This is a genomic window from Imperialibacter sp., assembly GCF_040222815.1.
Classification (GTDB): domain Bacteria; phylum Bacteroidota; class Bacteroidia; order Cytophagales; family Cyclobacteriaceae; genus Imperialibacter.
On the sequence record NZ_JAVKCH010000013.1, the window covers coordinates 173015 to 353435 of the forward strand.

A 180421-nucleotide genomic window follows, 5' to 3' on the forward strand; every position below is an offset into this window, starting at 1 on the left:
TCAAGGTTTGGAGGCTGATAAGTATTGAAGTTGTCGTTTTCGACCCTCTAATATCTCCATTTGGAGATGGATTTGCAAAAAATGCAAATCCTATCTCCTGCTGACTCCTGCTGTTGGATTTTTTGCAAATCATTCCTTTCCGGTCAGCGCACAACCGGATGACATTCATTTCGCTATTCCCTTACTTTGATATCATCAAACAAAAAAGGAAGCCGGTGGAGTGGTTATTTTTTAAACCCACACTTATTTTTTAAAACCGCCATCTAAGGTTATCAGCTATTCCGCCGGCACCTTTTGTTTCGGGCTACTAAACAAAAATATTATGGAAGCGAATTATGATATTTCGGTAGTGACGATCTTTTACTTCTTGGCTGCAATGGCTATGTTACTTGTAGTTAAATTTCACTTTCCCCAGGGATTTTTTCTTAACCAGCTATCCAGATTGTTCAAAATTCACCGCCTGTTTTTCTAACAAGTATTGACCGGAGGACAAAGCTCTAATCCGCATAAATTCATTTATTATTGTATGGGTTATTTTAACACCATCTGAATGGGAAAGAAATTGCTATGCGCCCTGTCTTTGCTTTTTTGTGTGACGCTTGCTGAAGCGCAGATTACGCAAACTGTAAGTGGGACAGTGATTGAGAAAGAAACCAAACTACCACTTCCTGGTGTCAATGTTTTGCTGGCGGATACGCTTGGAGCTGTAGGCGCCGTGACGGATCTGAATGGGGTGTTTATTTTGAGGAGTGTGCCGCTAGGCAGGCGTTCTTTCAGGTTTTCGTTTATCGGGTATAAAGAGACATCACTCAACAACATCCTGGTTACTTCCGGTAAAGAGCTTTCGCTTGCTGTTGAAATGGAGGAGTCGGTGGAAGCACTGCAGGAAGTTGTGATTCAGGCATCGGCAAGCAACGAACCAATGAATGACATGGCGGTGGTTAGCGTCAGGGCTTTTACTGTGGAGGAAACCGACCGATATGCTGGAAGCCGGGGCGACCCTGCCAGGATGGCGTCCAACTTTGCCGGTGTTCAGGGTGCCGACGACTCACGGAATGATATCGTTATCAGAGGCAATTCCCCTCAGGGAGTACTCTGGCAGCTTGAGGGTATCAATATCCCGAACCCCAACCACTTTTCCATTCCGGGTACTGCCGGTGGTCCGGTGAGCATCATTAACAATAAGATCCTGGCCAACTCCGATTTCTATACCGGGGCTTTTCCGGCCGAATATGGTAATAGCATTGCAGGCGTTTTTGATCTGCGAATGAGGAATGGAAACAACCGGAGGCACGAGTTCAGCGGGCAGCTGGGCTTTTTGGGTACGGAGGTTTTCGGGGAAGGGCCACTTTCGAAGAAGCATACTTCTTCTTACCTTTTTAATTACCGGTATTCCACCTTGTCGCTGTTTAGCAGCCTGGGAATTGATATAGGCACATCAGCCGTTCCCAAATATCAGGACATGGCCTTTCGCCTTAACTTTCCCCTGGCTGGAGGTGGGAGTATTTCGGCTTTTGGTATTGGTGGGGACAGCGACATTGATATCCTGATCAGCGAGCAGAAAAAGCCTGAGCGCAACCTGTATGGCGAAAATGACCGGGATCAGTATTTCAGCACCAAAATGGGCGTAACGGGACTCAGCTACACCAAGCCACTTAGCAGCAACACTTTAATGAAGGCAACGCTGGCAGCCTCTGCTGGTAGTCAGGATGCCCAGCATTATTATATCTACAGACATGTGGATGCCGAAGGATTTTATGCTGTCGATTCCCTGCCTCAGATTCTTGGCTATCAGTTCAACCAGGCAAAATACTCCACCATTTTAACCTTTTATCAAAAGCTGAACGCTAAAAACTCCCTTGTTTACGGCTTCAACAACGACCTGTACAGTTTCAACTTTCTTGACAGCGCAAGGGTGCTTCAGGACGATGGAGTCGACTTCAGCGAGTTTACGACAAGATGGAACTCACAGGAACAAGCTCTCCTTCTTCAGCCCTATGTGCAATGGAAGCACAAGTTCAACGACAGACTAAGTTTGGTGTCGGGGCTGCACAGCCAATACTTTAGCCTCAGCAAAAGCTTTTCACCCATTGAGCCAAGGGCGGGCGTGGCCTGGCAAATGGGAAAAGGTCAGAGCCTGAATGCAGGAGTAGGCCTTCATAGCCAAATACAGCCAACCTATCTTTATTTTTATTCCAAGCCAGGGGCTTCAGGTCTTTACAATCAGGAAATGGACTTTACGAAGAGTATTCATTATGTGGCTTCGTATGCTAAGATGGTCACTGCCAATATCCGGTTCAAAACAGAAGTGTATTATCAGTACTTGTATAATATTCCTGTTGAGAAAAACAGCTCCTCTTTTTCTCTGGTCAACACAGGGGCAGGCTTTTCCCGATTCTTCCCCGACTCCCTGGTAAACACAGGAAAGAGCAGAAATTATGGCATAGAATTTACACTCGACAGGGCTTTTACGGGTGGTTATTTTTTCATGCTCACCACTTCCCTGTTTGAATCAAAATACAAAGGCAGCGATGGTGTGCTCAGAGATACTGACTTTAATGGCAATTATGCAGTGAACGCACTTTTCACCAAAGAGTGGACGACCAGAAAAGACAATCTGATTGGCCTGGGAACCAAAATCACCACTGCTGGGGGTAGAAGGTATGGCCCGGCAGACCCTGTAGCTTCCGAGAGAGAAAAAGAGGTGATTTATGTCGACGAAACAAGGAACTCACTTCAATTTCCGCCTTACTTCCGAGCAGATATTCGCATCAACTACCGCATTAACAGACCCAAACTCAGCCACGAAATTGCAGTGGATCTTGTCAATGTGTTGGGCATCAAAAATGTGCTGAAGCTGAGCTGGGCACCTGATCAAACCGACCCTTCTGCTGACCCCATTCGCAGGGAATACCAACTCGGGTTTTTACCGCTGTTTTACTATCGGGTAGATTTTTCGCTATAACCGAAGCAACCGTGCTCGGCGGCTGATGGGTTTTGTCTAAGGCTGGCAAGAAATTGTTGAGTTGGTATAAACGGAAAAAATAGCTTTTGAACTGTAATATCCTTTATTTAAAGGCTACTAATTCAATATACTGAACCATTAATCAAACTAATTATGAAACGTTTATCCTATTTGGTCATCATTTTGGCCCTCACTTGCACCGGAATTTCAACCGCTCAGGCCCAGAATGTCGACGATATACTGACCAGCTATTTCGAAATCACAGGTGGACTTAGCAACTGGAAAAACCTGAAGAGCATGAAAATGACTGGTAAAATGCTCCAGGGAGGGCTTGAGTTCCCCGCTACCATGTCGCAAAAATATCCCAATAAGTTTAGAATGGACATTGATATTCAGGGAAAGAAGATCATTCAGGCCTACGACGGAAAAGAAGGATGGATGATCAACCCACTTGCACAAATTACCGAGCCCAAAGTGCTTACTGCGGAAGAGGTGAAAGAAATGGAAGACAACCAGATGGAAGATGAGTTCATTGACTACAAAAGCAAAGGCCACGCTGTAGCACTGGATGGAGAGGAGAACATAGAAGGAACTGATTGCTTTAAAGTGAAGCTCACGAAGAAAAGCGGTGATATTGAATATCACTTTTTCGACAAGGACAACAATGTGCCAATTATGGTCAGAACCTTTGCCAAAACAGGCCCCACGGAAGGTCAACCCGTGGAAACTTTCATGAGTGATTATGATGCTGTTGGCGATTTTATGCTGCCTTTTTCTATGACTACGAAGTTTCAAGGTCAAACTGTGATGCAGATAGTTGTAGACAGCTACGACCTGAATGCCACATTGGACGATTCGGTGTTTGCACTTCCTAAATAATATCGGGAGGCCTGCGTTCCAGCAGGCCTCTTTATCTTCTGCATTCAGTTAACCCCATTTCTATGAAAAGAATTATATCTGTGTGGTTGCCTGTTCTGGCGGCCATTGTCATATCTCCGTTTTCTCTATTCGCCCAGTCTTCCATAAAAACAAGTGACCTTTTTGGAGACATCAGGGCACGCCACATCGGCCCGGCGCTGATGAGCGGAAGAATTTCTGATATCGACGTTGTCAACAGCAAGCCCGAAGTAATTTATGTGGGTGCAGCTGGTGGAGGTGTCTGGAAGTCGCAGAGTGCCGGGGCTTTGTTTACACCGGTTTTTGACGAACATACCCAATCAATAGGTAAGGTGACCATTGACCAAAATCACCCCGACACTGTGTGGGTTGGAACGGGTGAAACCTGGGTAAGAAATAGCGTGTCGGTGGGAGATGGCATCTACAAAACCACAGACGGAGGTTCTTCATGGAAAAACATGGGGCTGAAAGACTCCGAAAGGATCAGCGATATTATTGTTGACCCCACCAACTCAAATACTGTGTATGTGGGCGTGCTGGGCCACCTATGGAATGATCACGAAGAGCGTGGGGTTTATAAAACCACCGATGGCGGGGAAACATGGGTAAAGCTGCTTTATGTCAATCCTCAAACTGGCTGCGCTGACCTGACGATGGATCCCGAAGACCCAAATACACTCTATGCAGCCATGTGGGACTTCCGCCGTACGCCGTATTCGTTTAGATCAGGAGGGCCGGGAAGCGGATTGCATAAAACCACCGATGGCGGCAAGACCTGGGCTAAAGTAACCCAGGGCCTGCCCAAGGGCACACTGGGCAGGCTGGCAGTGGAAATTGCGCCGTCTAACCGCAATATAATCTACTTATCGGTGGAAGCAGACAAGGAAGAAGAAAAGGGACTCTACCGGTCTGATAATGCAGGTGAATCATTTGCCCTTGTCAATAGCGACTTTAACAATAAAGTGAGGCCTTTCTACTTTGCAAGACTCACAGTTTCTCCCTCCAACGAAAAAATTGTTTATAAGTGTGGTCTACAGTTGATCATGTCGGAGGACAGCGGTGCTACTTTTAAGATCATTGACAGCGGCATGCACTCCGACATCCATGCTGTGTGGATTCATCCCACCGATTCAAAAATCAATATTGCAGGCACTGATGGTGGGCTTTATAGAACGCTCGACAATGGCAATACATATACGATGTTCATGAACCTGCCGCTGGCACAATACTACCATGTAAGCGTTGATATGGAAGAGCCTTTTAATATTTATGGTGGGCTTCAGGACAATGGCTCATGGAGAGGGCCATCAAAAAGTCAGGGAGGTATTGCCAGCAAAGACTGGCAGTTTGTGCTTGGTGGGGATGGTTTTGCGGCTCATGTCGATTCAGAAGACAAAAATGTAGTGTATGCCGAAGCTCAGGGTGGTGAAATAAGCAGGGTGAACCTGCTCTCTGCTGACGGCAAGGACATCAAACCTTACCCAAGGGTTGGCGAAGCGGAGTTTCGTTTCAACTGGAATGCGCCGATTCACAAAAGCTCGTCAAACCCGAAACGACTTTACTTTGGTAGCCAGTTCTTGTTTATGTCGGAAGACAAGGGAGAATCTTGGAAGCGACTTTCTCCAGACCTGACCACTAACGACCCAGCCCGCCAACAACAAAAGCAATCTGGCGGCCTTTCTACCGACAACTCAGCTGCTGAAAACAATACAACGATTTATGCCATTGCCGAATCGCCGCTCGATGAAAAACTGATTTGGGTAGGCACCGACGACGGCAACTTACAAGTAACAACCGATGGAGGAACTACTTGGACAAATGTTTCTCCCAACATCTCAGGATTGCCCGCTAAAAGCTGGTGCACGAGCGTGGAGCCTGGCCACTTTGATAAAAACACGATCTATGTCACATTCGATCATCATCGAATGGGCGACATAAAGCCCTACTTGTTTAAGAGTACTGATCTTGGTAAAACATGGGTTTCTCTTGCAACACCCGATATCTCTGGCTACGCCTTGTCGGTGCGGGAAGATTTAGTGAATGAGAATCTGGTATTTCTTGGGACTGAATTCGGGCTCTACATTTCAGTGGACGGCGGATCAAATTGGGGTAGGTTCTCCAACAACGTGCCGAAAGTTGGCGTCAGAGACATGGTTATTCATCCAAGGGACAATGCCTTAGTATTGGCAACCCATGGCCGGGGTGTTATCATTATCGATGATTTACCAGCGCTGAGGGCACTGACTCCTGAGGTCATGGACAAACCTTTTACTTTTTTTGATAGTCCTCAAGCCTATACTTCAGGCTTTGATTTCGGTGGTGGTTGGTTCGGTGGAGCAGGCGAATTTGTAGGGCAGAACCCCAATGAAGCTCCTCGCATCATCTACTTTCAGCAGAAGCGGCATGTGTTTGGTAAAATGTTCATTCAGGTGTTTGATGAGGCGGGTAATATGATCAAGGAACTTCCGGCTGGCAAGTCGGCTGGTGTCAATATTGTGGATATGCCCACCAGAATGGAAAAGCCAAAGGCAGCTCCTACCAACAACCGAATGTCGCTGATTGGTAATGTCTTTGGGCCTGACCTTCCTGGCGGCACCTATAAGGCAGTGGTGACGAAGGGTAAGGAAGCTTTTGAGACTACTTACACTGTTGGCTACGATCCCAGGTCGCCACACTCAGTGGAAGACCGAAAGCTGCAGGAGCAAACTGTGCGGAAACTTTATGATATGACAGAGCAGATGGCATGGGTGTACGATGTGTCTTCGAAGTTGCAGCAGCAAGCTGAAGATTTGGCCAAAGGCCAGCCTAAGCTAGCAAAGAAGGCGACAGCCTATGCCAGGTCGGTTCAGGCATTTAAAGACAATTTGGTGTTTCTTGGAGGGGATTTCTATGTCAATGAGGACGAACGACTCAGTGAGAAGATAAGTCAAATTTATGGCACAATCACCCGCTACCCCGGCAGGCCTTCACAGTCTCACCTTGATAGAATAGCCACGCTGGAAGCTGATTTTAAAGTCGAACAGCTGAAGTTTGCTGCCTTGACCGGCGAAGAGCTGCAGAAATTAAATTCGGCTATTGAAAAAGCGGGAGGAGAGACACTGAAAGCGCAGAGCTTTGAGTCATTCAAAGCGAGTGAATAAATGAAAAACTGCCCTGCTTGCTCCAAAAGTGAAAACAGGGCAGTTTTTTATCAGTATTCTGCTTTCTCACCTTAAACTCAACTCACTGGAGTATTTCCGCCACCAGTTCTTATCGGTTGGGTTGTCGAACAAATGCACCCATTCACCTGGAGCCGGGGTCACAGTTTTTATTTTGTGCGTGTCGGCCAATTCGTTTAGCCATTTAATGGGCTCATACCAGCTGTGCAGGGCCAGGTCAAAAGTGCCCCAGTGGGTGGGGTAGAACTGCCCGCCCCGAAGCTGAAGAAATGCTTCAACTGCCTCTTCAGGGTTAAGGTGGATGTCGTGCCACGCAGTGTCATAGGCACCAATTGGCATAAGCGACATATCGAAGGGCCCGTATTTTTGTCCGATTTCAGCATAGCCGTCAAAATAGCCCGAGTCTCCGGCAAAGTAGATATTGCTTTCTCCGAACTTCAGCACCCATGAGCACCAAAGGGTATTATCCCTGGTGAATAACCTTCCCGAAAAATGCCGGGCTGGTGCGGCAGTAAAGGTGTAGCCATCACCTTGGTAGCTCTCCCACCAGTCTTTTTCAACAATATTTTCTTTGGGCACGCCCCAATGCTCCAGGTGCGACGACACGCCAACTGGTACAATGAACTTTTTCACCTTGTTTTTCAGCGCTAGTATAGTGGGGTAGTCCAGGTGATCATAGTGGTCATGCGACAGCACTACTGCCTCTATGGCTGGTAATTTTTTTGGATCGATCGGCGATGGGGCATAGCGCTTCGGCCCCATCCATTGGAAGGGTGAAGCTCTTTCGCCTAACATGGGGTCAAGCAGAAAGTACTTTCCTCCGGCGTGAATGAGCACTGCGGCGTGGCCCAGCCAGTTGAGGTAAACGCCCGTCTTGTCCAGCACATTGATTATGTCACGATTGGCCTCTTGGAACTTGTATGCACTAGAGGGCGCTTTCTCCGTTTTTCGCCTCATATACCGCCCCATCACCTGAGGCATGTCTTTGAGAGACGCTGCGGTGGTGCTTATCGGGTTTTGAAATCGTCCTTTCTGGTATTGATCTGATCGATTGATGACCTCTTTTTCGGGAGCCTTGCCGAAGCTTTTTATCATGCTAACAATGTTTTACTTATGAAGACGATCAAGGTTCGGTTTTACTTTATTTTCCTTTTATGATCACAGACTATTCCTCTCTTTGTATCACAGCTGAATCACAAATATAGGTAGGGATAATGCCTGTGGTTTTGATTCTCACATCTGCTTGCTCGGGCAATGTGTTGCCCGTGAGAACGAGCACGGTATCGAGCCCAAACTTATTGCCCCCAATAATATCGGTGATAAGCGTGTCGCCCACCATGAGTATGCTCTCTTTTCCAGGCTTCACACCATTGTTAAGGGAATGCTCATAGGCAAAATTGAACATTTGAGCATCGGGTTTCCCAAAGCGGATAAATTGTTTTCCCACAATGGTTTCTACCATGTCGGCCAGGCTTCCCACGGCAATCGCTACTTCGTGCTTTGCCACAGGGTAGGCATAGTCAGTATTAGCAACAATAGCCGGAATATTCTTCATTCTCAGCAAGTTCACCACCTTGTTGATATCATGGTTCCAATCGAATCCTTCGTCGTCCAGAAAAACCAGTGCATTGATATCGTCCGTATTGTCTATGTCAAGCTTGGAAATTGGAACCGTTTTCAAATCATTGGTTTCGATGTAGTGAGCCGACTCCTCAGTGCCTAAAAAGGCCACCGCCCCTTTCTTCACCTTCAGGGTTAAGTACTCTTTGGCCAACATTCCTGACGACACTATTCTGTCTTCTGTAATATTGGGTATGCCAAGCTTTTGGTACTTTTCAGCCAGTTGCAGCGGGCTTCGGGAGGCATCGTTGGTAAGGATGAAATAATTAATACCCTGTTCTTCCAGATAGGTGAAGGTGTTTTCTATACCAGGGATGAGTCCTTTATAATTTTTCAACACCCCAAATGCATCGAAAAAGACCGTTTTGTATTTTGAAACGACTGACTTGAAACTTCTAATGCGCATTAGCTACAGGTTTAAAGCCCGACAGATCTTATCAGAATCAAAGGTCTTGTCGAGGCTGGGAAAATAGATTTCGAAGGCTTCCTGTCGCAGGCGACTGGAATAAAGCTCATGAAAGAAATAGCGGCCATCTTTTACCACATAGTTGAGGATAAAAAAGCGGTAGGCTTCCTTCATGAATAAAACTTCATCTTTGGATAATGGGTAAACTGCATGATAGGCTTTAAGGAAAATCAGGAAACGATCTTCCATCAACGGATCAATCAGATAGCTAAAGATAGTACGATCTCCGATATCTGACGTCACCCGACTGAAAAAGTAGAAATCCATGACCCTGCTGCTCATCCTGAACCAGTCATAGTCCCACCGGGAATAGAACTTAAAATCTTTTGTCACAGAAAAATTTCCAATGTTCCAATCGATAAAGACGGGAATCGTGTCAAAGTTTTGAGCTTTCAGCTTATCGCTGTTTTCATAGAGCAGTTCGCACTGCTGAAGAATGGTGTCTCTTTGGCCACGGTATTCAAAGCGGCCTGGTGCAGTATCTAGTATTTCCACCAGCTGATCAAGGTCGTCCTTGGCTTGCTTAAAATTGCGTGGAAGTGTATTCCTTACTTTTTTGCAAGCTTTGTGAAATTTGGCAAGTTCCTCACCCAAAATACCAATTTGAGTTTCATTCAACCTCTTGGGTGGTTTTCTGTCGATTTTGATCGGGTTGTAAAATACAACCCAGGCATCCAGAAGGCTATTTTGATACCGGTAGGTAAATAGCTGCCCGTGCTTGGTAAGCGACTTCGCTACAAAATTCTCGAACGGATCGGGCAGGTTGTTGGCCAGGGCGTTGATAATGGTGTGATCCTCTACAAAGTATTGGTACCGACCAAAATAGGAAAGCTTAGCGACTACCAGACTGTCGTCTTCAAGTTTTACACGGTAGACATAATTGGTTGAAACCTTGGCGCTGATGTCCGTTATAGATTTGATGCACTGGCTGGGGTCGTATTCGTGCCAGGCCTCTCTTATTATTGTTGTGAAGTCGAAAAGTTTTTGCAATTGAATCAGGGGTTATATGTTCTTATGTTGGTATTCGATTGTCTAAAGGCCGTTGTCGGTCCTGCGTTTCATATAGTAATAACGTTATTACGTCAGATAGTTTCGGCGAAGTCTATTTAATCAGCCACATTCCCAAAAGCACTGCCAAAGCTCCCAGGACAACACTGCCAAGAAAATAAAAAGTAGCCATCAGATAGTGCCCGGTGGTGATAAAGTTGATGTTTTCAGCAGAAAAGGTCGAAAAGGTAGTGAAACCGCCACAAAATCCTGTGGCAAGCAGAAGAAACATATCCTTTGTCATCCACTCCGTCTTCATGCCTGCTCCCATGAGTAGGCCAATGATAAAGCAGCCCAGCACGTTGGCCGTGAACGTTCCCAAAGGAAACTCCATAGGAAGCCACCTGGTACCAGCCAGGGCCAAAAGGTAGCGCCCTATACTGCCGACAAAACCCCCTGCACCCACAAGTAGTACCTCCTTCATGCCTTTACTTTGCTGAATTTTTGATGCATATATTTTAGCAGTTGAGCGTAGTCGGTATGCTCCTGCTGACTCACACTTATTTTTCTACCGTCATCAAAGATAAGTGTTACTTCCTTGTAAACCCCTCCGGCAGTTTTGATGGTTTCCTCTTTCCATTTCTGCAGGTTTTTGCCTGTGTAGGTTAATTTTTTTTGCCTGATGGGAAAAAACACCTCAAAACGTTCTTTGGCCACCTTTACGTTTTTGAGCGACCAAATGACTTTAATAAGTATAGCCAGCATAATGCCGATAAGTATTGGAAGCAGCAAGCGACCCAGCCACTTCCACTGGCCCATATTGGGCAGTTGATAATAAATAAGCCCCAGGAGGCCGCCAGCGACTACTTCAAAAACAGCTATACTGAAATAGGTGTTGATTTTCGGTTTGCAAACAATCATGGAGTAAAGTTACAAGGAAAACCTGTTTTTGAGCTCTTCAAGGAATTGATTCGATGAGTGGATAAGGTCAGGGAAGAAGATATTGAATTCTTTTTCGAAAGAGGCATAGTGTGCTTCAAGAGACTTGTGGGCAAGCTCCATGTTCGAATTGAAAGAGGTTCTTCTCGACATTCCGGTAAGTGTCCATTTAATCCCTTCAATGAACTGGTAGTTGTACAGCCAATTATCGGCACTCATGTAACTCAGCATTTTTGATGCTCTCGGCGGCAAGTCAGTGCCCCTTGATTTGGCCAGGGCGTAGAATGACTCCGTGAATGCCTTCAAATCTTGTGGGTGGTGTTTTTGCCAGTCCCTTGCCAGAAAGTGGTCGTAGAAAACATCAACAATTACAGGGGCATAGTGCCCGAAGCCCTCCCTTAGTTTTAGCTTACTTTCTCTCACCACCTCGTGGGTATCGGTATAGGTGTCAATGTGCCGGTGAAGCATGATTCCAGCCTGAATGCGGTCAGGGAACTCTGTGAGTTGGTTGCCTTTAACAAAGTCACCAATAAAGTTACCCAGTTGAATGTCCCTTTCGGGGCCGGAAAGATATATATGGGCCAGAAAATTCATTTCATTGACAGATTTTACTCACTCCCCTGTTAGGTTTTTGTACTTAATGAATAAAGAAAAGCATTTTTAAAACAACTACGTGCTCCTGTTCGCTGATATCCTTTTAATTTCACATTATTTGTTATTTTTACTGGTTCACGACTCGGAAGCGAGTTAATTCGACCTAAGCAGTATTAGTCAATCCGCCATGGGAACCGTTACAAGTCAGTATATGTCCCGTTCACAGCTCCAGATTTTGGTGCAGCTAGCCAAAATAGATGGAGTCGTGTCGCAGGATGAAATCGACCTGATAAGGCAAGTTGGAAAAGCCAATGGACTTACTGAGGAAGATATTGCTACAGCCTTCGACGAGACCCATGAAGTAGGTAATCTGGCAGACCTCTCCGATGACGAAAAGTATGAATACATGTACCGTGTGGTGCAGCTTATGAAGATCGACGGCCGACTTTACAAGGAAGAGATTACCTATTGTGCCAAGATGGCGTCAAAAATGGGCTACAACGAAGATGTGTTGTACCATCTCATTACTAAGATTTACTCCGACCCCCACGTTTCAGCCGACAAGGAAACACTTAAGAAGAAGGTGCAGAAGTACCTCATCAAGGACTAGCTGACTCTATAGTCATTTTTTTCTTTTCGGGGTAAAAAGGCTAACTTAAAGGATACCAAAAGTTTGACTATGGCATCTCTCACCCTTCGCATCAACAACAAAGACTACCCCATGGAGGTCGACCCACAAATGCCTCTTTTGTGGGCCATTCGTGACTTCGCTCTGTTGACCGGAACCAAATTTGGTTGTGGCATTTCGCAGTGCGGTGCTTGCACCGTCCATATCGATGGCGAGCCTGTGCGTTCATGTGTTACGCCAGTCTCCGGTGCAACAGGGAAATCCATTACAACTATCGAGGGCTTGTCAGCAGATAATGATCATCCGGTGCAGCAAGCATGGCAGGAAGAGCAAGTTCCTCAATGCGGTTACTGCCAGTCGGGTCAAATTATGACCGCAGTTGCCTTGCTGGAAAAGCACCCGCAACCCAGTGAGGAGCAGATCAATGCATATATGTCACCCATCATTTGTCGCTGCGGCACCTATGTTCGTGTGAAAAGGGCCGTTAGCAAGGCCATTGAAATCAACCAGAAAGCCTAAGCCCTATGAAAACGATATCTAACAAAACGCAGGATTGGGGAGGGAAGCTTCCCAGAAGAGAGTTTCTTAGATTGACGGCAGTCTCAGGGGCTTTTTTGGCGGTGGGCTGCTCGCCGGGTATGGGAGGAGAAGGTAAGGTAACCACTATTGACCCTGCCGGGGGCTCCGACATACCCCTCAACCAGTTTGTTGTCATCAATACAAACGGGCGGGTACTGCTTTACAACCACCGGCCAGAGATGGGGCAGGGCACCTACCAGGCTATTCCTATGATACTGGCCGAGGAGCTGGAGGTCGATGTGGAGAAAATTGAAATTTTACCGTCGGCCGCAGATGAAAAAAGATATGGCAGCCAAATGGTAGTAGGCAGCAGGAGTATTCAGACCGAATATGCCAACCTCAGGAACATGGGAGCTGCTGCCCGTGAAATGCTGAAGCAGGCTGCCGCTAACGGGTGGCAGGTGGAGGTGAGCGAATGCAAAGCCAGTCTGGGAGAGGTCATCCATACTTCAGGCAAAAAGCTCACCTACGGGGAGCTCGTGGAAGAAGCCTCAAAGCTTACTCCGCCGGAAAACCCACCGCTGAAAGCACCCGGCGACTTCAAAGTCATTGGGCAGTCTACAGCCCGAAGAGACATTCCGGCAAAGACCAACGGAGCTGCAATTTACGGACTGGATATCCAGGTGCCGGGAATGCTTTACGCCTCCGTGGAGAGGTCACCAGTATTTTTGGGTAAGGTAGTCAGCTTCAATGACGAAAAGGCTAAAGCAGTACCAGGTGTAAAGGCGGTAGTGAAAACGCAAAGGAATGTATGGGGCCATACCAGAGAGGGTGTAGCCGTGGTGGCCGACAATTACTGGGCGGCGAACCAGGGAAGGAAAGCCCTTGAAGTCAAATGGGATACTGGCGGTCTTGAAAAAAACTCATCAGCTACTATCCTAAAGAAGTATAAAGGCGATGCTACTAAAGAAGGAGTTTCATTGTCGGAAGCTGGAAATGTGAGCAGCGCTGGTGGCGAAGGAAAAGTGATAGAAGCGGCCTATGAAACGCCTTACCAAAGCCATGTGTGCATGGAGCCAATGAACGCTACTGTAAGCGTGACGGAAGGGAAAGCCGATTTTTGGGGATCAACGCAAAACCCCAATGGTATTCGATCACAACTGGCAAGACAGCTCAACATCGAACCCGACAATGTAGCCATTAACTACACCTTTATGGGTGGTGGCTTTGGGCGCAGGTCAATGACCGATGTGGCGGAAGAAGCCGCTGATATTTCGCTGCAAGTAGGAGCGCCGGTTAAAGTAGTGTGGACAAGGGAAGACGATCTCACGCAGGGGCCTTTTCGGGCAGCTTCTTTGAATATTTGCCGGGGCACAGTGGCAGGCGGAAAAGCTATCGCCCTTGAGCATAAAGTGGTGGCTCAGGAAATACAAAACCAAACTGGCGACCGAAACGAAGCCGGGCGGCAGCTCATGGGGGGTATCAATACTGAGTATGAAATTCCCAACTTCCGGGTAAGCGGTGTGCTTCAAAAACATTACGTTCCGATTACCTATTGGCGGGCGGTGTATCACACCACCAACTGCTTTGCGCATGAGTCTTTTATCGATGAGCTGGCAGTAGCTGCGGGAAAAGACCCGATAGCCTTCAGGCTGGATATGCTCAAAAACCACCCTCGCTACACCAAAGTGATGCAAACCCTGGCAGAAAAGACCAATTGGAACGGGCCAAAAGAAGAAGGCGTCGGACGTGGTGTTTCAATTCTGGAGCGTTCGGGCGCATTTACCGGAATGGTGATTGAAGTGAAAAAGGAAAATGGAAAAGTGAAGCCGGTCAAAATCACCACGGTGGTGGATGTTGGTATCTGCATCAATCCGGACACGGTACGTACCCAAACCGAGGGTTCCATTGTGATGGGACTAACGGCTACTTACAAAAGCGGCATTAAGCTGGAGAAAGGGGCCGTGGCACAATCCAATTTCCATGATTACAATATGCTGACATTCGAGGAATGCCCACCTTGCGAAACCTACATCATTCAAAATGAAGAAAAGCCCGAAGGCGCCGGCGAATCTGGCCTTGCCAATGTGGCACCTTCGGTGTGCAATGCCATTTTTGACCTTACCGGGGTGAGAGTGAGGAAATTGCCGTTGGATTTGGGGGCGATTGGGTAAAACTAATTCCTGGTTAGTTAAGTTAATTTGGAGGCCATCTATTCTGTAAGTAATTGGCTGACAAAAATTGTTGAAAAAGCCGGGCAGGGGAAACATTTCACTACTTTTGCCCCGTCAATACGCTTTCAATGACCGATACCAAATCTTACTTTACCAACCTCACCACACTGCTCAAAAAGGAATGGCAGGAGGACCTACAGCAGTACAAGGACAAAATCCTTTACACTGCTATTCCTGAGAAGAAAAAGTCAGGGGTGTGCTGGTATCCGGTGGTGGTGAACTCCCACCACATCGGCACGGGCGAAAAGATCGTGCTGGAGCTGGAAAAAACGACAGACCTTGATCAAGCCCATATGTTCCAGGGCGGTGGCACGGTGAGTTTTTATGCCAACACTGGTGAAAAGGACAAGGGCAGCAGCGCCATCACGGGAGTGATTAAGTATGTGCGCAAAAGTAAGATGGGTATCGTGCTGAACGACGATGACCTACCTGATTGGATCAATGATGGCAAGCTGGGCATTGACCTGATGTTTGATGAAGCCTCCTACAGGGAAATGGAGCGAACGCTCAAAGTGCTGGGTAAACAAGAAGCCGGGAGACTATTTGAACTTACAGAGATTTTATTGGGCAGAAAGTCGCCACAGCGGGAGCCAGCCTTTGCGCCCGTGCTGCCTTCATTAAACGCCGTTCAGAATAAGGCCCTTGAAGTAATAATAGAGGCCAGGGATTTGGCCATCGTTCACGGCCCTCCGGGAACGGGCAAAACCACCACGCTCATTCAATCAGTGAAGGAGGTCGTGAAGCTGGAAAAGCAAGTGCTGGTGACGGCACCCAGCAATGCAGCGGTGGACGTGATGGTAGAAAAGCTGGCGGAAGAAGGCATCAATGTACTTCGACTAGGCCACCCTGCCAGAGTAACCAACAGAGTAATAGAGAATAGCCTCGATGCCCGCATAGCAGCACACGATAGCTTCAAGGAGCTGCGGACTGTTCGCAAGAAGTACGAGGAGTACCGAAATGTGGCCTTTAAATACAAGCGAAACTTTGGCCATGCAGAGCGCCAGCAGAGAAAGATTTTGTTACAGGAAGCAGGCCGCTTTAGGGACGAGGCCGACATGCTGGAGAACTACATCACCAGTTCGCTGCTCGACAATGCTCAGGTAATCGTCTGCACGCTGGTGGGTAGCAATCATTACCTGCTTAAAGACCGGGTTTTTAAAACTGTTTTTATTGATGAGGCCGGACAGGCCCTGGAGCCTGCCTGCTGGATCCCTATTCTGAAAGCGAACAGAGTGATCATGACTGGCGATCACCAGCAGCTGCCGCCTACGGTAAAGTCGTTTGAAGCTGCCATGGAAGGACTCGAGAACACCCTTTTTCAAAAGAACGTCGGCTATCATTCCACTGATGTGATGCTGGAAGAACAGTATCGGATGAAGCCGGAGATCATGGCTTTCCCCAGTAAATTCTTCTACAACGATAAGTTGCAAGCTGCGCCTTCTGCCATTGAAAGAGAGGCTTTGCCCAATGTAGCGATCATGAAGTTTATCGATACCGCTGGTTGTGGCTATCAGGAAAAGGTCAATCCCGAATCGAGAAGCACCTATAATGAGGAAGAGGGTCGGCTACTGATCGATCAGTTGCTCGCCAATATCGAAACCATCGGCGAAGAGTATGCGCTTTCGAGCCAAATTACATTTGGCGTGATTGCACCGTACAAAGCCCAGATTGAGTTACTCAGAGAGGTTTTGCTGGAGAAGGGGCTGAGTCAAGAGCTGATGGACTTGATAGATGTTAACACGGTCGACTCCTTCCAGGGACAGGAAAGGGACAGCATCTTTATCGGTTTCACCCGTTCCAATGAAGACGGTGAAATAGGTTTTCTGAAAGACATTCGCCGCACCAACGTAGCCATGACCAGGGCAAGGAGACAACTCATCATGATCGGCGACTCGGCCACGCTGGGTTCAAATAATTTTTACAACCAATTGGTGGAGCACTGCACAGCCACCGATGCGTACCAAAGTGCTTTTGAGCTGATTTACTCTTAGGCAACCTATCCCTTGATATTTTTCAGTGCTGCGACTGTTTCTCTTACCGCATCTTCATTGCTGGTGGGCGTATAGTTAAAGAACTTTTCAAACTTGGCGCTGTCGAAGAAGTAGTCCGATGCAAACTGATAGCTCATTTCATGAAGCTCTTTCATGATAGGCATGAAAATACCCAATGCTTTTATTCCCCAGCCGGGAAGCACCTGATACTTGTCGGAAGTGCCCATGGTAGTCGCAAATAACTTCACCCACTCTTCTCCTGTCAGCGCATTTTTATCCGTGGGGAGGTTCCAAATCTGATTAAATGCTGTTGGTGTATTGCCCAGCATAGCAGTTCCTTTTGCTGCTTCAGGGCAGTAGGTCATCGAATGTTTGGCTTTTGCATTGCAAAACCATTGTGCTTTTTTTCCCTTGATGAGGTTGTCATATACCATGATCATCAGCATGCTGGTGGATCGCATGGTGCTGAAAAAATCGCCACTTCGAGCAATGATAGAGGGCACTTTTCCTTTGTCCATGGCGTTGAGTACCAGCCTGTCGACCTCGGCCCTTACTTCTCCTTTTTTGCTACAGGGGCTTATCGGGCAGTCTTCTGTGATGTGGTGAATATGCTCTTTCCCAATGGCGTAAATATTATCGAAGAAAACCAGCTTGCTGCCATACTCTTCGCAGGCGTCCAGCACATTCTTCATGAGCGGAGGCCAAACTGCTCTCCACACTTTAATGTCGTAGTTGAAGCCGACGGTGAGGTACACCACCTCACTGCCCTTCACTGCTTTAAAAACGTCTTCTCTTTTTGTCAGGTCTGCCGAATGGAGTATGTCCTTTTCGTTGACCTTCTTTGGGTTGCGGCTGACAAGCCTGATGTCTTTGGTATATGAAGTGAGACTTTTGGCGAGCTCCGTGCCTATGGCTCCGTTGGCTCCGAGTATGGTTTGCATGACTGGTTTTTTGTTGCCAAAATCTAGTGGATTGACCGGTCAGTTCCAAAAGATTCATTCCTTAAGTGAAGCAGCTTGGGAAGTAAGAGTCGGTAGGGGAACGCTACCGACTCGCAGTCGTTTTTCCTGCTAAAATCCGTAAACAGCTACTGTCTCACAGCCTCCAATTGCACTATTTGCTTTTTCTTGGCGTAGTCCACAAGGAAAAGCATCTCAAGGGCAATTTCCCGAACTGTTTCATCATACTTCACGTCTTGCGAAGCCGTACCGTCGTAGTACCTTGGGTCTTCGTAGGGCAGCGAGAACCTTTCTGAGGCACCTGCCACCAGTGGACAAGACTCGTCTGCTTCGGAACATACCATTACTGCGCCGAAATCTTCCCTCGGATTTTGCCGGTCGCTATACTTTTTGGAGTAGGAGATGGTCTTATTGACGCCGTCCGACACAGTGTAGACAGGATTGTCGCTGACCTGAACATTACTGATGGAATACCCTGCCCTTTTCAAAGCGGCAATAGCGTTGGGGTTAAACGCCGTTACTTCCAGACCTCCAGAGAAGGTGTTGATGCCCTTGATACCGTAGTATGTAGCGGCAGTTTGCACCCAAAGTTGGGCAATGTGGCTTCTTCTGGAGTTGTGGGTGCAAATGATGACCAGGTTTGCTGCGTTGTCATTTTTTAACTCACTGGCAAGATAGTCTCCAATTTCCCGGAGCGTTGCTTTGCGTTCGTTTGAAATTTCATCCATGGCTGTAGTGAGGTTCTGGCAATATCGAATCAAATCTTTGTCAAGCTTTTGTGCATTAGCGTTCACAAAGACCAGGAAGAGTGAAGTAGCCGTAAGAAATACTGTCAGGTGTTTTTTCATAGGGTATAAATTGAGTGAGGGAATGATTCGCTTTATTGCAATATTACGATTAACTAGTCGTGACAATCAATTTTGAGTATTAAGAAAAGGTTAAATTTTCAGTTTCCTTGAAAAACTGTAGCGATGGCCATTCTTATTGCATCTGCAAGCAACGGGCATGTTATTTCACCAACTAGCATAGAATCCTGGTGAATTAGTAGTACGACAATCGTTTTATTTATTTAGCGTGATTCCTGCCAACTCGCCAAGAGTCGTTTGGTGGCAACTGCTAGCCTTTCAGTAACCACAATCCGGATGGCCAATTTTATTGACCGTCCCCGGCCGTTGAACATGTAAAAGAACCAAACGGCCAAATGGCCTTTTCATTGGTCGGGTGATTTGTAGATTTGATTCACTGATATCGTCATATGAAAAATCCATCCTTCTTCGTGTTTCTACTAGTATTTATTGCGTTCTCCGGATGCAAGCCTGGGGAACCAAATGTGTCCGATACCGCCATACTGATTAGCAACGCCAACGTAATTGATGTTGCAACGGGCCAGGTAGCAAAAGAAAAGGCTATTTTAATTGACAGCGGAAGAATTGCGAGTATTGGCAATGGCAGTGAGTTGTCCGTTCTGGTAAGAGAGGGTAGACGCTTTGATGCCGGAGGTAGGTATGTCATCCCAGGTCTTTGGGACATGCATGTGCACATTGAAGGAGAAGACCTTGTGGAGGATAACAGAGCGTTATTGCCGTTGTATGTTGCTTATGGAATTACAACTGTGCGGGATTGCGCCAGCGACCTGGGAGAGCTGGTGCTTGCCTGGAGGGATTCCATCAACAATGATCAGCTGTTTGGGCCTCAGATCTTCACGGCCGGAAGCAAGCTGGAAGGGATCAATTCGATCTGGAAAGGCGACCTCGAAATAGCCAATGAAGAGGAGTTGGAGCAAATGCTCGACAAGCTTGATGGATACAACGTCGACTTTGTGAAAATAACTGAAAACACTCTGCCCGGTGATCTGTTTTTGACAAGTGTAAAGGAAGCCAGAAAGCGTGGCTACAAAGTCACGGGACATGTCCCTTATGACCTGTCAGTAGAGGAACTTGCGACAGCCGGATTTTCTGCCATAGAGCACGCCAGCTACATGCTGAGGCTTGGTAGCGATGATAGTGCCATTGTGGACAGCATCAGGTCAGGGAAGCTGGCGAGGAGTGAGGCTGGGCAGGTGTACAATAGCTCTTTTGATCAGGATAGCGCCTTTGTCCGGTACAAAATGCTGGCCGAACGGGGTGTGGCAGTTACTCCGACACTTATTGGAGGAAAGCAACTTGCCTATCTTGATGAAAATAACCATCAAAGCGATGCCTATCTGAAGTATCTGACGGAAAGGTTTACGTCCAAATACCAGTGGAGAATCGACAGAATGGCTGGCGAAACTCCTGAGCAGAAACAGGGAAGAAAAGACCGCTACAAGCTCATTGCGGAGCAGCTGCCCTACCTGCACAAAGCTGGCGTTACTATTCTTGCAGGCAGCGACGCCGCCGCACTCAACACTTTTGTGTACCCGGCTCAATCGCTTCACGAAGAGTTGGTGTTGTTTCAGGAAGCTGGACTTGAACCGCTGGCTATTTTACAAAGTGCTACTATTAATGGAGCAAAGTTTTTCAGCGTCCAAGACAAACTGGCTGGCATTGTTCCTGGCATGGAAGCTGACCTGGTAATCCTTAACAGCAATCCCCTGGATGATATCAGTGCCACACAGGATATTTTTGCCGTTGTGAACGATGGTGAATACCTGAGCAGGGAAAAGCTGGATGAGCTACTTCGGCGGGTGCAGGTGATCAAAGGCAAGCTCGACGAAGAGAGAAAAACAGAATAGACTTTGCCTACCTGGCCTATTTGCTCAACTTCTCTTTCGCTTCGTCCACTGAACCGACGAAGTTAATCCGCCCCTGCTTGTTGCTTTCAAAGATAAAGTCTCGCAGCGCCTTGCTTTCGTATTTTGAAAAGTCACCCACAATAGCCAACCTTGCCCGGTAGTTGGAAAACTTTTGCAGCACCTCACCTGCCAGGCCAGTTTTCAAGTCAAAAAAGTCGGCTGCAATATTCTTCTCATGCCAAATAATACTGTCGGCTCCCTGGTAAGAACAGTTGGCCATTACGTCAAGAGCGTCTTGTGCATCCTTTATGATGAGGTGGTCGGAAATCACTTCCGCTATATCGATCCCGTTGTGCTGAGTAATTACTATATCCATCCCTTCATTTGTATGAGGGTACGAATATAGCAAGGAGTCTTGTTTTCTTAGGCACCCAATGCTTTCAACGCTTCGTATACGAGAAACGCCGGCCACACCATTGCCTTCAGAAAACCGACTACTCCCATCCAAAAGCCTGCAGCGTTGGAGATGTAGTAAATGACAGCACCGATAAATCCGAGACCGTAAACAGCTCCATTGGGCGCATTTCGTTGCATTGACTCTTTCATGACTTTTGTGTTTAATCGTAGCCAATTTCGGGAGATTAATTTCACCGCTCAATGATGAAAGTCAGTGAGTTGGGCCTGACAGAGATGATTAAATGCATTAGTAAGCCAGTAATCTTCTGAGCGTTTTGAGGAACACAAGAGTAATTAGTTAAACAAATATTAATTATATTCGTATTCGTTACTTAAACAAATATTAATCTAATGAACTTACAACTCGGCGTTCTTGAAGAAATGATCCTTATTCTGCTCCTGATGAAGCAGGAAACTTACGGGGTCGACATTGCGCAAGAGTATGAAAAGCAATTGGGTCAGTCTATTTCGCTGCCAGCTATTCATGTGGTGCTGAAGCGGCTGGAGAGCAAAGGGTTAGTGTCGTCGTATATGGGCGAGGCAACTGCGGAAAGGGGTGGCCGGAGCAAGCGAATGTACAAGTCGTCCAGCAAGGGTTTTCAGGTAGCCAAATCCCTGCAAGACAACCGCACCCGCATGTGGGAGCTCATTCCTAAACTTAATTTTTCAATGCTGTGAGCAAGCTTTTGCATCGCCCGCCTCGCTGGGCTGAACGACTGCTGCAATGGGCCTGTCGGCCCGACTATGTTGATGAGGTGCTGGGCGACCTGCATGAGGCCTACTATTGGCGATTGGAGGAGAAAGGTCATCGCAAGGCGGCTTTCAATTTTGTCCTTGAAGTGCTGCTTTCCTTGCGCTTTACTCACCTAAAACCTTTTTATCACTTTAACCTCAATACCATGATGCTCGGTAGCTATCTCAAGATCGCCTTCAGAAACCTTTATAAGCGAAAGGCTTATTCCGTCATTAATATCCTCGGCCTGTCAGTGGGTGTGGCAGCCTCCCTTATGATTTTTATGTATGCATGGCAGGTGCTCACTTTTGACGATTTCCATACCAACGAGGATCGAATTTTTATGCTTTATAAGGAGCGCATCACTCCCAATGGCATTCAACCGACCTATGACACCTGGGTGCCTATGAAGTCGATGATCAAAGAGGAGTATCCGCAAGTGGTAGCCAGTACCAGGCGGTTCCAAATGACTGGAAAAGTGAAGAGGGATGAAGCATATATCGAAGAAGAAGTCACTTTTGCTGACCCTGAGTTTCTGCAAATATTCTCGTTTGAAGTGGGGAGAGGAAATTCAACCAACCCTTTTTCGAGCCCCAATGCCCTGGTTATTTCCAGTCAATATGCCGAAAAATACTTTGGCAGTCAGCAGGCAGTGGGGCGTGAGCTGAGCGTTTACTATCCAGGAGAAGACAGCACCATTCGCTACGAAGTAACGGCTGTATTAAAGGACTGGCCCGATAACTCATCGCTCGAACCTGATATGATTGTTGCGTTTGAAAGCCTTCCGTTTTACGAAGGGGTAAAAAACTTATGGGGAGGAAGCTTTATCGATAACTATGTGATGCTGGACGACCCTGCCTCTAAATATGCATTACTGGATGCCTTTCCGGCTTTTGTTGAAAAGATCTGGGACAAAGAAATAGCTGGCAGGACAAATTTCAAGCTCCTGCCTTTCGATGAATATTACAACACATTTTTGGGAAGCCAGCAGGATGCCAAAATACTCGTCTTCATTGCCCTTGGCATCCTTTTGATGGCGGCCATCAACTTCATGAACCTTTCTACAGCGCATTCGGTGCACCGGGCGAAAGAAATAGGGTTGCGAAAGGTGCTGGGAGCTTTCAGTGGACAGCTGAGAGGCCAATTTCTGGTAGAAGCCCTCGTTTTGAGTTTTTTTGCCACTCTGGCGGGGATTGGTATTGTTGCCTTGTGCATGCCATTGATCAACGATTTTTTTGATATCGAAATCGCCTTTTCACAAATTGGGCCGCCTATGCTGAGTGTCGGTTTTGTAGCGGCGTTTATCCTTTTGCTGGGATTGATGAGTGGAAGTTACCCAGCCTTTTTTCTGGCAAAAATCAATATACTGGAAGTCATCAGGGGTATTTTCAAAACGAAAGGCGGCAGGCAGGTAAGAAACGGGCTGGTCGTTGTGCAATTTTCGCTGGCCGTGTTTATGGTAACGGGTGCCCTTATTGTTCGCAACCAGCTAATCTATATGCAGTCGGCTAAAATGGGATTCGAGAAGGACGCTGTGGTGATCATTAATGCCTCTCGCAGAGACTTCACCGATAGGGAAGAAGCCAGTCGGCGCCTGAAGACGTTCAGAGACGAAGTGAAGGCGCAATCCTTTGTGAAATCAGCCAGCCTGTCCTATTCCATCCCTTCCAACTGGGTGGCTGGCTTCACCTTTGTGAGACCCGAGGGATGGGAAGGAGACCCGCTGCGGATGGGGATGTCCTATGTGGATGCCAACTATCTTGAAACAATGGGCATAAAGCTCAGGGACGGTCGCAATTTCCTTCCAGACTCGGAAGGTGACCAGCGGGGATCCGTGATCCTTAATGAGGCAGCAGCAAAGGCTTTCGGTTTCGATAGCGCAGAGGGAAATGTCATCTTGATTGGTGAGAATCGACTGAATGTGGTAGGTGTTGTGGAGAACTTTCATTACGAATCGATGCGGGAAGAGATCAAACCAACGCTTATTTTTCACCGTACCGCTGAAAATCCGGTGCACCGATATATTGTCTGCAAAATGGAGATGGCAGATATCTCGAACCACTTGTCAGTACTGGAAGGGCAGTGGAGTGCACTCGGTGCCGCAAATTCATTTACCTATAATTTCCTGGACGACAGCATGGCTGAGCTCTATACTTCTGAACAGCGGTTTCTCAGGCTCGTCGGGTTGTTCACCATTATCTCCATACTTATTGCCGTGCTAGGGCTTTACGGCCTGACCATTTTTGTGATAGAACGAAAACGCCGGGAGATCAGCATCCGCAAAGTAATTGGCGCAGATGTGTCCAACATCGTGCTGCTGGTCGTGCGGGATTTCTCATCATGGATTGCTGGAGGACTCATTATTGGCTTGCCTTTGGCCTATATTTTCCTCCGTGACTGGCTCGATCAATTCCATTATAGAATTGATATTTCGTGGACTGTGTTTTTGTTTACGGCTGGCATGATAACGACTTTAGTTATGCTGACGGTGAGCTACCAGGCCATCCGGGCTGCATCAGCCAATCCGGTTAAATATTTAAAGGAAGACTAGAGAAAATTCTATGTGCTACTTGTGGCCCGGCTGGATAAAAAGCGGCAACATAACCCTGTTCATAATCGCAAAAGGGAACTTGTCATCCTCCGAATTGTAGGCACCGCCAGTAAACACGGCAACCAAATTTGCCTCTGGAAACAGCATCAGGTATTGCCCACCATTTCCCGTTGCGACGGTTTCTTTTTTCAGTTCATCGCCAACCTGGAACGGAATACTCCACCACAAAAAGCCGTAGTCCAAACCAGCAAGGTTGGTTTGCCTTTCTGTCGCTTGCTGTATCCAGTCGGCAGATACTATTTGCTCATTGCCCCAGGTACCGTGGTTCATGACCAGCTGCCCGATTTTGGCAAAATCACGGGAAGTCATGTAAAGCCGCCTGCCCGACGGAATTATATCCCGGCCGGTGGTTGTGTGGCCCCACTGCACATTTTCTATTCCAAGCGGTGCGAATAAATACTTTTCAGCGAACGCATCAATTGACATGCCAGAGGCCTGGCTTACTACTTCCGCCGCCAGCACTGCTCCCATGCTGCAATAGAGCGCCGAATCCCCGGGGTCTCGCACCATGGGCAAATCAAGGGTGTATTGTAGCCAGTCCTTTTTTTTATACACTTTGTCCTCCTGACCTTTCGAGGATTTATCCCAATCGTTGCAGTCGAGGCCAGTGCTCATGGTAAGCAGGTGGCGGATGGTGATTTGTTCTTTCCTGGAGTCGATGTTTTTCCGTGGCTCCGGGCTTTTCAGGTACTTAAAAATAGGATCATCAACGCTTTCGATGAAGCCATTGTCGATGGCAATACCAACCAAAAGTGAACGGATGCTTTTAGTGGCGGAGCGCAGGTCGTGAGTTTGGTCAGCTTTGTGTTCTCCAAAGTATTCTTCAAGCACCAGCTTTCCATCTTTCACCAGCAGGATGCTGTGCACCTGATGATCCTCGTTGACCATCTTGTTGAGGAAGCTAGATAGCAGTGTGGTATCTGCGATCTCCCGTAAAAGGTTTTTCGTCTCCCATCCGTCCGTTTGCTGAGGAGGCACTGCATATTGATACACCTTTTGCCCCACTGCAAAATGAGCAATGAGTAGCAGTCCAAGGGCAGGTAGTAGGTTCTTTCTCATAGGTTGATAGCCAGTTTACAAGGCAAGGACTCCCGGCGAAGGATTATCGTTGCAAATTACTCTATCTCGATATTGTACTTGCCGAGAAGGCCAGGCAATCCCGATACCGCAAACTTTGCCTTCTTGATCTTGTTGACTTCGGGGTCGAGAGCGTAATTATTGGCAGTTCGAAAGTCTGCCCTTTCAAGCATGGTGTTACCAAATACAGCTCCAAGCAGGTCGCAGTTGTCGAACACTGCCAGTGACAAATCGGCACCGCTAAAATCAACTTCTTTCATGCCGCAATTAGCGAACCTTGTTTTTTTTAGGTTCAGGTTAAAGAATGACGAGAGGTTTAGCTGGCAATCAGTAAAACTCATCGCCAGTAAAAAAGGATTGACGTCTTCGAAATGAAGCCCTAAAAGCTTGCAGCCTTTGAATGTAATGTCTTTGAAGGCCGTATTGCCAAGCTTTGCCATACTTAAGTCGCAATTCTCAAATACGCATTCCATAAAATTGATGTGCGAGAGATTGACTCCCGTGAAAAGACAGTTGGAGAAGTGGCAGGCTTCATAATCGGTGCCCGCTAATGATTCTTCTGAAAAATTGATTCCTTTGAAATGCTGGTCTTCAACAAACCCCTTCGACATGATTGTATTCTTAAGTTATCCGTAAGTAGCGCCATTTGTTGCCTGCTCCTTTCACCCCACGAACTTAAAAAGAGCAGCAGGATTTTGCCCGGAAACAATCAACTTTTTGAGCCTTGTCAGGTCAGCTTTTTTGAATAAAGCAAAAGCTGCTCGCCATTTACCTCAATGTGTTCGCTGAACAGAAACCCCAGCTTTAGGACGAGCTGTATTGAGGGAAAATTGTGCTCCAGAATAATAGCATGAATTTCTTTGCTTGTTGAAATGCTGAAGAAGTCTTTCAGAAATAGCGAAACAGCTTCAAACGCATAGCCTTGTTTTTCAAACGCAGGAAGCAACGCAAATCCGATGTCGGGCGACTGCAGGTAGTCCCGTTGTATAAGTGTTACTATACCGACCGGCTCCCCTGAGGTCACTAGTTTAATAATCCAGTAGTCAACTGTAGGGTTGCTTTCAATTTTACGGATGTAGGCGTCAGCATCTTCCCGGCTTTTTACATTTCTTTCGCCGATGAACTCCAGCCAGCCAGGGGAGTTGACAAGTTCAAAAATGAATGGCGCATGGGTTGCGTCCAAACGACAAAGGTCAATTCGGGACGTATCTTCCGGATTCAACCGTGTAGCTGTTTTCTGTCGGCGCATTGATTTGACTTTAGTGGGTGGGCTCAGTATAGAGCAACTTCGCTCGGGGAAGATCGACCTCGCCTCGCTCTGGGATATGAAGAAAAAACTTCAATTGCCAGTCTTGCTTTTTCCTGGCCTGATTGCTTTCTGCTACCTCCCACGGAGGATAGACACGCATGCCAAGTTTGCCCCTTACCGTAGGCTGCGAGAGAATCCGATGCTTTATCAACGTAGCTTTTGGAAAAATGAATTGCCCAAAGTGATCTCCTTTTTTTGAATTAATCACAAAAAAGTCAAACGTATCCGAAGCACTAAATGGCTGGGTTGGGCCACTGTTGACTCTTTTCCAAATGGCAACGAACTGACCAGTTTTTTTTGGCGTTTGTTTGGCATCCCTGCTAATCACCAGCGAGGAATCGACAGTAAAAGTGCAAGCACCATACTCCGTGCTTTCTTTTTCCATTTTCCGGCTCGAAACCTGGAATAAGCACACGTCGTACACTCGTTTCTTGACTTCTGAAAACGAATTGTGATCCTGCCTTGAAATTATTTCTTGCTGAGTCATTAAGCCTAATGTTGCTGATTAATTTCTGCTTGAAGCGTGATCACGACTTTACCTTTTATACTTCCATCCCCAAGTCTTTGAAACGCTTCTGGCAGTTCCTCCAAAGGGTACACTTTGTCGATGACAGGTTTGACTTTGCCTTCTTCAAATAATTTAATTAAAGCAGTCAGGGGCTTGTTTGGTTGTTGGATAAGAATACCCAGTCGTCTTTCCTTTGTTGACGCAAAGCCTGCCAGTAAGCCCACCTGGAAAATGGTGCCCAAATGGCCTCCAATCATAGAATACACCCCGCCGGGTTTTAAGGCTCTTTTGTAGTCCGATATCGACCGGGTGGCAATCACGTCGACGATCAAATCATATTGCTTTCCCTGTTTGGTGAAGTCTTCTGTGGTGTAATCGATCACATGACCCGCTCCCAGAGATTGCAGCATGGCGTGTTTTTCTGGCAAATCCACCGCCGTTACGTGTGCGCCCAGGCTGGCGGCGATTTGAATAGCAAAAGTGCCCACTCCACCACCGGCGCCATTAATGAGCACTTCGTCTCCTGGTTGTATCGTTCTTTTTTCTGTTAGTGCCTGCAAAGCCATGCACCCAGCCTGAGGAATGGAGGCGGCTTCTTCAAAAGTCATGGAAGCCGGTTTGATTGTCAGTTCTGTTTCTTTTGCGCAGGTGTACTCAGCAAAGCCGCCCCATTTACCGGCCGACAAGTCGCCAAAGACCTTGTCGCCAGCCTTGAACTTTGTGATTTGGGCGCCGGTTTCCACTATCACACCCGCTACATCAGCACCAAGGATAGGGAGCTTTGGCTTCCCAATGCCGCTCAGCAGCCGGTAAATACGAGGCCTGCCTGTGAGCCTGTCCCAGTCCCATGAATTGAGAGATGCCGCATGCACCTTCAGGAGCACCTCGTCATCCATTGGAATGGGCTTTTCTACTTCCTCCAGCCTTAACACTTCCGGGGAGCCGTATTGGTTATAAACCATCGCTTTCATGCTGAGGGAAGTAAAATAACATTACCAGTTTTCTGCCCCGTCTCCACATAATTGAAAGCTTCGACCAGCTGTTCCAGCTTGTATTGTCTGTCAATGACCGGTTTCAATTTTCCTTCTGCCATCATTTGCCTGATGAAAAACAGACTCTTCTTCTTATCTAAAGGAATGGGGAACTTTACTTTCTTTTTACTAAAGAGGGGGGTGAGAAGGGAATAGAAAATATTTTCACCATTGCGGCCAAGTTCCGAAGACATATAGACGCCTCCTGGTTTCAACAAGCGCTTGCATTTTCCAAAGGAGCTCTTGCCTACAGCGTCAAAAATGTAGTCAAACTGCTGATCAATTTTTGTGAAATCCTCCCTGGTGTAGTCGATCAATTTATCGGCACCGAGGCTCCTGAGTAGTTCAAAGTCTTTGCCCTGGCATACTGCTGTTACCACTGCGCCATGGTATTTACACAACTGCACCGTAGCCGAGCCTATGGCTCCGGTAGCTCCATTCACCAGCACCTTTTGCCCAGCCTGCAAATTGACTTTGTCGAGGAAATAATAGGCATAATGAGCACCTTCAACACAAGCTGCGGCATCTGCGAAGCTAAAGTTGTCAGGAATGGTACAAATGGCCTTGTCTGCCGGAAATGTTGTGTATTCGGCATGTGAGCTGAGCCCCAGGTCTTCAAAGGCAAACGCTCTGTCGCCCGGCTCGAATGACTTTACGGCTTTACCTACCGCCACTACTTCGCCTGCCAAATCAGTGCCCGTACTTGGCTTGCCTGGTTTGCTTAAACCTGTGACTAAACGCATAAAGAACGGTTTGGCCCTGAGCATGGCACAGTCGGTTCGATTGATCGTTGCCGCCATGACTTTTATCAGCACTTCGTTGTCTTTGGCAGTGGGCTTTTTCCGTTCTGTCAGTTTCAGCATTTCAGGAGGGCCGTAGTTGGTCCAGTTTGCTGCTTTCATTTAGTCATGGTTTGCTGCTTTGACTTCTTCCGAGAATATACGGACATAAATTTAGCAAGTGAAGCCATTCTTATTTTTTCCATTGATACTGGCGATTGTGCTTCACTAACTGCCAGAAGCTTTATGAAACATGATCTCAAGTATTTGTCTCAATAAGTGCCAAAGGCAGATATAAAATTACAAAACCTGCCACTGTAACTTACTTTTAAATAGAATAACTTAAAAATAAGTTGACAAACTTAAAATTAAGTTGTAAGCTTGTCTTGCTGATTAACAAAACTCAAAGCAATGGTCACTTTAACTAAGGCAGAAGAGAAGATCATGATGATCCTCTGGGATATTGAAAAAGGTTTTATCAAGGATATCCTTGATCAGTATCCCGACCCTAAGCCCCCCTACAATTCGGTGTCAACGATAGTGAGGGTGCTGGTGCAAAAAGAAATTGTAGGCTTTACAGCTTACGGAAATTCTCACCAATACCACCCTCTGATTTCGAAGGAAGCCTACAGTAAGGGGCAGCTGTCGAGGCTGGTGAAGGATTATTACGACAATTCCCTGAGCCAGGTGGTCAACTTTTTTTCTGAGAGCAAAAAGCTGGACGAAAAGGAGCTGGATGAAGCAATGAAAATGCTGGAAGACTTAAAAAAGAAGAAAAATGGCTAAGCTCATCATGTATCTATTGGAGTCGAGTGCTTTGTTGGCATTCTTCTACCTGCTGTATGTTTTGGTGTTGCGCAAAGAGACTTTTTTCAGTCTCAACCGCTTCTTTCTGTTGGGGATTTTAGCGTTTTCCCTGCTTTTCCCATTGGTGAGTTTTGATATCAGCCCAACGGAAGTGACGGTACTTGAGCGGCCAATCGCTGAAATCAGCAAGGCCAGGATGTCGTACTATGAGGCCATGGCTGCCTGGGAGTTTGAAGCACGCAGCGCCGCCGGTTCGCAGCAGGCGATAATTGAGCCAGGCGTGTTGGCTGGGGCTGGTATAGATTGGCTTCGCCTGGCAATTAATGGGGCGTTGCTGCTGTACGCCGTCGGAGTAATTGTCTGTTTGTCAAGAACATTCTGGTCGCTCCGGTGGATATGGAAAATCATTGCTCTACACCCTCATGAGGAGGCGGACGGAGCAAAGATTATCAAGCTCCCGCAGTCTATCTCACCATTTTCGTTTCTCAGCTACGTGTTTGTGCCCGATTCGCTGGTGGACTCTTCGGAGCTTCAGCAGATCCTGGCTCACGAAAAAACGCACATAGTGCAGCGACATTCCGTCGACTTACTTATTGTTCAACTTTTGGCGGCCTTTCTCTGGTTCAATCCGGTGATTTGGCAGCTGATTAAATCCCTAAAAACAACACATGAATACATAGCAGATAAGAAAATAATTACTTCGGGTTATTCCTTGGTTGAGTACCAAACTTTGCTTCTGAAGCAGTTGATCAGCAACAACTCATTCGGGTTGGTACACAATTTCAACTTATCATTTATCAAAAAAAGAATAACCATGATGACTAACAAACAATCAGGATGGTCGGGCAAAGTGAAAGTAGCCCTGGCCATAGCAAGCACAGTGCTTTTTAGCGCCATTATTGTGCAGTGCAATTCCAAAATGGATGAAGCCATCTCCCTCGAGCAGAACCTGGTGGAAACCGATTTTACCGAAGGTGTCGATCTACCTGTAGTAAAAGCCGATGGGTACAAGAATACAAGTTCTTCAGATGTTCTGGGTTACAATATTGCGAACGATCAAATAACCTTCAACGGTAAGCAATATGATGTCGATGAATTTGTGACACTAGTTGGAACATTTAAGCTGTCTGAAAATGGGATGGTGGTTTTAAGGATAGACAAAGATCAATCAATGAAGCTTGTTCGTCAGTTGCAAACGGCAATGAGAAAGGCAAATCAAAGAAAGGTTCTTTACGTAGCTGAAACAACGGACAAGGCGAAATTTGAAATGCCTTTTCTTTTGCCACCAACGCCAGAGTATGTCAACGAAAAGAATCCTAAGCAGCCAACTATTGAAGAATTGGCGGCTGGCGGCAAGTTTGATATTTTAAAAGTTGATATGGGTGAAAATAGCGGAGAAGCAATAAAAGACATTGTTTATGACTTTGTGCAAGGCCATGTAAAGAAGGGTTCAACCGATTATGTTGTAAGCGCCCGGTTTGATGATGATGACACATATAATGATTATTTGGTAACCCTTTCCTATATCCAACAAGCCTTCAACCAAATCTATCAGGAAAGATCCCAGCAGATGTTTGGAAAAGACTTTTACGATATCGCTGCCAATAACAAGGAACAGTATCAGGCGGTCCGCCAGGGCATACCAAGGGCGATTTCTGTAGCCGAGCACTAATTTAAAGGTTGGAGAATTTAAGTGAAGAAGAAAGAGGTGATCTCAAAAGCCCTTCTGATGAAGTAATTATCACATTGAGACCAAGTTTCAGGCCAGCCAAAAACAAAAAATGAGATGACGAGTAAAGAGGTCGCTCTATCCGCCAGCGCAAGAGCGCCCTCTTTACTTCACGCAAAAAAACGTCATCGGTAGCTCGTCGAAATGCTTAAGAGCGTTTAATTACAAGGTTTCAACACAGACGTGGGACGAGCTCAACCTGACATCTAACTAGGGCTTTTGAGATTCACTCTTTTTGTCTTTGAAAAGAAACTTCCTACAAGAAATCCTCCCGTATTGGAGCAAAGCCATCCACCAGCGTTACCTTCTCTGTCAATGTCTGTATGCAGTGATTGAGATTAGACGCCACTTTGAAAACGTCTCCTTGATTCAGCAGGTATTCCCTTTCTTCAATGAATAGCTTCAAAGAGCCCGCAGCCACATACGAGATTTGCTCATGTGGGTGCTTGTGTGGTGGATCAGGAGCCGCCATCGGCCCATTGGTGAATTCTATGACAGTCATCATTAGTTTGTCGAGGTGAACCACCTTTCTATGTAAAGAGGCATTTGATCCAACTTGCTCGAAACCATCGTTATTTTTTACTACTTCCATTTTGTTTTTTGATGATAAAAACTGATGCTGCAAGGTAACAGGTTCACACCGTTACTTCCACTGAAAGGCAAAGTACTCGCAGCTTCCGTCGGTCAGGTTCTTGAGTGCATGAGGGACGTTTGAACCCAGATAAACAAGCGAGCCTTGTGGTGCGTCAACCAGCTGCCCGTCGATATGCATCTGCGTATTGCCCTTCATGATCACAATGATTTCTTCCACAAAGTGCGTATGTGGCGCATGGCTGTCTTCGCCTTTGTTCAGCGAGGTCACGTGCATTTCGAAATTCTCTGTGGCACTGGTAGGCCGGTCAAAATAATCACGGCGGGTGCCCTTTCCCGTGGGCCTGGCTTCGGTGTCATCATAGCTGATCAGCATGGAGCCTCCATTGGTTTTTCCACGGGCGACATCATGCGGCTCTATGTCGTGATAGCGCATGATGTAGTACGTGGCTGGCGTGGTGTCGGCGTTGGTCATGCCATGCTGTTCTCCAGCCTGGATCAGGGCGATGCTGCCAGGGCCCATCACCTTGCTTTGGTCGTCCACGGTTACTTTTACCTGGCCTTCTTTGATGATCACCAACTCCTCATCGTCATGAGTATGCGGAGCGTGAAAAGCCAGGCCAGCGCCCACCGATGTGGTATGCAGCTCTAAGTACTTTAGGTGATCAGTCGATCCTTCGGCGATCTGCCGACGTTCGCCGTTTTTACTGGTTTCTACTGGCAACTCGTCCCAGGTGTAGACTTTGGAGGTGAGTTTGGTTTCCTGTGAGAAGGCTGGCGTAGCAATTGTGCTAATGAAAATGCCTGCCGCTGCTGCTGAATGGATTAGTTTCTTTATTGGCGGTTTCATTCTAAAAAGATAGGGATAAGAAATGAGAAATGCGTAGCTCACGGTTGAGGAAAGGTGCTGAAGTGGTTGTGCCGTACTCAACCCTTAGCTAAAATGAGTATGCAACCCATCGGCTAAATCCAGCAATAATGAGCCTGGTAAACTCAAGCCACATAGCCGGGGTTGCATACTTCCTTTACCATTTGCCACGTAAATTTCAACGCTATTTTTTCACAAAGGCTATTCATTAATTGAATAGGAAAAATGTAGTTAATTGAACAAACAGATGGCGATCAAAACAGTTTCTTCTATTGCTGGGCCATTTCAGGTGCTAATATCTCTTGAAGTGTTTTTTCCAATATATTATTGAATAGATCGGGCCTTTCAATCATCGGATAGTGCCCACTCAATTCGATTGGCTGCACCTCAAAGCCGTTCTTACATCGTTTTTTCAGGCCACTTTCATTGGTCGGTGGGAAATTGGTATTGATCAAATTGAGCTTTAACGGTAACGATTCCAGCTTGATGCGCTCCTGTTGAGAGTATTGCATCAAATTCATAAAAGAGCTATATCCTATGCCAGGATTGGCTGTTGAAAAGTCCAGTTTGACACGGCTTTTCACTTCCTCGGTGGTGGAAGGATGAAAAAGCATATTCTCGGCATACATTGGAGCATAAGTCTGGAAGTCTTGTTCAAGTAGTGGAAAAAAGGAGCCCATCTGTTCCAGTTGCTCGGCTGTAAACTCCACATCAACGAACTTGAAGTTATCTATGCCGACCAAGCCAATAATACTGTCCGGTTTCGTTAGAGCCATTTCCATCATAATGGCGCCCGACATGGAGTGACCTACAACAACTACGTTTTCAAGTTGCAACTCGTTAATAAAGGCGAGCGCATCCAAAGCATATTCTTCGATCGTCCAGTGTTCTCTTTTTGCTTCCGACTTGCCGAATCCTGGCAGGTCGATGGCATAGCACCGATAACCTGAGAGGTGACTCAATTGGTTTGTCCAGTATTTGGAACTAACGCACCAACCGTGTAGGAATAGAATGGTGGTGTCGCCGTCGCCGGACTGCAGGTAGTTGATACTAACTTGTCCATTCCTGACTCTGATTTGTTTTTCTTTCATGATGTTTTCCTTTTTTTCAATTGTCACAAACCATTCAGATGGATGGAACATCCACATGTATGACCTGGAAATTGTGTTGAACAATTTTTTATAAATCAAACTTAGGGGGAAAGCCAACTCGTAAAATTGCCATTTGGCAATAAAGGAGCTTACGTTACTTAATATTTTTTCTAAGCCGACTTAAGGAAGAAGGAGTAATACCAAGAAAGGACGAAAGTTGCTTCAGGGGGACTTTTTGGAGCAGATCCGATTGTTGCATGAAATGGAGGTATCGCTCTTCAGCACTCATGGTTTGATGACGAATCATTCCTTCCACCACTTCAAGAAACGCACGTTCCCAAAGCTTTCGTCCGAGTTCCTGCCATTTTGGGTATTTTTGATAGAGCGCATCCATATGTTTGGCTTTGATCGATACAACTTCTGTATCCTCAATAGCATGGATATTGTAAATAGTTGGCCTCCCTGTTCGAATGCATGCAATATCTACCAGCCAGTCGCTTTCGAACGACAGCCATGCTGTGACTTCTTTTTCTTCGTGGTTGAAGTAAACTCTCAGACCTCCCGAAAGGATGAAATAATAGACGTCCATTATTTGCCCCTCACAGACAAGGTGTCTGTCTTTTTTTACTTGCCTTGGTTCGAAATAGCTGAGAATATCCTCAAGTTCTTCACCAATTTGAACAGTGGATCTAATATATTTTTCTAAATGAACCATAGCGTTTCAGTATATCAGGAAGGCAAATCCGCCTACTATGTTTTAGATAAGCTACTGGATTTCATTTTTAGCGCAAAGAAACAGCAGCAAGTTTCTCACTGGAAAAATAAAGGTTGGCGGGCAATTTTCTCTGGTCGGTTTCTTCTTTGTGCTGCTTACAGGTCTTCGCTCAGGGGGCGATACCTTTGTTCGCTATACTGCAGCCTCGGTCAATGAGTCAGCCATCAAGTCTATGCGATGCTTCCGTTTTCGGTGGTTGGTCTTTTTTGTCGTTTCTATTTAGGTCCCGTCAGCGCACCTCCATCAATAGGGATCACCGCACCAGTCATCCACGAAGAAGCATCGGATGCAAGAAACAAAGCCAGGCTGGCTATGTCGCCGGGCCGACCTAGTCGCTGCAAAAGCGTTGCTTTTCCAGCATTTTCAACTGCTGAGGCCGGGTCGGGGAAGGCTTTTGCTGAGTCGTGGATCAGCGGTGTGTCAACAGGCCCGGGGCACATGATATTGACCCGCACGTTGGGACTGTAATCAACGGCCACCTGCCGGGCAAGTGCCACCAGGCCAGCTTTTGAAGCACAGTAGGCCGGATGGTTGGGGAAGAACTTAAAGGCCGCAATAGAAGCATTCACTATCACGGAAGCGCCAGGCTGCTTCATCATTTCGGGAAGCGCATACTTCAGAAGGTAGAAGACCGAACTTAGATTCACATCCAGCGTTCTCTGCCATGCTGCGATGGGCAGCTCCGTCACTTTGCCGAGCCCGAGGTCACCGGCGTTGGTGCACACAATGTCTAATTGCCCAAATTCAGACAGAGCTCTTTTCACCAGCGACTCATTGACGGCCGGGTCGGCCACATCTCCTTTCACGAAAATCGCTTTGACCGCCTGGTCGTTAATTTCATCTACCAGCGTCCTGCCAGCCGTTTCGTTTCTACCACTGGCCACCACATTGGCTCCTTCTTTTGCATAAGCCAGTGCTATGGCCCTGCCCATGCCGCTGGTGGCGCCGGTGACGATGGCTGTTTTTCCTTTGAGTTGCATAAGACCAAAAATAGGGAATAAATGAAAGCGGTACATGTACCCCACATCAGTTGAGGAAAACGAAAATATTTACGGCCATCGCTTGAAAATAATCGTTAACTAATTATCAATTTTGCTGTTGTCATTTGACAGTATGTACAGAAGCGTTGCAGCCTTGTTTTTGCTCACTGTCATGGCTTTCTCTCAGGGAGCCAGTGGCAACGTTTATGAGTCAAATGTAGTTTCTGGGCAAGCACTTCTTGCCAGTGGCCACGCCGACTACCTTCAGCCATATGTTGTTCTATCGGAGTCAGCAACTAGTACAGGTGCCATAAAGCTTCCCGTTTCCAAATTTCCGGGCCTCCAGGTGGCCATTGTCGCTGACGAAACAGCGCTTACAGACTTGCGCTTTGTTAGCCTCTCCAATACGTGCGACCCGGACAAAAAGTGGATCACTGAGTTGACCGCTCTTTTGTACCCCACCCACGAGTTTTCATAAAAGAACAATTAGTTACCTCAGGTAATCATTCGAGAGCTAGTCTTTCGAGACACTATTGTTCTACCCTTTATTAAAAAAAATCATGGAAACTCAAGAAATAATCATGTATGTAGTCATCATCATTGCGTGCGTTGCACCGGTGGTGTGGTTTGCAAGAACCGCTTCAAGTAAAAGCAGGCTCATTTTAAAAAGCATCAAAACAGTTACTGGAAAGCTTCCCGCTCAGTATGATGTGTGGACAGACAGAGGGATGGCTTTTGATACCATCACCAGTCGATTGGTGTTTGTCAACAACAGCCAGCCTGAGGTAATCACTCAGGTGATCCAGTCCGACGAGATTATTGATGCACATGTGCTGGTTAATGGAAAAAAGGCAGCGGACAGCAAAAAGACTATTGATCCAGCGAATGTGAACACTATCGTGCTCCAGCTTATTAGCTCTTCCAAAGACAACGGGGAGATATTGCTCTCCTTTTTTGATGTAAACTCGGACGGGCCTTTTCACGCCAACATTCACTATCAGCTGGCTCGTAAATGGAAGAAAACCATTTTAGAACGCCCTGTACTAAACCATGCTTAGTGCAGAGTAAATCAATGTGTTGAAAGCCAATAGACCACATGATGAGCAGGAAATTTGTGCCTTGGTTGTCATGTGGTTTTTCTTTTAAGCGTTGTCTTCGCAGCACCGGGCATCCAAAATACGCCACCCACCCAAAGGTATTCCCACTGGCTACTTTTTAGCAGGCAATTCTTCTTCAATCGACTACTTTTCCAGTCGAACTTAATTTCATTGATATGTTGAAGAGGATACTATTATTCACGTTGGCAGCCGGGATGGCTTTGCACTCCCAGGCGCAGAAGACATTGATCCAGTGTGGCACGCTCATCGACGGTGTGAGTGACTCGCCCAGGTCGCAAGTGACGGTGACCATTGAAAATGACATGATTGTGGCTGTGGAGAACGGCTACAAAGCAGGGGGCAAAAATGACAAGGTAATCGACCTGAAAGCCTACACGGTAATGCCAGGCTTTATCGATATGCATGTACACATGGAAAGCGAGGCCAGCAGAGCCGGTTATGTGAAGCGATTCACTCAGAATGAAGCCGACAAAGCTTTCGAAAGCACAGTGTATGCAAAAAAGACTTTGATGGCTGGTTTTACCACCGTACGTGACTGTGGTGGCTCGGGAGTCAATATTTCTCTTCGTAATGCTATTAATGCCGGTACAGTAGATGGGCCAAGGGTTTATACTGCTGGAAAGGGCATCTCAATTACAGGGGGTCATGGTGATCCTACAAATGGGCTTCCTTTCGACAAAATGGGGGATCCGGGGCCAAAGGAAGGAGTGGCCAATAGCCCCGAAGAAGGCAGCAAAGCGGTGCGTCAACGTTATAAGGATGGTTCCGATTTTATTAAAATTACTGCTACTGGTGGAGTACTTTCAGTTGCAAAAGATGGTTCGGGACCCTCATTTACTCAGGATGAAATCAGTGCTATTGTCAATACAGCCATAGACATGCAAATGCACGTAGCCGCCCATGCCCATGGAGTGGAAGGTATGCAGAGAGCTATCAAGGGAGGTGTTACAACCATCGAGCATGGCACCTATATGGACAAAGAAACGATGGATTTGATGAAGCAACATGGCACATGGTACATCCCAACCATCATTGCGGGTGTTTCTGCCGCTGAAAATGCGGAGATTCCGGGCTTCTATCCAGCCATTGTTGCCGAAAAAGCCAGAACTATTGGCCCACTGATTCAGGGCACTTTTGCTGAAGCTTACAAATCGGGCGTGAAGATTGGCTTTGGCACCGATGCAGGAGTTTTCCCTCATGGCAAAAATGCCCGTGAGTTTGAACTTATGGTAGGTGGTGGCATGAAGCCGATGGAAGCGATTAAGGCCGCTACTTCAATCAATGCAGGTATTCTTCAGAACGAAAAGTTGGGTGCTGTGCAAACAGGCAGCTATGCCGACATTGTCGCTGTGAAAGGCGATCCTTTGAAAGATATCAAAGTGCTACAGGATGTAAAGTTTGTGATGAAGGCTGGTGCTGTTTACAAAAGCGAGTAAATTTTAGCTTCAAAGGAAATTAAATGATGGGGAGAAGCGTTGATTGGATGTTATATTTGATCTACGCTTGCGCCCCTCTTTTATGAAAAAGCATCATATTTTGGTCTTGGCCTTCGGATTGCTTGCGATAGCCTCTTGCAAAGACGAGGAGATTGACTCTGCAGCACTTACAGGAAAAAGTGTTGCCTATCCGCTATTCACTGGAGCCCAGGACTGGGGCTACCAGGGTGAGGCAACATTTGCCGAAAGAAACGACGGCAACACGCTGTTAACCATTGAGCTTACGGGGCCTTCAGGCATGACCCAATTTCCAGCTCATTTGCACTACGGTGCTTACAGCCTGGAGGCAGACATGGCGGCCATGCTCACGCCAGTAGATGCGGCCACGGGAAAAAGTGAAACCCTGCTGAAACAGCTAGCCAATGGCGGCGAGATTTCGTACGCAGAGCTTATCAATTTTGATGGGCACATCAAAGTGCATTTGGGTGATGGCGACAACAAAAGTGTGATCCTGGTCTACGGAAACATCGGCAGCAACCCTGCCACTGCCAATGCGGCAAATCTCGCCAATTGTGCCAGCTGGTAAGCTTGATAGATATTTCCCACCTTGGTAATTAAAGGGGTTACTCTGTGCGTCAACTGACGCACAGAGTAACCCCTTTAATTTAGGATCTGCTTTTCACATTGTCGGACAGGATTTCCGCTGCCAGGTACCAGTATCCTTGCGGGTTTCGCCTCCAAATTCTGACGAAGTAGCCTTTTTCTTTCATCAACGCATCTATTTCATAGCTGCCGTAGCTATAACCCAAGTCCTGCGAAACAGACGTTCCAGAGTCGATGGTGGAAAAAATAGCAGAGCCTTTCATGTAGGGTGAGGCTTCCGACGATATCCAGGATAGAAATGATCGTTTGTTATAGAAGGGGTGAAACCCACTGATGGTTGAGAGGAGATTAGTGGATGCCATTTTTTGGTAGGCCGCTTTGATGCCGTTGGTGGCCATCACGTTGAACAAGTAGTCGGCTTCCTCCAGGCTCCTCGCTTTGCTTTTGCCATTGTCAGCCTCTCGTTTTCTCACGTCGTATTCTGCGCCAAACACATGCTCAGGGCCCGCTGCCGGTGCAGTGGTGCCGAGGTCAAGCAATACTTTCCATTCCCCCGAAGGCTGCTTTTTCCACACTGAAAAGAAATAGCCGTATTGTGGAGGCTGGGCGTTTGAAGTGGTTGCAGTAATTCTCCATGGGCCGGTGTTGAAGCCGAGATCTCCACCAATGGACGTGGTGCCATGATAGGGCTCCCAATAGAGTGTGCTGGCAGGTGGTTTAGGGGAGGGGATTTTATCTTTGTTGGCTTCCAGTGCATTTTTAGGGTGCGGTTGGAACACCAAACCATCAGATGCAAAAAACTTGACCCATGCCTCTGGCACGCCATTGTCGCCACAAAAAGCTGCAAAGTCCCTTTCCACATTAATGAGCCCCTCGACGGAATCTTGCGCTGCCGTTTTTTGGGGCAACACAAGCAAGACAACAAAAAATATCAGGCTCGATACTGACGCTACTTTTACGTGCATATAATTGAGTTTGAAATCAATAAACATCTATCCGCCAATTACCCTTAACCCTATTTATCGCAAACTGCTATTTTCCGCATTTTATCAGGCACACCATCTATTTGATTCGTCGGGGTTACATGTTGCCCCTGATCGCTTCATATATGAATATAGCTAATTTTTCGTTGAGAGGTAGCTTTAAAACCCAAAATGAAACGAAGTTGACGAGCGGCAAAGAACCTAATCGCATGCCGTAACGTTATGGCTGAACGGTTACTTTTTTGGCCGGAAGTTTATAAATTGGCAAAGTAATTCACTTGGATATGAGTTTTAGGATAAAGACATCTGTAGTTCTTTTGGCTCTTTTTGCAGCATTTACCTCATTCAACGTGCCCGAAAAAAAGGCAGAGGAGGGTGGTATTAAATGGATGACCTTCGAAGAAGCCGTTGCTGCCAACAAAGTGGCGCCTAAAAAGATATTCATTGATTTATACACTGACTGGTGTGGGTGGTGCAAGGTAATGGACAAGAAAACCTTTTCTGTTGAGGCCATTTCGTCTTATGTCAACGCCAACTTTTACGCAGTGAAATTCAATGCTGAACAAAAGGAAGATGTGATTTTTGATGGTCACACTTTTAAGTTTGTCGCCAGCGGTCGCAATGGCTATCACGAGCTCGCTGCCACACTTACTCAAGGCAAGCTGAGTTATCCAATGGGCGTTTTTATGGATGAGGAAATGAGAATACTCACCCTGTTGCCAGGCTTTCAGGAGGCCAAATTTTTCGACACGGTCATTAAGTATTTTGGTGAAAACGGCCATAAAAAAGTTTCCTGGGAAGAGTGGCAAAAGTCTTACCAGTCCAATTTGTAGGAACTTTCGGATCTTTCAGCCTTTTTGTACCTGGGCGGCTCGGTTCATCAATGGTTCGTCACCATGAAATGCCCGGGTAGCCTTCCTCACGGCCCCACCCACGCTAAATTCACATCAGCGGTTCCCCGGGTTTATGGTATTGATTAATCCTATATCTGATGCGCATTGTGGTCAAATTCCGGATCAAGCAACATTTCTGGGGGATTGATTTTCTTGACAAGGGTATTTTGTCTTTACATAAAGAAGCAAAACTGGTTCAATGCGTCCCGCCCGGCCGGGTTAGGCTTGGACTTTTTGCTTCTTTATGATCTCCAATCGCTGAATAGGATAGCTCTATTTTTGAGTTTTACTCCCCAGATTTATTGCTTGATCCCAAATTCCCCTAGTTTTATGACTTACTAAGGGAGCGTGAAGATGATTGTAGCGGGCTATGTTGCGGCTGTTTTTATTGGACTTGTGCTGGGCTTGATAGGGGCAGGAGGTGCTGTGCTTGCTGTGCCTGTGTTGGTGTACCTTTTTGGTATCGACCCAATGCTGGCAACAGCCTACTCGTTGTTTATCGTCGGTGTCACATCCTCTATAGGGGCGGCCATCCGGTACAAACTTATTATTATGCATTTGCGGATTGCCATGCTGTTTGCTGTGCCCTCGCTCACCACCATCTTCCTCACCCGCATGTATGTAATTCCGGCCATCCCTCCCGTGATTGTTGAAATTGGTGGATTTCAACTTACCAAGGGAGCATTGTTGCTGTCTATTTTTGCCATCGTGATGTTTTTCAGTGCGTTTTCCATGATAAGGAATGAGCAACCTGAAGAGGAAGCAGGCCCAACCGTGATCACCAATTACTTTATACTCGTTTTAAGGAATGCATCGATAGGTGTGCTCTTTGGTTTGGTAGGTGCTGGTGGAGGTTTTCTTATCGTGCCCGCATTGGTGATTGTCATGAAACTGCCAATGAAACATGCCATCGGTACTTCACTTTTCATCGTCAGTATCAATACGCTGCTCGGCTTTCTTGGTGATGTGGCCAATCAAGTGATTGATTGGCAGTTTCTTGCCGGTTTTTGCGGTATTTCAATTGCCGGGATGCTATTTGGAAGCTTCCTCGGTAAGAAAATAGACGGCAAATATTTGAAAAAGGGTTTTGGCTGGTTCGTACTTACCATGGCTGTTCTCATCTTCGCAAAGGAACTCTTTCTCTTCTGAGGCTATTTTAAACTAAAGATGTACCTACATGAACTAATTTGAAGTAGAACCGTTATTTTCGAATCTGCGAGAAGAATGGAATTCCCGACAATAGCACCTTCTTGCAGCAACTTCAACACCTGAAAGAGTAACTTATGATGGAATGGTTAAAGTCTCCATGGCCGTGGTACGTGGCTGGCCCGCTGATTGGGCTCATTACCCCTGCTTTCCTTTTGCTAGGGAACAAGACTTTTGGTATATCGTCGTCCCTGAGGGATATCTGTGCCGCATGCTTCCCATCAGGGATTGAGCTGTTTAAATACAACTGGAGAGAACGCACCTGGAACCTGGTGTTTGTCGCTGGAATTGTCATTGGTGCATTTCTATCCAGTCAATTCCTTTCTGACGGATCACCTGTTGCTATTTCTGATTCTACAAAGAGTGAGTTGATGGCCCTTGGCATTTCCGATTTCCATGGCCTGGCACCTGTAGAGCTTTTCTCCTGGCCCAACTTATTGACAGCCAAGGGATTTATTTTTATTATCCTCGGTGGTTTTCTCGTGGGCTTTGGCACCAGGTATGCAGGGGGCTGCACCTCAGGCCACACCATGTTTGGCCTTTCTTATTTTCAGATGGCTTCCCTTGTGGCTTCTATTAGCTTCTTTGTTGGGGGGCTGATTATGACTCATTTCCTGTTTGACTTTCTTTTTTAAAATTGCGCCATGAAAAATATCAGGTATTTATTTTTGGGAATCGTCTTTGGTGTTATTCTGACGAAAGCTGAGGTTATTTCCTGGTTCAGGATTCAGGAGATGTTTCGGTTTCAGTCCATACATATGTATGGGATTATTGGCTCAGCAGTAGTGGTGGGCGCTGTACTCGTATTTATTATCCGGAGACTTTCCCTGAAAACAATTGATGGAGAAATCGTTACCCTTCCGGCCAAGCGGATGGACAAGGGAGTAGTGATAGGCGGCACAATTTTCGGCCTCGGCTGGGCATTGACCGGCGCTTGTCCTGGCCCGCTGTATGCTCTGGTTGGAAGTGGAACCACCGTTATGATAGTAGGGCTTGCCAGCGCCCTGCTAGGCACATGGACGTATGGAGCCCTCCAAAAGAAACTTCCTCACTAAAGTAATTGGATTACCACAGAGCCCTGCCTTTAGCTGAGCCCAAAGTGTTCTTTAGCGATACTTCTGAGGTTTGACTCAGACAATGGCTTAATGATAAATCCGCTTACTGATTTATAAGACAGTGCTTTCTCCTTATCCTTTACATCTACTGAGGACGAGAGGATAAAAACCTTGCAGTTTTTGATGAAACCGGAGCCTGCATTTTCTATGCCTTCTATTATCTCCCATCCATCAAGCAAAGGCATGTTGATATCTACCATCAACATGGTTGGATAACTCTCCTCGGTCACTTGTTTGGTTAGATAGTCAAGCCCTTTCTGGCTGTTCGTGAACTGCTCAATCTCTTCAGTGAGTCCGATGTTTTCCAATGCTTTGCTACAGAGAAACTGGAAAATTTCATCATCATCAATAATTACTACTCGCTTCATAGAGAACCAGAAAATGTGTAGTCAATTTGTTTGTACTATTGATTTTAAAAGGAGTGATGGACTGCAAATTGATGCCTTCTTATAACAACCGTTGTTTAATAACCCTTCCCTAATCTAATTGAAAGACGGAATTATTTGTATGTATCTACTTTAAAATTTGTCCAATGCTTTCAGAGAGTAGATTTTGACAGGGAAGAAGATTTTCACCTGCTTTTTTTTATTGGGCATGTGCCAAATAGAGTGACTCCAAACATATATTATTGGCAGAATTGTTGCCAATAATAACATTAAAGATACCAATTTGTCCTGACGAAAAGCTTCCAGAGCTTCAGCTTGTTTCAGACAAATTTAGATGTACCCGGCCACTTTGTAGCTAATGATTCCTACCCACTCTCTAATTAGCACTTCCCAAATGCGAAGGCTGTTGCTGGACGGAATTATTAAATCCAAAGGGCTCCATTCCCATGGGCCTGAGTAAAGATCAGTGCTGAAAGCATCAGGTTGGAGCTCAACCTTTCTAAAGCATGCCAGGGATCGCCGCATGTGAAAAGCAGAGGTGATCAACAGAAACGGTTTTCCTGGCCAGTTTTTTTTCAAAAGCTCGGCACTGTACAGGGCGTTCTCTCTGGTGTTGCGGGAATCACCCTCAACGAAGAGGTGGTCGGGAGAAACGCCAGCCATGAGAGCGGTTTGTTTCAGTCCCTCAGATTCTGACACCTCCTGATGAAGCAGGGAACCGGAACCACCTGTAATCAAAATGTTGTCAATTTTGCCTTCATGGTAGAGCTGAATAGCGTGAATGATTCTATCGGCACCCTTGTTGAAGTGTACCCTATCTTTTGGCTCTTGGATAGGGTTGGTAACACCTGTGAGAACAACGCCAACAGCAGCGTGCTCAGGGAGACTGCTGATCAAAACAGGCTTCACTTCCCATAGCTTCATGGCCAAATTAGAAATAGCAGGATTGGTGAAAAAGACCAGCAGAGAAAGCCCAATAAGTCTCAACCTCTTTTTTAAGCCTTTTCTTTTGATAAAGTAAGGCAGCAACATGCAAAGCATTATCCAGCTGATGGGCGTAAGCAGCCAGCTAAGAATTTTGGAGAGGATGAAAAACATGGTTTTACTTGTTGTCTTCGCTTAGTTCAAGACCATAATTGATGCCTTTTTCAACCGCTGGAACGCCCTCAGTCATCCATAGTGGGGCAGGGGCATCCATCAGGTAATAATCGAAATACTGTTGCATACGTATCGTCCAGTCTTTTCTGTTGGGATACCTCAAAGGCCAGTGTGGCTGGTCGTTGTACGAAATCATCCAGGTGGGCTTTCCGAGCCTTTTGAGCGCTGAAAACAATTCTATGCCCTGGTACCAGGGAACATGCCCGTCGGCGTCGTTGTGCATGATCAGCAGCGGTGTATTAACCTTGTCGAGCCAGAACAGCGGAGAGTTCTCCAGAAACCTTAGTGGGTATTCCCAAAGAGATCCACCGATACGGCTTTGTGTATGTTCGTATTGGAACATTCTGCTTAGCCCTGTTTGCCAGCGAATGCCGCCATAGGCACTTGTCATGTTTGGCACAGGGGCACCTGCTTCGGCTGCTTTGAATAGCTGGGTTTTGGTAACCATATAGGCTATCTGATATCCACCCCAACTATGGCCCTGCACGCCTATTCTGTCCTTGTCAATAAAGCCCTGCGATATGAGCGATGTAACGCCGGGCATGACGCAATTGATGGCGCTTTCACCAGGGTAGCCGATTTTGTAAACGATGTCGGGCACAAACACCACATAGCCCCTTGACGTGTAGAAGGTGAAGTTGATGATTGACCTCCCAAATTCAGGAGTGATATGATTGTGAAAGTTATCAGCATTTTGCTCGTAGAAATAGACCATCATCGGGTACTTTTTCTTTGGGTCAAAGTTGTCTGGTTTAAAGAGCATACCTTCGAGCGGAATGCCGTCGAGTGACACCCAGTTGAACAATTCTTCCGTTCCCCAAAGGAAATTCTGCTGCTGCGGATTTACGTCGCTTATTTGTTCTACGTTCGAGAATTTGCTGTTGGTGAGCTGCAGGTTGGGAAACTCACGGTAGGTTTCCCGGGTAACGAGCCACGTGTCGGCATTTAAAGCTTTCTTTTCAAATTGAAGCTGGGCGTCTTCCATTACCAACTGTGAAGGAGGGGCGCTTCCTTTGAGCTTAAGCGCAAAAAAGCCGTGCTGTTTTTTCTCGTTCTGAAAACCCTTCAGCACTATCTCGGCGTTGGCTTTAATCGATGTTTCTTCAGGATCCGTTTTTACGTAGCGATAAGTAATGGAAGTTTCCCGGCCGTTGCGGGTAATCCGCTCTTTGGTGGCAGGGTTCAAGGGGTCAATTTTCCATATATCAAACCGGTCGTATACGAGGATGTGGCTGTCGTTCTCCAGCCAGCCAGCGATGCCATATGGAGAAGGGAAATTGGGAGAGTCGTTTTCCTCATCGGAAAAGAGGACTTTTGAGTTGTCAGTTAGCTTGCGAATGTTGCCGGATGCCATTTCCAGACTATACCAGGCGCTATCGGCCACATCGTACCAGTAGCCGAACTTGCCGGCGGGTGAAATATTCTCCATCACCCGGGCCTTTCTTTTTGCCAGCTTAGCTGCGCCAGTATTGATATTGATAATGTAAATGTCCTGATTGATGGGCGACCCTTCCCATTGTGAAACCACTCTGTACTCGGCTGATTCATAGCCGCCAAGGGCAAAGTTGCCGACACCTTCCTTTGTGATTTTCACCTCCTGTAGCTGGAGGTTTCCCAGTTGCACGGGTTTGTTGCTGTCAAAATGGTATACGGCCAGATAGCCTCTTTTGAGTTGCTCGTCCGAGAGCACTTTCTGCCTTGGCTGCAGGTAGTCATCCTTGTAATGCCATACGTCAACTTTAGCTTTTTCTTCATCCAGCAGCGTAGTGTCTCCCACAAGAGGCCTGGGTTGGGTGCCGAAAAAAAGCCGCTTATTGTCATCGCTGAACTTCAACTCCTGAGGGGCCATTTGCCAGTCCTTCATCAGAAAGGCGTCGTCGGCTTTCACGATCACCCTGCCGCTGTCCTGGCCCGGCGTCCATTGGAAAAGGCCGTACATTTGAAAGGGCTTTTTCAATGTGTCGCTATCAAAAAGAAAGGCCAGTCTGCTGCCATCGTTTGCCAGCCTGAGTCCATCGTATTTTCCCTTGCTGCGAAACACTGGTTTCACGGCCAGGTCGTTTTTGCCTACTGTATAAATGCCTGGTGAAAAGCCTTTGTCGTCACCAGTTGACTGAAATGCCAGCCTGCTGCCATTTTCGCTAAACTCGTAGCTGGTTACGAACGGATAGCTCTGGTGCGATCCATCCGCTAGCCTAAGCACATGTAGCGTGTAGCCGTTGTCGTCGCTTATTTTTTTAGCTTTTTTAGCCGTAGAATCTTTCTTTTCAGGCTTTGCTGCCGATAGATACGCCAACCACTCTCCGTTCTTCTCAGGAAGCTTAAAGGACTTCACTTCCGCTATTTTTTCAAGCGAACCATCGGCGAGTTTGAATATAGCCAGGGAGTCTTTTGGGAGCTCATCGTTCTTTTTCTTCAGCCGTTTCATAGCTCTAACCGAGTCCAGCTGTGGCTCCACCAGGGCGATAAGGTGCTTTGCGTCGAAAGTGAACTTTGGCTTGCTGCCCCTGGGAATGATAAAGTCGGTTTTGGTGCTAAGGTTTTTAATAACGAGGGTGTTGTCACCTTCATCAGGACCGAAAATGTATTCGGCCCATTTGCCATCGGACGAAAGGTCTTCGGTTTTAATTTTGTTCCAACCGGCCACATCGTCGTGTGTCAGCGCTCTTTTTTGAGCCAATAGATCAGAAGTGACAAAGGCTACTGCCAGGCACAAGCAAATTTTGAAACTACGGTACATCATTTTTTTGGTTTTCGCATAGAGGGGACTCCGCTGAATCCCTTCATTACTTTTTTGGGTATATCAAAATAAAGAGTGGTGATAAGGATGATACTCATCACCCAGATAATGGCGGCGTTGAAGTACAGGGTGGGGTAGTACGTGCCGAGAAAGTGTTTTTCCGGCACAAAGAACCCAGCCCTGAAGTCAAATGGGTGCAAAGGATGAGGCCTGCTATAAATAGGGTATATTTTTTGAATAAGGTGACCTCTTTTTTCAATGATTCTTTCCTGCACGGCAGTGTTTTTCACCATCTGCCCAATGCTTTCATTTTCATACTCATTTTTCAATGCAATGTACTCCTGCCTCTCCTCATCGGTTTTTGTAAGTGACTGAACGGTTTCGTCTTTTTCTTTGAAAGCCTTGTTGTATCGATTATTGTAGAACTTTCTCATGGCTTTCATAAAGTCCATGCTCGCCAGAAAAGTGGCCTCATCGAAGTCTTTTACATTTAATTTTTCGTACGAAGGCAATTTGTCGTAGCCGATCACATCTAGTTCTTTGCCCAACTCGTTGCGGAGTAGTGTAAATCTCTCTTCGAGCGAAGCGGCATATTTCTCCTTGTCAGTTACGTTATGGCAATACTCCAGTGCTGCTTCCAACTTGGGAGCCCAATACACCGTTTTGTACTCCGACTGGGCCATGTCTTTATCAAACTGATAGAACTGGCTGGTGAAGGGGTTGTCCTTGTACTGGGTGACAGCCAGGGCCTCGAAGGCCCACCGTGAGGCCATTATTTCACCAATGATTGGCACTTTGGTGTTATTGGCAAACGTTGGGTTGAGCTTATCGAAGTTTACCACCACGCCGCTTAAAATTAGCTGAGGAATGAGCAGGATGGGAATGATGATGTAGATCGTAATGGCCGAATTGAAAGCAGATGAAATATTTAGCCCCAGCACGTTGGCGAAGCAAGAAACTGAAAACAGCACTAACCAGTAAGACCACGTCATACCGTCAATCTCGAGAATCCAGTCGCCTATGAGCACATAGAACAGGGTTTGGATGGCAGAGAATGAAAAAAGAATCAGCAGCTTGGAAACCAGATAGCTCATTCTGCTCAGATGGAGAAAGGCCTCCCTTTTCAGGATTTTACTGTCTTTAATGATCTCTTCGGCGCTTACCGTGAGGCCCATGAACAATGCTACAATCACACTCATGAAGAAAAAGGCAACTATATTGAGGTTCTCATAGAAGCTGTATGACTTGGAGGGGTCGTAATACCTGACGATGTAAGCCAGGAGAGCGGCCAGCAGAGGTGCCTCCAGCAAGTTAATGGCCAGGTACTGCTGGTTGGAAAACTTGGACAAGAGGTCTCTTGTAGCGAAGATTCTTATCTGCTTAAGCTTGTTGGGTATGCTGAGCGTTTTTTCGGGCAGCGATGGTTCTGGCTTTACTTTAGGCAGGGTAATGTGCTTTTTGAAAAAACTGTACCAGTCGAGGGGTTGGAACTTTCGTTTGTCGGTGACGTGCCCGTACTCATTCACCACCTTGGTTTCAATGATGTTGAAAATTTGCTCCGGATTAACATTGCCGCATTCTACACATTCGCCTCGTTCCGCATCTACCAGGTTCACAATGTTTTTGAAGTAGATCACCGCATCCACAGGGTTGCCATAGTAAATCTGGTAGCCGCCCACGTCGAGGATCACCAGCTTGTCAAACATTTTGAAAATCTCCGAAGATGGCTGGTGAATGACAACGAACACCATTTTCCCTTTAAGAGAGAGCTCCTTCAGCAGGTCCATGATGTTTTCCGAGTCTCTTGACGATAGTCCGCTGGTTGGCTCATCCACAAAGAGCACAGAAGGCTCCCTGAGCAGTTCCAGGCCGATATTCAGCCGCTTACGCTGTCCCCCGCTGATAGTCTTTTGAAGAGGAGAACCTACTTTTAAATCCCTGGTTTCGATAAGGCCCAGCGACTGAAGTGTTTTTATTACCAGCTCGTCAATTTGCTCATCGGTTTTGTTGGTAAAGCAAAGCTTGCCTGCATAGAATAGGTTCTGATAAACTGACAACTCTTCTATGAGCAGGTCATCCTGTGGCACATAGCCAATGACCCCTTCTATCTTTTTTCCGTCTTTGTGAACATTGATGCCATTGATAAGCACTACCCCTTCCGAAGGCTTTTCGGTGCTATTCAGCACATTCAGGAGGGTCGACTTGCCAGCCCCACTGCCGCCCATTAGGCCAATGAGTTTTCCGCCGTCTTCTGCTATATTAATATTTTGCAGGCCCAGCTTACCATTCCTGAACTTAAAGGATACGTTGTCTGCCTGAAAGCTAATTTTAGTGGAAGCCGTTTCGTTTCTGAATTTGGAAACCACGTCGCTATAATAAAGCGATTTTGATATTCGGCTTCGCACACTGCTTCCTGAAGAAAACGCTTGGATTCTGTTGTTTTTCAGGTGTATGCCGTTGAGGTGAAGAGATCCCTTCCCTACATATTTGATGAAGTAGTTTTCAATGACAGGAATACGGAGGATGGCGATAAAGCCGGGGAGGCCGTCCAGTGTAATGTGGTGAGATTTCGCAGGACTAATCTCCATGCCATCATCTGCCACCAGTATGTTGGTGTTGTCAAGCTTGGTGCGATCCGTGTACATGACAAACTTTTTCATCAGATCGATAGCCGGGTCTTTGATATTGAATCGATCCCCAATGAAATAAACCAACTCCCGCTCCCGCTCGCTGATTTCTCCGTCGGCCACAATCACCTCCAGGAGATCAATCATTACTACGATTTTCTGCGACTGGGTAAGCTCTTTGTTGATGCCTTCGGTAAGCGATATGATTTCTGCCTTGTCGTCGAAATTTTCTTTCTGAAGCATTTCGGCTGTGAGGCTATCGAAAAAGTTCATGTACTTGTCCTGATCCTGCCTGCTTATATTTTCCTCAAGAAATTGCAGGATGGATAGCCGTTCGTCGTCCGTCACGTCGTCTTCCTTGGCTACAATTGCCAGCAGGTGTATAATCGCTTTAAGTAGTTGTTCGCTCATGGCAAAGTTGTCGGTTGTGGTCGGGGCGCATCTAAAGATAAAAAAAGCATTGAATGGAATGTTCAATGCTTTGATGAAGGGTCAAAACTTAATATTTTTTCAATTAACCGGTAATGTCTTTTCTTACCCTTTCTATTTCGGTGGCAAGTTTTTGAAGGTCATGCTGATGCAGAACCACGCCTCCTTCGTTATTGTTTATTTTTTGCTCCAGTTCAGCCAACTCTTCATACTGAAACCTCAAGATATTCATTTCGGAGATCACGTTGGCAATGGTTTCGTCTTGCTCTACGTGCTTGAGAACAGAAATAAGATCCAGTAGCGCTATTTTTTGATTCAGCACTATCCTCATCAGCGGCTCAAGAATCAAGTCCCGGTTGCTTTCACTTAGCTGGTCGGACGGATACTGTTCAATTACCTGAGTCGAAATATACAGGCCTTCCACAAATGAGCCTGCCAGAACAAGGGCTGCCATGGTGAGCCTGTCGCCGGCTTCCAGCTTCTCTTCAGCCACCTTAATGGCCTCGTTGATAATGAGGGCCAATGAGTCATTGTTTCCAATGCTCTTTTCAAACCGGGCAAGCAGCGACATGTCAAAAGCCGACGCAATGCCGATTTTGTCGGCCATTTTTTGGCAGCCTTCCATGTAGTCCAGTGCTTCCTGGGCCTGATTGTATGAGGAAAGATAGCCTATATCGGCGGCGTAGATGCCGAGGTTAAGGGCAGACTTGTCGTTGGAGGTAAGGTAGCTCTCTATTTTGCTCAGGTCGTTAACAAATTCTGCTCTGAAATCGGCACCAGTAGCCTCCAGAAGAAAGGGTACTTCTGAAGGAGAAGGCAGGTCGTGTATGACTTTGTCGATTTCATTTTCAAGTTCCTGCTCTGCTGCATCAAACTCTGCGGCAGCCAGGTCTTCAGCATTGTCTTTCGATTTGTCAGAAGAACCACATGATGTTGAAAAAAGAAAAAATGAGACTATAATTGATAGAGCCCCTAGTTTGGTAAGGTTAGTTTTCATGGTTTGCATAGTGAACGGTTCGCTCGATAGGTAACATTGGTTATTCAATTTTAACACATTTTGACCTCTTATTAAAATATCACATTACTTAATGTATACCTGCGTTTGGCTAAATCTAATCGCAGTCCTAATCTTGTAATTTCTTACAAAACTTCTTTTCTTCCTCCATGGGCATTGCGTTCAACAGCTTAAGGGTAGGTAAAAAATACAGACTGGTGAATTATCGGGAGGTTTTTGACTTTGAACTAATGGAGATAGTGGACAGGCACGAGTTCAGGTTAAAAGATATCCACACCCTGGAAGAATATTTTATGTCGGATCTTCTGCGGTTCGGACGGGGTAACGACTTTTCCATCATCGAAAGGTAGTGGCTGCCATTTTTTCCTGATTAGTATTGCTTGACTACTAAGATATGGCCTTTCTGGCAGCTTTATACCAAATGGATATTCTTTTGTGATAGCTGAACCAAACGAAAGGATATTTGAATGGACAATTTCTCGAAGCTCATATACAACGCCGTGAACAAGGCGAAAAATGCTGTAATAAAAATTGACGTCCAGAAAAAGAAGGATGGGAAGCTACAGCCCGGTGGCTCAGGTTCTGGATTCATCTTCTCATCCGATGGCCTGTTTCTTACCAACAGCCATGTGATCCACGGCGCCGATAAACTCACCGTGACATTGCTGGACGGGACAAAGGAAGAAGGCTTTGTGGTGGGGGAAGACCCGGATGCCGACCTGGCAGTAGGGAAGATTTACGGTGGCAACTTTACACCAGCTACCCTGGGCGACTCTTCAAAGCTTAATATCGGGCAGTGGGTAATTGCCATTGGCAACCCATTGGGTTACCAGCATTCCGTAACAGCCGGGGTAGTGAGCGCTTTAGGGAGATCGCTGCGGACTCAAAGCGGACGGCTGATCGATAGTGTGATACAAAGCGATGCAGCCCTCAACCCCGGTAACTCTGGTGGGCCCATGATTGACACCAGTGGCGAAGTGGTCGGGGTAAATACTGCCATTATCGCAAGGGCGCAGGGGCTGAGCTTTTCAATAGACATTAACCTGGCCAAGGATATAGCCGGGCAACTGATCAGAAATGGCAAGGTGGAAAAGGCTTTCCTGGGGGTGTTGATTCAGGAAATTGATTTGCATCCACGATTGATCAATTTCTACAAACTGGAATCCACCAGGGGCTTGATGGTGACTAAAATTGAAAAGGACTCACCTGCTTTCCGTGCCGACCTGCTGGAAGGCGACATTATTCTTCAGCTCGACGGCGAAGACATCACCTCATCGACAGATCTTTTTAGAAAACTTTCGCATGAGAAGGTAGACAAGCAAGTGAAGCTCACCATTGTGCGAAACTATCGGACTTTGAAAGAGGTGGAAGTAGTGCCTTTGAAGCGATAGCCTATAAATCCACTAATCGGATCGTTTTGACCTCTATGCTGTCCCACACCTTTCCGGTGGTGTAGGGGTCGGAGGCGATATAGGCATCTACCTCTTCTCTGGCGTCGAACCGGAGGTAGAGTGTGGAGCCTATCATTTTGCCTGAAGCGTCCAGCATAGCGCCGCCCGCAATCAGGTGGCCGGCTGCCTTCATCTTTTTGGCGTTGTCCAGATGCGCCTGACGTGCGGCCATGCGCCTGTCGATGGCGGCTGCATCAGTGAAATCGTAAGCGTTGATTTGAAAGTCCATTTCGAAAGGTAAGCCCGAAGCATGTAATTGAGCAACTGGTTGCATGTTTTCTTATCAAGTGGCTTGAAAAATGTTAACTTTAAAGCCTGCAAAGCCATCAAATTCCAGCTCATGGTTGTTTTCTCATTCCTGTTTGCATTTTTCACCAACTGGATTTCCTATCCACCGGTTTATGACGTAAGCACCATTGACGGGGAGAGAATCCTGTTTATTCAGGAGATGGAATACATTGAGGACAGCACAAGATCGCTGACCTTTGAACAGGTAAGGGAGCAGCGCTTTCATACCAACGCATCCTTCCAACCGAGAGACTACAACCCATCATCCGCCTACTGGGTCAAGGTGCGTTTGTACATCCCAAAAGATAATCAGGAACAATGGCTCATTGAGTTTTATGACCAAACCATCGATAACCTGAGGGCTTACGTCCCCACAGTGCAGGGTGATTATCGCTTGCTGCAGTTCGGTGACCAGTTTCCTTTTGACCAGAAAACGTTTGAGCACAAAAACTTTGAAGTGCTTATTAATGACCGGCTTGAAGGAATGCAAACCTTTTACTTCAGGATAGAGTCACACGCTTATGTTGATATACGCATTGTGCTTAGCACCATCAACCAGTTTGTGCACTACGCCCTCAATGAGTACTTCCTGTATGGGATTTTCTACGGAATGATCCTGATGATCATTTTGTACAACATCCTCATTTACATAGCCATTCGTGAAATCAAGAACCTTTACTACACCTTCTACATCCTGAGTGTGGGGGTGTTTGCTATGTGTGTGGATGGCATTGCCTACCAGTACCTGTGGCCCAACTGGCCCGAATGGAACCAGGTGGCCCATGGCGTGGCCCTTTTCTCTGTTATTTTCTGGTCTATTCTGTTTTCAAGGAAGTTTCTCAACGTTACGGCCAGGGCACCTAAGCTGACCAAAATTATTGACGCCGTACTGATCCTGAGAACCTTGTGGTTTGTGTTTGCGCTGGCGTTTGATCATGAGCTTTTTCAGCTTCGAAATATTGAAATCATACCGCTCTCCATTATTTTCTACGCAAGCATATACGTTTGGGCAAGGGGCTACAAGCCGGCCAGGTTCTTCGTGGTGGCTTACGGGTTTCTGTTCTTAGGCTTCCTGGTCAAGGCCATGGTGATGCTGTCTGTTATCCCCATCAGTATTCCGTCGTACTACAGCCTGCATGTTTCTTTTGTTGTAGAAATGCTCTTTTTGTCTTTTGCACTCAGCGACAGGGTGAGGATTTTGAAAAGTATGAGAGACAGGGCATTGTTCAGGATTATTAAGCAGCATGAGGAAAATATGAGCCTGAAAGACAAGGTCAACAAGGAGTTGGAACAGCGGATAAGGTTGAGAACCATTGAGATGGAAGACAAAAACAACCTGTTGAGGGAGGTGAATGAGAAGCTGACTGCCCAAACCAAGGAGATTTCGCAAATCAACTCCATTCTGGATCTTGACAACTGGAAACTGAAAAACAACATCAAGGAGATATTACAGAACAGGCTGGTGAACAAAAACCTTACCCTGGAAGAGTTTAATGGCATATTCCCCGACAAATTGAGTTGCTACAGGTTCCTGGAGAGGATCAAGTGGGAGGAATCGTTCAAATGCAACAAGTGCAATAATGACAAGTATATCACGGGCAAGGATCATTTTTCCCGGCGCTGTAGCAGATGCGGCTATATTGAGTCGGTCACCAGCAACACCATTTTTCATGGCATCCGCTTCCCTATCGAGAAGGCCTTCTACATCCTCTACGTTACCAACAACCAAAGCGAGCGATTCACCCTGGATCAGCTCTCTGAAATGCTGGACCTGCGGCGCAATACTATATGGAGTTTTAAGAAGAAAATTGAGGAACTATTGAGTACTGTCGACAAGCCTGAGAAAGACTATCTGCGAAACTTTTTTATGGTGCATTCCAATTAAAACAAGCGAATTGATGAAGCTTGTTACCGAAACGTGATACGGAATCGTTTTCGGTGTCAGTAAATGCACTATACGCCATTTTTTAATGATATTGAAGCGATATAAATACGGTGACAACACCTTATTATAGAGTGCTCTTACAACTTCTTTTCACCTAAGAAATTAACAAGTGATTGCGGATGCTAGTATCTTTTCACTATCGTTCAAAAGCAACATTGAATATCTACTTATAAACTGCAAATGAAACACACCTTACGATTAGCATCTGTAGTGCTTTTCCTCGTTATGTCGATGGGTAGCCAGGCAACTGCTTTGGCTCAGGCCAGCGTTGTGAAAGGCAAAGTCACCTCTCAAGATGATGGGGAGGGGCTGCCCGGAGTGAGCATACAGGTGGAAGGAACCAGCCGGGGTACAGTAACAGATTTTGAGGGTACCTATTCGCTAGAACTTCAAAGCGGAGACAGCAAACTGATCTATTCTTTCATCGGATACAAAACAGTGACGCTGGACGTTGGCAGCCGATCGGTAATCGACCTGGTGATGGAGCCTGACATAGAGCAGTTGGAGGAGATTGTGGTAGTGGGTTACGGTGTGCAGCGCAAAAGCGATGTGACAGGAGCCGTGGCCTCAGTCCGGGGCGCCGACCTCACCAAGATTCCTGCCGCTAACCCCATGCAAGCGCTTCAGGGCAAAGTGGCCGGTGTGCAGGTAAGCAGCGGCTCGGGCCAGCCTGGTGCGGCGCCGGTTGTTCGGATCAGAGGCGTTGGAACGTTCAACGACTCCTCGCCCATATATGTAGTAGATGGCGTTATTCTTAGCGATATCTCCTTCCTCAACTCTTCTGATATTCAATCAATGGAAGTGCTGAAGGATGCGTCGGCAACTGCCATCTATGGCTCCAGAGGTGCCAACGGGGTTGTCATTATCACCACCAGGCAAGGTAAGATAGGCGACGAGAAGACTACATTTAGCGTCAGTACTGAATACAGCGTTCAGAAGCTTTCCAAGAAGATAGATCTTCTGAATGGCAAAGAGTTTGCCACCGTGGTGAATGACATTAACCCGGGCTCTTATAATAATGTGGATGCCGTGCCCAACACCGATTGGCAGGACCTTATTTTTGATGTGGCGCCTATCCAGAACCACCAGGTGTCGGCTACCGGAGCCACAAAGAAGACGCAATACTACGTGGGCCTCGGCTACTTCAACCAGCAGGGCATTATCGACAAGTCGAAGTATGAGCGACTTACGTTGAAGCTGAACAATACCTATAAGTTTTCTGACAACGTGCGGCTGGGCAACAATATTACTGTTGCTCCTTACTCGCAGCAGGTGGCGCCTGGCGTTGTGTACCAGGTGTACAGGGCGCAGCCTATCGCAGTGCCACGGTATGACGACGGCAGCTTCGGAGTCGTTCCTAATGTGGGCAATCCGCTTGCTGACCTGGAGAATTCCAACAACTTCAACAAGGGCTTGCGAACTGTGGGCAATGTGTTTACCGACATCAAGCTTTTCAAGGATTTCACTTTCCGGTCGAGCTTTGGGGTAGACATGGCCTACAACAAAAACAAGAGCTTTACGCCCGCCTACACGGTTTATAATGCTGACGGCACTGCCTCACAACAGCAGAATTTGTACAGCGACCTGAGCAAAGAGAATAGGGAGAACTTTACCTGGTTGTGGGAAAATACCATGACCTACAACAAAGAGTTCGGTGTACACCGGGTGGAGGGCCTTGCTGGTTTTACCAGTCAAAAAACGACTTCGGAGTACCTGAGCATCAGGGGCGAAAACATCCTCAGAGACGGACAGGATTTCTGGTACCTTCGACCCAGCTATATTGTGGATGAAAGCAATAACATCAATACGCTGAACAGCATTGCCAATGGTGTAGACGCCGGGCAGTACTACTCAATGGCTTCCGTTCTTTTCAGGGTTAACTACACCTACGACGAACGCTTCCTGTTTACCGGCACGTTCCGGAGAGATGGTTCTTCAAAGTTTACTGATAGCAACAAGTATGCAAGCTTCCCGTCGCTGGCACTGGGCTGGAATGTGATCAATGAAAGCTTCATGCAAAACATCACCGCTTTGACCAACCTGAAAGTGAGGGCAAGCTGGGGAGGGATAGGCAACGAAAAAATACGGTATAACCGCCAGTTTTCTTTGGTGCAGAATGAGCTGAACCCAGTTTTTGGTGTGGAAGAGGCATTGAATCCCGGTGCCAGCTATGGCGTAACAGGTAACCCCGATTTGAAATGGGAAACCACTTACCAAACTGACCTGGGGCTTGAATTTGGCTTGCTCAACCAGCGACTGACAGGTGAACTTGATTACTACCGGAGGGAGACGCAGGATATTTTGGTAGACCTGCTCACTCCGGGGCACCTGGGCAACGGGCAAGGTCAAAGAGTCACCTATAATGCCGGTTCTGTTTTGAACAGCGGCTTCGAGTTTAACCTAGGCTGGTCCGATGAAATTCAGGGAGTAAAGTACCGTATTGGTGCCCTGGGGTCTACAGTGCATAACGAGGTGCTAAGCGTAGGTGGCAATAGTGGTGTCGACTCTACACTCGTGGGCGGTTATCTGGGAGACGGTCGTCCTGTGACATTGAGCAGGGAAGGACTGCCAATCGGGGCGTTTTATGGGTATCAGATCGACGGTGTTTTCCAGAACCAGGCCGAGTTAGATGCCTACCCACATGATTCTCAGGCAAGACCAGGCGACGTGATCATAAGAGATACAAACGGCGACGGCAGGATTAGTCTGGCTGACCGCACCTATATGGGCTCACCCATCCCAACCTTTATTTATGGCTTTAACCTGGAGGCTTCCTACAAGGGGTTCGATATCAATGTCGACTTTCAGGGGCAGATGGGCAACAAGATCTTCAATGGCAAGGAAGTGGTGCGACCCGATCCCTACAATTTCGAAAGGCATGTGATTAACCGCTGGACGGGAGAAGGCACAAGCACCACGGAGCCCAGAGCGAGCTTTGGCGGAATCAACTTCTCACCATCTACCAGGTTTATTCAGGACGGCTCCTTCCTTCGCTTCCGTAACATGACCATTGGCTACACTATCCCTGAAGCAGCGCTTGAGCGGATCAACATGAACCAGGTAAGGGTATATGTGCGAGGCACCAACTTATTCACTGCTACCAAATTCACAGGTTATTCGCCAGAGTTCGGCAGTGAAGATGTGTTGAGCAGCAACATCGACAGAGGAGCTTATCCTGTGTCGGCCATTTATTCAGCCGGTTTAAACATTTCCTTTTAATGAGTTACAAAATGAATTTTGCACAACATATACGCCAAATAGTAAAAAAAGGAGCGCTGGTGCTGCTTGTACTGATTCCTTTTGCTTGTCAGGACTTTCTTGATGTTAGCCCCCAGGGCGACCTCACGCAGGCGTCTTTTCCGCAGTCGGCGGCTGATGCACTGTTGGCTACCAATGCTGCCTACAGCACCCTTCGCAACTGGTCCTACCATTCGGGTGGCTATCCGATACTGGATATCATGTCGGACGATGCCCGCAAAGGCAGCAATCCCAACGATCAGCTCCCTACGATCGGCCCCTACGATACATTTACCTTTAACACCACAGCCGACGGACTTGATCGCTGGTGGGCTGCGCTTTACGAAGGAGTGAAAAGAGCCAATGTGGTCATTGAAAGGGTGCCTGAAATAGCGATGGATCAGGCTAAAATTGACTTGTATGTGGCTGAAGCCCGCTTTCTGCGTGGGCTGTTTTACTTTGATCTTGTGCGTGCCTGGGGTGGCGTGCCTCTGATCACAACGCTGACCCCTCCTTTAAGAGCTGCAAGGGCGAGCAAGGCGGATGTTTATTCACTGATAGAAGGAGACCTTTCTTTTGCTGCAGGTATTTTGCCGGAGAAAAGTGAGGTAGCCACCGAAGACCTCGGCCGGGCAACCAAAGGTGCTGCCAAAGCGCTGTTGGCCAGGGTTTACTTGTTTCAGGGTGATTTTGTCAAGGCTGAATCCTTTGCACTTGAGGTAATCAACTCAGGCCAATATGACCTGGAACCTGATTTTAACGATGCCTTTGGCGAAGCGGGAGAACACGGTGTAGAGTCAGTTTTTGAAATTGGTGCCCGTCGCAATGAAGGCACCAACAACGGTGGCAACCAATACTCCAATGTGCAGGGTATCAGAGGGTCTCCCAACAGAGGCTGGGGTTTTAATCGACCTTCTATTGACCTGATGAACTCTTTCGAAAACAACGATCCCCGCATGGACGCTACCATCATCTTTCTGGGTGATGTGCTCGGCGGCGTGGTAACGATTGGTGATGGCACCACACCAGACGAAACCCGTGATGCCAATGGAAACCTCATCGAAATGGAGACCTACAACCAAAAGGTGTGGACGGAGGGCAGCAACACCATCACCTCGTGGGGGCACAACCGGCGCATTGTGCGCTATGCCGATGTGCTGCTCATGGCTGCGGAAGCGCTGAACGAAAACAACAAGGCGGCACAAGCATTGACCTATCTGAACATCGTAAGAGCCAGGGCCAGGGGAGACAATCCCTCTGTTTTACCTGACATTACTGTGACAGACAAGAATCAACTCAGGGAGCTCATTATCGAAGAAAGAAGACATGAGTTGGCCATGGAAGGGCATCGCTTTTGGGATCTGGTAAGAACGGGCAAGGCGCCGGAAGCGCTTGGGCCGCTGGGTTTTGTGGCTGGAAAGCACGAACTGCTTCCCATTCCTCAAACCGAGGTAGACCTGTCGGAAGGAACGCTGGGTCAGAACCCCGAATACTAAAGAATATAAACTTTAAACCTCAATAATTATTAACTACATCATTATGAAGAAGGCAAAATTAATTTTCAACTCGCTGTGGGCACTGGCTATGGTGGCTACGGTTTCTTTTCTGATAAGCTGCGGAGGTGATGAAGAAGCGGCTGTTGAGCTCACAATAGTGAGTCTAAACGCTGGAGATGATGACTTGAATGGCGCCACGAGCCCAGATGGCGTTTCGACTTCGGCAGTTATAACTGGCATTTTCTCAACTGACATTGATCCGGCAACGGCGTCTTCCAACGTGACATTGGTGAGTGATTTCGACGACACAGAAGTAGAGATTACTGTCGTTGCAGATGGAAGAGCTCTTAAAATTACACCCAACGAAGAGCTGTTCGGAGGCTCTCTCTACATTTTGACCATTAAGGCGGGCTTGACCTCAACAAAGGGCAAAACGCTTGGCACCGACCTTACAAGAAGCTTCAGTACAGTCGGCACTTTCACTCCCCAAAATGTGGTGGCACACTGGACGTTTGAAGGAAATGCTAACGATCAGGTGGGCGATTTTGATGCCAATGCTGAGGTGTCAATCACCTACACAGACTCGAGAAACGCTGCTGCTGGTAAAGCAGCTACATTTGACGGAGACGTAAGTATCATCGAAATACCTAATGGTGATAAGCTGATGGACGGTGCCGAATTTACTTTAGCCTACTGGGTCAAGACAAATTCCGAGGGGCACGTGAATGCTGACGGAAATCCAACTGGTCATTTTGTGATGGGCCTCGGTGCATTTAACGGTTTTCAAACTGAAATAGGCGGCGACTACAAGTTTATAAAAATGCCCGCAATGATGGAATATGGTGATGGCACTCTTGGAACAGGTGGTGACCTATTTTGGAATGGGGATGGAAAAACTAAGGACAATGAAGGATGGCAAGGTACAACTTTCAACAAGACGAACTCAGATTTGGCATCTACATTAAAAGACACCTGGATGCATTATACCTACGTTTTCAGCGGCAGTGGTAAGTATAGAGAAATGTATATCAATGGTGCTTTGGTAGTCCGTCAGGAATTCGCATTGTGGCCAGCTGATTCAAAAGAGCCTACTGTAGTTGGTTTGAAATTCAATAGTGATGCGGCTGATGTGGAAAACGTGCTGGCTTTTGGTTTTGTTCAGTCTAGAGGGGGCACTTTGTGGCAAAATGAGCCATGGGGCGGCTACAACTTCCCAACGGCAAATCACTTCAAAGGTAAACTTGATGACGTAAGAGTATTTTCTGCAGCTATTTCGGCTGAAGAGGTTAAGCTCATGTACGATTCAGAGAAATAATAATTCATAGTTAAGTAGATTGAATTGGTTTAGTAAATGAGGGTTCCTGATTGGGAACCCTCTCATTTTCCCTAAAACTTTGATGCGCAATAAACTTACTCCCTTCTTTTTAGTACTCAGTTTACTCCTGACTTCCTGCGGAGGCGAGGACGATGGCGGAACAACTCCCGACCTCGTGCTACAGTTGTCTAAAGGTAATATAGGCACCTACTCGCTCAACCTGAATAATCCGGACGAAAACATTGATGCCCCGATCGATAAACCCCTGGTTTTTACATTTACCTCTCCCCTTGACCAGACCAATGTGGCATCGTCCGTGGAGCTCAAAGACAGTGAGGGCGTAGTCGTTAGCCTCGATTTTTCCTTCCTCGATGAAGACAAAACTTTTTCTGCATCCACTGAGAATGGCCTTCAGGGCAATGAAAACTATACCCTGGAGATAAAAAACACCCTAAGAGGAACCAGCAATGAAAAATTTGCCGGCTTGACTGTTTCTTTCCAAACTGTACCCAAAGAAATTGATGTGACCCAGCTACTCATCGATGGGGTGGACTACATCACGACGGAGCGGATTGTCGGCATTGGCTTAACACCCTCTTTTGAAATTACCTTTTCTTCTCCGGTCGATGCATCCACTATCACAGATACCAATGTCCGTATTTTCTCCTCCAGCGGATTAATACCTTCTGCTATCACGCTTTCTGAAGATAAAACTACCCTGACCATTGTGCCTTCCACGACGTTAAAGGGCCTTCAGAAAACCCAGATTTGGCTGTATGAAGCCATCAAAGGTGCGGACGGAGAGGTATTCAATTTCTATAAAAAAGACTTTTACACCACTTTCGACCCCACACCGGTGTTCCCGGAAATAAGCGACGAAGCGCTGCTTACCCTTATCCAGCAGAAGACGTTCCGGTATTTCTACGACGATGCCCACCCGGCAAGTGGCATGGCCCGGGAAAGAAATTCGTCAGGCAGCACAGTAACGACTGGCGGCACTGGGTTTGGCCTGATGGCCATCATTGTAGGCATAGAGCGTGGCTTTATTACCCGGCAGCAAGGCATCGATCATTTTGCCAAAGTCATCGGCTTTCTTGAAACTGCCGACCGCTTCCATGGCGTTTGGCCCCACTGGCTCAATGGTGATACCGGGGCAGTGCAGCCTTTCAGCACCAAAGACAACGGTGGCGATTTGGTGGAAACCTCCTTCCTGATACAAGGCCTGCTCACAGTTCGCCAATACCTCAACGCCAGCAATGCTGCCGAAGCCGACCTGGTTAGCAGAATCAACACCATGTGGGAGGAAGTAGAGTGGGACTGGCACACCAAGGGCGGAGAGAATGTGCTGTACTGGCACTGGTCGCCTAACTTCGGCTGGGAAATGAACCACCAGATCCGTGGCTACAACGAGGCGCTCATTACCTATTTTCTTGCTGCCGCCTCACCAACGCATGCAGTAAGTGCCGACGTTTATCATAGCGGCTGGGCGGGCAATGGCTCTATCAAAAACGGTCGCAAGTTCTACGACATTGAGCTTCCTTTGGGTTACGACTACGGCGGTCCGCTTTTCTTTGCGCATTACTCCTTCCTCGGATTGGATCCGAATGGACTGAGCGACGCCTACGGTGACTATTGGGAGCAGAACGTTGCTCACAGCCGTATCAATCAGGCCTACTGCGTGGCCAATCCCAAAGACTTTGTGGGCTACAGCGACCTTTGCTGGGGCCTGACTGCCAGCGACAACCAGAACGGTTATTCGGCTCACTCTCCAACAAACGACCTGGGGGTGATCACACCTACTGCGGCCCTGTCGTCTTTCCCTTATACTCCCGTGGAATCGATGAAAGCGCTTAAGTTTTTTTACTACACCTTAGGCGATAAGCTATTGGGCGAAAATGGCTTTTACGACGCTTTCAATATCACACAGGGCTGGACAGCCAACTCCTACCTGGCCATCGACCAGGGCCCAATTGTGGTGATGATAGAAAACTATAGAACTGGGCTGCTGTGGGATCTTTTCATGAGTGCCCCCGAAGTGCAGCCCGGGCTTGACAAACTTGGATTTACCTCAGAAAGATAAACGACTATGAAGAACAACCTTTCTATTCTTGTGGTGCTGGCAGTATTAGGGCTAAGTGCCTGCTCACCAAGCAAACCTACCCAGGATAGCGCTACAGATGAAGCTACCATCAGCGACGATTCCCTCATGACGCTGGTTGAATACCGGACTTTCCAGTACTTCTGGGATGGCGCCGAACCCAACTCAGGCATGGCCAGGGAACGTTTTCATACCGATGGCAACTACCCGGACAACGACAAGCACATCGTGACCTCTGGCGGCAGCGGTTTTGGAGTGATGGCTATTCTGGTGGGAATCAAAAGGGGCTTCATCACTCGGGAGCAGGGGCTCGAGCGCATGACGAGAATCGTAGGCTTTCTGGAAACAGCCGACCGTTTTCATGGTGCATGGTCGCACTGGATCAACGGCGAAACGGGCAAGGTAAAACCCTTCGGAGAAAATGATAATGGCGGAGACCTGGTGGAAACGGCCTACCTGGTGCAGGGGCTTTTGGCGGTGCGCCAATTCTTCAACGAAGGCACGGAGGAGGAACGGGCCCTGGCCGGCCGCATCGATACCCTCTGGAAGGAAGTAGAATGGGACTGGTACCGCAATGGTGACCAGGACGTGCTGTACTGGCACTGGTCGCCCGACAAAGGTTGGAAAATGAACTTCCCGGTTGAAGGGTGGAATGAATGCCTGATCATGTATGTGCTGGCGGCATCGTCACCCACGCATGGCATACCGGCGGAAGTGTATCACAATGGCTGGGCCCGAAGTGGCGCTATTCTGAACGACTCCACCCATTCGCAGTATGGTTATCACCTCAACCTCAAGCACAATTTTGCTCAGCAGTACGGCGGGCCTCTTTTTTGGGCGCACTACTCCTTTGTCGGGTTAGATCCCCGCAATCTGAAAGACAAGTATGCCGACTACTGGCAGGAAAACAGGAACCATACACTGATCAACCGACAGTGGTGCATCGAGAACGCCAAAGGATATAAAGGGTACGGCGAAAACTGCTGGGGCCTTACCGCCAGCTATTCTACAGGGTTTTATGCGGCCCACCGGCCCATGGACGAAGACCTTGGGGTCATTACTCCCACGGCGGCGCTTTCCTCATTCCCTTACACGCCCGAAGAAAGCATGAAAGTGATGAAGCACCTTTACTTCGACCTGGGCGACAAGGTGTGGGGTGAGTATGGATTCTACGACGCCTTCAGCGAGCAGAACGACTGGTATGTGAAATGGTACCTTGCCATCGACCAGGGGCCTGAAGTGGTTATGATTGAAAATTACAGATCAGGCCTTTTGTGGGACTTGTTCATGTCGGCGCCTGAAGTGCAGAATGGCTTGGACAAGTTAGGATTCACTTATTAATCTGTAACAATAGAGGTAGTCTCTTGCATTAAAACTAATTTATTAGTTTATTGACTAATAAATTAGTTTATTATGTCTCATCACCTTTTATTCTCGCTCCGCAGCCTTTGGAGGTTTCGCTCCACTGCGTTTCTGCAAATTGTTGGCTTTGTAGTTGGCCTGGGCGCCCTCATACCCGTGCTGATGGTATTGTACTACCACATGCGCTTTGATAAGTTTCACGACAAGGCCGACAGGATTGTCAGGGTAAGCACCCGGGTGAGCCTGCCAGAATCAACCTCGATTTATGCCGCCACTTCCAAATCGCTGGCGCCGCTGTTGAAAGAGCAAATGGCGGATGTGGAAGAGGTGGTGAGGTACCGCTATATGCCGGCTTCCGTTACCCTGGGTGACCAAAACCTGGGGCAGAGCTACCCGCTTTTTGCCGACCCCGGCTTTTTCAATATGTTTTCTGCGCAGGTTGTTGCAGGCAATATTGAAACGGCATTGCAAACGCCTGACGGACTGGTGATCAACCAAACGACGGCTGTAAGATTTTTTGGAGAGGATGACCCCATCGGGCAGACTGTATCACTTGAAACACCGGCTGGTAGTTTTTCGGTACAGGTAAAAGCCGTTATCAGAGACTATCCTGAAAATGTTTCTTTTGCTTTCGACATGGCCACCAGTTATTCGCATGCCGAAAATGCCATGAGAGACAACGTCGGCGCTCTTGTGCCTGGCAATTTTACCTACCTGTTAATGAAAGCCACGACGGATGAGACCCTGCTTGCGGAGGAATTCGCCAGCATCACAGAAAAACATTTCCCTGAAGGGATGAGAGACGTAATGAGTCTGCTTCCGGTGGCCTTCACCGAGGTTCATTATACCAATGGCCACCAGTTTGACTCCGGGAGGAAAGGAAGCAAGCTCAACGACCTGGCATTGGGCGTGCTGGCCGCCTTTCTGCTACTGGTGAGCATTGCCAACTATGTGAACCTGGCCACTGCCTTGCTCATGAGGCGGTCCAAAGAGCTGGCCATCCGCAAAATTATGGGAGAGCCTGTTGGCCAGCAGTATGGTCAGCTGCTTGTAGAATCTGTTTGCATGCTGTCGCTGGTCATCCTTTTGATCAATGTCCTTACGTTCTTTCTGGTGCCTGAAATTGAAGCCATGCTAAACATTACTTTGAGAACTGGGCTCTTCACAGGTGTCAGGTATTACCTGTTCACTTTCTTTTTTGGTCTCGCCGTGGCAGGTGTTTCGAGTGTCATCCCGTTTTGGTTGGTGTCCCGTACCATTTCTGTCACCAACCTCAAGGGAGCAGTAGCTGGTCACTCAAGGTTGAGTCTTCGCTATGGTCTCCTGGGCCTTCAGTTGATCGTTTCCGTACTTTTTGCAGTGATCGCCCTTGGCATGGATGAGCAGCTGCGGTTTATCAAAAACAAAGACCTTGGCTTCAGCAAAGAACATGTAGTAACGATGAGCATCACCGATCCTCAGGTAAATGCGAAGGCCGATGCCATCAAGCAGGCTTTTCTGCAGCAGTCATTTGTAAAAGCAACCTCCATATCGCTCACTCCCATTACCGGCGACCATGTGCGGGCGCAGTTCAGGCTTGGAGCAGACAGCACCGGAGCCACCCCGATGATGAATGCGAACTACGTTGATGCGGATTTTGATGAGGTGTATCAGGTAAAACTCGTGGCCGGGCGGTTTTTCTCCAAAGAGTTCGCATCTGACATCGGCCGTGCGTTTGTGCTCAACAAAAAGGCCGTTGAGGCGTTCGGCTTCGATTCCCCCCAGGCTGCCGTTGGCCAAACGCTCTCCAAAGTGCTTGCCGATTCGCTGAACACAGGCACGATCATAGGAGTGATGGAAGACTACCACTTTCAGTCGCTGTACCAGGAGCTGGAGCCAATGATTTGGCAAATTGTGCCTGCATCTTCCCGCAATCTGCTTGCCGTGAAACTGGACGAAGGGGACGTGGAGGAGAAAAAGAAAAAGCTGGGGGCTGTGCTGAACGATCTTGGCATCACCCAGGAAGTTGAATTCACCTCGCTCACTGATGCTCTCGACATGGCCTACAGAGAAGACGACCGGCTCTCTTTTTTCATCCGGCTCTCTGCCGGTGTGATTGTGCTTATTTCTCTGCTGGGTGTTTTTGGGCTGGCTGCGTTTATTTTGGAAACGAGAAGAAAAGAGATGGGCATACGCAAACTGCTGGGAGCGGACTTGTGGCATATCATGGTTCAAATGGGTCGCCCATTTGCCGCTGTGTTGGCAGTTGGTCTTGTTGTGGGAGGTCCTGTTTCCTATTATTTTCTCGGCAACTGGCTCAACTCATTCGCCTTTCATGTAAGTGCCTCCTTGTGGTATGTGCCAGCAGCAGCGATATTGATCGGCGTGCTTATGGCAACCTCGGTGTACCGGCAGGTAAACAAGGCCGCAGCTACCAACCCGGCGGAAGTGCTGCGGGAAGAATGAAAGCCCTTAGTTGTCGTTGAACTGTTCTTTGATGGAGTTCAGCGCTTTGGTGAGTGAGTCTACCTGCTGCGGAAACTCGTTCCAGGCAAAGGAGATGGAATTTTCAATGCCTCCCGATTTGATATCGAGCCAATAGTCGCAGCCATCGTAGCAGCGGGCGCAAGATTCCAGCTCCAGTTCGCCGAACTCCTGCAGTGGCACGAGCCCAATGAGGTTTTCCCAGCCCTTTTGGGTAAAGGCCTGTTCAATGATTTCTGTTTTTGGATCGCCAGCTCCCCAGGTGGTTCTCTTGTAGATGAGCTTATTGGGTGTTACAGCCAGCGAGTCCAAACATACGCCCGCACAAAGCCCACACGAAATGCCGGTTTTAATGTATTCACTTTCCGACTTTAGCTTGACGGAAAGAAGTTCTTCGTCCTCACTGCCGCAGGCTCCGAGAATAACAGCAGCTGTAACAAAAAGCAGAATGGCTCTCATAAGTTCGACTGTTTGGATAGAAGACCCTTGATCAAAAGAGAAAGTTGTAACTCAGTGGATCGGCTTTTTGCCGGAAACCAGATACATCAGGGCACCGCCGGCGGAATGGAAGTCGTTGTTTTTGAGTGCCTCAAAGATCCTTTCTGCATGACCCTCGTATTTTTGATGGTACTCGTCGTAAAAGGAGAGATATCTGTCCCCGAAAGCCTCAAAATAAAATAGGTCAGAATTATTCATCACATCGCCGGCGTTGCCTTTTTTCCAATGCTTCGCAGTGGCCATTTGTTCCTGGGTGTCGTAGGGCGGCACCATCACAATGGCTTTGTCAGACAAGCGAACGTCTATTTTTTCAAAGCCCTGCTTCGATAGCATGCCGGGCAGCAGGTCGCCAAGGGAGTTGTCGCCAAAGCCCAGCCTTTTCTTTCCCTGCTCCACAATCAGGGCATACTTCACATGGTCAACCATCTCGTCGATGGCGGTGTGTTCCGACTCGGACGTTCTCAGCAGGCTCTGAATTCTATTATTCGGCTCCACACAGAGAATAGTGCCTCCCGGCTTCAACACCCGCTTCATTTCTTCGATGGCTTTTGTGGGGTTGCCCACGTGGATCAGCACCGTTTGGCAGGTAACAATATCAAAGGACGCATCCTCAAACGGGAGGTTCATGGCGTCGCCCTGAGAGAGTTCGAACCAGGCAGCCTGCTCCTTAAAAAAGCGCTTGAGCTCGGCCGATCCTTTTGCCCAGGTGGGATCCTTGTCCACACCCACCACATAGGCTGGCTTGCCCAGGTAAGGAGTAAGAATCTTGCTCCAGTGGCACTGGCCACAGCCGACATCAAGCAGGGAGGTGTGCTTACTCAGCTTGATCCTTTTAGCCATCAAATCGATAAAACCCTTGTTCCACCAGAAATTCCGGTAGTCGGCGAATTGGTTTTCTGAATGAGGGGTTTTAATCGAGGACTCAGGCATTTTCAACGATAATCTTTAAAGACTGGTAACTATTAAACAAGATGGCAAACCAAACTGGCAGACTTTCTTAACAACAGACAATAAAAAAAGTGGTTCATTGTCTGAACCACTTTGTTAATTTCTTTTAGCGATTGAAAGTTCTCAGTAATCAGAGTCACGATTGCCACGGCCGTATCCGCCGCCGCCGCCGCCACGGTTGAAGCCTCCGCCACCACCGCCACCACGGTTGTAGCCTCCGCCACCACCGCCTCCGCCACGATTGAATCCGCCGCCACCGCCGCTTCTTCTTTCGCCTTCTGGTTTCGGCTCTGACTTATTCACTACTATAGCTCTTCCTTTTACTTCGGCGCCATTTAATTCTTTGATCGCTTTCTGAGCAGCCTCATCATCGGGCATCTCAACAAAACCAAACCCTTTGCTTCTACCCGTGAATTTGTCTGTGATAATCTTTACAGAAGAAACCTCACCGTAGTCTTCGAAATAACCTTTTAATTCAGCCTCTTCAATACTGTAAGGGAGACTGCCAACGAAAATATTCATGCCTTATTAGTTAAATAAATTTTTATAAATGTAGCGGATTTAAAACGAAATACTAGTTTTTTGAAAACTTAATCTAAGCGCCGGTATTTTGAAAAAATTCGCTTAAAGGAAAATAGGCAACAAAATTAACAATATGTCACGCTCCTGTTGCCGCCAACATGTGTTGATTCACCTCACCTTTCAGGTATTCTTAAGTTCGGAAACAAGCGCTTTTTCAGGCTTCTTTCAGTTTTTTTAAAGCAACGGCATTCATGCAATACCTCAGGCCGGAAGGGGCAGGGCCGTCAGGAAACACATGACCCAGGTGGGCGTCGCAGGTGTTGCAAACAGTTTCGATGCGGTACATCCCGTGGCTCTTATCGGCGATATAGCCGATGCTATTTTCTTTCACAGGTTGGGTAAAAGACGGCCAGCCGGTGCCCGACTCAAACTTCTCCGAGGCATCGAACAGCAGCGTGCCACAGCAAACGCAGCCATATTGCCCGGGCTCAAAAAGGCTGCACATTTCCGAGCTGAAAGCCCGTTCTGTTCCCTTGAGCCGTGTTACCTGGTATTCCTCCGGTGTAAGCTTTGCCTTCCATTCGGCTTCTGTGAGCGTTACTTTTCTATCCGGTGCAGGGTTGCCATTTTTGGCGAAGTTTGTTATATCAGTCCACTTAAGCATATGAGAGTTCTTTTTGGTGAATGAGTAACAGCAATTGGTGGGGAATAGTTTTTGAACGAATTTGATTTAAATTTATGTAGGATCAAGGTTTGAAATGAAAGAAGTGAGATGCTTGGTATTTTTTTCTAGTTTTTTGTGGGCATGCTCACCCACGCTTACACCATTAGAGAGTCAGAAAATGGCTTCTTGTGTCTGCCCCTCTCTGACTACACAAAATTTTCAAATTGAAAGAGAATACTGGGAGTCCGTTGCTTCTCAAAGCTATCCGCAGGACTGGGAAATGTACTTCAACCAAATTGAGAAACAATGGAATTACTTGAATGTTGATCCAATTGATAACACCTCCGTGGACGGGTATCGATTAACAACCTACCCACCGTTTACTCCAGGCTGGTCAGAAAGGCTTTATGCAAAAGGCGATTCCGTGGCAGGAAGAATTCATTTTCCAGACAAAGAAGTCGTTGTAATAGGAGACTTTACTATTTCGAGGCTTAGTTGGCCGGATTTGGAGAAAGCTATGGACTCACTGTTTTGGAATCAACCATTTGAGTCGCTAAATCCACAGCCCGTAAGCGATGGAACGGCCTATTATATTGAAGGCTATCGCAATGGGGAGTACAAAATGATTGGGCGGGCCAGCATAAATATGAGAGAAGAGCACGCAGCGTTATTTTCTTACTTCACGAACATTGGTGGATTTCCCGGTGAAAAATGCTCGCCCAAGAAAATGGGATGCCAATAAGTCTTAAAACGTCTATCCCTGGGCTGTCCCCCGACGGCCCTTCTCCGAACGCTTCCGACCTGTCAGGGGACAGGCCGGGGAGCTTGGGAATAAGTTGCAAGAGGAGGAATAAAGTTTGAGCCCAAGGGCTGTGTCCCCCGACAGCCCACTATCCAATTCCAACCTGTCTCATGACAGGCCTGGGCTGCTGACCCAAGAATCTCACCCTTCTTCCCTCTTTCTCTGGCAAAGCATAGCTTCAATCTTGTATCTTTACTTTTGAACCGTTATCTGAAACGCTAAACAAATAATTTCCCTGGTTATGAAAACGACCCTTGCCTTTGTAGTAATAGTAGCACTTTCAACCACCTGTGCCCTGGCGCAAAGCTGGCAAAAAGTGACACCTACCAACGAGTGTACCAATCGCCACGAGAACTCACTCACCGCTATTGACAATAAGCTGGTGCTGGTGGGTGGCAGAGGCGTGAAGCCGGTGGAGTCTTTTGATATAAAAACCAACACCTGGACAAAACATGTGGAAACTCCCCTGGAGATGAGCCATTTTCAGGCTATCACCTACAAAGGAGAAATGTGGGTGATAGGCGCTTTCACAGGAGGCTATCCTCATGAGGTGCCTATTCCTGATGTGTATATTTTTAACCTCGAAAAGAACGAATGGCGCAAAGGTCCGTCGATCCCCGAAGATCGTCGGAGGGGTGCAGCGGGGGCTTTCGTGTACAAAAACAAGATTTACATCATTTGCGGAGAAACAGATGGCCACTGGGATGGTACGAATGCCTGGTTCGACGAGTACGACCCAAAGACCAACAGATGGAGGAGGTTGGCTGATGCGCCGCACATCCGTGACCACGTGGGCGCTTCTGTGGTAGGCGACAAGCTCTACCTCGCTGGAGGTCGTCGCTCAACAGCCAAAATTCAGCAGGTGCTTAACCTTACCGAGCCGGCAGTGGATGTGTATGACTTCAAAACAGGCCAGTGGTCGACGCTTAGTGAGGCGCAGAACCTGCCGACGAAAAGGGCAGGGGCTTCGTCGGTGGTGTTGGGCAAAAAGGTACTGATTATAGGGGGTGAAAGCGATGCCCAGGAAGAGTCGCATGCGAACGTGGAAGCTTTCAACACGCAAACCATGCAGTGGGAGATCCTTCCGATGCTCAACAAGGGGCGCCATGGTACTGGCGCTGTGAACGTAAAAGGCAAGATCTACACAGTGGCCGGCTCAGGCAATCGTGGTGGCGGCCCCGAGCTGAATAGTATTGAGGTTTTCGAGTAGAAAGATTAAAGAGGTTACTCTAGCCTCAGAGAAAGTGTAACCTCTTTGATCTTTAAGAATGATCGGTTACTGACTAAAGAGGTTACAACTGCAGGGACGTAGAGAGTAACCTCTTTAGTTCAAGCCGTTACCATTAAAGAGGTTACTCTGCCCCAGAGAAAGTCGTAACCTCTTTAACCTTCAGGAAACGATTCGTTACTGACTAAAGAGGTTACATCTGTAGGGACGCATAGAGTAACCTCTTTAGTTCAAGCCGTCGCAATTAAAGAAGTTACTCTGCCCCAGAGAAAGTGTAACCTCTTTACTTCGAGAACGATTCCCCACAAACTAAAGAGGTTACATCGGCAGGGACGCATAGAGTAACCTGTTTAGCTCAAGGGGTTGCATCAGCAGGGAGGTAGAGAGAACCTCTTTAGTTGTTTACCAAAAAGCTCTTAAATGCAATCTTCTGGCGTTTCCAGGTGTAGGTAACAGCCACGGTGTCGCCGTACTGGATGATGGCGGGGTAGGAGAACTCCTCTTCTTCCGTGCCTTTGTCGATATCTACAATGGTGGGCCAGGTGAGGCCGTTGTCGGTCGAAACGCCGAGTGAGAGCGGCGACCGTGAACCCCAGTTGCCGGACGTATTGTTGAAGGCCAGGGCCAGTGTGCCACCGGGCAGCTTCACCACGTCGATGCCGCTATTGGGATTGGGTAGCTCTGTTTTGTACACCGGCGACCAGGTCACACCACCGTCTTCCGAATCGCTGCGGCAGATGGCACCAGCCGAGCTCCTCAGCAGCATGTGCACCTTGCCCGGAGCGGATTCCCACAAAGTAGGTTGAATGATGCCCTCGCCTTCGATGGCTGTTCTGTCGAGGGGCAGAAACTCAGATTTCGTCCATGTTTGTCCGTTGTCGGTGCTGCGATCCACAAAAGCGTCCCACACCCTGTTGGTTTCCTTTGACGAGCCCGACAGCAGGGTGCCGTCTGCCAGGGTGATGGGCTTGTTTCTCACCGGGCCCCGGCCTCCTTTGTCGCCAGCCACCAGCTCAGCGGGTTCCGACCAGCTTTCGCCGTTGTCGGTGGTGCGGATCCACCAGGTTTCCCAGTTGTCGATGGTTTTGCCTACTTTGAAGTAGAGGATGATGCTTCCGGAAGCTTCCTTGAAAAGCACCGGGTTCCAATGGGCGTCTTCACGAATTTTGGCGACTTCAACAGGCCTTGAGAAGCTGCCTGCGTTGCCTTTGGTCAGCCAAATGCCTACGTCGTCGTGCTTTTCGTGGGTGCCGCCAAACCAGGCTACGAGGAAATTGCCGTCGTTGGTGCGCACGAGGGTGGAGGCGTGGGCCTGGGCAAAGTCACGGTGGTCGCCGAAAACGAAGTCGGAGGCGAGCGGCGTGACGGTGGGTTGGGGTTGTTTTTCCGTCGTTTGTTTTGTTTCTGGTTTGCAAGAATCCATAAACGTCAAAATTGTTATAAGGATACTTGTTGTTTGGATGCTTTTTCGGAAGACAGTGCTCATATGGGATCGGAATAAGTTACTGCCATCTAGGTTAGCTTTATACTATCAAGCAGCATAGGTTGTCTAAAGTTTCTTTTTGTCCTCAAGCCGGACGGGCTGTTACTTTTCCTAGATGAAAAGTAACCAAAAATCATTGAAAAATTAACGCACTGGCCAATTACACGCACCCGGCCGCCATTTTTCGCCCTCCCTCCTGGTTGGGCGCTGCTCGAATCAGAAACCTCGCTAATAAAAGATGGCATTAACGGTGTATCGAATTCTAAATTAAGATCACATCGGCTTTGAGCCCACCAGCTTGTAGGCTTTGCCGTCTGTTTTGGTGAAAATGTATAGTTCGCCGTCGCCGTCGGTGCCCAGTCGTAAATCTACTTTTTTGCAGTCGCAAATGTCTTTGAAGTTCACTGGCTTCCCATTCATGCTCACTTGCCACTTTTTGATCGTCGCTAGCTGCCCGAGCTTCAGGTCGCTGATGTTGACATACGCCAGCCAGCCCTGCACAATATCGCCAAATACATATTTTCCTTTCAAAGCAGGCACATCCGATCCCAGGTATTCGAACCCTCCCAAAATGGCATTGCCCTCGTCGTGGTCGTACTGCGCCACCGGATAAGTGATGGGATCGTTGGGCCCAATGGTGTTGGCGAATACTTTGTACATATCGTCATACGGATCGATCACGAAGGTTCCCTCTCTGTAAGGCCAGCCGTAGTTGCGTCCCGGCTGGATCATGTAGAGCGATTCAATAGTGTGATGCCCAATGTTAGAAGCCAGCATTTCGCCCGACTGTAACCATGTTAATCTGTGTGGGTTTCTGAAACCTTTGGCGTAAATTTCCTTCACCGTATTTGGGTTGGCATCACTCACAAAGGGATTGGAAGCTGGTATACCATACTTTCCATTTTTGCTGTTGGTGCCTGCAGGGTCAATGCGGAAGATAGAGCCCCAGGCTGTTTGCAGGTTGTCGATGATGAATGCGTATCCGTTTTCTGCCGCTCCACCATCGCCAACGCCGATATACATCAGGCCATAGTCAGGGTCGCCTTTCTTCACCAGGGGATTAAACCGGATGTCCTGCACACCATGAATTTGCGTGACCATGTTGATGCGGAACAGCTCACGGTGTTTTGTTGAAGTGAACGGTGCTTTGGCGGCAGGATCGGTTGTCCATTCTGTTAGTATCCATTGTAGCTTCACCGGAATAGAATCAGCGTAGGCAAAGTCGGCTGGTTTGGTGCCTGCGGGCTCGGTGTGGGTGGTGTAGAGCAAGCCATTTGTGCTGAACTCAGGGTGGAAGGCGAAGCTGCCGAATCCGGTGGCCAGGCCGGGCTGCCTGATGAAGTTTGGCATTAGCTCAGCCATGTCTATGTACAGCTTTGGTTGCCCGTTCACCATTTCATACAACCTGCCATTCAAATCCACCACGAAGTTTCTTTTGGTGCCAGGCAGCTGATCCATTTTGGTCATCCTGTTAATCGGCTGCTTGTCGCTTGACGCAGGGAGCCCTGTTATTTCCTTCATTTCCACGACTATGTCCGATGTTGGGATGGTGTCGGGGATAGGATTTTCCAGCGCTTCTCCTTTGTCCGCACCTCCGCTAAACACAGGAGCTTCTTTGGTATTGATGTAGGCAATCACCTGATCAATTTGTTCATCGGATAAGTAGGAGAACGAGGGCATGTAGGAATTAAATTTTTTGAAAAGCGCCACGGATCTTTCGTCGCCCGAGTCGATCATCTCCTGTGGATTCTTGATGAATTTTTTGATCCAGTCTGCCGATACTTCTTTGGTGAGCCCTCCCAGCTGGGGCCCAATGCCTGCCTGCATAAAATTGTGGCAAGCCCCGCAGGTCATCTCGAAGGTGGCCTGACCAGCTGCTATTACTGCTTCATCGGTGGAAATATCGTTGTTTTCTTTTTTTGTTTCGCCGCCGCAGGAAGAGACTATCAGCAAGATTAAAAGCAGATAGCTGAGGCTTAGAAGGGAGGTTGTTTTCATCAGTAAAATAGTTTGTAGGCAAGTATATGTAGTATCGAATAAATAATGCGGGTCTATATTAGTTAAAGATCATCAAAGGGGAAAAAGAATAGTTGGTCAATGGGGCAGGCGATTCTCATGTTTGACTTACCACTAGGACGAAATTTCCTTCCCTGTCACCTACCAATTCGTAACTTTGCGTCAATATATTTAAGGAGGTACCCCATGAGTGAGAAAGGATCAAAGTTTTATGCCATCACCAAAATGAAATGTCCCCGGTGCCATGAAGGTGATTTGTTTCCCGGGAGCAATCATTTCAGTTTTTCGAAGTTCACTCATATGTACAAGGTGTGCTCCGTCTGCAACCAGTCGTTTGAGCCAGAGCCTGGCTACTACTACGGAGCCATGTTCGTTAGCTATGGCATCAATTCGGTTATTTTTGTGGCTGTTTGGGTGATCCTTGCTTTGATTGTTGACGAGGTGACGCTCACCATGATGATGGCGGCCATTGTCACGATAGTTGTAGGTTTGTTGCCGTTCAACTACCGCTTTTCCAGAAGTATCTGGATCAACATGATGGTGAAATACAGGGGGCTGGCTGCAAAAAAAGAATAGTCTGTCAGCCTTTCTTGAAAAGGTTGAACTTCAGGAGGCCTGACTCGTCTCCTGACTCATCTTTTTCCTCTCTGTGTTTCTGCCGTTCCTTTTTCCGTTTTCTCTTTTCCCTGGCTTTCTGCCTTTTCTTTTTGGTGTCTTTGGCGATGATGTAATGAGCGGAAAGGCCTGTCGAAAAAGTGAACCAATCGGAGTGATTGACTTCATAGGCTGGCTTGATGTCAGCCGAAATGACAATGGGTAGCCCTGGGAGCTTCATTTCGGCACCGAGTATGGCGTCGTAGCCATAGTAGTTTCCCTGTTCTTTTTGTTCGCCCAAATGCATGCCGACTCCGGTGTATATATTGAAGCCTTTGCCAATCAATGGAAAATGTTGTTCAATAAGTAGCGTGCTGCTGTACTGGCTGGGGTAAGCTGCAAAAATGCCTTCGAGCGTCGTTTTGGAAAGCAGCTTCTGCTTGGCTGTGATGCCATAGTGTTCGTTGCCAAATCGGACGCCGAGGGCTGTGGAATATTTCTGTGCCTGGACTGAAACAGCCAGGAAAAGTAATGGGATAAATAGTTTGGACATGGCTAGCTAATACTTTTAACTGAACGAAGTATTGGTTCAGTTATTCTCTCAGCGCCTGTCTGTGCCAATATCTTGCCAACTAACGCAGTTGCCCGATTATTTCTCCTGAAAGCTGCTGAATTTCTTTTTGTGAAGCTTCAATGGTTTTGATAGTCTCCCCACTGGAGCCACCCACTTCCATGTCTTTTACACTACCCAGGGCCTTTACGTACCAGTCGGCCCAGGCGCTGATGATTTGGGTTTGTTCTGAGGCAGGAGAACCCTGCTTAATGGCGCTCTTGCTCAGCTCGGCTTCGGCATTCAGCCTGTCGGTGGCTGTTTTTTTTATTTCGCCGATAGTCGCCAGAGCGGTTTGGTGATCGGCGTTAACAAGTGTGAAAGCTGAAGCCAGCGCAGCGGTGGCAACATTTCGCTCTGTCTCTTTCGATACTTTGTCGAGCCGGTCGTTGTCGGTGTGATAAAACTGGTCGGTGAAATGCCAAAGCAGCAAACCCGGAATGTTGGCTTCCAAAAAAGGCACGTGGTCGCTTCCACCTTCGAATGGGTTGTAGCTCACCCGCCAGCTGGCATGGGCTCCTTGTTCCACAAACCGGTTAAATATGAAGTCGTTGAAGTAGTGAGGTTTCATGTCGGCCAGGGTCACGTCGCCAGCTCCCCACTCGGTATGTTTGTCGTTGCCTCGTGTCCAGATAGCACTGGGGTCAGGCATTTTTTCTATGAGGAAAGAACCACCGGTTACAATCGTGTTTTCCCCGACCATATCTAGGCTGATGCCCCATTTGATGTTCGAAGCCCTTAGGGAGTCTTCTTCAATGTAGCGCCTGGTCGAAACGATTTCGTCGCCCCACAGAAACGTAATGGTTCGTTTGGGGTCGAAGCTTCCGTTGATGACAAGCCTGGCTGTGACGGCGGCCATTTCGACCTGCGTGCCCGTACCTGAGGCGTTGTCGTTGGCGCCGGGCTCCTGCACATGGGCGCTGAATACCAGCCTTTCATCGGGCACTTGCGAACCTCTCACATTGGCCACCACTGTGAGCTCTTCGGAAGGATAAATCTTTGTTTCAATCTTCACGTTCAGTTCCACCTTTCCCTTAGCCATAGCATTCTTCAGCTTCTCCCTTGCCTCCCACGACAGAGCTACGCACCAGGCATCTTTGCCTTCCTGATAAGGGATGCTTCTGAACTGTATGGACGTGGCGTTTTTCTCAGGCTGGAGGTAGTCGGGGTTATTGTAGGTCAATAAGGCCAGGGCCCCGCCTTTTTGAACGGCCTGCTCGAATGCCTGCCGGGGATTGGTATCTGCCAGGGCAATTTTTCCTTTTAAGCTTCCGGCTGCAATTGCCTCAATATCTTCAATAAAAACCACCTCACCACTAATGCCAGCTTCAGGGGTGCTGGTGGAGTAGATGGGCAGCATGTTTCTGTTGGTGGCGAAGCTAAGCAGTGGGCTGTCGGCTCCTTTGATAGACAATTCCCCGTTCACTGGTTCCCAGGTGGGTTTGGCCAGTGCCCTTTTCTCTATGCGGTAAACGAGCCTGTCACCGTCGTTTGCAGTTTCTTCTGTTAAATAGCCTGCTTTCTGCAATTCAGAAACAATTCTGTAGATGCTGGAGTCGAAGCCTGCGTTGCCAGCCAGTCGCCAAAACTGCTCCACGTAGGCAGTAGTTTCGTAAGCCAGGTCGCCGGTTACTTCTGGTCTTACCATATCAAAATAGGCGCTCGAAGGGTTTGGGGCTTCAGTAGTCGGCTGGGCGCAGCTTAGTAAAACGAATGTGAGAAGGAGCAGGGCAATGTTTTTCATGATCAAAGGTAAAAAACGCCGGGGAATTCACAGTGCCAAAGTGGAACTGGTTCGGCTAATTTACCCGAAAGAAAGCCTCTTTGTGAAGTGTTGAATATTAGTGGCTTGAATAAAAAAGAAAAACTGGTTCAATGCATCTCGCTTGGGCCTTTTTCTTTTTTATTCAAGCTGATACTTTTGCTTTTTTGGTGAACGTTCAATAACCCTAGGAACTCTTTGAAATTCTTGCTCAGCTCCATACAAACGAAGATTAACTTCCTGCCTTGTCTTTTCTAACGCTACCATTCGCTCTACCTCCGATAGGCTTAGCCAATATGATAGATTGCCATCGTCCTGTCCTTTTCACAATACGAATAGGCACTTTCGTTTCCATTGCTTTTAGGGCTTAATTGATTACTTAAAGGTAATCAATATTGTGGTAGGTTTACCCGGCGGTCAGCAATTCCTTCCACCACCAACCCGAGTCTTTCACCGTGCGTTGTTGCGTTTCGTAGTCGACATGCACAAGCCCGAAGCGAGGCTCGTAGCCTTCACTCCATTCGAAATTGTCGGTGAGGGTCCACACAAAATAACCGTCAACGTCAATGCCTTCTTTTTTCGCACGTAGCACTTGCAGCAGGTATTCTTCAAAGAACTTGATGCGGCGGTAGTCGTTCACTGCTCCGTTGCTTAGCTGGTCAGGCAGGCAAACGCCATTTTCCGTCACCACTAATTTTTTGATGCCGTCGTAGCTGCCAAAGCGCTTGAGCATGTGGTAAATGCCTTCAGGGAAGATTTCGAAATTCATCGAGTTCATTTCTACATTCCGCTTTGTGGCCGGCACTTCTTTGGCAAAGAGGCCGAGCGAAAACAGGGAGTATTTGGAAACGATGCGGAAGTAGTTCTGAATGCCAATGAAGTCGAACTCAAACGGGAGCTTTTCTTCATCCCCAGCTTTCATGAATTTTTCTATCCGCCTGAGGATAGGAACTGCTTTGGTTGGGTAACCCAGCCCGAGCCCTGGCTCCACATACAGCCTGTTGAAAACGGCGTCCATTCTGTTGGCAGCGTCCACGTTCCAGGGCAGTTTGTCTATGGGGTCAACGTGGGAGCAGGAATAAGTAGTGCCTATGTTGGCATGAGGCACATTGTAGCGAACAACCCGCCCACCCTCAGCCTGGCACATCGTGGTGTGATGGGCTGCACTGAGAAACGAGTCCAGCCCTTTTACGCCAGGCGCATGATAGCCGGCCATATAGCCAAGACCGGTGAAGGCCATGGGCTCGTTGAGCACCATCCAGTTGTGTACTTTGTCGCCATATTGCCTGGTTACCAGGTCAACATACTCGGTGAACCACCCAATAATATCCCGGTTGGTCCATCCCCCTTGGTCTTGCAGTGCCTGCGGCAAGTCCCAGTGATAGAGGGTGATCCAGGGCGTAATGCCATTCTCCAGGCAGTAGTCAATCACCCGGTGGTAAAAGTCGATGCCTTTGCTATTGATGTGGCCAGTGCCTTTGGGTAACAATCTTGGCCATGCAATCGAAAACCTGAAAGACTCGAACCCCATCAGCTTCACCAGATCAATGTCTTGCTCGTAGCGATGGTAAAAGTCGGTGGCTATGTTGGCATGGTCGCCTGTTTTGATTTTGCCTTTGGTGTGAGTGAACCGATCCCACACCGACTCGCCTTTACCATCCAGGTTCCAGGCACCTTCAGTTTGAAAAGCAGCCGTGGCCACCCCCCATGTGAAGTCATTGCCAAAATCTGCTTTGCTAAACGGGCGAATATCTTCCAGAAGCTCATGATTACCAGAGGCCGATGACCTGCCGGTTTGGTAAAATGCATGATTGCTGCTTGTTTTTGTTGTGCCCTTGTTTAGCATGCTTGTGGATCGACTTGGCTACCCTTGGTATCGTTCGGTTTTTCTGTAGCAAACGGCAAAGATAAGGAGGATTATGAAGCCCAAAAATATAGAGGTGGTAAACCTGTTGACCCAGCTAGAATAATCGACAACAACAAGGGCCAAAAGAATGGCCGGGAGGAAAAGAATGAGTGAGAGCACTTTCGAAAGAGGGCCCTTTTGGATAAGAAGGGTGCCGAGCCATGCAAAGACTAGAGCCAGTAGTCCCCACTTTGCCCAGGTGAATAGAGGCAGGAAATTGGTGTAGGGGCTAAAGCTCATTCCACCATCCAGGTACCCGGAGGTGATGCGGAGCATCATGATGTTTTCTAACAGGTCGCTGGTGAATATCAGAAGGCCTGCCCAGGCCATGCTTTTTACTACAGGTTGGTTGGAGATAGCGCCGAGTTTATAAATAAAAAGCGACAAGAAAGAACTGTAAACGGCCATGAAAACGAAGTCGAAATAATTTACTCTGTCCAGCCCCAAAATTTCTTCTTTGTCCAATACTTCCAGTGTGTTGACCACATCCGCTGACGAATGCACAAACTCGAGGGCTATAATCAGGCTTTTGTAGGGCTGTAGAGCCTTTTCGTTGGGCAGTGAAACACTCCTCATGAGTGCGAGGCAAACGACCAACGGTAAAATAAAAAGCCCAAGACTGCGAAGAGGATAGTTGGGATTATTGATCATTGAATTAATTTAGCGCACTTAAGATTTGAGGAACACAAAGCTGATCTACAATATAAGCCATCTGTGGTTTAGTAGATGTAATTCAAACTAAACATTTAGATTTGTTCAAATAATCCGATAAATTCAAGCCTTCTAGATAAGACCAAAAACTAATAACTATGAAAAACCTGAAATCACTTCTTTTGCTTGCAGTAATTCCGTTCGTTGTTTCCTGTAGCTCAGGCGACAAAAAGGCTGCATCTGCTGAAGAAGCCACTAAGGAAACCGCCGTTGACAAAGTTGAAAAAGAATTTAACTACCCAATTCCTACCTCTTTCGAAGTAACTAAAATGCTTCAGGATGCCCAGGCAGGATTTGTGTTGGGAATAACCAATGATGCTGAAAACGCTGACCAGTATGTTACTGCATATAGCAAGGCAGTGAACCTTGGTGTTTACGGTGCTGACTTGAGCTACGCCAGTACCTATAACCGTCAGCAAGAGACAATGGATTTCCTCAATGCTTCAAGAAAGCTGATCCAAAGCCTCAATATCTCTTCTGGCTTTAGCATGGACATGGCTCGTCGTGTGGAAAACAATCTTCAGAACAAGGACTCACTGATCAATATTATCACTGAGGCTTTCTACGACACCTATACTTTCCTTAACCGCAGTTCACAAGAGAGAACTTCGCTGCTAGTGCTTGCTGGTAGTGTGGTGGAGGGGTTGTACATCTCATCAAACCTGGTTATCAGCAGCGGCTATGACCAAAAGCTGTTGGACGTTATTGGCGGCCAAAAGTCACAAGTGTCAAAGCTGGTTGACCTACTTGGCGAATTTTCTGACGACGAGAATGTTCAGAAGGTACTTCCTGCTCTTCAGGGAATCAAGGACGCATACAGCAAGGTGGGTGATAAGCTAACTGCTGAGCAATTTGATGACTTGCAGGTAGCCATCGAATCAATCCGTACGCAGATCGTTACACCATAATTTAATTGCTTGAGTTAGTTCCTATTCCCCGGCTATGACCGAGTCGATTGTAAATGCTTTAATGCATCTGTTCGCCATCATTGAGAGTGTCAAAGAGGACGATCAGTTTGACTCGGTTCAATTAGTGATTAAGCCTTATCTTAACAGGAGCCTAAACAATGAGGAGCTAACTCAAGCATATCTTGATCTCTACAATAATTACCTCTCTTTTCACCGAAGTCAGCCTCGCTCAGGCGATGAAGAGGCGCTGCTTGCCACCGATGTAGAGAGTATTCTTCAGGTTACCAAAATTTGTAACCAGCTCAATCAGGAGCTTCTTCAGCACGAACGCATCATTGTATTTCTCCAGCTTCTGGAGCTCATTTTTGCAGACGGCAAAGTAACCGACCGGGAGGAGCAGTTTGTTATGCTGGTTGGTATGAATTTCAGCATACCCAGCAAAGAAGTAAATGACATCAAGGCTTTTGTCCTCAACAAAGATGGTAAAGGCATGGACACCCAGCGGGGGCTGGTGATTGACAACCGTGCCACCGAATGGTCGGATGACATAGCCTGGATGATGAAAAAGAAGAAAGTGGCCGGGGCCACTGAGTTTCATCACATGCGGGTGGAAAACATGTTTGGGAAGATACTTGTGCTTCATATTGCCAGCATCAACACCTTCTTTTTCCGATACGACGGCCCCCTCAACCTCTATGTAGAAAGCAACAAAATTGTCAAAAGTAAGTCGTATCAGCTTAAGCCCGGCTCCATAATCAAAGGCAAGACGATCAAGCCGATTTACGAAACTGAAATCACCAAAAAGTTCCTTGAAGACCACAAGAGGGGACACATTGTCCTGACCGGGAGGAACCTTACCTTCCAATTTAAAAACAGCGACAATGGTATCCATCCCTTCAACTTTTCGGAGGAGTCGGGTACGCTGGTGGGCGTAATGGGTGGCAGTGGGGTAGGAAAGTCGACACTACTGAACCTGCTGAATGGCAAAATTGAGCCGACCGAGGGGAGAGTGACCCTGAACGGCTTCAGCATGGAAAATGCCGCCCGTTATGGAATGATAGGCTTTGTGCCGCAGGACGACCTGCTGTTTGAGGAGCTCACCGTATACCAAAACCTTTTCTTCAATGCGCAGATGTGCTTCAGCGAGTTTAGCAAAGAGCAACTTGAGGAAACCGTTGACAAAGTGCTCCACGAGCTCGACTTGTATGAGATCAGAGACCTTCGGGTTGGCGATCCTTTGAACAAATCTATTTCAGGTGGGCAACGAAAGAGACTGAACATTGCCCTTGAGCTGCTGCGTGAGCCAGCGTTATTATATGTGGATGAGCCAACCTCCGGCCTTTCCTCTATGGACTCTGAAAAGGTGATGTGGCTGCTTAAAGACCTGACCCGCAAAGGAAAGCTTGTTATCGTGATTATTCACCAGCCTTCGTCGGATATTTACAAGCTTTTTGATAAGCTGTGGATGCTGGACAGGGGTGGTTTCCCCATCTACAATGGCAACCCCATTGATGCCGTCGTCTATTTCAAAAGTGAGAGCACTCAGGTAAACGCCACCGAAAGCGAGTGCCCGCATTGTGGCAATGTAATTCCCGAGCAGATTCTTCAGATCGTTGAAACTAAAACCATTGATGACGACGGTCGACCTACATCAGAAAGGAAAATCAAACCCAGCGATTGGTTTCACAAGTACAAAGAGAAGATTGAGCCGTTCGTTCCTCAGTTGCGTCACGACACGTCCATTCCCAAATCGAATTTCAGGCTGCCCAGTTCGCTCAAGCAGTTCTTGATTTACAGCAAGCGCAATGTCCTGTCGAAGGTGGCCAACAGGCAGTATATCCTTATCAACTTGCTGGAGGCTCCTGTGCTGGCGTTTATCCTCGGATATTTTTCTAAGTATTCAAGCGGACTTGAGTATAACCTGGCGGAGAACAAGAACCTGCCGGTGTATCTTTTTATGGCGGTGGTGGTTTCCTTGTTTATTGGGATGTCGGTGAGTGCAGAGGAGATTTTCAAAGACCGAAAGATTATTGAGCGGGAGTCGTTTCTGAACCTTAGTCGTTTCAGCTATATTAATTCCAAGGTGAGCTTTCTATTCACATTGTCGGCTTTTCAAATGCTGACATTTGTGGTCATAGGCAATTTTATCCTGGAAATTCATGGCCTTTCTCTCTACTACTGGCTGCTGCTTTTCTCTACGGCTTGCTTTGCCAACCTTGTGGGGTTGACCATATCGTCCGCTTTCAACTCGGTGATCACCATTTATATTCTGATTCCTTTCATACTGGTGCCGCAGCTGCTACTGGGAGGGGCCATGATCAAGTTCGATGACCTTCACAAATCGCTTACCAACAGGGTCTATGTGCCATTTATCGGAGATGTGATGGCGTCAAGGTGGGCGTATGAGGCCATTGCGGTAGCCCAGTTCAAGGAGAATGCTTATGAGAAGCATTTCTTTGAAGCGGAGAAAAAGATCAGTGCTGCTTCATTCAATATCTCATTTAAAATTCCGGAACTGGAAGTCATCACCAACTCTCTGATGCAGGATGAGAACAAGGAATCGGAAAGCTTTGAGGCCAGACTCGATATCCTCCGAAACGAACTGGACGGGCTGGGGAAAAAGGCAGAGATGCAGCCTTTTACGTTTGCTAATAACCTGACACCGAAGAGTTTTACGCAAAATATCGGGAAAAATGTATTGAGTTACCTTGAATCGCTGACGAGGGCATTCACCGTTAAAATGGAAGATGCCGCCAATGAGCAAGAGGGTATTTACAATGGATTGTCCCGAAAGATCGGAAAGGATGAGATTTTGATTCTTAAAAAATCATCCTTCAACGAGGCACTGTCAGACATCTTATTGAATAGGAATGAAATTAAGGTGCTCTATTATGGAGCCGACCAGCTGATTCAAAAGAAGGATCCGGTACTAATGGAACCCGAGTCTAACCTGGGAAGAGCACATTTTTATGCCCCGGTGAAAATCTTTTTGGGCTACCGAATTGATACCTTCTGGTTCAACCTGATGGTGCTCTGGTGCATGACCGGGCTGCTTTATGTACTCCTGGTTAAAGATTTCTTTGGCAGGGCAATGAAAGGCGTATGGCGCACAAGGCTGCGCAAGGAATAGCCTAGCTTAACTCTTCAATAACATGCATTTGCCCTAAAAAAGTGACCTTGTCACCTTGCTTCTTCCCGAAAAATGCCTGGCCCAGTGGCGAGCCGGGAGAAATCACAAAGTAGTCTTTTCCATTAAGCGATACTTTGCCCAGGCTGGCAGCAAAGTAATAGTGCCCGAGTGATGTTTTGACCATGCTTCCCAACTGGACAGTGCCGGGAGCTTTGGATGGATCAATCGATTTTAGCACCTGCAATAGCTTTTGGGCTTCACCTGCCTGTGTGGCATTTTTTTCTATTTCCTGCTGCATCATGGCTCGCCCGGTTTCGTATTTGTCGCCGGCGCTGCTTTTCGTTTCCGAATTGGCGGCCTCCCTGGCCTCGGCAATAGCACTATTGGCTGTGTCAATTCTTGACTTCACATGGTCAATGCACGTTTGCAAAAGCTGTTGTTTGACTTCCATAGAGCGAAGGAAAAGTATTGATTTCAGATATTTTTTAAGGGAGAACTCAAATGTAAATAGAATTAAACGTTTTTAAACTTTGGATTGCTCATTACCTTTGGTTTGGCGTTTAGTAACTTACTATGAGTAAAATCCTTATAAGATTCACATTCACCGCTCTTATTTTTTTAGGGCTAAGCATAAAAACGTTTGGTCAGGGGTATGATATAAAAATAACTGTGGAAGGTATGCAGGACAGCGTGGCCTATCTGGGCTATGTGTTCGGCGATCAGCGGTTTCTGACTGACACTACCCGGGCAACTGCTCCTGGGGTTTACCGTTTTACCGGAGCGAAGGAGTTGCCTACAGGCATCTACTTTCTTTACACCCCTAATTACTTTCTGGAGCTGATTGTGAAAGAGCAGAAGTTCAGCCTGAAGACGACCAAGGAGGGTGCCTTCCGAACCATGGAAGTGACATCGTCGCTCGAGAATCTTGTGTTCAAAGAGTTTCAAATGGGGATGGTGGAGCTCCAAACCCAGAAGCAGGCCATAAGAAAGAAGCTGGAGCAGGCTTCAACAGCAGCTGACTCTACGGCTATTTTTGAAGAAGACAAGCAGGTAAATGAGAAACTCAATGACTTCAGGCAAAACCTTATTGCCAAGTATCCCGATTCATTTGTTGCCAAGTTTGTACGCTTGATGGCCTTGCCTGACGTGCCTGGCATACCTGAGTATAACGACGTGACCGACGACCTGGAAAGGGGAAGGCTAAAGTACGAGTACTACAAAACGAAGTACTTTGAAAGCATTGATTTCGATGATTCGGGACTGCTCAGAACACCTGTGTTGAAGTCGCCGGTTATTCATTTCCTGGACAAAGTGGTGATTCAGCATCCGGACACCATCAATGTGTATGTCGACAAAATAATGACCAAAGTGCTTGATCAGCCCGATGCGTTCAGGTTTTGGCTGGTGACGCTGTTTAAAAAATACCAGGAGTCCAAAATCATGGGGATGGATGGTGTGATGGTGAACCTGGCAGAAAAGTACTACCTGACAGATAAGGCAGACTGGTTGAGTAAAGAAGACAAAGAGAAATTGGCGGAGGAAGTAGAGTTTGTGAGTCCCAACCTTGTCGGAAAGCAAGCGCCCTCCCTTCAATTGTTGGACACCTTGCTGTCACCCATCAACCTGAGTCAGGTAAAGGCCGAGTTTACCATTCTCTTTTTTTATGACCCAAACTGTGGGCACTGCAAGAAGTCAACGCCAGTGCTTTTGGAAGAATACCATCGCCTGAAAGACAGTGGAGTGGAAGTGATGGGCATCTGCATAGCCACTGATATTGAAGAGTGGCGCCGGTTTGTGTATGAGTATGAGCTCGATTGGATCAATGCCGCTGACCCTTACTACAGAAGCAATATGCGCAGAGACTACAATGTAAGAACCACGCCGCAGGTTTATATCCTCAATAAAAATAAAAAGATCATTGCCAAGAAGCTGGAGGTAGAACAGCTGGCAGGGTTTATTGAGCAATACCGGGCTGTGCAGCGGCCTGCCGGGGAGGATTAAATAGTATTAGTTGTGCTTAGGTTTTTTTTGAGCTAAATTTTTGGCTGAAACCTACTGACAATGACAACTCCCCGTTCCTTTGCAAACTGTTTTGCTTCATGTATTCTCCTTTCCTTTCTTTTTTCATCGTGTGAAAAAGCTTCCGGCGACTACAGTGGCTGGCCCGCCTACGCCGGATCCAAAATGGGTGAAAGGTATTCTTCGAATGATCAAATCAACAAGCAAAATGTAAGTAAGCTACAGGAGGCCTGGCGCTACAGTACGGGAGACAAGGACCCCAAAAACCGGTCGCAAATCCAATGCAATCCAATCGTTGTGGGCGGGGTGCTGTATGGTACTTCAGCAGAGTCAAAGTTATTTGCCCTGGACGCCGCTACAGGTGCAGAAAAGTGGGTTTTTGATCCTTTCAAGGAGACCAGGGAGCAGCTAACCGAGGACAGGTTTTGGTTTGCGGTGAACCGGGGAGTGATGTACTGGGCGGATGAAGCTGGTAGCGATAGCCGAATTTATTACAGCATTGCAGAGAACCTGTATGCCGTCAATACAGAGACGGGTGAGCTGGTGAAAAGCTTTGGGCAAGGTGGGCATATCGACCTTAGAGAGCAGCTTGACACCGACTTGGATATCAGCAAAACGTACGCCTCTGGCACCACACCCGGGGTTATTTTCAACGACCTGATCATTATGGGCATGAGGCTTTCTGAAGGGCCTGATGCCCTGCCCGGGCATATCAGGGCTTTTGATGTCAGAACCGGGGAGCGGAAGTGGATCTTTCATACGATTCCTCATCCTGGCGAAAAAGGCTACGACACCTGGGAAGACCCCGACGCCTGGAAAAAAATAGGCGGAGCGAACGACTGGTCGGGTATGTCGCTCGACGAAGAGCGGGGCATCGTTTTTGTGTCGACAGGTACGGCCAATCCAGATTTTTACGGAGGTTTTCGCAAGGGCGAGAACCTGTTTGCCAACTGCGTTATAGCGCTGGAAGCTGGCACGGGCAAATACATCTGGCATTATCAGGTGGTGCACCATGACTTATGGGACAGGGACCTGGCTACCAATCCTATCCTTACCACTGTCAATCATGAAGGCAAAATGGTGGACGCCGTGGCGCAGATTACCAAGCATGGTTATGTATTTCTTCTGGAAAGGGAAACCGGGGAACCGATCTTTCCGATTGAGGAGGTGCCAGTACCTACCTTTGCGCTTGATGGCGAAGCTCCATGGCCAACGCAGCCTGTCCCCACCTTGCCGGAGCCTTTTGCCAGGCAATCGTTCACTGAAGCTGATGTGTATGGCACCACGCCAGAAGCTCATGCATACCTGCTGGAGAAATTTAAGACAGTAAAATACAGTGAGGCGTTTACGCCTCCGAGCAAAGAGGGATCGTGGATTTTCCCAGGCTATGATGGCGGCGGTGAATGGGGCGGTGCTTCGGTGGATCCCGAGTCGGGCATCTTGTATGTGAATTCGAGCGAAATGCCCTGGGCGTTGCACATGGTGGAGGCTCCCGCCAGCAACACCGGCGGCTCTTCTTTGAAAGGCATTGGCCAGGGTGTGTACAACAAGTATTGCATGTCGTGTCACGGGCCCGAAAGAAAGGGCAACGGGGCTGCTTATCCGTCGCTGGTTGACTTGAACCAACGATACAACAAAGCACAGCTGTCAACTTTGATTTCAACAGGCAAAAATATGATGCCAGCCTTCAAGCAAATTCCTGATGGAGAAATGGAGGCATTGCTGGCATTTGTGCTCGATTTGGAAGACAAAGAGGCCGTGCCTGAAGTAGCTGGCAATGAAATTGAGGGCAGAACACCCGAGATTCCCTACAGGATGACTGGTTACAATCGCTTTATAGACGAAAACGGATACCCTGGCATTACACCACCGTGGGGAACACTGAACGCCGTTGACCTCAATACCGGTAAGCTACTTTGGAAGAAGACCCTCGGCGAGCTGAAAGAATTGACTGAAAAGGGTATTCCGCCGACAGGCACCGAAAACTATGGAGGGCCGGTTTCCACCAAAGGCGGCCTGATATTTATTGCAGCTACCAAGGATGAAAAGATCAGAGCATTCGATAAGGTCACTGGTGAAGTCCTCTGGGAGGCCGACCTGCCAGCGTCGGGCTTTGCTACTCCGGCAGTTTACATGGTGGATGGCAAGCAATACGTTGTGATCGCCTGCGGTGGTGGTAAAATCGGTGCCAGGTCGGGAGATGAATACGTGGCGTTTGCGCTGCCGGAGTAATACCGTAGAGTTTTTTTCTTTTCCATATTTTAATTATTGGTCCGTTGTAGGATAATCCTTAGTAATTTTTGTTGCTATTAGTTATTTGGGTGCTATTTTTATCACAAGTATCCAATCTACGATGGAAATAATATGAAAAATAGATTAGCAATAGCCGCATTTTTGATGAGCCTTGCCTTAACAGCGTTTTCCCAGCCTGTTATTAAACCTGATCAAATATTGACCATTGACGAAAACTCAGATGAAGGAGTTGAGGTTGGGTCAGTGAAGATAACCCACAGTTATATCAATCAAATCACTAGCACCAACCAAACCACTCATCTCCTGAAGACAGACGGATCCCTTTGGTCATGGGGTTACAATTTTGATGGAGTCTCTGGGATTGGGACGAATGTAGAAACACTGATACCTACAAAAGTTGGCACTGAAAATAACTGGCAATCGGTGGATCAGGGCGTAGGTTTTGCGGTCGGGACAAAGACAAACGGAGAAGTATTTGCCTGGGGCGTCGAGTATTATGGAGAAGAAAACACAAATACAGACTATGAGTCTAATACATTTTTTACTGCGGTAAGAGTAACAGAAGACAATGATTGGGTTAGTATGGTTGGGGGATACACCTGTCAGTTTGGAATTAAAGATGACGGATCTTTGTGGTTTTGGGGAAATACTGGCAGAGGAGAATCAGGAATGGGTTTGACCTATTTTAGTAGTAGGATACCAGTTCAATTAGGAACGGACACGGACTGGGAATTTATTGATTCTGAGATTTGGGTAAATTATGCGTTGAGATCTGATGGAACCCTCTGGTCGTGGGGTGCATTTTATGGAGATAATCTAGGGCTTGGTTTAGCGCCTGGTAGTGATGACGTCAATGTTCCAACTCAGGTAGGATCTGACTCAGATTGGAGAATAGTAGCTATCGATGAGTACTTGGGTTATGCCATAAAAGAGGATGGCCGACTATTTAGATTGGGGAATACAGTAACGCAGGTGGGAGTTGACAGTGATTGGGAAGATGTTGAATATTATGATTGGTCCGGTAACGGTGGTAGGGCCATTGCTTTGAAATCAGATGGAACTTTATGGGCCTGGGGTAAAAACGATCAGGGGCAGGTGGGGGATGGCACCACCATTGACAGGGACTTACCTGTGCAGATAGGAACTGACACCGATTGGGTTGCGATCGGAGAGAGTTTTGCTATTAAGGAAGATGGGTCACTTTGGGCTTGGGGGAGAAATGACTATGGAGAGCTTGGCACGGAAACGACTGCTAACCTGACGACGCCGACTTATATCCCGCCGATAGGCATGCAGTTTGAAATCACATCGGGGAATGAAAGTGGTGCATTTTCGATTACCGACCGTGGGGTGATAAAAGTGGCAGATGCGTCCAAATTGGACTTCGAAACCAGTGCTTCCTATGAGCTTACAATTACAGCCACCGACGACAATCAAACCAGTGCTGAAGAATCCGTCACCATTAATGTGAACAATATAAATGATGGGCCGGTGATTGATGCAGACCAGAGTGTCTCGTTAGACGAAAATACGGAGAATGGAGCTGAAGTAATTGCGGTTGCGGCATCGGATCAGGATGGTGACACCCTATTTGAAAATTGGACGATCACCAGTGGCAACGATTCGGAAGCATTTGCTATTGATGCCGAAACGGGCATCATTACTGTCGCTGATCAGGCAAAGCTTAATTTTGAAGAAGTGTCTTCCTTCCTTATTGGGATAACGGTGAGCGATGGGACGACGGTCGGTTTTGAAGGTTTTCTAAACATAACAATTGTAGATAAAAATGAGGCTCCCGTCATTGCCGCCGAACAGGCCGGCACTGTGGATGAGAACAGCCCGGCCGGGACTGAAGTAACCTTGATAACTGCAACAGATGAAGACGCTGGAGCTGTCCTGAGCAATTGGCAGATTTCCAGTGGCAACGAAAATGGAGCGTTTTCTATAGACGCTGCAACCGGACAAATTTCTGTCGCTGATGGTAATCAGCTCGACTTTGAAACTACTCCGACAATGGAAATTGGAGTGACTGTTACCGATGGCACGCTAACAAGCGGCGAGGCAACAGTAGTTATCACTATTCAGGATGTGAACGATCCGCCTGTTATCACTGCGGATCAGGAAGGTATTATTTCGGAAAACAGCACCAATGGCACCGAAGTGATGCAAGTACAGGCTGCCGGGGGAAACGCAAATACCATATTAAAAAGCTGGACTATAAGCCAGGGTAATATTGACGGAGCGTTTGCTGTTAACCCTGAAAGCGGCTTGTTGACTGTGGCCGATGGCACAAAGCTCAACTACGAAGCACGGCCAACTTATGCGCTGGAGCTAACGGTTTCCGATGGAGTCAATGTAAGCGAACCAAGGCTGGTGAGTATTTCGGTGAGCAATGTCAATGAAGCTCCGACAGGTGTATCGTTGTCGACGTCGGCCATTGATGAAAACCTGCCTATTGGTAGCCTTGTGGCAACGCTTGCTACTGCGGACGTTGATGCCGCCGACACTTTTGTGTACGCCTTTGTCGAAGATAGTGAAGCCAACGACAACGCATCTTTTCTAATTGCGTCAAATCAGTTATTGGCGAAAGAGAAATTTGATTTTGAAACCAAGAGCAATTACACCGTCCGTATCAAGTCGACCGATGCCGGTGGCTTGAGTACAGAAGCTCAGCTTGCCATTGCAGTCAATAATATAAATGATGTGACACTGACAACAGCTCTTTCGGAACCATTTTGCGATGAGGATAGTGACGGCGAGATTGATTTGGTAATTTCGGATGCTGCTCCCCCTTTGTCAATTGTATGGTCCAACGGAAGTACTGAAGAGGATCTGGTTGGGCTTTCTGCAGGAAGTTATGATGTAACCGTTACCGACTCAAATGGGCACTCGGCTTCTGCAACGATTGAGCTGGGTACCAAAGCGGTTTATCAACCAACCATTGGACTGGTAACTTCGGATGAGACTGGAATCAGGAACAAAGTTGTTTGGGATGCATCCGAATCCTATAATGTGAGTAAGTTCCTGGTTTATAGAGAAACAAGCATTGCAGGAGAGTATGAACAAATTGGGTTTGTTGAAAGTGCGGGTGCAACCGAGTTTGTTGACAGTGAGTCTGATGCAAGAACGCAATCCTATAAGTATAAAATAGGAGTTCTGGACAATTGCGGCACTGAGGGGAGTCTTGGTGAGTTTCACAAAACGCTGCACCTCACAAGTAGTATTGGCCTTGATAACAGCGTTAACCTTTCGTGGAACCAGTACATAGGAGTTGACTATTCTACTATCAACCTTTATAAAGGAGAGGGAAGTGCTGAAAAAACGCTTTTGACTTCACTGTCTTCTTCAAATAATTCCTTTACTGATTTGGAGGTTGAGCCTGACAAAGTCTATCAGTACGTCCTGGAAATCGTGCTAAACATGCCTATTTCCAATAGAGCAATAGAGCAGGCTAATAGCTCAAGGAACAATACCACCTACACTTCTATAAGATCCAATAACCTGGTAATAAGAGGAGTAGCACTTGGTGTGCGTGATGAAACCCGCAGTCATTTATATCCAAACCCATCAACAGGCGTGATAAACGTTAATACTAACAGAGGTGGTAAAAAGAATCTGGTGATAAGAGACTTAAGCGGCAATACACTACGTACGATCTCTTCAATGGATCAAATGACAGAGCTGGATGTCTCGTTTCTTAAAGAAGGCCTTTACCTGATGCAAATTGATGGCGAGACGTCTGAGTTTATCAGGTTTTTTAAGAGGGATGAGTAAGGCTTAATACTGCGATGATTGACGATGAGTATTTGGCGTTTGCGCTGCCTGAGTAAGGCTAGCCTGGCATAAGGGCTTTGAGCGTAGCTTCCTTGTAGCTGGCACCGATGGGAATACCCTTTTTCTCGATCATCACCATATTGCCCTCGATGACCCGCACCCGGTTAATAGGCACAATGTATGACTTGTGCACCCGCATAAACATGTGGGAGGGGAGTATTTCTTCCAGCTTTTTTAGCGACTCAAGGGCTATGATTCTTTTGCCATCGGCAGTAAAGTAGGATACATACTCTCTCAACCCTTCAATGTAAAGGATGTCGGCCAGTAGCAGCCTGTATATCTTGTGGTCAGCGTGTACTACAATGAAATCCGGTTGATTGGTTGTGCCTGAATTATCCGTTTTATTGTGGAGGATCTTTGTGGCTTTGTTAACGCCGTGCAGGAATCGTTCAATGCTTACAGGCTTCACCAGATAATCGACCACATCAAGTTCATATCCCTCAAGCGCATATTCCGGGTAGGCAGTAGTAAAGATCACCACCGGCTTTTTCTCCAGTGACTTCAGCAACTGGATGCCGGTAAGATCTGGCATTTGGATGTCGAGAAACATAAGATCGACGGAAGTGCTTTGCAGCAGTTCTATTGCCTCCAGTGGGCTTTTGAATGAACCCACAAGCTCCAGGGTCGGGATTTTGGACACATATTCTTTGATGAGCGCCCTGGCCAACTCTTCATCGTCTACTATGATGCATCGAATTTTCGTTGAAGGGCTCATGATATTAATATTTTCATCTCGACAGTAAACCCGGAGGGGGTCTCCTGAGTTTTCAACTCGTGTCTTCCCGGGTAAATAAGCTCAAGCCTTCTTTTTACGTTTGTGATGCCAATACCACCCTCTTTGTCTTTCGATTTCTTGTTTGCCGAAAGGCTGTTTTGGCATTGGAAGGTGAGCAGCCCGGCTTCCACCTTCAGGTCAATGCTGATTCTCCCCTTAGTTGCATCTTCAATATTGCTGTGCTTGAAGGCGTTTTCGACAAACGGAATAAGCAGCATTGGGGCAATGTCAACATCTTCGGACGGATCGTATTCGAACTTTATATTGTCCTTGATGCCATTGTCTTTGAGAATGTAAATGGCGATGTAGTTGTTGATATATGCGACCTCTTTGGATACTGGCACACGGTCTTTGTTTTCACTCTCGTAAATATTGTATTTCAGCATATCTGAAAGCTTCAGCACTACTTCCGGTGTTTTGTCTGACTTTAGTAGTGACAGCGTATAAATATTGTTCATCGCATTGAAAAGAAAGTGTGGGTTGATTTGTGACTTGAGGAATCTCAGCTCAGAATCGAGCTTCTCACTTCTCAGCATCAGGGTTTCTCTTTGCCTTTCGCTGGCAATTTGGGTCACTTTGTAAATGGTGGTTAGCAAAATAACAGTTCCAGTTTGAACGAACATCGGAAACCACATAAACATACCGAAAGCACCAGGCCTGCCTCGTCCTCTCAGGGACCAGGAACCGTCATTCTCAGTATCTGGCATTCGCATGTTTTCATCCGGCGCCGGCCCCCTGAATCCCCTTGCTCCTTCGACAAAGCCGTCGGGCTTGTAGGCATCCAGCAGATTGACCTGATGAAAGAATGTGAGGATGGAAGCGCCAACCATAATGAGAAGGATAATCAACAAGGCGGAAGCAGTTTTTGACTGACTGCCTACATATTTGGGAGTAAGCACGACCATGTTAAAATATGCAAGCGGGATGATGATGCTGAGATTGATCACGCTTTGTATGAGTGCCTTTTCAAATGTGAAAGGGCCGTTGAGCACAAAAAGGTAAAAGGCCAGGAATCCGAGCCAGAAAGCCAAATGAGAGAGATACGATTTTACTGTGGCAGATTTTGGCATTTGCTTGTTTTGAATTTCATCGAAAGATACCGAGCCTTGTTTTGATTCTCAAACCTATTCAACCAATGCCGCTTTTTCCTCAACCAGTTGGCAATGAACCCCTTTGAGGCCGCCCAGGCTAGTGATGCTTGTCAACTAAAGTTGTTGATAAAATGACCGGGTTCATTGAATAAATTTTAGTCCCCTTCTTCAGTTTATTTTATTGCGGCCATTAATTCCCGACCCGCAGCATCATGGATGTTGTTGAGGCTGGCGGTCGGGGAGCCCAACAATCAACAAGAAATACATGGCCCCCTTCAAAAGAATAGTATGCTTTGCCATTGCGGTGCTTATACCGGCACTGGCCGTTGCGCAGGGTTTCGAGATATCAGGCAAAGTGGTAGACAGGAAGCTCGGCGCACCCATTTTCGGAGCCAGTGTGGTTTTGAAGAATTCGAAAAACGGAGGCAGATCAATCGCAGCGGTGACGAATGATGAGGGCATGTTCAGGTTCGACGGGGTCAGGCCGGGGAGCTATTCAGTGCAAATCTCATTCGTTAGTTACAAGCCAGTCGCATTATTTATCGATCAACTGGAAAAGAGCTATGAATTTGGGGCGATTGAGATGGAGGAAGACCTCAAAGTTTTGGAAGAGGTGAAGGTAATGGGGGAAGCCGAGAGGCTGGAGGTGAAAGGCGACACAGTTGAATACAACTCTGAGGCTTATAAAACGATGTCGGACGCATCGGTGGAGGACCTCGTTCAGAAGATGCCTGGAGTTTCAATGAACAATGGAAAGCTAGAGGCCCAGGGTGAGGAGGTGAAGCAAGTGCTGGTTGACGGAAAGCGCTTTTTTGGTAACGATGTAAACCTCGCCATGCGCAATCTGCCATCGGAGGTCGTTGACAAAATTCAGGTGTTTGACCAATTGAGCGAACAGGCACAGCTCACTGGATTTGACGACGGTGAGAGACAAAAAACCATCAATATCATTACCAAACCTGGTGCGAGAAATAGCCTGTTTGGGAAAGCCAGCGCAGGCCTGGGCAACGATGACAGGTATATGGGAAGTGGTGTGCTGAACGTAATGAATGGAGACCAGCGGCTGTCCGTATTGGCTCAATCAAACAATATCAACATTCAAAACTTTTCCTCCGAAGATTTACTTGGCGTTACCAGCACTGGCGGAGCGAGGGCCAGACCTGGAGGAGGAGGAAGACGCCCTGATGGAGGGGGTGGTCCGGGAGGAGGAGGCTCATCATCGACGGATAATTTTCTAGTGGGTACCCAAAGCGGCATTTCATCGACAGACGCTATTGGCTTGAACTATCAGGATAGCTTTGGAGAAAAACTGGAGGTTACAGGCAGTTATTTCTACAATAAAACGGACAATAGCCAAAACCAGTCTACGAATCAGGTGTACAATGTTGAAGGCTCACCAACTTATTCTGAGCGACAGTTGAACACCACCGAAAACGGAAATCATCGGCTCAACCTGCGATTGACTTACGATATCAATCAAAATAACTCACTCCTCTTTCTGCCATCGATAAGCACCCAGGCCAACAAGTCGGTTTCAGATATTCAGGGAATTTTGACAGATGGCACGCAAGCCGTGAGTGGCTCCAGCTCGGCGCAGACATCCGACATAGAGGGCTACTCGGGAAACGGCAACCTGATTTGGCGACACAAGTTTGACAAGCGGGGACGGACTTTTTCGTGGAATGTAGGCCTGAGTGCCAACAATAGAAGCGGCAATACATCGCTTCTTGGTGTGACAAGCAATTACACACTCACGGATGAAACTGATAGCCTCGACCAGCGTGCCGATATTTCTTCACCAGGTCACGAAGTCTCCTCAAGGCTCATCTATACAGAACCGGTAAGCGAAAACGGCATGGTGTCGCTTGAATACAATATCAGCCGAAAAGTGACCGACTCCGAGAAATACACCTACAATGTTGCTGATGTTGATGCCGGTTACGCCGCAGTTGATACTGCACTCAGTAGCCTCTTGAGTAGCCAGTACTCAGCTCAAAGGTTTGGAGGTGGCTACCGTTATCGCAATGGCCCCATTTCTGTTCTTGGCAATGTGACTTACCAGTATGCCCAGCTAAATAATCAGACCACCTTCCCATATGAGTATTATCTGAAGAGCGACTACAGAAATGTGTTGGGTATGTTCAATTTTAACTATCGCTCGGCCGGCAAGAACCTGATGGCGGTTTACAGAACCAGTACTTCTATCCCCTCTATTAGCCAACTTCAGAATGTGGTGGACAACTCAAATCCTTTGCAATTAAGTGCAGGAAATGAACAGTTGAGTCAGCAGTACCAACACAATTTCACTGCCCGATTCACTACTGGCATAAGGGAAAATACGGGGACTTTGATGGTATTTTTGGGAGGAACAATTGCCGACAATTACATTACTAACTCAACTTACATTGCTGATCGTGATACGTTAATTGGCGACGTGCTACTCGTTGCTGGCGGCCAGTTTATAAAGCCGGTCAACCTCGATGGTTATAAAAACATTCGCTCACTGATCACCTATGGAATTCCAGTATCCTTTCTGAAAAGCAACCTTAATTTTAATATATCAGGCAGTGTAACCAAAACTCCGGGGCTGGTTAACAGTGCCCTGAATATGGTCACCAGCAATGCATTGGGACTGGGCCTGGTTTTAAGCAGCAACATAAGCCGATCACTCGACTTTACCGTATCATCTACTTCCACATTCACCGGCGTGGAGAACCAGCTACAGGTAGGGCAAAGCCAGGATTACTTTTTTCAATCGACACGACTCAACTTCAACTGGCTTTTGCCGACTGACATTATTTTCCGGACGGACGTGACCCATCAGCTCTACAGCGGCCTGTCTGAAGGGTACGATCAAAATTTTGCTCTCTGGAACCTGAGTATTGGTAAAAAGCTCTTTAAAGACAAAAGGGGTGAATTAAGCCTATTTGCCTACGACCTGCTAAAGCAGAATAACAGCATTAGCAGGAACGTGACCGACGCTTATGTGGAAGATGTGCAAACCGAGGTTTTGCAGCGATATTTCATGGCGAAGTTCACCTATAATTTTTGGAAGAAGCCTGGAGTTGGGAGCTGAAATGAAAGCGTTGATAGTCACCTGTTCTCTCCTGATTGTCTTTCCGGTATTTCTTGCTTCGGCTCAAAATGATTTTCAGGCTGCTGAGCAGACAAGGAAGATGAAGAATAAGCTTCATTTGACCCCTTCGCAGGAAATTGTGGTTGCGATAGCAAACGGCAGGTATGCAGAAGGCTTGGAAGCTTTGGTAGATAGAAATTTGTCCGATTCTGCAGCGATTGCGGAAAGGAGGCGCTTGAAGAAAAAATGGGCGCAGTCCCTTGAAACTGTATTATCGGAAAGTCAGTACGAAAGCTGGATGCGTTTTGTCTACAAAGCTCAACGAAAGAAGAGCTAAAGCTGACATTGACCAGTAAAAGGGAGAGGAAATGAGCTTTGGCTTGCTTCCAACCCTGTAAGCGGTGATTTGGCTAACCAACCAAAAGTATTTTTCCCGGGTCATTGAGCTACAATCAAACCCTGGCGACAGTCCTTAAACGCCAAATTATACCAAGTTAGAAAGTCCGGAAACCAACAACTGGAGGAACTGCTCACAGCACCGCAATATGAGAAGTGGGGCAGGTATTTGATTAGCGAGCAGCAACAGAGCGGGTACTAATATGAGTTAGCTGATACTGGTCATTGAGGTTTTCGGATGGTTGGTTGAAAAAATTTCGGCACCCGGGCTTTCAGCATCAATTTTACTTAAGATTTCAATTTTCCAATTGTAGTAGGAGTGAGAAAAGGGTATGGGTTTCAAGAAAATAGCTAGCAAGATAAAAGTTGTGGTTCTGCTGCTTGGTATTGCTGTGGCAATCACCAGTTGCGTGGAGAATGACCTTCTGCCTGTGTCGGTAGATTTGATCGATGATATTACCCCCGACTTTATAATTATTGACACGCTTACACTTGATGTGTCCACCATTCGTCTCGATTCGTTTGTAACATCCGATACCGAACGCTTACTGGTGGGCCGCTATGAGGATGAATACATTGGGGAGATTACGTCGACCTCCTTTTTCGAAGTAGCCTACCAGGACTACTCGTTTTACCCGCCTGCTGCTTCCCGGTTCGATAGCCTGACACTGGTGCTCTATTACGACTATAATTACTTTGATACCCTTCAAACGCAGACCATCGATGTTTACAGGTTAGCTGAAAGTATCGAGTATAATTCGTATGGCACTATATATAATACAGCTAATTTTTCGTTGGAGAAAACTCCTCTGAAAAGTTATTCATTTAAGCCAAGGCCAAACACCACCGACTCACTTGAAATAAGGTTGCCGGACGGGCTGGGCAAGGAGCTGCTTGAGATGGGGCTGACAAGTAACAGCGCCTTATTTAATCTTGCACTATTCACCGACTTTCTGAAAGGATTTGCATTGGTTCCGGGTGCTGACAGTGAGGGCTTTTTGGGATTTATGAAAGCTAATTCGAGCCTCAAACTCTATTATTCTGATTACACAGATATACCACCCACGCAATTGACCAATAAGTTCCCTGTAAGCCAGGGTACGGTTTGCTTCAATAAGACTACGTTCAATCCAAAATCAGCGACCTTGAGTGGTCTTGAAAGCCAATTGGATGACGTAAGCTCCGAGCTAACCAGCAATTACTCCTTTATTCAGGCGGGTGCCTACATAATGACAAAGGTGGAAATTCCATACATCCAGGAGCTTCTTATCCTGCCTGGTAGTGTGTACATACCCCATGCTGATCTGGTGATAAGACCGGTTGCAGGAACCTACCGAAGCGGGGCCAATACCAATCTGCCGACTTCTATTACCGGATATTATGGAAGCATCGACAATTATCCGCTGGGCGCATTTGACACCAGTAGTGAGTTTGTGCTTGATGATGAATTTGGCAAGGATACTTATTACCGCCTTGAAGTGACCGATCTGGTGAATAACCTGCTCGACACTGATCAGTCTAACGATTACTCCATTCTTTTGGGCCTTGACGAAAATACGATGCTTTACGGCGCTGGCAGGGTGTACTTGAAAGACGGCAACCGGCAGGACGGAATGAAGCTCCAGGTATACTATATACCGCTAGATACGGATGATAATTAAACACACATAGATGAATAAGATGAAAGGGATGAATTTAAAAATGAAATGGCTTCTTTTCCTGAGCCTGGGTATTATATCCACCGGATGTCTCGATGATAGTGAAGACGACGACTCACAGGGAAACTGGACCAAGGTGTCTGACTTTGAAGGAGTAACAAGAAGTGGTGCTGTTTCTTTCAGCATAGGAGAAAAGGCATATGTGGCTACCGGCTACACCGGCACAGAATACCTCAGCGATTTGTGGGAGTATGATCCGTCTTTGAACTTTTGGTTGAGAAAGGCAGATTTCCCTGGAGTGAAAAGAAGTGCCGCCGTCGCCTTTAGTGTAAACGGAAAAGGGTATGTGGGTACCGGCTACGATGGATTGAATAATTTAGGCGATTTCTGGGAGTACGACCCTGCTACGGACGCCTGGAGGCAAGTCGCCGACTTTGGTGGATCGGCCAGGTATGGCGCTGTTGCCTTTAATTCAAGCACCAATGGATACGTTGGCACTGGCTACGATGGCAATGACCTGAAGGACTTTTGGACCTACGACCCGGCTGCCAATGAGTGGACGCAGGTGATCAGCATAGGTGGATCCAAGCGGGTGGATGCTGTAGCATTCACTATCGACAACAAGGCATATGTAGGCACTGGCAGAAACAACGGTGTTTATCAGTACGATTTCTGGGCGTATGATATGGTGGCCGGGACGTGGCAGCAAATGCTGGACCTTGACGACGATGACGATTATTTGGTGGTAAGGCACAATGCTGTAGCTTTTAGCAGAGATGGCAAGGGGTATATCACCACGGGCAACTTTAGCGGCTTGCTGGTAAGCACCTGGGAATATGACCCTATCACCGACCTTTGGTCGGAATATACGGGTATAGAAGGCCCCGCCAGGGAGGATGCAGTTGCATTTGTGGCAGGCAGCAGAATTTTTGTAACCACCGGACGAAGCTCCACTGTGAGGTTGGATGACATTTGGGAGTTCAAACCTGAAGAAGTCTACGACGAAGATCTTTGATGATGAAAGGCATCATCCTAACATTTGTCTTGCTTCTTAGCACCCTGGCTGCCGCTACGGCACAGGATATTTATGGCTCGCCCTATAGTTACTATGGCATTGGCCAGCTGGCGACACAGGGCTCAGGCATCAATACAGCCAAAGGAGGAACGGGTATTGGCAGCCGACCATGGTACGACTTAAATACGGCCAACCCGGCTGCCTATACAAGCCCGATTGTTCCGTCAAACTATATTTTCCTGGCCGATTATGCTTTTTCATTTCATGACTTTACTTACAGCAGCAGCCATTATAATTCTGTAGAAAGCTCCATTACCAACCTAACGATGTGGTTCAAGCCAATGAGCAACCTGGGATTGGTGGTGGGTATGTCGCCCTACTCAAAAATGGGTTATAATATCAACGAGGTGAAAAACCTGGCTGGCTATGGCAATTACGATGTGTTGAACAAAGGCACAGGAGGAGTGAATCGCTACTATGTTGGGGCTGGTTACACCGTTTGGAAGCGACTTTCTTTCGGTTTCAATGCCAACTACCTTTTTGGATCGCTGCAGCGGGAAACGAAGGTGCAGCTCGACGAGCTTGACGAAACATATGCCAGAGACCGGCTTTCTCTTGCCAACTTTGCTTTTGACTTTGGCATGCAGTATCAGCAGAAATTCGGGAAGAATAGTTATGTCAACGCTGGAGGCATATGGAAGAAAGGCACTCAGCTGAAAACTGTTCAAACCAATCAGCTGATCAACGCCGAAACATCAAGTCTTCTTATCGGTTGGGATTCTTATCCTGATGATTATATAACCCCGGATGAATACGGGGTGGGACTAGAGGTATCTCTATTCGACAAGGTGGCTGTCAGTGGCGATTTCCTCTACAAGGATTACTCCAAGGCTTTTCTTGGTAACGAGGTGACAATGCTAGATACCCGGAGGTTTTCCGGAGGCGTCGACTGGATGCCCAATCCGGCAAGTCAATCCTATTTTGGTAGAGCAGTTGTGCGGGCTGGCTTCTTCTATGAAACAAAACCCTGGAAGTTAACCGAGCAGCAGATGGCTGGCTACGGTGTAACCGGCGGACTAAGCCTCCCCCTGAGCAATTATATGTCAAGAATTAATCTGGGCTTTGGCTGGGAACAAATGGGGACAAGTGCCACCGGTAGAGAGTCAGTTTACACAGTAAGCGTTGGCCTGAGCCTGCATGACAAATGGTTTCAGAGGCGGGCTTACGACTAGAAAATTTTGAGTTTGCAGACAACGAGTAAAGAATTATTCAAACCCTTACTCAATTGCAAAGACCACCGTGGCATGACGGTGGTTTTTCTTTTTTAAGTCTTTGCAAGGTGGACGGCTTTCTTCGTCAAATCATTCTATAACCTGCTCAACCAACTCCAGTCGCTTCACGACTTTGTTTTTATCAAGCACAGTGCCGGGCGACAACACTGCATTGGCACCTATCTTACAGTTGTCGCCTACCAGGGCACCGAATTTTGTGCTGCCCGTTTCAACAACCCTGCCTTGATGAAGGACTCTTATTCGCTTGTCCTGTCTTTCATTATAATGATTGGCGATGACAGCGCCTGCTTCAAAGTTTACATTGCTTCCAATGATGCTATCGCCAACGAAATTGAAATGAGCCAGGCTGCTGTGATCGAAAACGATGCTCGATTTTACTTCACAGCCTGGTCCGATAGTCACTCCTTGCCCGAGGAAGACGCCTCCACGCAGGTAGGCATGTGCCCCAAGAAAGCATTTCGGCCCAATAATGGCCGGTGCTTTGATGATGGCCCCTTTTTCAATTGTTACTGTTTTATGCAGTGCGATGCCCTTGTGTATAGAAAAATCACTATCGCAGGACTCAAGCAACTCTGTTAGTACCTCCGTTAGCCTTGAGGTAATTTGCCAGGGAGACAGGTTGTTATACTTTTCAAAATGCGTATCAAATATTGCTATGTAGTCACCTATTGTCATTTTTGCTCGTTTCTCTACAAAAGAGGATGTCGCCCCTTGTTGACTGACTCAAATAAAGATATTAAATATCGCTATGACACTGATGACAATCCAGATGATATTGAGAACTGTATTCGGATAGGCCTTCTTGATATAGGTGTAAATGGCCAACAAGCCACTTCCAAGCAGGTTCAACAACTGAAACTCGAAGGACACTCCCTCCAAAACACCGTAGCTAGTTAGCGCAAACCCGGCCAACAGCAGAACAGCACCTACCCAGCCCAGTCCTTCAATTAGAATTTTTTTCACAGTCATAAGCTAGAATGTAACCTTCTTTTCTTTTCGCCTGTAGGCGATTTCCTGCCCTTGTGGCGCCTGGAATTTTTCCGGAATATGCTTTTTGATCTCCTCCATAAATGCCGTTATCATTCTCTTTTTCACAAAGTCACGTCTTGTCATCAGACTAATGACCCTAAACGGCGCTGGGGCGGCAAAACGTTTGAGCTTTTTTGAATCACTGTCTCTCAACTGCAAAGTGCTCAATTCTGGGAGGATGGTGATGCCAAGGTTTTTGTCCGCCAGGTTTCTTAACGTTTCGAGGCTGCCTGAAGTGAATTCAAGCATGTTTTCTTTCTTGTCTCTAAGCTCACAGAATTGAATGATTTGTGAACGGAAGCAGTGGCTCTCTTCAAGCAACAGCAACTCGTTGGGGTCAATATCTTCTGCCAGCAAAAGCTCCTTGTCAAAGGTTCTTGCCGAGTACACCACAAACGGCTCATAGTAGATGGGGAAGGCATTGAACAGCTTGGTGTCCTCGGGGCTTACAAGTATGCCAGCGTCTAGCTTGCCTTCGTCCAGCTTTTCAAGTATTTCGTCCGTGACATGCTCTGAGATCTTCAGTTTTATGTTTGGGTACCTGACATTAAACTCATAGATAAAGAGCGGCAGCAGGTAGGGGGCGATTGTTGGAATGATGCCAATTTGTAAATCGCCGGCAATTGTGTTCTTTTTTTCCTGCACCAGTTCTTGAATTTTGTGCACTTCCTGCAAAATGAGCCTGGCCTGGCTAATCAGGATTTTACCCGTTTCAGTAGGAACCACGGGATACTTACTCCGGTCAAAAATCTTTATGTCGTACTCTGATTCCAGCTTTTGGATCATCATACTTAACGTAGGCTGGGTAACATGGCACTGATCCGAGGCCTTTGAAAAGCTCCTTTCGTTATCCAGGGCCACGATGTACTCAAGTTGCTGTAGATTCATTGCACGATGATTTCTTGCAATATAGATTTTATCTATTTAATTATAAAGAAAATCAGTTTGAATTATAACTGTATCAGCCATACATTTGCGCTAAAGAATATTAGTTACCCAGCTAATAGAGTAGGTGTTTATAAGGAGTAGTCGATTGGCTGCTCCTTTTTACTTAAAGGAAAAAGGAATGGATTTTTTTCAGTCGATCAGGCAAGGTGATCTTGCTGACGTGATGGCGATGGCAACAGCAGATAATTCGCTTATGACAAAGCCGGATGCCCGTGGGTTTACTCCGCTTGTGTTGGCGACCTACAGCGATCAGGTCGAGATTGCAAAGTTCCTCCTGGAAAGTGGTGTCGATGTAAATGCTTTGGATGCTGCTGGCAATACTGCTTTGATGGGCGTTTGCTTTAAAGGTAATGCCGATATAGTAGAAATGCTGCTTGAGCATGGTGCAAACGTAAATATTCAGAACAAACAGGGAGCCTCAGCCCTCATTTATGCCACTACTTTCGGGCAAATTGAAATTGCCAGGATGCTGCTGGCTGCTGGAGCGGACAAGCATTTGAAGGACAACAAAGGAAACACAGCCTTGGTCCATGCTCAGGCTCACGGTGCAGAGTCGATAGTTGCATTGCTTGCATAAAAAAGGCCTCCAGGTTAACTCTGGAGGCCTTTAATTCTTTCATTCTTTTCCAAACATCTAGGGTCTTTCCTCTTGCAACGAAATGATCCAGTTGGCTATTTTCATCGCATCTTCGTCCGACACCTGTGGCATTGGAGGCATCTCAGTTGAATAACCAGGCCAGTTTTCTGCCTTCGGATTGCGGATAAGATCAACGATTTGTTTCGCCGTATACCTTCTGGCCGCAATGTCTTTGTAGGCCGGCCCAACCTGCCTTTTGTCCACCTGATGGCACGCAAGGCAAGTGTTTTTGGCCAGAATTGGCTTGATCTCCTCAGTCGTCAGCACAGCATTGGCTGAAGTCTTGGGGGCCGCTGGTTTTGCAGCGACTTTTTTAGGTGCCACCTTTTTAGAAGCCGATGACCGTTTGGTGCTCACCTCTGTCATGTTCAATTTGGCGCCTGCAGGAATATTATTCAAGGTGTAGTAACCAGTGCCGTGGAGCACCGATGATCCATTTGCAGACTTTATCCCTGGCAGATTGATCTCATGTACATAATATTGGCGGAGGTTGTCAACCACAAGTCTTACACTCATGCCATCCTCGGCTACTTTTACACCTTTGATGCCTAGCTTTTCGGTGTTGATTGGAGGGCTTCCATAGACAGAGTGGTACTTGTAAATGAAAGACTGGCCAGCGTACGAGTCCAGGTCTTCGGCAGAGGCTTTGTCAACAGCTTGAGTAAAACGAATCTCAAAGCCATCAGGCATTGCCTTCACTGTTTGCATCTCAAAAGGAGTTTCGCCCGTCCACACCACACGTTCAAGGCCAGATGTAGTGCTTCCTGCCGAACCCCAGCCTCTGTTGGTTTCTCCAACGAAGAGCGAGCCATCATGGCCCCAGCTCATGCGAAGCACACCCGATTGGAAATCTTTGATGAAGTCGAAGGCCACTCCCTGGTAGTCTCCGTTTACTTTTTCAAGGCTTACCCTCATGATTTTACTTTGACCCTGGTCGCCGATCAAAAGCTGGTTTTTGAACGGGCCAAAGCTGGCGTCTTCACCTATCTCGAGAATTTCAGAATTCGAAATGCCCAGGATGCCATGTGGCAACCATACCGCTGGCAGCGTAATCTCAGGCACCGATTCTTTCGCATGATACAGCATCTCAGGGTTTTTCTCATCAGCGTTGTTCTCAGGCTTCAGGTATCTGCCATCCACTTGCTCCCTTTCCTCATGTACTTTAGCATAAAACTCTTTGGCTGAAACCGTGACTGGAGACTCTTCTCTGTCGGCCCATTTCAAACCCGCCGGATGCCCGGTAAAACTACCTTTTTTGATATGCCACACACCACCGGATCCTATCCAGTCGCCCTGGTTGTCGGCATAGAATAGTTCTCCGTTGATCATTCCTAGTCCAGCTGGTGATCGCATGCCTGTAGCCCATGGCTCCATATCGCCTTCTGGTGAAATACGCATGATCCAGCCTCTCCACGGCACCCTGCTTTCACCTCTCCACCATTCCTGGTCGCCAAAGGCTACATTGCCTGAAACAAACATGCTTCCGTCGGGGGCTATTTTGGGGCCATAAGAGTATTCATGATAGTGACCTGATACCGGCCAGGCGTAGATGGTCTCATACACATCGGCCCGCCCGTCGCCGTTGGTGTCCTGTAGCTTTGTAAGCTCACCCCGCTGTGCTGTCAACAGAGCGTTCTCCTTAAAAGTCAATCCTAACGGCTCGTGAAGACCGCTGGCGAAAAGACTGAAAGAAGGTAGATTACTGTTGCGCATGTAGGGATCTTCTACCATCCAAACATCACCTCGTCTGGTAGCGAGAGCCACCCTTCCGTCAGGAAGCGTTGTGATACCACCTACTTCGAGGAGCATGGTCTCCGGTGTGGGGATGGTAATAATCTTGTAGAAGTCGCTTTCTTCAGCTTCCTGCGAGAAAGCGTTGAATCCTACAAGCAGGGCTATTAATGAGATATATTTTTTCATGGTTTCTTTCAGATTTTATTACCAAACAATTTGATAAACAACCGAACCAGTTGCTGGCACCAGGAGCTCTTTTGTGGCTCCCTTGTCGGCAATGGTGGCCTCTTGTGCTGATTTCAGCTCTATGTAGTAGTCAAAGCCGTCGATAGCATACGCTCCATTATCCAGCTTTCTGATCTGGCTGCCTTCGGCTATTCTGACCTGGCTGCCTGCGGGCGCATTTTCAACAGATATTTCTCTCTGAAGCACCTTGCCTTCTTCTACCAGCTTACTCTTATCTTTTACGCTTGCTCCGCTGTATGTGTAAAGAAAGGTTGGAAGACCATTGCCATCAAGTGTGTAACCGCTGCTTCTGAAATCGGGGATGTTATTTAGCTCAAGGCTGGCGCTGCTTTGTCCTGCCAGTACTAGTGTTGGCTTGCTTGTCAGGTACTCCACCACGCCGATTGGCCTGAAGGAGCCATCGCCTCTTTCATGCCACATGGGTGTGGCATCGATGAAACCACCTCTCCAAAGGCACACTACACTGCCACTTTTCATGTCGTAGATGTAGTTAAGACCAGCAGGATCACCCACGGCGATCGTATGCGTAAGCCTTTGGCTTCTGTCCCTATTGTAATCGAGGAATGCTCTCAGTAGCCTCGGACTATTGCCCGTTTCAACAATGATAGGGGAGGCCACATTGCTCGCCGGTGGAAATGAACTGAATGCATGCAGCGCTTGTGGGTAGCTGTTGGAGCTTTCTACCCACAATCCCATGTTTGGACTCACCCAGCTCACATATTTAAAGTAGGTAATTTCAATGGCATGGGTCCCTTTTGAGAGCTTCATAGGTTTTCCGCCCCTCTCATAATAGTTGGAAATCGTTTGCCCATCAATGACCAGCTTCATTGCATTGCCGGTATTGGCGCTGAACTTGTAGGTGTCGTCGGCCGGTATTTCCAGTGCGCCGTAATATCTTACAGCAAACTCATTGTCTTTCTTCGCTACTTCCCAGGTAAGTTGTTCTGTTGACCCTATCGAAGTCGGCATAAGGTCTTTAAATTCCTTTTCACTTTCAAAATGCCCGTCAAAAACTTCGTAGTTGATACCAGATAGCGAAACATTGGCTGGCTTCAGCAACCTGTAACGGATGTTCCTGAACGCCACCGGACCATGGTCACCCTGGATCATGAGAGGGCCCTCGGCCACTTCTTTGTCATTGATAGGGCCGCCCGTCAGGCGTGGTACTTCCAGGTTGTCGTGAATCCGTACACCATTCAATTCCACAAACACAAACCGGGCGTTTTCTGTCTTTTCGCCTGCGGTATTGAACCTTGGGGCCTGGAAAGAAATTTTAATTGTTTGCCAAAGGCCGGGTGCTTTTGCAGCATTTGTCCTCGGAGCCTTTCCGGCATAAGCCTTTGCTGGTTCATTTTCCCAGTTGCGATAAATGCCGCCAATGTCACCGAAGCCTGGGTTTTTCACCCCCCAACTATCGAGCAATTGCACCTCGTAGTTACCTTGAAGGTAAATGCCGGAGTTCGATCCTTTGGGAATCATCACCTCAAGCTCCAACTCAATGTCGCCATGAATCCAGTTTGTGACCAGGTTGTCTTTTTTCTGGTCGTCGTTGAAATTGAGGAGGATGCCCTGCCCGGAAGTATACTTTACTGGATGCTCCGGTTCTGGTGCGGCCTTACTCTTTTTCTTCTTTTTGCCTGTTTCAACTGGCGGTGCCTCATGGTGAATGGATAGGTTTCTGTCCATCGTTACGTCGCCAACTATCATCCAGTTGCCGGCCTGAGCCTTGAACGATGACAGGTCATTTAGCGGGAGAGTTTTGTATCCTTCCTGAGCCCAGCCAGCATATGCTGCCAACCAGAGAGTCAGTGAGAATGTGAGTCGTTTCATCATATGTATCAGTAGTTATAATTTCTGAGTAGCAAAAGCGGGACTTACCTAGTCCGTAAAACAAGCCATTGTATGTGTCCAATAGGCGGGGCTCAAATTAGGCTGAAATAAGAATTTTGGCAAAGAATGGAGGGAAATGGTGGCTGAAATATCTAAAATTCATCTGGGCGGCGTGCCAAGGTGGCATTGGTGTGAGGGTGAGTATTTGGAGGATTGCTTGCTAAGTTTCACGTGTTCACTCACCAGAATTTTATTCGAAACAAATAACCAACTGGCGAACGCTGAGGAAATAAAACCTGTCAAGTTTATGGTGATTCGCAGTGTTGACTTATTTTTATAAAGGGATAAGTGCCAGTTGCCTATGCTTATAAGCATCAAAAATATGGTTTGTAATCGGTGCATCTTGATGATCGGGCAGGAGCTTGAGAAGCAAGAACTACAGGTACGAAGCGTTGTGTTGGGCGAAGTCGAATTGGAAAATGAGTCACTTTCAAAAGAGCAATTCGACAGGCTGGACGCTTCATTGCGTCTCATGGGGTTTGAGCGCATTGATGACAAGAAGGCGAAGCTTATTGAGTCGATGAAGTCATTGATTATTCAATTCATCCACAATAAGGAATCATCTGAAAGGAAATACAATTGGTCAACAGTGCTCTCTGAGAGCCTGCATTTTGACTACAATTACCTAAGCAACTTGTTTTCGTCTGTCGAGGGAGTCACATTGGAGCAATACATCATCAAGCAAAAAATTGAAAGAGTGAAGGAGTTGTTGTTTTACGATGAGCTCAATCTTAGCGAGATTGCCGACAAACTAGGCTATAGCAGTGTGGCTCACCTGTCGACACAGTTTAAAAAGATGACTGGTTTCACCCCTTCCGCTCTAAAGAAATCCAGGGAGATTGATATGGAACGGAAATCCCTTGATCACATATCTGAGTAAGAGCCTCGATCATGGAGGAAGGAATTCTACAACACATTCCGGTATTTGTGTAAAGACGCCCTGCCTGTATAGCGTGTACTTTGTTCCAAAAGCATTTCGGTATGGAGCAAAAGTACCAAATTCAAATAAAGGGCATGGTTTGCGATCGTTGCATCCTCTTTGTGAAAAGGAAACTTGAACAGATGGGGTTTGTGGTGCAGAAAATTAGCCTTGGGAGCGTAGCAATAAATAAAACCCCTACGCCTGCTGAGCAGTCGCAGCTTGAGGAAATGCTTTCAGAAGCAGACCTTCAGGTTATTTCAAGCAGACAACATAAGCTAATATCACAAGTCAAGTCTGTGATTCATCAAGCTCTGGAGTCAAATTATCATTACGGCGCACCAATGAAATTCTCAAAGCAAATTTCCGAATCGCTGGGGCTAAATTATAGCTCCATCAGTAAGCTATTTTCTGAACACGAAGGCATAACCCTTGAGCAATATTTTATCTCAATAAGGATAGAAAAGGTAAAGAACCTGCTGACTTCTTCCACCTTGTCGGCAACGGAAATAGCTTACATGACGGGGTATAGCAGCGTGAATCATATGTCCCATCAATTTAAAGAGTATCAGGGCCATGCGCCTACTTTTTTCCGCAAGGCAGTACCCGAAATGCTCAATGCCACCTGCTGCTGAAAGGCAAGTGATTTCCTGCACTCACATCAGGCAAGTCCAATCGCCGGTTGTTGACCGCCATGGAATTATATAAATCGAACCCATTTAAATGTAGAAGAAGGTCAGGCATTTCGAGAAACTTTGTCCCTGTATAAACAACTCAAAATATGTCTGATACAACAACAATCAAAACAAGCGAGCTCAAAGTCAATCGGTGGGCCGCTTTGGCTATTTTGTGCACAGCACAATTTATGGTAATAATGGATACGTCCATTATTGGTGTGGCATTACCGGCCATTCAGGAAGCATTGAATTACACGCCCTCTGAATTGTCGTGGATATTCAATGCCTACGTAATAATCTTTGGCGGTGTGCTTCTTTTGGGCGGAAAGCTTTCTGACCTCCATGGCCCCAAAAAAGTATTTCTTTGGGGGTTTGCTGTGCTTACTGCTGCCTCGCTTCTTACCGGGCTGGCCTGGTCCGAAACCTCGATGAATATCGGAAGAGCCATGCAGGGCCTTGGGGCAGCTTTGATAGCACCTTCTGCTCTTTCTCTCCTAATGACCATTTTTACAGACCCGAAAGAACTAGCCAAAGCATTTGGCTTCTGGGGAGCATCAGCAGCTGCTGGCGGCTCGGCGGGCGTATTTTTGGGAGGAGTGCTCACCGATTACGCCTCGTGGAGATGGACCTTCTATATTAATATACCCATGGGCATTTTCGTCATGATTGCCGGAGCAATGCTTCTGGTGAGCGGAAATAGACGAAAGGGGAAAATAGATTATTTGGGAGCAGTATTGGTGACGCTGGCCACTATGGTACTGGTTTATTCGTTAGTTATGGTCGACAAGAATGGATTGCTGACCACGCACACCATTGGCCTTTTTGCAACGTCATTAGCTTTGTTTATTGCTTTTGTGTTTGTACAAAAAAGGGTGCAGGCTCCATTGTTGCCACTTTCAATATTCAAAGCGCCAAATCTTTCAAGCGGCAACTTAATTATGGCCTTAATGGCTGGCGCATGGATACCTCTGTGGTTTTACCTTAATCTTTATTTACAGCAGTCGCTGGGCTACACTGCATTTTTTTCCGGTTTGGCTTTACTCCCAATGACTATAGTAATCATGGTGCTTATGGTGGGTGTCACTGGTAAGCTCATCGCAAAATTTGGCTTCAAAAAGCCATTAATTGCAGGGCTCGTGGCACTTACCTGCTCACTGCTGTGGTTTTCGCAAGTTCCAGTAAACGGGAATTTCCTCTCCGATGTGCTTGGGGCCTCCTTGCTGGGAGCCCTTGGTATGTCGCTGGCCTATATCCCGGGCACCATCGCATCAATATCGGGTGCAAAACCAGAGGAGTCGGGCCTTGCATCTGGCTTGGTTAACACTACCTATCAGGTGGGGTCAGCTATCGGATTGGCGATAGCCGCTGCCATCGCCATCGGTACTACCAACAGCTTCTCCGCCGAAGCGGGGGTGACTACAGAAGCGCTGAATGTTGGTTTTCAGGCTGCATTTAAAGCCGCCGCATGCATCAGTGGACTTAGCATTTTGATCGCTGTGTTTGGTATTAAGCAGCAGCGGCCACAATAAGGTACCTTCTAATTTTCTTGTTTTTTAGTGCAAAAAGTCTGGCCGAACGCCAGATTTTTTGCTTTCTGTAAACTATATAAATAGCACCGATTTAAATGCAAATCAGGGCGTGTTGGATTCACGTTTTTTACATCCATAATCAAACTTCAAACAAATGAAAACAAATGAATTTTTTAGCTATTTGAGCTTCCTGGTCATCGGTGCGATTGTTGTCGCCTGCACCTCAGGTACATCCAATGACTCAAATCAAGGCAATGCGCCCATTAGTCGACTGCCAGTGGATGTCAAGGTTGTGAAATCAACCGCTGTCACCCAGGAGGAAGTCGTTGCGGGCTCTGTTGTTGCTAGTCGTGAGGTAATGATCGCCAGCGAAGTATCCAGGAAGGTTGTTGCCGTATCTTTTACTGAAGGCAGCGTAGTACACAAAGGCCAGCTGCTGTACAAGCTGGAGGACGGCGAAATTGTTGCCAAACTGAAGCAAAATCAGGCCGAACTTGGCCTGGCAAAATTGAGCGAAGGTCGCTTGGCTGAGCTGCTGAAAAATGAGGCAGTGCGGCAGGAAGAATACGACGTTGCGCAATCGAGACTTGCGTTGCTCCAGGCTACGGAGGACTTACTGAAGAATGAGCTGGACAAGACCTTCATTCATGCCCCCTTCTCCGGGAAAATTGGAATCAGTAAAGTGGAAGTTGGTTCCTGGGTTTCGCCAGGAATGCCATTGGTTGCGTTGCAGGAGCAGGGAAGCGTAAAAATTCAATTTTCAGTCCCTGAAAAATACATTGCTTTTGTGGCAAGCGGAAAGACAATACATTTCCAGGCACCCACTGGTGGTTCCAGCATAGCGGCTCGCATAATTGCCACGGAATCAGGAATAGACGCTGCCAGCAGAAGTATAACCGTGCAGGCAGTGGCCGACAACCGAGACAATCGACTAGTGCCGGGTATGTCGGCAAAGGTTTACTTTTCCGTCGCTGACGAAAACACGAAGGGCCTTACTCTGCCCACTCAAGCCCTCATTCCAGGAGCCAATGGTTTTGGTGTTTTTGTGGTAAAGCAGGGGGTGGCCAGGTTCAGCCCAGTGACCGTTTTCTCAAGAAATGAGTCCGATGCGCTGATTACGGCAGGCCTCGCCGATGGCGATTCAGTCTTGGTTTCCAACATTCTTCGCACCGGTGATGGCACTCCTGTACAAGTTGTCACTGCTAAATAATTGGAGCCATGAGTCTACCATCATTAAGTATCAAAAAGCCTGTTTTGGCAGGTGTGTTTTCCGCACTCATAGTGATTGCTGGAATGGTTGGGTGGCGATATCTTGGGATACGTGAGTTCCCGTTAACCGAGCCACCAGTTATTGCGGTTGTTACCTTTTACCCCGGGGCCAGCCCCGATGTAATAGCCTCTAAAATTACGAAGCCTTTGGAAGAATCTATCGCCGAAGCGAATGGCGTTCGCACTATTTCGTCGGAGTCCAGAGAGCAGGTTAGCATCATTTCAATAGAATTCAACAGAGAGCTAGACCTTGAAGACGCCCTCAACGACGTGCGTGACAAAGTGGCGAAGTCAAAAAGCCAGCTGCCCTCGGACGTCGACCCACCAATAGTTGAAAAAGCGAGTTCCCCCGATAATCTGGTGGCATTCCTTGAAGTGGAGAGTGATTCAAGAGACATAAAGGAAGTAAGCCATTTGGCTTCAACAGTTATCAAGGAAAGAATGCAGTCTATCCCCGGCATTCAAAGTGTAAGTATAGTCGGGGAGCATAAGTACGCCATGAGACTGAGATTCGACCCGATCAAGCTGACAGCCTACAATTTAACTCCAGAGGATATTCGCCAGGCTTTGCACAGAGAGAATATAGACCTCCCCTCAGGCAGGATTGAGGGAGAAAAAAATGAGTTGAGTGTCCGCACCCTGGGACGTCTTACTACATCCGACGAATTCAATGACATGATTATTAAGCAAACTGCAAATTCAGTCATAAAGTTGAAGGACGTTGGCTATGCAGAACTTGGGGAAGTGAATGAGCGCAATGCAATCATTAACGGCACCAACAAGGCAGACAGAGTGGGCGTTGGCGTGGCGATTCAAATACAAAGAGGAGCCAATGCTATCGAAGTTGTGGATGAATTTTACCGCCGCCTCGATGAATTGCGCAAGGAGATACCTACTGACTACAAGTTGATTGTAGGGTTCGATTTCACCAAACCAGTTCGTGAGTCAATTACAGAAGTGGTGGAGACGCTCTTCATCGCTTTTGGGTTGGTTGTCGTCATTATCTTTCTTTTTCTGCGTGATTGGCGATCTACCATCATTCCCGTGCTGGCCATTCCCGTGTCAATATTCTCGGCATTCTTCATCATGTATCTGGCAGGCTTTTCTATCAATGTCCTGACGCTTTTGGGCTTGGTGCTGGCTATAGGATTGGTTGTCGACGATGCCATTGTAGTACTTGAAAACATCTACAAAAAGATTGAAGATGGAGCCAATCCTATTCAGGCGGCATTCGCAGGATCCAGGGAAATATATTTTGCTATCATTTCTACCACCATCACCCTGGCGGCAGTTTTCTTGCCCATAGTATTTATGGGAGGCATAAGTGGGCAGCTCTTCAAAGAGTTTGCTATAGTGGTATCGGGATCGGTGATCGTGTCGGCATTTGTGGCGCTCACTCTTTCTCCTATGCTTAGCGCTTACCTGTTGAAGCAGCACGTAAAGCCCAACTGGCTTCATAGGGTCACCGAGCCATTTTTCATTAAGCTCAATGGAGGTTACGGATCACTTCTGAAAGTTTTTATGAAGTTCAGGTGGTTGGCATGGATATTCCTGATTGCAGGGGGCGTGGTGATTTATGTGCTTGGAAATAAGTTGCCATCAGAACTGGCGCCCTTGGAGGATCGGTCAAACATGATGCTTATTGCTATCGCCCCTGAAGGAGTTTCGTATGACTTCATGAAGGAGAATATGGAAGAGGTTGGTCATTACGTCAACGACAATACAGAAGGTCTCTATCAAACGTATTCAATGGTGGCCATTTCATTTATTCCTGCTCCGGCACCCATCAACGTCGCCGTGCAGAGTATCTATCTGAAAGACCCAAAGGAAAGGAGCGTGACTGCACAGGAATTGTACTACCAATATGGGGCTGCTTCAGGGCAATTTAGAAACATCCTTCTTTTCCCCTATATGCCACCTACGATTGGTACCAGATACGGCGGAGGTCAGCCCGTGCAATATGTGTTGCAAGCATCCAATTTGGACAGCGTGGCCAGTGTGCTTCCTAAGTTTCTGGCCGCAGCAAGACAAAGCAATAAGCTAATGTTTGTTGACAGTGATCTCAAGATCAATAAGCCAGAGATCAAAATTAATATAGATCGCCAAAAAGCCGCCATGATGGGAGTTTCTATACAGGAAGTGGCCAGAGCGATGCAGCTTTCCTTTTCTGGTCAGCGCTATGGGTATTTTATGAAAAACGACAGGCAGTATGAAGTAATTGGTCAGGTGGAGCGCATCAACCGTAACGATATCAGCGACCTTCGGGCAATTCATGTCAGGTCGGCTCATGGACAAATGATCTCGCTGGACAATCTGGTAACAATCGAGGATGGAATAAGTCCTGCCACCATATACCGCTATGATCAATACACCTCTGCCACCATTTCGGCTGGCCTGGCACCTGGCGTAAGTCTGGACGAAGGAATTCAGGAGATGGAGCGGATTAAGTCGGAGGTTTTGGGCGATAATTTCAGAACGACGCTAGCCGGGCAATCTCGTGATTACGTGGAAAGTAAGGGAAGCCTTTCGTACACACTGATACTGGCCCTGGTGCTGATATACATGATACTGGCAGCGCAATTTGAAAGTCTTCGTGATCCCCTGATCATCATGCTTACAGTACCCATGGCTATTACCGGGGCGCTTTTGAGCCTGGACTGGTTTAGCCAAAGCCTCAATGTATTTAGCCAAATCGGCATCATTACGCTTATTGGTCTCATAACAAAGAATGGCATATTGATAGTAGAGTTTGCCAATCACCTAAAGGACACTGGCCTGTCAAAGTTTGACGCTGCCATTCAGGCCGCAGAGCAGCGATTCAGGCCGATTCTGATGACTTCACTCGCAATGATTTTTGGTGCATTGCCCATTGCGATGACCCATAATAGCCGTCAATCACTTGGGATTGTAGTAGTAGGCGGGCTGATATTCGCTGGCATACTCACCTTGTTCATCATCCCGGCGGTCTATTCTTATCTCGCTTCAGGTAAAAGGAGAAAGGAAGTAGTGGATGAGACGGAGGCAAATATGGTGATCTCAAAAAGTTAATTTTATGAAAAAGTATAATAGATCATTGATAGCGGCCATTGCGATGCTAGGTATCGTGCTGCCCGCTACCGCTCAGGAGGTGCATCTTTCACTGAGCGAGGCGCTTACTATGGCAAAAGCGAAAAATAAGGCCATGCAGGTGCAGTTATTGGAAGAGAAAGTTTCCAAAATGGAAACTTTGGAATCCCGGAGCGACTTGCTGCCCACATTGTCTGCTCAGGGAAGTTATGCCCATTACTTCGAAAGACAGGTAATTTTTATGCCTGGGGCTTTCGTTGGCGATGAAAACACGCCGGTAGTAGACGTAGCTGTTGGTGGAAAAAACGCAGTAAATGGCTACCTGGCTTTTCAACAACCGCTGTTGTCAGAGTCCGCCCGCAGGCAGGTGAAAACCGCAACGCTTGGCGAGGCATTTCAGGCACAGGAAACCAGAGCATTCAGAGCCAGACTGACTGCGGAAGTAACCACCACCTACCTGAGGGCTTTGCTCCTGAGTGAGTCACTTAAACTGAATCAGCAAAGCCTGGAGCGGAACGTGCGCTCACTGGAAGACAGTCAATCTCTTCTCAGCCAGGGTAAGGGCTTGAAGGTGGATACACTGCGAAGCTTTATAGCGGTTGAAAATCTCAGGTCGTCTATTTCGTATCTTCAAAATCAGTATGAGACGACACTGCTGCACCTGGCCAGGATAATTGGCCTTGAGTCGGCTGAGACAATCGTCCTTATCGATAATCTTGAGATTGATGAGGGCATTATGATCTTTGGTTCGACTGCTGCTGGAGAAGCTGAGATTGCGGCCAACAGGCCTGATCTTCAGCAAATAAGATTGCGTGTAGAAATAGGCGAAAGTATGATGAGTCAGACGAAGGCTCAAAAACTACCCACCATTACCATGATGGGTGCTTATCAACTACAGGCGCAGTCTTTCGATCTCAGCTTCAGCCGTTGGCCTGGCACATCTTTTTTAGGCATTCAGGCATATGTGCCCATTTTCTCCGGGAATAAAATAAATTCCAGGTTGGGTAAGGCAAGTGTAATGCTCCAGCAAAGCGAACTAGCATTGCAGGATTTATCGCAAAAAGCTGCGATTGAAGTACAGTCTCATGAGAATGATTTGCGGGAGGGGCTAAGAAGATTGGAGATTCATGACAATACTGTTGAGGCGGCGAAAGTAAACTTTGCAATGGTAAATGAGCGGTTCCAGTCTGGCCTCAGCTCCAGGCTGGAGCTTACAGATGCTGAGCTGGCGTTGACGGAGTCGAGAATGAACCAGCTACAGGCATTTTACAAAGTGAGAATCGCTAAGCTTGAATACGATCAAGCACTGGGATTGCTGTCAGAATAATTGACACCCAAACAGAAATATAGAAAGAGGCTGTCTCGTTTTTCGCAACTGAGACAGCCTTTAGCTATTTTTTGAGCAACTTGAACCTTTGTGTTTGATTTTTCGATTCGAGTACTAAAACGTAAATTCCTGCGCTAAGATTTCCCGGCAGAATTATAGCGCTGAAAAAGTCACCACGTCTGTCGGCTAACCCCTCACCTCGCAAGATCAAAGCTCCATTGAGGTCGGTCATATAATACAATACCGGCGAGTTTTTCTCTAGACCCCTGGCAGCGACATTGATATCCGACTGGATAGGGTTGGGGTATGCATTGATTGAAGGAGCTTCTTTCTGAATCTTGATAGAAGCAACCTTGCTGTAGTCATGCTGGCCATCAAAGTCAATCTGCTTGATTCTATAGTAGGACGTTCCCCAGAATGGCTGAAAGTCAGTGAACGCATAGTCCTGCCTGTCGGTCGTGGTGCCAGCGCCGTTTACTTCGCCAATTTTTTGATAGACTATGCCATCCTCGGAGCGCTCAATTTCGAACAAATCATTGTTGGTTTCTGAGCCTGTTGCCCAATCGAGTATTGCAACACCATTTAGCTCAGTAGCGCTAAAATTTAAAAATTCGACAGGGAGCGGGGTTGTGTCTTCGTCGGTCGTTCCAAATGTCACAAACTTTGTGCTATAGCTGAGGGGGCCGGCCGTCATTGACCCAGCCGTCGGCGTACCACTAGGGGCGCTCGTGGTGGTGATCATGTCCCAAAGAGTTCCCGACCAAAACGCCATTCGAAGATTGCTGATGGTGCTTTGCACGTCTGAGCCGCTGTTCCAATTTAGTTGGACACTTGAACTGGCTGGCGAAGGCACGCTAATCATCCAATATTCATTCTCGCTCACTTTCACAATACCGTCGGCAGGGTCAACTGCCGTCACGGGGCCAATGGCAGATGCACCTCCGTTGTAGTATTCGACTATCCAGTCTTTAGTGCCCACATAACCTGTCGGCGCCTTGATTTGCATTTCGCCGCTTCTGGTCCCCTTGCCAACCGGAAAGGTGTACGATGAAACATTGGGTGGCAGCACTCTTACAAACGGGCCGTTCACATACCTGGCTGAGCTAAACCCAGACAAGGTGCCATTAAGCGTTAGTCTCAGCGTATTGTCGGTATTGGTAGTTATGAGTCCATTTGTGAAAATAAGCTGCCCATCAACATCAACATCCGTATTGGCACTAATTCCCCTGGAGGCGTCAGTGCTGTTTACAATGGTGACTCCATTTGCATTATTGATTTCAAGGTTATTAAATGCATTGGTTCCAGTGAAATTGCCTGATACACTTTGTGCCGCAGGGCCTCTCAGTACTACTTTGCTTGCTCCACCACCATTGTCGAAGCTTGAAACGTCGGACTTGTATATGTTTCCATACACTGACGTCGAATTATTGCCATCTGGAACCACCACATTCACTGTTCCTAGTATCTCCAGGTCTTCACACACTTTAAGCGTATTATTATTCGGTACAGTTCTATCACCGGCACCAGAAAAAACCAGCCTTCTGACATTGGGAATGTCGTTGAGCACGGCATAGGAACCAATACCAGCAAACTCCAGACCGCCGCCACCGCTACAATTAGCATCTGGAAAGAATGCTTCATAGTCTCCTGTTGGGAAGGCTACGGAACTGCCGTCGGAGGTGAGCTTCAGGTTGCCGGCACCAGTTACAAAGCCGAGGTTGTGGTTGGAGAACCCAGAGGCAATTTCCAGTGTTGCACCCGCTTCAATTGTCGTTTTCCTGATCCTGATATTATCGGAATTTAAAACCAGGGTGTAGCCAGACTTGACGACAATATCTGAAGAAGAGCCAGGTGCGGGGGATGTCCCTTCCTGGTAGGAGGCGTCGCTATAATAGTTGCCGGACGACGCCAGTTCGTAAGTTGTAAACGTGGGAACCATGTCAGGTATGGCGGCTCCGCAGAGCAATGAGGAGCCATTGTTCTGTAAGGTCACACCAGCCGTATATATACCTTCAAGGGTTCCGTCAATATTGGAATTGAGAGGATAGGCGATTCTCAAATTGTTTTCGTCAAATTCAGACTCGGTAAATACCTTGTCCCAGAATGATCCCAGATTGTAAAGCCTTGCAGGCCCATAGTTGGCAACCGTGTAGGGAGCTGTTACGGCAAAGTCGGCTGCATCGTAGTACATTTCCAGAGTGCCATTGAGGCCAGTGACTCCGCTTGATTTGATGATCCAATAGTACTGTAACACATTATTGGAGTCGACTATTTCAGGATCTGTACAGGCTCCAGCCGTTTCTGCATCTTCGGCAATTGGCGGCAAATCTGCTACTGGCCTTAGCGTAATGTAGCTGGCGGAAATATCGTTCACATTTATCACAGCCGGTGTATACGATGTGAGGCCAACCGGGAAGGTGAAGGTGGAGCTGCCTGCTGTAATCGCTGGGAAAATCTTCCTCAGACCAAAGTCTTTAATAGAGCTATTGGTTTGAATCATCCTGTTCACATTGAAGTCTGTATAGGCTTTTCCACCCGTTCCATTTTCGATGGTTGACGTTTCAGGAATGACAAGAAGGTTACCTCCAATATCAAGTACCCCTGTAGTAAGAACAAGCTTTTGGTCTACCTGAAAGTTTTCGTCAGTGTCAGTTATGATAAGCCCTGCCGTATTATTGAGGTTCACAACTCCAAAGTAGCTTAGTCCTGAGGAAGACCTGCCAAGGTTTTGTTTCTCAGTACCATTAAAAATGATGCCCGGGCCGGCCGCTGCGCTTATGTGTGTTGCGTCGTGCAGCAGGTCCTTTTTGATGTTGAAGGCATAGGTAGCTGTGTTCAGTGTGCCCGCCAAAATTGAGGCATTGTTGGCAACAGTAACTGACTTGGCAAGCACTAGTGAACCAGACCCCGACTTTTCAAGGTTCCAAAAGGTAGTAGTCCCCGAGCCTGAAATAGTTCCTGTGGCAGATGTAGGGAAGAAGGTGGTTTGGTTGTTGGCAATGGTGCCTCCAGAAACAAACGTGCCATCGTTAACAACACTCTCGTTTACAGTTAGATCAAGGCCATTGGCATTGAAACTGCTCCCGGTGGTAATCGACAGGTTGTCTACCGTTAGAGGCGCTGTGTATATTTTAGCCGTTACGTTGGCAGACCCGATTCGCAGTGTTTCAAGACTGATACTTGAGTAAATGCCAAAGTTCGTTTGAGAGGCTGGCGTATCTGCATTTCCGAGGGTAATTGTTGATCCATCGGTTATACTGCTTGTAGCCGGAGAAAGTCGAACAGTTGGTACTGATGTTGAGTTGAGGTGACGAACGACGGTAAATGACTCGCCGGCACCTCCATCGATATCAAGATGGAATTCACTTCCGGGATTGATCACTTCAAATACCCCTCTGATAGTTGTGGGTACAGCATTTTTGCCAAATACGGCAACACCTCCTGTTTGCGTGTATTTGAGAATGCCTGAAGTTGAAGCGGTACTTCTTCGTACCTGAGAACCCACAGTCAGAGTGCCTGAAGAAAGCTCAATGGAAGCATTTCCAGAAGCCGAATACTCGATAAAGTTGTTGACCCCAACACCGCCATCCATGTTTAGCGAGCCACCACTGATCACGAGTGGCCCGTCAAGGATTATTCCGGTGTTGGCACCACTGACCCTGGCAACACCTTGCTGGATTGCTAAGCCACCAGACCCGGAGGTTGCCTCAGCATTGAGCGAATTTGGCAGAAGGAAGTTGCCACCACCGCTTGAAAGTGTTATGTCGATTGACGGATCGTTAAGTACCAGAGTGCCATTGACGATTTCGATGGCCTTGTCGGCGGTATTGGTCAGGCCAGTAAGTGTGAAACCGTCGTTGAATGTAAATTCTGCTGCGTTGTTCAGCTTTTTATTTAGCGTAATTCTGTACAGTTGTGGTGCGTCGCCACTAACTGTGTTGAATGTACCAGAAAGACTCCCATTTAGCGTGAGCTTAATATTTGACTCAGCGTTTCCTCCAAAAATCAACCCATTGCCATTGGGTGCAATTGTTGTATTGCTGCCGGTAGTATTTATGACAATATCGCCGCCCACAAACAAGTTGTGATTAACCGAGCCTCCGCTTGCAACTCTGATCACGTTGCCACCACTTGCCGCAGTCCCTGTGGGATTTCCGACGTAAACATCACCAATTACTGTAACGTTCCAGGGGATTCCCGTATTGGGCAGCCGAAGTTCTCCTCCGCCAGTACCGTCAACCAATGGTCGTAAATATAGATTTGCATTGACTGTCGCATTTCCTCCGGAGGCACTACTTAATGCCAGATTGGAGTTGCCACTGATTTCCAGGTTTTGATTAGTTGTGAAGTTTTTAGCAATAGTTACAGTACGATTGTTTGCTCCCCATCCGTCGTTGGTGATAAAAAGGGTAGGGACTTCATCTGGAATATTGTTGATGGTGTAGTCGTTAAATGCCTCATACAACAGCGTAGACGAATCTTGAGCTGTGAAAAGGCCTAAATCAACCGCTGCAAAGCTGGGATCCCTTTGATTCTGATTGGTGCTGCCACCTCTGACACGGATGGTTCCTTCACCTTCTACCACATTGACAAGAATATTACCTGTAGAATTCCAGGTGAGCGTTGGTCTAAACTGAAAATCGTTAGACCCACCAAGCTGAGATAATGGTTTTCTGACGACAGGTGCGTTGCCCAAATTATCGGTCATTTGGATAAATATCAGTCGGGCTGCAACCACGTCGCCCCCGTCGACCCTTGCAGAATGCGAGTAGCCTCGGTAGGTGGTTTTAGGGTCATCATACGGAAAGAAGCCAATCACAGCAATATCTCCTGCACCAGGTGTATCAGGCGAATCCGGATTTGTACTCAAGTGAGGATTGGCGGCGTTGAAACCTGGCTGGTCATTTCTTGTCCAGGTATTGGCTGTTGTCCAGAGTGGTTGGTTCCCTGTCAGGTCACGACCCTTCGTGTAATAGATCAATGGAGCATTGACAAACCTTGCTGCCTGGCCTGTTGTAAAATTGGCGTTCGCCAGAGGGAATCCTACGAAACCAGCTTGAGAAAACTCTCCTCCAGTGCTTGTTCCATTAAAAGTGATGTACCGGGTAGCATTGTTTTGGTTTGTGTTTTGGTAGGCGGATGTAACGATGTCTGTCAGGTCACTTACAGGGTTAGACTCGTAGGCCCGTGTAAACGGAGTTTCATCAAGAACATAGCCAGGCACATAGTTTTCCTCCAGACCTGCCGGTTCTAAGCTAGGCCTGTCGACACCAGCAATTACGCTGTTTGATGCCCTGTAATAAAAACGAAATGCTACGTTTGGCACCGTTGTAAAATCAGAGTGCCTCACTCGCCAGTAGTGCTGAAGCATTTGTCCGCCAGCAAGGTCTGTTAATTGCAGTTCGCCTGAGACTACGTTAATCTGGACATAGCCATCGTCGGAAAAGTCTTTCACCTTCATTTGAGCTGGTCTCGAGTAGAAAGTAGTGCCACCATCAAGCGTAAATCCAACCGGAAAAGTGATGGGGGCCGTGTTGTTGAGTCTCGACGTCACATCCTCCGTTACTGTGTTGCCTCTTACCTTGAGTTTGAGCCCTCCGTCGCTGGGGTTTCCGTCGGTAAATACGAGGATATTTCCTGTGATGCCTTCGTTGTTAACTCTAATGACGCTTGCGTTGGCTACGTCACTATTGAAAAAGTTTCCGCCGCCATTGTTGATGTTCCATATCTCATCAATGGTCAGGGTGTGGTTTTTTACATAAATCCTGCCGTTGAGGTATTCTACTCTTTCCAGGAGAACATCACTATTCAATTCAATAGTAGTAGCCACCCCTACGTTGAGTCTAATGTTTCCGAAGACCGCATCATCCGTCGTAGTGATGGTAACTGGTGGGTCTTCTCTGAAACGAATCTGTGCGACGTCTGGAGTACCTGTAGCAGTTGGGTACGGGCCTGCACTGAAATAAGTCCCCAGGCGGTCATTGTTTGTAATGCTACCCCAAATCCTCAGCGTATAGGCATTTTGATCCATTGTTCCGGATAGTACAGAAATGTCTCCGTTAACGTCTAGTCTGATTCCACCTGTGTTTCCGTTTCTGGCGACCAGCCTTAGCTCATTGCCGCTGGTTCTGTTGAGCACTACGCTGCCTGCTTCAAGCTGCCCTGTTCCGGCTGTAACTCCGTAGTAGACAGTGTCGATGGCGGAAGTGCCGATGGTTTGATTGAAATAAGTTGTGTTAAAATTTGTTGGGAGGTCTGCGATGCCATCGTAAGGGGCAACACCGCCAAATACAGCCTGGTAAGTTGAGTTTCGTCCAACGTAGAAGGAACCGCCAACATAAATGTCATTAACATTGACAGCAGATGTGGTCGGTGCAAACACAATTGGATAGTCCCCCAGCGGGTTGTTGTAATAAGTGTCGCTGTATCCGTGGATCACAAGATCGTTGAGTGCTACGAGAGGCTGCCCGGCGACAGATGGTTCGTCCAAGCCTCCTCCGGTGCCTGATGTGGTGCCGATCAGGACGATATTACCCACCGAAGCTGCCGTAGCTCTCATTTTTACATTGTAGAAAGGAGCTCTGGATGTGACTCGGTATTCTGTGGTTGTGCTGGATTGGAAAGTGACCGTGCCGCCAGTTACCACCTGATTACCAGGGTCGCAGTTGATGAATATATTCCCTCTAAGGCTGGAAGTACCTAAATTGTTTCTGCCGTTAACGATCAAATTGCCACCGGTCATTACAAAAACGTTGCCTGTGTAGGTAAGAGAGAACAAGGCGTAGTCGGCATTGACTGAACCGCCTCCATTGATGGTCACGGTGCCGCCATTTTGCTCGTAGGTTCCCTGGGCAGAAAGACCATTTACCGATGTTCTGAACGCTGCCATATAAACCGTACCACCATCGACTTTTAACTTTCCGGCGTCTCTCAGAGTTAAGCCGCTTCCAACAGAAGCTATTAGCTTTCCTGATGTGACTTCAACCGTACCATACGGCACTATGGCAGTTCCACCCGTTTTGGCGACAAAACCTCCATCAATCTGAAGCTTCGTAGTACTCGGGATCGAATAATTTCCGGTAGTGTTAATTACAGGCACTGCCACGTTAACTCCCAATTTTACGGTTCCTTTGACAAGAGCGAAGGCGTTCAGGTTGGACGTTGCCGCAGTTATATCCGAGTTGACATCGTAGTTGGCTCTTCCCAGCAATCGGAAATAGGCACTGTCTGGTGCCTGAATGGAAAGTGTGAAGGTTTCGTCTGTTCCTTTGTCGATAACAATTCTTGAGAAATAGGTAAGGTTGTTGCAGTCGACGGTCTGATCTTTGGTGGCGCTATTAAAAAAGGTGTTGACCCTGCCTGTTACATCGTCCGTAGTGTAGTAAGCTGTCGATGGGCTGTATCTGGCTGCCACGGAAGCAAAGTCTGTCCGGTTGGTGAAATATGCCTGACCTCCGTTGGTGAAGTTGCCTGAAATGGTAAATGAGTGAGTAGCGTTGGCGTTTGCAGTAACAATGCTTCCGACCCTGGTGCTGCCGTTGTCTTCCACTATTACGTCGCCGCCAACGGTGAGACTTCTGGCCGTGGTAGTGCCGTCGCCAAACTGAAACCTTCCGTTTCTAACGGTGAGGGTTCCGTAAAGGCTGTAGTTGGAGGCGAGAATGACTTTGTCGGTAGCCGCTGTTTTGTCGACCCGAAGGTTCTTGAAGGTCCTGGAAACAGCAAGCGTCATATCTCCGGCACCTGCCACTATCAAAGTTCCGCCGTTGTCGGGGTCAGAAAAGCCGATATTTCCTGATGTGATACCTGCTGGAAAGTTGGCGGTGCCGCCGTTTCCCTGAAGCCTGATCTGACCGTTGCCGTTTATCGTTTTGAAGTTGTGACCAGTAGAAGTTGTAAGATACAGGTTGCCACGCACCTCCATCGAATTCACGGTTATGTTATTTGTGGCCGGCTGAACGGTCACAGTTCTACCCGATCTGATAATTACATCGTCTTCAGCTCCGGGTATATTGTTGCCAGGGTTCTTTACAATGGGTGCTGTCGAGGCGTCTAGCGTCCAGGTAGCTGAATTCGACCAGTCGCCGTCCTGAAACACATACCATGTTTTAGATGTGAGCTGAGTTCCTTTCCCTAGTGTGTAATACCCCGATTTAAACCTTGAGGCTGGAATAGAAACTACCACTTTATCACCACTTTCAAGTGAGTACTTGTCTACATAGATGCTCGTGAAATTGGCGGACACATCACTTCGGTAAAGCAGAACATATTCATTGAGGTTGCCTGAATAGGTGAGCCCGGCATCGCTAAAGTCGAAGAGTAACTCTGCATTAACGCCGCCTCCGTTGACTACGCCAGACTGGCTTACCTCTGTGTACCAACTTCTGGCCCAGCGGGAAGTAACCCCAGCTCCAATTTGGGTAGCAAGCCCGTCGGCATGTGCGGTGCCATCGTGCGCAAAAGCAACAAACTCTCCGGCGTCCAGCGAGCTGTTTACTTCTCTAATCTGCAATGCGTCGGAGGTGGCCGAAGTCACCTTAACAGTGCCATCCACGGTTCCTAAACCTCTGTACTGAGTGAAGTAAGAAGTATTGTAGGTGCCCAGATTGCCAAAAATGTCATTTGTAGTCAGGTTGACACCATATTTGTGGCCAAGCATATTTTCAACGATGACCCTTTGCGGAGCACTTACTGCCCCATTGTAGATGATGACTTCTGCAATGTCACCTGGAAAGCTTCGGTTGTCGCTAAGGTTGAAGTTTCCGATATATAACGGCGACGCATTGTCTGGCAACGGGGTGGTTACATTGGTGCCACTACTTGTTACAGAGTTTCTATTGAGGAAGAATTTGTTCCCGGACAGCGTGTGATCGTAAGTGGTTGAGATAATATAATTGGTATTGTCAGAGACACTTACGTTGGCAGTGCCGCCGTCGCTGATATCGGCACTGATGCTGCCGGAGTTTCTAAATAGCCGGTAAGACTGATTGGCTCCAACGCCAGTTCTTTTGTTTAAAATTCCCTGGACGCCGCTGCTTTCAGTTCTTATTACTAGAAAGAAGCTCATAGCCGACGACCAATCCAGCAGTGAATTGTCGTTTACCGCCAGATTATAGTTGGTGGTGCCCGTTGGCCCGAAGTTAATGGATGGCCTATTGTTCAGGTTGGCATTGCTTGCAATATAGGTTGGTTGCCATGTGCCATTCGCCTGGGCAGCATTGAGACCGTTGCCAGACTGGTCAGCCCATGCGCTTACTTTACCGCTCGACTGGGTAACGCCTGCGTCTGCTTTTAGCCACAATACATTTCGTGGAGCAACTGAGCCATCGCCACTACCGATGCCCGCCGGACCGGTTTGGGCGTAGGTATTGGAAAATGCGCCAAACAATGAAAGGAAGGTGGCAGCAACAAAAACATTTCTCATACAGGCTAGAATGACTTACTTAAATAGGAAAAGATATCAAAAGTGGAATAAGAGAGTAAGGTTATAATACTACATTCAAAATTAGATAATTCTAATACAGTACAGGAGTATTTGGTAGAATAATAGCAAGTATTCGTCGAATTTTCTTCAAAAAAGTACATGGCATTGGGCTTTGATCATAGAAAAAGTAAGTCTTGATTTTTGGCGACGCTAAGATGTAGAAGTTCAGTGAGCTGGGGCGGGATTGTTATAAATTAAACATAAGTAGTGAATTTTGAAGCACTGAACTAGTTCTAAGCCCGACAGCTCAGCCGATGAGTGAAATATTATCCTGATTTTTTACAAAAAAAACCATGGGAATATTACATCGGTTGCTTAATGCTATGTTGGTTGCGTAGAAATGGGATTATTTCTACCTGTTTTAAGGGAGGCTCGTGCCTGCGTCATCGAGTTATTTGCACTTGTTTATTTGTGCCTAACGAAGGTTGTGGCCGGGGAGGCACTTCATAAACTCGGCGGGATAGGGACAGCCTGAATTTATTGGCCGGGCTATGAAAGGTGTAGTTTATTGGCGACACTGAGGCGAGTGTTACAGACACAGCCTGTTATCACAATGCGAGGGTTTGATGAATACTTTAATTTTTTTTTAACTGACACCAGATCCTAAAACAGCCCAAAAACAAATCAATTTGTTGCGCCAACAAAAAAGCACCTCCCAAAAAATGAGAGATGCTTAGGTGTTTCTGTGGGCCCACCTGGGCTCGAACCAGGGACCACCTGATTATGAGTCAGGTGCTCTAACCAACTGAGCTATAGGCCCTCTGAGGGAGTTATTCGTTGTCGGTGAAAGGGCAGTTGAAATATTTCGATAATAATTAACGAATAACCACTAACTTTTAACCTTCCTCCTCCGAAAAGGACTGCAATATTAGATATTTGCTTTTAATAACACAAACAGGAATCCAGTGAATCTTTCAGGAATTAAACATCTCATATTTGACCTTGGTGGTGTCATCATCGACCTAAATCCTGAGGCTACCTATACAAGTATGGAACGCCTGACTGGCCGCCCTATCGACCAGTGGCTCAGCGGCCTTCATGAAAGCCAGCTTTTTACTGACTACGAGCAGGGCTTTCTTTCTGATAGCGAGTTCAGAGATAGCGTTCGGCAAATTGCAGCGGTGTCCCTAACCGACACAGAGATCAATAAAGCCTGGAATGCCATGCTGGGAGCCATCCCAAGACGCAGAATAGATAAAGTTGTTGAGTTGGGCAAAACCTACCAGACATTTGTTCTCAGCAATACCAATGGCATTCATGTATCAGCCTTTAATGAAACCTTGCAGCTATCTACAGGCAAGCCAACACTCGACCATTTTTTTAACAAAGTTTACTTTTCGCACGTGATGAAAATGCGAAAGCCGGAAACGGAAATCTACCAGACGGTGTTAGGCGAAAATAATTTGAACCCCAGGGAGGTGCTCTTTCTGGATGATAAGGAAGAGAACCTTAAAGGGGCTGAGAAGCTTAAAATACAAACGTTTCTAGTACCTTCGCCCGATAGCTGGTTAGAACTGTTTTAGTGCATGGAAGAAATAGAAGGAAGCAGCCCGGAGCGGTCGCTTCAGGAGCAAATTAAAGAGCTGGAAATAGCGGAGAAAAAGAAGGAGCAGAAACGGCTTTTTATTCATATTGGTCTTTTTATTGCCACGTTTATTTGCACCACACTGGCTGGTGCTGAGTGGAGTAGAAACAAGTTCCTGCTATTCAGCGAAGGATACACCTGGGCTGATTTCGTGGCTGGCATGGAGTTTTCCATTCCTTTTCTCACCATTCTTACCTTTCATGAGTTTGGGCATTATCTCACCGCCAAATACTATAAAATCAAAGTTACCCTGCCTTATTACCTGCCTCTTTGGCTGGGGTTTCTGGGGTCGCCCAGCATTGGCACCATGGGTGCCTTCATCAACATCAAAGGTAAAATTAAAACCCGCCAGCAATACTTCGATATTGGCATCGCAGGGCCGCTGGCAGGTTTCGTTGTGGCGCTATTTGTGCTTTGGTATGGCTTCACGCATTTGCCGCCACAGGAAGATATTTTTCAAATTCACCCTGAGTACGCACAGTATGGCCTGGATTATCCTAACCATGTCTATAGTGATTCTACGGCATCTATTGGCCTGGGTAACACCATCTTGTTCGATTTCTTTAAGGAGCATGTGACCACACAGCCCGAGCTGTTGCCTCACCCTAACGAGATCATTCACTATCCATGGATACTGGCTGGCTACCTGGCGCTGTTTTTCACAGCACTCAACCTGCTGCCCATTGGCCAGCTCGACGGAGGGCACATTGTTTACGGATTGCTTGGACTCAAAAATTCACGGCTGGTGTCAGCCGGCCTCTACATCGCCTTCATCTTCTATGCGGGACTGGGGATAGTTACGCCTTTTATGGATTGGACTGCAACAACCACTTTTTTCATGGTGCCGGTTCCCAACCTCTTCGCCATTCCTGTGTATATCTATTTTTTGAAGTGGGTTATGCAAAGCCTGACAGAAAATGATCTGAACCGGTGGATGGTAGCTGTAGGCATCTTCACAGCTCAGTTTGTAGTTTCACTCATCTTCCCAACAGTGGAGGGCTACAGTGGCTGGCTGCTTTACGGAATTATTCTGGGCCGGTTTATTGGCATCTATCACCCGCCGGTAGCTCACGACCAGCCTCTCGACTTCAACCGCAAGGTGCTCGGCTGGATTGCTCTCATAATCTTTGTGATTTGCTGGAGCCCGAATCCGTTTACGACCTAGTTGAGAACTGCCTTTCGGGAGTGTAAATAATGTTTAAGGTAGTTTCTTTCACTTTTGCGAATAGCACACCACTTTTTTCGTGAAAGCTAACTCTCATTTTTGTCGAGAATACTACCAAAAATACTTTTTGCTCACTTGATGGTAGTTCTGAATTTGATCTGATTTGATGATGTTTTCGGTATGCTAAACCAAAACACGTTTATCGTATTAATGCGACATCCCCCATTATATGGAGAGATGTTGGTTTCACATATTACGGCTTCTCCCTGCCTAAAAAACCTGGTGCGGGTTTGTATTTTGTCACAACTGGTGGTAGAAATTTTCACACCGACAACCGTTCTGGTGGCAAAGTCAACATCTGAAAAAAGAAAATAGCTGCAATTTGGGTGAGGAGACTTGAACGAATAGAGAGTTTCCTCTAGTTCTTGTTCGCTGTTGAATATGTAGGTTTCCTCCAACTTATTTAGATTAAGGCATCCAATTTGAACCTCCTCCACATCTGTCATGGGAACTCCATCATCCTGAATGGGGCTTAAGAAGAGAGCGATAAATAAGGTGATGCTGAATGCCATTGTGTGTATCTTTTAGTTATTGGCAAGTTTGCCACGGGTTTCGTTATTTAAGCGAGAGTGCCCGATTCGAAAAGCTTAATAAACACTGGAAAAAGAAGGGAAGCGGCTAGTTTTCATAAGGTCTCACGTTAAAACTGACATCTTCTTTAGCTATTTTTGGAATACTCCACCACAAGATCTTTTGCCTTAATACAAAGCAATTGCCATCGTCAAACCTTACTTGGCATATAATCTTCTTCTGCCCTTCAAGATGGAAACTTGACGAGTGGTTGAATGTCATTCAGCTTCCTGATTCTAGTTTTACGCCGACTAAGGTTCGCTTGGAAAAATCAATTGCTGCTATTTGTGTCTTTCCGCAGTTTATGTTTGGTGATCTAAACTCAGACATGGCCCTGGTAAATTCTGCCGCACTGTTAAAGACATAGTGCATATCTAGTTTGTCCAGGTTTAAACACCCAATAGTAACTTCTTCAACATCCGTTAAAAGGATCCCATCCTCCTGAAGGGGGCTGAAAAGTAAGGCTAAAAGCAAGGTGAGGTTTAAGGTTATTACAGGCATATCCAGATGAATTTAAGCTCTTTGATTGTTTTTAACAAGGCCTTTTTCTGGTTTCCTGTATTTGATTTGCTCGACAACGTAACGGATGATTTCTTTTATTTTCTCAAGTAGAATACTACTAGGTTCTCCTACTTACATGCGTTTTTCGCCATTTCTTAAAATCCACTCAATAGGGCCACTTGCTTAGGCCACCTTCCAAGTTCTTAACATTTGCGAACCCATGTTTCAATAGATACTTTGTACCTGTTCGACCTCTGGTGCCTGCTTTGCAATGGATCACAATCATTTTGCTTTTCCATGACGCAATTTCCTGTAGCCTGAAAGGGAGGCTGTTCAGCGGGATATTGAGGCCGCCTATGTGATATTCTTCGTGCTCCCATTCTTCTCTTACGTCCAACAACAGAAAGTCGGCTTTGGAGTCAATTAAGGTCTTCAGCTCCTGAGGGAGGATTGTCATTGATTGGGTCAGTTGGTCAGTATCAGCTTAAATGTACTTTTCCTGTTTTGGAAAATGTACTGCACAAAATAAAGACCTTTTGGCAAGTGAGTCAAATCGATTGACCACGGACGCTGGGTGTCCGATAATTGCACTGGGAAAGATCTTCCTGAAACATCCGCTATGAAAACAGCGTCCGGCTTTTCTGAGAAGTGGACAATACCCTGACTGGGGTTGGGGTAAATGGTTAATTCTTCGATGGGCTTTTCATCAAGGCCAGTCACTGACCTGAAAGGCACATTTTCGAATACCGGCCTGATCATCAGGCTTCCTTCCGTTCTTTCATTTTGCACCCAGCCATTGCCTACGTTGAAGTAAATTCTGTCGCCGGTGTTATTGTTCTTGTCCAGCCCTATGCCCACAAAATTGTCGGTATACTGCCGGTAGCCAATGTAGAAGGTGTCACTCACCACCACTGGTATTTCAAACTTGTAGCGCACAAACTGGTCAAGCTCCTCTTTGAACTCCACACTCACCCGCTGCAGTGCCAGCAAGGTGGGGTTGATATTGGTGAGTGTCTTCCAGGCAATGATGTCCAATGGCTGGCCATCGGCAAAGGGTGCTATCCTTGGGAAGTGGATGTCAATCGCTGTGAGGGTGTCTTGCGCCAATGCCGCCACCTTATAGGCCAATTGCCCCCTGCTTTGATTGATGCCAGCTGCGTATTCCGCAGTGCCGTCGTCCCAGGCGGTGAAATCTGAAAATGCAAGACTAATACTTGTGGTATCGTTGTTTCTATAGTTGATATTTTCAAAATAGGTAGTGTCGGCTGTCAGGGGGTCAACCCTGCTTATGAGGTATTTGTCTCCCGTTTTAAGAAACAAATCCATATTTAGAACGACCGAGTCCTTGTCCTGCAAAAATGCTTTGATTGCTTCAGTGTCGACGGGCGAACTTGTTATTGTTCGCCTTTCAAGGCCCTGAGGTATTGGATCGACTACCTGATTTTCATCAACAGAAGAAACAATTTGTCCGGTGCTGGCTTCCACAATCTGAATACTGTACTCCACAGGCTGCAGTAAAGCATCCAGGTTGAAAAATTCAAATGAGCTCGTGCCTGATAGCCTGTCGGCGGCCGACTGGAACTGGCCTGATGGTAATGCGTAAATACCTTTCAATGGCGATAGTGGGGCAGCAGAGAGGGCTCTGTCGAAGTAGGTGTTATTGGACGGGCTTCGGTTCTGGTTGAGGTAGATGTAGTCAATATGCCAATGATCAAACGGCCCTGTTTGTTTGTTGAAACTCTGAAACCTGAAACGAAAGCCCTCGTGGTAAAACTCAGGCTGCAAAATAGGTACAAACTGCTGCGTAAAGTCTTCCTTCAGGTTTTCCTCGCCACCTTTCAGTATCCACTTTGTTACCCAAACACTATCTCTGCTTAGAAACTGGAGGCGCAGCGAGTCTTCAGTGTTGGGAATTTCACCCAGGCCCTTTATTTGCCAGAAGAAGCTCAGGTAAACTGTGCTGCGGAGGTTCGCAGGAATAACCGACAAATCGATGGCCCTGGAGGTGAGGCTGTCTGCCGGGCCCACAAAGTTGGAGGTTGGGTTGTGAGGAATACCATTACTGTTGAGTCCGTCAAATGTGGCTACGCCAAGGGTGGGAGGGTGTAGCCCCAGCGTGGCATTCACCCATACATCCTTGCTGCTCACCCACCACTCGTTGCTGGGCTGGCCGGTATAGTTCGAGAAGTCGTCCCAAAACGGGAGTTGGATGGTGTCATCGGCGTCAAGCGTTCTTCCTGAAGCTGAATACTTGCTATTGGTTGGGAAGGCGATTGGTTTTTGGATAAGCTGGGCAATAGCACTGTGGCTTCCGGCCACAAATGCTGCCAGGAAGAGAATGCCTTGTAGCCATCGCCCTTTTTCTATCATTAATTGAATCTTTCTGGCTCCGTGCCTACTATCCAGAGGTCTATGTAGTCGCCTATTTTGATCTTTTTGTCAGCCGAAGGTGATTGTTTAAAAACGGTACCCAGTGGCATTGCCTGTTCCTGGTAGGAAACTGTGCCGTCAGCACTTTTTACTTCTATCGTCGCTTTGCCATCTTCTTCGTAGTGAACGTCGCCTACCTTAAGGCCCTGTCCAATAACGGAAAATTCAGCGTCTTCATATGTAAGACCAATTAAAGTTGGGACATTAAACACCTGGTTGCCAAGGCCGTCTCCCACAATTAAATCAATTTTGGCTCCTTTAGGCACCGAGGCTCCTTCGCTGACAGGCTTTCCCTGGTAGAGCTGCTTGAGTACTGCGTTTAAGGCCATGTCCGATGCGTACGTAATTTCTCCCAGCAGAAGGTCGTAGCTTTTGAGCACCACCTGCGCATTTTTTACGGAGCCATCTACCAGCTGAGGCATCCTTACCTTGGGCGGCTCTTTGGCATTCAATGAGATATATATCTTTCTATTTTCCTTTACCTTCGAGTTAGGCAGTGGAAACTGCTTGAGCACGGCCAGCGGCGGGTATTGCGACGAAAAGCCAGAGTCTTTATTGATCTCAAAACGCAAATTCCGGTCAGTCAGGAATTCATCCAACTCATCCAGAGGAATCCCTTCCAGGTCGGGCACTGTAATGGTTTCCCCATGGTTGGTGGTGTTGGGCAGATAGACGTAAAAGAACCCGAGCAGGAACACGACGGCAATGGCCACCATAAGGGCCAGCTGGATCAGCACATCCTTCCATGAGTTGAATTGAAAAAGTGTCATTTGCTACAGTTTAGGTCAGGCTATTAGTTTTTGTCGCTGCATACCGTAAGTCAGAATCGCATCAATGAACTCGTAGGGTTTGTAGCCATTGATTGCCGATTGGTGGAAAATACAGGTAGCGGGTGTCATTCCAGGTAATGAATTAATTTCAATAATAACGGTTTCTATCTTGCCATCCTCATAAATACGTACAAAGGCATCGATTCTTGCATAGCCCTCAATGTTTAAAATCTCAGCTACTTTTTCCAGGTCTTTTCTTACCTTTTCACTTACCCGCTTATTTTCTTCAAGTGTTTTACCAAACCTCGCCGGGGTGATGTTCTGCCCCTCTCCGGCCAGAAACTTTTCTTCGAGTGAAAGCACGTCGCCAGTGGCCAGGGTTTCCGAAGGCTCGAACACCTCATATGCTCTGTCGCCATTGTCGTTGATGCTGGTGAGCATGCCACCGGTGACTTCTAAAAAGTGTGCGGCACCATTCCTGTCTATTAAATCTTCAAGCAAAAAGTAACTCTTCTGAGGAAACTCCTCGTTGTCCTTCAGCTTGAGCACTTGCTGCTGAGCAGGCAGAAATTCCGGTGTGTCTCTAAACATCATTTCAGCAAAAGCGCAAAGCTCCTCCTGGTTTCTGATTTTCTTCACAGCAGAACTACACCCATCGTCTGCCGGCTTGGCAATCAGCGGATAGGTGAAGCTCTTCTCCAGTTCGGCTATTGTTTTAGCGGGATGCGCCAGGTATTCCTCCTTGTAAACGAGCGTGTGATTGGCCACCGAAATGCCATGTTTCATCAGTAGCTCATTGGTTTCATATTTGTTGATGGTAATGCGGCTGCTGTCTACGCCCGATCCGTTGTAGGGAATGCCCAGCTTCTCCAACTCCACCTGCACGGCACCGTCTTCGCCGGGCCTGCCATGCAAGGCAATGAACACGGCATCGACTAAGCCTGACAAATCTTCGTAATTGATTTGCTTATACTTCAAAATAGTGCCGGGAGCATAGGTGTTGGTGATTCCGTTAGCTTCAGTTTTTATATGTCCAATGACCGGATGCTCACTTTTGGATGCGGCCGCATGAAGCTTTTCTCTTATATCATCGGCGTTGTCTTTGAGCATGATATTCACCGGAAGTAGGTAGAGCTCATGATTTTCTTCGTTGCCAGTGAGGAAAATCGGCACCGGGTGGTATTTTGTGGAGGAGGCCAGCTTTTCAAAAATATTCCTTCCACTTTCCACGCTAATATGCCTCTCAGAAGAGAAGCCACCCATGATCACACCCACACTGATTTTTTTGACCTCTGAAACTGCCAAAAGCTGAATCTCAGTATCCAGTTTTTTGAGCAGCCCTTTCATCTGGTGGATCATTTTGCCGGTTTTTATTCTGGCCGCAAGTGACGTGCGAATGATGTAAGTGAGAAACTGCGACGGGTTGAGCCCTATTTCAGCAGCCTGGTGAAAGAAGAACGACGAGGGTAGCATACCCGATGTAGTATTCGGATCGTTGAGAAAAATGCCTCCATCTTCCATGTAAAACCCATCTATCCGGGCGTAAACCTGGCAGTGCAGGGCGGTGAAGAGTCTTTCGCACTGTTCCCGAATTCTCTGAATGTCACCATCGGGTAGTTCAATCGGCGTTATTTTCCGGCTGATGCCTGGCAAGTATTTGGAGCGGTAATCGAAAAGGTCTTTGATTTTTCTGATCTCGGTGGGAGGCAATGCCATCGGCGCACCGTTTTCATTTTCAATAACGATGCAAGAAAACTCCCGGCCTTTGATGAACGCTTCCACCAGCACTGTTTCCTCAGCGTGCTGACTGGTAAGCCGAATAGTATCTTTTCTTGTGGAAGCCAGCTGGTCGAGTTTCACCCAGAGTTTTTCGGGGTGGGCTATCCACTCACCTTCCATCATCACCGGAAGGCCAATGCCCTCCCTGATGTCTGTAAGTTTTATCAGCTCTTTTCTCTTCTCTTCATTGGGTAGAGTCGCCCACCAGCTCAAATCAATCTCTTCAATGAAAAATGCCCTGTTCATGCCGTCCACAAAGTCGTCGATAGAGTCCTTGTCGATAATGGCCACGCCAATGGTCGACCCTTGGTTGGGCGCTTTGATGACCAGCGGAAGTTTTAGCTTTGATTTTAAAGAATCGAAGACTGCTTTTTTATTGGTTTCCGTTAGCCACGCATCTCTGTTAACAAGTTCGTAAGCGGGCGCAGAGAAGTTGTTTTTCTCTAAAAGGTCTTTTTGGACAACCTTATTTACCCCAATGGCCGAAGGCAAAATGCCGGAGCCGGAGTAAGGAATATTGTACCACTCTAAAAGCCCCTGGATGTTGCCATCTTCTCCAAAAGGGCCATGAAGTGCCAGAAAGGCAAAGTCGATAAGTGTTGGCAATTCTTCGGGGCTGACTTTGCGGCCAACATGAGAGGCGGCACTCAATGCAAGGTTATGGTCTTCAGCGGCCAGCGATTCAATATACACCTGAAAATGATGAGGACTGGGCGGAAGCAGAGACACTGGGGGGTAGAAGTCCCGAATAGTACCTTTGTACACGTATTGCCAATCGAGCTCTATGATTTGCCCCAGGCTGTCAATAAAAAAGAGCACTGGCTCAAACAATGATTTATTGAGGTTGTCGTAAACGGTACGTCCCCCTGCAAAGGATATTTCTCTTTCCCTGGATTGTCCTCCAAAGAATATTCCTACTCTCATCTTTTAAATTTAATAATTACAACGATCACTGCCGACTTGAAACAAAATTACGCAACCGGAACGATTTTCAATGCCTGATAATGACTCTTTGGGCAGTTACCTTGTCCTTCGTTATCGCTTGTATCAGGTACATGCCATTGGCTTCGTTTACTGTGGTTAGCTCATAAATTTGGTTCAAGGTGTTGGGGTACTCTTTTTCAAAATATACCCGGCCTCTTACATCCTGCATTCTCAGTGTCACAGTTTGCCTCTCAGCCAGGCTAAAGGCCACATTAATTACTTCTTTCGCAGGGTTAGGAAAGAGCCTGATCAAATCTTCGACGGGAAAAACAGGTGTAGGCTCTCCGGATAGATAAAACTCGATGTCGTCCAAATACATGTTGTTGCCGTTGCCATTGGTGCCTACAATCGCCACCACAACACTGCTGTGTCCTGCATAGGCTGACAAGTCGATGGTTTCCCTTTTCCAGTCGTCGGAAGTTGAGGGGGCCCAAAATTCTTCAGATTCGGTAATGGCGAGGTCACTGCCACGCTTGTCGTACACCACATCTCTGAAATTGATCCCGCAGTCCACGGATACCATCACCCTTAATCGCTCTGAACGGTTTTCCCTTTTGGCATAAGAAAGCTTGAAAGACATTGATGCTTCATCCACCTCGTCAAGATCCAGCACTTTCGTGGCCAACCAAAACTCATCACCGAGCACAGTCAGGTCGTACGAAGTCATTCGGGCTACTTTGTTTCCCTGGCTGAGACTTTCATCACTTTGGATTTGCCAGGTACGTCCATCGGTGTTCGTAATTCTGTGCAAAAGAGTTTCTTCGATGCCCCTGTTCGAAGCAAATGTTTCTCTGAATGGGATAACGTCAGTAGCAGTTTTTACATGAAACAGCTGGGAGAAGCTGTTGTCGGATGTTCGTTGGTCGGTGTTGCCATTTGGTTGGTCGAGGGCCAATTCAAGCTTATATGTACCATCTTCCAGGGCGTCAATCTCCAATGGCACGTTGATCGTTTGGCCGGTATTAATGAAGATATTGTTAACCTGCAATTCCCTTGAGTTGTTGTTAATTGTGTAAGAAAGTGAAAAGCTGGTGATGGGTTCCTTGCCAAAATTCTTGACCTCGACCGTTGGCACCGGCTGGTTGATACAGGAAATAAAAGCGAGATCAGTTACTTCACTAATGCCAATATCGTAGTCGGCCAGGTTATTACTCGATATTTTCAGGTCGTCAAGAAACAGATTGTTACCGAGGCCATTTTGCCCGATAAAGGCGAGTTGTATCCTGTCGGCTCCTTTGAAGTTGTTAAGTGCGATAAACGCTTTTTTCCATTCGGCTGGGCCGGAAGGAATAAATGCTTGTCCGGGTTCTACATAGGTGGTGGCCAGGTCTTCGCCAAATCTTTGGAACACAATATCTTCATACTCGAAAGTGGCGCCGCAGTCGGTCGACACCGCCACCAGCAGACCGTCGGAATTATTGATGCCGTCGTGCCCATAGGCGTAGTCGAAATCGATGGTGAGCGATGGGTATTTTGTTAAGTCTATTATTGGAGACAGGAGCATTTCCCAATCGCCAAATTGTGTCGAGTCAGCACTGAAGTAGGCAAACTCCATGGCCAGGTTGGTGGCCAAAGCCTTCGGCGCCAGCGTGATGGCTGCAAAGGGCTGATCGGGGTTGTCGGCCTTCATGACCAATTGAGAACCGTTCTCTTCAAAGGTTTCCAGCATCGGCAGCGAAATCAGCCTTTGATAGCTGGCGTCTACCGACACCTTGTTGTTGCTGGCATTGTTGTCTAGTGCCTGGTTGACGCTGACGACTTCAAAGGAAGTGGTATATAAACCACCTTCATCGAGTAACACTTCATCGAACGTGACGGTGTAGGCAGCCAGGGGGGCTAGGTTGGTGGAGATTGTTCTTGAATCCCACTCCAGTCCGTTGATAACAGCGCTAACTTCAAATTGTGTGATGATGCTGGTGCCATAGTTTCTCACTACTATCTCTGGCATAAACCTGGCGGAGCAGATGCCGCCTACCGGATTAATGATCGTTTTTATGCCCAAATCATTGGCCACAAGCGTTGGCGCCACCAGCGCTTCAGATCCTATGAGACTCCTCCTTCTGGGGCTAAATTCCAGCACCGTTCTCATCCTCTCTTTTTGATCCTTTGTGAAAATGTTCATGCACTTATCGGGGCTGTAGTCCATATAATTTTCAATCATGTCGGTAGACCCACAGCTCGCCTTTGATAGCTCGCAGCTGCCTGATGAACTAGCCCTGTCTGCCGCTGGAGTATCGGAACAGTAATCGTCTGATCCACAGCCGCCGTCGCCCCAAATATGCCGAAGTCCTAGGTAATGTCCTATTTCGTGGGTTGCTGTTCGTCCAGTAGAAAACTCCTTTGCATTGAAGCCCTGGCCAAAATACTCATAGTCAATAGTGACGCCGTCCGGCAGGAATTTATTAGCAATGTTGGGCTTAAGGCCGATCAGGTCTGATACCGGGAACTGCGCAAACCCTAACAAGCCCGATTTAAGGTTGGTTACCCATATATTGAGATATTTGTCGGGCGGCCAATAGCTAACCTTCTGAAGCAAGTCTTCTTCGCCTATGGCGTAAGAGTCTTTGCCGGCACGAGCCCTTACAATGCCGCTAGTGGGCATGCCCTCAGGGTCTCTTTTGGCTAACGCAAATTCTATAAGTGCGTCAGCTCCCACAGCCTTAAAAATCTCTCTTGTATCGGTCGTGTCTGAGTTTAATCTACGGAAGTCCTGATTGAGTAACTCAATTTGAGACAATACCTGCTCCAGCGGAATGTTCGATCCTTCGCCATAGGTCTCGCCCTGATGCAGTATGTGTATCACTACGGGTATGGTGTAAACGGCTTCAGCAGTTCTCCCATTACTCAGCCGAAGCTTACGCTCAGCTTTTTTTGTTTGAACCCACGATTCAAACTCTTTGACAGATTCTCCAATGATTGGTCTGTATTTTTCTTCCAGCTGGACGGTGCCGCACTTTTCCTGTGAAAAGGCTTGGTGGCTAACGCATAAAAAAATGCAAACAGCAAAGTCTAAAAAAAGGTATAACCTCCTGCTCATTGAGTATGTTAAAAAACGTGGATGAGAGGTAACGAGGTAATGCTAAAAATTATTTCGTCAAACCACAGCCACATTCACGGCTTCCACTTTGCTTATTTCCGGAACAGCTCTTTTAATAGCCTCTTCTACGCCGGCTTTCAGCGTCATGGCCGACATCGGGCACGATCCGCAGTTGCCGAGTAACTCAAGCTTTGCCACATTTCCTTCGTCAACGCTTAGTAGTTTGACATTTCCACCATCAGCCTCCAGATAAGGTCTGATTGAATCAAGCGCACTTTCTATGCGCCCCATCAAAGCTATATATTCAGGTGTGTCAGCAATCATTTCTTAAACATTAACTTCAACTACTTTCGTTTTTTCTTTGGCGGCATTTCTCATTGCCACCTGCTGAGCCACAGCTTGCGCAATACTATTAAAAGCATCAGCCGTTACTCCGTCTTTCATTACTGCAGGGTATCCACTGTCACCAGACTCTCTGATCGATTGCACCAGCGGCACTTCGCCAAGGAAAGGTACATTATTTTTCTCAGCGAAGAGCTTACCCCCATTTTGGCCAAACAAATAGTATTTATTGTTCGGAAGTTCCTCAGGAGTAAAGTACGACATATTTTCAATGATTCCCAGCACGGGCACATTGATCTGAGGCTGCTTAAACATGGAGTATGCCTTTTGAGCATCAGCCAGGGCTACTTTCTGAGGGGTAGTCACTACCACCGCACCAGTAACGGGCACAGTTTGCACAAGGGTCAGGTGTATATCGCTTGTTCCGGGGGGGAGATCAATTAAAAGGTAGTCGAGCTCTCCCCATTCTGTGTCACCAATAAATTGCTTCAGCGCCGAGCTGGCCATTGGGCCCCGCCACACCACCGCATTGTCGGGAGGGGTAAGAAAACCTATCGATATCAGCTTGACGCCATATTGTTCTATCGGTAAAATTACATTCTTTCCATTTTTTTCGATGATGCCGGGCTGCTCATGTTCGCAGTTGAACATAGTAGGGATGCTAGGCCCGAAAATGTCCGCATCAATAATACCTACGCTGGCACCGCTTCTAGAAAGCGCTACGGCTAGATTGGAAGTTACAGTGGATTTACCTACCCCGCCCTTCCCTGAAGAAATAGCGATGATGTTTTTTACGCCGGGTAACAGGGGCGCATTGTCTCTGATAGAAGTAACGTTGGAGGTCATCAAAATAGAAAGCTCCACAGCCTCTCCGAAGTCAGCATAGATCACGTCCTCACACTGACTCCTGATGAGCTCCTTCAACGGACAGGCCGGTGTGGTAAGCTCTACAGCGAAGCTGATTTTAGCGTCACCTACTTCCAGGTTTTTGATCATTCCAAGGGTCACCAGATCTTTCTTCAAATCTGGGTCGTCCACCTTGCTCAACGACTTTAATACTTGTTCTTTACTGATTTGGGACATGTAGAAAATGGCTGTTCTGATGCAAAACTGATGCAAATTAATGCTTATACCAGCATGTAACAATGAGAAGAACGATAAAGTTGGGAAAGCTCAAAGTTTATTGAGCGCATGGGGCTTTCAGAGGCCTTTCAATTAGCCTGAGGTGATTTCAAATCAAATTTCTGAAGGGCCACCAGAAAAAAACTCATACCGGCAAGCATAATAAGATGAGCGAAATCGTCCCTGTTGAACCATGGGTGGATGTTGATGTCGAACCCGTGAACAAAAGCGGCGGAGCTAAGAACAAGTATGCCAACAGGAAAATATACCAGTTCTTTATATTTCCGGCTAAGTAAATAACCCCCTAGGCCCACAATAAGGGTAAGACCAATAATTGAGTTGTTCTTGGTCCACGAAAAGTCAAAGGAGACGAAGGCCATGCCGGCCAGCATGATGATCATTTTCAAAAGGGAAAACAGCCGTAGTCTCTTTTTCCAAACCTCTTTTTCGGCGGGGATAAAGGCGTAAATGCCTCTTTCGGCAAAGTAGACTGACAAGATGCCGGTTGTCCAGGGAAGTATTTTTCCGGTGAGTCCCCAGTAGTGGAAAAGCCCGTGGCCAAGTCCGCCGAAAAATCCTGAAATGCCAAGGATGAGGAAGAACAAACTCCAGTTTTTGAATGGGGGAGAGGTGTTTTTACGCAGCTTAAAATACGCCATCACACCAAAAATGGTAATCAGCCAGTTCCACACAATCGCCATAGGCTCCATAATGATCAGGCCGCCCCATTCTACAGTAATCTTCTCCATCCGGGCAAAAGTAGTATCTTTTTCAAAATAGGTTTTCACCCTCTTTGATAAACGGAGCAATGCCTTTTACCTGAAAGTATCGCCAGATAAGGATTGATGATCAACTTTGGGCGTAGTGGTTTTACCGGAGTCGGATTTACTTCGTAACTTCGTTGCCCCATGCGCATCAGCGACCACATCATATCAGAAATACAATCCCGGATGGACATCCAGGAGGTGGTGTCCGACTATGTTTCGCTGAAGAAAAAGGGCCAGAACTTTTGGGCCTGCTGCCCCTTTCATGATGAGAAGTCGCCGAGCTTTTCCGTGGCTCCCAACAAGGGCATTTATAAGTGCTTTGGATGCGGAAAAGGTGGCGATGCTATTTCTTTCATCATGGATATTGAAGGTCTGGGGTATGTGGAAGCGCTCAAGCACCTGGCCAATAAATATGGCATTGAGGTAGAAGAAGAGGAGGCTACACCCGATCAGATCAAAGAATTCAATGAAAAAGAAAGCCTGCTGATTTTACTCGACCACGCCAAAGGCTACTACAAGCAGCTTTTGTGGGAAGACGATGAAGGGCAGGCCATTGGTTTAAGCTATTTCAAAGAAAGAGGTTTTTCGGACGAAACCATCAAGGCGTTCGACCTCGGCTACAGCCACGACAAGTGGGACGGCTTCATGAAGTATGCCTCCAAAAATGGCTTCACTGAAGAAATGATGGAAAAGGCTGGCCTGGTGCTGGCTAAAGAAGACGGAAAAAAATACGACCGCTTCCGGGGTAGGGTCATGTTTCCAATTCATAATCCGTCGGGCAAGGTTATAGGTTTCGGTGCCAGAATACTCAAAAAGGCGGAGAACCAGCCCAAATACATTAACTCCCCCGAGTCGCCGGTTTACCATAAAAGCAACGTCCTTTTTGGGATGTTCCAGGCCAAGCAGGCCATTCGAAACGAGGACAATTGTTATCTGGTGGAAGGCTATACCGACGTTATTTCGATGCACCAGGCGGGTGTTAAGAATGTAGTGGCATCTTCGGGCACCTCCCTGACACGTGAGCATATCAAACTCATGAGTCGCTTTACTCAGAATGTCACTACCCTTTTTGATGGTGACGTTGCGGGTATCAAAGCGAGCATGAGAGGCATTGATATGCTGCTGGAAGAAGGGCTCAATGTAAGGGCTGTCGTTTTCCCCCAGGGAGAAGACCCGGATAGTTATTCTCAGCAGCTGGGCGCTTCTGCGTTCAAGGCTTTTCTTGAAAAGAACAGTGAAGATTTTATTGCCTTTAAAACCCATCTCTACCTTAAGGATGCCGGCAGCGATCCCATAAAAAAGGCAGGCACCATTCGTGAGATTGTGGGTAGTATAGCCAAAATACCTGATGCTATCAAAAGGTTGGTTTTTGCGAGAGAATGCAGCCAGCTAATGGACATGGACGAGGCTGTCATCGTGGCCGAGATGAACAAAATGCTCATCGAACAAGGGCAGCAGCAGCAAAAGGAAAGGGAGCGGCAGCAAACCCGGCAGCGGCTGGAGCTGGACAACTCCGGTTCTGCATCTGAGAGCTCATCCGATGCGACCATTTCAACGCTGGAAAGGCCGGAGGTTAATCCAAAAATGATTCAGGAGAGAGAAAGCTTGAGGCTTTTGCTCAACTACGGCCAATTTGTGATAAAAGGAACTGAGGAAGTAGATCAACTGCTTGCCGACTACTTTCTGCATGAGACAGATGAGGTGCATTTCAGTCACCCTGTGTATGCGCAAATCCTCGATATGTTTAAGAACAAGCTGGTGGATGGCGAAGTGATAGATGCGGACTATGTTTTGAAGCATGGCACCGAATTAATGAAAAAAGAGGTGATCGATTTGATTACTGAGCGACATGAAGTGAGCCATCATTGGACTGAGAAATATGACATCAAAGTAAACAGTGAAAGAAACGACCTGAAAGGCGCTACCTATGCCAATATTGTCAGGCTTAAGCTTCGGACAGTCAGGGGGGTGATCAAAGAGAATCTTGACAAATTGAAAACTGCGGAAACTGAGGCCGAGCAGGTGGAGATAATGGAGCACCATGAGGCGCTTAAAAAGGTGGAAATGGGTTTAGCTGGAATCCTTGGTGTTGTCACTGTTGGCTAAGGCCCGGCAGAGGTTCTGATTTGCCAGTATGCATATTTAAATGAACCTTTGCGAAATATTTTTGATTTTAAGAGTGTTAAAAAATTAGCAGACACCCCGAAGGGTGCAATTAGCCCGATGCAAGAAAATATAGAACTCGATAAAATAGAGGACGCCATTGAGGCGATAAAAAGAGGTGAGATCATCATCGTTGTAGACGACGAAGACAGAGAAAACGAAGGCGATTTTATATGTGCTGCTGAAACTGTCACCCCTGAAATCATCAATTTCATGGCTACCCACGGCAGAGGCCTTATTTGCGTGCCATTGGTGGAGGAGCGATGCGAAGAACTGGGGCTGGAACTGATGGTTGGCAAAAACACAGCGCTTCACGAAACGCCATTTACTGTGTCGGTAGACCTGAGAGGCAGGGGAGTAACCACAGGCATTTCCGCCAAAGACAGGTCGGTGACTATTCAGGCGCTGGTTGACCCAAAGGCTCAGCCGGAAGAATTTGGTAAACCCGGTCACATTTTTCCCCTAAAAGCTAAGAAAGGTGGCGTACTGCGCCGTTCAGGTCACACAGAAGCAGCGATTGATTTTGCCAGAATGGCGGGGCTTTACCCTGCTGGAGTGCTGGTTGAGATTATGAATGAGGATGGCTCAATGGCCCGCCTGCCAGACCTTAAAAAAGTAGCCGAAAGGTTCAACCTCAAACTTGTCTCTATCAAAGACCTGATCACTTATCGTCTTGAGAAGGAGTCTCTGATAGAAAAACTGGTGGATGTGAAGATGCCCACAGAATATGGTACCTTTCAGCTTCATGCGTATAAGCAGAAAAACACAGGCGAGCAGCATCTGGCACTCGTAAAGGGAGCCTGGGAGCCAGGTGAGCCAGTCCTGGTAAGGGTACACTCTTCCTGTGTTACGGGCGATATATTTGGCTCTCACAGGTGTGATTGCGGCGAGCAGCTGCATAATGCCATGACAATGGTGGAGAAGGAGGGCAAAGGTGTTGTGTTGTATATGAACCAGGAAGGCCGTGGTATAGGACTGGAAGCGAAACTAAGGGCCTACAAGCTTCAGGAGGAAGGGATGGATACCGTGGAAGCTAACCTTCATTTGGGGTATAAAATGGATGAAAGAGATTATGGCGTGGGTGCACAGATACTACGAGATCTTGGCATCAGTAAATTACGTTTGATCACGAACAACCCCAAGAAAAGAGCAGGTTTGCTGGGATATGGCCTGGAAATTGTAGACAACCTGGCAATTGAGGTGGCTCCTAATGAGTTTAATGAAAAGTACCTCACAACCAAACGTGATAAAATGGGTCATTTGATTTTGAAAGAGAAATAGTGGTTCGTTTTGCTTTGGAAATGTAATATTGTAGTATGTGGAGGATGGGAAAGTACTCGTTTTTTTTATTTTTTTTATTTTCTCTTTTGATCAATAGTTCAGCCTATGCTCAGTATTTTCCTTCAGAGTATTGGCACGACGGCTGGATAGTGAATGATGATGCTGACACCCTGAGAGGGGAGATCAAATACGACCTGCCGAACGACTTGGTGCAAGTAAGAAACCGGGATCGGATCAATACTTTCTCAAGCCGCAAAATTGTCTTCATAGAATTTTACGACAAGACAACCGAAAACTACAGGCAGTTTTATTCGCTGCCTTATGCAGTGAATTACGACTACAAGGTGCCGATGCTTTTCGAACTGTTGTACGAGGGCGAGCTGTCTTTGCTGACCAGAGAGGCGATAATTCAGGAAACTGTGCCGTCTGTTCAAAGCTATTCTTTTAGCGGCTATAACCAAACTAGGCAAAGGCTTGACTATAGTTTCTACTTTCTTGACAAAAAAGGCAATATAAGACTGTATAACGGGAAGAAGCCCGAGCTTCAGGATGCTATGCGTGACCGATGGTCGGAAGTAAAGCCCTTCATGAAAAAGAATCGTTTATCGCCAGATAAAATCAGAGATCTTGTGCGTATCGTGGCGTTCTACAACTCAGTGAAATAATCGACAATGGCAAAGAAGAAACCACTTATACTCGTCTCCAACGACGATGGAATAACCAGTCGTGGCATCAGGAAACTGGTGGAGCTGATGAAAACACTCGGTGAGGTAATTGTGGTAGCACCCGACAGCCCACAATCAGGGATGGGGCATGCTATCACCATCGGCGACACATTGAGGCTGGATACGGACGATATTTTTGGCGATGTAAAGGCTTATAAATGCAGCGGCACACCAGCCGACTGCGTGAAAATAGGTAAGCACTATATATTGAAAGACATCCGGCCCGATCTGGTTGTAAGTGGCATCAATCATGGAAGCAACACTTCCATCAGCGTACTTTATTCCGGCACTATGTCGGCGGCTATAGAGGCTGCCATGGAGGGTTTGCCAGCTATCGGGTTCTCGCTATGTGATTATTCACAGGAAGCAGATTTTTCTCATGTGGACGAATTCATTCTAAAAATAGCAAAGCAGGCCCTTGAAAAAGGTATTCCGAAGGGAGTGGCGTTGAATGTAAATATCCCGCCAAAAAGAAACGAGGCGATAAAGGGCATCAAAATGTGCCGTCAGGCAAATGCTAAATGGCAAGAAGAGTTCGATTTGCGCCACGATCCCTATGGTCGTCAGTATTTCTGGATGGCAGGCAACTTTGTGAACTTCGACAAGGGCGAGGACAACGACGAATGGGCCATTGCTAACAATTACATCTCCATAGTGCCTTGCCAGTACGACCTGACCGCCCATCATGCGTTACCCATCCTTAACGACGAATGGGACTTCTAGTCTTCTGATTCAGGCACCACTACCACAGGAGGGTGGAAGAAATTGAGCTTATACTTCAAAAACAGGTTCACAGCGGGGACTCCGCTACCAACCGTTTTCCCGTAGCCTGGCACAATGAGTACGTCCGGATCGCCTGGGTTATCAGTATTGATCAAATGCCGGTAAGATGCCCTGAACCCCAGCCAGAAATTGCCTCTGAAGTTTCCTTCCGATTGAATGGAAAGTTCCAGCCAGTTTGCCTTAAGACCACCACGGGCGAAAGCTCTTTCGTAAGGTTCAAATAAACCTGAGGCACTTTCGATGGTGGTCACGCCTGAATCTTCAAAAGACGCCATGCCATATTGAGCCCCAAGCAGTAATTTATTTTTAGGGTTGATGGCTAATTGGTAGAACAGGCCAGGTTTTATGTATGTGCCGGTGGCGTTGTAGTCGGAGTTTTTGTAGGCTCCCGTTGGGTTGATACTGCCATAGCCATAGCTGATGCTGCCGACATACCTGTTTTCAAATACTGCCTGTACGCCGCCCTCGGCTTTGCTTTCGAAAGGGGTGGGCAATGTAAGCAGCTTTCCATAGTCGAGAAGGAGGTGCAGCTCCGTCAGAAACGGATAGTCGGTGGTATCCTTTACCTTCGCAGGTTTCATTTCCGCCTCCTCATCGTTTTCTTCCTCAATGGCGGGAAGCTCCGGTTTGGCGGTCTTGGTTGTATCAGCCAGGCCATCTGGATTCACCCGTGTTCTTGGTGGTTTTGGCCTGCCAATATCCTGCCCGTAAGCCGATAAGCTCAATAGCGTAAACAGCGAGAATATGGCGACTTTAGAAATAGACATTGACGGTGGTTTTTGTGCTTAAGCAAGGGTCAGGTAAAGCTTTGCAGTATACTTTCACACTGTCAAATGAAAACTTGTCGTCGGTTCTTTCTATGTTGGTGCCAATAAGCCTGGTGTAGCTCTTGGCTGTAAGGTCTTCAACAAACGAATAAGTAAGCTCCATACTATCCACTTTGCCTGCAATTTCAAAGTAATACACTTGACTGGATGCATTCATGTTTAGTGGCAGACTGAAGGTGTTGGCACTATCTGAATACGAAACTTTGTTGCCATTGGCTGTGATGCTACTGATCAAAATTGTGCCTTTGTTAATAGCTGCCGCTGTTTTGGTGAGCGGTGTCTTTGCTGCGGCAAGGGCGGCTTGTTCTGTGGTAATCTCCGTTTGCCTGGCCCTGGCCTCTGCGATCGCTGCCTGCACTGAATCTCTTTCCGGTATCAAATCATTGTTACCTTCAGTAATTTGCTTGTTGAGGGAAGTTAGCGAGGTGTTGAGTGCCGAAAGCTGAGTAGTAAGGGCTGTCTTTTCCGCAGTTAAATGTTTCACAGCAGTGTCGATTGCTGCAATTGCCGAATTAATTTTTTGCAGACTGTCAATGTTGAAAAACCTGACTTTTACCGCTGGCTCTTTTTCGTAAGGTTCTACCTCGCCAAGACAAGACCACAGCAAGGTGCCTGTCAACAGGAAAAGAAGAATTTGTAAATAGTCTATTTTTTTGCCCAACTTCATAGTTACTGCGGATCGACATCAAAAATAACGGATGTCTGGCGGAATATTTTATCCTGTTGCAATTCTTCCATCTTTTGAGTCAGGAATTCTTTGGCCCTGGGGATAGAAATGCCACCCTTTTCCAGTTTGATGGTAATTTCCTGGTGGTATTGATTTCGTATCCTTGCTATTAACGGTTCCTGGGGGCCAAGTATTCTGTGGCCTCCCAGCGAACTTTGAATACTTTTCAGGTAGTGGTTGGCTGTTTCCCATACCAACTGCTTGTCCTGATTTCTGAATAGCACCCTTATCATTCTCACAAACGGCGGATAATGAAAGCTTTCCCGCTCCATGATCTCCATCTGGTAGAATCGCTTATAATCGTTGGTTCGTACTAAATGAAAAACAGGTTGTTCGGGGTTGTTGGTCTGAATAATTACTTTGCCGTTGTTTGACCGTCGACCTGCCCTGCCACTTACCTGCGTCATCATTTGAAAGGCCCGCTCATGCGAACGAAAGTCGGGGAAATGAATGATGCGGTCGATGTCGAGAATGCCCACCAGTTCCACATGGTCGAAGTCGAGGCCTTTGGTAATCATTTGTGTGCCTACAAGGATGTCGATTTCACCGTTTTCGAAATCCTCAATGAGCTGCTCGTAGGTGCTTCTGGTGCGGGTAGTGTCGTAGTCCATTCTGCTAATGCGGCCGGTGGGAAGCAACACCTTTAAATCATCTTCCAGCTTTTCCGTACCGAAACCAATCGTTTTTATTTTGGCCGAACCGCACGCCTCACAATGCGACGGAAGGGGTTCACGAAAGCCACAATAGTGACAGAGCAACTCCTGGCGGTACATGTGGTAGGTTAAACTCACCGAGCAGTTGGCGCATTTGGGTATGTGTGCGCAGTCTTCACAATGAAGATAAGGAGCATAGCCCCGCCGGTTCTGGAATAGAATCACCTGCTTGTTTTCTTCCAGGGTTTGCTCAATGGCTTGCAGCAACCCCGGCGACAAGTCGCCGTGCATTCGTTTTTTCTTTCGCTCATCTTTCAGATCAATGAGGGCAGTTTCCGGCATTTGTACTTCACCAAATCGGGTTTCCAATGTTACCAATCCGTACTTTTCATACAGGGCGTTGTAGTAGCTCTCTACTGACGGCGTGGCGGAGCCTAATAATATTTTGGCATGGTGAATCTGCCCCAGCATAATGGCCGTGTCACGGGCGTGGTAGCGGGGCGCAGGGTCATATTGCTTGTACGACGACTCATGCTCCTCATCGATGATGATGAGAGAAAGATTGTTGAAGGGCAGAAAAACGGATGACCGCACACCCACGACTATTGGGAATCGGCCGGAAAGTACACCATTCCACACCTCGACCCGTTCATTGTCGGAGTATTTGGAATGGTAGATGCCGATTTTGTCGCCGAAGACCTTTTTGAGCCGGCGAAGAATCTGGGCTGTGAGCGCTATTTCAGGTAAAAGATAAAGCGCCTGAGCTCCTTCGTCCAGCACTTGCTGGAGGAGCCGGATATAGATTTCCGTTTTTCCACTCCCGGTAACGCCATGGAGCAGCACCGTCGATTTTTTCTCGAAGAGGCCATGGATTTCGGATAGCTTCTCTTCCTGCAATGAGGTTAGCTCAGGAATAACCGCTTCCTTCTTTTTTGGCTCTCCAAACCTCGAAATTACCTTATCAAACTCTTCGAAAACCCCATTTTTCACTAAAGTGCCAAGCGATGAAGTCGAAAGGCCCGATGCAAGGAATTCTCCTTTGGGAACTCCCAGCTGGTTTCTGTCTTTCAGCTCATTTACGGGCACTTCTCTCAGGTATTTCATTACCAGCTCAAGTTGTTTTTCTTTCTTTTCGAGCTTTTGAAAAAGTGCTTCCAGTGCCAGTAGGTCATTCTCCAGGGGTGCTTGCAGCCGCACCCGCCTTTCTTTTTTAGGCTTGTACTTTTCAATGAGCTGCTCGAAAATCAGGATCGCTCCTTTGGCTGATAGCGATTTGATGAGGTGGTAGATGTTTTTAACGCCGGTGATCTGAGAAATTTCATCATAGCTCAGGTGTTCTTTTTCTTCCAGTGCTTCTACCACCTTCCACTCTGAGTCGGAATAGGTGTGAGCACCATCATCGGGATCGAAGTCCGGGTGTTTCTGCACCATCGATTTGCTGCTAAGTTTTAGCCCGGACGGAAGGGCGGCGTTAAGCACCTCGCCAGGCGTGCACATGTAGTAGCCGGCCATCCACTGAATGAGTTGGAGCTGCTGATCAACAATTACCGGCTGGTCGTCCAGCACATCCAGAATTTCACGGGCTTCGTAGTTTTCCGGTTTGGTGCCATGAGTTTGAACGACAACGCCTGTCAGTACTTTCTTTTGTCCGAAAGGCACAATCACTCTTCTACCAGGTTCAGCTTTATCAGCATGCTCCGCCGTTACCTGGTAGGTAAACAACCTCGGGATAGGCACAGGGAGGAGGATGTCGGCGAAGGATGCCATCAAATATTTACGAATGGATTTACAATCGTGAGTGACTCGTCAATGACCTGACCGTTTTGTAAATCTTCGGAGTAAAGCCACGTGCAATCAGACTCAATTGCTGAGGCAATAATAAGGCTATCGAAAAAAGAAAATTTATATCTGGCTGCTAGCTGACATCCCTTTAGCATTGTAGTGTCAGTATTTGTGAAAGCCTTGTTGTTTTGGCAACACTCGATAATGGCTTTTTGCGCATCATCAAAGCTGAACTGAAATTTCCGAGTGATGATATTAGCGAATTCCTGAAGTAGCTGCGTACTAATGATTGAATTGAAGTTGGTGATCAAATTTCTTGAGGCAGTTTGTTTCTCTATTTCATTTTTAGAGTAAGCGTATATTAAAATATTGCTGTCCAGAAATATCTTATCGTTCATTGGCTTCATTACGGTCGAATCTGAAACCGGCAGTGTCAATAGAAATTGCAGAGAACGAGACTTTCTTGGGTATTGTCTTTTCTCTCTCCACTCCTTCATTTTTCTGGAAGGCAATTACTTCTATTTCTGTACCAACATAATCGGCAGGTACTTCGATTGAAATCTGCTGCTTTTTGGGGATCAAACTGGTTCTTACCATAGTTTTTAGTTCATTAGCCTGCTTACCAAAGATAGCCAAAATACTCCAAATAGTGAGTTGCTGGCCGTCTCTTCCGATTAAACAATCAACGACAAAGCTTCTTTTATTGTGCCCACCGGTCGCTGGCAGGCACGGTTATAACAAACGTAAACCGTGGCTTTTTTATTCACTGCCTTTTTCCCAGCCAGCATAGGCAGTGTGTCCGTTTCTGTTTCCGAAGCAGCCACCACCTTGTTAGGCAGGTAGGTTTGTTTCAATGCTGCTGCCAATTCGAATGCGCCTGGCCCTACTATGGCAATTTCCGCTGTGGGTTTGGCCAACTGGCCAGCCATCATCGCCCAGTTGGTGAGGTAGTCGGGCTCAGTGAGTATCAGCGATTTTAACCTGGCAGTCATTTCCTCAGCAAAGGTCAGGTAGTCGTTGTTTTCAAAGTAAAGCCCCAGCTTGTGCAGGTTGTGGGCCATCATAGAGTTAGTGGAAGGGATGACATTGTCAAATACTTCCTTCTTTCTCGCAATGAGCTTTTCTCCCTTGCTGGAAGTATAATAAAAAAGGCGCTCTTCCTTATCAAAGAACTCGTCCATCGCTTTCCCTGACAGCAAATAGGCAAACTGTAGCCATTCCCGATCAAAGCTGGCTTCGTAGAGCTTCACAAACCCGTCAATGGTGGCAGCGTAGTCTTCCAGATAGCCATAGAGTTTGGCCTGGCCATTTTTATAAGTTCGATGCAACACGCCGTTGCTCCAGGCTTTGCTTTTGATAAATAAAGCGCAATTGGTAGCCAGTTTGCCGAATCTGTCTTCTTTGAAAACAATGGCTGCATCCGTCAGGCCTTTGATCAAAAGCCCGTTCCAGCCAGTTAGAATCTTGTCGTCTAAACCAGGCCTTATTCTGGAAGCTCTTACTTGCATAACCCGCTCGTTGAACGCCGCCGCTGCTTGTTTCGCTTGTGCGATTGGCAATTGATGCTGCTTGGCCACTACTTCGATGGGGTCGGTAACAAACAGGATATTTCTGCCGTGTTCCCAGTTGCCGTTGTCGGAAATATTGTAATAGTCCTTGATGAAGGCTCTTTGATCGCCGGCTATTTCGTCAAACTCAGGCTGCGTCCATATATAGAATTTACCCTCCACACCTTCACTGTCGGCATCAAGGGCGGCATAGAATCCACCATCTGCGTGCAGCATTTCCCGTTCAAGCCATTCTACCGTTTGGTATACCACCTGTTTGAACAGTGGATTGCCGGTCACCTGATATGCTTCCGAATACAAGGTCAGGAGCTGTGCATTGTCGTACAGCATCTTTTCAAAGTGAGGGGCAAACCATTCCCCATCGACAGAATATCGGGCGAACCCGCCCCCGGCTTGATCGTAGATACCGCCCTGAGCCATTTTTATCAGCGTGAAATGCACATGATCTACCAGTTGTTGGCTGTTGGTAGCATGTCCATGACGAAGCAGGAACAGCCAAATGCTGGGCATGGGGAACTTGGGAGCCTTTTGAAGCCCTCCCCAAACGGTATCAAACTTAGGAATCAGTCGACCAGCCGCAGCACTGATTTCTGCCAGTGAAAAGCTGCTCTCAGGTGAGGAGAGGCTGAACTGTTCCAGTACGCTGCCGCCCAGGTGATCAGCGAACTTTTCCGCTGAGTCTTCGAGTTCTTGCCTTTGTTTAACAAACGCCTCGGCTACATTTTCTAATAGTCCGGCCCAGTTCTTTGCGGGGAAATAGGTGCCTCCATAGAAGGGCTTCTGCTCCGGCGTAAGAAACACATTGAGTGGCCAGCCGCCGTTGAGCCCCATGGCTTGCACTGCATCCATGTACACCTGGTCCACATCGGGGCGCTCTTCCCGGTCGACTTTGATGCACACATAATGGTCGTTCATGAGCTGGGCGATGGCTTCGTTTTCAAACGACTCATGTTCCATCACGTGACACCAATGGCAGGCAGAATAGCCGATACTGAGAATAATAGGCTTGTCTTCTTTCAATGCCTTGTTCAGCGCTTCTTCTCCCCATGGATGCCAGTCAACGGGGTTGTGGGCGTGTTGTAGCAGGTAGGGGCTTGTTTCGCTAATCAGCTTGTTGGGCTGCGGGCCTTTGGTCATAGAATTTCCTTTTTCAGGGCTTGTATCTCTTGTTCTAAATTCAATTGGCCGCTCAATTGTTCCATTTCTTCCAGCGTCTTTTTCAAAAAAGCCTGATGGTGCGCCGAAGCTGGGTGAAAAGGCTTGTGTTCAAGGTTTCTTTTCAACTTCTGCCACTTAAGAATCAGCTGCCTGGTGGGCTCATCGAAGTAAACCCCGGAGAATTTTTCCCAGATATAGTCGTGCGCTGTTTCGTTGGTGTGGATCATGTCCTTCTCGTAGAAGCGATAGTCTCGCAGGTCGTCCATCATGATCTCGTAGGAGGGAAAGTAGCTAACCTCAGGGAATGCGGTCATTTCAGCCACCGCCACCCGCAGGATGGACTTGCTTTGGCTGTTGACGACCAGTGTGTCTTTGACATGCCGTACCGGGCTGACGGTGACTATCATTTGGACGTCAGGATTAACCTGAAAAAGCTGGTTCCGCACATTTTCGTAGGCTCTGATCACCTCTTTAACCGACAATATCCTTTTTGAAAACTGGCTGGCAGGCACTTTGTGGCAATTGGCCACTATTTCTCCTGAGTGCTCGTAAACTACTGCCGTACCTAAAGTAATGATGAGCCATTTTGCATCAGCGAGGGCTTTGGTGGTTTTTTGCTCAAGTTGTTGAATCTCTCTTTGGAGTTCTTCTTTGGTTCCTTTCCCAAACTTTGAATGCAGGTCGAAGTGCAGGTAAATGCCCTGACTTTCAACGATTCCTTCTTTTGTAAAACTAGTGTTGCTTGCAGCTTGCGAAAGTAGCTTGAAAATGGAGACAGGATTGTAAACGGTGCCAAATGGATTGATGTCGACTGAAAACTTGTTTTCAGCCAGGCGATTGCCTATGACATCAGCAAAACAGGAGCCAAGGGTTAGGATCGAATCCTGATGGGTGATCAAATGCTGATGTGGTGTTGTGCTAATTTCGGTGCGGAACATCCAGCAATTTAATGTAAAGAACAGGCACAAAAAAAGGCGCCTTGAGAGCGCCTTTTCTTTATGATCTTGTATTCGGATTATTCACCGACAACATTCACAGTGATCTCGTGCTTCACATTCTTGTGAAGATCAAGCAGTACTGTGTGTTCACCAACGTTCTTCACAGCCTCTTTGAAAGTGATTCTCTTACGATCCACTTCAAATCCTTTGTCTTTAAGTGCGTCAGAAATTTGAAGAGCTGTAACCGCACCAAATATTTTGCCGCTTTCGCCAGCTTTGGTGTTGATAGTTACAACCAACTCGCCGATAGATGCTGCAAGCGCCTGAGCGTCCTGAATGATCTTCTCTGCTTTGTGAGCAGCCTGGCGGATGTTTTCTTCAATTTGCTTCTTATTGGAGTTATTGGCGATAATAGCCAATCCCTGAGGAATCAGGTAGTTACGTCCAAACCCTGGCTTTACAGAAACTGTATCGTTTTTGTAGCCAACGCCTTTTACGTCTTCTTTTAGTATAATTTCCATGATCCTCGGTGGTTTACTTCAATGAATCAGTTACGTACGGTAGAATAGCAATGTGCCTTGCTCTTTTTACCGCCTGGGCTACTTTCTTCTGGAACTTAAGGCTGGTGCCTGTTAGTCTTCTTGGAAGAATTTTACCTTGTTCGTTTACAAATTTCAACAGGAAGTTAGCATCCTTGTAATCGATGTATTTGATTCCGTTCTTCTTGAAACGGCAATACTTCTTAATTTTCTGGATGTCCCTGTTGATGGGCTCGTTCATCAGTGTCATGCTGCGACCTCCTTTTCTTTTTTGTTGAATTCGCCTTTCCTACGCTTGTTGTTGTACTCGACTGCGTCTTTGTTCAACGCAACGGTAAGGAAACGCATAACTTTTTCGTCACGGCGGAACTCGGTTTCAAGTGCTGCCACAACCCCAGGAGCTGCTTTAAATTCAAAATAGTGATAGAAACCTGTGGTTTTGTGCTGGATCGGATACGCCAGCTTTTTCAAGCCCCAATTTTCTTCATTGACCATGTCGGCACCATTTTCGGTCGCCACGGCTTTGAATTTGTCAACAGCATCCTTCATCTGAGTATCAGACAAAACGGGAGTTAAAATGAATACTGTCTCGTAATTGTTAAGCATTGTATAACTTATTAATTAAATGGGCTGCAAAGGTATGCAATCGAATCGTAATTGACAAGGAGCCGTCAGATAAGTTGACAGGCCCGTTGATTATGTGTTGTAGTACTCGAAATGTAGTGGAGATGCTACGGCTTATTTTACCGTAAAAGAGCCTGCGCCCATCAGGTAACCGTCGGTATACACTTCCACTTTGTGAATCCCCAGCGCATATTCACTGCCTTTGTTGTAAAGAAAGGAAAGCTTCTGACGGGTGTTGTCGAAAAGAATCTCCTGCTTGGCTGTGAAGTACATCTCACGGTTGTCGAAAATAAAGGTGCCTGATCCTCTCGTAACATCAAATAGCACATTGCCATCAGGAGCCACTATGCGTACCAGCACGTCCTTGCCGTCGACCGGAGCCACCTTGTTTTCTGCAATATTGAAAGTGACTTTGATCGATTCTACCTGACGGTTTTTAAACTCGCCGACAGTTTCTTTGCCCCGGCTGTTGACTGCAGCTATGACCATGTTTTCGACCTTAAGTTGAGAGGCGAGAGCCACTTTTTCCTCCAGCTTGTTTTTGGACTGACTAAGGTCTCTTATGGAAGCTGTCAGCTCATTTTTCTCTACCTTGAGACCTGTATTCTCTGTCAAAAGCTTCTCGTTTATAGCTTTCAGCTTGGTAATCTCTTCATCCTGTGCCACCAGCAGCTCACGATAGCCCTCTACTCTGGCTTTCAGTTGCCCAATTTCTCTGTTGCTGCGGGTTCTTATAGCCTCTTTTTCTTTCTCCAGCTGCTCTTTTACTTTCAAAAGCGTGTCAACTTCGCCACCCAGTTCGGTAATGGTTTGGATTCTTTTGTCCAGCTCAGATGATACAGAATCAAGGCTGAAATACGTTTCGGTCAGCTCCTCCTGCTTCGCCATATTGTCTGCCGTGAGCGATTTGTTGGTGCTGTAGTCGATACCTATCTTCACTAAAGCCAGTAACAAAAGGATAGCCAGGGCTATGACGATTGATTGCTGCTTTTTATTATTACTTCCTCCTTCACTCATGGTATTGGTCTATTACTTGTGCAGAATGTCAAAACAGCCGCAAAATTAGGGAACTAATGTCTTAAAACAATGTTAATTGCCGTCATTACAGCTAGTTTATGAATTTGGACGCCAATTTTTGGACAAAAAGATACCGGGATGGGTCAACTGGTTGGGACGCCGGTGCCATTACCACACCACTCAAAGCCTATTTCGATCAGCTCACAGATAAACAAATCAAGATTCTGATCCCAGGAGCGGGAAATGGCTACGAAGCTGAATACCTTTTCAAAGCGGGCTTCCAAAACGTTTTTGTTATTGATTTGAGTCGTGAACCACTCAACAACCTTCGTCAGAGAGCACCTGAGGTGCCGCAAGAGCAGCTGATAGAAGGGGATTTTTTTGACCATAACGGCCAATACGACCTTATCGTCGAGCAGACTTTCTTTTGTGCGATCGATCCCTCGTTAAGGCAATGGTATGCCGAGAAAGTGCATGGACTATTGAAGCCGGGAGGCAAGCTCGTGGGCGTTTTGTTTGACGACCCGCTCAATAGCGACCGCCCTCCTTTTGGCGGCAATGCTGCGGAGTACAGGGTCTATTTCGAGCCACTGTTTGATTTTAAGGTATTTGAGACCTGTTACAATTCAATTCCACCCAGGGCTGGCCGGGAGCTTTTTATCCATTTGACAAAAAAGAAAATCATTTCTTAGAAGAGCATTCAGAACCACAGCACCTCTGTTTCTTTTCTCAGGTTAGGATTGAAGAAAAGTATGCCGGCATGGAAGATGTCTACTGAAAGCGTTACTGCATCGTGTTGAGTGAGCTGCTGCCATGCCCGCTCCATGCCTGGCGACCAGTGAATGTCACCAATCACGACGATGCTTTGCTGGTGCAGGCTCCCCCGCAACGTCTCAAAGAATGAAAGTGTGGCTTCTTCGCTGTGATGAGCATCTATGAAGATCAGATCCAGTTTTTGAGTGGTTTGAATGAAAGGAATAAGCACTTCCTGTGCCTTTCCTTCAATAAGACTAATGTTTTGGCAGCCCAGCCGATCAAACGTGTGTCTTGCGATGTCGGCAATGGCAGGGCTTCCTTCGATGGTGGTTAATTGCCCTGAAGAAGCCTTGTTTATATAGACAGCCGAAATGCCCAGAGAAGTGCCAATTTCCAGGCTGCATTCGGGTTGCTGAAAATTTATAAGCCTGTATAGAAAGGAACAAAAGGCTGGCGACGACAGGCTATGTTTCGCTATGCTGGCTACTGTTCGTTGTTGTGAATGGCTGACGAGTGAGCCTGCTCCGGGGTCTTGCAAGTCGATGAGTCTCTTGTCTCTTAGTAACGCCCTGCGCTGCTGTTCAATGGGCTCGAAAGTCGCAGATGGGCTCTTAGGTTTTAGTACTTCTTTATAAAACTTGAAAAGAAAGGGACTGTGCAAAGACTGCTCATCAACAGCATTGAGCCAATAGGAAAAGTATGCTTTTGCAGGATAAAGCCTTCTGGAAAGCGACAAGAATCAATTGAGTTTATACGGCACCACCATGGTAAATTCCGGAATCTTCACCTGGAATTTTTTTCCATCCAGCACTTTTTCCATAAGGTAGGAGCCGAGCATTTTACCAACGCCTGATCGGAGGTTGCAACCGCTTACGTACTGATGAGTTTCGCCTGGCTCCAGAATTGGCTGCTGGCCCACCACGCCCTCGCCCTCTACTTCTCTCACTTGCGTGTTGAGGTCGTGGATGTACCAGTGGCGGCGCAAGAGCTGTATGGTATTGTCTCCGCAGTTTTCTATGGTAATCTTGTAAGTAAACACAAAGTGCATCTGCTTCGGATTGGAGTATTCCGGCTGATATTCTGTGATGACGCTCACTTTTACCCCTTCTGTAATTTCAGTTACCATGAAATTGTAAGACTTAAATGCGGATGCCTATATTAGGGTTGGTTGTTGCCAGGAGGCTATTAAGATACAAAGAAAATCAAAAAAATGATTCATGGATGTAAAAATTGAAGAAAGCTGGAAGAAGAAATTGTTACCTGAATTTGGCAAAAGCTATTTCGTCGACCTTACTTCTTTCGTAAAAAATGAATACTCAAAGCATATTGTTTACCCTCCAGGCAAAGAAATTTTCAATGCATTCGCCCATTGTCCCTTTGATCAGGTAAAGGTGGTGATCATTGGCCAGGATCCATATCATGGGGCAAATCAGGCCAATGGATTGTGTTTTTCGGTAAAGGACGGTATTAAAATGCCGCCGTCGCTGGTCAATATTTTTAAAGAACTGGCCAACGACCTTGGAAAAGATATTCCTCCTTCGGGCAATCTGGAGCGCTGGGCCGATCAGGGAGTGTTGTTGCTCAATGCTACTTTAACGGTAAGAGCCAGCAGCCCTGGCTCACATCAAAACCGAGGGTGGGAAACTTTTACCGACGAAGTGATAAAGACGGTTTCGGCGGAAAAGGAAAATGTGGTTTTCATTTTATGGGGAGCTTATGCGCAGCGAAAGGGGGCCGTTATTGATAAGTCGAAACATTATGTGATAGAATCACCGCATCCGTCACCCTTTTCTGCCCATAGTGGCTTTTTTGGGAGTAAGCCTTTCAGCAAGGCCAATGAATATTTGAAGGCAAAAGGATTGATGGAAGTTGATTGGTGACTCTCGGGTAAAGTTTGAACCTTTCTCAAAACTATTTTTGTATATTGAATCAAAGGAGCAGAAATGATAACCAAGGATCAAGTAATAATAAGCTTAAAGGATATGCCAGATCAGTTTTCAATTGATGAACTGATGGACAAGTTGATTTTGCTCCAAAAGATAGAAGCCGGTTTAAAGCAATCCAGGGAGGGGGAGGTGTATTCCTCAAAGGAGGCCAAGGAAATGCTTAAGCAATGGTCAAAATAAACTGGACCAGAGAAGCGATTGAGAATATTCATGAGTTGAGGGAGTTCTATGAGCCCAAGTCAGCGAGCTATGCGAAGCACCTCACAGATAGATTATTTGAGAAAGCCGAAGTTTTGGTTCAGTTTCCGCAAATTGGCAGGGTAGTTCCAGAGCTGGACAATCCGAAAATCAGGGAACTGATTTATAAATCATACCGGATAATTTATCACATCGTAGCTGTAGATCATATTGACATACTTGCAGTACACAGCGGATTGAAGCCACTGTCTGATATGTCTATTTTTGATTAATTCATGCGAATAGGGCACAAGAATCAGGGGTAATTGGTGATTAACAGAAATTAAAAATTTCATAAATTAACATCACCAAACTAAAACCTACCTATGAAACTACCTGCCAACCTCAATCGGTTTGCCCTGCTGTGTGCAGTGGTGTGTCTTAGCGCTTGCGACCCAAAAACCACTTCTACTTCCTCAGAAGCTGAAATGGAAACAGACAGTCTCGGTGCCATTTCGCAGCCGCTGGTGACCGACCTCTACACAGCCGATCCATCTGCGCATGTTTTCGATGGTAAAGTCTACGTGTACCCATCTCACGATTTTGATGCAGGCATTCCTGCGAACGACAATGGCGACCACTTCGGAATGGTCGACTACCACGTTTATTCAATGGACAAAATTGGAGGGCCAGTAGCAGATCATGGTATAGCGCTCCATATCGACAATGTGCCGTGGGCAGGCCGGCAAATGTGGGCGCCGGATGCTGCCCTCAAGGATGGAAAGTACTTTTTTTACTTTCCTGCCAAAGACAAAGACGATGTGTTTAAGATAGGTGTGGCAGTGGCCGCCACACCAAGTGGGCCATTTACACCAATGGATCAGCCTATTGAAGGCAGCTACAGCATCGACCCTGCCGTTTTCACAGACGCCGAAGGTAGCTCTTACATGTATTTCGGAGGAATTTGGGGAGGGCAATTGCAGCGCTGGGAAACCGGGGAATATGTGCCCTACGATTCTTTTCCCTCTGGCGATGAGCCTGCTATTAAGCCTCGTATTGCCAAAATGAGTGACAACATGTTGGGCTTTGCCGAAGAGGTGAGACAGATTGACTTGCTGGACGAAAACGGACAAGCGTTAAAGGCAAGCGATAACAATCGCAGGTTTTTTGAAGCGGCCTGGTTGCACAAGTACAATGGTAAATACTACTTCTCTTATTCAACTGGCGACACCCATTTTATCTGCTATGCTACGGGCGACAATCCTTACGGGCCGTTTACCTACCAGGGCGTCGTGCTCAATCCTGTTATTGGCTGGACCAACCACCATTCGATCGTAGAGATTGATGGTAAATGGTATCTGTTTTACCATGACAGCACCCTTTCTGGTGGGCAAACCCATTTAAGAAATATAAAAGTTACTGAGCTTACTCATCGGCCCGATGGAAGCATTATTACTATTGATCCCTACACCAAAAAATAGAAAGGAGCGAGCTCATAGGTGTAAGAGGAGCAACGGTATGAACCCATCAGGGTCCTCTGCGAGAGACCCCAATGCTATTAAGTTAAGAGCATTTTACCCTTAATCCCTAAAGGGCCTGCTAATAGTAATCCATACGCCCTTTAGGGTTTGGGGTAAAAATAGAATTGGGATACGGAACCTCTTAACTTAATAGCATTGCGAGAGACCCCAATGGGTTGAATGGGAAGATGAGAAATCAACGTGGTGTCCACTTGATCACTTTCGGCTGAAGCCTGTGCCATTGCTTTTTTACCTCAAAAACTCGCCTGTGCCCGACAAAGAAACCCAGAAGTTTTCCAGAGAAATGCTCCCGGAGATTTATACAGCCATGGCCATGGTGTCGAAGCCGGGCTTGTCGAGGTTTATAATGAACCTGCTGTTCAGCATGAGCAAACCACCCATTCCCATGAAAAGCTTTACGGATGCGGAAAAGGAAAAAAAGTGGTTGAAGAAGGTAACAAAATGATTTTTTGCCTGGGTCGTTTCCTGAATGGCATCAGTTTCCGGGGAACCTGTAGTCATCCATTTACAAAAGCTGCAACCTTTTTTCAATCCCCGACTTTTACCCCCCCCTCATTTTTCTTTTGAGTTGAGAGCTTATTGATGTGCGTTGGCGCTTCTTAACTAAAGTCAATGAAATACATCAATGGGGTGACTTGTTTTGCCTCATCAAACTCAAAACAATAAGAACTATGAAAACAATCTTTACCGGAGCACTATGTCTCCTGCTAGCCCTTACCGCCTTTGGTCAGGCAAAGCAATTCACAATCAGTGGATATCTAAAAGATGAAAGCAATGGAGAGGCCCTGATCGGTGCCAATGTTTTTGTCAGAGAGATATCGGGCGGCACCACAGCCAACGTTTATGGCTTTTATTCCATTACGCTGGCAGAGGGTAGTTACAACCTGGACGTCAGCTATGTTGGTTACGGCGACACACACAAGGTTATTGACCTGACCCAGGATATCAGGTTGGATTTGGAACTGCGGTCTGCTGATGCGGAGCTGGAAACAGTGGTGATTACCAGCGAGGCCATCGATGAAAATGTGGCCAGTATTGAAATGAGTACGATTGAGCTGGAAATGAAGGCCATTGAAAAGCTACCGGCATTTGCCGGGGAGGTGGACGTGCTCAAAAGTATTCAGTTGCTGCCTGGTGTCAGTTCTGTAGGCGAAGGCACTGCCGGTTTCAATGTGCGTGGAGGAAGCGTCGGGCAAAACCTCGTATTGCTTGACGAGGCTCCGGTGTACCAGTCGTCACACCTGTTTGGTTTCTTTTCGGTGTTCAATCCTGATGCTGTGAAAGATGTGAAGCTCTACAAGGGTGGCATACCCACCCGTTACGGTGGCCGCTTATCCTCCATTCTGGATATCCGCATGAAAGAAGGCAACAACAAAGACTATGATGTAGCCGGAGGTGTTGGTGCCGTGTTTAGCAGGCTGGCGGTGGAAGGGCCAATTGAGAAGGATAAGTCTTCTTTCATTATTGCGGGTCGCCGGTCGTATGCCGATGTGCTGGTGAGGCCTTTTACCAATATGCTGTCCGACGGCGCAGGCATGTATTTCTACGATCTCACTGCCAAAACCAATTTTAACATCAATGATAAAAACCGTGTGTACGTTTCCGGCTACCTGGGGCGTGACGTTTTTTCGTTTGACGAATCGCAGGGTTTCGATTGGGGCAATCGCACCGCCACTGTACGCTGGAATCATCTGTATGGTAATAAGCTCTTTTCCAATTTTTCAGCTTTTTACAGCAACTACGACTATGGCTTCAGCTTTGGCACCAACAAACTGGACAAGTTCGATTGGGCCGCTGAAGTAAGCACGTGGAATTTTAAGCCGGAGTTCAACTGGTTTCTGAATGTGAACAATGAGCTAACCTTTGGAGGGGAAGCAATTTTGTACGGCTTTGAGCCAGCCAATGCCTCGACTGTGAATAATGGCATCAGAACAGATATCAGCCTCGACAGACGCAAGGCCCTGGAAACCGCCGTTTATCTCAGCAACGACCAGAAGCTAAGTAACAAGCTGTTTGCTCAATACGGAGTGCGATTCAGCTACTTCAACAACCTGGGTGGCAGCTTAATGGCTTACGGCGACACCCTCGCAGGTGTGGAGAAACCGTTGCTTTCAGTGACAGAAAAAGGCGACTGGGAGTCGATCGCTTCCTATCAGAACTTTGAGCCGAGAGCCTCGCTGAGGTATCAGCTTTCAGAGTCGAGCTCCGTGAAGGCCAGCTACAACCGCATGAGCCAGTATATCCACCAGATATCTAACACTACCGCTTCTACGCCAATCGATATCTGGCAGCCATCGGACAACAACATTGCCCCGCAAATGGGTAATCAGGTGGCGATGGGCTACTTCAGGAACATTGGCGGAAAGCGTTTCGAGACCTCTGCCGAAGTGTACTACAAGTGGAACAAGAACCAGGTCGACTACATTGATGGGGCTGAGCTGTTCATCAACGAATTCATTGCTTCTCAGTTGCTTTCAGGCGTTGGCAGGGCTTACGGCCTGGAGCTTTATGTGAAGAAAAACACCGGGAGACTGACAGGGTGGGTGAGCTACACACTTGGTAAGTCGGAGCTGAAAGTGGACGGGATCAATTTTGGGAACGACCGCAAGAATCACGAGGGCAACTGGTATGCTACCCGTTTCGATCAGCGCCACAACCTGAAGGTGGCTGGCTTCTACGACCTGACTGAGCGGGTTTCACTTTCTGCCAACTTTAGCTTTATGTCTGGCACACCCACCACGTTTCCGACGGATCGTTACATGTCGGCAGGTTACGTCATTCCCTACGTGAGCGGAAGTGAGAGAAACAATTTCCGAATTCCAAACTACCACAGGCTGGATGCGTCACTCACCATTAACAACGTATGGAGGGGCAAGAAGAACCGGTCAGGCAATGATCACATCGTTTTCTCCGTGTACAACCTGTATGCAAGAAAGAACCCTTTTAGTATTTACTTTTCGCAGGGCAGGGACAGACAAATGGCAGATGCCCCACAGCAAACGGCTGCCAAGCAGCTTTCTCTGATTGGTACGCTGATTCCGGCCGTTACTTACAACTTCAAATTTTAGCATTCAACAACAATGAAAAAGATCTTATATATCGCATTAATCGCTCTTGGTTTTGGCTGCGAAACCGCCATTCAGCAGGAGCTCAAGGAAGCTGAGGAAATACTGGTGATAGACGCCTGGCTTACTCAGAAAATGGAAAGACAGAAAGTGATCGTGTCACGATCGCAGCCGTATTTTGATAACTCCTACCCAAGCCTGACGCCTGGAGCGCAGGTAACGGTGGAAGACCTTAACACAGGAGTGGTTTACAACTTTCAGGAAGGTGCCGATGCCTACTACTGGGATCCTGCCGATGCGCCGCTGGGCGAAGTAGGCCATACATACAAACTGGCCGTTACTTATGGTGGCGAAACTTTCGAAGCGCTGTCAACCCTGGGGCGTGTGCCTGAGGTAGATACCATATTGTACAAGTACAATTCCAAAGACTTCAATATACTGGAATCTTATTATTCAGCTGAGTTTGTGGTGGTTGACCTGGTGGGGCCCGGCGATGCATATTGGATCAAGGCCTGGAAAAACGGTAACTACCTCGGCAAACCGTCAGAGATCAATATTGCTTTCGATGCGGGCTTGTCACCAAGCCAGTCGGTGGATGGGGAAGTATTCCATCAGGTTATCCGCCGTGACTTCGTCAACCCGTTGGATCCGCTGCCCGACAGAAAAAACTACTACCATCCGCCCTACGAAATAGGCGACTCGCTGTATGTAGAGATTCATTCTATTGACCCAGTGGCATTCGAATACCTGACAGGCGTCATTCTGCAGACCAACAGGCCCGGAGGTTTCTCTGAGCTGTTTGCTACTCCCCTTGCCAATGTGATGACCAACGTGAAGAGTACCGATGAAAATTCGAATACCAACGTGGCGGGTTTCTTCAATGTGTCGGCTGTGAGCAGCGGCGGAGGAAGAATCACCCAGGAAATTGCAGACGAGGCGAAGGCGGACGCTGGAAAATAGTAAAGGTTCTCTTCTGGTGTGACTGACGATTCATTTTTAATAGGGCTCAGACCCCGTCAGGCTGGTTGCGTTAGTAAGCGAGCAATCCCTTACAAAGGGATTGCTCGTTTATTTTCCAAGTATTCTTTTTAAAAAAAACAAGTATTCTCTCTTCTTAACTAAAGTCAATGAAATCGGTTTTTCACCACTCTAATTTTGAGTATTCAAAAGCGAAAAACAGTTAAATCAATTTCAAAAACTCAAAACAATGAAGAAGATGAAAAAGTCAATTTCAACAATCGCAGTAATGATCATGATGGTGGTTATCAGCTCTTGTGGAGCTGGTAGAGCCATCATGCTTAACCAAAATCAAAGCTCCACTCAGGTGCATCTGAAGGAGGATAATTTTAAGGTGGTCAGCAGTGTCAGCGGTAGCGCTGAGGCAAAGTACTGGGTGCTTATCGGTGGAAGAAAAAGACAGCAGATGTACAACGAAGCGTACGCTGAAATGGTGAAGTCGGCAGAATTGATCGACGGCCCCAGAGCGTTGGTGAATTTGCTTACAGAGGAGCATGTCGGTGGTGTGCCTCCATTCTTTATCAAGAGAACCATTACCGTTAGCGGCCACGTGGTAGAATTCAATAGATAGTTAAAAACTCACACGGCCGGTGTTGACCACTTCGGTTGACTCCGGCCATTTTCTTCAACAACAAAGATCAAAACCATGAACTCAAATAAAAAAATGGCAAGGATCGCCGGATTTCTGTACCTCATTATTTTCATTACTGCTGGTTTCAGCGAAGGCTACGTGCGTGCTGGTGTGATGGTGCCGGGCGACGCTGCAGCGACGGCGGAAAACATTGTAGCTGCTGAAGGGCTGTTCCGTCTCGGCTTTGCAGCCGACCTGGTGGCCTTCCTGTGCGACTTAGTAGTGTCCGTGCTGTTGTATCAACTACTTAAGCCGGTCAGTAAAACCCTTTCGCTGACGGCAGCGCTACTTCGGTTGCTGGCTCATCCGGCCATCGCCAGTGTGAACCTGCTCAACCACTACATGGCCCTGCAACTACTCGATGGCTCCGACTATCTGTCGGTATTCAGCCCTGATCAGCTCAACGCTTTGGCGCTGTTTTTTCTCAACGTGCACACGGTCGGCTACCTGATTGCAGGGGCATTCTTTGGCCTTCATTGTGTATTGCTTGGCTACCTGATCATCAAATCCGATGGCTTCCCAGCCTGGTTGGGTACGATGATTATTATCGCTGCACTTGGCTATCTGCTCAACAGCTTTGGCAATTTTTTGGCTCCTGGACATGAAGTGCTCTTCGACAATATAGTGGTGGGGCCAGCTGTGTTGGCAGAAATGTCACTCTGCCTGTGGCTACTGATCAAGGGTGTGTCAGTCAGAAAGGTGACATCGAAGGCCGTCGGAGCCTGATTGTAGAAATAAGATCAGAAAACTCAAACTCATTAATCAAAATGAATGCAATTATATATCAACGATATGGTGCGCCGGATGTGTTGGAACTGAAGGACGTACAAAAACCCACGCCGGGGCCCGGTGAGGTGCTCGTAAAAGTGCATGCAGCCTCCGTAAATGCGGCTGACAAGCACCTGTTGAGAGGGCAGCCGTTTCCTGTTCGAATGATGGCTGGTTTTTTCAAGCCGAAGCACACTATCCTTGGTGCCGATATGGCGGGGGAGGTCGAAGCTGTTGGCAAAGGTGTGAGCTATTTCAAGCCAGGAGATAAAGTGTTTGGGGAGCTGTCGGTTTACGGTTTTGGAGCATTTTCTGAGTACGTAGCCGTTTCTGAGAAGGCGCTGGCGCACATGCCATCAAACGCCTTGTTCGGAGAAGCAGCCGCTTTGCCCATGGCGGCTGTAACTGCCCTACAGGGGCTACGGGACAAAGGGCAGATCAGTCCCGGAAAGAAGGTGCTGATCAACGGAGCTTCCGGCGGCGTGGGCACCTTTGCCGTGCAGATAGCCAAAGCTTTCGGTGCGGAAGTGACTGCCGTAGCCAGTACCGGCAAGACGGAGTTGGCGAAGATTCTGGGTGCAGACCACACCATTGACTACAAACTGGCTGACTTCACAAAGGGTGGTGAGCGCTACGACCTCATTTTTGACGTCGTGGGCAATCATTCGGTACCAGCGCTGAAGCGAGTGCTTAACAAGCATGGCAGGTACGTGACAACTGCCTTTTCGTTCGGAGCTATGTTTTTAGGGCCATGGGTTGCCGTCACTGAAGGCAAAAAAATGATCAATATGCTGGCCAGTGCCAACAGGAAAGACCTCGAGTCAGTCAGGCAGATGGTTGACGCTGGAGAAGTGAGACCGGTAGTCGAGCGAAGTTATCCGCTGGTGGATGTTCCAAAAGCCATTAGCTATATGGAAGAAGGGCACCCTTTTGGGAAGATTGTGATACAGGTGCAGTGAAAACAAGCTGGACAGAGAACTAACCCTTCTCCGCCACCCTCTTCCTTATCCTGCTCAGCGACTCCGGTTTCACACCCAGGTAGCTGGCCAAGTGATACTGAGGTACCCGGTTCAACAGGCCTGGCCGGGTTTCGAGAAGGTTGAGATAGCGCTCTTCGGGACTCTGGATGATGTAGTTGGCCAGCATTTCCTGCTGCTTGCCGAAGTCATCTTCCATCGAAAGTCGGCAAAGCGATTCAAACTTGGGATGCTTTCGGTACAGCTCCTTCTCCTTTTCGTAGCCGAACACAGCCAGGGTGGTGTCTTCCACGCACTCCAGATAGTGGTTGGCTGGCACTTTGTTGAGGTAGCTGTTCATAGAGGCTATCGACTGCTCTTCGGTATAAAACTGGGTGGTCTTCTCTTCACCATCAGAAAGGTAGTAGTGACGCACGCAGCCTTTGATGTTGAAATAGCACTCGGTGGCTATTTGGCCTTCCCTCAGTAGGATCGTGCCTTTTTTATAGCTGCGAATAGGAATGCAGTCGTTAAGTACCTCGGTTTCTTCTTCGGTGAGGGTCATGTGCTGACCAATCATTTCGGAGATGTACTTTACCATGGCTTCTGGTTTGGTTAATAGCAGGCGGCCAGAGCATGCCTTGTTAATGATATGTTAAAGATAAAAACTATCTGCAATTTGGTTAGGCTATACGTTTATTTAGAGGTGTAGTTCTGACTTTTTTAAAAATGAACCCGCAACTAATGGTTGGGGTAAAATCTAAAACTCAATAATTTCAACAATGACAAAAAAAGCAATACACTTTTTTCTATCTCTTTTTATGGCTTCAGCTGCTACTGTGGTAAATGCCCAGGATGGGAAGCTGACCCACGAAGACTCACTGAATGTGGTGCTCAAAAAGTACTATGAACTCAACCTCACGGTCTTCCAAGCCAACTCCCAACCGAAAGACATAGACAATATTTTTGACCTTTTTACTGACGACTTTGAGTACATCCATCCCCATTATGGCGGTACTTATTCCCGTCAGGATCTTTATGATGGCTATGTCCGTAATCAGAAAAACGGAGGCTACGATGGAAGTGTCACCGATATCAAAATTCTCAATAAAATAGTGGGGCTTAATGCCATTGCCGTGAGCAAAAGCTTCGTCACCGCCAAGGATGGAGAAGTTACTATTGGTGAGGCGCAAATGACAATGTTCGAATTCAGGAATGGGAAGATTTCGAGGATCTATGAGTATTGGTAGTTATTCACTAGATCTCTCTGAACGTTGTTCCGGCAGCAAGCACCAGGAAGCCCACTAACAGCAATGTGTAATTGTATTCACTTAGAATCTGAACATGGGCATAGTGGCCAATAATGCCAAGAATGCCACTTATTAAACCGACAATCCAGGTGATTTTCTTTGGGGCTGATGGTGCTTTCATGAATTTTATTTTAAGAAGGAGTGATGGGAAAGAGAAGTAAAAAGGGGTAACAGTACCCCTTCCTGATCTTACGATTTGTGCTGAAAGAGATAGAATATACCGAATTGTAAGCCTCTGTTGAAAGAGTTGGATGCATTATTCTCGCTGATGTCGGTTAGGCCATGAACATATCGAAGGTCATACCCAAAACCTGTAGACGGCTTCACGTAACTCATGCCCACTACTAGTCCGATGTCGGTGCTTTTGTAGTTATTTTTTACGTCAGTACTGTTGCTGCCGATTTCCGATTTAGCACTGGCAAGAATGCCGAGCTGCGGGCCTGCTTCCAGCCTAAATCCATTGTCGAACATGTATTGAAAGAGGAGCGGGATATTCACATAGTTCAGGTTGAGCTTTACGTCGCTGCCACCACTTTTGTATTGAGTGCCTTGTCCGGAAAAAACGACCTCGGGCTGAAGCGCAAATTGATTATCCATATGGATATGACCCAGCAGACCAACATTGAAACTGAGTTTAGGGTCGAAGTTGCCACTGTTGTCGCCTTTGATCGTGTAGGCGTTCAGGCCGCCTTTCAGGCCGACATTTACGTGCTGTGCCTGGGTAGAAACAGTTACCAGTAGAAGAGCAATAAGTAAGAATAAAAGAGATTTCATATTTTCCTTGGGAGCGGAGTCCACCATTACATTATGGTGGATCATCAAAGTGAATGCAAAGCTCACTGCAATGGCCGGTAGAGTTGTTGCACAAGCGCAGCTATTAGTTACATATATCACGGATGGGACACCTGGCGTTGAAAGGGGCGGACTTGATGTTAAATGGTCAGCGCATCCAAGGGAATTTGGAGAAAAGGTATCACAACCTTTTGAACGAGTTCGAAATTCTGCCATGTCCCATACGCTAGTGGAAATCACCAGCGAGTACATTGCCATTGGTGATATCATGGATGACGGCTTTCATGGCACGCTGATGGGTAAAATTGATCTAAAGGACTTGCCGTCGAGTCTCAACTAAGAAAAGGAGGCCTTCAAGGACTTTTGGGGGTGAAGGCGATTTTGGTTTGGGTAGATAGCTTATAGTTGGGCAGCCAGTCATGCAGAATATCTTATCGGTTTCGGTTCTTTTCAGTATTATTATCATAAGTTCAATGGCTTGTCAGGATTTTTCGCTTTAAAATCGTCTATGTCATTGTAACCGATACCTGTTTAACTACAATCCCTACTACAACATGACACATCCTCAATCCAGCCGCCGCCAATTCATAAAAAACACAGCCTCAGCAGCGACCGGCGTTGCCCTCCTTTCTTCTTTTCCTAAAAGTGCCCTTGCCATGATGCAGGACAAGCCCAGGATCAGGTTTTCGGTCATTGGCATGAACCATGGCCATATCTACGGAATGACTGAGGCCGTGAAGCGAGGAGGGGGAGAGCTGGTTTCGTTCTACGCTCCAGAACCAGAGCTGGTAGCAGCCTTCTCGAAAAGATACCCCGAAGCAAAACTGGCCAAAAGCCAGAAAGAAATACTTGAAGACAAGTCAATACAGGTGGTGTTGAGCGCCGGCATTCCGGTTGACAGGGCTCCGCTGGGAGTAGAGGTAATGAAGGCCGGTAAAGACTATCTGGTCGATAAGCCGGGCATCACTACCCTTGCGCAGCTAGCCGAAGTGCGCAAGGTGCAGAAGGCCACAGGGCGCATTTACGACATCATGTTCAGCGAAAGACTGGAGAACAAGGCGACCGTTAAGGCTGGGGAACTTGTGCAGTCTGGCGCCATCGGTAAGGTGATCCAAACCATAGGCATGGGGCCGCACCGCATTGGTTTGACAAACCGACCAGAGTGGTTTTTTGACAAAAAGTACTTCGGAGGCATTATCACCGACATTGGCTCTCATCAGTTTGATCAGTTCCTTTTCTTTACGGGCTCTACCACAGCTGAGGTGATAGCTTCCCAGGTGGGTAATAACAAATACCCGGAATATCCTCAGTTCGAAGACTTTGGTGATGCCATGGTGAAAGGAAACGGTGGCGCCGGTTATGTACGGATAGACTGGTTTACACCCGACGGATTGGGCTCTTGGGGCGATGGACGCTTGACCATATTGGGCACCGAAGGCTACATAGAAATCAGAAAGAACATTGATATTGCCTCAGGCCATGAGGGTGGCAACCACTTGTATTTGGTGACACAAAAGGAAACAAAATACATTGATTGTAATGATGTGGACTTGCCATTCGGTAAGTTGTTTGTGGATGATGTGCTTAACCGCACTGAAACCGCCTTGCCGCAAGCCCACGTATTCCTGGCCACCGAGCTGGCACTCAAAGCGCAGGATCAGGCGAAGAAGCTGGTGATCACGAAATAGCACTGGCAACTCGAATACCCTTAGCGATCAATCTATTTGTTTCCTAAAAACGGATACTTATAGAAATAGCTTTACGTTTTTAGGAAACTTTCTGTACATTTAATTTGTGGTAGTAATTGATACTGGAACAGGAGCGAGCCACAAGGTAGAGATTGAGCCTGTTGACGATCGTGACTTCGCAAGTCTGACGAAGGCGAGGTATTTCTTTGATTGGAAACAAGAAAAGCAATTCGAGATGTATAAGCTGAGAATAGCCAACACGAGGGATATACTTGGACTTGTTTCTATAGAGAGAATTCCAGAAGAGTGGAGGTTGCATATAAGGCTGCTGACCGTTTCAAAAGAAAATAGAGGGAGTAGCAAGAAATATGAAAACATTGCTGGCAACCTACTGACGTTTATTTCAAAAATTGCTGTAAGAGAATACGGTGAGCTTGCCTGCGTGTCGCTAAAGCCAAAGGGATTAATTGCTCGCCACTACATAGATAAATTCGGCATGAACGTAACGGGTCTGACTTTGAGCATCGAAATTTTGGAAATTTTCAATTTGATTGAGAAATACGATCATGACTAGCAGAAAAAGGGAGATAAGGGAAGCTGAAGGAGCAGAGTATGGCGTTGATTCACGGTACTCTTCAAAGAAAGACAGACTGGATGACGGCAAGGCATTAATGGAGGCCAGGTTGCAGAGAATGAAAAACCTGTCAGCCGATCAAATCGTCAAGGCGAAGTTATTGCAGCTAAAGCTGAAAATGGACGAATACATTAAAGAGCCGGTCTATCACACGCATAGTGCTTTTACCGAATTTTTGACCTCATACATCGATGCGATCTATAGCAGAAGAAATAGTTTTGCGAAAGATATTGACGTCACTCCTGTTTTGCTGAGTCAGATTTTGAATAACCACCGGGAGCCAAACGAAGAGTTCCTGTTAAGGCTAATGATACATGCTGAAAAAACATACGAGCACGTATGTCAATTTCATAAAAGAACATGGCATCAGGTTTACTTTCAAGAGAAAATATGCGATGTGATAGCCAACCAGGACAAATGGCGGCCTGACGTGGAGAAACATGTAAAGATCAGCAAACTGGCCAAAGTGTTATAGCTGGTGGTCACAGGTCTGTGGTAAGGCATCAAAACGAGATAAAAAGTGGATGCATCCGATAAACTCATACATCACCTGCAGGAAACCATTCCGCTTACGGAGAACGAGGCGGAATTGGTGAAGCAAAGTTTTAAGGAAGTTACCTTAAAGAAGAAGGAGACGCTGCTCTTTAAAGGTGAAACTTCTTCGCACATGCGGTTCATAGCCGAAGGCTGCCTCAGGAGCTACTACATGGACGAGGACACGAAGGAACACATTATCCAGTTCGGCATCGAAGGCTGGTGGATCAACGACTTGTACAGCTACCTCACCCAAACGCCCGCCAAACAGTTTATTCAGGCCATCGACGACAGTGTGCTTCTTCAAATACACAGAGACACCCTGAACAGGCTTTATGACGAGGTGCCTGCTGTCGAACGATTTTTCAGAATGAAATTCGAAACTGCCTATGTGGCTCTGCAGGATCGCACCATCAACTCCATGAGTAAAACCGCCGAAGAACGGTATGTGGAGTTTCGCTCCAAATACCGGGACATTGAGCAGCGTGTTCCCCAGTACATGGTGGCCTCCTACCTGAAAATCACCCCCGAGTTTTTAAGTGCTATCAGGAAGAATTTGATTTGATGGGTCGTTCTTAAGATACCTTAAGGCAACCGGTTTTCATGACGCCCAACTTTGTAAGAAAAAAGTTAAAGTCATGAAAACAACAACATTCATTTTGGTCACGCTGCTCACCATGGCGGCCGCAACGGCACGGCAAAAAGAAGCAGTTGGTGAAAGTCCCTGGGGCCCCGACGATGAAATAGGCACCCTCAACATGATGACAGAGGCATCGCAACTGAAGGTGCTTTCGCAGATTGTGTCAGGCAAGGTCTACGACCTCAGCGTCGACTACTTCGTAGGCATGCCAAGCTTCCATTCCCTGGGCGATCCTGGTTACCAGTACTGGCTCACGCACACACCCCACGGTACCGTTGTCGACAATCCTAATGGTTTGGGAGAGGCCATGAACCAAAAGGTAAGCTACACCGGCGACGCCATTTCTATGTACACTCACATGGGTACGCACATTGATGCGTTGAACCACTTTGGGCTCAACGGACAAATCTGGAACGGCTTTACACCTGAGAAATACCTGGGCGACAAAGGCTGGAAAAAGACAGGTGCTGAAACCATACCGCCGATCATTGCCAGAGGTGTGCTGCTGGATGTGGCAGCTTCCAAAGGTTCACTTCCCAAAAACTACCGCATTACTGCCAGCGATTTGCAGCATGCACTCAAAAGGCAGCAAATGAAGCTGCAAAAGGGTGACGTCGTGTTGATTCGCACGGGCCAGGCCCGGCACTATGAAAATGCTGCTGACTATCTCGACAACTACCCTGGCATCAGCCTCGATGCCGTGAAGTGGCTGGTGGAAGAAATGGACATCATGCTGCTGGGCGCCGACAACCTCAGCTTTGAGGCTTTTCCTCCAGAGCGGGACGATAACTGGGTGCCGGTGCACACTTACCTGCTGGCTGAAAAAGGGGCCATGTTTATAGAACAGATGTTTCTGGAAGAACTTTCGGCAGATAAGGTCTACGAATTCGCCTTTATTGCTGCCTCGCTGAAGCTGCGGGGGGCAAGCGCTTCGCCCATGCGTCCGGTGGCATTTCCTATTCAAACAAAGCAGTAAGCCCATGAACAATCCTGTATTACTCCTGCTTTCGTTTTCGGTAGGTATTATGGTTGTGATCCAGGGCGGGATCAACTCCCGTCTCGGGGTCATGCTCAACAACTCACTTGTGGCCACTGGCATAGCCCTGGTAATGAGTGCGAGTGTTACGCTGCTGGTAGTAGTAGCCACTGTACGGCAGCTTCCGACAGCCGGTGAGCTGAGACAGATTCCTGCCTACATGTGGTTTGCAGGCGGCGTTTTTAGCTTCATCGCCGTCTCGCTGTTTTACTATGTTATACCCAGGGTGGGTATCTCTACCGCAGTCACCTTTAGCCTCACAGGTCAGGTTATTTTTGCTGCCGTCGCCAGTCATTTTGGCTGGTTTGGTATGCCACTGGAGCCCGTATCAATAAAAAAGATCGCCGGTATGCTTGTAATGATTGCCGGCGTAGTACTTGTAAAATCATAAATAAGATGAACTTAATAGATAAACTTAACTGGCGTTATGCCACCAAAATATTTGACTCCGAAAAGAAGGTAAGCGCTCACGACCTGGCATTCCTGAAGGAAGCGATCAGGCTTTCTGTCTCCTCCTATGGTTTACAGCTCTACAAAGTGCTCATCATCGAAAATGATGATATCAGAAAGGAACTCAGGAAGTCTTCCTGGAACCAAAGCCAGATAACAGATGCTTCCCACCTTTTCGTTTTTTGCAACTACACCCGCAACTACGACCAGCATGTGGATAGCTATATTCGGCGGATCATTGAATTGCAGGGAAAAGGTGATGACGGCCTGAAGCAGTACGGCGAATTTATCAAGAAGACCATTGCTGGCATGCCCACGGAAGAGCGAAAGAGCTGGTCGGAGAAGCAGACTTACCTCGCTTTGAATAACTTGCTGATGGCCTGTGCAGAGCTGAAGATCGATGCTTGCCCGATGGAAGGGTTTGATAAGCAAGCCTACAATCAGCTCCTTGGTCTTGATGAGCTCGGGCTGAATGCGGCAGTCATTGCGCCGGTAGGTTATCGCTCTGATAAGGACGAAACCCAGCAACGACAGAAAGTAAGAAAGTCGATGGAGGAATTGTTCCAGATGGCTTGAAGTTTTTTGGGGTATAAATGATGTTGAAGTCCCTGCCAGTAGATTGGGACTTCATTTTTTTATTGCGTCGAACTCAGGTTCCCTGCACTGTGAAAGTGGTTGTTCTCTTTGCATGGTAGCGATCGGCATTTGTTTTTTATTGCATACCTCGCTACTGAAGAGTTGCTAGTAAAAACTTTTGATAAAAATGCCTGTTACATTGCCTTCTAACCAGCAAAAAAAAAGCTTTATGGTGTGGAAGGATCAATTGGAAGAAAGGCTGGTCTAACCAAATGGGCATTTGATTGGTTAGTTCCTGGGTTTGCAATTTCGTAATTTTGCGCTGTGTACTATCGGAGAAAGTTGCTTTTAGGGGTTCTGGAGGAGTTTGGAGGAGTTTTAAGTCATACAAAGCTTCAGAAGATACTATTGCTGGTCACTCGTAAGCAATCCGAAAAATCATTCGATTTTGTTCCCTACAAGTTTGGTAGTTTCTCTTTTCAGGCTAACCAGGATTTGTCCACCCTGGCAAAGACAGGCTTCGTAATTGATCAGACGAAAGACCCTGGCTCTGATTGGGTCTTGGATAAAAATGAAGACTTCTTTAATACTCTTAAAAAAGAGGATCAGGCAGCCATTAAGCAGACAAAGCAAGAAGTGTCAGGATTTAACCAAAAGGAATTGGTAAGGTACACTTACTTAAAGTATCCATATTTTGCTACGAAGAGCCAGATAGCAGGGGAGCTTCTAAATGCTCAGGAGTTGGAAAAAGTCATTTCGCAAAGGAGAAGTTTTGCAGAGCAGGCATTTTTCACCATTGGCTACGAGGGCATTAGTCTTGAGACATATTTGAACAAGCTTATAATCAATGATGTCAAGCTGCTTTGTGATGTTCGAAAGAACCCATTGAGTATGAAGTATGGCTTTTCTAAGGGCCAATTAAAGAGAGCCTGCGAAAGCGTCGGGATTGAATATGTTCATGTGCCCCAATTGGGGATTGATTCCGACAAACGCACTGATCTAAGGACAATGAGCGACTACAATAAGTTGTTTGATGAATATGAAAAAACAACACTTGTAGACAATAAGACCCAACTGGAAGAAATATATTTATTAGCGAAGAAATATAGAAGAATTGCAATAACTTGTTTTGAGAAAGAACCATGTATGTGCCACAGAAGTAGGGTAGCGAACTCACTAAAACTACTTCCTGCATGGGATATTGATCAAAAACACCTTTAATGCCCAAAGAAAAAATACTCATTACGGTCAAGACTTATCCGTCACTTTCCGCTAAGTATGATGAACTGGTTTGCACGGCCGGTTTTCGTGAAGATGGGTCGTGGGTGAGAATATATCCCGTTCAGTTTAGGAAGAGGAAATACAGCCAGCAGTGTTCGAAATATCAATGGATAGAAATCGAACTTGTCAAGAACACTGGTGATTTCAGGAAGGAAAGTTACCGTCCAGTCAGTCATGATGCAGAAATAACTATCGTAGGCGAAATTAAGCCCGACGGCGACGATTGGAGGGAAAGGAGAAAGGTCGTCCTGAACAAGGTGTATTTCAACCTCAAGGAGCTGATAGCAGAGGCGAAAAATAATAAAATAGGAACATCATTGGCCGTATTTAAGCCCAGTGAAATCGTCGGTCTTGAAATAAAACAAGTTGACAGAGAATGGAGCAAAGAAAAGCTGGATCGGCTGAACCAGCTTAACCTTTTCGAATCATCTGACGGTGAAGGTAGGTTCGAAGTGGTTAAAAAGCTTCCTTATAAGTTTTCTTACAAGCTAAAGGACAATGAGGGAACTGTGAGTACCATGATGATTGAAGATTGGGAGATCGGCCAACTGTACTGGAATTCACTTAGGCGACATCAGGGAGATGAGGAAAAAGCTTGCGAGGATGTTCGGAAGAAGTACATTGACGATTTCGCACGAACAAAGGATCTCCATTTGTTTTTAGGAACTACAAAACTGCACCATAACACGGCACCAAATCCATTTGTAATTATTGGGACATTTCACCCCAAGCCGACAACTCAAACGTCGTTGTTCTGATTGGTTTTCTACTAAACGGCATTTCTTAAAACAAGAATAACACGCATCCATGTGTGTTATTTTTGTATTAGTGCCATCTTGGTGAATTGTTTGAAGTCAGCGCTTGTCATGTTCAGAAATAATTTAGTGATACGATTCTTTTTGCTTGCCTTCATCAGCTGCCTGCCACTTGCTGGCCATGCCCAGCAAGTGAAAAATGTCCCGGCAGCATTCGAAGCCTTAAGGCCCGAACCTGAGGTGATTGTGCTCACGAACGATATCGACGTGCCTACTAAGTCCGGGCATTTGCAGGGTGTGCAGGTGATGGAAAAGGACGGAGCTGAAAAACTGCTGATGTCGGGCAGCTCGCTTACCCAGGCCTATATTTTGCAAGCCGATTTGGAAACAAGAAAAACTGACAAGCTCATTCCTTTGATGAAGGAGCCGTTTCGGCACGCCGGAGGCATTCAGCTGACCGACACGTACCTCGGTGTGGGCATAGAAGACAATGTGAAAAAAACAGTGTCGAAGGTGCACTTGTACGACTACAAAGACGGAAGTTTGTACGAAGACAGGCCAACGGTAACTATCGATAGAGAGGGAGTACCTGAGCTGAAAACCGCCGGGGCAACAGGTATATTGGCGTTGGAAAATGACTACCTGATGGTTGTGAGCAATTGGGACAGCCGCAACTGGGACTTCTACCGAATAGACCCCGACAAACCCGATAAGTCGATCATAGCTTCTTTTGCCGCTCCTGCCGGCTGGGGGAGCTACCAGTCCATCAACCTGATCCGGGATGAGGAGGCCATTTACGCCATAGGGTTTTGCAAGACTGCCCATGGCAACTACGCCGATTTAATCCTCGTGAGTAAGCCCGGCACTTTTGAGCCGATCATGGAAAAAGTGCTTACCAAAGCCTTCAACTGCCAAAGCGGCGTGAGCTTTGGTGCGGCTGCCGGCTTGCAGGTGGACAAGGGAGGGAACTTGCATCTTTGGGCCACCCAGCCCAATGCGCTAAAGCAGATTACAGTGAACAAATTTTCTCAACGATAAACTACCTCGTGAGCCCCATCTTTTGGATGAAAATTTCGTATACTAAAGAAGGCAGCCGCTGCCATTCGTTCCTTTCTCTCTCAAATATCCCCTTTTCTTTGCAGCGCAGCTAATACTCATTTGCTACGCACCAAACACCACCTTTGCTACGCAGCAAGTACCCTGTTTGCTGCGCAGCAAACGACTGAAACATGCCTATCTTTCAGGTCAAACATAGCTATGTTGCAGGTGAAATGTAGCTATGTTGAGGAGCAATTATAGCTACAATTGGAGTCGATGATAGCTATGTTAGAAAATGGTGCCGTTTTCAATGTGAAAGGAGGCTCCAAGTAAGGGATGAGGAGGCATGGGGGAGTCGGGCAGCGCAACAATGACATAACCGTATATTATACTAATAATATACGCATATTATGCGTTTACAAACGGATAAATAGGCTTGTCGACGTTGAACCTCCCATTTTGAAAATGAGCCTGAAAAAATGTTATAATGGAAATAAACGTAACTAGTTGCGTATATTTGGGCGTTGTGGGCCATTTCTGACCGACTTTAAGTTATGAACATAAAAATTGGGAGTAACACGGACTACTTGGAGATAACCGACATAGTTCCGGAAGGACAAGAGTTCGGGTATAGCACAAGCTCTGTCGAGTTTTTAAGGGGGACGCTGTGTCTGAAAGTTAGCGGCGTCAAGACCGACATAAGGGCCTCATTCATGATTGGTGAGATCAAACAACTTTTGACCAACCTCGAGCAACTTTACAGGACGCTCAAGCTTAAGTTTGAATTTCAAAACCTTGAGGACAATGTGCTTTTAAAGTTCTCCCCAACACTCAATGGACAGATCGAAATTGATGGGAAACTTAGAACTCAAAACTATTCTGCGACAATTGATTTCATGTTCGAGACGGATCAAACGTTTCTGCCCAATACGATCGAGCAAATTAGGGACATGCTGGCAGCTTTGGCTGCTAGAGCTTAGAGACAAAGGCCCACAACACGCCGCTAACAATGAATGGTGGCTTTATCGGTTTTCAATCATTTGTTGGTTTGGATTGTCCGCCACAAAGTATAAATTTATCAGCGGCGTGGCTAACTGCTAGCGGAAACGGAAGTGCATAACATTCCACCACTCATGTTAGCGAGGCGTTAGCGAGCACCACTGCTGCATGAAGAGACTGACTTTCATATTATTTGCTTTTTTTCTTTCTGCCGAAGTTGCATTTGCGACGGGGCAATACCCTGAATTGATCATCTATGAAGGCGATACTCTCGAACTGCTTTCTGTGCCACTGGAAGACTATTTAGGAAAGTATGATGAACGAGAAAACAAATATCCATTTCTTAAACTGACCTGCTCTACTGCCCTATGGAGAAGCTATCAAGCTCTATGGAAGCTTGAGAATGATGAATTATTTCTTGTTGATGTATTCCTTTGCGCCGATCATGAGAAAAGTATACTTCGAAATCTATTTGAATTAGACTCGCCAATAAAAGCCAAATGGTTTTCTGGAAAATTATTTGTCCAACATGGCAAAATGATTAAATATCATCATTCCGGGTTTGCACAATATTTTGAGGAGGAAACAGTAGTTGAAATTCAGGAGGGT

Annotated in this window: 154 protein-coding genes and 1 tRNA gene (1 of these 155 only partly in view); 80 read left to right on the forward strand and 75 right to left on the reverse strand. The window is 47.1% G+C overall.

Features of this window, described 5'->3' with window-relative positions:
* Positions 1–133, reverse strand: partial view of a helix-turn-helix domain-containing protein gene (locus RIF36_RS03765; protein WP_350119821.1) — the beginning only. 992 nt of this gene lie to the left of the window's left edge; 133 of the gene's 1125 nt are visible here — the first part of the coding sequence; it begins with the start codon at positions 131–133; its stop codon lies off the left edge, out of view.
* 417 nt (positions 134–550) lie between these two features.
* On the opposite strand from RIF36_RS03765, the gene RIF36_RS03770 reads away from it, so the two are divergent.
* The 3 genes from RIF36_RS03770 to RIF36_RS03780 all read left to right on the forward strand — a co-directional run bounded on the left by RIF36_RS03770 (position 551) and on the right by RIF36_RS03780 (position 7002).
* Positions 551–2965, forward strand: coding sequence for a TonB-dependent receptor (locus RIF36_RS03770; RefSeq protein WP_350119819.1), 2415 nt, complete (start codon positions 551–553; stop codon positions 2963–2965).
* A 153-nt stretch (positions 2966–3118) separates the two neighbouring features.
* A complete protein-coding gene (locus RIF36_RS03775; protein ID WP_350074456.1) occupies positions 3119–3844 on the forward strand; it encodes a hypothetical protein in 726 nt (241 codons plus the stop codon).
* Between the two features lie 62 nt (positions 3845–3906).
* Complete coding sequence (locus RIF36_RS03780; RefSeq protein ID WP_350119816.1) at positions 3907–7002, forward strand: WD40/YVTN/BNR-like repeat-containing protein; 3096 nt, start codon at positions 3907–3909, stop codon at positions 7000–7002.
* Positions 7003–7068: 66 nt separating this feature from the next.
* Here RIF36_RS03780 and RIF36_RS03785 read toward each other — a convergent pair whose 3' ends face one another.
* The 6 genes from RIF36_RS03785 to RIF36_RS03810 form a co-directional block, all read right to left on the reverse strand.
* On the reverse strand, positions 7069–8115 hold the full coding sequence (locus RIF36_RS03785; RefSeq protein WP_350119813.1) for an MBL fold metallo-hydrolase: 1047 nt from the start codon (positions 8113–8115) through the stop codon (positions 7069–7071).
* Positions 8116–8185: 70 nt separating this feature from the next.
* Positions 8186–9046 carry an HAD-IIA family hydrolase gene (locus tag RIF36_RS03790; RefSeq protein ID WP_151997256.1) on the reverse strand — a complete coding sequence of 287 codons (861 nt, stop codon included), beginning with the start codon at positions 9044–9046 and terminating at the stop codon, positions 8186–8188.
* Positions 9047–9049: 3 nt separating this feature from the next.
* Complete coding sequence (locus tag RIF36_RS03795; protein ID WP_350119810.1) at positions 9050–10096, reverse strand: aminoglycoside phosphotransferase/kinase family protein; 1047 nt, start codon at positions 10094–10096, stop codon at positions 9050–9052.
* 112 nt (positions 10097–10208) lie between these two features.
* Positions 10209–10577, reverse strand: coding sequence for a fluoride efflux transporter CrcB (gene crcB / locus RIF36_RS03800; RefSeq protein WP_350119807.1), 369 nt, complete (start codon positions 10575–10577; stop codon positions 10209–10211).
* Positions 10574–11014 carry a hypothetical protein gene (locus RIF36_RS03805; protein WP_350119804.1) on the reverse strand — a complete coding sequence of 147 codons (441 nt, stop codon included), beginning with the start codon at positions 11012–11014 and terminating at the stop codon, positions 10574–10576. Before RIF36_RS03805 ends, crcB begins: the two co-directional genes overlap by 4 nt.
* 9 nt (positions 11015–11023) lie before the next feature.
* Positions 11024–11626, reverse strand: coding sequence for an acyl carrier protein phosphodiesterase (locus RIF36_RS03810; protein WP_350119801.1), 603 nt, complete (start codon positions 11624–11626; stop codon positions 11024–11026).
* Positions 11627–11837: 211 nt separating this feature from the next.
* On the opposite strand from RIF36_RS03810, the gene RIF36_RS03815 reads away from it, so the two are divergent.
* The 4 genes from RIF36_RS03815 to RIF36_RS03830 all read left to right on the forward strand — a co-directional run bounded on the left by RIF36_RS03815 (position 11838) and on the right by RIF36_RS03830 (position 16998).
* Entirely contained in the window at positions 11838–12236 is a 399-nt protein-coding gene (locus tag RIF36_RS03815) for a tellurite resistance TerB family protein (RefSeq protein WP_350074466.1), read from the forward strand.
* Between the two features lie 69 nt (positions 12237–12305).
* A complete protein-coding gene (locus RIF36_RS03820; RefSeq protein ID WP_350119798.1) occupies positions 12306–12773 on the forward strand; it encodes a (2Fe-2S)-binding protein in 468 nt (155 codons plus the stop codon).
* Between the two features lie 5 nt (positions 12774–12778).
* Positions 12779–14947, forward strand: a complete 2169-nt coding sequence (locus RIF36_RS03825; protein WP_350119795.1) for a xanthine dehydrogenase family protein molybdopterin-binding subunit — start codon at positions 12779–12781, stop codon at positions 14945–14947.
* Positions 14948–15075: 128 nt separating this feature from the next.
* Entirely contained in the window at positions 15076–16998 is a 1923-nt protein-coding gene (locus RIF36_RS03830; RefSeq protein ID WP_350119792.1) for an AAA domain-containing protein, read from the forward strand.
* A gap of 5 nt (positions 16999–17003) precedes the next feature.
* Here the strand turns inward: RIF36_RS03830 and RIF36_RS03835 are convergent, their stop codons facing one another.
* Positions 17004–17939 (reverse strand): NAD-dependent epimerase/dehydratase family protein, encoded by a 936-nt coding sequence (locus tag RIF36_RS03835; protein WP_350119790.1) that lies wholly within the window; start codon positions 17937–17939, stop codon positions 17004–17006.
* Positions 17940–18085: 146 nt separating this feature from the next.
* On the reverse strand, positions 18086–18805 hold the full coding sequence (locus RIF36_RS03840) for an arsenate reductase/protein-tyrosine-phosphatase family protein (protein WP_350119787.1): 720 nt from the start codon (positions 18803–18805) through the stop codon (positions 18086–18088).
* Positions 18806–19212: 407 nt separating this feature from the next.
* Here RIF36_RS03840 and RIF36_RS03845 point away from each other — a divergent pair, with 407 nt between their 5' ends.
* Positions 19213–20670: an amidohydrolase family protein gene (locus RIF36_RS03845; protein WP_350119784.1), complete on the forward strand. Its 1458-nt coding sequence runs from the start codon at positions 19213–19215 to the stop codon at positions 20668–20670.
* A 16-nt stretch (positions 20671–20686) separates the two neighbouring features.
* On the opposite strand, the gene RIF36_RS03850 is transcribed toward RIF36_RS03845, so the two are convergent.
* Positions 20687–21046, reverse strand: coding sequence for a DUF4180 domain-containing protein (locus RIF36_RS03850; RefSeq protein ID WP_350119781.1), 360 nt, complete (start codon positions 21044–21046; stop codon positions 20687–20689).
* A gap of 47 nt (positions 21047–21093) precedes the next feature.
* On the reverse strand, positions 21094–21276 hold the full coding sequence (locus RIF36_RS03855; RefSeq protein ID WP_350119778.1) for a hypothetical protein: 183 nt from the start codon (positions 21274–21276) through the stop codon (positions 21094–21096).
* A gap of 201 nt (positions 21277–21477) precedes the next feature.
* On the opposite strand from RIF36_RS03855, the gene RIF36_RS03860 reads away from it, so the two are divergent.
* Positions 21478–21804, forward strand: a complete 327-nt coding sequence (locus tag RIF36_RS03860; protein WP_350074489.1) for a PadR family transcriptional regulator — start codon at positions 21478–21480, stop codon at positions 21802–21804.
* On the forward strand, positions 21801–24410 hold the full coding sequence (locus RIF36_RS03865; protein ID WP_350119775.1) for an ABC transporter permease: 2610 nt from the start codon (positions 21801–21803) through the stop codon (positions 24408–24410). Before RIF36_RS03860 ends, RIF36_RS03865 begins: the two co-directional genes overlap by 4 nt.
* Positions 24411–24425: 15 nt before the next feature.
* Here the strand turns inward: RIF36_RS03865 and RIF36_RS03870 are convergent, their stop codons facing one another.
* The 6 genes from RIF36_RS03870 to RIF36_RS03895 form a co-directional block, all read right to left on the reverse strand.
* On the reverse strand, positions 24426–25529 hold the full coding sequence (locus RIF36_RS03870; protein WP_350119772.1) for a serine hydrolase domain-containing protein: 1104 nt from the start codon (positions 25527–25529) through the stop codon (positions 24426–24428).
* A 56-nt stretch (positions 25530–25585) separates the two neighbouring features.
* A complete protein-coding gene (locus RIF36_RS03875) occupies positions 25586–26158 on the reverse strand; it encodes a pentapeptide repeat-containing protein (protein WP_350119769.1) in 573 nt (190 codons plus the stop codon).
* Between the two features lie 116 nt (positions 26159–26274).
* A complete protein-coding gene (locus RIF36_RS03880) occupies positions 26275–26796 on the reverse strand; it encodes a GNAT family N-acetyltransferase (RefSeq protein ID WP_350119766.1) in 522 nt (173 codons plus the stop codon).
* 10 nt (positions 26797–26806) lie between these two features.
* Positions 26807–27343, reverse strand: coding sequence for a MepB family protein (locus RIF36_RS03885; protein WP_350119763.1), 537 nt, complete (start codon positions 27341–27343; stop codon positions 26807–26809).
* Between the two features lie 5 nt (positions 27344–27348).
* Positions 27349–28335, reverse strand: a complete 987-nt coding sequence (locus RIF36_RS03890; protein WP_350119760.1) for an NAD(P)-dependent alcohol dehydrogenase — start codon at positions 28333–28335, stop codon at positions 27349–27351.
* A complete protein-coding gene (locus tag RIF36_RS03895; protein WP_350119757.1) occupies positions 28332–29297 on the reverse strand; it encodes an NAD(P)-dependent alcohol dehydrogenase in 966 nt (321 codons plus the stop codon). The genes RIF36_RS03890 and RIF36_RS03895 overlap by 4 nt, the downstream gene beginning before the upstream one ends.
* Before the next feature lie 288 nt (positions 29298–29585).
* Here RIF36_RS03895 and RIF36_RS03900 point away from each other — a divergent pair, with 288 nt between their 5' ends.
* A complete protein-coding gene (locus RIF36_RS03900; RefSeq protein ID WP_339793902.1) occupies positions 29586–29960 on the forward strand; it encodes a BlaI/MecI/CopY family transcriptional regulator in 375 nt (124 codons plus the stop codon).
* Positions 29953–31653 carry a M56 family metallopeptidase gene (locus RIF36_RS03905; RefSeq protein ID WP_350119754.1) on the forward strand — a complete coding sequence of 567 codons (1701 nt, stop codon included), beginning with the start codon at positions 29953–29955 and terminating at the stop codon, positions 31651–31653. Before RIF36_RS03900 ends, RIF36_RS03905 begins: the two co-directional genes overlap by 8 nt.
* A 313-nt stretch (positions 31654–31966) precedes the next feature.
* On the opposite strand, the gene RIF36_RS03910 is transcribed toward RIF36_RS03905, so the two are convergent.
* The 5 genes from RIF36_RS03910 to RIF36_RS03930 form a co-directional block, all read right to left on the reverse strand.
* Positions 31967–32302, reverse strand: coding sequence for a cupin domain-containing protein (locus RIF36_RS03910; RefSeq protein WP_350119751.1), 336 nt, complete (start codon positions 32300–32302; stop codon positions 31967–31969).
* A 51-nt stretch (positions 32303–32353) separates the two neighbouring features.
* Entirely contained in the window at positions 32354–33151 is a 798-nt protein-coding gene (locus tag RIF36_RS03915; protein WP_350119748.1) for a cupin domain-containing protein, read from the reverse strand.
* A 287-nt stretch (positions 33152–33438) separates the two neighbouring features.
* Positions 33439–34260 (reverse strand): alpha/beta fold hydrolase, encoded by an 822-nt coding sequence (locus tag RIF36_RS03920; protein ID WP_350119746.1) that lies wholly within the window; start codon positions 34258–34260, stop codon positions 33439–33441.
* A 154-nt stretch (positions 34261–34414) separates the two neighbouring features.
* Positions 34415–34975, reverse strand: coding sequence for a Crp/Fnr family transcriptional regulator (locus RIF36_RS03925; protein ID WP_350119743.1), 561 nt, complete (start codon positions 34973–34975; stop codon positions 34415–34417).
* Between the two features lie 275 nt (positions 34976–35250).
* The gene (locus RIF36_RS03930; RefSeq protein WP_350119740.1) at positions 35251–36015 is read right to left on the reverse strand and encodes an SDR family NAD(P)-dependent oxidoreductase; all 765 of its coding nucleotides are present in this window, start codon (positions 36013–36015) and stop codon (positions 35251–35253) included.
* Between the two features lie 133 nt (positions 36016–36148).
* Here RIF36_RS03930 and RIF36_RS03935 point away from each other — a divergent pair, with 133 nt between their 5' ends.
* The 4 genes from RIF36_RS03935 (at position 36149) to RIF36_RS03950 (ending at position 39155) form a co-directional block, all read left to right on the forward strand.
* Entirely contained in the window at positions 36149–36493 is a 345-nt protein-coding gene (locus RIF36_RS03935) for a hypothetical protein (RefSeq protein ID WP_350119738.1), read from the forward strand.
* An 82-nt stretch (positions 36494–36575) separates the two neighbouring features.
* Positions 36576–37073, forward strand: a complete 498-nt coding sequence (locus tag RIF36_RS03940; RefSeq protein WP_350119735.1) for a hypothetical protein — start codon at positions 36576–36578, stop codon at positions 37071–37073.
* A gap of 218 nt (positions 37074–37291) precedes the next feature.
* Complete coding sequence (locus tag RIF36_RS03945) at positions 37292–38569, forward strand: metal-dependent hydrolase family protein (protein WP_350119922.1); 1278 nt, start codon at positions 37292–37294, stop codon at positions 38567–38569.
* Between the two features lie 82 nt (positions 38570–38651).
* A complete protein-coding gene (locus tag RIF36_RS03950; RefSeq protein ID WP_350119732.1) occupies positions 38652–39155 on the forward strand; it encodes a hypothetical protein in 504 nt (167 codons plus the stop codon).
* Positions 39156–39234: 79 nt separating this feature from the next.
* Here the strand turns inward: RIF36_RS03950 and RIF36_RS03955 are convergent, their stop codons facing one another.
* Positions 39235–40137, reverse strand: coding sequence for a YybH family protein (locus RIF36_RS03955; RefSeq protein ID WP_350119730.1), 903 nt, complete (start codon positions 40135–40137; stop codon positions 39235–39237).
* 302 nt (positions 40138–40439) lie between these two features.
* Here RIF36_RS03955 and RIF36_RS03960 point away from each other — a divergent pair, with 302 nt between their 5' ends.
* From RIF36_RS03960 to RIF36_RS03975, 4 genes are all read left to right on the forward strand, one after another.
* Complete coding sequence (locus tag RIF36_RS03960) at positions 40440–40988, forward strand: thioredoxin family protein (RefSeq protein ID WP_350119727.1); 549 nt, start codon at positions 40440–40442, stop codon at positions 40986–40988.
* Positions 40989–41402: 414 nt separating this feature from the next.
* Positions 41403–42197 carry a sulfite exporter TauE/SafE family protein gene (locus RIF36_RS03965; RefSeq protein ID WP_350119919.1) on the forward strand — a complete coding sequence of 265 codons (795 nt, stop codon included), beginning with the start codon at positions 41403–41405 and terminating at the stop codon, positions 42195–42197.
* Between the two features lie 134 nt (positions 42198–42331).
* Positions 42332–42889 (forward strand): YeeE/YedE family protein, encoded by a 558-nt coding sequence (locus RIF36_RS03970; protein ID WP_350074521.1) that lies wholly within the window; start codon positions 42332–42334, stop codon positions 42887–42889.
* A 9-nt stretch (positions 42890–42898) separates the two neighbouring features.
* Positions 42899–43309: a DUF6691 family protein gene (locus tag RIF36_RS03975; protein WP_350074523.1), complete on the forward strand. Its 411-nt coding sequence runs from the start codon at positions 42899–42901 to the stop codon at positions 43307–43309.
* Positions 43310–43338: 29 nt separating this feature from the next.
* Here the strand turns inward: RIF36_RS03975 and RIF36_RS03980 are convergent, their stop codons facing one another.
* From RIF36_RS03980 to RIF36_RS04000, 5 genes are all read right to left on the reverse strand, one after another.
* Positions 43339–43737, reverse strand: a complete 399-nt coding sequence (locus RIF36_RS03980) for a response regulator (protein ID WP_350096576.1) — start codon at positions 43735–43737, stop codon at positions 43339–43341.
* Between the two features lie 348 nt (positions 43738–44085).
* Entirely contained in the window at positions 44086–44853 is a 768-nt protein-coding gene (locus RIF36_RS03985) for a YdcF family protein (RefSeq protein WP_350119724.1), read from the reverse strand.
* Positions 44854–44857: 4 nt separating this feature from the next.
* The gene (locus tag RIF36_RS03990) at positions 44858–47656 is read right to left on the reverse strand and encodes a S9 family peptidase (RefSeq protein WP_350119721.1); all 2799 of its coding nucleotides are present in this window, start codon (positions 47654–47656) and stop codon (positions 44858–44860) included.
* A complete protein-coding gene (locus RIF36_RS03995; RefSeq protein ID WP_350119718.1) occupies positions 47653–50691 on the reverse strand; it encodes an ATP-binding cassette domain-containing protein in 3039 nt (1012 codons plus the stop codon). Before RIF36_RS03995 ends, RIF36_RS03990 begins: the two co-directional genes overlap by 4 nt.
* 103 nt (positions 50692–50794) lie before the next feature.
* The gene (locus RIF36_RS04000) at positions 50795–51706 is read right to left on the reverse strand and encodes a hypothetical protein (RefSeq protein ID WP_350074533.1); all 912 of its coding nucleotides are present in this window, start codon (positions 51704–51706) and stop codon (positions 50795–50797) included.
* 167 nt (positions 51707–51873) lie between these two features.
* Between RIF36_RS04000 and RIF36_RS04005 the strand changes: the two genes are divergently transcribed.
* Positions 51874–52074, forward strand: coding sequence for a hypothetical protein (locus tag RIF36_RS04005; RefSeq protein ID WP_339816184.1), 201 nt, complete (start codon positions 51874–51876; stop codon positions 52072–52074).
* Between the two features lie 117 nt (positions 52075–52191).
* Complete coding sequence (locus tag RIF36_RS04010) at positions 52192–53115, forward strand: S1C family serine protease (RefSeq protein ID WP_350119715.1); 924 nt, start codon at positions 52192–52194, stop codon at positions 53113–53115.
* A gap of 1 nt (position 53116) precedes the next feature.
* Here the strand turns inward: RIF36_RS04010 and RIF36_RS04015 are convergent, their stop codons facing one another.
* Positions 53117–53449: a YciI family protein gene (locus RIF36_RS04015; protein WP_350119712.1), complete on the reverse strand. Its 333-nt coding sequence runs from the start codon at positions 53447–53449 to the stop codon at positions 53117–53119.
* A gap of 66 nt (positions 53450–53515) precedes the next feature.
* Between RIF36_RS04015 and RIF36_RS04020 the strand changes: the two genes are divergently transcribed.
* The 7 genes from RIF36_RS04020 to RIF36_RS04050 all read left to right on the forward strand — a co-directional run bounded on the left by RIF36_RS04020 (position 53516) and on the right by RIF36_RS04050 (position 67361).
* Positions 53516–55348 (forward strand): 7TM diverse intracellular signaling domain-containing protein, encoded by a 1833-nt coding sequence (locus tag RIF36_RS04020; protein ID WP_350119709.1) that lies wholly within the window; start codon positions 53516–53518, stop codon positions 55346–55348.
* Between the two features lie 240 nt (positions 55349–55588).
* Complete coding sequence (locus RIF36_RS04025) at positions 55589–58627, forward strand: SusC/RagA family TonB-linked outer membrane protein (RefSeq protein ID WP_350119706.1); 3039 nt, start codon at positions 55589–55591, stop codon at positions 58625–58627.
* Positions 58627–60141, forward strand: a complete 1515-nt coding sequence (locus RIF36_RS04030) for a RagB/SusD family nutrient uptake outer membrane protein (protein ID WP_350119703.1) — start codon at positions 58627–58629, stop codon at positions 60139–60141. The genes RIF36_RS04025 and RIF36_RS04030 overlap by 1 nt, the downstream gene beginning before the upstream one ends.
* A gap of 43 nt (positions 60142–60184) precedes the next feature.
* Positions 60185–61456 carry an Ig-like domain-containing protein gene (locus tag RIF36_RS04035; protein ID WP_350119700.1) on the forward strand — a complete coding sequence of 424 codons (1272 nt, stop codon included), beginning with the start codon at positions 60185–60187 and terminating at the stop codon, positions 61454–61456.
* 82 nt (positions 61457–61538) lie between these two features.
* Complete coding sequence (locus RIF36_RS04040; RefSeq protein ID WP_350119697.1) at positions 61539–63536, forward strand: glucoamylase family protein; 1998 nt, start codon at positions 61539–61541, stop codon at positions 63534–63536.
* Between the two features lie 6 nt (positions 63537–63542).
* Complete coding sequence (locus RIF36_RS04045) at positions 63543–64895, forward strand: glucoamylase family protein (RefSeq protein WP_350119694.1); 1353 nt, start codon at positions 63543–63545, stop codon at positions 64893–64895.
* A 72-nt stretch (positions 64896–64967) separates the two neighbouring features.
* A complete protein-coding gene (locus RIF36_RS04050) occupies positions 64968–67361 on the forward strand; it encodes an ABC transporter permease (protein WP_350119691.1) in 2394 nt (797 codons plus the stop codon).
* A 6-nt stretch (positions 67362–67367) separates the two neighbouring features.
* Here the strand turns inward: RIF36_RS04050 and RIF36_RS04055 are convergent, their stop codons facing one another.
* The 4 genes from RIF36_RS04055 to msrB all read right to left on the reverse strand — a co-directional run bounded on the left by RIF36_RS04055 (position 67368) and on the right by msrB (position 70011).
* Positions 67368–67838, reverse strand: coding sequence for a hypothetical protein (locus RIF36_RS04055; RefSeq protein ID WP_350119688.1), 471 nt, complete (start codon positions 67836–67838; stop codon positions 67368–67370).
* A 51-nt stretch (positions 67839–67889) separates the two neighbouring features.
* On the reverse strand, positions 67890–68807 hold the full coding sequence (locus RIF36_RS04060) for a class I SAM-dependent methyltransferase (RefSeq protein WP_350119685.1): 918 nt from the start codon (positions 68805–68807) through the stop codon (positions 67890–67892).
* 141 nt (positions 68808–68948) lie between these two features.
* Complete coding sequence (rbp, locus tag RIF36_RS04065; RefSeq protein ID WP_151997202.1) at positions 68949–69347, reverse strand: RNA-binding regulator; 399 nt, start codon at positions 69345–69347, stop codon at positions 68949–68951.
* Between the two features lie 214 nt (positions 69348–69561).
* A complete protein-coding gene (gene msrB, locus RIF36_RS04070; protein ID WP_350119683.1) occupies positions 69562–70011 on the reverse strand; it encodes a peptide-methionine (R)-S-oxide reductase MsrB in 450 nt (149 codons plus the stop codon).
* Between the two features lie 94 nt (positions 70012–70105).
* On the opposite strand from msrB, the gene RIF36_RS04075 reads away from it, so the two are divergent.
* Positions 70106–70753, forward strand: a complete 648-nt coding sequence (locus RIF36_RS04075; RefSeq protein ID WP_350119680.1) for a hypothetical protein — start codon at positions 70106–70108, stop codon at positions 70751–70753.
* Positions 70754–71054: 301 nt separating this feature from the next.
* Positions 71055–72023 (forward strand): Kelch repeat-containing protein, encoded by a 969-nt coding sequence (locus RIF36_RS04080; protein WP_350119677.1) that lies wholly within the window; start codon positions 71055–71057, stop codon positions 72021–72023.
* 412 nt (positions 72024–72435) lie between these two features.
* On the opposite strand, the gene RIF36_RS04085 is transcribed toward RIF36_RS04080, so the two are convergent.
* Both RIF36_RS04085 and RIF36_RS04090 read right to left on the reverse strand, forming a co-directional pair.
* On the reverse strand, positions 72436–73464 hold the full coding sequence (locus tag RIF36_RS04085) for a sialidase family protein (RefSeq protein WP_350119674.1): 1029 nt from the start codon (positions 73462–73464) through the stop codon (positions 72436–72438).
* A gap of 333 nt (positions 73465–73797) precedes the next feature.
* On the reverse strand, positions 73798–75522 hold the full coding sequence (locus RIF36_RS04090) for a PQQ-dependent sugar dehydrogenase (RefSeq protein WP_350119671.1): 1725 nt from the start codon (positions 75520–75522) through the stop codon (positions 73798–73800).
* Between the two features lie 204 nt (positions 75523–75726).
* On the opposite strand from RIF36_RS04090, the gene RIF36_RS04095 reads away from it, so the two are divergent.
* Complete coding sequence (locus tag RIF36_RS04095; RefSeq protein WP_350119668.1) at positions 75727–76116, forward strand: DUF983 domain-containing protein; 390 nt, start codon at positions 75727–75729, stop codon at positions 76114–76116.
* A 4-nt stretch (positions 76117–76120) separates the two neighbouring features.
* On the opposite strand, the gene RIF36_RS04100 is transcribed toward RIF36_RS04095, so the two are convergent.
* From RIF36_RS04100 to RIF36_RS04115, 4 genes are all read right to left on the reverse strand, one after another.
* The gene (locus tag RIF36_RS04100) at positions 76121–76687 is read right to left on the reverse strand and encodes a hypothetical protein (RefSeq protein WP_350119665.1); all 567 of its coding nucleotides are present in this window, start codon (positions 76685–76687) and stop codon (positions 76121–76123) included.
* A 79-nt stretch (positions 76688–76766) separates the two neighbouring features.
* Entirely contained in the window at positions 76767–78488 is a 1722-nt protein-coding gene (locus RIF36_RS04105; protein ID WP_350119662.1) for a M28 family peptidase, read from the reverse strand.
* Between the two features lie 424 nt (positions 78489–78912).
* The gene (locus tag RIF36_RS04110; protein WP_350119659.1) at positions 78913–80352 is read right to left on the reverse strand and encodes a GH1 family beta-glucosidase; all 1440 of its coding nucleotides are present in this window, start codon (positions 80350–80352) and stop codon (positions 78913–78915) included.
* Between the two features lie 18 nt (positions 80353–80370).
* Positions 80371–81063: a hypothetical protein gene (locus RIF36_RS04115; protein ID WP_350119656.1), complete on the reverse strand. Its 693-nt coding sequence runs from the start codon at positions 81061–81063 to the stop codon at positions 80371–80373.
* A 158-nt stretch (positions 81064–81221) separates the two neighbouring features.
* On the opposite strand from RIF36_RS04115, the gene RIF36_RS04120 reads away from it, so the two are divergent.
* Entirely contained in the window at positions 81222–82031 is an 810-nt protein-coding gene (locus RIF36_RS04120) for a hypothetical protein (protein ID WP_350095437.1), read from the forward strand.
* Between the two features lie 34 nt (positions 82032–82065).
* Positions 82066–85161, forward strand: coding sequence for an ATP-binding cassette domain-containing protein (locus tag RIF36_RS04125; protein WP_350119653.1), 3096 nt, complete (start codon positions 82066–82068; stop codon positions 85159–85161).
* 1 nt (position 85162) lies between these two features.
* Here RIF36_RS04125 and RIF36_RS04130 read toward each other — a convergent pair whose 3' ends face one another.
* On the reverse strand, positions 85163–85612 hold the full coding sequence (locus RIF36_RS04130) for a 3-oxoacyl-ACP synthase (RefSeq protein WP_350119650.1): 450 nt from the start codon (positions 85610–85612) through the stop codon (positions 85163–85165).
* A gap of 122 nt (positions 85613–85734) precedes the next feature.
* On the opposite strand from RIF36_RS04130, the gene RIF36_RS04135 reads away from it, so the two are divergent.
* The 3 genes from RIF36_RS04135 to RIF36_RS04145 all read left to right on the forward strand — a co-directional run bounded on the left by RIF36_RS04135 (position 85735) and on the right by RIF36_RS04145 (position 93207).
* Positions 85735–87162, forward strand: a complete 1428-nt coding sequence (locus RIF36_RS04135) for a redoxin domain-containing protein (RefSeq protein WP_350119647.1) — start codon at positions 85735–85737, stop codon at positions 87160–87162.
* Between the two features lie 60 nt (positions 87163–87222).
* Positions 87223–89412 carry an outer membrane protein assembly factor BamB family protein gene (locus RIF36_RS04140; protein ID WP_350119641.1) on the forward strand — a complete coding sequence of 730 codons (2190 nt, stop codon included), beginning with the start codon at positions 87223–87225 and terminating at the stop codon, positions 89410–89412.
* 132 nt (positions 89413–89544) lie between these two features.
* The gene (locus RIF36_RS04145) at positions 89545–93207 is read left to right on the forward strand and encodes a cadherin domain-containing protein (RefSeq protein WP_350119638.1); all 3663 of its coding nucleotides are present in this window, start codon (positions 89545–89547) and stop codon (positions 93205–93207) included.
* A 58-nt stretch (positions 93208–93265) separates the two neighbouring features.
* On the opposite strand, the gene RIF36_RS04150 is transcribed toward RIF36_RS04145, so the two are convergent.
* Positions 93266–93982: a LytR/AlgR family response regulator transcription factor gene (locus RIF36_RS04150; protein WP_350119635.1), complete on the reverse strand. Its 717-nt coding sequence runs from the start codon at positions 93980–93982 to the stop codon at positions 93266–93268.
* Entirely contained in the window at positions 93979–95112 is a 1134-nt protein-coding gene (locus tag RIF36_RS04155; protein WP_350119632.1) for a sensor histidine kinase, read from the reverse strand. Before RIF36_RS04155 ends, RIF36_RS04150 begins: the two co-directional genes overlap by 4 nt.
* 286 nt (positions 95113–95398) lie before the next feature.
* On the opposite strand from RIF36_RS04155, the gene RIF36_RS04160 reads away from it, so the two are divergent.
* From RIF36_RS04160 to bamG, 5 genes are all read left to right on the forward strand, one after another.
* Complete coding sequence (locus RIF36_RS04160) at positions 95399–98209, forward strand: outer membrane beta-barrel protein (protein ID WP_350119629.1); 2811 nt, start codon at positions 95399–95401, stop codon at positions 98207–98209.
* Position 98210: 1 nt separating this feature from the next.
* Complete coding sequence (locus RIF36_RS04165; RefSeq protein ID WP_350119626.1) at positions 98211–98546, forward strand: hypothetical protein; 336 nt, start codon at positions 98211–98213, stop codon at positions 98544–98546.
* A gap of 391 nt (positions 98547–98937) precedes the next feature.
* Entirely contained in the window at positions 98938–100266 is a 1329-nt protein-coding gene (locus RIF36_RS04170; RefSeq protein WP_350119623.1) for a DUF4270 family protein, read from the forward strand.
* 10 nt (positions 100267–100276) lie between these two features.
* Positions 100277–101278: a Kelch repeat-containing protein gene (locus RIF36_RS04175; protein ID WP_350119620.1), complete on the forward strand. Its 1002-nt coding sequence runs from the start codon at positions 100277–100279 to the stop codon at positions 101276–101278.
* Positions 101278–102510: a BamG family beta-barrel-assembly machinery protein gene (bamG, locus tag RIF36_RS04180; protein ID WP_350119618.1), complete on the forward strand. Its 1233-nt coding sequence runs from the start codon at positions 101278–101280 to the stop codon at positions 102508–102510. Before RIF36_RS04175 ends, bamG begins: the two co-directional genes overlap by 1 nt.
* A gap of 129 nt (positions 102511–102639) precedes the next feature.
* Here the strand turns inward: bamG and RIF36_RS04185 are convergent, their stop codons facing one another.
* From RIF36_RS04185 to RIF36_RS04195, 3 genes are read right to left on the reverse strand one after another with little or no spacing between them, the layout of a single operon-like run.
* A complete protein-coding gene (locus tag RIF36_RS04185) occupies positions 102640–103245 on the reverse strand; it encodes a DapH/DapD/GlmU-related protein (RefSeq protein ID WP_350119615.1) in 606 nt (201 codons plus the stop codon).
* Positions 103246–103293: 48 nt separating this feature from the next.
* On the reverse strand, positions 103294–103539 hold the full coding sequence (locus RIF36_RS04190) for a CBU_0592 family membrane protein (RefSeq protein WP_350149313.1): 246 nt from the start codon (positions 103537–103539) through the stop codon (positions 103294–103296).
* 3 nt (positions 103540–103542) lie between these two features.
* Complete coding sequence (locus RIF36_RS04195) at positions 103543–104487, reverse strand: LysR substrate-binding domain-containing protein (RefSeq protein ID WP_350119612.1); 945 nt, start codon at positions 104485–104487, stop codon at positions 103543–103545.
* Between the two features lie 178 nt (positions 104488–104665).
* Between RIF36_RS04195 and RIF36_RS04200 the strand changes: the two genes are divergently transcribed.
* The gene (locus RIF36_RS04200; RefSeq protein WP_350119610.1) at positions 104666–105124 is read left to right on the forward strand and encodes an ankyrin repeat domain-containing protein; all 459 of its coding nucleotides are present in this window, start codon (positions 104666–104668) and stop codon (positions 105122–105124) included.
* Positions 105125–105181: 57 nt separating this feature from the next.
* Here the strand turns inward: RIF36_RS04200 and RIF36_RS04205 are convergent, their stop codons facing one another.
* Both RIF36_RS04205 and RIF36_RS04210 read right to left on the reverse strand, forming a co-directional pair.
* Positions 105182–107104, reverse strand: a complete 1923-nt coding sequence (locus RIF36_RS04205) for a DUF7133 domain-containing protein (RefSeq protein ID WP_350119607.1) — start codon at positions 107102–107104, stop codon at positions 105182–105184.
* A gap of 18 nt (positions 107105–107122) precedes the next feature.
* Positions 107123–108997 carry a 3-keto-alpha-glucoside-1,2-lyase-like domain-containing protein gene (locus tag RIF36_RS04210; RefSeq protein ID WP_350119604.1) on the reverse strand — a complete coding sequence of 625 codons (1875 nt, stop codon included), beginning with the start codon at positions 108995–108997 and terminating at the stop codon, positions 107123–107125.
* 403 nt (positions 108998–109400) lie between these two features.
* Between RIF36_RS04210 and RIF36_RS04215 the strand changes: the two genes are divergently transcribed.
* From RIF36_RS04215 to RIF36_RS04240, 6 genes are all read left to right on the forward strand, one after another.
* Complete coding sequence (locus RIF36_RS04215; RefSeq protein WP_350149315.1) at positions 109401–109934, forward strand: helix-turn-helix domain-containing protein; 534 nt, start codon at positions 109401–109403, stop codon at positions 109932–109934.
* A 101-nt stretch (positions 109935–110035) separates the two neighbouring features.
* On the forward strand, positions 110036–110608 hold the full coding sequence (locus tag RIF36_RS04220) for a helix-turn-helix domain-containing protein (RefSeq protein ID WP_350075944.1): 573 nt from the start codon (positions 110036–110038) through the stop codon (positions 110606–110608).
* A 146-nt stretch (positions 110609–110754) separates the two neighbouring features.
* The gene (locus RIF36_RS04225; protein ID WP_350119598.1) at positions 110755–112179 is read left to right on the forward strand and encodes an MFS transporter; all 1425 of its coding nucleotides are present in this window, start codon (positions 110755–110757) and stop codon (positions 112177–112179) included.
* 154 nt (positions 112180–112333) lie between these two features.
* Positions 112334–113389 (forward strand): efflux RND transporter periplasmic adaptor subunit, encoded by a 1056-nt coding sequence (locus tag RIF36_RS04230; RefSeq protein ID WP_350075940.1) that lies wholly within the window; start codon positions 112334–112336, stop codon positions 113387–113389.
* Between the two features lie 8 nt (positions 113390–113397).
* Positions 113398–116496, forward strand: coding sequence for an efflux RND transporter permease subunit (locus RIF36_RS04235; protein ID WP_350075938.1), 3099 nt, complete (start codon positions 113398–113400; stop codon positions 116494–116496).
* Positions 116497–116500: 4 nt separating this feature from the next.
* Positions 116501–117841: a TolC family protein gene (locus tag RIF36_RS04240; RefSeq protein WP_350075936.1), complete on the forward strand. Its 1341-nt coding sequence runs from the start codon at positions 116501–116503 to the stop codon at positions 117839–117841.
* A gap of 64 nt (positions 117842–117905) precedes the next feature.
* On the opposite strand, the gene RIF36_RS04245 is transcribed toward RIF36_RS04240, so the two are convergent.
* Together RIF36_RS04245 and RIF36_RS04250 are read right to left on the reverse strand one after the other, a co-directional pair.
* Positions 117906–127265 (reverse strand): hypothetical protein, encoded by a 9360-nt coding sequence (locus tag RIF36_RS04245; RefSeq protein ID WP_350119595.1) that lies wholly within the window; start codon positions 127263–127265, stop codon positions 117906–117908.
* Between the two features lie 746 nt (positions 127266–128011).
* Positions 128012–128085, reverse strand: a tRNA-Ile gene (locus tag RIF36_RS04250).
* A gap of 145 nt (positions 128086–128230) precedes the next feature.
* On the opposite strand from RIF36_RS04250, the gene RIF36_RS04255 reads away from it, so the two are divergent.
* Both RIF36_RS04255 and RIF36_RS04260 read left to right on the forward strand, forming a co-directional pair.
* On the forward strand, positions 128231–128848 hold the full coding sequence (locus RIF36_RS04255) for an HAD family hydrolase (protein WP_350071948.1): 618 nt from the start codon (positions 128231–128233) through the stop codon (positions 128846–128848).
* A 3-nt stretch (positions 128849–128851) separates the two neighbouring features.
* A complete protein-coding gene (locus RIF36_RS04260) occupies positions 128852–130075 on the forward strand; it encodes a site-2 protease family protein (protein WP_350119592.1) in 1224 nt (407 codons plus the stop codon).
* A 131-nt stretch (positions 130076–130206) separates the two neighbouring features.
* Here the strand turns inward: RIF36_RS04260 and RIF36_RS04265 are convergent, their stop codons facing one another.
* The 10 genes from RIF36_RS04265 to RIF36_RS04310 form a co-directional block, all read right to left on the reverse strand.
* Positions 130207–130647: a hypothetical protein gene (locus tag RIF36_RS04265; RefSeq protein WP_350119589.1), complete on the reverse strand. Its 441-nt coding sequence runs from the start codon at positions 130645–130647 to the stop codon at positions 130207–130209.
* A gap of 280 nt (positions 130648–130927) precedes the next feature.
* Positions 130928–131206, reverse strand: coding sequence for a hypothetical protein (locus RIF36_RS04270; RefSeq protein ID WP_350119586.1), 279 nt, complete (start codon positions 131204–131206; stop codon positions 130928–130930).
* Between the two features lie 166 nt (positions 131207–131372).
* A complete protein-coding gene (locus RIF36_RS04275) occupies positions 131373–131663 on the reverse strand; it encodes a rhodanese-like domain-containing protein (protein ID WP_350119583.1) in 291 nt (96 codons plus the stop codon).
* Positions 131664–131671: 8 nt separating this feature from the next.
* Positions 131672–133576, reverse strand: coding sequence for a T9SS type A sorting domain-containing protein (locus tag RIF36_RS04280; RefSeq protein ID WP_350119580.1), 1905 nt, complete (start codon positions 133574–133576; stop codon positions 131672–131674).
* Complete coding sequence (locus RIF36_RS04285) at positions 133576–134406, reverse strand: PASTA domain-containing protein (protein WP_350086269.1); 831 nt, start codon at positions 134404–134406, stop codon at positions 133576–133578. Before RIF36_RS04285 ends, RIF36_RS04280 begins: the two co-directional genes overlap by 1 nt.
* Before the next feature lie 15 nt (positions 134407–134421).
* Entirely contained in the window at positions 134422–137109 is a 2688-nt protein-coding gene (locus tag RIF36_RS04290; protein WP_350119577.1) for a D-alanine--D-alanine ligase family protein, read from the reverse strand.
* Positions 137110–137176: 67 nt separating this feature from the next.
* A complete protein-coding gene (locus tag RIF36_RS04295) occupies positions 137177–140206 on the reverse strand; it encodes a M43 family zinc metalloprotease (protein ID WP_350119574.1) in 3030 nt (1009 codons plus the stop codon).
* 57 nt (positions 140207–140263) lie between these two features.
* Positions 140264–140530 carry a NifU family protein gene (locus tag RIF36_RS04300; RefSeq protein ID WP_350071962.1) on the reverse strand — a complete coding sequence of 89 codons (267 nt, stop codon included), beginning with the start codon at positions 140528–140530 and terminating at the stop codon, positions 140264–140266.
* A gap of 3 nt (positions 140531–140533) precedes the next feature.
* Positions 140534–141631, reverse strand: a complete 1098-nt coding sequence (locus tag RIF36_RS04305) for an Mrp/NBP35 family ATP-binding protein (RefSeq protein WP_350119571.1) — start codon at positions 141629–141631, stop codon at positions 140534–140536.
* 128 nt (positions 141632–141759) lie between these two features.
* On the reverse strand, positions 141760–142419 hold the full coding sequence (locus tag RIF36_RS04310) for a DUF6962 family protein (RefSeq protein WP_350119568.1): 660 nt from the start codon (positions 142417–142419) through the stop codon (positions 141760–141762).
* Between the two features lie 159 nt (positions 142420–142578).
* On the opposite strand from RIF36_RS04310, the gene dnaG reads away from it, so the two are divergent.
* From dnaG to surE, 4 genes are all read left to right on the forward strand, one after another.
* On the forward strand, positions 142579–144543 hold the full coding sequence (gene dnaG / locus RIF36_RS04315; RefSeq protein WP_350119565.1) for a DNA primase: 1965 nt from the start codon (positions 142579–142581) through the stop codon (positions 144541–144543).
* Positions 144544–144660: 117 nt separating this feature from the next.
* On the forward strand, positions 144661–145881 hold the full coding sequence (locus RIF36_RS04320; protein ID WP_151997152.1) for a bifunctional 3,4-dihydroxy-2-butanone-4-phosphate synthase/GTP cyclohydrolase II: 1221 nt from the start codon (positions 144661–144663) through the stop codon (positions 145879–145881).
* A gap of 86 nt (positions 145882–145967) precedes the next feature.
* The gene (locus tag RIF36_RS04325; protein WP_350071971.1) at positions 145968–146546 is read left to right on the forward strand and encodes a hypothetical protein; all 579 of its coding nucleotides are present in this window, start codon (positions 145968–145970) and stop codon (positions 146544–146546) included.
* Between the two features lie 6 nt (positions 146547–146552).
* Positions 146553–147329 carry a 5'/3'-nucleotidase SurE gene (surE, locus tag RIF36_RS04330; protein ID WP_317489990.1) on the forward strand — a complete coding sequence of 259 codons (777 nt, stop codon included), beginning with the start codon at positions 146553–146555 and terminating at the stop codon, positions 147327–147329.
* Here the strand turns inward: surE and RIF36_RS04335 are convergent.
* The 11 genes from RIF36_RS04335 to RIF36_RS04385 form a co-directional block, all read right to left on the reverse strand.
* Complete coding sequence (locus RIF36_RS04335) at positions 147326–148156, reverse strand: DUF6048 family protein (RefSeq protein ID WP_350071973.1); 831 nt, start codon at positions 148154–148156, stop codon at positions 147326–147328. The genes surE and RIF36_RS04335 overlap by 4 nt on opposite strands.
* The gene (locus RIF36_RS04340) at positions 148143–148883 is read right to left on the reverse strand and encodes a hypothetical protein (protein ID WP_350071975.1); all 741 of its coding nucleotides are present in this window, start codon (positions 148881–148883) and stop codon (positions 148143–148145) included. Before RIF36_RS04340 ends, RIF36_RS04335 begins: the two co-directional genes overlap by 14 nt.
* A gap of 2 nt (positions 148884–148885) precedes the next feature.
* Positions 148886–151363: a replication restart helicase PriA gene (gene priA / locus RIF36_RS04345; RefSeq protein WP_350071977.1), complete on the reverse strand. Its 2478-nt coding sequence runs from the start codon at positions 151361–151363 to the stop codon at positions 148886–148888.
* Positions 151363–151776 carry a PIN domain-containing protein gene (locus RIF36_RS04350; RefSeq protein WP_350071979.1) on the reverse strand — a complete coding sequence of 138 codons (414 nt, stop codon included), beginning with the start codon at positions 151774–151776 and terminating at the stop codon, positions 151363–151365. Before RIF36_RS04350 ends, priA begins: the two co-directional genes overlap by 1 nt.
* Positions 151766–151975: a hypothetical protein gene (locus RIF36_RS04355; RefSeq protein ID WP_350071981.1), complete on the reverse strand. Its 210-nt coding sequence runs from the start codon at positions 151973–151975 to the stop codon at positions 151766–151768. Before RIF36_RS04355 ends, RIF36_RS04350 begins: the two co-directional genes overlap by 11 nt.
* A gap of 77 nt (positions 151976–152052) precedes the next feature.
* Positions 152053–154083 (reverse strand): thioredoxin domain-containing protein, encoded by a 2031-nt coding sequence (locus tag RIF36_RS04360; RefSeq protein ID WP_350071983.1) that lies wholly within the window; start codon positions 154081–154083, stop codon positions 152053–152055.
* Positions 154080–155042 carry a GSCFA domain-containing protein gene (locus RIF36_RS04365; RefSeq protein WP_350071985.1) on the reverse strand — a complete coding sequence of 321 codons (963 nt, stop codon included), beginning with the start codon at positions 155040–155042 and terminating at the stop codon, positions 154080–154082. The genes RIF36_RS04360 and RIF36_RS04365 overlap by 4 nt, the downstream gene beginning before the upstream one ends.
* Positions 155043–155119: 77 nt before the next feature.
* Positions 155120–155563 carry a 50S ribosomal protein L9 gene (rplI, locus tag RIF36_RS04370; RefSeq protein ID WP_350071986.1) on the reverse strand — a complete coding sequence of 148 codons (444 nt, stop codon included), beginning with the start codon at positions 155561–155563 and terminating at the stop codon, positions 155120–155122.
* Between the two features lie 13 nt (positions 155564–155576).
* Positions 155577–155831 carry a 30S ribosomal protein S18 gene (gene rpsR, locus RIF36_RS04375; RefSeq protein WP_151997139.1) on the reverse strand — a complete coding sequence of 85 codons (255 nt, stop codon included), beginning with the start codon at positions 155829–155831 and terminating at the stop codon, positions 155577–155579.
* On the reverse strand, positions 155828–156187 hold the full coding sequence (gene rpsF / locus RIF36_RS04380) for a 30S ribosomal protein S6 (protein ID WP_350071987.1): 360 nt from the start codon (positions 156185–156187) through the stop codon (positions 155828–155830). Before rpsF ends, rpsR begins: the two co-directional genes overlap by 4 nt.
* Before the next feature lie 132 nt (positions 156188–156319).
* A complete protein-coding gene (locus RIF36_RS04385) occupies positions 156320–157222 on the reverse strand; it encodes a DUF8428 domain-containing protein (protein WP_350119560.1) in 903 nt (300 codons plus the stop codon).
* A 98-nt stretch (positions 157223–157320) separates the two neighbouring features.
* Here RIF36_RS04385 and RIF36_RS04390 point away from each other — a divergent pair, with 98 nt between their 5' ends.
* Positions 157321–157914, forward strand: coding sequence for a methyltransferase (locus tag RIF36_RS04390; protein ID WP_350119557.1), 594 nt, complete (start codon positions 157321–157323; stop codon positions 157912–157914).
* Between the two features lie 8 nt (positions 157915–157922).
* On the opposite strand, the gene RIF36_RS04395 is transcribed toward RIF36_RS04390, so the two are convergent.
* Complete coding sequence (locus RIF36_RS04395) at positions 157923–158714, reverse strand: O-methyltransferase (protein WP_350119554.1); 792 nt, start codon at positions 158712–158714, stop codon at positions 157923–157925.
* 3 nt (positions 158715–158717) lie between these two features.
* The gene (apaG, locus tag RIF36_RS04400) at positions 158718–159104 is read right to left on the reverse strand and encodes a Co2+/Mg2+ efflux facilitator ApaG/CorD (RefSeq protein WP_151997133.1); all 387 of its coding nucleotides are present in this window, start codon (positions 159102–159104) and stop codon (positions 158718–158720) included.
* A 91-nt stretch (positions 159105–159195) separates the two neighbouring features.
* On the opposite strand from apaG, the gene ung reads away from it, so the two are divergent.
* From ung to RIF36_RS04450, 10 genes are all read left to right on the forward strand, one after another.
* The gene (gene ung, locus RIF36_RS04405; protein WP_350119552.1) at positions 159196–159858 is read left to right on the forward strand and encodes a uracil-DNA glycosylase; all 663 of its coding nucleotides are present in this window, start codon (positions 159196–159198) and stop codon (positions 159856–159858) included.
* Between the two features lie 63 nt (positions 159859–159921).
* Positions 159922–160104 (forward strand): hypothetical protein, encoded by a 183-nt coding sequence (locus tag RIF36_RS04410; RefSeq protein WP_350119549.1) that lies wholly within the window; start codon positions 159922–159924, stop codon positions 160102–160104.
* The gene (locus RIF36_RS04415; protein WP_350119546.1) at positions 160092–160394 is read left to right on the forward strand and encodes a type II toxin-antitoxin system RelE/ParE family toxin; all 303 of its coding nucleotides are present in this window, start codon (positions 160092–160094) and stop codon (positions 160392–160394) included. Before RIF36_RS04410 ends, RIF36_RS04415 begins: the two co-directional genes overlap by 13 nt.
* Positions 160395–160487: 93 nt before the next feature.
* Positions 160488–161582, forward strand: a complete 1095-nt coding sequence (locus RIF36_RS04420; RefSeq protein ID WP_502880835.1) for a glycoside hydrolase family 43 protein — start codon at positions 160488–160490, stop codon at positions 161580–161582.
* A 274-nt stretch (positions 161583–161856) separates the two neighbouring features.
* Positions 161857–162087, forward strand: coding sequence for a DUF7793 family protein (locus RIF36_RS04425; RefSeq protein ID WP_502880836.1), 231 nt, complete (start codon positions 161857–161859; stop codon positions 162085–162087).
* Positions 162088–162313: 226 nt separating this feature from the next.
* Complete coding sequence (locus RIF36_RS04430; RefSeq protein ID WP_350119540.1) at positions 162314–164710, forward strand: TonB-dependent receptor; 2397 nt, start codon at positions 162314–162316, stop codon at positions 164708–164710.
* 12 nt (positions 164711–164722) lie between these two features.
* Positions 164723–165667, forward strand: a complete 945-nt coding sequence (locus RIF36_RS04435) for a DUF4249 domain-containing protein (protein ID WP_350119537.1) — start codon at positions 164723–164725, stop codon at positions 165665–165667.
* A gap of 256 nt (positions 165668–165923) precedes the next feature.
* Positions 165924–166295, forward strand: coding sequence for a DUF6567 family protein (locus tag RIF36_RS04440; RefSeq protein ID WP_350071997.1), 372 nt, complete (start codon positions 165924–165926; stop codon positions 166293–166295).
* A gap of 75 nt (positions 166296–166370) precedes the next feature.
* Entirely contained in the window at positions 166371–167081 is a 711-nt protein-coding gene (locus RIF36_RS04445) for a DUF4386 domain-containing protein (protein WP_350119534.1), read from the forward strand.
* A 41-nt stretch (positions 167082–167122) separates the two neighbouring features.
* On the forward strand, positions 167123–168082 hold the full coding sequence (locus RIF36_RS04450) for an NAD(P)-dependent alcohol dehydrogenase (protein ID WP_350119531.1): 960 nt from the start codon (positions 167123–167125) through the stop codon (positions 168080–168082).
* A gap of 19 nt (positions 168083–168101) precedes the next feature.
* Here RIF36_RS04450 and RIF36_RS04455 read toward each other — a convergent pair whose 3' ends face one another.
* Positions 168102–168680 carry a Crp/Fnr family transcriptional regulator gene (locus RIF36_RS04455; RefSeq protein ID WP_193217768.1) on the reverse strand — a complete coding sequence of 193 codons (579 nt, stop codon included), beginning with the start codon at positions 168678–168680 and terminating at the stop codon, positions 168102–168104.
* A gap of 181 nt (positions 168681–168861) precedes the next feature.
* Between RIF36_RS04455 and RIF36_RS04460 the strand changes: the two genes are divergently transcribed.
* Complete coding sequence (locus tag RIF36_RS04460; RefSeq protein ID WP_350119528.1) at positions 168862–169329, forward strand: nuclear transport factor 2 family protein; 468 nt, start codon at positions 168862–168864, stop codon at positions 169327–169329.
* Between the two features lie 7 nt (positions 169330–169336).
* Here the strand turns inward: RIF36_RS04460 and RIF36_RS04465 are convergent, their stop codons facing one another.
* Together RIF36_RS04465 and RIF36_RS04470 are read right to left on the reverse strand one after the other, a co-directional pair.
* Positions 169337–169510, reverse strand: a complete 174-nt coding sequence (locus tag RIF36_RS04465; protein ID WP_350072001.1) for a hypothetical protein — start codon at positions 169508–169510, stop codon at positions 169337–169339.
* Positions 169511–169578: 68 nt separating this feature from the next.
* Positions 169579–170163, reverse strand: a complete 585-nt coding sequence (locus RIF36_RS04470; protein ID WP_350072002.1) for a porin family protein — start codon at positions 170161–170163, stop codon at positions 169579–169581.
* A 70-nt stretch (positions 170164–170233) separates the two neighbouring features.
* Here RIF36_RS04470 and RIF36_RS04475 point away from each other — a divergent pair, with 70 nt between their 5' ends.
* The 13 genes from RIF36_RS04475 to RIF36_RS04535 all read left to right on the forward strand — a co-directional run.
* On the forward strand, positions 170234–170521 hold the full coding sequence (locus tag RIF36_RS04475; RefSeq protein ID WP_350119526.1) for a hypothetical protein: 288 nt from the start codon (positions 170234–170236) through the stop codon (positions 170519–170521).
* 214 nt (positions 170522–170735) lie between these two features.
* On the forward strand, positions 170736–171869 hold the full coding sequence (locus tag RIF36_RS04480; RefSeq protein ID WP_350119523.1) for a Gfo/Idh/MocA family protein: 1134 nt from the start codon (positions 170736–170738) through the stop codon (positions 171867–171869).
* A gap of 106 nt (positions 171870–171975) precedes the next feature.
* Positions 171976–172443: an N-acetyltransferase gene (locus RIF36_RS04485; RefSeq protein WP_350119520.1), complete on the forward strand. Its 468-nt coding sequence runs from the start codon at positions 171976–171978 to the stop codon at positions 172441–172443.
* Complete coding sequence (locus RIF36_RS04490; RefSeq protein ID WP_350119517.1) at positions 172436–172978, forward strand: hypothetical protein; 543 nt, start codon at positions 172436–172438, stop codon at positions 172976–172978. Before RIF36_RS04485 ends, RIF36_RS04490 begins: the two co-directional genes overlap by 8 nt.
* Before the next feature lie 45 nt (positions 172979–173023).
* A complete protein-coding gene (locus RIF36_RS04495) occupies positions 173024–173602 on the forward strand; it encodes a Crp/Fnr family transcriptional regulator (RefSeq protein ID WP_350119514.1) in 579 nt (192 codons plus the stop codon).
* 73 nt (positions 173603–173675) lie between these two features.
* The gene (locus RIF36_RS04500; protein ID WP_350119511.1) at positions 173676–174653 is read left to right on the forward strand and encodes a cyclase family protein; all 978 of its coding nucleotides are present in this window, start codon (positions 173676–173678) and stop codon (positions 174651–174653) included.
* A 4-nt stretch (positions 174654–174657) separates the two neighbouring features.
* Positions 174658–175104, forward strand: coding sequence for a DMT family transporter (locus RIF36_RS04505; RefSeq protein WP_350097211.1), 447 nt, complete (start codon positions 174658–174660; stop codon positions 175102–175104).
* A gap of 5 nt (positions 175105–175109) precedes the next feature.
* A complete protein-coding gene (locus RIF36_RS04510) occupies positions 175110–175739 on the forward strand; it encodes an NAD(P)H-dependent oxidoreductase (protein WP_350119508.1) in 630 nt (209 codons plus the stop codon).
* A 495-nt stretch (positions 175740–176234) separates the two neighbouring features.
* The gene (locus tag RIF36_RS04515; protein WP_350119505.1) at positions 176235–176960 is read left to right on the forward strand and encodes a DUF488 domain-containing protein; all 726 of its coding nucleotides are present in this window, start codon (positions 176235–176237) and stop codon (positions 176958–176960) included.
* Positions 176960–177778, forward strand: a complete 819-nt coding sequence (locus tag RIF36_RS04520) for a DUF8758 domain-containing protein (protein WP_350119502.1) — start codon at positions 176960–176962, stop codon at positions 177776–177778. Before RIF36_RS04515 ends, RIF36_RS04520 begins: the two co-directional genes overlap by 1 nt.
* Before the next feature lie 126 nt (positions 177779–177904).
* The gene (locus tag RIF36_RS04525; RefSeq protein WP_350119500.1) at positions 177905–178813 is read left to right on the forward strand and encodes a hypothetical protein; all 909 of its coding nucleotides are present in this window, start codon (positions 177905–177907) and stop codon (positions 178811–178813) included.
* Positions 178814–179367: 554 nt separating this feature from the next.
* On the forward strand, positions 179368–179793 hold the full coding sequence (locus tag RIF36_RS04530; RefSeq protein ID WP_350119497.1) for a WapI family immunity protein: 426 nt from the start codon (positions 179368–179370) through the stop codon (positions 179791–179793).
* A 187-nt stretch (positions 179794–179980) separates the two neighbouring features.
* Positions 179981–180421, forward strand: a 441-nt coding sequence (locus RIF36_RS04535) for a hypothetical protein (protein ID WP_350149314.1), incomplete at its 3' end; no start/stop codon positions are given.

What these genes read in the sequence shown, in the direction of transcription:
- RIF36_RS03770 (WP_350119819.1), top strand. Translation starts at nt 551, where the DNA reads ATGGGAAAGAAATTGCTATGCGCCCTGTCTTTGCTTTTTTGTGTGACG.
- RIF36_RS03775 (WP_350074456.1), top strand. Translation starts at nt 3,119, where the DNA reads ATGAAACGTTTATCCTATTTGGTCATCATTTTGGCCCTCACTTGCACC.
- RIF36_RS03780 (WP_350119816.1), top strand. Translation starts at nt 3,907, where the DNA reads ATGAAAAGAATTATATCTGTGTGGTTGCCTGTTCTGGCGGCCATTGTC.
- RIF36_RS03785 (WP_350119813.1), bottom strand. Translation starts at nt 8,115, where the DNA reads ATGATAAAAAGCTTCGGCAAGGCTCCCGAAAAAGAGGTCATCAATCGA.
- RIF36_RS03790 (WP_151997256.1), bottom strand. Translation starts at nt 9,046, where the DNA reads ATGCGCATTAGAAGTTTCAAGTCAGTCGTTTCAAAATACAAAACGGTC.
- crcB (WP_350119807.1), bottom strand. Translation starts at nt 10,577, where the DNA reads ATGAAGGAGGTACTACTTGTGGGTGCAGGGGGTTTTGTCGGCAGTATA.
- RIF36_RS03805 (WP_350119804.1), bottom strand. Translation starts at nt 11,014, where the DNA reads ATGATTGTTTGCAAACCGAAAATCAACACCTATTTCAGTATAGCTGTT.
- RIF36_RS03810 (WP_350119801.1), bottom strand. Translation starts at nt 11,626, where the DNA reads ATGAATTTTCTGGCCCATATATATCTTTCCGGCCCCGAAAGGGACATT.
- RIF36_RS03815 (WP_350074466.1), top strand. Translation starts at nt 11,838, where the DNA reads ATGTCCCGTTCACAGCTCCAGATTTTGGTGCAGCTAGCCAAAATAGAT.
- RIF36_RS03820 (WP_350119798.1), top strand. Translation starts at nt 12,306, where the DNA reads ATGGCATCTCTCACCCTTCGCATCAACAACAAAGACTACCCCATGGAG.
- RIF36_RS03825 (WP_350119795.1), top strand. Translation starts at nt 12,779, where the DNA reads ATGAAAACGATATCTAACAAAACGCAGGATTGGGGAGGGAAGCTTCCC.
- RIF36_RS03830 (WP_350119792.1), top strand. Translation starts at nt 15,076, where the DNA reads ATGACCGATACCAAATCTTACTTTACCAACCTCACCACACTGCTCAAA.
- RIF36_RS03835 (WP_350119790.1), bottom strand. Translation starts at nt 17,939, where the DNA reads ATGCAAACCATACTCGGAGCCAACGGAGCCATAGGCACGGAGCTCGCC.
- RIF36_RS03840 (WP_350119787.1), bottom strand. Translation starts at nt 18,805, where the DNA reads ATGAAAAAACACCTGACAGTATTTCTTACGGCTACTTCACTCTTCCTG.
- RIF36_RS03845 (WP_350119784.1), top strand. Translation starts at nt 19,213, where the DNA reads ATGAAAAATCCATCCTTCTTCGTGTTTCTACTAGTATTTATTGCGTTC.
- RIF36_RS03850 (WP_350119781.1), bottom strand. Translation starts at nt 21,046, where the DNA reads ATGGATATAGTAATTACTCAGCACAACGGGATCGATATAGCGGAAGTG.
- RIF36_RS03855 (WP_350119778.1), bottom strand. Translation starts at nt 21,276, where the DNA reads ATGAAAGAGTCAATGCAACGAAATGCGCCCAATGGAGCTGTTTACGGT.
- RIF36_RS03860 (WP_350074489.1), top strand. Translation starts at nt 21,478, where the DNA reads ATGAACTTACAACTCGGCGTTCTTGAAGAAATGATCCTTATTCTGCTC.
- RIF36_RS03870 (WP_350119772.1), bottom strand. Translation starts at nt 25,529, where the DNA reads ATGAGAAAGAACCTACTACCTGCCCTTGGACTGCTACTCATTGCTCAT.
- RIF36_RS03875 (WP_350119769.1), bottom strand. Translation starts at nt 26,158, where the DNA reads ATGTCGAAGGGGTTTGTTGAAGACCAGCATTTCAAAGGAATCAATTTT.
- RIF36_RS03880 (WP_350119766.1), bottom strand. Translation starts at nt 26,796, where the DNA reads ATGCGCCGACAGAAAACAGCTACACGGTTGAATCCGGAAGATACGTCC.
- RIF36_RS03885 (WP_350119763.1), bottom strand. Translation starts at nt 27,343, where the DNA reads ATGACTCAGCAAGAAATAATTTCAAGGCAGGATCACAATTCGTTTTCA.
- RIF36_RS03890 (WP_350119760.1), bottom strand. Translation starts at nt 28,335, where the DNA reads ATGAAAGCGATGGTTTATAACCAATACGGCTCCCCGGAAGTGTTAAGG.
- RIF36_RS03895 (WP_350119757.1), bottom strand. Translation starts at nt 29,297, where the DNA reads ATGAAAGCAGCAAACTGGACCAACTACGGCCCTCCTGAAATGCTGAAA.
- RIF36_RS03900 (WP_339793902.1), top strand. Translation starts at nt 29,586, where the DNA reads ATGGTCACTTTAACTAAGGCAGAAGAGAAGATCATGATGATCCTCTGG.
- RIF36_RS03905 (WP_350119754.1), top strand. Translation starts at nt 29,953, where the DNA reads ATGGCTAAGCTCATCATGTATCTATTGGAGTCGAGTGCTTTGTTGGCA.
- RIF36_RS03910 (WP_350119751.1), bottom strand. Translation starts at nt 32,302, where the DNA reads ATGGAAGTAGTAAAAAATAACGATGGTTTCGAGCAAGTTGGATCAAAT.
- RIF36_RS03915 (WP_350119748.1), bottom strand. Translation starts at nt 33,151, where the DNA reads ATGAAACCGCCAATAAAGAAACTAATCCATTCAGCAGCAGCGGCAGGC.
- RIF36_RS03920 (WP_350119746.1), bottom strand. Translation starts at nt 34,260, where the DNA reads ATGAAAGAAAAACAAATCAGAGTCAGGAATGGACAAGTTAGTATCAAC.
- RIF36_RS03925 (WP_350119743.1), bottom strand. Translation starts at nt 34,975, where the DNA reads ATGGTTCATTTAGAAAAATATATTAGATCCACTGTTCAAATTGGTGAA.
- RIF36_RS03930 (WP_350119740.1), bottom strand. Translation starts at nt 36,015, where the DNA reads ATGCAACTCAAAGGAAAAACAGCCATCGTCACCGGCGCCACCAGCGGC.
- RIF36_RS03935 (WP_350119738.1), top strand. Translation starts at nt 36,149, where the DNA reads ATGTACAGAAGCGTTGCAGCCTTGTTTTTGCTCACTGTCATGGCTTTC.
- RIF36_RS03940 (WP_350119735.1), top strand. Translation starts at nt 36,576, where the DNA reads ATGGAAACTCAAGAAATAATCATGTATGTAGTCATCATCATTGCGTGC.
- RIF36_RS03950 (WP_350119732.1), top strand. Translation starts at nt 38,652, where the DNA reads ATGAAAAAGCATCATATTTTGGTCTTGGCCTTCGGATTGCTTGCGATA.
- RIF36_RS03955 (WP_350119730.1), bottom strand. Translation starts at nt 40,137, where the DNA reads ATGCACGTAAAAGTAGCGTCAGTATCGAGCCTGATATTTTTTGTTGTC.
- RIF36_RS03960 (WP_350119727.1), top strand. Translation starts at nt 40,440, where the DNA reads ATGAGTTTTAGGATAAAGACATCTGTAGTTCTTTTGGCTCTTTTTGCA.
- RIF36_RS03965 (WP_350119919.1), top strand. Translation starts at nt 41,403, where the DNA reads ATGATTGTAGCGGGCTATGTTGCGGCTGTTTTTATTGGACTTGTGCTG.
- RIF36_RS03970 (WP_350074521.1), top strand. Translation starts at nt 42,332, where the DNA reads ATGATGGAATGGTTAAAGTCTCCATGGCCGTGGTACGTGGCTGGCCCG.
- RIF36_RS03975 (WP_350074523.1), top strand. Translation starts at nt 42,899, where the DNA reads ATGAAAAATATCAGGTATTTATTTTTGGGAATCGTCTTTGGTGTTATT.
- RIF36_RS03980 (WP_350096576.1), bottom strand. Translation starts at nt 43,737, where the DNA reads ATGAAGCGAGTAGTAATTATTGATGATGATGAAATTTTCCAGTTTCTC.
- RIF36_RS03985 (WP_350119724.1), bottom strand. Translation starts at nt 44,853, where the DNA reads ATGTTTTTCATCCTCTCCAAAATTCTTAGCTGGCTGCTTACGCCCATC.
- RIF36_RS03990 (WP_350119721.1), bottom strand. Translation starts at nt 47,656, where the DNA reads ATGATGTACCGTAGTTTCAAAATTTGCTTGTGCCTGGCAGTAGCCTTT.
- RIF36_RS03995 (WP_350119718.1), bottom strand. Translation starts at nt 50,691, where the DNA reads ATGAGCGAACAACTACTTAAAGCGATTATACACCTGCTGGCAATTGTA.
- RIF36_RS04000 (WP_350074533.1), bottom strand. Translation starts at nt 51,706, where the DNA reads ATGAAAACTAACCTTACCAAACTAGGGGCTCTATCAATTATAGTCTCA.
- RIF36_RS04005 (WP_339816184.1), top strand. Translation starts at nt 51,874, where the DNA reads ATGGGCATTGCGTTCAACAGCTTAAGGGTAGGTAAAAAATACAGACTG.
- RIF36_RS04010 (WP_350119715.1), top strand. Translation starts at nt 52,192, where the DNA reads ATGGACAATTTCTCGAAGCTCATATACAACGCCGTGAACAAGGCGAAA.
- RIF36_RS04015 (WP_350119712.1), bottom strand. Translation starts at nt 53,449, where the DNA reads ATGCAACCAGTTGCTCAATTACATGCTTCGGGCTTACCTTTCGAAATG.
- RIF36_RS04020 (WP_350119709.1), top strand. Translation starts at nt 53,516, where the DNA reads ATGGTTGTTTTCTCATTCCTGTTTGCATTTTTCACCAACTGGATTTCC.
- RIF36_RS04025 (WP_350119706.1), top strand. Translation starts at nt 55,589, where the DNA reads ATGAAACACACCTTACGATTAGCATCTGTAGTGCTTTTCCTCGTTATG.
- RIF36_RS04030 (WP_350119703.1), top strand. Translation starts at nt 58,627, where the DNA reads ATGAGTTACAAAATGAATTTTGCACAACATATACGCCAAATAGTAAAA.
- RIF36_RS04035 (WP_350119700.1), top strand. Translation starts at nt 60,185, where the DNA reads ATGAAGAAGGCAAAATTAATTTTCAACTCGCTGTGGGCACTGGCTATG.
- RIF36_RS04040 (WP_350119697.1), top strand. Translation starts at nt 61,539, where the DNA reads ATGCGCAATAAACTTACTCCCTTCTTTTTAGTACTCAGTTTACTCCTG.
- RIF36_RS04045 (WP_350119694.1), top strand. Translation starts at nt 63,543, where the DNA reads ATGAAGAACAACCTTTCTATTCTTGTGGTGCTGGCAGTATTAGGGCTA.
- RIF36_RS04050 (WP_350119691.1), top strand. Translation starts at nt 64,968, where the DNA reads ATGTCTCATCACCTTTTATTCTCGCTCCGCAGCCTTTGGAGGTTTCGC.
- RIF36_RS04055 (WP_350119688.1), bottom strand. Translation starts at nt 67,838, where the DNA reads ATGAGAGCCATTCTGCTTTTTGTTACAGCTGCTGTTATTCTCGGAGCC.
- RIF36_RS04060 (WP_350119685.1), bottom strand. Translation starts at nt 68,807, where the DNA reads ATGCCTGAGTCCTCGATTAAAACCCCTCATTCAGAAAACCAATTCGCC.
- rbp (WP_151997202.1), bottom strand. Translation starts at nt 69,347, where the DNA reads ATGAATATTTTCGTTGGCAGTCTCCCTTACAGTATTGAAGAGGCTGAA.
- msrB (WP_350119683.1), bottom strand. Translation starts at nt 70,011, where the DNA reads ATGCTTAAGTGGACTGATATAACAAACTTCGCCAAAAATGGCAACCCT.
- RIF36_RS04075 (WP_350119680.1), top strand. Translation starts at nt 70,106, where the DNA reads ATGAAAGAAGTGAGATGCTTGGTATTTTTTTCTAGTTTTTTGTGGGCA.
- RIF36_RS04080 (WP_350119677.1), top strand. Translation starts at nt 71,055, where the DNA reads ATGAAAACGACCCTTGCCTTTGTAGTAATAGTAGCACTTTCAACCACC.
- RIF36_RS04085 (WP_350119674.1), bottom strand. Translation starts at nt 73,464, where the DNA reads ATGGATTCTTGCAAACCAGAAACAAAACAAACGACGGAAAAACAACCC.
- RIF36_RS04090 (WP_350119671.1), bottom strand. Translation starts at nt 75,522, where the DNA reads ATGAAAACAACCTCCCTTCTAAGCCTCAGCTATCTGCTTTTAATCTTG.
- RIF36_RS04095 (WP_350119668.1), top strand. Translation starts at nt 75,727, where the DNA reads ATGAGTGAGAAAGGATCAAAGTTTTATGCCATCACCAAAATGAAATGT.
- RIF36_RS04100 (WP_350119665.1), bottom strand. Translation starts at nt 76,687, where the DNA reads ATGTCCAAACTATTTATCCCATTACTTTTCCTGGCTGTTTCAGTCCAG.
- RIF36_RS04105 (WP_350119662.1), bottom strand. Translation starts at nt 78,488, where the DNA reads ATGAAAAACATTGCCCTGCTCCTTCTCACATTCGTTTTACTAAGCTGC.
- RIF36_RS04110 (WP_350119659.1), bottom strand. Translation starts at nt 80,352, where the DNA reads ATGCTAAACAAGGGCACAACAAAAACAAGCAGCAATCATGCATTTTAC.
- RIF36_RS04115 (WP_350119656.1), bottom strand. Translation starts at nt 81,063, where the DNA reads ATGATCAATAATCCCAACTATCCTCTTCGCAGTCTTGGGCTTTTTATT.
- RIF36_RS04120 (WP_350095437.1), top strand. Translation starts at nt 81,222, where the DNA reads ATGAAAAACCTGAAATCACTTCTTTTGCTTGCAGTAATTCCGTTCGTT.
- RIF36_RS04125 (WP_350119653.1), top strand. Translation starts at nt 82,066, where the DNA reads ATGACCGAGTCGATTGTAAATGCTTTAATGCATCTGTTCGCCATCATT.
- RIF36_RS04130 (WP_350119650.1), bottom strand. Translation starts at nt 85,612, where the DNA reads ATGGAAGTCAAACAACAGCTTTTGCAAACGTGCATTGACCATGTGAAG.
- RIF36_RS04135 (WP_350119647.1), top strand. Translation starts at nt 85,735, where the DNA reads ATGAGTAAAATCCTTATAAGATTCACATTCACCGCTCTTATTTTTTTA.
- RIF36_RS04140 (WP_350119641.1), top strand. Translation starts at nt 87,223, where the DNA reads ATGACAACTCCCCGTTCCTTTGCAAACTGTTTTGCTTCATGTATTCTC.
- RIF36_RS04145 (WP_350119638.1), top strand. Translation starts at nt 89,545, where the DNA reads ATGAAAAATAGATTAGCAATAGCCGCATTTTTGATGAGCCTTGCCTTA.
- RIF36_RS04150 (WP_350119635.1), bottom strand. Translation starts at nt 93,982, where the DNA reads ATGAGCCCTTCAACGAAAATTCGATGCATCATAGTAGACGATGAAGAG.
- RIF36_RS04155 (WP_350119632.1), bottom strand. Translation starts at nt 95,112, where the DNA reads ATGCCAAAATCTGCCACAGTAAAATCGTATCTCTCTCATTTGGCTTTC.
- RIF36_RS04160 (WP_350119629.1), top strand. Translation starts at nt 95,399, where the DNA reads ATGGCCCCCTTCAAAAGAATAGTATGCTTTGCCATTGCGGTGCTTATA.
- RIF36_RS04165 (WP_350119626.1), top strand. Translation starts at nt 98,211, where the DNA reads ATGAAAGCGTTGATAGTCACCTGTTCTCTCCTGATTGTCTTTCCGGTA.
- RIF36_RS04170 (WP_350119623.1), top strand. Translation starts at nt 98,938, where the DNA reads ATGGGTTTCAAGAAAATAGCTAGCAAGATAAAAGTTGTGGTTCTGCTG.
- RIF36_RS04175 (WP_350119620.1), top strand. Translation starts at nt 100,277, where the DNA reads ATGAATAAGATGAAAGGGATGAATTTAAAAATGAAATGGCTTCTTTTC.
- bamG (WP_350119618.1), top strand. Translation starts at nt 101,278, where the DNA reads ATGATGAAAGGCATCATCCTAACATTTGTCTTGCTTCTTAGCACCCTG.
- RIF36_RS04185 (WP_350119615.1), bottom strand. Translation starts at nt 103,245, where the DNA reads ATGACAATAGGTGACTACATAGCAATATTTGATACGCATTTTGAAAAG.
- RIF36_RS04190 (WP_350149313.1), bottom strand. Translation starts at nt 103,539, where the DNA reads ATGACTGTGAAAAAAATTCTAATTGAAGGACTGGGCTGGGTAGGTGCT.
- RIF36_RS04195 (WP_350119612.1), bottom strand. Translation starts at nt 104,487, where the DNA reads ATGAATCTACAGCAACTTGAGTACATCGTGGCCCTGGATAACGAAAGG.
- RIF36_RS04200 (WP_350119610.1), top strand. Translation starts at nt 104,666, where the DNA reads ATGGATTTTTTTCAGTCGATCAGGCAAGGTGATCTTGCTGACGTGATG.
- RIF36_RS04205 (WP_350119607.1), bottom strand. Translation starts at nt 107,104, where the DNA reads ATGAAAAAATATATCTCATTAATAGCCCTGCTTGTAGGATTCAACGCT.
- RIF36_RS04210 (WP_350119604.1), bottom strand. Translation starts at nt 108,997, where the DNA reads ATGATGAAACGACTCACATTCTCACTGACTCTCTGGTTGGCAGCATAT.
- RIF36_RS04215 (WP_350149315.1), top strand. Translation starts at nt 109,401, where the DNA reads ATGATCGGGCAGGAGCTTGAGAAGCAAGAACTACAGGTACGAAGCGTT.
- RIF36_RS04220 (WP_350075944.1), top strand. Translation starts at nt 110,036, where the DNA reads ATGGAGCAAAAGTACCAAATTCAAATAAAGGGCATGGTTTGCGATCGT.
- RIF36_RS04225 (WP_350119598.1), top strand. Translation starts at nt 110,755, where the DNA reads ATGTCTGATACAACAACAATCAAAACAAGCGAGCTCAAAGTCAATCGG.
- RIF36_RS04230 (WP_350075940.1), top strand. Translation starts at nt 112,334, where the DNA reads ATGAAAACAAATGAATTTTTTAGCTATTTGAGCTTCCTGGTCATCGGT.
- RIF36_RS04235 (WP_350075938.1), top strand. Translation starts at nt 113,398, where the DNA reads ATGAGTCTACCATCATTAAGTATCAAAAAGCCTGTTTTGGCAGGTGTG.
- RIF36_RS04240 (WP_350075936.1), top strand. Translation starts at nt 116,501, where the DNA reads ATGAAAAAGTATAATAGATCATTGATAGCGGCCATTGCGATGCTAGGT.
- RIF36_RS04245 (WP_350119595.1), bottom strand. Translation starts at nt 127,265, where the DNA reads ATGAGAAATGTTTTTGTTGCTGCCACCTTCCTTTCATTGTTTGGCGCA.
- RIF36_RS04260 (WP_350119592.1), top strand. Translation starts at nt 128,852, where the DNA reads ATGGAAGAAATAGAAGGAAGCAGCCCGGAGCGGTCGCTTCAGGAGCAA.
- RIF36_RS04265 (WP_350119589.1), bottom strand. Translation starts at nt 130,647, where the DNA reads ATGGCATTCAGCATCACCTTATTTATCGCTCTCTTCTTAAGCCCCATT.
- RIF36_RS04270 (WP_350119586.1), bottom strand. Translation starts at nt 131,206, where the DNA reads ATGCCTGTAATAACCTTAAACCTCACCTTGCTTTTAGCCTTACTTTTC.
- RIF36_RS04275 (WP_350119583.1), bottom strand. Translation starts at nt 131,663, where the DNA reads ATGACAATCCTCCCTCAGGAGCTGAAGACCTTAATTGACTCCAAAGCC.
- RIF36_RS04280 (WP_350119580.1), bottom strand. Translation starts at nt 133,576, where the DNA reads ATGATAGAAAAAGGGCGATGGCTACAAGGCATTCTCTTCCTGGCAGCA.
- RIF36_RS04285 (WP_350086269.1), bottom strand. Translation starts at nt 134,406, where the DNA reads ATGACACTTTTTCAATTCAACTCATGGAAGGATGTGCTGATCCAGCTG.
- RIF36_RS04290 (WP_350119577.1), bottom strand. Translation starts at nt 137,109, where the DNA reads ATGAGAGTAGGAATATTCTTTGGAGGACAATCCAGGGAAAGAGAAATA.
- RIF36_RS04295 (WP_350119574.1), bottom strand. Translation starts at nt 140,206, where the DNA reads ATGAGCAGGAGGTTATACCTTTTTTTAGACTTTGCTGTTTGCATTTTT.
- RIF36_RS04300 (WP_350071962.1), bottom strand. Translation starts at nt 140,530, where the DNA reads ATGATTGCTGACACACCTGAATATATAGCTTTGATGGGGCGCATAGAA.
- RIF36_RS04305 (WP_350119571.1), bottom strand. Translation starts at nt 141,631, where the DNA reads ATGTCCCAAATCAGTAAAGAACAAGTATTAAAGTCGTTGAGCAAGGTG.
- RIF36_RS04310 (WP_350119568.1), bottom strand. Translation starts at nt 142,419, where the DNA reads ATGGAGAAGATTACTGTAGAATGGGGCGGCCTGATCATTATGGAGCCT.
- dnaG (WP_350119565.1), top strand. Translation starts at nt 142,579, where the DNA reads ATGCGCATCAGCGACCACATCATATCAGAAATACAATCCCGGATGGAC.
- RIF36_RS04320 (WP_151997152.1), top strand. Translation starts at nt 144,661, where the DNA reads ATGCAAGAAAATATAGAACTCGATAAAATAGAGGACGCCATTGAGGCG.
- surE (WP_317489990.1), top strand. Translation starts at nt 146,553, where the DNA reads ATGGCAAAGAAGAAACCACTTATACTCGTCTCCAACGACGATGGAATA.
- RIF36_RS04335 (WP_350071973.1), bottom strand. Translation starts at nt 148,156, where the DNA reads ATGTCTATTTCTAAAGTCGCCATATTCTCGCTGTTTACGCTATTGAGC.
- RIF36_RS04340 (WP_350071975.1), bottom strand. Translation starts at nt 148,883, where the DNA reads ATGAAGTTGGGCAAAAAAATAGACTATTTACAAATTCTTCTTTTCCTG.
- priA (WP_350071977.1), bottom strand. Translation starts at nt 151,363, where the DNA reads ATGGCATCCTTCGCCGACATCCTCCTCCCTGTGCCTATCCCGAGGTTG.
- RIF36_RS04350 (WP_350071979.1), bottom strand. Translation starts at nt 151,776, where the DNA reads ATGAACGATAAGATATTTCTGGACAGCAATATTTTAATATACGCTTAC.
- RIF36_RS04355 (WP_350071981.1), bottom strand. Translation starts at nt 151,975, where the DNA reads ATGGTAAGAACCAGTTTGATCCCCAAAAAGCAGCAGATTTCAATCGAA.
- RIF36_RS04360 (WP_350071983.1), bottom strand. Translation starts at nt 154,083, where the DNA reads ATGACCAAAGGCCCGCAGCCCAACAAGCTGATTAGCGAAACAAGCCCC.
- RIF36_RS04365 (WP_350071985.1), bottom strand. Translation starts at nt 155,042, where the DNA reads ATGTTCCGCACCGAAATTAGCACAACACCACATCAGCATTTGATCACC.
- rplI (WP_350071986.1), bottom strand. Translation starts at nt 155,563, where the DNA reads ATGGAAATTATACTAAAAGAAGACGTAAAAGGCGTTGGCTACAAAAAC.
- rpsR (WP_151997139.1), bottom strand. Translation starts at nt 155,831, where the DNA reads ATGACACTGATGAACGAGCCCATCAACAGGGACATCCAGAAAATTAAG.
- rpsF (WP_350071987.1), bottom strand. Translation starts at nt 156,187, where the DNA reads ATGCTTAACAATTACGAGACAGTATTCATTTTAACTCCCGTTTTGTCT.
- RIF36_RS04385 (WP_350119560.1), bottom strand. Translation starts at nt 157,222, where the DNA reads ATGAGTGAAGGAGGAAGTAATAATAAAAAGCAGCAATCAATCGTCATA.
- RIF36_RS04390 (WP_350119557.1), top strand. Translation starts at nt 157,321, where the DNA reads ATGAATTTGGACGCCAATTTTTGGACAAAAAGATACCGGGATGGGTCA.
- apaG (WP_151997133.1), bottom strand. Translation starts at nt 159,104, where the DNA reads ATGGTAACTGAAATTACAGAAGGGGTAAAAGTGAGCGTCATCACAGAA.
- ung (WP_350119552.1), top strand. Translation starts at nt 159,196, where the DNA reads ATGGATGTAAAAATTGAAGAAAGCTGGAAGAAGAAATTGTTACCTGAA.
- RIF36_RS04410 (WP_350119549.1), top strand. Translation starts at nt 159,922, where the DNA reads ATGATAACCAAGGATCAAGTAATAATAAGCTTAAAGGATATGCCAGAT.
- RIF36_RS04415 (WP_350119546.1), top strand. Translation starts at nt 160,092, where the DNA reads ATGGTCAAAATAAACTGGACCAGAGAAGCGATTGAGAATATTCATGAG.
- RIF36_RS04420 (WP_502880835.1), top strand. Translation starts at nt 160,488, where the DNA reads ATGAAACTACCTGCCAACCTCAATCGGTTTGCCCTGCTGTGTGCAGTG.
- RIF36_RS04430 (WP_350119540.1), top strand. Translation starts at nt 162,314, where the DNA reads ATGAAAACAATCTTTACCGGAGCACTATGTCTCCTGCTAGCCCTTACC.
- RIF36_RS04435 (WP_350119537.1), top strand. Translation starts at nt 164,723, where the DNA reads ATGAAAAAGATCTTATATATCGCATTAATCGCTCTTGGTTTTGGCTGC.
- RIF36_RS04440 (WP_350071997.1), top strand. Translation starts at nt 165,924, where the DNA reads ATGAAAAAGTCAATTTCAACAATCGCAGTAATGATCATGATGGTGGTT.
- RIF36_RS04445 (WP_350119534.1), top strand. Translation starts at nt 166,371, where the DNA reads ATGAACTCAAATAAAAAAATGGCAAGGATCGCCGGATTTCTGTACCTC.
- RIF36_RS04450 (WP_350119531.1), top strand. Translation starts at nt 167,123, where the DNA reads ATGAATGCAATTATATATCAACGATATGGTGCGCCGGATGTGTTGGAA.
- RIF36_RS04455 (WP_193217768.1), bottom strand. Translation starts at nt 168,680, where the DNA reads ATGGTAAAGTACATCTCCGAAATGATTGGTCAGCACATGACCCTCACC.
- RIF36_RS04460 (WP_350119528.1), top strand. Translation starts at nt 168,862, where the DNA reads ATGACAAAAAAAGCAATACACTTTTTTCTATCTCTTTTTATGGCTTCA.
- RIF36_RS04465 (WP_350072001.1), bottom strand. Translation starts at nt 169,510, where the DNA reads ATGAAAGCACCATCAGCCCCAAAGAAAATCACCTGGATTGTCGGTTTA.
- RIF36_RS04470 (WP_350072002.1), bottom strand. Translation starts at nt 170,163, where the DNA reads ATGAAATCTCTTTTATTCTTACTTATTGCTCTTCTACTGGTAACTGTT.
- RIF36_RS04475 (WP_350119526.1), top strand. Translation starts at nt 170,234, where the DNA reads ATGGCCGGTAGAGTTGTTGCACAAGCGCAGCTATTAGTTACATATATC.
- RIF36_RS04480 (WP_350119523.1), top strand. Translation starts at nt 170,736, where the DNA reads ATGACACATCCTCAATCCAGCCGCCGCCAATTCATAAAAAACACAGCC.
- RIF36_RS04490 (WP_350119517.1), top strand. Translation starts at nt 172,436, where the DNA reads ATGACTAGCAGAAAAAGGGAGATAAGGGAAGCTGAAGGAGCAGAGTAT.
- RIF36_RS04500 (WP_350119511.1), top strand. Translation starts at nt 173,676, where the DNA reads ATGAAAACAACAACATTCATTTTGGTCACGCTGCTCACCATGGCGGCC.
- RIF36_RS04505 (WP_350097211.1), top strand. Translation starts at nt 174,658, where the DNA reads ATGAACAATCCTGTATTACTCCTGCTTTCGTTTTCGGTAGGTATTATG.
- RIF36_RS04510 (WP_350119508.1), top strand. Translation starts at nt 175,110, where the DNA reads ATGAACTTAATAGATAAACTTAACTGGCGTTATGCCACCAAAATATTT.
- RIF36_RS04520 (WP_350119502.1), top strand. Translation starts at nt 176,960, where the DNA reads ATGCCCAAAGAAAAAATACTCATTACGGTCAAGACTTATCCGTCACTT.
- RIF36_RS04530 (WP_350119497.1), top strand. Translation starts at nt 179,368, where the DNA reads ATGAACATAAAAATTGGGAGTAACACGGACTACTTGGAGATAACCGAC.